This window comes from Bacteroides sp. Marseille-P8574 (assembly GCF_902825465.1).
GTDB classification, from domain to species: Bacteria; Bacteroidota; Bacteroidia; order Bacteroidales; family Bacteroidaceae; genus Bacteroides; species Bacteroides uniformis.
Genome location: NZ_CADEBE010000001.1, coordinates 2,421,067 through 2,651,752, shown reverse-complemented (window position 1 = coordinate 2,651,752; position 230,686 = coordinate 2,421,067). Strand labels below are relative to the sequence as shown.

The 230,686-nt window shown below is 44.2% G+C and carries 222 protein-coding genes, 4 tRNA genes and 4 pseudogenes (2 of these 230 running past the window's edge); 113 read left to right on the top strand and 117 right to left on the bottom strand.

Features of this window, described 5'->3' with window-relative positions; all coding sequences use genetic code 11:
* From murG to HUX74_RS11295, 6 genes are all read left to right on the top strand, one after another.
* Positions 1-734, top strand: the 3' portion of a protein-coding gene (gene murG, locus HUX74_RS11320) for an undecaprenyldiphospho-muramoylpentapeptide beta-N-acetylglucosaminyltransferase (protein WP_117600285.1). The gene continues 463 nt to the left of window position 1, outside the view; only the last 734 of its 1,197 coding nucleotides appear in the window; the start codon falls outside the window, past its left edge; its stop codon occupies positions 732-734.
* A gap of 26 nt (positions 735-760) precedes the next feature.
* Positions 761-2,146, top strand: a complete 1,386-nt coding sequence (gene murC, locus HUX74_RS11315) for a UDP-N-acetylmuramate--L-alanine ligase (RefSeq protein WP_117600284.1) — start codon at positions 761-763, stop codon at positions 2,144-2,146.
* Complete coding sequence (locus HUX74_RS11310; protein WP_117600202.1) at positions 2,139-2,876, top strand: cell division protein FtsQ/DivIB; 738 nt, start codon at positions 2,139-2,141, stop codon at positions 2,874-2,876. Before murC ends, HUX74_RS11310 begins: the two co-directional genes overlap by 8 nt.
* Positions 2,877-2,938: 62 nt before the next feature.
* Positions 2,939-4,372, top strand: coding sequence for a cell division protein FtsA (gene ftsA, locus HUX74_RS11305; RefSeq protein ID WP_117600201.1), 1,434 nt, complete (start codon positions 2,939-2,941; stop codon positions 4,370-4,372).
* A gap of 33 nt (positions 4,373-4,405) precedes the next feature.
* On the top strand, positions 4,406-5,719 hold the full coding sequence (gene ftsZ, locus HUX74_RS11300) for a cell division protein FtsZ (protein WP_117600200.1): 1,314 nt from the start codon (positions 4,406-4,408) through the stop codon (positions 5,717-5,719).
* Between the two features lie 69 nt (positions 5,720-5,788).
* The gene (locus HUX74_RS11295; RefSeq protein WP_005830410.1) at positions 5,789-6,238 is read left to right on the top strand and encodes a GatB/YqeY domain-containing protein; all 450 of its coding nucleotides are present in this window, start codon (positions 5,789-5,791) and stop codon (positions 6,236-6,238) included.
* Between the two features lie 150 nt (positions 6,239-6,388).
* On the opposite strand, the gene recO is transcribed toward HUX74_RS11295, so the two are convergent.
* Complete coding sequence (gene recO / locus HUX74_RS11290) at positions 6,389-7,117, bottom strand: DNA repair protein RecO (RefSeq protein WP_117600199.1); 729 nt, start codon at positions 7,115-7,117, stop codon at positions 6,389-6,391.
* 288 nt (positions 7,118-7,405) lie between these two features.
* Here recO and HUX74_RS11285 point away from each other — a divergent pair.
* The 3 genes from HUX74_RS11285 (at position 7,406) to gyrB (ending at position 9,941) form a co-directional block, all read left to right on the top strand.
* A tRNA-Glu gene (locus HUX74_RS11285) sits at positions 7,406-7,477 on the top strand.
* 42 nt (positions 7,478-7,519) lie between these two features.
* On the top strand, positions 7,520-7,774 hold the full coding sequence (gene rpsT, locus HUX74_RS11280; protein ID WP_174646653.1) for a 30S ribosomal protein S20: 255 nt from the start codon (positions 7,520-7,522) through the stop codon (positions 7,772-7,774).
* A 205-nt stretch (positions 7,775-7,979) separates the two neighbouring features.
* Entirely contained in the window at positions 7,980-9,941 is a 1,962-nt protein-coding gene (gene gyrB, locus HUX74_RS11275; protein WP_008662686.1) for a DNA topoisomerase (ATP-hydrolyzing) subunit B, read from the top strand.
* A 129-nt stretch (positions 9,942-10,070) separates the two neighbouring features.
* Here the strand turns inward: gyrB and HUX74_RS11270 are convergent, their stop codons facing one another.
* Positions 10,071-10,652, bottom strand: coding sequence for a DUF3109 family protein (locus tag HUX74_RS11270; protein ID WP_008662683.1), 582 nt, complete (start codon positions 10,650-10,652; stop codon positions 10,071-10,073).
* 112 nt (positions 10,653-10,764) lie between these two features.
* Positions 10,765-12,279, bottom strand: coding sequence for a 2,3-bisphosphoglycerate-independent phosphoglycerate mutase (gene gpmI / locus HUX74_RS11265; RefSeq protein WP_005834542.1), 1,515 nt, complete (start codon positions 12,277-12,279; stop codon positions 10,765-10,767).
* 269 nt (positions 12,280-12,548) lie between these two features.
* Here gpmI and HUX74_RS11260 point away from each other — a divergent pair, with 269 nt between their 5' ends.
* On the top strand, positions 12,549-13,475 hold the full coding sequence (locus HUX74_RS11260; RefSeq protein ID WP_005834540.1) for a magnesium transporter CorA family protein: 927 nt from the start codon (positions 12,549-12,551) through the stop codon (positions 13,473-13,475).
* Between the two features lie 9 nt (positions 13,476-13,484).
* Here HUX74_RS11260 and HUX74_RS11255 read toward each other — a convergent pair whose 3' ends face one another.
* Positions 13,485-14,090: a ribonuclease HII gene (locus HUX74_RS11255; RefSeq protein WP_117600198.1), complete on the bottom strand. Its 606-nt coding sequence runs from the start codon at positions 14,088-14,090 to the stop codon at positions 13,485-13,487.
* Positions 14,091-14,187: 97 nt separating this feature from the next.
* On the opposite strand from HUX74_RS11255, the gene HUX74_RS11250 reads away from it, so the two are divergent.
* The 7 genes from HUX74_RS11250 (at position 14,188) to HUX74_RS11220 (ending at position 26,872) form a co-directional block, all read left to right on the top strand.
* On the top strand, positions 14,188-15,810 hold the full coding sequence (locus HUX74_RS11250; RefSeq protein ID WP_119961449.1) for a tetratricopeptide repeat protein: 1,623 nt from the start codon (positions 14,188-14,190) through the stop codon (positions 15,808-15,810).
* A 219-nt stretch (positions 15,811-16,029) separates the two neighbouring features.
* Positions 16,030-19,149 (top strand): TonB-dependent receptor, encoded by a 3,120-nt coding sequence (locus HUX74_RS11245; protein WP_174646652.1) that lies wholly within the window; start codon positions 16,030-16,032, stop codon positions 19,147-19,149.
* A gap of 23 nt (positions 19,150-19,172) precedes the next feature.
* Positions 19,173-20,693: a RagB/SusD family nutrient uptake outer membrane protein gene (locus tag HUX74_RS11240; RefSeq protein ID WP_117600195.1), complete on the top strand. Its 1,521-nt coding sequence runs from the start codon at positions 19,173-19,175 to the stop codon at positions 20,691-20,693.
* Between the two features lie 130 nt (positions 20,694-20,823).
* Positions 20,824-21,102 (top strand): LysO family transporter, encoded by a 279-nt coding sequence (locus HUX74_RS11235; RefSeq protein WP_117600194.1) that lies wholly within the window; start codon positions 20,824-20,826, stop codon positions 21,100-21,102.
* Positions 21,099-21,701 carry a lysine exporter LysO family protein gene (locus HUX74_RS11230; protein WP_005830487.1) on the top strand — a complete coding sequence of 201 codons (603 nt, stop codon included), beginning with the start codon at positions 21,099-21,101 and terminating at the stop codon, positions 21,699-21,701. The genes HUX74_RS11235 and HUX74_RS11230 overlap by 4 nt, the downstream gene beginning before the upstream one ends.
* Before the next feature lie 78 nt (positions 21,702-21,779).
* Positions 21,780-24,923, top strand: a complete 3,144-nt coding sequence (locus tag HUX74_RS11225) for a glycoside hydrolase family 2 TIM barrel-domain containing protein (RefSeq protein ID WP_117600193.1) — start codon at positions 21,780-21,782, stop codon at positions 24,921-24,923.
* A 20-nt stretch (positions 24,924-24,943) separates the two neighbouring features.
* On the top strand, positions 24,944-26,872 hold the full coding sequence (locus HUX74_RS11220) for a trehalase family glycosidase (protein ID WP_174646651.1): 1,929 nt from the start codon (positions 24,944-24,946) through the stop codon (positions 26,870-26,872).
* 150 nt (positions 26,873-27,022) lie between these two features.
* On the opposite strand, the gene buk is transcribed toward HUX74_RS11220, so the two are convergent.
* Both buk and HUX74_RS11210 read right to left on the bottom strand, forming a co-directional pair.
* On the bottom strand, positions 27,023-28,084 hold the full coding sequence (gene buk, locus HUX74_RS11215) for a butyrate kinase (RefSeq protein ID WP_117600191.1): 1,062 nt from the start codon (positions 28,082-28,084) through the stop codon (positions 27,023-27,025).
* A 44-nt stretch (positions 28,085-28,128) separates the two neighbouring features.
* Positions 28,129-29,049, bottom strand: coding sequence for a phosphate acyltransferase (locus tag HUX74_RS11210; protein WP_117600190.1), 921 nt, complete (start codon positions 29,047-29,049; stop codon positions 28,129-28,131).
* Between the two features lie 226 nt (positions 29,050-29,275).
* On the opposite strand from HUX74_RS11210, the gene HUX74_RS11205 reads away from it, so the two are divergent.
* The 3 genes from HUX74_RS11205 to HUX74_RS11195 are packed head-to-tail and all read left to right on the top strand — an operon-like array spanning position 29,276 to position 31,692.
* Positions 29,276-30,214 (top strand): LD-carboxypeptidase, encoded by a 939-nt coding sequence (locus HUX74_RS11205; RefSeq protein WP_174646650.1) that lies wholly within the window; start codon positions 29,276-29,278, stop codon positions 30,212-30,214.
* A complete protein-coding gene (locus tag HUX74_RS11200) occupies positions 30,211-31,224 on the top strand; it encodes a M28 family peptidase (RefSeq protein WP_130080317.1) in 1,014 nt (337 codons plus the stop codon). The genes HUX74_RS11205 and HUX74_RS11200 overlap by 4 nt, the downstream gene beginning before the upstream one ends.
* Before the next feature lie 45 nt (positions 31,225-31,269).
* Positions 31,270-31,692, top strand: a complete 423-nt coding sequence (locus HUX74_RS11195; protein WP_034523308.1) for a SufE family protein — start codon at positions 31,270-31,272, stop codon at positions 31,690-31,692.
* 240 nt (positions 31,693-31,932) lie between these two features.
* Here HUX74_RS11195 and HUX74_RS11190 read toward each other — a convergent pair whose 3' ends face one another.
* The 10 genes and pseudogenes from HUX74_RS11190 to HUX74_RS11145 form a co-directional block, all read right to left on the bottom strand.
* Positions 31,933-32,136: a helix-turn-helix transcriptional regulator gene (locus HUX74_RS11190; RefSeq protein ID WP_005830522.1), complete on the bottom strand. Its 204-nt coding sequence runs from the start codon at positions 32,134-32,136 to the stop codon at positions 31,933-31,935.
* Positions 32,137-32,179: 43 nt separating this feature from the next.
* Positions 32,180-32,821: a DUF2975 domain-containing protein gene (locus HUX74_RS11185; RefSeq protein WP_005830526.1), complete on the bottom strand. Its 642-nt coding sequence runs from the start codon at positions 32,819-32,821 to the stop codon at positions 32,180-32,182.
* A 15-nt stretch (positions 32,822-32,836) separates the two neighbouring features.
* On the bottom strand, positions 32,837-33,442 hold the full coding sequence (locus tag HUX74_RS11180; protein WP_098031794.1) for a DUF2975 domain-containing protein: 606 nt from the start codon (positions 33,440-33,442) through the stop codon (positions 32,837-32,839).
* 23 nt (positions 33,443-33,465) lie between these two features.
* Positions 33,466-34,134: a DUF2975 domain-containing protein gene (locus HUX74_RS11175; RefSeq protein WP_009037683.1), complete on the bottom strand. Its 669-nt coding sequence runs from the start codon at positions 34,132-34,134 to the stop codon at positions 33,466-33,468.
* Positions 34,131-34,925, bottom strand: coding sequence for a CPBP family intramembrane glutamic endopeptidase (locus HUX74_RS11170; protein ID WP_009037681.1), 795 nt, complete (start codon positions 34,923-34,925; stop codon positions 34,131-34,133). The genes HUX74_RS11175 and HUX74_RS11170 overlap by 4 nt, the downstream gene beginning before the upstream one ends.
* Positions 34,926-35,105: 180 nt before the next feature.
* A complete protein-coding gene (locus HUX74_RS11165; RefSeq protein WP_005834518.1) occupies positions 35,106-35,591 on the bottom strand; it encodes a DUF3836 domain-containing protein in 486 nt (161 codons plus the stop codon).
* 222 nt (positions 35,592-35,813) lie between these two features.
* Positions 35,814-36,755, bottom strand: a complete 942-nt coding sequence (locus HUX74_RS11160; RefSeq protein WP_174646649.1) for a bifunctional riboflavin kinase/FAD synthetase — start codon at positions 36,753-36,755, stop codon at positions 35,814-35,816.
* On the bottom strand, positions 36,739-37,359 hold the full coding sequence (locus HUX74_RS11155; RefSeq protein WP_005830542.1) for an HAD family phosphatase: 621 nt from the start codon (positions 37,357-37,359) through the stop codon (positions 36,739-36,741). Before HUX74_RS11155 ends, HUX74_RS11160 begins: the two co-directional genes overlap by 17 nt.
* 2 nt (positions 37,360-37,361) lie before the next feature.
* On the bottom strand, positions 37,362-40,046 hold the full coding sequence (locus tag HUX74_RS11150) for a calcium-translocating P-type ATPase, PMCA-type (RefSeq protein ID WP_174646648.1): 2,685 nt from the start codon (positions 40,044-40,046) through the stop codon (positions 37,362-37,364).
* Between the two features lie 90 nt (positions 40,047-40,136).
* Positions 40,137-40,555 (bottom strand): annotated as a pseudogene (locus HUX74_RS11145) (sensor histidine kinase); the annotation flags it as partial.
* 141 nt (positions 40,556-40,696) lie between these two features.
* On the opposite strand from HUX74_RS11145, the gene rd reads away from it, so the two are divergent.
* Positions 40,697-40,858 (top strand): rubredoxin, encoded by a 162-nt coding sequence (gene rd, locus HUX74_RS11140; protein WP_005830549.1) that lies wholly within the window; start codon positions 40,697-40,699, stop codon positions 40,856-40,858.
* Here rd and HUX74_RS11135 read toward each other — a convergent pair.
* Positions 40,855-42,552, bottom strand: coding sequence for a Na/Pi cotransporter family protein (locus HUX74_RS11135; RefSeq protein WP_005834507.1), 1,698 nt, complete (start codon positions 42,550-42,552; stop codon positions 40,855-40,857). The two genes, rd and HUX74_RS11135, sit on opposite strands and share 4 nt — an antisense overlap.
* An 83-nt stretch (positions 42,553-42,635) precedes the next feature.
* On the opposite strand from HUX74_RS11135, the gene HUX74_RS11130 reads away from it, so the two are divergent.
* Together HUX74_RS11130 and HUX74_RS11125 are read left to right on the top strand one after the other, a co-directional pair.
* A complete protein-coding gene (locus tag HUX74_RS11130; protein ID WP_005834505.1) occupies positions 42,636-44,309 on the top strand; it encodes a nucleoside kinase in 1,674 nt (557 codons plus the stop codon).
* A gap of 43 nt (positions 44,310-44,352) precedes the next feature.
* The gene (locus HUX74_RS11125; RefSeq protein ID WP_174646647.1) at positions 44,353-45,858 is read left to right on the top strand and encodes a HAMP domain-containing sensor histidine kinase; all 1,506 of its coding nucleotides are present in this window, start codon (positions 44,353-44,355) and stop codon (positions 45,856-45,858) included.
* Positions 45,859-45,941: 83 nt separating this feature from the next.
* Here HUX74_RS11125 and HUX74_RS11120 read toward each other — a convergent pair whose 3' ends face one another.
* Positions 45,942-47,315 (bottom strand): aminopeptidase P family protein, encoded by a 1,374-nt coding sequence (locus tag HUX74_RS11120; protein WP_174646646.1) that lies wholly within the window; start codon positions 47,313-47,315, stop codon positions 45,942-45,944.
* 305 nt (positions 47,316-47,620) lie between these two features.
* Here HUX74_RS11120 and rpoN point away from each other — a divergent pair, with 305 nt between their 5' ends.
* The 5 genes from rpoN (at position 47,621) to HUX74_RS11095 (ending at position 52,906) form a co-directional block, all read left to right on the top strand.
* The gene (gene rpoN / locus HUX74_RS11115; RefSeq protein ID WP_174646645.1) at positions 47,621-49,111 is read left to right on the top strand and encodes an RNA polymerase factor sigma-54; all 1,491 of its coding nucleotides are present in this window, start codon (positions 47,621-47,623) and stop codon (positions 49,109-49,111) included.
* 93 nt (positions 49,112-49,204) lie between these two features.
* A complete protein-coding gene (locus tag HUX74_RS11110; protein ID WP_131225577.1) occupies positions 49,205-49,867 on the top strand; it encodes a phosphatase PAP2 family protein in 663 nt (220 codons plus the stop codon).
* 68 nt (positions 49,868-49,935) lie between these two features.
* Positions 49,936-50,316 carry a glycine cleavage system protein GcvH gene (gene gcvH / locus HUX74_RS11105; protein ID WP_117600283.1) on the top strand — a complete coding sequence of 127 codons (381 nt, stop codon included), beginning with the start codon at positions 49,936-49,938 and terminating at the stop codon, positions 50,314-50,316.
* Between the two features lie 116 nt (positions 50,317-50,432).
* Positions 50,433-50,942 carry a 5-(carboxyamino)imidazole ribonucleotide mutase gene (gene purE / locus HUX74_RS11100; protein ID WP_008662630.1) on the top strand — a complete coding sequence of 170 codons (510 nt, stop codon included), beginning with the start codon at positions 50,433-50,435 and terminating at the stop codon, positions 50,940-50,942.
* A 98-nt stretch (positions 50,943-51,040) separates the two neighbouring features.
* Positions 51,041-52,906, top strand: coding sequence for a 4-hydroxy-3-methylbut-2-en-1-yl diphosphate synthase (locus HUX74_RS11095; RefSeq protein WP_174646644.1), 1,866 nt, complete (start codon positions 51,041-51,043; stop codon positions 52,904-52,906).
* A 116-nt stretch (positions 52,907-53,022) separates the two neighbouring features.
* On the opposite strand, the gene HUX74_RS11090 is transcribed toward HUX74_RS11095, so the two are convergent.
* The 4 genes from HUX74_RS11090 to HUX74_RS11075 all read right to left on the bottom strand — a co-directional run bounded on the left by HUX74_RS11090 (position 53,023) and on the right by HUX74_RS11075 (position 59,338).
* Positions 53,023-54,750 (bottom strand): family 43 glycosylhydrolase, encoded by a 1,728-nt coding sequence (locus HUX74_RS11090; RefSeq protein WP_174646643.1) that lies wholly within the window; start codon positions 54,748-54,750, stop codon positions 53,023-53,025.
* A 260-nt stretch (positions 54,751-55,010) separates the two neighbouring features.
* Positions 55,011-56,411, bottom strand: coding sequence for a DUF5723 family protein (locus tag HUX74_RS11085; RefSeq protein ID WP_174646642.1), 1,401 nt, complete (start codon positions 56,409-56,411; stop codon positions 55,011-55,013).
* 229 nt (positions 56,412-56,640) lie between these two features.
* Positions 56,641-58,332: a S41 family peptidase gene (locus tag HUX74_RS11080; protein ID WP_119961376.1), complete on the bottom strand. Its 1,692-nt coding sequence runs from the start codon at positions 58,330-58,332 to the stop codon at positions 56,641-56,643.
* Positions 58,333-58,354: 22 nt separating this feature from the next.
* Entirely contained in the window at positions 58,355-59,338 is a 984-nt protein-coding gene (locus HUX74_RS11075; RefSeq protein WP_119961375.1) for an adenosine kinase, read from the bottom strand.
* A gap of 81 nt (positions 59,339-59,419) precedes the next feature.
* On the opposite strand from HUX74_RS11075, the gene HUX74_RS11070 reads away from it, so the two are divergent.
* From HUX74_RS11070 to HUX74_RS11060, 3 genes are all read left to right on the top strand, one after another.
* A tRNA-Asn gene (locus HUX74_RS11070) sits at positions 59,420-59,493 on the top strand.
* 21 nt (positions 59,494-59,514) lie between these two features.
* A tRNA-Asn gene (locus HUX74_RS11065) sits at positions 59,515-59,588 on the top strand.
* 186 nt (positions 59,589-59,774) lie between these two features.
* Positions 59,775-60,380: an outer membrane beta-barrel protein gene (locus tag HUX74_RS11060; protein ID WP_119961374.1), complete on the top strand. Its 606-nt coding sequence runs from the start codon at positions 59,775-59,777 to the stop codon at positions 60,378-60,380.
* Between the two features lies 1 nt (position 60,381).
* On the opposite strand, the gene HUX74_RS11055 is transcribed toward HUX74_RS11060, so the two are convergent.
* The 3 genes from HUX74_RS11055 to HUX74_RS11045 are packed head-to-tail and all read right to left on the bottom strand — an operon-like array spanning position 60,382 to position 62,422.
* Positions 60,382-61,086 carry a ComF family protein gene (locus HUX74_RS11055; protein WP_119961373.1) on the bottom strand — a complete coding sequence of 235 codons (705 nt, stop codon included), beginning with the start codon at positions 61,084-61,086 and terminating at the stop codon, positions 60,382-60,384.
* 53 nt (positions 61,087-61,139) lie between these two features.
* A complete protein-coding gene (locus HUX74_RS11050) occupies positions 61,140-61,937 on the bottom strand; it encodes an inositol monophosphatase family protein (RefSeq protein WP_119961372.1) in 798 nt (265 codons plus the stop codon).
* 11 nt (positions 61,938-61,948) lie between these two features.
* Positions 61,949-62,422, bottom strand: a complete 474-nt coding sequence (locus tag HUX74_RS11045) for a hypothetical protein (protein WP_138344680.1) — start codon at positions 62,420-62,422, stop codon at positions 61,949-61,951.
* A 797-nt stretch (positions 62,423-63,219) separates the two neighbouring features.
* On the opposite strand from HUX74_RS11045, the gene HUX74_RS11040 reads away from it, so the two are divergent.
* From HUX74_RS11040 to HUX74_RS10955, 18 genes are all read left to right on the top strand, one after another.
* Positions 63,220-65,127, top strand: coding sequence for a serine/threonine-protein kinase (locus tag HUX74_RS11040; protein ID WP_174646641.1), 1,908 nt, complete (start codon positions 63,220-63,222; stop codon positions 65,125-65,127).
* 6 nt (positions 65,128-65,133) lie between these two features.
* Entirely contained in the window at positions 65,134-65,508 is a 375-nt protein-coding gene (locus tag HUX74_RS11035) for a LytTR family DNA-binding domain-containing protein (RefSeq protein ID WP_131225581.1), read from the top strand.
* Positions 65,509-65,524: 16 nt separating this feature from the next.
* Positions 65,525-66,235, top strand: coding sequence for an FHA domain-containing protein (locus HUX74_RS11030; protein ID WP_138344682.1), 711 nt, complete (start codon positions 65,525-65,527; stop codon positions 66,233-66,235).
* A 136-nt stretch (positions 66,236-66,371) separates the two neighbouring features.
* Complete coding sequence (locus HUX74_RS11025; protein ID WP_117958803.1) at positions 66,372-67,016, top strand: hypothetical protein; 645 nt, start codon at positions 66,372-66,374, stop codon at positions 67,014-67,016.
* 31 nt (positions 67,017-67,047) lie between these two features.
* The gene (locus HUX74_RS11020; RefSeq protein WP_119961367.1) at positions 67,048-68,148 is read left to right on the top strand and encodes a leucine-rich repeat domain-containing protein; all 1,101 of its coding nucleotides are present in this window, start codon (positions 67,048-67,050) and stop codon (positions 68,146-68,148) included.
* Positions 68,149-68,161: 13 nt separating this feature from the next.
* Entirely contained in the window at positions 68,162-68,530 is a 369-nt protein-coding gene (locus tag HUX74_RS11015; RefSeq protein ID WP_129643329.1) for a hypothetical protein, read from the top strand.
* Between the two features lie 5 nt (positions 68,531-68,535).
* The gene (locus HUX74_RS11010) at positions 68,536-70,125 is read left to right on the top strand and encodes a serine/threonine-protein kinase (protein WP_243634649.1); all 1,590 of its coding nucleotides are present in this window, start codon (positions 68,536-68,538) and stop codon (positions 70,123-70,125) included.
* Between the two features lie 52 nt (positions 70,126-70,177).
* A complete protein-coding gene (locus HUX74_RS11005) occupies positions 70,178-72,085 on the top strand; it encodes a serine/threonine-protein kinase (protein ID WP_119961365.1) in 1,908 nt (635 codons plus the stop codon).
* Positions 72,086-72,089: 4 nt separating this feature from the next.
* Positions 72,090-74,273 (top strand): serine/threonine-protein kinase, encoded by a 2,184-nt coding sequence (locus HUX74_RS11000; protein WP_174646640.1) that lies wholly within the window; start codon positions 72,090-72,092, stop codon positions 74,271-74,273.
* Between the two features lie 108 nt (positions 74,274-74,381).
* A complete protein-coding gene (locus tag HUX74_RS10995; RefSeq protein ID WP_138344689.1) occupies positions 74,382-76,016 on the top strand; it encodes a serine/threonine-protein kinase in 1,635 nt (544 codons plus the stop codon).
* Positions 76,017-76,046: 30 nt separating this feature from the next.
* Positions 76,047-77,708: a serine/threonine-protein kinase gene (locus tag HUX74_RS10990; RefSeq protein ID WP_138344691.1), complete on the top strand. Its 1,662-nt coding sequence runs from the start codon at positions 76,047-76,049 to the stop codon at positions 77,706-77,708.
* Positions 77,709-77,720: 12 nt separating this feature from the next.
* The gene (locus tag HUX74_RS10985; RefSeq protein WP_119961492.1) at positions 77,721-78,425 is read left to right on the top strand and encodes a DUF3298 domain-containing protein; all 705 of its coding nucleotides are present in this window, start codon (positions 77,721-77,723) and stop codon (positions 78,423-78,425) included.
* 141 nt (positions 78,426-78,566) lie between these two features.
* A complete protein-coding gene (locus tag HUX74_RS10980) occupies positions 78,567-79,052 on the top strand; it encodes a hypothetical protein (protein ID WP_174646639.1) in 486 nt (161 codons plus the stop codon).
* 34 nt (positions 79,053-79,086) lie between these two features.
* Positions 79,087-79,995, top strand: a complete 909-nt coding sequence (locus HUX74_RS10975) for a hypothetical protein (protein ID WP_174646638.1) — start codon at positions 79,087-79,089, stop codon at positions 79,993-79,995.
* A gap of 18 nt (positions 79,996-80,013) precedes the next feature.
* Positions 80,014-80,733: a caspase family protein gene (locus tag HUX74_RS10970; RefSeq protein WP_254592858.1), complete on the top strand. Its 720-nt coding sequence runs from the start codon at positions 80,014-80,016 to the stop codon at positions 80,731-80,733.
* A 19-nt stretch (positions 80,734-80,752) separates the two neighbouring features.
* Positions 80,753-81,316 carry an FHA domain-containing protein gene (locus HUX74_RS10965; protein WP_117600149.1) on the top strand — a complete coding sequence of 188 codons (564 nt, stop codon included), beginning with the start codon at positions 80,753-80,755 and terminating at the stop codon, positions 81,314-81,316.
* A gap of 19 nt (positions 81,317-81,335) precedes the next feature.
* Positions 81,336-82,388, top strand: a complete 1,053-nt coding sequence (locus HUX74_RS10960; RefSeq protein ID WP_165491365.1) for a PP2C family serine/threonine-protein phosphatase — start codon at positions 81,336-81,338, stop codon at positions 82,386-82,388.
* Positions 82,389-82,397: 9 nt separating this feature from the next.
* Positions 82,398-83,975, top strand: coding sequence for a bifunctional serine/threonine-protein kinase/formylglycine-generating enzyme family protein (locus tag HUX74_RS10955; protein WP_174646636.1), 1,578 nt, complete (start codon positions 82,398-82,400; stop codon positions 83,973-83,975).
* Between the two features lie 37 nt (positions 83,976-84,012).
* Here HUX74_RS10955 and HUX74_RS10950 read toward each other — a convergent pair whose 3' ends face one another.
* Positions 84,013-84,504 (bottom strand): 3'-5' exonuclease, encoded by a 492-nt coding sequence (locus HUX74_RS10950; protein WP_131225589.1) that lies wholly within the window; start codon positions 84,502-84,504, stop codon positions 84,013-84,015.
* 105 nt (positions 84,505-84,609) lie between these two features.
* Between HUX74_RS10950 and HUX74_RS10945 the strand changes: the two genes are divergently transcribed.
* The 4 genes from HUX74_RS10945 (at position 84,610) to topA (ending at position 92,493) form a co-directional block, all read left to right on the top strand.
* Complete coding sequence (locus HUX74_RS10945; protein ID WP_174646635.1) at positions 84,610-85,149, top strand: NUDIX domain-containing protein; 540 nt, start codon at positions 84,610-84,612, stop codon at positions 85,147-85,149.
* Between the two features lie 104 nt (positions 85,150-85,253).
* Positions 85,254-88,298, top strand: coding sequence for a tetratricopeptide repeat protein (locus HUX74_RS10940; protein WP_174646634.1), 3,045 nt, complete (start codon positions 85,254-85,256; stop codon positions 88,296-88,298).
* A gap of 15 nt (positions 88,299-88,313) precedes the next feature.
* On the top strand, positions 88,314-89,945 hold the full coding sequence (locus HUX74_RS10935) for a TonB-dependent receptor (protein ID WP_174646633.1): 1,632 nt from the start codon (positions 88,314-88,316) through the stop codon (positions 89,943-89,945).
* A gap of 145 nt (positions 89,946-90,090) precedes the next feature.
* Positions 90,091-92,493: a type I DNA topoisomerase gene (gene topA, locus HUX74_RS10930; RefSeq protein WP_005834437.1), complete on the top strand. Its 2,403-nt coding sequence runs from the start codon at positions 90,091-90,093 to the stop codon at positions 92,491-92,493.
* Between the two features lie 141 nt (positions 92,494-92,634).
* Here topA and argS read toward each other — a convergent pair whose 3' ends face one another.
* Positions 92,635-94,452 (bottom strand): arginine--tRNA ligase, encoded by a 1,818-nt coding sequence (gene argS, locus HUX74_RS10925; protein WP_174646632.1) that lies wholly within the window; start codon positions 94,450-94,452, stop codon positions 92,635-92,637.
* Between the two features lie 155 nt (positions 94,453-94,607).
* Positions 94,608-94,874 (bottom strand): HU family DNA-binding protein, encoded by a 267-nt coding sequence (locus tag HUX74_RS10920; protein ID WP_117878811.1) that lies wholly within the window; start codon positions 94,872-94,874, stop codon positions 94,608-94,610.
* 246 nt (positions 94,875-95,120) lie between these two features.
* Here HUX74_RS10920 and HUX74_RS10915 point away from each other — a divergent pair, with 246 nt between their 5' ends.
* The 5 genes from HUX74_RS10915 (at position 95,121) to secDF (ending at position 103,077) form a co-directional block, all read left to right on the top strand.
* Positions 95,121-95,804: a rhomboid family intramembrane serine protease gene (locus HUX74_RS10915; protein WP_165491367.1), complete on the top strand. Its 684-nt coding sequence runs from the start codon at positions 95,121-95,123 to the stop codon at positions 95,802-95,804.
* Positions 95,785-96,675, top strand: coding sequence for a rhomboid family intramembrane serine protease (locus tag HUX74_RS10910; protein WP_117964656.1), 891 nt, complete (start codon positions 95,785-95,787; stop codon positions 96,673-96,675). The genes HUX74_RS10915 and HUX74_RS10910 overlap by 20 nt, the downstream gene beginning before the upstream one ends.
* 92 nt (positions 96,676-96,767) lie before the next feature.
* Positions 96,768-97,868: an endonuclease/exonuclease/phosphatase family protein gene (locus HUX74_RS10905; protein ID WP_117600125.1), complete on the top strand. Its 1,101-nt coding sequence runs from the start codon at positions 96,768-96,770 to the stop codon at positions 97,866-97,868.
* Positions 97,869-97,909: 41 nt separating this feature from the next.
* Positions 97,910-99,994 carry a M3 family metallopeptidase gene (locus HUX74_RS10900; protein ID WP_174646631.1) on the top strand — a complete coding sequence of 695 codons (2,085 nt, stop codon included), beginning with the start codon at positions 97,910-97,912 and terminating at the stop codon, positions 99,992-99,994.
* An 83-nt stretch (positions 99,995-100,077) separates the two neighbouring features.
* Positions 100,078-103,077 (top strand): protein translocase subunit SecDF, encoded by a 3,000-nt coding sequence (gene secDF, locus HUX74_RS10895; RefSeq protein ID WP_129643589.1) that lies wholly within the window; start codon positions 100,078-100,080, stop codon positions 103,075-103,077.
* Positions 103,078-103,439: 362 nt separating this feature from the next.
* Here the strand turns inward: secDF and HUX74_RS10890 are convergent, their stop codons facing one another.
* The 24 genes from HUX74_RS10890 to HUX74_RS10780 all read right to left on the bottom strand — a co-directional run bounded on the left by HUX74_RS10890 (position 103,440) and on the right by HUX74_RS10780 (position 128,145).
* Entirely contained in the window at positions 103,440-104,057 is a 618-nt protein-coding gene (locus tag HUX74_RS10890; protein WP_008642540.1) for a DUF6549 family protein, read from the bottom strand.
* Entirely contained in the window at positions 104,047-104,643 is a 597-nt protein-coding gene (locus tag HUX74_RS10885; protein WP_005650556.1) for an N-acetylmuramoyl-L-alanine amidase, read from the bottom strand. Before HUX74_RS10885 ends, HUX74_RS10890 begins: the two co-directional genes overlap by 11 nt.
* Complete coding sequence (locus HUX74_RS10880; protein ID WP_009038912.1) at positions 104,640-105,239, bottom strand: hypothetical protein; 600 nt, start codon at positions 105,237-105,239, stop codon at positions 104,640-104,642. The genes HUX74_RS10885 and HUX74_RS10880 overlap by 4 nt, the downstream gene beginning before the upstream one ends.
* Complete coding sequence (locus HUX74_RS10875) at positions 105,236-105,616, bottom strand: hypothetical protein (protein WP_005650559.1); 381 nt, start codon at positions 105,614-105,616, stop codon at positions 105,236-105,238. The genes HUX74_RS10880 and HUX74_RS10875 overlap by 4 nt, the downstream gene beginning before the upstream one ends.
* Complete coding sequence (locus HUX74_RS10870) at positions 105,613-106,041, bottom strand: hypothetical protein (protein WP_005650561.1); 429 nt, start codon at positions 106,039-106,041, stop codon at positions 105,613-105,615. The genes HUX74_RS10875 and HUX74_RS10870 overlap by 4 nt, the downstream gene beginning before the upstream one ends.
* The gene (locus tag HUX74_RS10865; protein ID WP_008642534.1) at positions 106,004-107,191 is read right to left on the bottom strand and encodes a reverse transcriptase/maturase family protein; all 1,188 of its coding nucleotides are present in this window, start codon (positions 107,189-107,191) and stop codon (positions 106,004-106,006) included. Before HUX74_RS10865 ends, HUX74_RS10870 begins: the two co-directional genes overlap by 38 nt.
* A 332-nt stretch (positions 107,192-107,523) precedes the next feature.
* Positions 107,524-108,885, bottom strand: a complete 1,362-nt coding sequence (locus HUX74_RS10860; RefSeq protein WP_174646630.1) for a hypothetical protein — start codon at positions 108,883-108,885, stop codon at positions 107,524-107,526.
* Between the two features lie 9 nt (positions 108,886-108,894).
* Positions 108,895-109,185, bottom strand: a complete 291-nt coding sequence (locus HUX74_RS10855) for a hypothetical protein (protein ID WP_005655400.1) — start codon at positions 109,183-109,185, stop codon at positions 108,895-108,897.
* 78 nt (positions 109,186-109,263) lie between these two features.
* Entirely contained in the window at positions 109,264-109,749 is a 486-nt protein-coding gene (locus HUX74_RS10850) for a hypothetical protein (protein ID WP_005655401.1), read from the bottom strand.
* 4 nt (positions 109,750-109,753) lie between these two features.
* Positions 109,754-115,159, bottom strand: coding sequence for an N-acetylmuramoyl-L-alanine amidase (locus HUX74_RS10845; protein ID WP_008642529.1), 5,406 nt, complete (start codon positions 115,157-115,159; stop codon positions 109,754-109,756).
* Positions 115,141-116,325 carry a hypothetical protein gene (locus HUX74_RS10840; RefSeq protein WP_008642527.1) on the bottom strand — a complete coding sequence of 395 codons (1,185 nt, stop codon included), beginning with the start codon at positions 116,323-116,325 and terminating at the stop codon, positions 115,141-115,143. The genes HUX74_RS10845 and HUX74_RS10840 overlap by 19 nt, the downstream gene beginning before the upstream one ends.
* A gap of 1 nt (position 116,326) precedes the next feature.
* Positions 116,327-116,836: a hypothetical protein gene (locus HUX74_RS10835; RefSeq protein ID WP_005655404.1), complete on the bottom strand. Its 510-nt coding sequence runs from the start codon at positions 116,834-116,836 to the stop codon at positions 116,327-116,329.
* A gap of 2 nt (positions 116,837-116,838) precedes the next feature.
* Entirely contained in the window at positions 116,839-122,250 is a 5,412-nt protein-coding gene (locus tag HUX74_RS10830) for a tape measure protein (protein ID WP_174646629.1), read from the bottom strand.
* Entirely contained in the window at positions 122,250-122,378 is a 129-nt protein-coding gene (locus tag HUX74_RS20910) for a hypothetical protein (RefSeq protein WP_005655406.1), read from the bottom strand. Before HUX74_RS20910 ends, HUX74_RS10830 begins: the two co-directional genes overlap by 1 nt.
* Positions 122,379-122,482: 104 nt before the next feature.
* Positions 122,483-123,139, bottom strand: coding sequence for a hypothetical protein (locus HUX74_RS10825; RefSeq protein WP_005655407.1), 657 nt, complete (start codon positions 123,137-123,139; stop codon positions 122,483-122,485).
* 68 nt (positions 123,140-123,207) lie between these two features.
* On the bottom strand, positions 123,208-123,717 hold the full coding sequence (locus HUX74_RS10820) for a hypothetical protein (protein WP_005655408.1): 510 nt from the start codon (positions 123,715-123,717) through the stop codon (positions 123,208-123,210).
* A 15-nt stretch (positions 123,718-123,732) separates the two neighbouring features.
* A complete protein-coding gene (locus HUX74_RS10815) occupies positions 123,733-124,158 on the bottom strand; it encodes a hypothetical protein (protein WP_005655409.1) in 426 nt (141 codons plus the stop codon).
* Positions 124,155-124,625: a hypothetical protein gene (locus HUX74_RS10810; RefSeq protein ID WP_005655410.1), complete on the bottom strand. Its 471-nt coding sequence runs from the start codon at positions 124,623-124,625 to the stop codon at positions 124,155-124,157. The genes HUX74_RS10815 and HUX74_RS10810 overlap by 4 nt, the downstream gene beginning before the upstream one ends.
* Positions 124,616-124,948 (bottom strand): hypothetical protein, encoded by a 333-nt coding sequence (locus tag HUX74_RS10805; protein WP_005655412.1) that lies wholly within the window; start codon positions 124,946-124,948, stop codon positions 124,616-124,618. The genes HUX74_RS10810 and HUX74_RS10805 overlap by 10 nt, the downstream gene beginning before the upstream one ends.
* A gap of 1 nt (position 124,949) precedes the next feature.
* A complete protein-coding gene (locus HUX74_RS10800; protein WP_005655413.1) occupies positions 124,950-125,285 on the bottom strand; it encodes a DUF6706 family protein in 336 nt (111 codons plus the stop codon).
* Positions 125,286-125,290: 5 nt separating this feature from the next.
* On the bottom strand, positions 125,291-125,617 hold the full coding sequence (locus tag HUX74_RS10795) for a hypothetical protein (RefSeq protein ID WP_005655415.1): 327 nt from the start codon (positions 125,615-125,617) through the stop codon (positions 125,291-125,293).
* Between the two features lie 11 nt (positions 125,618-125,628).
* On the bottom strand, positions 125,629-126,864 hold the full coding sequence (locus HUX74_RS10790; protein WP_005655416.1) for a hypothetical protein: 1,236 nt from the start codon (positions 126,862-126,864) through the stop codon (positions 125,629-125,631).
* Between the two features lie 19 nt (positions 126,865-126,883).
* Entirely contained in the window at positions 126,884-127,531 is a 648-nt protein-coding gene (locus HUX74_RS10785; RefSeq protein ID WP_008642519.1) for a hypothetical protein, read from the bottom strand.
* Between the two features lie 8 nt (positions 127,532-127,539).
* On the bottom strand, positions 127,540-128,145 hold the full coding sequence (locus HUX74_RS10780) for a hypothetical protein (RefSeq protein WP_005655418.1): 606 nt from the start codon (positions 128,143-128,145) through the stop codon (positions 127,540-127,542).
* Positions 128,146-128,601: 456 nt separating this feature from the next.
* Between HUX74_RS10780 and HUX74_RS10775 the strand changes: the two genes are divergently transcribed.
* The 15 genes from HUX74_RS10775 (at position 128,602) to HUX74_RS10705 (ending at position 134,295) form a co-directional block, all read left to right on the top strand.
* Positions 128,602-128,841: a hypothetical protein gene (locus tag HUX74_RS10775; protein WP_005655420.1), complete on the top strand. Its 240-nt coding sequence runs from the start codon at positions 128,602-128,604 to the stop codon at positions 128,839-128,841.
* A 25-nt stretch (positions 128,842-128,866) separates the two neighbouring features.
* Positions 128,867-129,118, top strand: a complete 252-nt coding sequence (locus HUX74_RS10770) for a hypothetical protein (RefSeq protein ID WP_007219348.1) — start codon at positions 128,867-128,869, stop codon at positions 129,116-129,118.
* 11 nt (positions 129,119-129,129) lie between these two features.
* Positions 129,130-129,495, top strand: coding sequence for a hypothetical protein (locus HUX74_RS10765; RefSeq protein WP_005655422.1), 366 nt, complete (start codon positions 129,130-129,132; stop codon positions 129,493-129,495).
* 41 nt (positions 129,496-129,536) lie between these two features.
* A complete protein-coding gene (locus tag HUX74_RS10760) occupies positions 129,537-129,677 on the top strand; it encodes a hypothetical protein (protein WP_162487773.1) in 141 nt (46 codons plus the stop codon).
* A gap of 11 nt (positions 129,678-129,688) precedes the next feature.
* Positions 129,689-129,868: a hypothetical protein gene (locus tag HUX74_RS10755; RefSeq protein ID WP_005655424.1), complete on the top strand. Its 180-nt coding sequence runs from the start codon at positions 129,689-129,691 to the stop codon at positions 129,866-129,868.
* An 11-nt stretch (positions 129,869-129,879) separates the two neighbouring features.
* On the top strand, positions 129,880-130,092 hold the full coding sequence (locus HUX74_RS10750; RefSeq protein WP_008642513.1) for a hypothetical protein: 213 nt from the start codon (positions 129,880-129,882) through the stop codon (positions 130,090-130,092).
* Between the two features lie 164 nt (positions 130,093-130,256).
* On the top strand, positions 130,257-130,532 hold the full coding sequence (locus tag HUX74_RS10745; protein WP_005655426.1) for a DUF3846 domain-containing protein: 276 nt from the start codon (positions 130,257-130,259) through the stop codon (positions 130,530-130,532).
* The gene (locus HUX74_RS10740; RefSeq protein WP_008642510.1) at positions 130,532-131,596 is read left to right on the top strand and encodes a DNA cytosine methyltransferase; all 1,065 of its coding nucleotides are present in this window, start codon (positions 130,532-130,534) and stop codon (positions 131,594-131,596) included. The genes HUX74_RS10745 and HUX74_RS10740 overlap by 1 nt, the downstream gene beginning before the upstream one ends.
* A gap of 22 nt (positions 131,597-131,618) precedes the next feature.
* Positions 131,619-132,026, top strand: coding sequence for a hypothetical protein (locus HUX74_RS10735; RefSeq protein ID WP_005655430.1), 408 nt, complete (start codon positions 131,619-131,621; stop codon positions 132,024-132,026).
* 20 nt (positions 132,027-132,046) lie between these two features.
* A complete protein-coding gene (locus tag HUX74_RS10730) occupies positions 132,047-132,247 on the top strand; it encodes a hypothetical protein (protein ID WP_005655431.1) in 201 nt (66 codons plus the stop codon).
* Between the two features lie 22 nt (positions 132,248-132,269).
* Complete coding sequence (locus HUX74_RS10725; protein WP_005655432.1) at positions 132,270-132,554, top strand: hypothetical protein; 285 nt, start codon at positions 132,270-132,272, stop codon at positions 132,552-132,554.
* Between the two features lie 109 nt (positions 132,555-132,663).
* Positions 132,664-132,915 (top strand): hypothetical protein, encoded by a 252-nt coding sequence (locus HUX74_RS10720; protein WP_005655433.1) that lies wholly within the window; start codon positions 132,664-132,666, stop codon positions 132,913-132,915.
* Positions 132,908-133,183: a hypothetical protein gene (locus HUX74_RS10715; protein ID WP_005655434.1), complete on the top strand. Its 276-nt coding sequence runs from the start codon at positions 132,908-132,910 to the stop codon at positions 133,181-133,183. Before HUX74_RS10720 ends, HUX74_RS10715 begins: the two co-directional genes overlap by 8 nt.
* Position 133,184: 1 nt before the next feature.
* Positions 133,185-133,952, top strand: coding sequence for an ADP-ribosylglycohydrolase family protein (locus tag HUX74_RS10710; RefSeq protein ID WP_005655435.1), 768 nt, complete (start codon positions 133,185-133,187; stop codon positions 133,950-133,952).
* Between the two features lie 10 nt (positions 133,953-133,962).
* Positions 133,963-134,295 (top strand): hypothetical protein, encoded by a 333-nt coding sequence (locus HUX74_RS10705; RefSeq protein ID WP_005655436.1) that lies wholly within the window; start codon positions 133,963-133,965, stop codon positions 134,293-134,295.
* Positions 134,296-134,338: 43 nt separating this feature from the next.
* On the opposite strand, the gene HUX74_RS10700 is transcribed toward HUX74_RS10705, so the two are convergent.
* The 30 genes from HUX74_RS10700 to HUX74_RS10555 all read right to left on the bottom strand — a co-directional run bounded on the left by HUX74_RS10700 (position 134,339) and on the right by HUX74_RS10555 (position 156,391).
* Positions 134,339-136,948 carry an ADP-ribosyltransferase gene (locus HUX74_RS10700; protein WP_005655438.1) on the bottom strand — a complete coding sequence of 870 codons (2,610 nt, stop codon included), beginning with the start codon at positions 136,946-136,948 and terminating at the stop codon, positions 134,339-134,341.
* A gap of 134 nt (positions 136,949-137,082) precedes the next feature.
* On the bottom strand, positions 137,083-137,412 hold the full coding sequence (locus tag HUX74_RS10695; RefSeq protein WP_005655439.1) for a hypothetical protein: 330 nt from the start codon (positions 137,410-137,412) through the stop codon (positions 137,083-137,085).
* A complete protein-coding gene (locus HUX74_RS10690; RefSeq protein ID WP_005655441.1) occupies positions 137,412-138,836 on the bottom strand; it encodes a phage portal protein in 1,425 nt (474 codons plus the stop codon). Before HUX74_RS10690 ends, HUX74_RS10695 begins: the two co-directional genes overlap by 1 nt.
* A 15-nt stretch (positions 138,837-138,851) precedes the next feature.
* Positions 138,852-140,282, bottom strand: a complete 1,431-nt coding sequence (locus HUX74_RS10685) for a phage terminase large subunit (RefSeq protein ID WP_174646628.1) — start codon at positions 140,280-140,282, stop codon at positions 138,852-138,854.
* Complete coding sequence (locus HUX74_RS10680; RefSeq protein ID WP_008642501.1) at positions 140,269-140,745, bottom strand: hypothetical protein; 477 nt, start codon at positions 140,743-140,745, stop codon at positions 140,269-140,271. Before HUX74_RS10680 ends, HUX74_RS10685 begins: the two co-directional genes overlap by 14 nt.
* A gap of 98 nt (positions 140,746-140,843) precedes the next feature.
* Positions 140,844-141,083, bottom strand: a complete 240-nt coding sequence (locus HUX74_RS10675; protein ID WP_005655447.1) for a hypothetical protein — start codon at positions 141,081-141,083, stop codon at positions 140,844-140,846.
* Positions 141,084-141,115: 32 nt separating this feature from the next.
* Positions 141,116-141,721 (bottom strand): hypothetical protein, encoded by a 606-nt coding sequence (locus HUX74_RS10670; protein WP_005655448.1) that lies wholly within the window; start codon positions 141,719-141,721, stop codon positions 141,116-141,118.
* A gap of 6 nt (positions 141,722-141,727) precedes the next feature.
* The gene (locus HUX74_RS10665; RefSeq protein WP_005655449.1) at positions 141,728-142,843 is read right to left on the bottom strand and encodes a DUF4417 domain-containing protein; all 1,116 of its coding nucleotides are present in this window, start codon (positions 142,841-142,843) and stop codon (positions 141,728-141,730) included.
* Complete coding sequence (locus HUX74_RS10660) at positions 142,833-143,270, bottom strand: hypothetical protein (RefSeq protein ID WP_005655450.1); 438 nt, start codon at positions 143,268-143,270, stop codon at positions 142,833-142,835. Before HUX74_RS10660 ends, HUX74_RS10665 begins: the two co-directional genes overlap by 11 nt.
* 84 nt (positions 143,271-143,354) lie before the next feature.
* The gene (locus tag HUX74_RS10655; protein WP_005655451.1) at positions 143,355-143,795 is read right to left on the bottom strand and encodes a hypothetical protein; all 441 of its coding nucleotides are present in this window, start codon (positions 143,793-143,795) and stop codon (positions 143,355-143,357) included.
* The gene (locus tag HUX74_RS10650; RefSeq protein ID WP_005655452.1) at positions 143,795-144,211 is read right to left on the bottom strand and encodes a hypothetical protein; all 417 of its coding nucleotides are present in this window, start codon (positions 144,209-144,211) and stop codon (positions 143,795-143,797) included. The genes HUX74_RS10655 and HUX74_RS10650 overlap by 1 nt, the downstream gene beginning before the upstream one ends.
* Positions 144,208-144,465 carry a hypothetical protein gene (locus HUX74_RS10645; RefSeq protein WP_005655453.1) on the bottom strand — a complete coding sequence of 86 codons (258 nt, stop codon included), beginning with the start codon at positions 144,463-144,465 and terminating at the stop codon, positions 144,208-144,210. The genes HUX74_RS10650 and HUX74_RS10645 overlap by 4 nt, the downstream gene beginning before the upstream one ends.
* Position 144,466: 1 nt before the next feature.
* Positions 144,467-145,351: a Fe-S-oxidoreductase gene (locus tag HUX74_RS10640; RefSeq protein WP_254592857.1), complete on the bottom strand. Its 885-nt coding sequence runs from the start codon at positions 145,349-145,351 to the stop codon at positions 144,467-144,469.
* 138 nt (positions 145,352-145,489) lie between these two features.
* Positions 145,490-145,666 carry a hypothetical protein gene (locus tag HUX74_RS10635; RefSeq protein WP_005655456.1) on the bottom strand — a complete coding sequence of 59 codons (177 nt, stop codon included), beginning with the start codon at positions 145,664-145,666 and terminating at the stop codon, positions 145,490-145,492.
* A gap of 163 nt (positions 145,667-145,829) precedes the next feature.
* Positions 145,830-146,645 (bottom strand): ParB/RepB/Spo0J family partition protein, encoded by an 816-nt coding sequence (locus HUX74_RS10630; protein ID WP_005655458.1) that lies wholly within the window; start codon positions 146,643-146,645, stop codon positions 145,830-145,832.
* Between the two features lie 152 nt (positions 146,646-146,797).
* Entirely contained in the window at positions 146,798-147,268 is a 471-nt protein-coding gene (locus HUX74_RS10625) for a hypothetical protein (RefSeq protein ID WP_005655459.1), read from the bottom strand.
* A gap of 7 nt (positions 147,269-147,275) precedes the next feature.
* Positions 147,276-147,539, bottom strand: coding sequence for a hypothetical protein (locus tag HUX74_RS10620; protein WP_005655461.1), 264 nt, complete (start codon positions 147,537-147,539; stop codon positions 147,276-147,278).
* Positions 147,536-148,195, bottom strand: a complete 660-nt coding sequence (locus HUX74_RS10615) for an AAA family ATPase (RefSeq protein WP_225665232.1) — start codon at positions 148,193-148,195, stop codon at positions 147,536-147,538. Before HUX74_RS10615 ends, HUX74_RS10620 begins: the two co-directional genes overlap by 4 nt.
* The gene (locus tag HUX74_RS10610; protein ID WP_005655463.1) at positions 148,116-148,931 is read right to left on the bottom strand and encodes a hypothetical protein; all 816 of its coding nucleotides are present in this window, start codon (positions 148,929-148,931) and stop codon (positions 148,116-148,118) included. Before HUX74_RS10610 ends, HUX74_RS10615 begins: the two co-directional genes overlap by 80 nt.
* Positions 148,932-148,978: 47 nt before the next feature.
* Positions 148,979-149,737, bottom strand: coding sequence for a hypothetical protein (locus tag HUX74_RS10605; protein WP_005655464.1), 759 nt, complete (start codon positions 149,735-149,737; stop codon positions 148,979-148,981).
* A gap of 25 nt (positions 149,738-149,762) precedes the next feature.
* Positions 149,763-150,197 carry a hypothetical protein gene (locus HUX74_RS10600; RefSeq protein ID WP_005655465.1) on the bottom strand — a complete coding sequence of 145 codons (435 nt, stop codon included), beginning with the start codon at positions 150,195-150,197 and terminating at the stop codon, positions 149,763-149,765.
* A gap of 43 nt (positions 150,198-150,240) precedes the next feature.
* Positions 150,241-150,870 carry a hypothetical protein gene (locus HUX74_RS10595; protein WP_174646627.1) on the bottom strand — a complete coding sequence of 210 codons (630 nt, stop codon included), beginning with the start codon at positions 150,868-150,870 and terminating at the stop codon, positions 150,241-150,243.
* A 131-nt stretch (positions 150,871-151,001) separates the two neighbouring features.
* Positions 151,002-151,433 carry a hypothetical protein gene (locus tag HUX74_RS10590; protein WP_007219313.1) on the bottom strand — a complete coding sequence of 144 codons (432 nt, stop codon included), beginning with the start codon at positions 151,431-151,433 and terminating at the stop codon, positions 151,002-151,004.
* A 4-nt stretch (positions 151,434-151,437) separates the two neighbouring features.
* Positions 151,438-152,166, bottom strand: a complete 729-nt coding sequence (locus tag HUX74_RS10585; protein WP_008642485.1) for an MBL fold metallo-hydrolase — start codon at positions 152,164-152,166, stop codon at positions 151,438-151,440.
* Between the two features lie 6 nt (positions 152,167-152,172).
* Entirely contained in the window at positions 152,173-153,111 is a 939-nt protein-coding gene (locus HUX74_RS10580; protein ID WP_008642484.1) for a recombinase RecT, read from the bottom strand.
* An 8-nt stretch (positions 153,112-153,119) separates the two neighbouring features.
* Positions 153,120-155,081 carry an AAA family ATPase gene (locus HUX74_RS10575; RefSeq protein WP_008642483.1) on the bottom strand — a complete coding sequence of 654 codons (1,962 nt, stop codon included), beginning with the start codon at positions 155,079-155,081 and terminating at the stop codon, positions 153,120-153,122.
* A 1-nt stretch (position 155,082) separates the two neighbouring features.
* Entirely contained in the window at positions 155,083-155,367 is a 285-nt protein-coding gene (locus HUX74_RS10570) for a hypothetical protein (protein ID WP_005655479.1), read from the bottom strand.
* 3 nt (positions 155,368-155,370) lie between these two features.
* Positions 155,371-155,583, bottom strand: a complete 213-nt coding sequence (locus HUX74_RS10565) for a hypothetical protein (RefSeq protein WP_008642482.1) — start codon at positions 155,581-155,583, stop codon at positions 155,371-155,373.
* A 14-nt stretch (positions 155,584-155,597) separates the two neighbouring features.
* Positions 155,598-156,149: a helix-turn-helix transcriptional regulator gene (locus tag HUX74_RS10560; RefSeq protein ID WP_005655483.1), complete on the bottom strand. Its 552-nt coding sequence runs from the start codon at positions 156,147-156,149 to the stop codon at positions 155,598-155,600.
* On the bottom strand, positions 156,146-156,391 hold the full coding sequence (locus HUX74_RS10555) for a hypothetical protein (RefSeq protein ID WP_005655486.1): 246 nt from the start codon (positions 156,389-156,391) through the stop codon (positions 156,146-156,148). Before HUX74_RS10555 ends, HUX74_RS10560 begins: the two co-directional genes overlap by 4 nt.
* Positions 156,392-156,535: 144 nt before the next feature.
* Between HUX74_RS10555 and HUX74_RS10550 the strand changes: the two genes are divergently transcribed.
* Genes HUX74_RS10550 through HUX74_RS10540 form a run of 3 tightly spaced genes read left to right on the top strand, consistent with a single transcriptional unit; the run spans position 156,536 to position 157,467 of the window.
* Positions 156,536-156,979 (top strand): helix-turn-helix transcriptional regulator, encoded by a 444-nt coding sequence (locus tag HUX74_RS10550; RefSeq protein WP_008642480.1) that lies wholly within the window; start codon positions 156,536-156,538, stop codon positions 156,977-156,979.
* A gap of 30 nt (positions 156,980-157,009) precedes the next feature.
* Positions 157,010-157,210, top strand: coding sequence for a hypothetical protein (locus tag HUX74_RS10545; RefSeq protein WP_005650570.1), 201 nt, complete (start codon positions 157,010-157,012; stop codon positions 157,208-157,210).
* Positions 157,207-157,467 carry a hypothetical protein gene (locus HUX74_RS10540; protein WP_005655489.1) on the top strand — a complete coding sequence of 87 codons (261 nt, stop codon included), beginning with the start codon at positions 157,207-157,209 and terminating at the stop codon, positions 157,465-157,467. The genes HUX74_RS10545 and HUX74_RS10540 overlap by 4 nt, the downstream gene beginning before the upstream one ends.
* Before the next feature lie 269 nt (positions 157,468-157,736).
* On the opposite strand, the gene HUX74_RS10535 is transcribed toward HUX74_RS10540, so the two are convergent.
* Positions 157,737-157,982, bottom strand: a complete 246-nt coding sequence (locus HUX74_RS10535; protein WP_005650576.1) for a hypothetical protein — start codon at positions 157,980-157,982, stop codon at positions 157,737-157,739.
* Between the two features lie 362 nt (positions 157,983-158,344).
* On the opposite strand from HUX74_RS10535, the gene HUX74_RS10530 reads away from it, so the two are divergent.
* A complete protein-coding gene (locus HUX74_RS10530) occupies positions 158,345-158,764 on the top strand; it encodes a hypothetical protein (protein WP_008642475.1) in 420 nt (139 codons plus the stop codon).
* Positions 158,765-159,272: 508 nt separating this feature from the next.
* On the opposite strand, the gene HUX74_RS10525 is transcribed toward HUX74_RS10530, so the two are convergent.
* Together HUX74_RS10525 and HUX74_RS10520 are read right to left on the bottom strand one after the other, a co-directional pair.
* Complete coding sequence (locus HUX74_RS10525; RefSeq protein ID WP_008642473.1) at positions 159,273-160,595, bottom strand: phage integrase SAM-like domain-containing protein; 1,323 nt, start codon at positions 160,593-160,595, stop codon at positions 159,273-159,275.
* Positions 160,596-160,701: 106 nt separating this feature from the next.
* Positions 160,702-160,773 (bottom strand) — tRNA-Arg (locus HUX74_RS10520).
* A 292-nt stretch (positions 160,774-161,065) separates the two neighbouring features.
* Between HUX74_RS10520 and HUX74_RS10515 the strand changes: the two genes are divergently transcribed.
* The 8 genes from HUX74_RS10515 to HUX74_RS10480 all read left to right on the top strand — a co-directional run bounded on the left by HUX74_RS10515 (position 161,066) and on the right by HUX74_RS10480 (position 174,308).
* Positions 161,066-162,913: a 2-oxoacid:acceptor oxidoreductase subunit alpha gene (locus HUX74_RS10515; RefSeq protein WP_131225596.1), complete on the top strand. Its 1,848-nt coding sequence runs from the start codon at positions 161,066-161,068 to the stop codon at positions 162,911-162,913.
* Positions 162,914-163,005: 92 nt separating this feature from the next.
* Complete coding sequence (locus HUX74_RS10510) at positions 163,006-164,010, top strand: 2-oxoacid:ferredoxin oxidoreductase subunit beta (RefSeq protein ID WP_131225597.1); 1,005 nt, start codon at positions 163,006-163,008, stop codon at positions 164,008-164,010.
* Positions 164,011-164,659: 649 nt separating this feature from the next.
* Entirely contained in the window at positions 164,660-168,040 is a 3,381-nt protein-coding gene (locus HUX74_RS10505) for a SusC/RagA family TonB-linked outer membrane protein (RefSeq protein WP_370528672.1), read from the top strand.
* A 31-nt stretch (positions 168,041-168,071) separates the two neighbouring features.
* Positions 168,072-169,754, top strand: coding sequence for a SusD/RagB family nutrient-binding outer membrane lipoprotein (locus HUX74_RS10500; RefSeq protein ID WP_174646625.1), 1,683 nt, complete (start codon positions 168,072-168,074; stop codon positions 169,752-169,754).
* 301 nt (positions 169,755-170,055) lie between these two features.
* Positions 170,056-171,564 carry an amino acid adenylation domain-containing protein gene (locus HUX74_RS10495; protein WP_138346263.1) on the top strand — a complete coding sequence of 503 codons (1,509 nt, stop codon included), beginning with the start codon at positions 170,056-170,058 and terminating at the stop codon, positions 171,562-171,564.
* 8 nt (positions 171,565-171,572) lie between these two features.
* On the top strand, positions 171,573-171,815 hold the full coding sequence (locus HUX74_RS10490; protein ID WP_005830717.1) for an acyl carrier protein: 243 nt from the start codon (positions 171,573-171,575) through the stop codon (positions 171,813-171,815).
* A gap of 3 nt (positions 171,816-171,818) precedes the next feature.
* Positions 171,819-173,207, top strand: coding sequence for an MBOAT family protein (locus HUX74_RS10485; protein WP_174646624.1), 1,389 nt, complete (start codon positions 171,819-171,821; stop codon positions 173,205-173,207).
* A gap of 12 nt (positions 173,208-173,219) precedes the next feature.
* Positions 173,220-174,308, top strand: a complete 1,089-nt coding sequence (locus HUX74_RS10480) for a histidine kinase (protein ID WP_174646623.1) — start codon at positions 173,220-173,222, stop codon at positions 174,306-174,308.
* Here the strand turns inward: HUX74_RS10480 and upp are convergent.
* Positions 174,251-174,910: a uracil phosphoribosyltransferase gene (gene upp / locus HUX74_RS10475; protein ID WP_009037624.1), complete on the bottom strand. Its 660-nt coding sequence runs from the start codon at positions 174,908-174,910 to the stop codon at positions 174,251-174,253. The two genes, HUX74_RS10480 and upp, sit on opposite strands and share 58 nt — an antisense overlap.
* Before the next feature lie 384 nt (positions 174,911-175,294).
* Here upp and pckA point away from each other — a divergent pair, with 384 nt between their 5' ends.
* Positions 175,295-176,902, top strand: coding sequence for a phosphoenolpyruvate carboxykinase (ATP) (pckA, locus tag HUX74_RS10470; RefSeq protein WP_008662559.1), 1,608 nt, complete (start codon positions 175,295-175,297; stop codon positions 176,900-176,902).
* Positions 176,903-177,039: 137 nt separating this feature from the next.
* Positions 177,040-177,687 (top strand): nitroreductase, encoded by a 648-nt coding sequence (locus HUX74_RS10465; protein ID WP_008662557.1) that lies wholly within the window; start codon positions 177,040-177,042, stop codon positions 177,685-177,687.
* A 90-nt stretch (positions 177,688-177,777) separates the two neighbouring features.
* Here HUX74_RS10465 and typA read toward each other — a convergent pair whose 3' ends face one another.
* The gene (gene typA, locus HUX74_RS10460) at positions 177,778-179,577 is read right to left on the bottom strand and encodes a translational GTPase TypA (protein WP_005830735.1); all 1,800 of its coding nucleotides are present in this window, start codon (positions 179,575-179,577) and stop codon (positions 177,778-177,780) included.
* A gap of 158 nt (positions 179,578-179,735) precedes the next feature.
* On the opposite strand from typA, the gene rpsO reads away from it, so the two are divergent.
* The 8 genes and pseudogenes from rpsO to HUX74_RS10420 form a co-directional block, all read left to right on the top strand.
* Positions 179,736-180,005 carry a 30S ribosomal protein S15 gene (gene rpsO / locus HUX74_RS10455; RefSeq protein ID WP_005830737.1) on the top strand — a complete coding sequence of 90 codons (270 nt, stop codon included), beginning with the start codon at positions 179,736-179,738 and terminating at the stop codon, positions 180,003-180,005.
* 92 nt (positions 180,006-180,097) lie between these two features.
* Positions 180,098-180,991, top strand: a complete 894-nt coding sequence (locus tag HUX74_RS10450) for a helix-turn-helix domain-containing protein (protein ID WP_087332377.1) — start codon at positions 180,098-180,100, stop codon at positions 180,989-180,991.
* A gap of 14 nt (positions 180,992-181,005) precedes the next feature.
* Positions 181,006-181,494: a DUF4251 domain-containing protein gene (locus HUX74_RS10445; RefSeq protein WP_117601393.1), complete on the top strand. Its 489-nt coding sequence runs from the start codon at positions 181,006-181,008 to the stop codon at positions 181,492-181,494.
* 54 nt (positions 181,495-181,548) lie between these two features.
* Complete coding sequence (locus tag HUX74_RS10440; RefSeq protein ID WP_254592856.1) at positions 181,549-183,960, top strand: outer membrane beta-barrel family protein; 2,412 nt, start codon at positions 181,549-181,551, stop codon at positions 183,958-183,960.
* Between the two features lie 176 nt (positions 183,961-184,136).
* Positions 184,137-184,712, top strand: coding sequence for a helix-turn-helix domain-containing protein (locus HUX74_RS10435; protein ID WP_005830747.1), 576 nt, complete (start codon positions 184,137-184,139; stop codon positions 184,710-184,712).
* Positions 184,713-184,799: 87 nt separating this feature from the next.
* Positions 184,800-185,996 (top strand): annotated as a pseudogene (locus HUX74_RS10430) (AMP-binding protein); the annotation flags it as partial.
* Between the two features lie 87 nt (positions 185,997-186,083).
* Entirely contained in the window at positions 186,084-187,145 is a 1,062-nt protein-coding gene (locus HUX74_RS10425) for an IS5-like element IS1169 family transposase (protein ID WP_008657074.1), read from the top strand.
* 167 nt (positions 187,146-187,312) lie between these two features.
* A pseudogene (locus HUX74_RS10420) lies at positions 187,313-187,765 on the top strand (AMP-binding protein); the annotation flags it as partial.
* A gap of 102 nt (positions 187,766-187,867) precedes the next feature.
* Here HUX74_RS10420 and HUX74_RS10415 read toward each other — a convergent pair.
* Together HUX74_RS10415 and HUX74_RS10410 are read right to left on the bottom strand one after the other, a co-directional pair.
* Positions 187,868-188,359, bottom strand: coding sequence for an S-ribosylhomocysteine lyase (locus HUX74_RS10415; RefSeq protein WP_117964637.1), 492 nt, complete (start codon positions 188,357-188,359; stop codon positions 187,868-187,870).
* Positions 188,360-188,383: 24 nt separating this feature from the next.
* Positions 188,384-189,088, bottom strand: coding sequence for a 5'-methylthioadenosine/adenosylhomocysteine nucleosidase (locus tag HUX74_RS10410; protein WP_174646622.1), 705 nt, complete (start codon positions 189,086-189,088; stop codon positions 188,384-188,386).
* Positions 189,089-189,332: 244 nt separating this feature from the next.
* Between HUX74_RS10410 and HUX74_RS10405 the strand changes: the two genes are divergently transcribed.
* The 3 genes from HUX74_RS10405 (at position 189,333) to HUX74_RS10395 (ending at position 194,105) form a co-directional block, all read left to right on the top strand.
* Complete coding sequence (locus tag HUX74_RS10405; RefSeq protein ID WP_016272365.1) at positions 189,333-191,843, top strand: YfhO family protein; 2,511 nt, start codon at positions 189,333-189,335, stop codon at positions 191,841-191,843.
* 694 nt (positions 191,844-192,537) lie between these two features.
* Positions 192,538-192,870 carry a 30S ribosome-binding factor RbfA gene (gene rbfA, locus HUX74_RS10400; protein ID WP_005834378.1) on the top strand — a complete coding sequence of 111 codons (333 nt, stop codon included), beginning with the start codon at positions 192,538-192,540 and terminating at the stop codon, positions 192,868-192,870.
* Complete coding sequence (locus HUX74_RS10395) at positions 192,870-194,105, top strand: FtsX-like permease family protein (protein WP_016272364.1); 1,236 nt, start codon at positions 192,870-192,872, stop codon at positions 194,103-194,105. The genes rbfA and HUX74_RS10395 overlap by 1 nt, the downstream gene beginning before the upstream one ends.
* An 8-nt stretch (positions 194,106-194,113) precedes the next feature.
* On the opposite strand, the gene HUX74_RS10390 is transcribed toward HUX74_RS10395, so the two are convergent.
* From HUX74_RS10390 to aroQ, 3 genes are all read right to left on the bottom strand, one after another.
* A complete protein-coding gene (locus HUX74_RS10390) occupies positions 194,114-194,743 on the bottom strand; it encodes an O-methyltransferase (protein WP_174646621.1) in 630 nt (209 codons plus the stop codon).
* 118 nt (positions 194,744-194,861) lie between these two features.
* Complete coding sequence (gene pyk, locus HUX74_RS10385) at positions 194,862-196,319, bottom strand: pyruvate kinase (RefSeq protein WP_009037618.1); 1,458 nt, start codon at positions 196,317-196,319, stop codon at positions 194,862-194,864.
* Between the two features lie 20 nt (positions 196,320-196,339).
* Positions 196,340-196,759: a type II 3-dehydroquinate dehydratase gene (gene aroQ, locus HUX74_RS10380; protein WP_005834372.1), complete on the bottom strand. Its 420-nt coding sequence runs from the start codon at positions 196,757-196,759 to the stop codon at positions 196,340-196,342.
* 118 nt (positions 196,760-196,877) lie between these two features.
* Between aroQ and xerD the strand changes: the two genes are divergently transcribed.
* The 4 genes and pseudogenes from xerD to HUX74_RS10360 form a co-directional block, all read left to right on the top strand.
* The gene (gene xerD / locus HUX74_RS10375; protein ID WP_117601398.1) at positions 196,878-197,831 is read left to right on the top strand and encodes a site-specific tyrosine recombinase XerD; all 954 of its coding nucleotides are present in this window, start codon (positions 196,878-196,880) and stop codon (positions 197,829-197,831) included.
* Positions 197,832-197,967: 136 nt separating this feature from the next.
* Positions 197,968-199,662: a tetratricopeptide repeat protein gene (locus HUX74_RS10370; RefSeq protein ID WP_117601399.1), complete on the top strand. Its 1,695-nt coding sequence runs from the start codon at positions 197,968-197,970 to the stop codon at positions 199,660-199,662.
* Positions 199,663-199,773: 111 nt separating this feature from the next.
* Positions 199,774-200,847, top strand: a complete 1,074-nt coding sequence (locus HUX74_RS10365; RefSeq protein ID WP_117601400.1) for a TlpA disulfide reductase family protein — start codon at positions 199,774-199,776, stop codon at positions 200,845-200,847.
* A 37-nt stretch (positions 200,848-200,884) separates the two neighbouring features.
* Positions 200,885-201,805, top strand: a pseudogene (locus HUX74_RS10360) (YifB family Mg chelatase-like AAA ATPase); the annotation flags it as partial.
* A gap of 141 nt (positions 201,806-201,946) precedes the next feature.
* Here the strand turns inward: HUX74_RS10360 and HUX74_RS10355 are convergent.
* The 8 genes from HUX74_RS10355 to HUX74_RS10320 form a co-directional block, all read right to left on the bottom strand.
* A complete protein-coding gene (locus HUX74_RS10355; RefSeq protein WP_174646619.1) occupies positions 201,947-202,678 on the bottom strand; it encodes a hypothetical protein in 732 nt (243 codons plus the stop codon).
* 58 nt (positions 202,679-202,736) lie between these two features.
* Positions 202,737-203,042, bottom strand: coding sequence for a hypothetical protein (locus tag HUX74_RS10350; protein WP_117596114.1), 306 nt, complete (start codon positions 203,040-203,042; stop codon positions 202,737-202,739).
* Positions 203,043-203,190: 148 nt separating this feature from the next.
* The gene (locus HUX74_RS10345) at positions 203,191-203,397 is read right to left on the bottom strand and encodes a hypothetical protein (protein ID WP_117596113.1); all 207 of its coding nucleotides are present in this window, start codon (positions 203,395-203,397) and stop codon (positions 203,191-203,193) included.
* Positions 203,394-203,681 (bottom strand): hypothetical protein, encoded by a 288-nt coding sequence (locus HUX74_RS10340; RefSeq protein ID WP_117596112.1) that lies wholly within the window; start codon positions 203,679-203,681, stop codon positions 203,394-203,396. Before HUX74_RS10340 ends, HUX74_RS10345 begins: the two co-directional genes overlap by 4 nt.
* 32 nt (positions 203,682-203,713) lie before the next feature.
* Positions 203,714-204,823, bottom strand: coding sequence for a hypothetical protein (locus HUX74_RS10335; RefSeq protein ID WP_147335355.1), 1,110 nt, complete (start codon positions 204,821-204,823; stop codon positions 203,714-203,716).
* 1 nt (position 204,824) lies between these two features.
* Positions 204,825-207,773: a tail fiber domain-containing protein gene (locus HUX74_RS10330; protein ID WP_174646618.1), complete on the bottom strand. Its 2,949-nt coding sequence runs from the start codon at positions 207,771-207,773 to the stop codon at positions 204,825-204,827.
* A 1-nt stretch (position 207,774) separates the two neighbouring features.
* Positions 207,775-209,847: a hypothetical protein gene (locus HUX74_RS10325; protein WP_174646617.1), complete on the bottom strand. Its 2,073-nt coding sequence runs from the start codon at positions 209,845-209,847 to the stop codon at positions 207,775-207,777.
* The gene (locus tag HUX74_RS10320; protein WP_174646616.1) at positions 209,844-210,386 is read right to left on the bottom strand and encodes a hypothetical protein; all 543 of its coding nucleotides are present in this window, start codon (positions 210,384-210,386) and stop codon (positions 209,844-209,846) included. The genes HUX74_RS10325 and HUX74_RS10320 overlap by 4 nt, the downstream gene beginning before the upstream one ends.
* 220 nt (positions 210,387-210,606) lie before the next feature.
* Between HUX74_RS10320 and HUX74_RS10315 the strand changes: the two genes are divergently transcribed.
* Positions 210,607-211,863, top strand: a complete 1,257-nt coding sequence (locus HUX74_RS10315; protein ID WP_071149385.1) for a transposase — start codon at positions 210,607-210,609, stop codon at positions 211,861-211,863.
* 19 nt (positions 211,864-211,882) lie between these two features.
* Here the strand turns inward: HUX74_RS10315 and HUX74_RS10310 are convergent, their stop codons facing one another.
* The 13 genes from HUX74_RS10310 to HUX74_RS10250 form a co-directional block, all read right to left on the bottom strand.
* Positions 211,883-213,166: a hypothetical protein gene (locus tag HUX74_RS10310; protein WP_174646615.1), complete on the bottom strand. Its 1,284-nt coding sequence runs from the start codon at positions 213,164-213,166 to the stop codon at positions 211,883-211,885.
* 2 nt (positions 213,167-213,168) lie between these two features.
* Positions 213,169-213,402, bottom strand: coding sequence for a hypothetical protein (locus HUX74_RS10305; protein ID WP_317205992.1), 234 nt, complete (start codon positions 213,400-213,402; stop codon positions 213,169-213,171).
* A 74-nt stretch (positions 213,403-213,476) separates the two neighbouring features.
* Positions 213,477-213,770, bottom strand: a complete 294-nt coding sequence (locus HUX74_RS10300) for a hypothetical protein (protein WP_117596106.1) — start codon at positions 213,768-213,770, stop codon at positions 213,477-213,479.
* A gap of 64 nt (positions 213,771-213,834) precedes the next feature.
* On the bottom strand, positions 213,835-214,296 hold the full coding sequence (locus HUX74_RS10295) for a phage tail tube protein (RefSeq protein ID WP_117596105.1): 462 nt from the start codon (positions 214,294-214,296) through the stop codon (positions 213,835-213,837).
* A complete protein-coding gene (locus tag HUX74_RS10290) occupies positions 214,277-214,678 on the bottom strand; it encodes a DUF3168 domain-containing protein (protein WP_117596104.1) in 402 nt (133 codons plus the stop codon). The genes HUX74_RS10295 and HUX74_RS10290 overlap by 20 nt, the downstream gene beginning before the upstream one ends.
* A complete protein-coding gene (locus tag HUX74_RS10285; protein ID WP_117596103.1) occupies positions 214,675-215,175 on the bottom strand; it encodes a hypothetical protein in 501 nt (166 codons plus the stop codon). The genes HUX74_RS10290 and HUX74_RS10285 overlap by 4 nt, the downstream gene beginning before the upstream one ends.
* The gene (locus tag HUX74_RS10280) at positions 215,168-215,485 is read right to left on the bottom strand and encodes a phage head closure protein (protein WP_117596102.1); all 318 of its coding nucleotides are present in this window, start codon (positions 215,483-215,485) and stop codon (positions 215,168-215,170) included. Before HUX74_RS10280 ends, HUX74_RS10285 begins: the two co-directional genes overlap by 8 nt.
* The gene (locus HUX74_RS10275; RefSeq protein WP_117596101.1) at positions 215,482-215,784 is read right to left on the bottom strand and encodes a head-tail connector protein; all 303 of its coding nucleotides are present in this window, start codon (positions 215,782-215,784) and stop codon (positions 215,482-215,484) included. The genes HUX74_RS10280 and HUX74_RS10275 overlap by 4 nt, the downstream gene beginning before the upstream one ends.
* A gap of 28 nt (positions 215,785-215,812) precedes the next feature.
* Positions 215,813-216,994 (bottom strand): phage major capsid protein, encoded by a 1,182-nt coding sequence (locus HUX74_RS10270; RefSeq protein ID WP_117596100.1) that lies wholly within the window; start codon positions 216,992-216,994, stop codon positions 215,813-215,815.
* On the bottom strand, positions 216,994-217,542 hold the full coding sequence (locus HUX74_RS10265) for an HK97 family phage prohead protease (protein WP_117596099.1): 549 nt from the start codon (positions 217,540-217,542) through the stop codon (positions 216,994-216,996). Before HUX74_RS10265 ends, HUX74_RS10270 begins: the two co-directional genes overlap by 1 nt.
* A 10-nt stretch (positions 217,543-217,552) precedes the next feature.
* A complete protein-coding gene (locus tag HUX74_RS10260; RefSeq protein ID WP_117596098.1) occupies positions 217,553-218,053 on the bottom strand; it encodes a hypothetical protein in 501 nt (166 codons plus the stop codon).
* Positions 218,053-218,394, bottom strand: coding sequence for a hypothetical protein (locus HUX74_RS10255; protein WP_117573189.1), 342 nt, complete (start codon positions 218,392-218,394; stop codon positions 218,053-218,055). The genes HUX74_RS10260 and HUX74_RS10255 overlap by 1 nt, the downstream gene beginning before the upstream one ends.
* Positions 218,366-219,607 carry a phage portal protein gene (locus HUX74_RS10250; protein ID WP_174646614.1) on the bottom strand — a complete coding sequence of 414 codons (1,242 nt, stop codon included), beginning with the start codon at positions 219,605-219,607 and terminating at the stop codon, positions 218,366-218,368. The genes HUX74_RS10255 and HUX74_RS10250 overlap by 29 nt, the downstream gene beginning before the upstream one ends.
* A gap of 41 nt (positions 219,608-219,648) precedes the next feature.
* Here HUX74_RS10250 and HUX74_RS10245 point away from each other — a divergent pair, with 41 nt between their 5' ends.
* The gene (locus HUX74_RS10245; protein ID WP_174646613.1) at positions 219,649-219,981 is read left to right on the top strand and encodes a zinc-ribbon domain-containing protein; all 333 of its coding nucleotides are present in this window, start codon (positions 219,649-219,651) and stop codon (positions 219,979-219,981) included.
* Here HUX74_RS10245 and HUX74_RS10240 read toward each other — a convergent pair.
* On the bottom strand, positions 219,974-221,602 hold the full coding sequence (locus HUX74_RS10240; protein ID WP_174646612.1) for a terminase large subunit: 1,629 nt from the start codon (positions 221,600-221,602) through the stop codon (positions 219,974-219,976). The genes HUX74_RS10245 and HUX74_RS10240 overlap by 8 nt on opposite strands.
* Entirely contained in the window at positions 221,602-221,979 is a 378-nt protein-coding gene (locus tag HUX74_RS10235; RefSeq protein ID WP_117573196.1) for a phage terminase small subunit P27 family, read from the bottom strand. Before HUX74_RS10235 ends, HUX74_RS10240 begins: the two co-directional genes overlap by 1 nt.
* 154 nt (positions 221,980-222,133) lie before the next feature.
* On the opposite strand from HUX74_RS10235, the gene HUX74_RS10230 reads away from it, so the two are divergent.
* The 9 genes from HUX74_RS10230 (at position 222,134) to HUX74_RS21040 (ending at position 228,979) form a co-directional block, all read left to right on the top strand.
* Positions 222,134-222,418, top strand: a complete 285-nt coding sequence (locus tag HUX74_RS10230; protein WP_117573198.1) for a hypothetical protein — start codon at positions 222,134-222,136, stop codon at positions 222,416-222,418.
* Positions 222,402-222,905, top strand: a complete 504-nt coding sequence (locus HUX74_RS10225; RefSeq protein ID WP_174646611.1) for a hypothetical protein — start codon at positions 222,402-222,404, stop codon at positions 222,903-222,905. The genes HUX74_RS10230 and HUX74_RS10225 overlap by 17 nt, the downstream gene beginning before the upstream one ends.
* The gene (locus tag HUX74_RS21045; RefSeq protein ID WP_117596092.1) at positions 222,880-223,176 is read left to right on the top strand and encodes an HNH endonuclease; all 297 of its coding nucleotides are present in this window, start codon (positions 222,880-222,882) and stop codon (positions 223,174-223,176) included. The genes HUX74_RS10225 and HUX74_RS21045 overlap by 26 nt, the downstream gene beginning before the upstream one ends.
* Complete coding sequence (locus HUX74_RS10215) at positions 223,166-223,657, top strand: helix-turn-helix domain-containing protein (protein WP_117596091.1); 492 nt, start codon at positions 223,166-223,168, stop codon at positions 223,655-223,657. The genes HUX74_RS21045 and HUX74_RS10215 overlap by 11 nt, the downstream gene beginning before the upstream one ends.
* A gap of 475 nt (positions 223,658-224,132) precedes the next feature.
* On the top strand, positions 224,133-225,917 hold the full coding sequence (locus HUX74_RS10210; RefSeq protein ID WP_174646610.1) for a DEAD/DEAH box helicase family protein: 1,785 nt from the start codon (positions 224,133-224,135) through the stop codon (positions 225,915-225,917).
* Between the two features lie 3 nt (positions 225,918-225,920).
* A complete protein-coding gene (locus HUX74_RS10205; protein ID WP_174646609.1) occupies positions 225,921-226,265 on the top strand; it encodes a hypothetical protein in 345 nt (114 codons plus the stop codon).
* Between the two features lie 744 nt (positions 226,266-227,009).
* Positions 227,010-227,480 (top strand): hypothetical protein, encoded by a 471-nt coding sequence (locus HUX74_RS10200; RefSeq protein WP_174646608.1) that lies wholly within the window; start codon positions 227,010-227,012, stop codon positions 227,478-227,480.
* Between the two features lie 163 nt (positions 227,481-227,643).
* Positions 227,644-228,600 carry a hypothetical protein gene (locus HUX74_RS10195; RefSeq protein WP_174646607.1) on the top strand — a complete coding sequence of 319 codons (957 nt, stop codon included), beginning with the start codon at positions 227,644-227,646 and terminating at the stop codon, positions 228,598-228,600.
* Positions 228,601-228,625: 25 nt separating this feature from the next.
* Positions 228,626-228,979, top strand: a complete 354-nt coding sequence (locus HUX74_RS21040; protein WP_371808690.1) for a zinc-ribbon domain-containing protein — start codon at positions 228,626-228,628, stop codon at positions 228,977-228,979.
* 77 nt (positions 228,980-229,056) lie between these two features.
* On the opposite strand, the gene HUX74_RS10190 is transcribed toward HUX74_RS21040, so the two are convergent.
* Together HUX74_RS10190 and HUX74_RS10185 are read right to left on the bottom strand one after the other, a co-directional pair.
* A complete protein-coding gene (locus HUX74_RS10190; protein ID WP_174646606.1) occupies positions 229,057-229,374 on the bottom strand; it encodes a hypothetical protein in 318 nt (105 codons plus the stop codon).
* Positions 229,375-229,542: 168 nt separating this feature from the next.
* Positions 229,543-230,686: the 3' portion of a recombinase family protein gene (locus HUX74_RS10185; RefSeq protein ID WP_174646605.1), read on the bottom strand. Its footprint extends 743 nt past the window's final position; 1,144 of the gene's 1,887 nt are visible here — the last part of the coding sequence; the start codon falls outside the window, past its right edge — the gene reads right to left on this strand; its stop codon occupies positions 229,543-229,545.

The following is a 230,686-nucleotide window of genomic DNA, read 5'->3' as shown; positions in this document are numbered from 1 at the left end:
TGCTGGCACAGAAGGCATGCAAGATTTGTGTGGCTTACGAAGGTATGGAAAAATTCTTCCCGGCAGAAAAGATAATCATGACCGGTAATCCGGTGCGCCAGAATCTGCTCCACCACTCCATCTGCCGCGAAGATGCCGTGAAATACTTCGGACTGAACCCGGAGAAGAAAACAATACTGATATTGGGCGGCAGTCTCGGAGCCCGCACCATCAATCAGACATTGAGTGCCGGACTGGATGTCATTCGCGCCAATCCCGAAGTGCAATTCATCTGGCAAACGGGGAAGATATACATTGACCAAGTCAGAGAAGCTATTACAAATACAACGGGAGAAGCCGTACGCAACCCGCGCATTAGTGCCATCCCCAATCTGTACGTGACGGACTTCATTAAGGATATGGCAAATGCATACGCGGCTGCCGACCTGGTGATTTCACGTGCAGGAGCCGGTTCCATCTCCGAGTTCTGCCTGCTGCACAAGCCAGTTATCCTGGTTCCCTCACCCAATGTGGCAGAGGACCACCAAACCAAGAATGCGCTGGCGCTGGTGGATAAGGGTGCAGCTATCTATGTGAAGGATGTGGAAGCGAAAGAGAAGCTGCTACCGGTGGCGTTGGAGACAATCGCCAACTCCGAGAAGCTGCAAGACTTAAGCAAGAATATCTCCAAGCTGGCGTTACCGGACTCGGCAACAATTATTGCGAAGGAGGTATTGAAGTTAATTAAGAAATAAATTAGGAGAGCATCTTAATGAAAGATATGAATATAGAAACAATTAAATCCGTTTACTTCATTGGTGCCGGCGGTATCGGCATGAGTGCGCTGATACGTTATTTCCTCTCTAAAGGAAAGAAAGTAGCGGGCTACGACCGTACGTCGAGCGAACTGACAGAACGCCTGATTACGGAAGGAGTACAGATACACTACGAAGAGAATATCAACCTTATTCCGGAGATGTGCAAAGACAAGGCAAGCACGCTCGTGGTCTATACCCCCGCCGTGCCGCAAGAGCATGCAGAACTGACCTATTTCCGTGAAAACGGTTTCGACATATATAAGCGCTCCCAAGTATTGGGCATCATCACCCGCAGCAGCAAAGGTTTGTGCGTGGCAGGTACGCATGGCAAGACTACCACCAGCACCATGGCTGCCCACCTGCTGCACCAGTCACACGTGGGCTGCACCGCCTTCCTCGGAGGTATTTCGAAGAACTACGGTACGAATCTGCTGCTTTCCGCCACCAGCCCTTATACCGTTATCGAAGCAGATGAGTTCGACCGTTCCTTCCACTGGCTGTCACCCTGGATGAGTGTCATTACTGCCACCGACCCCGACCACCTGGATATATACGGCACCAAAGAAGCCTATCTCGAAAGCTTCCGCCACTACACCGCGCTTATACGACCGGGCGGCGCCCTGATTCTGCACAAAGGACTGGAGATGCAGCCCGACGTACAGCCAGGGGTAGCCACCTATACCTACTCGCGCCATGAAGGTGACTTCCATGCCGAGAACATCCGTATCGGAAACGGTGAAATTTTCATCGATTTCGTAGCACCGGACACCCGCATCAATGATATCCAGCTAGGTGTTCCCGTCAGCATCAACATCGAGAACGGCGTTGCCGCCATGGCACTCGCCCATCTCAGCGGTGCCACCGACGAGGAAATCAAGCAAGGCATGGCAAGCTTCCGCGGAGTGGACCGCCGTTTCGACTTCAAGCTGAAGAATGACCAAATTGTATTCCTCAGCGATTACGCCCACCATCCGGCGGAAATAGCCCAAAGTCTGAAGTCCGTCCGTGAACTGTACCAAGACAAGAAGATAACCGCCATCTTCCAGCCTCACTTGTACACCCGCACCCGCGACTTCTACCAGGATTTTGCAAACAGCCTTTCCCTATCCGACGAAGTGATTCTGACAGAGATATACCCTGCCCGCGAGCAACCAATTCCCGGCGTGACGAGTCAGCTGATTTATGACAACCTCCGCCCCGGCATCGAGAAATGTATTTGTAGGAAAGAAGACGTCCTCAGCCTCCTCGCCCAGAAGCATACCGAAGTAGTGGTAGTGCTGGGAGCCGGCGACCTGGACAACTATGCTCCCCAAATCACCCAACTATTATCAGAGAAGTATCATGGTTAAAAGGATTCTACTTTCTATCGTCCTGTTGCTTGTCATTGTCTATCTGGTGGTGGCTGTCACTGCCCTCAACCGCAAACCGGCCACCCAGGTGTGCCATGATGTAGAGCTGGTGATAAAAGACACGGTATATGCCGGCTTCATCACGAAGAAGGAAGTAGCTACCCTGCTGGAGAAGAAAGGCATCAGCCCCATTGGGAAAGACCTGAAACGCGTGCGCACCAAGACCTTGGAGCGCGAACTTGCCAAGCATCCCCTCATCGACCAGGTGGAATGCTACAAGACCCCGAGCAGCAAGCTCTGCATCGAAGTGACCCAGCGAATCCCCATCCTGCGCGTGATGAGCGCCAATGGCGAAAACTACTATCTGGACAACAAGGGTACTGTAATGCCCCCCGATGCAAAATGCGTTGCACACCTTGCCGTAGTGACCGGAAATGTAGAAAAGTCGTTTGCCATGAGGGATTTATATAAGTTTGGTGTATTTTTGCAGAAGAATTCTTTTTGGAATGCACAGATTGAACAGATTCATGTACTGCCTGGCAAAAATATAGAATTAGTGCCACGTGTCGGCGACCATCTCATCTATTTGGGTAAGATGGCCGGTTTTGAAAAGAAACTGAAACGTGTAAAAGCATTCTACGAAAGAGGTTTGAACCAGGTGGGCTGGAACAAATACTCCCGCATTAACGTTGAATTCGATAATCAGATTATCTGCACGAAGAGGGAGTAAAGAGATTTATCCCTTATCAAAGCGCAGTAAATTGTAAATTGTAAAATAGTAAATAAATAGATATGGCAACAACAGATTTCATCGCCGCTATCGAGTTGAGTTCTTCCAAGATTTCCGGTATCGCAGGGAAGAAGAACAGTGACGGAAGTATCCAGGTGTTGGCTTATGCATGCGAAGATGCATCCCCGTTTATACACAAAGGGGCCATCTACAACATTGACAAGACCGCACAAGCGCTGACTTCCATCATCAACAAGCTGGAAGGCCAGCTGAACAACTCCATCGCCAAAGTATATGTAGGCATCGGCGGACAATCATTGCGCACGGTGAGGAATGCGGTAAGCCGTACGCTGAAGGAAGAGAGCATCATTTCGCAAGAACTGGTAGACGAGATTTGCGACGAGAACCGTGATGTACCCCTAGTAGACATGAGTGTGCTGGATGTAGCCCCGCAAGAATACAAGATAGACAACACGTTGCACGTGGAGCCCGTAGGAGTTGCCGGAAAATACATCACCGGACAGTTCCTCAACATCGTGGCGCGCGCCTCGCTGAAAAAGAACCTCGAACACAGCTTCGAGCAAGCCAAAGTGGAAATTGCCGACGACCTGCTCGTAGCCCCCACTGCGTTGGCCAAAGCCGTGCTGACCGAAAACGAGATGCGTTCGGGCTGCGCACTGGTGGACTTCGGTGCCGATACCACCACCGTGCTGGTCTATAAGAACAATATCCTGCGCTACCTCAGCGTACTGCCGCTGGGTGGAAACAACATTACCCACGACATCACTTCCCTGCAAATGGAAGAGGAAGACGCCGAAAAGCTGAAACTGCAATACGGTGATGCCCTCTACGAGGAGGAGGAAGACGCCGAGACTCCTGCCGTATGTATGTCGGAAGACGGCCGTACCTTCGAATTGGCCCTGCTGAACAATATTATCGGAGCCCGTGCAGAAGAAATCCTTGCCAACGTATGGAACCAGTTACAGCTTTCCGGCTACGAGGACAAACTTTTCTCCGGTGTAGTATTTACCGGTGGAGGAGCCAATCTGAAGAATCTCGAGAAAGCCTTCCATAAAGTGAGCAAGATTGAAAAGGTAAAGACCGCTAAGTTCGTACAGACCACCGTCCACACACGCAGCGAAGAGCCCCAAAAGGACGGCATGCACAACACACTGCTGGGCCTGCTGGCTGCCGGCAACGAGAATTGCTGCCTGCAAGAGGTGAAACCGGTGCAGCAGCCTGCCTCCAATGTTCCTCCCAAACCGGTCGACATATTCGTTGACGACGAAGCGCTGAAAGAGCAGGAAGCTGCCGCACGCGCCGCCAAGGCACAGCGCGAGAGGGAAGAAAAAGAACGCAAGGAACGTGAGCGAAAAGAAAGGGAGCTGCGCGAAAAGGAAGAGAAAAAGAAGAAAAAGAAAGAAGGCCCCAGCTGGTTCGAAAAGACTTTCAACAAGATTTCCAACGAAATCTTCTCGGACGACGATATGAAGTAATAATGTGATAATGTGCCAGAAAATTAAGTTATTATGGAAGATATAGTACAATTCGATTTCCCGACCGATTCACCGAAAATCATTAAAGTAATCGGTGTAGGCGGAGGTGGCGGCAATGCCGTGAACCATATGTACCGGGAAGGTATACACGACGTGACGTTCGTACTGTGTAACACAGACAACCAAGCGTTGAAGGACTCTCCCGTGCCCGTGAAGTTACAGCTTGGAAAAGAAGGCCTGGGAGCCGGAAACCGCCCTGCCCGTGCCCGCAAGGCAGCAGAAGAGAGCATCGAAGACATCAAGAATATGCTGAACGACGGCACCAAGATGGTATTCATCACTGCCGGAATGGGCGGTGGTACCGGTACGGGTGCCGCACCCATCATTGCACAGACCGCCAAGGAAATGGATATCCTAACCATCGGCATCGTCACCATCCCTTTCCGCTGGGAGGGCGACAAGAAGATAGACCAGGCACTGGATGGCGTAGAGGAAATCAGCAAGCACGTAGATGCCCTGCTGGTCATCAACAATGAAAAGCTGAGCGAGATATACAGCGAGTTGTCCGTGGACGACGCGTTCGACAAGGCCGACGACACCCTTTCGGTAGCCGCCAAGAGTATTGCCGAAATCATCACCCTGCATGGAAAGGTGAACCTCGACTTCAACGACGTGAAAACAGTGCTGAAGGACGGCGGCGTAGCCATCATGAGTACCGGCTACGGCGAAGGTGACAACCGTGTCAGCGAAGCCATCAAGAATGCGCAGCACTCGCCGTTGCTGAACAACAACGACATTTTCAATTCCAAGAAGGTACTCCTCAACATCTCTTACAGCTCACAATACAAGCTGATGATGAGCGAAATGGACGAGGTAAAGGAATTCATGAACCGTTTCAGCCGCGACTTCGAGACCAAATTCGGTATGGCCATCGACGACAAACTGGAACAGAAAGTGAAAATCACCCTGCTTGCCACCGGTTTCGGTATCCAGGACATCCACATGAAGGAGATGGACGACCGCATCACCCAGCGCACCGCCGAAGAACAGCAACGCCTTGCCGAGCTGGAGGAGGAAGAGGAACAGAGACGCAACCGCCGCGAAGTGTACTACGGCAAGGATGCCAACGCCCGTTCCCAGCGCAGCCGCCGTCGCCATATCTATCTCTTCAATCCCGAAGACATGGACAACGCCGACATCATCAGCATGGTAGAGAATTCTCCGACCTATCTGCGTGACAAAAGCACGCTGAACAGCATCAAGATGAAGGCAGAGCAGGAAGGGCAGCTCGCCACCGAAGCCGCGCAAGAAGCAGAAGGCGGTGCAGGGGGAGTCATCACCTTCTGATTTTTCCGTTCCCGATATGTAAAACCATCCTCCTCCCCTTCGGGAGAACAGGAGTAAACCTATAACAATATGGATTTATTTGAAAAAGTCAGCGAAGACATTAAAACAGCCATGAAAGCCAAAGACAAAGTGGCTCTCGAAACATTGAGAAACGTAAAGAAAGTATTCCTTGAAGCCAAAACCGCTCCCGGAGCCAACGATACCCTGAGCGATGCAGATGCTTTGAAGATTATCCAAAAACTGACCAAACAAGGCAAAGACGCCGCTGAAATCTATGTACAGCAAGGTCGCCAGGACTTGGCAGACGATGAGCTGGCACAAGTAAAGGTGCTTGAAACCTATCTGCCCAAGCAAATGAGCGCCGAAGAACTGGAAGCAGCCTTGAAGGAAATCATAGCCGAGGTCGGTGCCACCAGCGGCAAGGACATGGGCAAAGTGATGGGTGTAGCCAGCAAGAAACTTGCCGGACTTGCCGAAGGCCGCGCCATCTCAGCCAAAGTAAAGGAACTGCTGGGATAAAGTATAGCGAAGGAGATAAGAAATATTCGGGTTCAATTGCATGAGATGGGCATCTCGTGCTGTATGAGATATACATCTCATGCAGCATAAGATGCCCATCTCGCGCAATCAGGAGCTATTGTTTCATCCGACAAGCAAGATTGGCGCTCCTCAATCAAACAATTCTTTCAAGACTTCAAGAGACTTCAGCACCGGGAAATCCGGCAGATGCAGACGATAATATTCATTCATAATGTTCAGGCAGCGGGTACGCTCCAACCGGTTCATGGTAAAAAGATGCATCGTTTCATAATTCATACGCATCAGCTGTGTCAGGCGGGCCGCCTCCTCGGGAGCGATGTAATTGGAATGAAGCTGCGGACGCAAGGGAGTGAAACAAGCATTCTGCAAATCGAAGTAATCTCCGGCATGATAATCCTCCAGGTTGGGATACAAACCGAGAAAACGGGAAAGGCGCATCAGGAAGACCAGATGAAAATTGGCAAACCCCTCCCTGCATTCATCCAGCCAGATGACGGAATGATACAGATAAGCAAACAGCGGACGGTTCTCCGCCTCCTCCCGGACGGCGCGATAAAGGAATTCCGAAAGAAACAAAGCGATGGCGGATTTGTAGGGATCGTAGGGAAGCGTGGCAAAAGGATAAAGAGACTTCGCCTCCTTCACCTTATATATAGTGGCATTAGGACGGAAATCGGCTTCAAGTTCCACCAATGCCAGCGGCTGGAAGAGTACCGGCTTCACCGCCGCCTTGCGCGAACGGGGTATGGACACCATGAAGGAAGCCCTGCCAGCCACCTCCGTATAGATGTCTGCAATGAGAGATGTATCCTTATATTTCAAGGTATGCAGTACAATTCCCTGTGTTTTCTGTAACATTCCCGATTTCTTTATCTGGTTTCAATCTGATAACAAAGCTACAAAAAAAGCCCGAAAGAAGAGAAACAAAAGGAGAAGAATAAAAAAACAAGGTAAGGAGTGTAAAAAAATAAAAGCATATATTACACTGATTTTCAATAGATAGCACTCCATTCTAAGACAAAAGACAACAAAAAGCTATATTTTTTTCTTGCGAATATTTTGGTAATTCAAAAATAGTTTCTACCTTTGCATCCGCAAACGAGAAATAAAGACTCTTTGCAAGAGCGGAAACGCTCACCAAAGGATGGCCCGTTCGTCTATCGGTTAGGACGCAAGATTTTCATTCTTGAAAGGGGGGTTCGATTCCCCCACGGGCTACAAAATAAAAAAATAAACGAATTAAAAAAAAGATTAGTCGAGATGGCAAATCATAAATCATCACTGAAGAGAATCAGACAAGAAGAAACAAGAAGACTTCACAACAGATATTATGGCAAAACCATGAGAAATGCTGTTCGTAAGCTTCGTACTACTACAGACAAAGCTGCGGCAACAGCAATGTATCCGGGTATCACAAAACTGTTGGATAAATTGGCTAAGACTAATGTAATCCACAAGAACAAGGCTAACAACCTAAAGTCAAAATTGGCTATCTATATCAACAAGCTGGCTTAAGTTGACTATTACACAAAAGATATTACAAGGCTGGACTTTTTAGTCCGGCCTTTCTCATTTATACCTCTCTATTTACCTGCTTCCACACAAGTTTCTTTTCTGTGCTAAAAAGCTGTAAACTACCCGAATTTATCCGTTTGTTTAGCACCATATCCCGAGGATTTTCACTATATTTGCTCTGTTATTACAATAAGGAAAAAAGATTATGACTGAAGAACAGATTCACTCCAATAACGGGAGCTATTCTGCCGAAAACATCCAGGTACTGGAAGGTTTGGAAGCAGTGAGAAAGCGTCCCGCGATGTATATTGGCGACATTAGCAGCAAAGGACTTCACCACCTGGTGTACGAGGTTGTGGATAACTCCATCGACGAGGCACTTGCCGGCTATTGCGACCACATCGAAGTCACCATTAACGAGGACAACTCCATCACCGTACAAGACAACGGACGTGGTATCCCGGTAGACTATCACGAAAAGGAAAAGAAATCCGCGCTGGAAGTTGTAATGACCGTACTGCATGCCGGAGGAAAGTTCGACAAAGGTTCCTATAAGGTATCGGGAGGTCTGCATGGTGTAGGTGTATCTTGCGTAAATGCCTTGTCTACACACATGACTACCCAGGTTTTCCGTAACGGAAAAATCTATCAGCAGGAATATTCCTGCGGACATCCGCTCTACTCCGTTAAAGAAGTGGGCACAACAGACATTACCGGTACACGCCAACAGTTCTGGCCGGACGGTACCATCTTTACGGAGACAGTCTACAACTATGATATTCTTGCCACCCGCATGCGCGAGCTGGCTTATCTGAACGCAGGCATCAAGATTTCACTGACCGACCTTCGCGTAAAAGACGAAGAAGGAAATGCCAAGAAGGAAATCTTCTACTCGGAAGAAGGCCTGAAGGAATTTGTGCGCTACGTGGACTCCTCACGCGAACACTTCATGAACGATGTAATCTACATCAATACCGAGAAGCAAGGCACACCGGTGGAAGTAGCCATCATGTACAACACTTCTTATAACGAAAATGTACACTCTTACGTAAACAACATCAATACCATTGAAGGGGGTACCCACTTGGCAGGTTTCCGCCGTGCACTGACCCGTACGTTGAAAAAATACGCCGAAGACAACAAGATGCTGGAGAAAGCCAAGGTAGAGATTGCAGGAGACGACTTCCGTGAAGGACTGACTGCCGTTATCTCCATCAAGGTGGCAGAGCCTCAGTTCGAAGGACAGACCAAGACAAAGCTGGGTAACAACGAAGTGATGGGCGCCGTAGACCAGGCTGTGGGCGAGGCCCTCACCTACTACTTGGAGGAACACCCGAAGGAAGCCAAGCTGATTGTAGACAAGGTGATTCTTGCCGCCCAGGCACGTATCGCCGCACGTAAGGCACGCGAATCCGTACAACGCAAATCGCCGATGTCCGGCGGTGGCATGCCCGGTAAGTTGGCCGACTGCTCCAGCAAGGACCCGGAAGAATGCGAATTGTTCCTCGTCGAGGGTGACTCGGCAGGCGGTTCAGCAAAGCAAGGCCGTAACCGTGCGTTCCAAGCTATCCTGCCGCTTCGCGGTAAGATTCTGAATGTGGAAAAGGCCATGTGGCACAAGGCATTCGAGAGCGACGAAGTAAACAATATCATCCAGGCGCTGGGCATCCGTTTCGGCGTGGACGGTGAAGACAGCAAAGAAGCGAACATTGACAAGTTGCGTTACAAGAAGATTATCATCATGACCGATGCCGACGTCGATGGTTCTCACATCGACACGCTGATTATGACGCTTTTCTTCCGTTACTTCCCACAAGTCATCCAGCAGGGTTGCTTGTACATCGCCACTCCTCCCCTTTACCTTTGCACCAAAGGCAAGGCGAAAGAGTATTGCTGGACAGACCAGCAGCGCCAGAAGTTCATCGACACTTACGGCGGCGGTTCGGAAAACGCAGTACACACCCAACGCTACAAAGGTTTGGGTGAAATGAACCCGGAACAGTTGTGGGAAACCACCATGAATCCGGAAAACCGTATGCTGAAGCAGGTGCATCTTGAAAATGCAGCCGAAGCCGACTATATCTTCTCCATGCTGATGGGCGAAGACGTGGGCCCTCGCCGCGATTTCATCGAAAAGAATGCAACGTATGCAAATATTGACGCTTAATTAATTTAATAACCAACCTCACATCTTACAACGAGGAAGCCCCGGACGGGCAGGATAATCCTGCTGACCGGGGCTTTTCCTTTATTCCTCTTCTCTTCCAAAGAAGAGACCCGTCTCCATACAGAAGAACTATAGGATTCCTTGTTTTTTCATCTCTTCCACTACCAATTCCAACTCTGCATACCAGTCCTCACCAAACTTACGGATAAGCGGTTCTTTCAGGAACTTGTACACGGGCAGATTTTCCTTTTGTCCCAACAACATAGCGGCTTTGCAGACATCCCAACGATGATAGTTCACTGCCTTATAGAGTCCGTAGTTCCCCACCCTTATCGGATAGAGATGACAGGATATGGGTTTGTAGAAGTTGGTCCTACCCTCACGGTAAGCCTTTTCGATGGCGCAATAGCAACAGCCTTTATCATCATAGCAGGTAAAGACGCAATCCTTGTTGTTCACAATAGAAGTCACCAGGTCACCTTCACAATCGGTATAGACCACACCTTGCTCCTCTATCACGGTGCGGGCTTCGGGAGAAAGCTCATCCCAAATCAGCGGAAGCACCTCTTCCAGTTTCTCCACCTCGTCCAGCTCTACGGGAGCACCGGCATCGCCCTCAATGCAGCAAATCCCCTGGCAGGCACCCAAGTCACACAAGAACTTCTCGCGCAAGACATCGAAAGAAACCACAACATCACCAATCTGTATCATAATCATTCTATTAAAAAAAGACGCGGATTATCCGGATTGCACAGACTCAACTTTAAGAGCATCCGTGGAATCCGTATAATCCGCGTCTAAATATTGTTACGGCCTTGACGCCTTACTTAATCAAATCCTTACCAGTCATTTCGGCCGGCTGTTCCATACCCAAGATATGCAGGATAGAAGGAGCTACGTCAGCCAATACACCGTTCTCAACCTTGGCGTCCTTGTTTGCAGTAACGTAAACGAAAGGAACGGGGTTCAGAGAGTGGGCAGTATTCGGAGTACCATCCTCATTCAGAGCGTGGTCGGCATTACCGTGGTCGGCGATGATGATTACTTCATAATCGTTTGCCTTGGCAGCTTCAACAGTATCTTTCACACATTCGTCGATGGCTTTCACTGCCTTCTCAATAGCTTCGTAGATACCGGTATGTCCCACCATATCACCATTGGCGTAGTTCACCACGATGAAATCGAACTTCTGGGTCTTGATAGCTTCAACCAACTTGTCCTTCACCTCGTACGCACTCATTTCGGGCTTCAAGTCGTAAGTGGCAACCTTCGGAGAAGGAACCAGGATGCGCTCTTCAGCATCGTAAGGAGTCTCGCGGCCACCGTTGAAGAAGAAAGTCACGTGTGCATACTTCTCTGTTTCGGCAATGTGCAGCTGGGTCTTGCCATTGGCAGCAAGGTATTCGCCCAAGGTATTCTGTACGTTCTCCTTATCAAAAAGGATATGCACACCCTTGAAGCTGGCATCGTACGGAGTCATGCAGTAGAACTGCAGGCCCGGAATGGTCTGCATGCCTTGTTCGGGCATATCTTGCTGGGTGAGGACAACGGTCAATTCCTTGGCACGGTCATTGCGGTAGTTGAAGAAGATTACAACATCACCTTCCTTGATGGTACCGTCGAAGCCACCGTTCACAATCGGCTTAATGAATTCATCCGTAACGCCTTCGTCGTAGGACTCCTGCATAGCCTGGACCATATCCGTAGCAACCTTGCCTTCACCGTTTACCAACAAATCGTAGGCAACCTTCACACGTTCCCAACGTTTGTCGCGGTCCATGGCATAGAAACGTCCCACGATGGAAGCAATCTTGCCGGCAGACTTCTCGCAATGAGCAGTCAACTGCTCAATGAAACCTTTACCACTCTTCGGGTCGGTATCACGACCGTCCATAAAACAGTGGATGAAGGTATTCTCGATACCGTATTCCTTGGAAATATCGCAGAGTTTGAACAAATGGTCAAAAGAGCTGTGCACGCCACCGTTGCTGGTCAGTCCCATAAAGTGAATATTCTTGCCGTTTTCCTTTGCATATGAGAAAGCAGAAACAATTTCCTTGTTCTTCAGAATGCTGCCATCGGCACAAGCACGGTTAATCTTCACCAAATCCTGGTAAACGATGCGTCCGGCACCGATATTGAGGTGACCTACTTCAGAATTACCCATCTGTCCGTCGGGCAAACCAACGTTTTCACCGCTTGCTTGAAGCTCGGAATGCGGATAAGTTGCCAACAGACTGTCCCAATACGGAGTAGGTGTATTGAAAATCACATCATCTTTGCCTTGATCGCCGATGCCCCAGCCATCAAGAATCATTAAAAGGGCTTTCTTACTCATAATATTAATCGAATTTAATTGTATAATCTTTTTGTATGATACAAACGTTCTTTTATAGTAGGAACCTGTTTTTTGCGTTGCAAAGGTACAAAAAACAGCCGTTAAAGCGTACTGTTTCAAATGATTTATGTACTTTTGCCACGCTTAAAAAATAAAAAAACAAGAAATATGGACGATTCAAACCCACGAACGTGCAATAGTATTCACCAATAAAACGAACGGAGACGTTGACTGCAATGCCTCTGTTCCAACTAGAAAGGAGGCAAACAATGAGAAAGTATCTCTACAGTGAAAATGGCTTCACTGAAAAGGCCGAATGGCAACCCAACTGCTGGGTCAACGTAGAATGCCCGGACAACGATGATTTCAAATTCCTAACCGAAGAGCTGAAAGTTCCCGAATCATTCCTGGAAGACATAGCCGACGTGGACGAGCGCCCACGTACGGAAACAGAAGACAACTGGCTGCTGACCATCCTCCGCATCCCGATGCAGAGCAACCAACGCGGCGTGCCGTTCATCACTGTGCCCATCGGCATTATCACCAATGACGGAATCATCGTTTCTGTCTGCTATCACCACACGGAGCTGATACCGGACTTCATTCAGCATACCCGCCGGAAGAACATAGTCGTCAACAATAAACTGGATTTGATTCTGCGAATCATCTACTCTTCCGCCGTCTGGTTCCTGAAGTATCTGAAACAGATAAACAACGATGTGGCCACCGCCGAAAAAGAGCTGGAGAAAAGCATCCGCAACGAAGATCTCCTGCAACTGATGAAGCTGCAAAAGACGCTGGTCTACTTCAACACTTCCATCCGTGGCAATGAAGTGATGATAGGACGGCTGAAAAACATCTTTCAAGACACCAATTATCTGGATTTGGAATTATTGGAAGACGTGGTCATCGAGTTGAAGCAGGCATACAATACCGTAAACATCTACAGTGATATCCTGACGGGAACCATGGACGCCTTCGCCTCCATCATCTCCAACAATGTGAATGCCATCATGAAACGTATGACAAGCCTCAGCATTACACTGATGATTCCCACGTTGATAGCCAGTTTCTACGGCATGAATGTGGACATCCACCTGGAGAGTTTTCCGCACGCGTTTATTTTCATCATACTTTTGTCGGCAATATTATCAGCAGTGACATTCGTATGGTTCAGAAGGATTAAGTGGTTCTAAACAGCATCATTACCCGAAGTTCAGCGACAACTGCCCATCCCCCAAGAGATTGAACGTCAAGCGATGATAGGGGGTAGTGCCCCGCTCAGCAATGGCGGCACGATGTTTCTTGGTGGGATACCCCTTATTATGATTCCAGTCATAATAAGGATACTCTTCGTGGAGACGGTTCATGTAGTCATCACGATAGGTCTTTGCCAAAATGGAGGCGGCAGCGATGGAAAGGTACTTCCCGTCTCCTTTCACTACGGTAGTATGCGGCAAGTCCCGATATTTTTTAAAGCGATTGCCGTCTATCAGCAGATGTTGCGGACGGACATTCAGTTGGTCAACAGCACGGTGCATGGCAAGAAAGGAGGCATTGAGGATATTGATTTTGTCAATCTCTTCAGGAGAGACGACGCCCACCGCCCATGCCAAAGCCTCTTTCTCAATCACTTCACGCAAGGCATAGCGTTGTTTTTCCGTCAGCTGCTTGGAGTCATTCAGAAGTTCATTCTTAAAGTCCGTTGGCAGAATAACGGCAGCGGCATAGACCGCACCGGCCAGACAGCCGCGACCGGCCTCATCGCATCCCGCCTCTATCAAATCTTTATTCAAATAAGGTAATAACATATATATCGCTATCTTTGAGGCACAAAGATAAATCTTTTTGGAGGGAAACCGGACTTCTAAGAAGAATTAATTAAATTTGCAGAAACAAGACGATGCCATGAAGAAAAACCTATGTCTACTACTTGTATGTCTTCTGTCAGCACTTGCCCCACTGCAAGCTCAAGACATGCAGCAAGCACAGAAATTGATTGACCAAGCACAGAAATGCCTATACAACACCCCCAAACAAGCTTCCTACTATGCTGCTCAGGCTTCTGCCTTGTTTCCCGAAGATGAGCCCAGTGAGGTCCGTGCGCAGGCCATGTTCCTTTATTGCCAGGCAGAACAGCTATTGGGCAACTTTGACCTGAGTATCAAGAATCTATATGATACTCAGAAATACATCACCCCCGCAAACAAGCAACAAAGTGCCCAACTATACTCCCTCATGGGACGTGTCTACAGCAAACTGGGAGACTACAACAAAGCCATAGAACTAAACGACAAGGCAACCTCCATATTCAAAGCCATTGGTGATTCCACTTCTGTGGCCGGATGCTATAACGAACGTGGAGTTATGCACCACTTCATGAACGAATTTACCGTTGCCGAGCGTTTCTTCCAACGTGCGCTGGCCATCAACCGTGCCCAACGAAACCTGAAAGAGATTGCAACCAACCTGAACAACCTTTGTCTGTACCAGGGAAATACGGAAGAGAAACTTTCTTTCATCCAGGAAGCCATCACCATCAACAAGAATCTGGACGCCCAATGGTCTCTTGGCGAAAACTACAACAACATGGGGAAACAGTATTACTATGACAAGCAATACTCCAAAGCCCTGGAAGCCTTGCATAAAGCCTACGAGTATGCCCATAATATCGGAGCCCGCGAACTGATTTGCGACAATTACGAATATTCGTCCATGGTATATGCAGCTATAGGTGACTATGCCCAAGCCTATAAATACCTGGAGAAAATGCAGCACCTGAGCAAAGAGCTGCAAAGCAGCAACAAGCTGCGTAACATCGAGCAGGAAATTTCCTATAAAAGATACCAGGACCAGAAGCATGCCACTGAAATGCAGGAACAAACCTATGAAATAGAATTGCTGAAACGCAATCTATGGCTCTTGGGCAGCATACTTATTCTCGGTTTAGCTGTCAGTATCTTCCTATATAAATGGTATAAACGCAGAAAAGACCTGCAACTGATTGAAACCCGCTATCAGTTGGAACTCTCCGAACGCGAAGTATCCGAACTGAAACTACAACAGCAAGAAATGGAACTGAAAAACGTGCAGAGTGCTTTGGATGACAGCCGCCAGGAGGTCACCAGCTTTGCCGTATTCCTAAGAAGCCGCAATGAGCTACTCGACAAGATACGTGGGATGATTAAAGAGGGTTATAAGATGGATAACCAAACACTCATTCCCCACCTAAAAAAAGTGAATGCCTTCATCAGCCAATATCAAAGCGGAGATAAGACAAACAGCAGCTTATTGCTGAATATAGAAGAAAAGAACAAAGAATTTCTGGACCGACTTGCATTAAAACACCCTAATCTGACGCAAGGCGAAAAATACTTGGCAACTCTATTGCGCGTCAATCTGTCAACCAAAGAAATCTCCATGATAACCGGCACCATTCCCAAAACAATCAATATGAACCGGTATCGTTTACGCAAATCCTTGAACTTATCCACAGAAGAAGACTTGGTTGAATACCTCCAGAGCTTCTAAAAACGAAGCCGAAGAGAAAAGCTCTCTTGTAGATATATTATATTACAATAAAATATTATTATTCAACGATTTATCAATCATCTTGTAGATTAAATAATAGTGCTTTCAGCCTCCTTTGTAGATATTTTATAGATAAAGGTCATAGTCAACCTTATAATTATATCACTTCCTTTGCCCTTGTGAAAAACAAAGTATTAACCTTAAAAAACTTTATCACACATGGGTAAAATTAAACAGTATTTGCAAAGAGCATTACTACTTGCTTTGCTCTTTGTATGTCTAGCGCCGCTAAGTGCATTAGCGCAAACCATCCAGCTAACCGGTACCGTAACCGATACCAAAGGAGAATCTCTTATCGGTGCCAGTATCTTGGAGAAAGGAACCGGCAATGGTTGCATCACCGACGTTGACGGCAACTTTACGTTGACAGTCTCTCCTAAAGCAACTATGGTAATCTCTTATGTGGGTTATGTAACCCAGGAAATTCCCCTCAACGGGCAGAAGAACATCAAAATAGCATTGAAAGATGATTCTGAAATGCTGGATGAAGTCGTAGTCGTAGGTTACGGTACGATGAAGAAGAGCGACATGACCGGTGCCATTTCTTCGGTGAAAGCGGAAGATTTGATGAAGCGTGCCACTACCAGCGCAACCGAAGCACTGCAAGGTAAAATTGCCGGTGTAAGCGTATTGAAATCGGGAGGTAATGCAGGTGCAAGCATTTCCGTAAAAATCCGTGGTATCAAGACTATGGGTGACAACGAGCCGCTTTACATCATCGACGGGTATCCTGGCGACATCAACACCATCAATCCGCAGGATATCGAATCCATGGAAATCCTGAAAGATGGTGCCGCCGCTGCCATCTACGGTTCTGTGGCCGCCAATGGTGTAGTCATCGTTTCTACCAAGAACGGAAAGGAAGGAGAACTGAAAGTTTCCTTTAATACATATATGACGGTCAACTCGGTAGCCAAGAAGTTCGACATGCTCAATGCAGACGGCTACTTGAAAGTGCACAACATGATGTACGAGAATGCAGGGACAAACAAGCCCGCTTATCTTACGTACAAGAATGGACAGAACCCTACCGGTGCCGATACAAACTGGCAGGATGAAATGCTCCGTACCGGCATCGCACAGAACTATTATGTAAACCTCATCGGAGGTTCTGAAGTTGCTAAATATTCACTTTCTTATGGCCATGCCGACGAGAAGGGTATCTTTAAAGGTAACTCTTACATCCAGGACAATGCCCGTCTGAAACTGAATGCACACAAATATATCTTTGATTTCGATGCGAGCTTGAACTTCAAGGTCACACAAAGCAAACAGCCTCAGTATTCCTTAAAAGAAATGTACTCCATTTCGCCACTGGTGCCCGTTTACGACGAAAACCAGACATACGGATACGGTCTGACCGACATGTCGGTAGACGGTACCAAGATGGAATTCCCAACCAACCGTAATGTCATGGCAGACGACCATTACAAAGACAGAAAATATACGGGTTACGACATTACCGGCAATATCGGTCTGACCATGAACCTCGCCCCGTGGCTTACATTCAAAACAAGCTATACGTACGACGGTTACTACTACAACGACCGTTATCATCGTGCCAAATACGAAGCCAATGCACAAGAGCCGAGCCTCTATCCTTATAACTACGAGTACAACTCATACTATCGCAAGCAAACATTCGAGAATGTATTGACCTTCATGAAAGACTTCGGCAAGCATTCCGTTACTGCCATGATAGGTAACTCCATCATTTCCGCCCATCAGGATAAAAGTTCTGTCAGCGTGGAAGGCAAGAAAACCGAATATGATGTAGTAGGCGGCAGTCTGAGTTCCAGCGAGGTTCCCGGCGGATTCTTCGACCCGACATCTCCCACAATCGATGCTGGTATCGGCGGTACATTTGCCGGCACAGGTACTTTCTACGATTACAACCGCGCTTCTTTCTTCGGACGCTTCAACTATTCATACGCCAGCCGTTACTTGCTGCAAGTGACTGTACGTTCCGACGGCTCTTCCAAGTTCGGTAAAAACAACCGTTGGGGTACCTTCCCTTCCGTAGCAGTGGGATGGAGAATCAGTGAGGAAGATTTCTTCCCCAAAAACACCCCTATCAGCAACTTGAAGTTCCGCGCCAGCTGGGGACGCCTGGGTAGCGAGAGTGCACTGGGCTACTATTATGCGCCAACAATGAGTAACAGCAATACCCAATGGATGAGCTACATACAAGGTGGCAATCCTTGGGCCGGCATGTCCAACCTCTATCTGGTAAACGACGATTTGCGTTGGGAAACTACCGATACCAAAAACATCGGTTTCGACTTCGGTCTTTTCAACAATAAGTTGAGCGGTAGCCTTAACTACTATTACAACACAACGGAAGACTTACTGATTGAAAAAGTCATGCCGCCTTCTGCAGGTATCTACAATCCTACTGTCAACGTAGGAAAGATGGTAAACAAAGGTTTCGAGCTTGAATTGAACTATGGAGACAACATCAACGGTTTCGACTATAATATCGGTTTCAACCTTTCTACCATCCACAACGAAATGTTGAAGGCAGACCCGAACCAGATACTTTATGGTTCTGCCTGGAAGGGTGACGGCCACTTCGTAACCCAAACACTGAAAGGTTATCCGGTAGCCAGCTTCTGGCTGTATCAGACTGACGGCATATTCCAGACTGATGCAGAAGCTGCTGCTTACGTAAACAGTGCAGGCGAACGTCTCCAGCCGAGTGCCAAAGCCGGTGATATCCGCTTCAAGGATGTAAACGGCAATGGAAGCATCGACTCCGGCGACAAGGTATATTCCGGTTCCGGTATTCCCAAGGTGGAAGCCAACTTGTCATTCAGCGGTTCCTATAAGAACTTTGACCTTTCCTTCCAGTTCGGCAGTGCATGGGGGCACAAACTCTACAACGTAAACCGTCTGTATTATGAAGGAATGGACGCCGGTAGAAACTACTTCACAAGCACCATGAATGCATGGACACCGCAAAACGCAGGAACAAGCATGCCAAGAGCTGTACTGGGTGACCCGAATGAAAATACCCGTGAATCCGATCGCTTCCTCGAAAACGGTAACTTCGTCCGCCTTCGCCAGTTGCAGTTAGGATACAGCTTGTCCAGAGCTTTAGCTAAGAAAATGTATCTTGAAAAATGCCGCCTCTATGTCAGTGGAGAGAATCTCTTTACCATCACCAAATATTCCGGTATCGACCCTGAATTCTCTTCAAGCATTCTGGACACCGGTGTAGACTCCTTTGTATACCCGTTCACCCGCTCATTTGTAGTAGGTCTGCAAGTTACATTCTAATCACCATTAAAAACAAGAAGACAATGAAAAAAATTATATATATAGCCTCTTTCTTATGCGCCGCCTTACTGGCAGGATGCGATGATTTCCTGACGACAGAGTCTCCCGACTTTTCTACAGACAAATACTGGAGAGATAAAGCCGATGTAGAGGCAGGTCTATCAGCGGTATATGGCCAGCTGGATAACCGCACCGGCTCTTACACGGTTGCAGAAGTCAAGTTTGTTGTGGAAACCTTCCGTAGCGATGAGATGGTAAAAGGCCAGGACGTCAACAACTATCCGGAATGGGCTGCATTGTACGGATTCACCTACAACAATGAGAACTCCAGCATCAAAGAATACTGGATGAACAATTACAATGGCATCAACTACGCCAACAACGTATTATACGGTATTGACAAAGTACAGACCAGCGGTGAGAAGATGAGTGCCGATGACGAGAACCATCTTACGGGCGAAGCTCTGTTCCTGCGTGCCTACTATCATTTCAAACTGATTATGAGCTGGGAGAAAATCATTATCCGCAATGAATATCTGACCGGAGAATCCCAGACTCACAAAGCATTGTCTACCAGAACGGAAGCATGGGACTTTATCTGTACTGAACTGGACAAAGCAGGCAGCATGCTGCCACAAGACCGCCCTTCTTCCGAAGCGGGACGTGTAACCAAAGGAGCAGCCTACTCTTACCTGGGATGGGCTTACTTAACCCGTGCTTATGAAGAAAGTGACAAAAAGGCCGAATACCTGGGGCTGGCAGAAGCCGCTTTCAACAAAGTGACCGGCTACGAACTGGAGTCCGACTACGGAAGCATGTTCGACGGAACCAACAAGAATTGCAAAGAGTCCATTCTGGAACTTCAGTTTACCAACAGTACGGCCGACGGTACTTTCCACAAGCACGTACTCCACTTCTGGGTAGCTCCGGGCAGCATGTCCGGTTGGGACGAAATCCGTGTCAGCGACATGATGTACAACGAATTCCTGAAAGAAGGACGCATTGCCGAAGGTAACATGTACGATGCCCGTGCCTATGGTTCCATGATGTTTGATGATCCGTATTACTATGAAGGCGGGCACATTCTGGGGTACAATTACGATGACATCTATGATGAGAATTCTGCCACCCGATATAATTACCGTAAATACATGCCTTCAACTTGGAGCGACTATGCACAAAACTACGTAGGTACCAACATGCCATTGATGCGTTATGCCAATGTACTGCTGATGAAGGCTGAAATCTACAATGAACAAGGCCATCCAGAAAAAGCCATTCCATTGATTAACGAAGTACGTAGCGTGCACGGCAAACTGCCTGCCATGACCGGAAGTGACCAAGCTGCTGTTAAAGCACAGATTGAACATGAACGTCTGGTGGAATTCACACTGGAAAACTCACGCTTCTATGACCTCCGTCGTTGGGGCAAACTGGACGAAGCCATGAAGGCTGACGGCAGAACCGGATTCAGTGCATCTACCCATTCCTTCCTGCCCATTCCTCTGATGGAGATTCAGACCAACAATAAAATAAACGAATAATCCTTTTCCCAAATAGTATATCAAGGCGGCATTCGCCCCCGGCAATGCCGCCTTGTTTGCTTTGAAAGCTTTATCTTTGCACCTGCAAAAATAGACCATACTATCTTTGCCACTAAAAAACGACATAGATATGTTTACAATCATCGGACTAATGCTCACGGGAATGCTGCTGGGCTATCTCTTACGGAAACGGGACTTAAAGAAAATCCACCAAATCATCACCCTGCTCATCTGGTTGCTGCTGTTTATCCTCGGCATCGAGGTCGGAAGCAACGAGCAAATCATCAAGGGACTCCATACCATAGGCCTTGAAGCTGTGATACTCACCCTGGGAGGAACCTTGGGAAGCGTCATCGCCGCCTGGGCATTGTGGAGAGCCTTGTATAACAAGAAAGGAGGAAGGGCATGAAAGGAAGTCTTATCATAGTGGGCTTTTTCGTACTGGGTACGATTTGCGGCGTATGCCATCTGTTGCCCTTTGATATTGCAGAAACCAACATCAGCTACTACGCGCTTTGTGCGCTGATGTTCAGTGTAGGGCTGAGCGTGGGTAACGACCCGCAAACCCTGAAGAATTTCCGTTCACTCAATCCGCGACTGGTATTCCTGCCCATCATGACGATACTGGGAACGCTAGCAGGCTCCGCAGCCGTCAGCCTGATTCTGACACACCGTTCTATAACGGACTGTCTGGCCGTAGGTTCCGGATTCGGCTATTACTCGCTCTCCAGTATCTTCATTACCGAATACAAGGGAGCCGAGCTGGGCACCATCGCCCTGCTTGCCAATATCAGCCGGGAGATTCTGACACTGCTAGCCGCTCCGTTGCTGGTACGATGGTTCGGAAACCTTGCTCCCATCTCTGCCGGAGGAGCCACGACGATGGACACCACACTGCCCATCATCACACGGACAGCCGGACAGCAGTTTGTAGTAGTTTCCATTTTCCATGGATTTGTAGTAGACTTCAGCGTCCCATTCTTAGTGACATTGTTTTGTTCTATTTAGCTGAAAATGGAAAGGTGAAAGGTGAAAATTTTCCGTTTCCCATTTTCCATTTTCAACTTCCAATTAATCATTAATAATATGAAGACCAAACTTTATACCTTTCTTCTCTCTTCGCTGCTTTGCACCGGTGCCCTGGCAGACAATGAGCCGTGGCAAAACCCGCAAGTCAACGAAATGAACAGAGAACCGATGCACGCCCACTTCACTCCGTTTACGAATGAAGCCAACGCATTGAAACAACGTACCTTGCCCGCCGACGTACGGTTCGACGTTAATTCTGCAACGGAACGCCGTATCACTCTGGACGGCACCTGGAAATTTCTTTTTTCAAAGAACAATGACCTCTGCCCCAAAGACTTTCACAAGCCCGGATTCAGTACCCGCAAGTGGAGTAAAATTGAAGTTCCGGGAAGCTGGGAACTGCAAGGCTTCGATGCACCTATCTATACAGATACCCGTTATCCGTTCCCGCCCAATCCGCCCTACGTGCCTACCGACTACAATCCCGTAGGTGCTTATATCCGCGAGTTCACCGTCCCGGCTAGCTGGGGAGGCATGGACATCTTTCTTGATTTCGAAGGGGTGGAGTCTGCCTACTATGTATGGGTAAACGGCGAATTGGCAGGATATGCAGAAGACAGCCGCCTACCGTCGCACTTCAACATTACCCACCTGCTGAAGAAGGGCAACAATAAACTGGCAGTAAAAGTATTCCGTTATAGCGACGGTTCCTACCTGGAAGGCCAGGACTACTGGAAATACAGCGGCATCGAACGGAGTGTTTATCTCTACGCCCGCCCCCAGAGCCGCGTCAAGGACTTCCGGATGACAGCGGAACTGATAAACAACTACAAGGATGGCGAACTAAAGCTGGACGTATTCCTCCATCGGCCTAAAGCCGGAGAAACGGTGGAAGTCAAGGTAATGGACAAGGACAAGGTTATCTATGACCGGAAAAAGTCCATAACCTCTGCCACAGACACTTTGTTTACCCAGCAGCAAGTGTTCCCGAATGCACGAGCCTGGAATGCCGAAACACCGAACACCTACACGCTGGTAGTCAGCACCTTTGATGCACAAGGAAAACCGCAGGAATCCTTTACGCACCTTTTCGGCTTCCGTACCGTGGAAATGATGAACGGCATGCAGATGATTAACGGCCAGGCCGTCCTCTTCAAGGGGGTGAACCGTCACGAGCACGACCCGCACAAGGGACGTACCATCACCGTAGCTTCCATGATACACGACATCCAGCTGATGAAGCAGTTCAACCTGAACGGTGTACGCAACTGCCACTACCCGAACAACTATGCGTGGTACGAGCTTTGCACGGAATTCGGACTCTATATGGTAGACGAAGCCAACATCGAGAGCCATGGCATGATGTTCCACAAAGATGAGACCCTTGCCAACTACCCCGCCTGGGAGGTGCCTTTCATGCAGCGGATGAGTCGTATGATTGCGCGCGACCGCAACTACTCTGCCATCGTGACTTGGTCCATGGGCAACGAGTCGGGCTACGGCAAGCACTTCGAAACTCTGTATGACTATACCAAGAAGATAGATCCTACCCGTCCCATACAATACGAAGGGGGTGGCTACAACTCCAAGAGCGACATCTATTGCCCCATGTACGCACGCATCTGGAGGTTGCGCCAACACGTGAACCAACGTGATGCCCGCCCCATGATTCTTTGCGAATATGCCCATGCCATGGGTAACAGCGTAGGTAACTTCCAGGACTACTGGGACTTGATTTACAAGTACGACCAGCTGCAAGGCGGTTTCATTTGGGACTGGGTGGACCAGACGTTTGCCATCAAGGACGAAAACCAGCACGACATCTGGGCTTTTGGCGGCGACATGGGATTTGTAGGCGTCGTCAACGACTCCAACTTCTGTGCCAACGGCTTGATTGCTGCCGACCGCACCCCGCACCCACACATCTACGAAGTGAAGAAGGTATTGCAATACATCCATTTCGAACCGCTCGCCTTCACCCCGAACAAGATAAAGGTCACCAACTGGCACGATTTCATCGGATTGGAAGGATATACCCTCCGCTGGGCAGTAGAATGCGACGGCAAGACCGTTCAGAACGGTGAGATGGATTTCCCCAAGATTACTCCCAGAAACTCTGCCAACATAGAATTGCCACTGAAAGCGCTGCCTGCCGACGGCAAGGAGTATTTCCTCACACTGCGTGCATTCACCAAGCACGAAGCGCCATTAGTACCGAAAGGACACGAGGTTGCCATCGAACAATGGGAACTGCCTTCCGTCCCGTCAGCCAAAACCGTTCAGCCGGTGGAGGGAACGTTGACCGTAAACCGCAACAACGAAGCATTGACCGTGAAAGGCAATAACTTCCAGGTAGCTTTCTCTACCCGAAACGGTGAAATGACAGAGCTGAACTACAACGGAAAGAATCTGATTAAGGAAGGGCTGCAACCCAACTTCTGGCGCCCGTTGACTGACAATGACATTCCAAACAGACATCTGATACGCTGCGGCACTTGGAAAAACGCTGGACGCGATGCCAAACTACAGCATATCGAAGTTGCGAAAGCCGGACAAACGGCTACTGTCACTGCGACCTACCGCATGGAAGAACTAGATGCTGATTTGCAGACTCTCTACAAAATCACTCCCGACGGCAAGGTTCAAGTAACCATGCACTTCACCCCCGGCAAGAAGCCATTGAGTGAAATGCCGCGCCTGGGCATGCGCATGATACTCCCTGCCGAATATGAAATGATGACCTGGCTGGGCCGTGGTCCGCAAGAGACGTATGCCGACCGCAAGACGGGAGCATTGATAGGCCTCTACAACGCCACGGTGTGGGAACAATTCCATCCGTATGTACGTGCCCAAGAGACGGCCAATCATTGTGACGTACGCTGGGTGGCCCTACGTAATGCAACCGGCGAAGGCCTGCTGGTAGTGGGCGAGGAACCGTTGAGCGTAAGCGCCTGGAACTTCCCGATGGAGGACATTGAATACCGTCCCTCGCAGATGGAGCGCCGCCACGGTGGAAGCATCCAGAAGAAAGATATGGTATGGCTCAACATCGACCACAAGCAGATGGGCGTAGGCGGTGACAATACTTGGGGAGCACAAGTGCATCCCGAGTACACCATCACTCCACACGAATGGAAATACAGCTTCACACTCGCTCCCCTCGCACCGGAGGACGATGCGGCGGAACAAGCGCACAAATAACCGTTAAATACCTCATTCATATGAAATACAAATTTATACGCATACTCTGCTTCACATTGTTGGCCGCAGGCATCGCATCCTGCACCCCCGGCATGAAAAGCACTACGGAGAAACGGTATACCTTCGCCGACATACTGGACATCTCCTATACTCCCGACACCCTGCACCGCTGCTACGGTTGGTTCACCGACGCCGGCTCATGGATGGGCTTCACGCTGCCCGAACGGCAACAATGGGTCAACGGCTTCTGCGGCCCCTTCAGCCTCGATATGTTCCGCCGCCAGTGGATGGCACAGTCAGCCGCCGTCGTAAGCTTTGCCAAAGATACACAAGAGATTTTTGTTCCGGATTCCACTTGCTATTACCCCGGCGAGCTCTATATGTCGGCACATTCCACCCACGGGAACATCACGCAACGGCTCAACTTCACAAGTGCCTCGACCGCCTTGCTGCGCATCGAAGCCGACACGGCTGAAGACCTGCTGTTCTCCGGTAGCCAATGGGGCAAAGACATCACCGTCAGCGTAGAACAGAACTCCGTCATCGCCCGTCATCCCAGTGGCGAAACCGTAACCGTGACCTTTACTCCTAATGTAGAGCTGGCCAAGACTGACAATAACTATACAGCCCTCGTCCGCTCTCCGCGCTACCCCGTCAACGTAGCCATCTCTTTCTTCACTTCCGAAAAAGAGATGACTGCCGGCCTGCAAAACCTGCCGGGCTTGCTCAATAATCCCACCCCCGCCCTGCAAGCCAATGCCGAACGTTGGGAAGGTTACCTCACCAAGATACTGCGCAAGGACATGAAGCCCGAATACGACCGCATCGCCGTGAAAGCCGTCACCACGCTCATCTCCAATTGGCGGACACACCGCGGCGGATTGCTTCACGAAGGCATCATCCCGAGCCATGCCGTAGGTTATTTCGTCGGCTTCTGGGCATGGGACAGTTGGCGCTTCAGTGCCGGAACCGCCAAGTTCGACCCCGAACTGGCCAAGAACAACATCCGCGCCATGTTCGACTACCAGCAACCGGACGGCATGATTATCGACTGTATCTATACCGACCCCTCCGAGAACAATGCCCGTGACAGCAAACCTCCCTTGGTATGCTGGGCTGTCGACGAAATCTTCACCCATACGGGTGACACCGCCTTCGTTGCCGAAATGTACCCTCAACTGCTCTCCTATTATAAATGGTGGTACGAAAAACGCGACCACAACCGCAATGGCATGTGCGAATACGGTGCTACCGACGGAACACTGGAAGCTGCCGCCTGGGAAAGCGGTATGGACAACGCCATCCGTTTTGACGGCGCCGTGATGCTGAAAAACGAAGGCTACGAGGATGCCTGGAGTATGGATCAGGAGAGTGTGGACTTGAACGCTTATCTGGCACTGGAATGCAAACTGCTGAAGAAGTTCTCCAGCCTGCTGAAGATACCTTTCGACGCACCGGACTACAGTAGCCAGGTAGCCGACTATTTCTTTGACAAGAACATCAACTTCTTCTGCGACCGCCGTCTGAAGGACGGTTCATTCATCGAAGAGCCGGGCTGCGAAGCCTACACTCCGTTGTGGACCCGGATTGCCACACAGGCGCAAGTGGACAGCATGCTGCCCATACTTCAAGATACGGCAAAGTTCTCCACGTATATCCCCTTCCCTACCATTGCCGCCGACAATCCCAAATACAATCCGCGCGGCTACTGGCGTGGCCCCATCTGGCTGGACCAAACCTACTTTGCCATCCGCGGACTGCGCAACTACGGCTACAACCAGCTGGCAGATGAATATACGCTGCAAGTCTTCGACCGCCTAAGCGGGCTGAAAGAGGGTGCTCCCATCCACGAGAACTACGGAACCCATACCGGCGGACGCCTGAAAGCTCCCCATTTCAGCTGGAGCTCCTCACATCTGTTGATGATGTACGACGATTACGGTAAATAAACCGAGTCTCTATATAACGGAACGGTTTGTTTCCATACAGCAAGACACTTTGTTTCTTTCTTTTGAAACAAAGTGTCTTGCTGTATGGAAACAAACTATTTTGTACGTTGAGACAAAGTGTTCCGCTAAAGAGCACAAAAAATATGCTTATTACCGATAAACCTGCACCGGAAGCTCTCCACGCAAAGCTCCCAGCGCATTCAGTACCAATGCTTCCAATTCGTCTTCTCCGGGATAGACGTGAACAGGAGCAAGGAAAGACACGCGCTCCTGCAATCGTGAAGTGATGTACTCGGAATGTGCCATACCTCCCGTAAGCAGAATGGCGTCCACCTTACCATAAAGCACAACAGCAGCAGCGCCCACACACTTGGCTATCTGATAAATCATTGCATTCAGCACCAGTTCCGCGTGCTTGTCCCCCTCCTCTATCCGCTTTACGATGGCAGGAACATCTGTCGTACCCAAATGTGCCGTCAAACCGGCACGACCGGAAATACGCTTCTTCAGTTCCTCTTTGGTAAAACGACCGGAGCTGCAAACGTCTATCAGCTGCCCGGCAGGCAAGGTCCCGGCACGTTCCGGCGAGAAAGGACCTTCACCGTCCAGTGCATTGTTCACGTCGACGGCACGCCCCTTGCAGTGTGTCCCCACAGAAATGCCGCCACCCAGATGGCAGATAACCAGGTTCAAGTTTTCGTATCGGGTGTTGTGCTCGGCAGCATATCTCCGGGCGATGGCACGCTGGTTCAGGGCATGCCAAATGGTGATACGTGGCATCAAAGGCGAACCCGTAATGCGGGCTATTTCATCCAACTCATCCACTACACCGGGATCTGCAATAAAAGCCTGGCAACCGGGAAGCAGAGCTGCCAGTTCGGAAGCAATCAGGCATCCCAAGTTACATGCATGGCTGCGCATCGCATGGGCAATATCATCCAACATGGCGTCATTCACTACATAAACACCACCCGGAATGGGTTTCAATAATCCTCCACGCCCCACGATAGCGTCAAATTCAAAAGGGATTCCATTGTTGTCCAAAGCTTCCAGTACCAACTTCTTGCGGAATTCGAACTGGTCGATGATGCGGGGAAATTGGGAAAGTTCCTCCACCGAATGCCGGATGTTGAGTACCAGACGGGGAGTTTCATCCTCATAGACAGCAATTTTTGTCGAGGTGGAACCGGGATTTACTGCCAGTATTTTCATTGATTACGATTTACAAATTACGAACTACAAATTACTAATTACAATTAAGACTCTTTCACCCCGCTGGTCAGGCAAGCCATGGCAATGCTGTAATATTTGGACAAACCAGAATCGCTACGCGACGGTAATACCACCGGACATGAGGGTCCTTGCAGCAACCCGGCCATATCGGCATGAGAAAACAGAGATACAGCCTTATAAAAAGCATTTCCCGATTCGATGTTTGGGAATATCAACACATCCGCCTCCCCGTCAATCGGTGATACAATGCCTTTGATGTTACCGCTCGTCTTCTCACAAGAGGTCTTCACATCCAGCGGACCGTCGATGATGACATTGCCGAACTCTCCGGCTTCCGCCAGTTCCACAATATTCACATAGTCCAAAGAATGGGGGAATTTGGCGCTGACCTTCTCCGTGCAATGAATCAGCGCGATACGTGGCTGCTCTATCCCGAAATGGCGGCAAGTATGAATGGCATACCAAATCATTTCAATGCGCTGTTGAAGCGTCGGGCGGGGAATGACCGCAGCATCGGAGAAAAAGAGCAGTTTATCGTAAGTAGGTATCTGCATCACGGCCAGATGGGTCAGAATCTTTCCTTTAGGCAACAAACCATGCTCCTTGTCCAGAATGGCACGTAGCAAATTGTCGGTATTGATGATGCCTTTCATCAGGATATCTGCTCCACCCTCGCGTACGATACGCACCGCCTCACGTGCAGCCTCATCAGAATCTTCTATATGCAAGGTACTGACATATTGAGGATATTTCTTCAAGGTGGGATATTTTTCCAATATGGCAGAATCGCCAATCATCAGAAATTCCGCAATCCCCTCCTCCAAGGCACGGGATATGGCATATTCTGTATTAGGGTCATTGGCACAGACTACCGCAATACGTTTCCTCTTATTCAAGGTTTTCAGGTGGGCTGTTAACTGGGCAAAGTTCCGTATTGGTTCCATAACGTTAGATTTTTAGCAAATATCTAAAAAAATGTCGAGAAATGCAGCATTTATCCCGTTGAAATTTTATATGTTTAATATCATTTTGATATATTCACTACAGATGACACGAATTTGCACAGAACATATTCCCCTCTCCTCGCTCTCTTCTGTTAAAAATCCGTGTTAATCTGTGATATCTGTGGTGAATTATGTACTTTTGCCCAAAATAGATTGATAATATAGTATGGGTAGTCTTATTTTCCCTCCGTATCTGCAGGAAGGTGACCGTGTCATTATTCTCTCCCCTTCCAGCAAGATTGACAAATCTTTCCTGAAAGGCGCCTACAAACGTTTGAAGTCCTGGGGGCTGGAAGTCGTATTCGCAAAGCATGCGGGGAATTCCAACGGAACGTATGCAGGAAGTATCCGGCAACGCCTCGAAGACCTGCAGGAAGCCATGGACGATGAAGAAGCCAAAGTCATATTCTGTAGCCGGGGCGGTTACGGAGCCGTGCATCTGATAGGCAAACTGGATTTTACCAAGTTCAGGCAGCATCCCAAATGGCTCATCGGATTCAGTGACATCACCGCCCTCCATAATCTGTTCCAGCAGAACGGCTTCGCGTCGTTGCACGCCCCCATGGCGCGCCATCTCACAGTAGAACCGGAAGACGACTTCTGCACACAAGCACTGAAGGATGTACTGTTCGGGCAGGCATTGGGAGGAACGGAAGCATTCAGTTATGTCTGCCCGGGGCACAAACTAAATCATAAAGGAAAGGGAAAAGGCGTGTTGCGCGGCGGCAATTTGTCAGTGTTCTACGGGCTGCGCGGCACTCCGTACGACATTCCCGCCGAAGGCACCATTCTCTTCATCGAAGATGTGGGAGAACGCCCGCATGCGGTGGAACGCATGATGTACAATCTCAAACTGGGCGGTGTCCTCGACAAGCTTTCCGGCCTCATCATCGGACAATTCACCGAATACGAGGAGAACAAGTCCCTGGGAAAAGACCTATATGGTGCATTGGCCGATTTGGTGAAGGAATACGATTATCCGATATGTTTCGATTTTCCCGTCGGACATGTCAGCATGAACGTACCGTTGATAAACGGTGCTGCGGTAACATTGGAAGTTGGAAAGAAAGAAGTGAAACTAAGTTTTAATACAGAAAGAGAATGAAACGGAATTATACATTCATCCCGTTGCTGCTGTTGCTGATTGTAGCGATAGTGGCATGCAGCAACAACAGCAGCAAGTCTGCAGCCGATAATAACAGTGAGGGCGATGCGACCCAAGCGACTGTCCAAGTGCCTCAGTTCAGTGCAGACAGTGCATACCAATACATACAGACCCAAGCGGATTTTGGTCCGCGCGTGCCCAACACCGCCGCCCACAAAGCCTGCGGAGAATTCCTTGCCAAGAAGCTGGAGGAATTCGGCGCCAAAGTATACAACCAGTATGCCGACCTGGTGGCTTACGACAACACCATCCTGAAGGCGCGCAATGTTATCGGCGCCTATAATCCGGAAAGCAAAAGGCGTGTACTGCTCTGTGCCCATTGGGACAGCCGCCCTTATGCCGACCAGGATGCTGACAAGACGAAGCATCACAGCCCCATCCTGGGTGTGAACGATGGAGCCAGCGGTGTAGGCGTATTGCTCGAAGTGGCCCGCCAACTGCAACAGCAGGCTCCAGCCATCGGTATCGACATCATCTTCTTTGACGCCGAAGACTATGGCATCCCCTACTTCTATCAAGGTGCATACAAGAACGACACTTGGTGCCTGGGCTCGCAATATTGGGGACGAGTACCCCATGTAGACGGTTATAATGCCCGCTACGGCATCCTGCTTGACATGGTGGGCGGAAAGAATGCCACCTTCTACAAAGAACAGTTCTCTCAAAGAACCGCCGGTAAGTACGTGAACAAGATATGGAACACAGCCCACCGCCTGGGCTTCGGCAACTTCTTCCCCAAAGAAAAAGGCACCGAAGTGACGGACGACCATATGTATGTATACAACCTGCGGCAGATTCCCTGCGTGGACATCATCAACTATGACCCGAACTGCGACACCGGCTTCGGTGACTTCTGGCACACGATAGACGACACCATGGACATCATCGATAAGGGCACTCTCAACGCCGTGGGACAGACCTTGCTGGAAGTCATCTACAATGAGAAATAGACCATCAAATAGTAAATCGTAAATAGTAAAATAGTAAATCCCATGATAAGTATCAACGAAGTACAAGATGAAGTAATTGCCGAATTCAATGATTTCGACGATTGGATGGACCGGTACCAACTTCTTATTGATTTAGGAAACGAGCAGGAACCGCTCGACGAAAAATACAAGACGGAACAAAACCTGATTGAAGGTTGCCAGAGCCGCGTATGGCTGCAGGCAGACGAAGTGGACGGAAAAATTATTTTCCAGGCCGAAAGCGACGCACTGATTGTGAAAGGAATCATTTCACTGCTTATCAAAGTACTCTCCGGGCACACACCGGATGAGATACTGAATGCCGACCTCTATTTCATTGATAAAATAGGACTGAAGGAACACTTGTCGCCCACCCGTAGCAACGGACTGCTGTCTATGGTAAAGCAGATGCGAATGTATGCGCTGGCCTTCAAAGCGAAAGGCATCTAAAGGTTACGACCGACAATATATAAACTAATAATCAGCAGATTATATTTACCGGATGTTTACCCTATAATGTAAAAGCCGTTACTCCAGAATGTAACGGCTTTTACATTATGAAGTAACGACGTTTACCATAGTATGTAAAGGCGTTTACCGTAGTATGTAAAGGTGTTTACTGTAGTACGTAAACGGAGTTTCTTAAGGCGGTAAGCATTTCAACCTCTACTTGCGCCTTCTTCTCCCTATTTATCCCTCCTTAAACTCCAGTATATCCCCCGGCTGGCAATCAAGTTCCTTACAGATTGCTTCCAGTGTAGAGAAACGGATGGCCTTAGCCTTTCCGGTTTTGAGAATAGAGAGATTGGCAGGCGTAATATCAATCTTCTCCGCCAGTTCGCCCAAAGATATCTTTCTTCGGGCCATCATTATGTCAAGGTTTACTATAATCATATAATTGTGTTCTATTTATCAATTATTCTTTTCCCACTCACACCTAAATAGTTAAGTCCTGTTCTTCCTTTATCTTCACCCCGGCGGCAAATATCTCGGTGAAAAGAATTATAATAACCAGGGATGTGAAATCCGTATCATGCGATGCAACCACTTCATAGCCCAGCAGAGCCACTTGCTTCACTGCTTCAAGATGATTCAGCCAATCGTGCAAAGTCATCAAGCCGTACAATGCAGCAAACGAATAAGTAAAGAAACGCAACCGGGCTACATTATCCGAAGTAAACACTTCCCGCTTTGAGATGGATACCAGCAAACGTATCAGGCAATAGATTCCTACAAAGAAAGGAATGATGGCAAACATGGCAAAGAAGTTCACTATGGAACTCCAGACAGTGGGGACAATCACAGTGCCTATTCTCTTTACCTGATAAGGTACTGACTTATCGGCAAAACGATTCGTCAAGGAATCGACTGCTGTCGTTTCCAAAGGTCTTACATCCACATATACCTTATCAAATAAACCGGAATACTCCGGCTGTGGAGTTCCCGAATGCACATTTACACTATTGTAACCCTCAAGAAAACTATTCTTCATATCCACCCAGCCCGCTATCATCGCATAGGTAAACTCTGCAACAATGACCAATATAGCCAGGATACCCAATATACTTATCTTTTTCATAATCCTCCCCCCACATTAAACCGTTAAATCCTGCTCTTCCTTTATCTTCACGCCGATGGCGAATATCTCGGTGAACAATGCCAACAGCATATAATTGAACCAAGCATACTTGAAAGAATAAGGCAACACCTCGTATCCCTCCAGCTGCACTTGAGAAGCCAAGTCATGATAGATGCCCCATTGCTGCAACTCGAATAAAAGACTCACCGAAATCAGCGCATAGACAAAAATGCGCATCCGACGCACATTCTTGCGCACAAACACCTCGCCTTTCGTGGCAGTAAGCACCAGCCGCGCCACACTATAGAACCCGTAAAGCGCAAACAGTCCCGCAGGAAACAGCAAGAACGATACCCACCGCCACTTCGTACTACGGAAACCTTGCACCGATACCTCACTTGTATTGCAATACATGGGCGTATCCTGTGCCGCACTAATCAAAGTATCGGCAGGCAGCGTATCATCTGCCCGCACCAAAAGTGACACGGAGGGTAAGGCATGAAAATCCTTCTGGTCGCCCGCCTCATTCCAGCCGTCCATAAATCCACTAAACATATCCGTTACAACACTACCAATAAACACTACCAAAGCCAGGAAGGCACATACTCTGATTTTATTCATATCTCTGTCCGTTCTTCTTATTATTAAATCGTCAAATCCTGCTCTTCCTTCATTTTCAATCCAATGGCAAACACTTCACCTACAATCAGCGAACAAAGCCCAAGTACCAGCGTGGTAGTGCTCACCAATTCTGAGAGGCTCAGCTCGTAACCATGCAGCGAGAATACGGTATCGATACCTATAAAATCAAGATATGATGACGCAAAGGTACAGCAGAAGCTGACAACCAGTGCCATTCCCAATCGACGCAGCCGACGTACATTCCGCCAGTTGAAGATGTCGGACTTGTTGATAGAGATTATCAAGCGGATAAACAATACTACCGCCCAAAGAGAAAAGCCCAAATGCAGATATATCAGCAAATACTTTGCCACCACTTTCCCAACAGAATCATGAGAATTTACGCTGACCATCAACGAAGAGTAGGCTGCAGGCACATAACTCCTGCTTTTCTCATTGTAGACGGAATCCCTGAAGAAATCAAACGACTCCATGGAAGAAGGTATCAGGTTGACAACCTTCAGGTTCATCAGTTCCTTGTAGGCAGCAATGTCACTCCCTTTCTTTCCCAGCTCCAGTCCGGTCTGCGCCCCCATCTTGGCTCCCAGAAAGATATAGTACCCCTGCTCCAATACCGAGTAACTCAGTACAAGCATTACCACCAGGCAGAGAATGTTCAATCTTCTTTTCATAATTCAGTTGTTGTTGTATTAGTATCAGATATATTATATTTATTCAGTTGTTTCAAGGAGAGTAGAAGCAACAATATGAAAACCACTGCCCAAACCAGTACATACGGGTTACTCAGCAGATGTGTCACATCCTCCATTTCAGGATGTTTCAGGCTCAGATAGACAGACAAGCCGTTATTCATGATATGTATCAGAATACATGCCATAAGACTCCGTGTCTTATAATAAAGCCAGGCAAGCAAGAAACCGATGAGGCAAGCACCTATTATCTGAACCGGATTCAGATGAAAGATACCAAATATCAACCCGGAAAACAAGATAGCCTTTGCCGGGCTATATCTGCGAAGCAGCTCCTTGGTAATGGCACCACGGAAAAGCAGTTCTTCCAGTACGGGTCCCAAAACAGAAATACAGAGAATACCCAGCCAACCGGATTGCAGTATATCAAATGTCTGGTCCAACAAATTGGGCAAAAAAGTAAGTTCGGACATCAGAAGACCTATTATACATATGGAAGTCATTCCGGCAAGCAGGCTCCATGCCAGATAAGGGACTGACACCGGAGAATACAGATGCTTGTCTCCCGTCAGGTAGTTCTTGCGCCACAAGTACAGTCCCATGAAAACAAAGCCCAGCAGCATGGTAGGCGCCACAGCAATCTGACCAGCCTTGTCCATGTCGAAAGTTCCATAAGCGAAATACGTATACAGCAGACAGAAAGGTCCTGCAAACAGTGCTCCTACAATCTGCATCAAAAAGTAAATCAATACTAGTTTTATTGCCGTTTTCATTGTTCTATTCGTCTAAAAGTTCGCAAAGATACACATTTTCTCTGTCAATCCGTCAAGCTGTGGCAACAAGTCCCATCAGCAGCACCATCACTGTAGAAAGTGACAATACCAATAGTGTAATACTCATGAATGCTCTTCTCATAACCTAAACCCCTCCCTCATTTCTATATTGTTCTTCATTTATTTTACTGCCAGGAGCAATACGTCTTCCTCCGCAGTGGCATGTTCCACCAACAGATTCCAGTCGTTGTCCTTCTTACTCCATTTGTAACTCAAGTAGTTGATGTCATCTCCCGCCTGCAGATAAACAGCTTTTTCCTTCACATCGGAGTAGGCATTCGTCTTGTTGTCCCACAAGGCATATTCCACATCCGTACCGGCTTCCGTATAATTGTAGTTCAAGCAATAGAAGCGTTCAAACGCCTGCTCAATCTCGTTCCATCTCAACGCCTCCTTCTGTATCGTACGCCCTTGGGCATCATAGGTGAAATTGTATTTCAAATGGTTCTGCAGAAACTTACCGTTCTCTACTTTATATACAATTTGGGACTCCACCTGATTTCCGTTCATCACTTCATTATAGGCAAAGTTTTCCTGGATATTACCACCAAAAGCATTTATCACTACTGTCACTACAAAAATTGTTGTCATTACTAAAGTTTTCATACCGTTATTGTTTTATTAGTTCTTTATTTTGTTTTTCGATAATCATTTATCGTTTTTCGATATGCAAATAAAAGGCCTTTTTTTGATATGACAAAGAAAAACAGAAAATATTTATCGAAAAACAATAAAAAAAACGCGTTTTACGATAAATATACAGAAAACAAACACTTCAAACGGGAAAATACATAGAACTGCAAGGGGATAAATGACCTCGCCTTATGTTTATAAAGAAAGAATGGATTTAATCTCCACCTCGTCACGGTGAAGCTGGGCAATAAGTTCTTCTATACTGTCGAATTTCAGTTCAGGACGGGTGCGGCGCACAAAGGAAAGACGCATCGGCTGCTGATAAATATCAGCATCAAACCGGAATATATGGACCTCAATACTGCGATCGGGTCCGTTCTCCAACGTAGGCCGGTAGCCAATGCTTAGCATACCGCCGTACTCCTTGCCTTCAACACAGACACGGACGGCATACACACCATCGCAGGGAATCAGCTTGTCAGGATCGGAAACACGGAGATTAGCCGTAGGGAAACCTATCTTACGCCCCACCTGATAGCCACCGACAACCGTACCGTCCAAAAAGAAATCATATCCCAGATACTCGGCAGCTTCCGAAACGTTTCCCTCCAGCAACAGACCGCGAATAGCCGAGGAGCTGACAGTAACCTCCGTTACCGATGTCTCCTTACTATAAGAATACGCGCGCGCAAGAAGCACCTCCATACCCAATTCGCGACCATAGTGCACATAGTCTTCAAAACCCTCGCTGCGGTTATGCCCGAAACGATGGTCGTACCCCACTACCAAAGCTTGTATCTGATAGCGATCCTTCAGTATGGACATGAATTCCCGTGCCGAAAGCCGGGCTATTTCAGGAGTAAAATCAAGCATCATGCAATAATCCACCCCAGTCTTGGCAAGCAGGGAAACTTTCTCATCACAAGTGGTCAATAACTTCGGATGATAATCGGCCTGCATCACTTTACGCGGATGTACCGGAAAAGTCACGACCGACGAAGCAAGCCCACGCTCGGCAGCTACCGCACACACTTGCTCTATCAGGTAGCGGTGTCCCCGATGTACTCCGTCAAAGAAACCGATAGTGGCTACACTTGGACGGGAACCAATGTCCGATGTTTCACAAAACAACTGCATGTCTCCAATCCTCGTGGGCCTTTGGCGTATAGGTAGAAATACCCAACGCCTCCGCTGTCCGGCAATTGGCCTCAGAATCGTCAATGAAAAGAGTCTCGTTGGGAAGAATACCGGTCTCATCCAGTACTTTCTGAAATATATCGGCATCCGGTTTTGCCATCTTCATCTCATAAGAGAGATAGATATGCTCAAAAAAGTCCTCCGCACGGAAAGCCTTGTAGCGAAACGCGTGCAGACACGACCATTGCCAATGGATTTCATTGGTGTTGCTCAGCAGATAGACCACATATTTTTTGCGCAGTTCCAACAGTAAATCCAATTTAAAAGTAGGAATACTCACTAGGAAACTGTTCCAGGCGTCATCTATCTGGGCATCAGTCACCGGTTTCCCTATCTTTCCACGAATCACTTCCCGGAACTCCGCACTGGTAATCAACCCTTTTTCATATTTCTGGAAGAAATCCTGCTGGTGATAGAGGTCCAACATGACTTCCACGTCCGGCAATCCCAGCTTTCTGAAATTCTCTAAACAGCGCTGGCGGTCCAAATCAATCAGAACTCCGCCAAAATCAATAATAAGGTTCTTGATTCCTCTTCTTTTCATCACTATTTCTGTGTTAAACGTCGGATAAGGCGAACCAGTTCACCTATCCACAAAACAAACGAGGTAGAAACGACAATCGTCATCCAAGTCATAAAATCGAGCGGCACTGTGCGGAATACAGCTCCACCAAACTGTACAATCAGTATCTGTCCGCCCAAAATGGCAAGTATAATCAGCTCCATGCCATAAGATTTAGAAATGCCCTTGAACGCCGAGTCCGAAGTGCCGAACACACGTGCATTGAACAAGTTCCAGAACTGAAGCATAACAAAGAACGTGAAGAACACAGTCAACCGATAGGTAGTCATCCCCCCCTCTTCACTGTTAAACCAGAAGAGCATTCCCATAAGTAATACCAGAAAGGCAAAGCCCATTCCCAAAATGTAATACCTCATGGACTTGGTTATAATGAAATCCGTACTCTTACGCGGTTTTTCCTTCATCACGCTCTCACTGGGTGGAATGGACGCCAGGGCCAGGGCCGCAAACGTATCCATAATCAGGTTCACCCACAACATCTGCGTGACGGTCAAAGGAAGCGTCGTACCCACCAGTGAACCCAGGAGAACGATAAACAAAGCCACAAAATTGATAGTCAGTTGAAAAACAATGAAACGCTGTATATTCTTATATAGAGAACGTCCCCACATCACGGCCGTACCTATACTGTTGAAGGAGTCATCCAGCAACGTGATGTCGCTGGCCTCCTTGGCAACGGAAGTCCCGGTACCCATCGAAAGTCCCACTTGCGCATGGTTCAACGCAGGAGCATCATTCGTGCCGTCACCCGTCACAGCCACTACCGCACCTTTCTGCTGCAACAGTTGCACCAGACGCTGTTTGTCTGTGGGGCGTGCACGCGACATTATCTTCAAGTCCATCACACGGTCCAATGCCTCCTCATCCGTCAATTCGGCAAATGCAGCTCCCGTAATGCGGTTCTTTTCCGTATCCTCCGGTTTCCACAGACCAATCTGGCGTGCTATCTCGGTAGCCGTACCCGGTGTATCTCCCGTCACAATCTTCACTCCGATACCTGCCGACTGGCATTTGGCAACGGCCGCAGGCACATCCGGACGGATAGGGTCACTGATGGCAACCACACCGAGGAACGACAAGTCATTTTCAGCAACCAATGACACACAATCAGACGCTTCCGCATCATCCACAATCTTGAATGCAAAGCCAAGTGTACGCATAGCCATATTCTGGTAGTTGAGCAACTGAGCCTCCACTGTAGAACGGTATTCCACCGCATCCACACGCTTGCCGTCCAACATGACATCCTTGCATTTACCCAAAACAATCTCGGGAGCTCCCTTCACATACAGCACCTTCTTCCCAATCAAGGGAGATTGCACCAGAGTAGCCATGAATTTTCTTTCCGTAGAGAAAGTCAGCTGGTCGATAACCGTAGCTTTCTCACGCAGCGCCAGATAGTCGCATCCTTGGCTGTTCAGCCAAAGCAGCAGTGCCACCTCCGTGGGGTTACCCACCCCTTTCGGCTTCTCGCCAGTCACCTCTTCTTCCAGGAAAGCAGTGGAGTTAGCACTGATACCTTCCATTACCAGCTTGCTGAGGTCATCATTCCCCAGCTGCCCGTTATTCTTCAAACCATAGAAATTGGGTTCATGCACCTGCATCAGATTTTGGGTCAATGTACCGGTCTTGTCGGTACAAATCACTGTAATGGCTCCCATCGTCTCGCATGCATGCATCTTGCGCACCAGGTTGTTGGTGGAGAGCATGCGGCGCATATTCAACGCCAGACTGAGTGTCACGCTCATCGGCAAGCCTTCGGGCACAGCCACCACAATCAGGGTAACCGCCATCATAAAGTATTGCAAAGTAGCCTGCAAGGCCGGCAGCCAATCACGGAAGGTATGAAATGAAGAAAAGTCATAAACCAGTACCACATCCTTTACAAAGAAAATGAGAAAAGCCAGACCCGCTACGGAAAAGCCAATCTTTCCAATCAGATTGGCCAATTTGGTCAACTGAATATTCAGTGGAGTAGGTTCCGTATTCTGTTCGGTACTTTGACGTGCCACTTTACCGATTTCCGTAGCATCGCCCACAGCCTCCACACGCATGGCGCCATGTCCATCCACCACCGTTGTACCGCGTAAAATGCGGTTGGAAGCATACGTAGCCTCTTCGTCAAAGTCGGCTTCTACGGTAGTTTTCGTCACTACCGGCTCACCGGTCAGATTCGATTCGTTCACTTGCAGGGAAATGGCTTCCAGCAATTCACCGTCCGCCGGAACCTCTTCACCGGTTTCCAGCACCACGATATCACCCACCACTACATCTTTACGGGGAATCTCCTGCACATGTCCGTTACGAATTACTTTCACCAAAGTTTCTTCGTTCACTGCATTCAGCAGGTCAAACTTCTTTCCGGCATCATATTCAAAGAAGAAACCGATACCGGTAGCCAGCAGAATGGCTACTATAATGCCGATAGTCTCGGCATATTCATTCTCTACAATGGAAATAATCAAAGAAAACAGAGCGGCAACCAGCAATACCCTTACTACGGGGTCCTCAAACTTCTCCAGATACAATTTCCATAAAGAAGGCCGTTTAGGAGGCGTCAATAAATTTACTCCATGTTCCTCGCGGCTCTTCCGCACTTGTTCGTCGGTCAGCCCGACATGATAATAATCATCCTTTATTGCAGTCATGCAAGTCTTTAGGTTTAATTTTGGAACGCAAAAATACAATAATAATCCGGGAAAACAATACCTATATAATGATTAGTGATTAATTGACTGTCATCGATTCTCTTTTTCCCTTACCAGTTTCGGTCCGGTTGCAGGCTCCCACGGCAATGTGAACCAGAAAGTCGAACCTGCCCCTTCTTCCGATTCCACGCCTATTTCGCCTCCCTCAATTTGCGGACAATGGTCTGGCAAATGGAGAGCCCCAGTCCGGTACCTTCCTTTCCCTGCTTCAGCTTGACGAAACGTTCAAAAACATGTGGCAACTTCTCCTAAGGAATACCGGTTCCCGTGTCTTTTACGTAGAAATAACTTTGCACAATTTCCAGTAACAGTATCTCCTCCTCGCCCGTCGATGCAGAGGCCAGCAATTCCGAGAATCCGACAATTACGTTCAACGGAGTACAGACTTCATGGCTCATATTCGCCAGAAACACCGATTTGGAACAGCCGGCATTCTCTATGGCATCCCGCATAATCGCCCAGAACAGCTTGTCGGCCATTTTCATAAATGTTGTTTTAATAAGAAACAAAAATAGACTATTTTGTTCAACAATAAAACAAAAAGGGCTTTTAAACGTTATTATAGAAGAATAAACCTAAAAAAGAAATTTATGGAAAAGTACATTTGCACTGTATGCGATTATGTCTATGACCCTGAATTAGGCGACCCTGAAAATGGAATAGAACCGGGAACATCTTTCGAAGACCTTCCCGAAGATTGGGTTTGCCCCTTGTGCGGAGTAGGCAAAGAAGAATTTGAGAAAGCGTCCTAAGACGCTTTCTTTTCTTTTATATCGCTGCTGGCTTCCACTACATTCACCACATAGTCGCCCAGCTTTTCACATTCTGCAATGATGTCCATATAGTAAACACCCATCTGGTAATCATATTCCTTGTTATTCACATCCAAGATATTCTGATTCTTCAGCTGATTGCGGTAATTATTGATTTCGTTCTCTAAATTAAAGGACTTGTTCACATCCGCGCCCGCATGCTCCGGATGTTCCACCACGACAATCATCTGCTCCAAGGCATCATCCGTCAGCTTCATCATGAAATGGATATGCTCGTACTGCTTCTCAGTGAAATCCTGGTTGGTCTGGCGCTTGCGGTTGATGGTACGTGCCAGATTATAGCAGCTGTCGCCGATGCTCTCTATCTCCGTCACTTCACGCAGCATGGCACGTATCTGCAACTTACTTTCCGAACTCAGGCGCCCTTCGGACACTTGATTCAGATAATTGGCAATCTCCAGCTCCATGCTGTCACTGATATTCTCGTACTTCTCCACACGGCTGAACACTTTGTTGAAATCATCATCCTTCTCCGTATGCAGCAAGTCCTGCACCATTCCGAACATACGGCGGGTACGTTCGGCAAAGAGATGTATTTCCTTGCTTGCCTGCAGGATGGACAGCTCTGCCGTAGAAAGCATACCGCCCGAGATAAAACGCAAGCGATATTCCTCGTCCTGCTCCTTCATTGGAATAATGGCACAGACCGTACGTTCGATAAACTTCACGAACCATATCAATATCAGCACGTTGCAGATATTGAAGCAAGTATGGAATGCCGAAAGCTTGAAGGATACGGCCACAGCCGGATCTTTAGTACCCATCACGTTCTCTACGAACCATGACACAGCCTCGGTAAAGGGGGTGAAAAGACACAACACCCATATCACACCAAACACATTGAATACCAAATGAGCCAAAGCAGCCCTCCTCGCCTGCGTATTACCGGTCAGCGCCGCAAGGTTTGCCGTGATGGTTGTACCGATATTCTCTCCCAAAACCAGTGCTGCCCCCAATTCGAAACTAATCCAGCCGTTGGCGCACATAATAAGCGTAATGGCCATAGTTGCCGCAGATGCCTGCACAATCATGGTCAACACCGTACCGATACCCACAAAAAGGAGTATGGAGATAAAGCCCATGTCGGTATAGTCCTGCACAAATGACAGCATATCAGGATTCTGGCTCAAGTCAGGAGCATTGTTTTTCAAATAGGAAAGCCCCATGAACAAGAATGAGAAACCGAAAATAAATTCACCGACAGACTTGCGGTTACTTTTTTGAGAGAAGAGGAGAGGAATGCCGAAAGCAAGAAGAGGAAGAGCAAAGGCGGCAATGTCCACCTTGAAACCTAAAGCTGAAATAATCCATGCCGTAACAGTCGTACCGATATTAGCACCCATTATGACACCTATGGACTGTGAAAGCGTTAACAACCCCGCATTGACAAAACTTACAACCATCACCGTGGTTGCAGAGGAAGATTGTACAAGTGCTGTAATCAGCACGCCCGTCAACACACCGGTCACTCTGTTGGTTGTCATTGCGGTCAATATTTTCCGCAGTCTGTCACCGGCAAATTTTTGAAGCCCCTCACTCATAATCTTCATTCCGTAAAGAAACAGTGCCAATGAGCCGAGTAGCTTTAAAAAATCATAAAAAGAATATTCCATCTTTAATTATTTAAGGTGTTTCATTCCTTCACGTGTTATAATGTCCTATATTTAACGTGTCAACCCACTAAAAACGAGACATCATGAAACACATGTTACAAATTTGTTGCAAAAATAATAATATTTCTAAAGAATTCCCTATAGGGAGCTCACTTTTGGATATTTATTACGGTTTTAATCTAAATTTCCCCTATCAGGTAGTCAGTGCAAAAGTCAACAACCGTTCCGAAGGACTGAATTTCCGTGTATACAACAATAAGGATGTAGAGTTTCTCGACATACGTGACTCCTCAGGCATGCGCACCTATGTCCGTTCCCTCTGCTTCATTCTTTACAAAGCTGTCAGCGAGCTGTTTCCGGAAGGAAAACTGTTCGTAGAGCATCCGGTATCCAAAGGTTACTTCTGTAACTTGCGCATCGGCCGTTCCATAGAGCTGGAAGATGTGACCGCCATCAAGAAACGGATGCAGGAAATCATCGCCGAAAACATCCCCTACCATCGTGTAGAATGCCACACCACCGAGGCTGTGCGTATCTTTAGCGAACGGGGCATGAACGACAAGGTTAAGCTGCTGGAAACCTCCGGCTCGCTATATACCTATTATTACACATTGGGCGATACCGTAGACTACTACTACGGCAACCTGCTGCCCAGTACCGGGTTCATCTGGCTGTTCGACATCGTGAAGTATTACGACGGCCTGCTGCTGCGTATCCCCAACAAGGAGAACCCGAATGTACTGGAAGAAGTGGTGAAACAGGAGAAGATGCTCGACGTATTCAAGGAACACCTGCGCTGGAACTACATCATGGGGCTGAGTAACGTGGGCGACTTCAACCTGGCTTGCGAGACAGGCCATGCCACCGACCTCATCAACGTAGCCGAAGCCCTGCAGGAGAAAAAGATAGCCCAAATAGCTGACGACATCTACCACCGCGGCGAAAACGGAAACCGGGTGAAGCTCGTACTCATCTCCGGTCCATCGTCCTCCGGAAAGACGACTTTCAGCAAGCGGCTCAGCGTGCAGTTGATGACCAACGGCCTGCGTCCCTATCCCATCTCGCTGGACAACTACTTCGTAGACCGTGAAGACACCCCACGCGACGAAAACGGAAACTACGACTACGAATCACTCTATGCCCTCGACCTCGAACTCTTCAACACCCAGCTGCAGGCATTGCTCCGTGGCGAAGAAGTGGAGCTGCCCCGTTTCAACTTCAACCTCGGGAAGAAAGAGTACAAGGGCGACAAACTACGCATCGACGAGCATACCATCCTCATCCTGGAAGGAATTCATGCCCTGAACCCTGAACTGACACCACAGATTCCCGCCGCCAGCAAATACAAGATTTATGTATCCGCCCTGACCACCATCTCGCTGGACGACCACAACTGGATTCCCACCACGGACAACCGCCTGCTGCGCCGCATCATCCGCGACTTCAACTACCGCGGCTACTCGGCACAAGAGACCATTTCACGCTGGCCCAGTGTACGTGCCGGCGAGGACAAATGGATATTCCCCTACCAGGAAAATGCCGACGTTATGTTCAACTCCGCCCTCTTATTCGAATTCGCCGTGCTCCGCTGCCACGCAGAGCCCATCCTTACCAGCGTTCCACGGAACTGTCCGGAATACGCAGAAGCCTACCGGTTGCTGAAATTTATCAAATATTTCACTCCCGTGCAGGACAAAGAAATTCCGCCGACATCCTTGCTAAGAGAATTTTTAGGAGGCAGCAGCTTCAAATACTAAGTTTTTTATTCTAACTTTGTGAGTAAATAAAACAAACGTACATATGAAAAAAATTATTTCGACACTTCTCTTAGCGACTTTCTGCATCTTTATTCAACTCCATGCGCAAAACCGCGCGGACGAATTGATGAAACAAGCGCAAGAAAATCTTACGAAAAAGGAATATATCAAAGCTCGCTATCTTTTCTTGCAAGCCTACAATGCCTTTGCCACGCAAGACAAATATGCCCAGGCAGTGGAATGCGGCGTCAATGCCAGCGCCCTCTACCACCGGGAAAATTACTATAAAGAAGCTTTTGAACTGTTGCGCGGTGCCGAGCAAGTAGTGGCAACCGGCGAACAGAAAACAGGAAAGGCCATGCCCAACCTGCGCTTCCGCATCAACAAGGAGCGCCTACAAATGTATATCAACTTGAAGAATCCCACACGCGCCAAGGAACAGCTGGCCAAACTGGAAGAGACCGCCAAAGCTTCTCACAACGACTCTCTGAGTAACGACCTGCTTTATACACAAGCCAATTATTACTACACCTTCGGTATGACCACACAAGGTGATGTGGCTAGCAACCGCCTGATAGGGCAATATAAGGAACAAAAGAACTACGCCAAAGTAGACGAATACTACAAGACTCTCATCAGCATTGCCCGCAAGGCAAACAATGCCGGACTGGTGGCACGCACATACGACAAGTATATCATTTGGGCCGACTCTGTAAAAGCGCTTACCTCCCAAGAGGAACTGAACGCCCTAAAGAAGAAATACGATGAAAGCCTGGCTACTATCCAGGAGAAGGACGATTCCCTGAGCGCCAAGCAGTACATCATCATCGGGCTTTGCATACTCGCCGCCATCCTTGCCGCCGCACTGGTATTCGGCGCCATCGTATTGCTGCGTTTCATCATCCTCACCCGTAAACAGAAGAAAGCCATCAGCACTACCAATGAGCACAATGAGCTGAAAACCAAATTTATCCAGAACATTTCCACCCAGATGGAACCGACACTGGACACGCTCGACGCCTCACTGCCGGGCGTAAAAGCCCTGTATGCATTCTCCAACCATATCCAGGAACTGTCCGAGTTGGAAACTACCTTGTCCGAACCCTACGAAATGCAGGAAAAGAATATCTCCACTTTCTGTGAAGACATCATGGACAAAATCAAAGGGATGACACAAGAGGATGTCACCTTGACCGTGAACGCTCCAAAACTGAATGTGAAAATCAACCCTGAGCAACTGGAACGCATCTTGCTGCACCTGTTGAAGAACGCTTCCGAGCACACCCCTGCTGGAGGGAAAATATGGCTGGACTTCAAGAAACGCGGTGCGCACACCCACCAGTTCATCATCAGCGACACCGGTTGCGGTATCCCCGAGGAGCAACGCGAAAACATCTTCAAGCCTTTCACCGAAGTAAAGGACTTGACGCAAGGCGACGGTCTGGGACTACCCATCTGCTCACTGATTGCCACCAAGATGAACGGTAGCCTGACACTGGACAGCAGCTACAACAAGGGAGCACGGTTCGTTCTGGAACTACACGCATAAACCATACATATTGTATTTGAAAGCCGCTTGTCACCGGCATTACCGGGACAAACGGCTTTCTGTATATATTAAAAATGTGGTTGTCAACGTAATGCCTCCACCTCTTCCGGCGTCAGCGGAATTTTCTTACCCAAACGGCGCGCTCCCGTTTCGGTAATCAGATAATCCTCCTCATTGCGGATGCCACCGAAATTACGGTATTCTTCCACCTTATCATAGTCAATGAAGTCCATAAACTTCTTCTCTCCTCTCCACAAATCAATCAACTCGGGAATGAAATAAATGCCCGGCTCAACCGTATGCACAAAGCCCGGTTCCAGAGGAATAGCAAGGCGCTGGCTCTTGCGACCGAACTGCGTACTCTTGGGCTGGCCGTCATAGCCTACCCAAAGCTCACCCAGGTTCTCCATATCGTGCACGTCCAGGCCCATCATGTGTCCCAGTCCGTGGGGATAGAACAAAGCATGCGCCCCTTCGCGTACGGCATCTTCAGCATTGCCCCTCATCAAGCCCAGCTCTTTCAGCCCTTCCACCATTACTTGGGCAGAAAGCTCGTACACCTTCATATAAGGAATGCCCGGACGAAGCGCTTTAACAGACTCCAGATGCATGGCGTTCTGGATTTCGTAAACGGCACGCTGGCGTGGAGTAAAAGTCTTGTCTGCCGGCACGGTAGACGACATGTCACCACAGTAACCCGAAGGCAGCTCGGCGCCGGCATCAATCAAGAAGAGGTCTCCCGGTTGCACCCGGTTGCCGTGATAGTGGTTATGCAGGGTCTGGCCGTTGACAGTAGCAATCGTGGCAAAAGACAGCTCGCAGTTGTTCATCTCGGCGATACGGTTCATTTCGGCCACAACCTCGTATTCGTACATGCCCGGACGAAGCACCTTCATTGCGGTGATGTGCATGTCAGCAGTCACGTCACAAGCCTTTTCTATTTCTGCTATTTCTTCTGTCGACTTGTAGTTGCGCTGTGCCACCACCGCGCGGATAAACGGCACAGATCCTTCCTGACGTGCAAGAGGAACACCCAGCCAATCCATCAGTTTCAATTTATGCTCGGCACGATAAGGGGGCAAATAATGGATGGTCTGTCCCTTCTGTACAGCCTTGTGCAGATAACCGACAATGTCGGCAAAAGGACGGGTTTCGGAAATTCCCACAGCAGAAGCCTTTTCGTGAAGGGTGGGCTGGGTACCCATCCAGACAATATGGTCGATGGTCAGCTCATCGCCAAAAATGATTTCTTTATCTTCATCTATGTCGATGAGAGCTGACAGCCCGGCAAACGACAAGCCAAAATAGTAGAGAAAAGTGGAATCCTGGCGGTAACGGAAAGTATTGTCCTCATAGTTCAAACCTTGTTCATCGTTACCCAAAAACAGTAACACTCCGGAGCCTATCGTTTTTTTCAGCTGGGCCCTGCGCTGCACATACGTTTCTTTAGCAAACATAACATTCCTTGTTTTAGTAGTTATAGGACAAAGATAAAGATAATCTTTGAAAGAAGATAATACAAAAAGGAGATTAATCTATATGGTTCATAATCAGAAGACTATTTTGCCAACGTTTTTCAAGCCTTTGGCAAAGTCTTGCCATAGGCATGGCAAAAGTTTGCCAAGCTATTGGCAAAAGCTTGTTTTCTCTTTTCTTGTTAAATATCATCAGAGAGGTTTCGTGTTATCGAACTATTCACTATTTTTGCGGTAAATATCTGAAAGAAGATGCACAATGAGTGCATAGAATAATTTATAAAAATATGGCACAAGGCTCCCGACAAGTACAGACCCAAGCGCAACAGCAGATACAAACGCTGTCGCCGCAACAAATTCTGGTGGTAAAGCTGCTGGAACTTCCCGCCGTGGAACTAGAGGACCGCGTACGTGCCGAACTTCTGGAAAATCCGGCACTGGAAGAGGGTAAGGAGGATACTCCCAGCGACGAATACCCCGACACACCCGATGCGGAAACCGGCTCAGAAGATGGTGGAGACACCAGCTATGATTCTTTAAGCGATTATCTGAACGAAGACGATATCCCCGACTACAAGCTGCAGGAGAACAACCGCAGCAAAGGGGAGCAGGCAGAAGAAATTCCTTTCTCCGACGCCACCTCCTTCTATGAAACCTTGCGCCAGCAGCTCGGCGAGCAGGACTTGACTCCGCACCAGCGCGAACTGGCCGAATATCTCATCGGCTCGCTGGACGACGATGGCCTGCTGCGCAAATCGCTGGACAGTATCAGCGACGAACTCGCCATCTACGCCGGTATCGACGCTTCTCCCGAAGAGCTGGAAGAAGTATTGAAGATTATACAAGACTTCGACCCCGCCGGTCTGGGCGCCCGCACCCTACAAGAGTGCCTGCTCATCCAGATTCGACGTAAGGAAGCGCAACGGCCCATGCCCTCGCCTCCACAATACTATATAGAAGAAGATATTCTTACCCAGTGCTACGAAGAGTTCACCCGCAAGCATTGGGACAAGATTATGCAGAAATTAGGTATCAGCGAAGATACCCTGCAACAAGCCGTTAAGGAAATCTGCAAGCTGAATCCCCGCCCCGGTGCCTCGCTCGGCGAAGCCATCGGCAAGAACATGCAGCAGATTGTGCCCGACTTCCTGGTAGACACTTATGACGACGGCACCATCAACCTGACACTGAACAACCGCAACGTGCCGGAACTGCGCATGAGCCGCGACTTCACCGAGATGGTGGAAGAACACACCAAGAACCGGGCCAACCAGTCTAAGGAATCCCGCGAAGCCATGATGTTCCTCAAACAAAAAATGGATGCCGCACAAGGTTTCATCGACGCCGTGAAGCAACGCCAGAATACGCTGATGACTACCATGCAGGCCATCATAGACCTGCAACGTCCTTTCTTCCTCGAAGGAGACGAGTCATTGCTCCGCCCCATGATTCTGAAAGATGTTGCCGAACGCACCGGGTTGGACATCTCGACCATCTCCCGTGTGAGCAACAGCAAGTATGTACAGACCAACTACGGCATCTACCCGCTGAAATTCTTCTTCAACGACGGCTACACAACCGAAGACGGCGAAGAGATGTCTGTACGCGAAATACGCAAGATACTCAAAGAGTGCATTGACAACGAGGACAAGAAAAAGCCTCTGACCGATGACGAACTGACCGAGCTGCTGAAGGAGAAAGGCTATCCCATAGCCCGCCGCACGGTGGCAAAGTATCGCCAACAGATGAATATCCCCGTGGCAAGACTGAGAAGATGAGAGAAAAGGATGAGCGATTAGGGATTAAGGTTTAAAGATTAGTGCATTCAAATAGTAAATTGTAAATAGTCAAATCGTAAATAAAATTAGGTTGTGGAAGAGCATATTATAGCAGATAAAACTTTAATCAGAACAGCGAAAGTGATTTCGGCGGTATTCACACCGTTCTCCATCCCTTTCCTGGCTTTTCTGGTTCTGTTTATATTCTCGTACCTGCGCATCATGCCGTTGCAGTACAAGTTGATAGTATTGGGCGTGGTGTATTGCTTCACCATCCTGATGCCTACACTGACTATCTTCATCTTCCGCAAAATCAACGGTTTCAGTCCGGAAGAACTGGTGGAACGAAAAAAGAGATACATTCCCTTTATTCTGACCATCACTTCCTATGTATTCTGCCTGCTCATGATGCACCGGCTCAATATCCCGTGGTATATGACCGGCATCATACTCTCCGCTCTGGTAATGATGATAATCTGCGTCATTGTCAACTTAAAATGGAAACTGAGCGAACACATGGCAGGCGCCGGAGCCGTAATTGGCGGACTGGTAGCTTTCAGTGCCTTGTTCAGCTACAATCCCGTATGGTGGCTATGCCTCTTTATACTGGTGGCTGGCGTGCTGGGCACCGCCCGCATCATCCTACGACACCACACCCTGGGCGAAGTTATGGGAGGCTTTGCCGTAGGGCTTCTTTGCTCGTTGCTGGTACTCCACCCGCTGAGCAACATATTGTTCCGAATCTTCCTTTTTTAAGAGCCTTGTTTAATTTTTAATTTTCAACTTTTAATTTACATAGTATCAACCCTTAAAAACTAATGATCATGAATTTCCCGACTAATGTAAAGTACACCAAAGAACACGAATGGATTCGCCTGGAAGGTGATGTAGCCTATGTAGGTATTACCGATTACGCACAAGAGCAACTGGGCGACATTGTGTTTGTCGACATCCCAACCGAAGGTGAAACGTTGGCCGCCAACGAAGTGTTCGGCACCATTGAAGTAGTAAAAACCATTTCAGACCTCTTCCTGCCCGTAAGCGGAGAAATTCTGGAACAGAACGAAGCGCTTGCTGACCAACCGGAACTGGTAAACCAGGACCCGTACGGCGAAGGCTGGCTCATCAAAATCAAACCCGCCGCTGATGCCGACTTCGACAGCCTGCTGGATGCCGAAGCCTACAAAGCGCTGATAAACGAATGAAATGAAAGGATTAGGGGTTAGCGATTAGCACCGGACGGAATGATAGCGCAGTCCCTAACCCCTAATCGTTAATCCCTAACCCTTATAAAATTAACCCTTTAATAATTTAAAGATTCATGTCTCCAATCGTTAGCATCATCATGGGCAGTACTTCCGACCTCCCCGTTATGGAGAAGGCCGCGCAATTGCTCAATGACCTGCATGTACCGTTCGAAATGAACGCTCTCTCTGCTCACCGCACACCGGAAGCAGTGGAGGAATTTGCCAAGAATGCCCGCCAACGCGGCATTAAAGTGATTATTGCCGCTGCCGGTATGGCTGCCGCCCTGCCCGGCGTCATTGCTGCCAATACCACACTGCCGGTAATCGGGGTTCCAGTGAAAGGTTCCGTACTCGATGGTGTAGACGCCCTCTACTCTATCATCCAGATGCCTCCGGGCATACCGGTAGCCACCGTTGCCATTAATGGTGCCATGAACGCTGCCATCCTTGCCGTACAGATGCTGGCACTGAGCGATTCCTCATTGGCTGAAACATTCGCCGCCTATAAAGAAGGGCTGAAAAAGAAAATAGTTAAGGCAAATGAGGACTTGAAGGAGGTGAAGTACGAATACAAGACTAATTGAGGGATTAGGGATAAGGGATTAGTAAGATGATATGTAGTCACTGATCCCTTATCCCTTATCACTAATCATTTATCACTAAACGCTAATCACTTATTACCGTGGATTTATTCAACTATTCCCGACGGGAAACATCAGAAGTAAACATTGGAGCCACCCCTATGGGCGGCTCCAATCCTATCCGCATACAAAGTATGACGAACACCGCTACGCAGGACACAGAAGCCAGTGTGGCGCAAGCCAAACGTATTGTCGACGCCGGAGGAGAGTATGTACGCCTCACGGCCCAAGGCATCAAAGAGGCTGAAAACCTGATGAATATCAACATAGGCCTACGCCAAGACGGATATATGGTGCCGCTTGTGGCCGACATTCACTTCAACCCGAAGGTAGCGGACGTAGCAGCACAGTATGTAGAAAAAGTCCGCATCAATCCGGGAAACTATGTGGATGCAGCACGTACTTTCAAACATCTGGAGTATACCGATGAAGAGTATGCCCAAGAGTTACAGAAGATACACGACCGCTTTGTACCCTTCCTTAATATCTGCAAGGAGAACCATACTGCCATCCGCATCGGCGTGAACCACGGTTCATTATCCGACCGCATCATGTCGCGCTATGGCGATACACCGGAAGGCATGGTGGAATCTTGTATGGAGTTTCTGCGCATCTGCGTGCAAGAGAATTTCACGGATGTAGTCATTTCCATCAAGGCATCCAATACAGTGGTCATGGTAAAGACAGTGCGCCTGCTGGCAGCCGTCATGGAGCAGGAGGGTATGCAATTCCCGCTGCACCTCGGTGTAACGGAAGCCGGAGACGGAGAAGACGGACGCATCAAATCGGCCTTGGGCATCGGCGCCCTGCTGGCAGACGGTTTGGGTGACACCATCCGGGTTTCCCTGAGCGAAGCCCCGGAGGCGGAAATCCCCGTAGCCCGCAAACTGGTGGACTATATCGTGCAGCGCCACGACCATCCTTATATCCCCGGAGCAGATGTGCCGGAATTCAATTATCTCTCTCCCACCCGCCGCGAGACTGCTGCCGTACACAATATCGGCGGAGACAATCTGCCCGTGGTCATTGCCGCACGCCTGGACGGGGACATGGACTTCAATCCGCAATTCGTACCGGACTATATCTATACGGGACGTTCCATCCCCGAACAACTCCCGGAAGGCATGCAATGCATCATCGATGCCGATGTCTGGATGGAGCACAGTAACGGAGGAACGGAACCGGACAATGCCTGGCCTGCCTTTAAAGGAGACCAGCTTCCTTTCCTAAGCAGCTGCGGCGCTTCTTTGAAATTCCTCTTCATCACGTATATGGGATTGAATGACGAAGCCATCGCCTGCCTGAAGTATCATCCGGAAGTCGTATTGGTTTCGCAAAGCAATCATCCCAACCGATTGGGAGAACAACGCGCCCTGGTACACCAGATGATGAAGGAAGGCCTGAAGAATCCGGTAGTCTTCTTTGAACACTACGCAGAGAGCGAATTGGAAAATCTGCAAATCAAAGCGGCGGCAGACATGGGAGCGCTCATCTTCGACGGTCTGTGTGACGGTATCCTTCTCTTCAACCAAGGAGAAACCATAAGCGGCAAAGTGGTGGATGCCACTGCTTTCGGTATCCTGCAAGCCGGACGTGTACGTACCAGCAAGACAGAATACATCTCTTGTCCCGGTTGCGGACGCACACTCTACGACCTGGAAAGTACCATTGCCCGCATCAAGGCAGCTACCGGCCACCTGAAAGGACTCAAGATAGGCATCATGGGATGCATTGTCAACGGCCCCGGGGAAATGGCGGATGCCGATTATGGCTATGTGGGTGCCGGACGAGGCAAGATCAGTCTCTACAAAAAGAAAGAGTGCATCGAAAAGAACATTCCCGAAGAAGAGGCGGTAGAAAAGCTGATAGAGTTGATAAAAAGTAATGGAGACTATACTGAGAAATGAAACAATAAAGCCCGCAATCATACAGATACGGGCTTTATTATTATGAACAAAAAAGCAGATTTCTATCTCTTCCAGCTGAACAGCCAGCTCATGAAATCCATTTCACCATTCCATTCTCATTTTACATGTTTTACTTCTGAACGCAAAGATATACCATTTTCGTTGAATGCCTCCACGCAGAAATAATAATCCTGGTCGATGGTAAGAGATTTCATCAGCAAATCATTTTTACCATAAACCATCCAGGAACTATAAAGTTTATCGGGAGCAATGCCCCAAAGAACATTATACCCTTGTGCCCCCTTCACCGGTTGCCAGCTGACAGTGACATCACGACGGTCAGTGTGGCGGTCAACCGTCAACTTCTTAGGCTGCTGCGGTGCCTTACCCGTACCCAATCCAAAAACACGGAGTTCGGAAATGGCCAGATTCGGAGTAGGAATATCTATATTCTTATAGCGGATATAGCGTGCAGACTCAGGCAACGCAAGTTCGACATAATCATTCGGAGTATCCTTATAACTCTCCTTACGGTCTACCAAAACTTTCCAGTTCTGTCCGTCCAGCGAACCTTCGATGATATAACGGTGATGGAGCCCCTCATAACGACCATACATATTGCTCTGATAATCATGGTAATTAATCTGAACGGCGCATACCGTAGCAGGCTTCTCCAAATCAATCATCACCCACTGGCGTTCATCATTAGCCTCAGCCAACCAAAAAGTTTTCGTCAGTTCATCTGTTAAGGAAGACGGTACAAACTTTCCCTTGGTGGTAGAGGCCGTCACCGACTTGCCGTAAGAAAGCAGCATCCAGCCACGGAACTGTCCGGCCTTTCCGGGAACAGCAGGGGCATAGCGGGGATAATCTCCAAAACGGGTGTCCACGTACATAATTCCTTCCTTGTCGAATCCTGCCGGGAACATGCAAAGACGACGCTCCCAGTTTACATTAATGGAAAGGGCCATGGAAGCAAAATGCCAGTATTGCCCACCAGGACCAAGTACAGTGCTACCATGTCCGGCACCATTCATATAGCCACCCGGCTTATAAGACACCGGGTTATGTTTCTGGTAAGTGTAAGGTCCCATCGGATGGTCGGCCACATAGACGCCGTCCGCGTAGACATTGAATTCTGTTCCCGGCGCTCCATATTGCATATAGTATTTCCCATTGTGCTTCGTCAGCCACGGTCCTTCCATATAACCTCCCAATACGGTATCCGTATGGTTCTCTCCGAAACGTTCCCAGCCATGCCTGGGCATATCCAGATTAAAGAGTTCCTTGGTATTTCCCTTCTTTATGAAACGACGATTTCTGTCAAGCTCCATCCCGCGGATTGGATATACATTGGAAGATCCCCAGAACATATAGGCTTTCCCGTCATCATCAATAAACAAGTCAGGGTCCTGCAAATCATGCAGAATGGCAGGAGTAGCTTCCCAGTTGCCGGAAGCCGGGTCGTCGGTATAAAGAATGCTCATGGCTCCGGAAGGATCGCCCGTAACATAGAGCAGAGAGTCTTTATAGTTATGTGCCGCCGGAGCATTACAGCCCTGCGGATACCAGTTTCTTCCCGGACAAACAAATTCCCAGTTCAGCAAATCTTTGGAATGCCAATATCCATGGGAACGGGTGACAAACATGTAATACTCTCCCCGGAACTCCACCACAGCAGGGTCGGCACCCGAACGATAAGAAATATCCTTGTCCGAATTATAAATCATATACGTATAATCAATGTTCAATGGATTACAATACGTATCTTGACGCATACTCTGCGCACAAAGCGAACCTGCCGTACACAGCAAAGCCAGCAATGCACCAACTTGTTTTTTCATATCTTACTTCTTTATTTGTTATAAATATAGACTCCAGCTTATTTTTATTGCACATTGTTCCTTAAAAACACCGTATCGGCTATTTTTGTTACAAATAAAAGGAAAGTAAGTGAAACTGCATTATTTTACACTACCATAAAAGTACATCTGCTACATAACACAATAAAGAGAAATACTGTATTAGCACTTCTCTTTACATTTATTCTTTGATTATCAATATATTATCAAACAAGACAAATCAATCTTACATATAACTCATTTTACAACTTTTCAGCAGCTTTCTGTTTTCCCAAAGGAATAGAAACACCCAAGTAAGCATTGACATTCTTCGTATTCTTGCCAAAGAACATATAGTCTGTTCCCGCAAAGAAAGGCCCCAGTTTCAGTGCCAGACCGAAGGTTTTACCGGCTCCTTGAAGTACGGAATAGCTGGCAGCTACATTGAAAGCATTCGTCGGACGGATGCAGGCAGAGAAAGTCAGCTCATTCAAAGTTTTCGGCTTGGCAAAACGACCGGTATACAAGGCACCCACTACCAGCCAATCATTCAGCAAGGCATATTCAGCGCCAAGAACCATTGTAGAAGTCAATCCACGGGTACGGCTCTTCTCAGAAGCTTCCTCTGTCTTGAGCTGCAACATGTCATAGTTAAGAATCTCGCCGCTGTTCACAATATTTATGAACTCCTGCTGCGAGGCCGGGTCAAGAAGATCATAAGTCTGCTCTGCATTGGCTCGCGCTATACTGGTATTCGATTTAGACCATTTGATAAAGCCCAAATCAAGAACTGAAGCAGAAAGTGTCAATTTATCCAGTAACTTGTAAGATATTCCCAAATCAATAGCCCCACCATATCCGGCAAAACCGAAACTGCCAAAATCGATTTCATCGATATAATCACCATTCTCGTTCTCGGGAAGTTCTAACAGCTTTGACGAGTTCTCCAAAGTTGCGTCCACTTGAATGGAAGCTTTACTCGTCACTCCTGAAGAGCCCACAGAAGGAGTTTCCACATGAATCTGGTTAATGTTCAGCTTTAAGTTACCGATACCCAGCAGCATCTTCACCTTACCGCCTACAGCCAGTCGGTCTGTTATATTCCTTGCAAAGCCAACGCCGACTTCTGCATAGGAATTTATCTCAAGCTTCTGTCCATTAATGGTTTCGTTAATGCCCAAATAGTCAGAAATATTGTCACCAAACTCCAGGCTACTCATGTTATTCATAAACTGGAACATGGTTTTCGGTATGGCAGCACCGATATCATTACGCAACCCCACATTGACTGACCAGAAGTTCTTTCCTTTATACCACCCGGCAGACAGAATGTCGGTACTCAAATTCACATTCAAGTTATTGATAGCATCCAGTCGGTTCATAAAGTCATTGCTCATGAAATAGTCGCTATCATCACTGTTCTCAATAATGTCCATAATATCCCTATACCCCAGGGAACTGGAGTTGACGGTAGCATTCAACGAACCTATCGCGGGAATATTCAGATAACCGCGTCCCGGCATCAAGGCCGGATTGAGCTGCATACGCTGGCTACTTCCTTCCATAAAGTAGAAAGTGCGCAGAAACTGGGCTTGTCCGGAAAGAGAGAAGCAAAGCAACAATACCACAGACAGCCATACTTTCAGAGAATTCAATCGTTTCATAACCTTGTCAATATTTTCATTATCACCTGCAAAAATATAAAACAAGTTAATACCCTACAAACAACTTAACCGAATAGCCGTGTATAAAAGGCTTATACAGAGACTATCCGGTATAAATTAAGGAGCAAATAAAAGAATCCTCTTAAGAATGCCCTTATACTATTTCATCATAAACATTCTCATTTGCTCTCGTAGCGGTACTCAGAAAAACCGGGGCTGCCTCCTTTCTTTATTGCAGAGACATTGACGTCACTGTCGGAGCACTCAACATTTCCTTGTATTTTGCCGGAGCAGTCAGTATCTTTACAGCCTCTTTCAAGTCATCATCATCTTTCAACTGCTGGATAATGCTTCCACGCTGGAAATAATAACGCTTGATGATTTCTACCGCAATCATGCTCTTGATGTCCTTGGAGAAATGGTCAAGGTCACGGTCCAGATTATGCGACAATTTTTTCTCCAGCGCTTCAAACTCTTTCGAAGCATCAGTCAGATAGCCCTCAAATTCGGCCATCTCCTTCAGGTTCTTCAGCATCTTCTCTGTCTGTTGGTCGTATTTGAAGTCCGCCTTCTTCACCATCGCCTTGAAGTCCGCATAATCGGCATCTGTAATTTCAAACTTCTCTGCTGAAGGGATGGTAGGATGTTTCAGGCAATAGTCCGTTGCATAATTGAAAATAAGATTGTCATTGACAAGATAGAACAGAATGTTGGGCAGCTTCTCCTGCTTCACCGCAATGTCCGGAGTCACGCCTCCGCCATCACGCACTTCACGTCCGGCAGCCGTATGGAACACGGTAGTAAGGCTGTCCGGAATACGTCCCACACTGCCGTCCTCATTCCGGTGCTTGTAGTCGATAGCCTGCACACAACGGCCGCTGGGAATATAATATTTAGAAGTCGTCAGCTTCATGGTACCACCGTATGGCAACGGACGGGTGGTCTGCACCAATCCCTTACCGAAAGTACGGTTACCGATAATGACCGCACGGTCAAGGTCCTGCAAAGAACCCGCAAGGATTTCTGACGAGGAAGCCGTTCCGCCATTGACCAGAACAGCCAAAGGAATTTCCAAATCCAACGGTTCACGCAACGTCTTGTAGGTATTGCTGGCTTGCTTAATCTTGCCCTTTGTCGTCACAAGTGTTTTTCCGCGAGGCAGAAAGAAATTGGCTATCTCTATGGACTCATCCAGCAAGCCGCCTCCATTATTACGCAGATCAATCACCAACGAAGTCATCCCCCGCTTCTTCAAGTCCAGAAAAGCCTGCTTGAACTCCTTGGAAGGATTTCCCGAGAAGGTGCTGAGATTGATATAACCTATATTATTATCCAGCACCGTATAATAAGGTATGAACGGCAATTGGATGGAACGGCGCACAATGTCGAAATCCAACGGTTTCTCTGTACCGGGACGTTGCACTTTCAGCTTGAAGCTGGTACCCACTTGTCCGCGAAGCATCTCGCTGACTTCCTGGTTGTTCTTTCCGGCAAGGTCTTTTCCGTCAATTTCCATCAAAATATCTCCGGCTTTCAGGCCTACATCGGCAGCAGGCATATTCTCGTATGGCTCAGATATCATGGAACGTTTCAGTTTCGGATTCCAAGTAATCACAGAACCTATACCACCATAGGAATTCTTCAGCATCTGCTCCAATTCGCTTTGGTCATCTTCCGGATAATACTCCGTGTAGGGATCCAGCGAGTAGAGCATGGCATCAATGCCTTCACGGATAGTCTTGTTCGGATCAATCGTATCCACGTAGAACATATCCAACTCTTTCACAATGGAATTGAATATATCCAGATTCTTTGCTATTTGGAAACTGCGGCTATCACCACTCTTAAACCCCCAAAAACAAACGGCTCCCGCTACAATCAGCAAGGTAACCATCCAGCGTATCTTTAAAATTCTTCTCATAATATGTCTATGTGATAATATGCTAATTAATTAATAAAATTTCTTCCTTGATTTTTTCCCATTGTGCTGCCTGAAGCTCCGTACCCACCACTTGTATCACATCTTTAGAGAGAAGGGAGCCTATCTTGCCACATTTCTCCAGCGAATAGCCACACGTCAGTCCATACAAGAAACCTGCTGCAAAATAGTCGCCCGCTCCTGTAGTGTCCACCACTTTCTCTACCGGAGCCGCTTGTACCTGCACCATCTCTGTACCTTTACGAATCAGAGAACCACGGGCACCCACCTTTACAATGGCTATGCTACACATTTTGGCAATGATGTCCAATGCTTCCTCCGGTTCCTTACCAGTAAAGGCCTTTGCCTCTTCTTCATTGGCAAAAACAATATCCACATATTTGTTGACCAACAGAGAGAAAAATTCAAGGTCTCCTTCTACTATATTGTAGCTCGCCATGTCCAAACATACTTGTAAACCGGCCTCTTTAGCCAGCTCAATGGCACGGAGAATCATATCATGGTCTTGCACCAGATACCCCTCTATAAACAAATAAGCATATCCTTTGAACATATCCAGCGAAAGATCTTCCGCTTTCAATGTAGAAGCCGCCCCCAAATAAGTGCCGAAAGTACGCTCTCCATCAGGAGAAATGAACGTAGAGGCTACACCGGACGGAAGGGTAGTGGAAAGCAATAAATCCGCCTCTGTCCCATGTTCCAGCAGACTATCCCGAAAAAAGTTACCGTAAAAATCATTATTTACTTTTCCGATAAATCCCGTACCTGCACCAAGGCATGCCATTGCCCGAATCGCATTTCCGGCAGAACCTCCGTTAGCCAGATGTGTCTTTATCCGGCTGAAATATTCACTAATTTTCAAGAACTTATCTTCATCAATCAGAGTCATACTTCCTTTCGGGAGCTGCATCTCCGTCAAAATATTATCATCCTCAATGATTGCCAGTGCATCAACCAAAGCATTGCCCAACCCAATTATTTTATCCATCTTCGATATTTTTTTTGCAAAGATATTGCATATTTCAAAATATCCTATTACTTTTGCAGCGCATTTGAGAAAAAACAACATTCTTCCTTAGCTCAGTCGGTTAGAGCATCTGACTGTTAATCAGAGGGTCCTTGGTTCAAGTCCAAGAGGAAGAGCGAAAAAACTTGAATGCATATTCTTCCTTAGCTCAGTCGGTTAGAGCATCTGACTGTTAATCAGAGGGTCCTTGGTTCAAGTCCAAGAGGAAGAGCGAAAAGGTTCGTCAATCAGGCGAACCTTTTTTGTTTTCCCACATTATCCCACACAAAAGACAAACACTTCTATTTCATTTTCAAAGATTTAACATACATTTGCCAAATGTAAAGTAAGGAATTTCATAAAAATACCTGTCTTTATTTATTAGAAAGACATATCTTAATCCAAGCACCAAACTACAATGAAAACTCTTTTATTCTTTTTAGTCATAGGATTCAACCTATGTACCGCAGGTAAAGCACAAACCTCTCTTGTTTCTGCGCGGGAAAAATTCCGCCACCATGAAATATCCGTCAGTTACGGCTTCCTCCCCATTACCGATGCTAATAGTATAGCCGAAGAGTTTATTGCTCCGACAGCAAGTTTTGGAATCTATACACGCGAGAAGACCAGCTATTACGGCGCTCTGAACATCAGTTATATTTATAGATTCAACCGCAAAATCAGCCTGGGCGTAACCGGAGGAATAACCGGTAATAGAGGAACGGCCAGTAGCCTTTATGAAGTTTTGGATGAAAACACCAAAGACAACCGAAGGTATCTGTATGTTCTTCCCACCTTCCGGTGGCACTGGTTTACCCGCCCCAAATTCTCTCTGTATACCTCAGCAGGGCTCGGTGCCTATTTCCTCCGGAACAGTTTTGGAGGAGAAGTCTTTCACAAGACAAAATTCTCTTATCAATTCAGTTTCCTAGGCATCGAATACGGAAGCCGGTTTGCCTTCTTCACAGAATTCGGAGTAGGATATACCGGAACAATCGTAGCAGGCGGCCGTTATCGTTTCTGACTTATGAGGCCGCCACCGCCAGTGTCAATACACTGATGCGCACGCCCTCCACTTCCTTGAGCGCATCGGCACAAGCCGTAGTGGTGGCACCGGTAGTCAATACGTCATCTATAATCAGTACATGCTTCCCTGCAAAAGCATCAGCACGACGCAGACAGAAGATACCGTCCACATTCTCCCACCGTTCATAAGAGGATTTACGGGTCTGCGTTTCCGTATGCTTCATACGGGCAACGGAAGCAGTATCTACGGGAATACCGGTGACAGCGGAAATGCCGCGAGCTATACATTCGCTCTGATTGTACCCGCGCATTTTCTGCTTACGCGGATGCAGAGGAACGGGGACAATGACATCCACATCACCGAAGAAACCGGCAGTCGACAACTCCGCCGCCATAAACCGCCCCATCACTTCGCCAAGGTCTTTCCTCCCTCCATATTTCAACTGATGGAGAATGCGGCGGAAATCACTCCCTTTATGGTAAAAGAAACAAGATGTGGCATATTCCAGAGGTATCTTCCCCCAAAACATACGTTCCACCGGATTGTCCTTACGAAGATGATAGTTTGTCCGGGGCATATCCATATTGCACTTCATGCAGATGCCCTCTTCACCCTCTTGCAAGATAGCACCACACACGGCACACTGACGCGGAAAGAAGAGATGGACAAAAGAAAAGAACCAGGTTTTAACTATGTTTTTCATCGTATAGTATTAAAAAAACGGCAACAGAGCAATACACTCCATCGCCTTGTTTGCTATAATGGCGAGACCTCACCTGCCAGCTTCAAGAATAACGGATGCAGCAGTCCGTTAGTGGCAATGATATGATGTCCGTCCAAAAAGGCGTCACTACCGCAAAAGTCAGTGATTCTTCCACCAGCCTCCAGCACTATCAGCGCCGCCGCAGAAAAGTCCCATTTGCCGATAAACGCCTCAAGCCAGGCATCAAAACGTCCGGCAGCCACATAGCAGATGGCAAGCGCAGCGGAACCAGTCATGCGGATGCCTGCCACACGCCCGTAAAGTTCATGAATCAAATGCTCACCGGTACGTGCATACCGGTCGGAATTATAAGGAAGTTCCGTCACTACAAAGGCATCCTCCACCTGCTGGACAGACGAGACCTCCATCCGTTCTCCATTCACATAAGCGCCACCTCCCTGCCAGGCATAAAAACATTCATCCCGGCAAGGGTCATAAACAACTCCCAGCAGCAGAGAATCTTTGTCGCGCAAAGCGATGCTGACACAATAGGGGGCATTATCATGAATATAATTCGTTGTCCCATCCAACGGGTCCACTACCCAACAGTAGGGTTCATCGTGATAGACAGCAGAACCTTCCTCAGCTATAAATCCAGCCTCGGGAAGAAGCTCCCGAAGCGCAGCCACCACCCGTCTCTCCGACTCCTTGTCTACATAAGAGACATAATCATGGGCTTGTTTCTTCTGTACCGCTTCCCGGCTGAAGTTTTTCCACTCTTCTTTCAAGAAATATCCGGCTTCACGGGCTATGCAGCAGACAGACTCTGTCAATATCTTCAAATCCTCCATTTCTCTACATATTAGTTCCCCGCAGCCTCTTCCGCCTGCCGGTAAATAAGCCGACCGCGCTGGCTGACCGTCCATCTTCCATCTTCCAAACGCACATTCTTTGTATCATCATCTTCCACATTCCAAGCATATCCCCCCGAAGGAAGACCACGGCGCTCCAGAATCTCGTTCGGCATTTCCTCTTCCGAAAAGAACAGTTCCACTTGGGTAGAATCGGGACTGAACACCAGAAACAACACCTTCTCCGCATCATCCACAGCGTTCATACGGACTCCTTTTTCCCACAGACGGATACAGTCTTTCTGAACCTCACTCCAGGTATATCCGGCAGATGCAATGCAACCATGCTTATCCTTATCACCACCAACGACATGTACCGTATCGGCTTGTTCAGCAACTTCCACAGTCTTTCCCCTCTTGCTACCACAAGCCACAAACAGCGCTCCGGCACATAGCAAGCATATAGATATTCCTCTTACATTCATCTTTCAGTCTGTTTATTGATATTCCGACTGACAAAGTTAAGAACAAATCGGCAATTTAAAAAGTTTCTTTTTCATTATCATCAGTGCTCCGGCAGTATATTCCAAGACTTTGCAAAAGATAAATCCACAAACAAGAATCTATTCTATAACTCAAGATACTATAACTTTATCGCACATTCTACTTGCATACTTGCATAGACACATATAACAACCTACTGCACAGAGCATTAAGTTATGCAAGCAACCACCATGCAAGTATGTAAGCAGATTTTGCTTACATAACCGTGTCCTCTTACAAAAAAGCAGGATTCTCTTACACAAGAAGCAGATCCTCCTTGCACAGAGAAGAGTACTTTCCTACGCCAACACCACATCAAAAACAGTTGCGCACAGTTGTGGAACGCTTTCTTCACAGTTGTGGAATAACTTCCTCATTAATGTGAAGAAGGCGTTCCACAACTGTGCGCAACTATAAACTACAAATATCCGGATGACAAACAGCAGGTATTTCAGCCAAGAAGTGCCCGTCCCTTTTACTCCAGCTTACAGTCCTCTTGTGTTCAACTGTAGGAAATATCCGTCCCAGAAGAGTAGAGCAGAAAAGTTTGTCACACTTAACATCATATTACAGCCACATAACCAGAAAATATGCATAATAGTACAGTTCCCACATTTCTTGCTTTTGAATTCATTAACAAGTTCTATAACTTTGAACGGCTAAGACTCTGCCCAATCATATGTTTTCACAGTGAAATAAGAGGCAAGTATCAGCAACAATTAGACAGACATATAGATTCATGCAAAGCAGCATTCACACTTTATCTTGTGGAACTATACTCCATGGCCATTCCTACAACTACCAAATTAAAGGTGTATTAGGTCATGGAGCATTCGGTATAACCTATTTGGCTTCAATTTGCCTGAAAGGCGAATTAGGCATCTTGAATAGCAATGTATCCGTAGCCATCAAAGAATTTTTTCTACAAGATGTAAGTGCCAGAAGTTCATCAGGAGATATTTATGAGCCATCTCCCAATAGCATTGCATACAAATATGGAAAGAAATTTCAAAAAGAGGCCTTAAACCTAGCTCGCCTCAACCATCAAAACATCGTTAAGGTTTTAGAGTCTTTTGAAGAGAACAACACCTACTACTATGTAATGGAGTATATCGAAGGGAGCAGTCTGGATGCATATATATTGGAGAAAGGAGGGTTGCCGGAAAAAGAAGCGCTACAATATGTAGAGGAGATAGGAAAAGCATTGCAATATATGCATTCCCAAAAGATGCTGCACCTTGACTTAAAGCCTAAAAATATCATGCGACGTACTGATAACACTTTGTTTCTGATAGATTTTGGGCTATCCAAACAAATCGACAAAAACGGAGAACCGGAATCAAGCACTACTATTGGCCTTGGTACTCCCGGTTATGCCCCCTTAGAGCAAGGTTCGCAAGAATATGGGAAAATACTCGCACCCACATTGGATATCTACGCTTTAGGGGCCACTCTCTTTAAAATGCTGACAGGAAAGACCCCGCCCAAAGCCTCTGAAATACTAAATGAAGGATTTGCAGAAGAAGAGCTGCGGCAAAAGCACATAAGCGCGCAAACAATATCGGCCATAAAAAAAGCAATGGCCCCCATGAGGATAAAGCGCCCTCAAACAGTAAATGAGTTCGTGGCTTTAACCCATAGCACTACGAACTCCCATACTGATGAAAGTGCCAAACACACTTCCTACAATAAGCAGCATGCCACATATCAAGGCATTGCCTTTTATTACGTCCAAGACGACAAACTGGTTTATTTTCTGAATGACAATATTTATGAACTGCCCCTGGAAGGAAAAACACAGGTAGAAGAGATAATAGAAAAGCCTATAAATCCGGTAATTGTACATTTCAACACCTCACTGGATGCATTCATCAAGAAAAATCGCCAGTCTATACAAGACAGCCGTTTCAAGGTCATAACATATAGGAAAAGTCTGTGCCATTATTTTGATGTATTAAGATTTATCAACAAGTACTTTGACAACGATAAAACATCAAAGATACGGGTTACTGAAGAAATCCATATCGCCTCAGCGGTACCTTGCATCATCCATTCAAATGACATGCCTATCTGCATCTGCTCCAAAGAGGAATACTGCATTGCCGAATACGGAGAAGGCCTTTATGAGGCCGAATACTCCGGAGTGGGAACTGCTGAAGAGCACATCTTACAAGAATATGATGTAACATCTCCCGCCATACCTATGACCGATTTAGAACTATACTGGAAATTCTTGCCTAAAGCCCTATCTATATGGTATTCATCTGTTATTGGCCAGATAAGTTCATTTGCCTTCCTTGATTGTCTGCCTTTTAAAGTATTGGCGGGGTATACACTAGAGAATCATGTCAGAGAATGCTCTTTTTTATGCAATTTCTGCAGCTTCCCTTTAAGGCACAGCGCCACATTTCCCGGAGACGGTGACTCCTACTTTATGGAAATAGACAGTAGACGTTTTATCATTCCGCTAAAGGATTATTTAGGATATTCTCCTGAAACAATAGAAATCACCATCGATATAAGTTACTTTTTATGTGACATCATTATCGAAGATGTAAAGTACAAAAAGCGAGTAAAAATTCCTCTAATCGGATTAATATCAAACAGCTATACAGAAGAGGATACATTAAAAACAAATAATAAATAAGTTACAATGGATACGACAACCAACTTCTTGTTTTTCAATTCACGCGATGAGCTTCTTAGATTGGACATTTCCAAGATTGTATATTTTGAGTCTGATGGAAATTACACCAATATAATACTTACGAACAAGCTACGCGGTATTATTTGCTTGAATTTAGCCCAGACCGAAAAAGTCCTTGAAGAGCGACTGAAAGAAAAGGCACGCTGCTTTGCCCGTATCGGCAAACGGTTCATCATTAATCTGAACTATGTTTACCAGATAAATGTCATCAAACAGCGACTCGTTTTAAGTGACTATTCATCATTTGCATTTCAACTGGAGATGTCCAAAGAAGCCCTGAAAAAACTGAAAGAAATATTTCTCAATATAAAATTCGCATAATAAAAACAATAATGCCATGGAACTTATCATAGGAAGAGAAGCCGGTGCATCCCGCCTGCGTATCAGCATAAACAACCAAGACCGTTTTTGGGGGAATGCCAACAGCGTACCCAAATCCGTCAGCCGCCAGCACTGTAAAGTGGTGACCGATGACAAAGGAGGCTATATCATTACCAATCTGAAACCCGAAAACGTCACTTACGTCAATGGTGTGCAAATCGAGTCCAAGCACATTTCCGGAAAAGACCGCATAGAGCTGGGGTCAGACCATTACTTCATGGATATAGCGGCCATTATAAAAGGGCTGGGAGCATCAATACCCAAATCGTTCTCTATCCGTCACCTACAAGAAGTATGGGACGAATTTCACGACACCAAACTCCAGATACAGATAAAAGAAAAGAAGTCTGCAGCAATCCGTTCTGTAACAGGCGTATTTTCCATGTCTGCCATTTTCTGCGGATTTATTCCGGGCATTGCCGACCTGCCGGCTTTGCGTGTCATTCTATATTCTACAGGACTTTTATTGGCCATCTATTTCTTTGTGATAACCTACCGGTCATCTTCCACACTTCCCAGGTTTCTGGACGACCTTGATAAGAAATTTCATAAGGACTATGTATGCCCCAACCCGGAATGCCATCATTTCATGGGATATCAACAGTATGACGACCTGAAAAAGATGACGAGCTGCCCCTATTGTAAATCCAAATTTACCGAGAAGTAAGAATCCCTTGAAAAATGAGGGATTGATACCTTAAACCGCAGGGTTTATGTAGTATACTTTTTGAAATTTGCCATTGCATGCCTCTCTTTATATTTTTGTTGCAGAATAAGTTATAAACCATTAAAAATGAGCAACTATGAAGACTAAAAAAACAAACCAGGAAAGCACAAATTCCACACAGAAAAATGTGGAACAGAAAAGTTACAATTGGCAAAATGGCGCCAGCTCATCCATCGGAGCTGCAATAGGCGTAGCGGCCGGTTCAATGGCCCAGACAGCTTTTGCAACAGAGCCAGTCACCGAAGGACCGGTACAGCCTCCCCACACTGATACCCCTACAGTAACTTCGGAAGTACCTTTAACCAATGAGCCAATTGCCCCTCAGAAGCCTGATACCCCTGCCACACCTATCATGCCCGGAAACAGCAACGATGAACCGCATAACGAAGATACCATCAGTGTGGTCTCCTATGAAACGGTTACGTGCGAAGACGGCTCGCAAATGGATATAGCCGGTGTTATTGTCAACGGACAAGAAACTCTTGTCGTTGACATCGACCGGGATGGAATAGCAGATGCCATGGTGGCAGATATGGACAATAATGGAATAATTACAGACAATGAGGTCATCAATATAGAAGAGGCAGGCATTCGCATGGAAGGATTGTCTATGGCAACCACACAAGCAACCGGCGTAAACGAGGATGCTACATTGCTGGCAGACAATGACCCAATACCCGACTATATAAATGATGCCGACGTAACCGGCTACATGGCCTAATTCTATTCATCACACTATATTTACTAAAGCTATGAAACGAACAAATATAATCACATTCATCCTATTATTGGGAAGCACCTCCCTGCTCTACGCACACGATTTCACCGTCACCGGAAAAAGTGGAGAGAAATTCTTCTTCAACATTGTAGATGCAAAGAAACAACATGTGGAAGTTACCTACCAAGGGAACATCTCTGCCCCCCAACCCTCTCTGTATACCGGTGAGATATCCGTTCCGGCAAGGGTAAAGCACAACAACACGATATACCGTGTTGTCGGCATTGGCAAGAAGGCATTCAGTAATGCAGCTTCCCTAAAAGGCATTGTACTGCCTTCCGGGCTTTCGTCCATAGGCGATTTTGCCTTTGAAGGTTGCAGCGGATTAGAGAAAATCGTATTTCCCGGCAACAGCGTCCGCTTTGGTGAAGGAGTATTCTTCCGGTGTACAGCAATCGGGCAGGTAACGTTGGGCAGCGACTGGACACAAGTGAACCTCAAAATGTTCCGCTGGAGTGACCGTTTGACCTCCATCGTCATCCCGGCAAAGCTCATCAGCCTGCAGAATTTGAAATCATTGAAACAGTTGCAAAGCATAGAAGTGGATGCCAATAATCCAAACTTTACTTCCATAGACGGAATGCTCTATAACAAAGACAAAACAATTCTGTTAGGTTGCCCCCGCGGACGCTCAGGAAAGATACGTATTCCCGACGGCACCACCGCTATACGCTGGAAGGCTTTAATCGATTGTCCCAATATAACCCAAATCGATTTGCCTGCTTCATTACAGATACTCTCGTACCGGGAGTTCTCCCAGATGGAACACCTGGAGCAAATCATCATGCGCAGAACAGAACCGATATCCACCGCAGAGCTCAACGGACAAAAAGTATTCCTGATAAAAATTGCCGGCAAGCTGAAAATCAAACTGCTCGTCCCCAAAACAGCACTAAGTTCCTATAAAGAGGCACTTTGCTCCACAGAAGGAGAATATGCTGAAGTTTCGGCCAACACTCCCGAAGGATTCCCACCCGAATATGCCCTGATACCTTCAATAGTGGAACCCACTAATATGCTGGGGAAAAGCATGTTATCCGGAGTAAAAGATTTTTCAAAATATGATAAACCCTAAATATACAGAAACAATGAAGCCGCAAAATATTATAATCGCCTCGTGCCTATTACTGATGTGTTGTATCATGAGTAATCTGCACGCATCCACATTCCACCCCCAAAATGTACGCAGTAATAACGACACAATTCAGGCCGTCAGGCTAAAAGCTTTGAGTGCTCAGGAAAAGTCTCTTCAGAAGAAGATACAGGAACAAGACAAAAAGCGGAATGCCACCTACAATGATGTCTCCACTGAGACAATGGAGAGATTAAATGACCGGCAAGACTCTATCTGCCTGGATTTACGTTCCCAACTCGTAACGATACAATTAGAAATGGCAGAAATAAAGAAAGAGAACTTGAAAAAAGTACTGAATAACTGGGAAAAGAAAGGGAATTGATTGATATGCAGTTGATAGAGGGCACCCTTCTACAAGAGGGTAAATACAGAATAGAGGGAATACTTGGGCAAGGCGGCTTTGGCATCACCTATTTAGGATGGCAAACAAGACTAAACCGTAGGGTAGCCATCAAAGAGTTTTTTATGAAAGAGTATTGCAACCGCAACGCCGATACGTCACACATTACCATCGGGACGGAAGGAAGCCGTGAACTCGTAGCTCGTTTTCAGCAAAAATTCATAAAAGAAGCACAATCCATTGCCGGACTTAACCATCCTAATATTATCCGTATACATGATGTGTTCGAAGAAAACGACACAGCTTACTATGTGATGGAATATATAGAAGGAGGTTCTCTGCAAGAATATGTGACGCGATACGGTGCACTACAAGAAACGGAAGCGCTGCATTACATCCATCAAATAGCAGGAGCATTGAACTATATCCACCAACGGCAGATGAGCCATCTGGATGTGAAACCTGGAAACATTTTGCGGAGAGAAGAGGGAGAAGTAGTGTTGATAGACTTCGGACTATCCAAGCGATACGATGAAAGCGGGCAACAGACCAGTACTACTCCGGTAGGTATCAGTACCGGATATGCACCAATGGAACAATATGTAGCTGGAGGAGTGCAAATATTCACACCAACTACAGATATTTATTCATTAGGTGCTACACTCTATAAATTGCTGACAGGAACGACACCGCCGGCTGCCAACATTGTGTTCGATGACGGACTACCAGCCTTACCCGCAAACATATCGGCAACTACCGAACGAGCGATTCGTGCTGCCATGCAACCCAAAAGACAACGTCCACAAAGCATAAAAGATTTTTTAGAATTGTTGAATAAACCGGAAAGAGAGGATATTACCATCATTGCCAAGAAAGAAAAGTTGCCTCCCCCAAAACAGCCCTCCAGCAGTAACAAGTTACCCATATTTATAGGGGTTGTCGTCGCACTTTTGTTAGCAACAGTTGTCTGGTTTACTCAAAAACCAAGTGATACCACTCCTCTTAAAGAAGAAGCCTTTGCTACGGAAGTAATTCCAACTGAAAACAATCCGGTAGATCTTGGCTTGAGTGTGAAATGGGCAGCCTATAATGTCGGAGCATCTTCTCCCGAAGAATACGGAGGACTATATGGATGGGCGGACCCGACCGGAGAAAAAAAAGCAACAAATAGTAGCGATTCTCTCAGTGGCACTCCCCCTTTCAACATCAGCGGCACTCAATATGACATTGCTCGTGCTAAATGGGGAGAGAAATGGAGGCTACCTACACAGCAAGAATTAAAAGAATTATCTGATAAATGTATATGGAAATGGACTGAATACAAAAAAGTTGCAGGCTATATGGTAACAGGACCGAATGGAAATCGAATCTTCCTCCCTGCATCAGGATACTGCTACGCTTACGGTGGAACGGTATATGGTCGAGGAAGAAATGGCCGCTATTGGTCAGGAACACGAAAGACGGCTAATAGCACTTCTAGTAGCGCCTCCAGCCTCGTCTTCAGTATTAACGGCTGGAGTCCGTTGTACAGCGACTATTGTAAGGAGGGAAATTCCGTTCGCCCCGTATCAGAATAAACTGTTATAGTTTGCATTATTTTAATTTTAAATTCCGCCAAAATAAAAAACTATGCAATTACAATCAGGTTCTTTCCTTCAAGGAGGAAAATACAAGATAGAGTCCATATTGGGACAAGGTGGCTTTGGAATTACTTACCAAGCCCTTCAGACCGGATTGAACCGTCAAGTAGCCATCAAAGAATTCTTCATGAAAGACTACTGCGAACGCAATGAGAAGACTTCACATATCATTATGGGTACCCAAAGTAGCCGGGAGTTAGTAGAACGATTCCGCCAAAAGTTTATCAAAGAAGCCCAAATCATTGCAGGATTGGCGCATACACACATTATATCCATCTATGATGTATTTGAAGAAAATGACACAGCTTATTACGTAATGGAGTATATAGATGGCGGTTCTTTAAAAGAACGGATTGAAACCAATGGAGCAATGTCCGATTCTGAAGCATTAAGTTATGTCCTCCAGATAGCTGATGCGTTGGAATATCTTCATCACCGTAAAACCATGCACCTGGACGTAAAGCCATCCAACATTCTGCTTCGGAACAATGGAGAAGCTGTACTAATAGACTTCGGTATATCCAAACGTTATGATGACACCGGTAACCAAACAAGTAGTACGCCAATCGGTATCAGCAAAGGATATGCACCTTTGGAACAATATAAGCAAGGTGGAGTAAAAACATTCTCACCAGGTACAGACATTTACTCTCTCGGAGCAACATTGTTTTATTTGTTGACAAGCCAACAACCGCCAGAGGCCAGTGATGTGAATGACGAGGGACTGCCAGCATTGCCAACAAAGATAAGTCCATTGATAAGAAAGGCCATACAAGGTGCAATGCAACCTCGATGCAAAGATAGACCGCAAAACATTAATGAATTTCTCACATTATTGAATGAAGGGATAAAACCTGGTTTGGAAAATGAAACTACAATATTAGATACCCCTAAAAATGAATTTGTAGCAAAAGAGCATCCTTCTTCCATTCCAAAGCCTCAACGAATTTTCTTATTCAAAAAAGAATGGCTTTGGGGAGTTATAGCTCTAATCCTTATATTATGTACTATTTGGCTCAGCAGAACCAACAAGACGAGTAATATCGCACAAGACAACTCTTTAGCTATTGGGCTTGACAGTACTGTATCCGACAGTGCTATACTTACATCGCCTATATCTATGAATAATTCGGCTCTGCATGATTCATCTATTCGGTATGAGAACTCTAATACAGAAATTGGGCAAACAAGAACCAATGTTCAACACAATGAAATCTCAACAGATCAAATTGTAGATTTAGGTTTAAGTGTAAGATGGGCCGGGTGGAATCTCGGTGCCTCAACTCCTGAAGAATATGGGAATTTATACTACTGGGGAGATTCCACGGGAACAGCCAGCAGTGGACCTACCTCTATTAACATTTATGATTTTGATGATATTTGTGGCTCGGAATATGATATTGCCCGAACTCAATTAGGGAAATATTGGCGTATGCCAACAGCAAAAGAATTCATGGAACTTAGAGATAAGTGCAAGATAACATGGACCACTTACCAAAAAATAGGGGGATACAAAATTACCGGACCCAACGGCAACAATATATTTCTGCCTGCTGTCGGTATCAAAAACGGACAAAATATAGAAAATCGCGGTTCCATAGCATATTATTGGACTGGTTCCGTAGCTTTAATAGGAGGGGGATTTGTCAAATTCAAAAGAGGACGCGCTTTCCTATTGAAAGATTCAGTTAGGGTTATGCCCAATAATGTTGCACTCCCCATTCGCCCTGTTATCCCCAAAGAAGAAAAACAAAAGAAAGAAGAGCAACAAAGAAAGAAAAAAAGAAAGAGCCTTGAAGAACGAGTTCCCAAATTTGCATCTTCTCCAGCAGATAGATTTAATTCAGAGATTTGTTACAATTGTAACATAAATAATAACAAACAATCAACTACTTAATAATATGAGTAATATAAATAATTATGCACTTAAACAAAATACCATTTTATATGGTAAATCACATACCTATACCATAGAAAAGATATTGGGTCAAGGCTCTTTCGGCATCACCTACTTGGCTATGACCCAAGTCAAAGTTTCCGGAGCATTGGGTGAACTCGAAACAACCATACAAGTTGCCATCAAGGAGTTCTTCATGAAAGACATCAATGGACGAGAAGAAAATACTGTTACTTGTGGAAGCAGAGGAGGGGTCTATTATGACTACAAAAAGAAGTTTTCGCGCGAAGCCGAAAACCTGAGTAAGCTGAACCATCCCCATATCGTTAAAGTGCTGGAATACTTCGAGGCCAACAACACAGTCTACTACGCCATGGAATATGTAGATGGAGGAAATCTGGATACATACATCACACAACAAAAAGGCTTGACGGAAGCAGAAAGCATTATGTATGCCAAACAGATAGGAGACGCTCTATCTTACATGCACGCTCATAAGATGCTTCATCTGGACTTGAAACCTGGAAATATTATGCTCCGTAAGAATCAGGAAGCCGTACTTATCGATTTTGGCTTGTCCAAGCAATATGACGAAAATGGGAAACCGGAAACAAGCACTACAGTGGGAAGTGGTACCCCCGGATATGCACCGATAGAACAGAGTAATTATCATGAAGGTAAAGACTTCCCGGCAACGATGGACGTGTATGCGCTTGGTGCAACTATGTATAAGATGTTGACGGGAATCCGTCCACCAGAGGCTTCAGAAATATTGAATGACGGTTTTCCTGCATATGAGCTACAAAAACATCAAGTAAGCGATTCGTTAATAGCCAGTATCGCAAAAGTCATGTCGGCTATGAAAAAAGACAGACCGCAAAGTGTAGCCGCATTTTTAAGTATATTGGAAAATAAGGATACGGAAACAACTCCCCAAGAAGATATAGGAATAACGCTGGAGGAAGCTACGGTTATCCAAACATCCGCCAATGAAGAACAGACTATGCCTTCAAGTGACGACATATCTTCCCAGCCCCACCCCAAAAATCTAAAATATATTATTCTTGTCCTAATAGCTGTTCTGTCTATTGGAGGAATTATAGCCTATATTACTTCCAGAACAGGTTCCAACTCCGATACAGATACAGAAACAGAATGGCTGTCCGCAACAGACACTGTAACAAATTCTGAACCGAATAACGCATCATCAGTAACAGTACATGCAAGCACATCTGCTGAAAATATAAACCCGAATTCTCATGTAAAAGAAAATGCAGCGACCGGGAATGTAGAACGCCCTGCGCAACAAAACACCGAAACAGCAAACCTGAGTGCCATGAGTGCCAATATGCCTCCAAAGAAAAAGAACGGCTTTAAGGAAACAGCCAAAGCAGCAGAGCAAGGGAATACAGAGGCCCAATATGAGTTAGGAAGAATGTACTTTCTTGGTCGGGATGTCGCAAAGAATGCTACTGAAGCTGAAAAATGGTATCAAAAAGCAGCAAATCAAGGAAATGCAAAAGCCCAAAATGAACTGGGGAACTTGTATTATACGGGACTTAATGTTACGCGAAATTATTCGGAAGCAATAAAATGGTATCAAAAAGCAGCAGAACAAGGCATTGCAAGTGCCCAATATAAATTGGGATATATGTACGATTATGGGCAAGGTATTTCTCAAAATAGGGTAGAAGCTGCAAAATGGTATAAGAAAGCAGCAGAACAAGGAAATGTGGATGCACAGTATAGACTAGGCAATATGTTTTTCTACAAGGTAGGCATTCCAGAAGATATAGACGAAGCTATAAAGTGGTATAAGAAAGCTGCAGAACAAGGAGATATTAAAGCCCCAAAAAAATTAGGAGAGATATATTCCAATGGAGCCAGAAAAAAAGACCCAGAAGCTATAAAATGGTATAAAATGGCTGCAGAGAGAGGGGATGCTGAAGCCTTAAAACGACTAGGAGATATATACGAGAAAGAAAATGCCTTGGAAGCAGTAAAGTGGTATAAAATGGCAGTAGAACAAGGCAATGCTAGTGCATCTTTTTATTTAGGGCTAATATACGAATATGGAAAACCCGGTATTCCTAAGAACAAGGCAGAAGCAATAAAATGGTATAGGAAAGCAGCAGAACAAGGAAGTGAAACTGCCCAAAAAAATCTACGCAAACTTGAGAATGAGTAATAGAGTTCGCGTAGAGATAGCAGGTACTTCCTTCTATACGATTATTTCATACAAGAATCGCCATCTGTATATAGATTACCATTTCAATTTCCACCAAAATAAAAAGCTATGCAATTACAATCCGGCACTCTCCTCCAAGGAGGAAAATATAAAATAGAAACAGTCTTGGGACAAGGCGGCTTTGGCATCACCTATCTTGCCACACAAGTGGCCTTAGAACGCAAGGTAGCTATTAAAGAATTCTTCATGAAGGAACATTGCAACCGTGACGTTGCAACTTCCCATGTATCAGTCGGTTCACAAGGCAGTCAAGAATTAGTAGCACGTTTCCGCCAGAAGTTCGTAAAGGAAGCCCGGATGATAGCCGGGCTGAATCATCCTCACATCATTCGTATCATTGATGTGTTCGAAGAAAATGAGACAGCCTACTATGTAATGGAATACATGGGAAATGGCTCTCTTGCAGAATATCTAAAAAGGAATGGAGCAGTCAGAGAGTCTAAGGCCCTCCATTATATCTACCAGCTGGCTGATGCCTTAAAGTTTATTCATCAGCACCAAATGAACCACCTTGACATAAAGCCAGGGAATGTATTGTTAGACAATAATAACAACGCCACCCTTATAGACTTTGGACTATCCAAACGCTATGACGGTGAAGGGCATCAAACCAGTACAACCCCTATAGGCATCAGTGCCGGGTATGCTCCAATGGAACAATATAAGCAAGGAGGCGTCAGCACCTTTTCTCCTGCAACAGATATCTATTCTTTGGGAGCAACTTTATACAAGCTCTTGACAAATGAGACTCCACCTGATGCCAGTGATGTGAATGACGACGGGCTTCCTCCACTTCCACCGAGTATATCCCAATCAACGGCCTATACAATTGAGAAAGCCATGCAACCGCGCCGTAGAGACCGTCCACAAAGCATTGATGAATTTTTATCGTTATTGACTAATAACAATAAGCCATCAATGCAGTATAATGAAGAAGAATCTGAAACAACTATAATTCCCTCTATCTCCCCAAAGGCAGAAGAAGAACCGGGTTCACCCAACATTCCTCCCAAACGAGCCAATCATCTTTCAAACCGGGAAATATGGTTGATTGCAATATTAATATTGTTGGTAACCTCTATTTTTGTAATAAACAAAACAAGCTACAATGTGCCTGCTCAGAACTCTGATACAGCAGTTGCAATAGAAAATCCAATCCCTAATCTTCCGGCCCAACCAATTGATTTAGGATTAAGTGTAAAATGGGCAAGTTGGAATGTAGGTGCAAGTTCTCCGGAAGATTATGGAGGCTTATATGGCTGGGCAGACCCAACAGGAAACAATACATCTACAAATAATACTGATTATCCCAACAACAATCCACCCTCCAATATATGCGGCACCAATTATGATATAGCTCACATTAAATGGGGAGAAAACTGGCGTTTACCCACAAAAAATGAAGTGTTGGAATTATGCGAGAAATGTTCATGGAAATGGACTTCATATAAAGGGAGCAATGGGTATATGATAACAGGCCCCAGTGGAAATTACATTTTCTTACCAGCAGTAGGTCAACGCTATGGCACTAACATTGGCAGTCAAAAAAACTTTGGCTATTATTGGTCAGGGACTTTATACTCCACGGGATATTCAAACTACCTTTCTTTCAGCAACACCCAATATCAGCTAAGCTTCACCCTTCGCTATCTTGGATGTTCTGTCCGTCCCGTTTCAAAGTGACCAACATTTAAAACAAAATTCAAAGTTAATATGCAAGGAACTCAACAATCATTAAGAAAAGGTACTATTCTATCTGGTAATTCCTACAATTACAAGATTGAAGGTATTTTAGGCCAGGGGGCTTCCGGTATAGCCTATCTTGCTTCAATACAACTTCAAGGAGAGTTAGGTTGCCTAAATACCCATACACAAGTAGCCATAAAAGAATTTTTTCAGAAGAATTTCAATGGTAGGGAGGGCACTACTGTAACTTGTTCCAATGAAAAGGCTTTTAAAGAATATAAAACAAAATTCCTTCGGGAAGCCAAGAATCTTTCAAAACTCAAACATCCACATATTGTAGACATCCTGGAAGCTTTTGAAGCAAACAATACTTGCTATTACGTAATGGAATATTTAGAAGGCGGGAGTTTTGATTCTTATATAAAAACAGAAAACGGTCTCTCCGAATCAGAAGCTTTGACATGCATCCGTCAAATAGGGGAAGCACTGCAATTCATGCATAACAATAGGATGTTGCATCTTGATCTAAAACCGAAGAATATAATGCGGCGTAAAGATGGTTCTATAGTATTAATCGATTTCGGCCTTTCCAAACAATACAATTCACAAGGAGAACCTGAAACAAGTACTGCCATCGGATATGGCACCCCAGGCTATGCCCCAATTGAACAAAGCTGTTATCGCGATGGAGAAGGTTTTCCTATAACAATCGATATTTATGCCTTAGGAGCTACATTATTTAAAACATTGACCGGAAAAACGCCTCCCAACGCTTCTAATATTATGAACTATGGCTTTCCGGAAGCCGAATTGCAAGAAAGAAACATCAGTAACAAGACCATTACTGCCATACAGCATGCAATGAAACCAGAAAAGAATGCAAGAACACAAACTGTAGAAACTTTTATCCAGGAAATTGAAGGAGGTCATGCAGAAGACACCATTCTTATTGAAGATAATTCATTGATAGTTTTGCCGGAAACAAACAAAATAACCCTATCATTAGAAAAGGTATTCATGGGAAGTGATAGAAATTTTTCTACAGATATTATAATCACCGCAAACTCTATTGCACTTACCGTAAAAGTATTCACTATACCAGAAACCAAGATACAGACTTATACTTATCCATATACCTCTCAAAAATTCAAAAAACTATTATCAAACCTACGAGAGTTAAGTTTACAAACAGCTTATGACTCATTCAATTATGAAGTGGATAATGCACCAGATATTTTTTACCGCATGCGATTCTCCCTCTTCTCTACAAAAAAATCCTATGCAGATATAAAGGTGGAGTATGAGGCTTTAGATGAATTACGCACCAATGAATTGCCCAAAAACTGGCATGGCATATTCTCAAGGCTTCAAAGGGCCATCACTTCCCAAATTCCTTCTTTCAACGAAACTGTTCTCACAGTAGTTTCTAATAAAACGCCCCCTGAAGAGGGAGCAAAGGTCATAAGCATAGCAAAAGAAAGCTTTATGGCCATCTTTGCTGGAGTCATGACTCTAATGCTAATAATTGGACCCAACATAGGAGTAGGAGGAATTATCACCATAACAAGCCTTGTCATCTTACCAGACTTGCTCATATTTTGGTTATCACCTCGAAAGAAGCTTCATGCGATTTTATTTTCTGCAACAATCATACTACTACTCGCAATCAACCATATAACACATCAATAAATCTTATAGATTATGCAATTACAAAACGGAACTCTTCTGCAAGGAGGAAAATATAAAATAGAAACAGTCTTAGGACAAGGAGGGTTCGGCATCACCTATTTGGCCACCCAAACGCTAACCGACAAAAAAGTCGCTATAAAGGAGTTTTTCTTTAAAGAATATTGTGAGCGTGACAATGTGTCGGGCACAGTAACAGTGCCAACAACCAGTAAGAAAAAATTTGTAGAGAAGTTTCAAAAGAAATTTCTAAAAGAGGCTAAGATTAGCTCAGACCTCAATCACAAGAATATTATACGAGTGCTTGACGTATTTCAGGAGAATGACACTTCCTACTATAGCATGGAATATATCATTGGAAAATCGTTGGCACAAGAAATTAATGCCAAAGGGAAAATTGATGGAAAAAAATTCTCAAAAGACATGATTATGCGCCCTTATGCGATACAAAACGACATAAAAGCTGGTTTGAAAAAATATTTCGGGGTGGTGACCGATGACGAGCTGATGGACAACCTTCAACTGAACAACGAATTATACAATATCAACAACCTCCCTCTGCCCGAAACAGACCCATGGATTACAAAAGATGGTGTTTTCTTCTCGTATGCTCCCTATGAAATTGCCAGTTACGCAGCAGGCGCTCCCTCCTTTGTGATACCCATCAGCAAAGTCAAGAACCACGTCACTTCTACAGCAAAAACATTCTTTGATGAATAAAACGACCTCATCAGCTTGAGAATGACCACCTATACGGTTATTTCATACAAGAATCACCGCATTTCATGTAATATACACAAATCCTTATATAGGTTATCATTTCAAATCAATATCTTTGAAACATAAAAGAAAACATTGGTTATGGAAAAGAAGCTGTTAAAAGTCTCAGAATCAGAATACGCTAAGAATCTTGGAGTAGCTGCAAGCGCGGGAGCAGCAATAGGAGGAGCGGCTTTTGCAGCAGCAGCTTATTCAACAAGAGCATGGGAAACTGACTCTAATGAAGACAACGAGACACTGGAAATTGCAGAGGAAAGCAGCACTGATGAGATGATACAACCAGAAACTGTATCTATAGAAATATCAGATCCCGTCACTGCAGACATAGCCTACACCATAGACCCTCTTTCTCCGGCTGAAAGTGAAGCGATAGACATGGCCAGTACGGAGAATGATGAAATTGTCATCGAAGACATTGAATATCCAGACGAAGGAGATATCTTTCAATCAGATATGCAAGACGTCATGGACTGGGTAGCAGGAGAAACGATGGATATTCCTTTGCTGGACAATGCTATATACAGTGATGATACCATTGTAGAAGACAGTCAACTGTTTTCTATATGAAAAGACATTATTAATACTAAAAAATATCAGCCTTATGAACTCAGAAGACACCATTCTTAACCAGCAACAGAACGACAACGAAGAAACATTGCCGAACAACAATCAGAGCACCTCAAAGGAACAGCCTGCGAAAAAAGCCAGTTCATGGAAACATGTAACAATAGGTGGCATATCTGGAATTTTATTAGGTGGCGCCAGTACCTTTTTCACCAGCTCTTCCAGTGCCGCCAATGACAGTGACGCTCCCAGCCACGGCAACCAGTCAGCAACAAGCCATGGCTCTACTCCCGTTTCTCCAGACTCACACATCTCTGTAGAAGGGTTACCGGTTGCAACAGTCAGTGACGATATGTCTTTCAGCGAAGCCTTTGCAGCAGCGCGCCAGGAGGTAGGACCGGGAGGAGTCTTTGAATGGCACGGTGGCGTATACGGTACATATTACGCCAATGAATGGAGTGACATGACACCAGAACAGCGGGCAGAATTCGGAAGCCGCGTTTCCTATGGAGCAAGTGGTTCGGGAAATCACGAGACAGCAGAACACGCTACAGAAGAGAGCCATAATGTAGCGGAACATCATGCAACGGAAGAACCGGAAATAGTCAATGTGGAACATGAAAATGCACACGTTGAAGATGAAGTTCAGATTGTAGGAATCAGTGATGAAACCATGGATGACGGCTCGATGGTTACCATCGGACAACTGGAAATAAACGGACAAGAAGTTTATGTGGTAGATGTGGATCATAACGGCACTTTCGACCTGATGGGAGCCGATGTAAATGGAGATGGAGTAATCAGCGAAAATGAAGTCTACAACATACAAGACCAAGGACTGGAAGTTGCCGATTTGCAGCAGCAGATGGATGCAATACCCTCGGATGATTATCTGGCAGATATGCCTGATTATATTAATGATGCTGACTCCAGCGGATTTGCCTAATCAACGGACAAGATGAGAATGAAGCGGATGTTATTTTCACTGATATGCATATGCTTGTTTAGCCTGCAAAGCCTGGCACAGAATATATATTTAGTTTCCGTAGGCATTGCAGACTATCCCGGCACAGAGAATGATTTAACATTGCCTGCCAAAGATGCAGAGACCATACAATGGATATATCAGAAAAATCAGAAAGCAGAAACAATATTATTAACCGATGCACAAGCCACCCGAAGTAATGTATTAAGCAGTATGACGCGAATTTTCAATAAAGCCTCAGCCAAAGACATCATTGTCCTTTTTTTTAGTGGTCATGGATATAAAGGTGGATTTGTGGGCTATGATGCAATGATTACTTATCAAGACATCAAGAAAACAATGGCAAAAAGTGCAGCCAAGAACAAAATGATATTTGCAGATGCATGTTTCTCTGGAAAGATGAGAGAACCACGTAGAAACTCATCGAATATATCCCCCTCTTCATTAAAAGTAATGCTGTTCCTTTCTTCCCGTGAAAATGAAGTCTCTATAGAGTCTCCTTCCATGAAAAACGGGTTCTTCACAACATGCCTGCAACGGGGACTACGAGGCGGAGCCGACGTAAACCGTGATCGGATCATCACAGCTAAAGAGCTTTTCGAATTTGTCAGCCAAGGGGTAAAAAAGCTGTCAAGGGACAAGCAGCACCCTGTCATGTGGGGTAAGTTCAGCGATTCTATGCCGGTAATGATATGGTAACAATAATAGAATAGAACAAATGGAATCAGAATTATTAAGAATCAAGTGTCCGAACTGCGGTGCCGTTCTGACTATAAAAAAGATAGCAGGCCTGGAAACCAAGAGTATTCCATGCCCAGTATGCAAAAAGGCATCAAAGTACATTGACTACAAAGTTCCCAAACAACAATATACTCCACCAAATGAAAATGATGACACCACCATGGGAGATGAAACCCACATTGACCATTCAAAAAATCAGAGTATCGGCAAACTCCAGAAAATTGGCACAAGTCATATGTATACTTTATCCCTAGGGATAAATACAATCGGACGAAAGGCACAAACATCAAACGCCACTGTACAGATTGATACAGATGACCTTACAATGAGCCGTTCACATTCCATTATTGAGGTACGCAAACTGAAAACCGGTGGTTATATACACTATTTTTCGAATGCTCAAAACAAAAATGCCACTTATATCAATTCTGGATTAATTGAAAATGGCGACCGTATCATACTGCATGGAGGTGAAATCATAAAAATGTCGAATACGACATTGAAATTCATACTTCTTTCTGAAGATGATACAATCATTTAAACCTAAAACAAAATTGGATATGAAATATGTTTTAAACCCCTTAACTATCTACGAATTGGGACAACGGAGCAATCAGGAAGATTCCATCTTCCCCGTATCAGGTGAAGTAACGGCAGAAGACCGCCTGTTTATCGTATGCGATGGAATGGGTGGTCATGAGTCGGGTGAGGTTGCCAGCCAGACAGTATGCCAAACGATGAGTGAATACATCTTGTCACAAACTTCACCGGAAGGGGCTTTCACAGACGAGCAATTTAACGAGGCGCTCAATGCAGCCTATGATTCATTAGACCAAAAGGATAATGGTGCCGCCAAAAAGATGGGGACCACCATGACTCTTCTGAAATTTCATAGTGGCGGATGCCTGCTTGCCCATATCGGTGACAGCCGCATCTATCATATCCGACCTTCTGAAAGATACATTTTCCACACAAGAGATCACTCGTTGATAAACGACCTATATGACATCGGTGAAATCACCCTTGAAGAGATGAAAACCTCAAAGCAGAAGAATGTCATTACCCGTGCCATGCAACCCAACCTGGAAAGACGTCCTAAAGCAGACATAAAACATATTACAGACATCCGCCCCGGTGACTATTTCTTCATGTGCTCGGATGGCATGTTAGAGGAAACTGACGATAGTGACTTGTTGAATATCCTCTCTGACCCTGACACAACAGATGATGAAAAAATACAAATCCTGACCAAGGTCAGTGAAAACAACCGGGATAATCATTCTGCATTTCTTATTCATATTTTAGACTTAATTCCGGATAATTATACAAAAGAAGAAAAAGGCAAAGAAGAAAGTCCTATAGAATCCGTTCCGGACAACCGTGTCATGACTGCTGGAACAAGGACAATCGAAAGAGAGGGGAAAAAGAGCGCTGAAACTAAAGAGGATAAGAGACAAAAGCGCAGGCTGCCGATTGTCAAGATTCTTGCATTCGCCATATTACTTTTTATCGTTATCTACGCCGCTTCTTTCGTTCTGTTGAAAGCTATAAAGGGGGAGAAAGAGCATTCCAAAACAAATCACCAAATAGAAAACACTATATTACAAAAATAATCCAAGAATATGCAGCTACTATCGGAAACATCTCTGCAAGGAGGCAAATATAAAATAGAAAAAGTACTTGGCCAAGGTGGTTTTGGCATTACTTACTTAGGGCTTCAGACGGGACTGAACCGGTCTGTCGCCATTAAAGAGTTCTTTATGAAAGAATACTGTGAACGCGAAGAGACTACTTCCAAAGTTCTTCTGGGCTCACAAGGTAGTCGAGATATAGTGGACCGTTTCCGAATAAAATTCATAAAAGAAGCTCAAACCATTGCCCAGATGGACAATCCGCATATCATCCGCATTCATGACATTTTTGAGGAAAATGCAACTGCATATTATGTAATGGAATATATTGACGGAGACTCTTTGGACAGGTTAATACAGAAGCAAGGGAAGTTAGACACCGCGGTAGCATTAAACTACATCTGCCAAACAGCTAAAGCATTACAGTATATCCATCAAAAGAAGATTTTACACTTAGACATCAAACCTTCCAACATTCTGCTCAGAGGTGAGGAAGATGCTGTATTAATAGATTTCGGAATTTCCAAACGATATGATATAGACGGAAGTCAAACGAGCACCACTCCTACAGGAATCAGTAAAGGTTATGCCCCCATAGAACAATATAGACAAGGTGGTACAAGCATGTTCATGCCCAGCACAGACATTTATTCATTAGGCGCTACCATGTATAAGTTACTGACAGGAGAAACACCGCCCGAAGCTTCTGACATTGTAGACGAAGGATTAACAATTCCAGATTATATAGCTCCCAGAATAGCAACTGCAATAGAAAAGTGTATGGCTCCAGCACGCAAACAAAGGCCACAATCTATTACAGAATTTCTGTCCCTGATAGCAATGGAGCCTCATGAACATCCTCAAGACGGTACATCTTCTTCTAAGGAAAACACGGTTATACAAAAAAGGACAGACCACCAATATCTATCAATTGACGTAAAAGGAATTTTATTCAAAATGTGTTTCGTTGAAGCAGGAACTTTCATGATGGGAGCTACTTCAGAACAAGAGCACGAAGCCTATAGTGACGAAAAAAACAACAAAAGAGTGGATATACAGAACTTCTACTTGGGAGAAACCACTGTTACCCGGAAATTATGGAATGCGATTATGGAAAACTATCAATCGGAATCCAAAGAGGAGAATCTTCCTATCGAGAATATATCATGGATTGACTGCATAGATTTTATTCAAAGACTAAACAATGTTACCGGACGCAAGTTCCGTCTTCCAACCGAAGAAGAATGGGAGTATGCGGCACGAGGAGGAAATCAAAGCAAAGGGTATAAATACGCCGGTTCAAATTCTATTGATGAAGTTGCATGGTATGATGAGAACAGCGAACATCACACCCATCCCGTGGCTTTAAAAAGACCGAATGAATTGGGATTGTATGACATGAGCGGAAACATTCAAGAATGGTGTTCCTCTTTCTACGAATATGGCTCAAATCGGACTCTACGAGGCGGATGCTATTTATCATCACCACGAAGATGCCGTGTTTCATGTAGAAACAACAATAGCCAAGTGTATCATGATGCAAGCATAGGATTACGATTGGCTTTATAAACAGCTACGGAGCGGGATTCCACATGAACTTCCTCCTTTATATGACTTGTTTGGCTATCCATGCACAAGCCTCCGCATCCGCCAATGCATGGTGGTGTTGCTCCAGTTGGTAGCCACAACAAGCTGCCACTGTGTGCAACTGATAGTTGGGCAATCCTTTCAGGACGCGACGTGATGCCTGCAAAGTACAATGAAACTCATAATCCGGATAATCCATGCAGTAAGTACGGAAAACAGCTTTCAGGCAGCTTTCATCAAAGGCCTTGTTGTGCGCTACCAATGGCAAGCCTTCAATGCGAGGAGCTATTTCCTGCCACACAACGGGAAAGATAGGAGCATCCCGGGTATCTGCCAACGTCAGACCATGCACGCGGGTATTCCAATAAGTGTAATACTCCGGTTCGGGACGGATGAGGTTATAATAATGGTCCACAATCTCTCCATCACGTACGATAACCACTCCTACACTACAAACACTGGTACGCTGTTCGTTGGCCGTTTCAAAATCAATGGCAGCAAAATCTTTCATCCGATATGGTTTTATAGTCGCCAAAGATACGAAAAATTCACTCTGTTCCTTTCATTCTACACCTGGTTTCCATTATCTTTGTCCCCGGACAAAGGCTAAAATATCATGGAACATCCACTTTCGCAATTCAAATATTGTCCGAAATGCGGTTCAGCCCATTTCGAAGTTCATAACGGGAAGTCAAAGCAATGCGCCGACTGCGGTTTCGTCTACTACTTCAACCCCTCTTCCGCCACCGTCGCCTTAATACTGAACGAATGCGACGAACTGCTGGTTTGCCGCCGTGCCAAAGAGCCTGCCAAAGGGACGCTGGACCTTCCCGGAGGCTTCATCGACATGACCGAGACCGGCGAGGAAGGCGTTGCCCGCGAAGTAAGAGAAGAAACCGGCATGAAGGTGGCAAAGGCCGAATATCTCTTCTCCCTGCCCAACATCTACATCTATTCCGGCTTCCCCGTACACACGCTGGATATGTTTTTCCGTTGTACGGTGGAGGACACCTTGCACTTCAAGGCGATGGACGACGCGGCAGACCTCTTCTTCCTCCCCTTGAAAGATATCCGTACGGAAGAGTTCGGGCTCGGCTCCATCCGCAAAGGAGTGGGTATCTTCCTGGAAGACATGCGAAAGAACAAAAGCGAATGATTATTCGTTCCTATTATGGTATATATCCTAAAAAAGCCAAACAAGTGTAACATTTCCGGGTTAAAACCCGTATTTTTGTAAAATACCTATTCTAACAAAAGAAGATGAAACATAAAATCTCCCGAATATTGTGCACAGCACTCTGTTGCGCACCTTTACTCGCCTCAGCACAAACAAGCGAGAAGAGTACTTCTCCCAAGCGACTCTACCAGGAAGGACAGACGTTGTTCCAACAAAAGGCCTATGCCGCCGCCATCTCCCCGTTGCAAGCCTATGTACGCCAGATGAATGCAGACGGCAAGCCTCTGCCCGACACGGGCGAGCGACAGGAAGCGGAATACATGCTGGTATGCGCCGCATACGAACTCAGAGACCCCAAAAGCATAGACCTGCTCCGTGCCTTCCTGGACGAATATCCCGATACTCCCCATGCCAACCGCATCTACGCACTGATTGCCTCCGCCTACTTCTTCGAAGGCAATTATGACGATGCCCTCGCCATGTTCAACTCCGCCCGCCTCGACCTGCTGGGTTCCGAGGAGCGAGACGACATGACCTACCGCCTTGCCACCTGCTATTTGAAAACGGGCAACGTAAAGGAAGCAGCCATCTGGTTCGAGACGCTGCGTAGCACCAGCCGCAAGTATGCAGCGGACTGTGCTTACTACATCTCTTATATCCGATATACCCAAGGACGGTATGACGAAGCGCTCAGCGGTTTCCTGCCTTTGCAGGACAATGCCAAATACAAGGACTTGGTTCCCTATTACATCGCCGAAATCTATCTGTTGAAGAAGCAGTACGACAAGGCGGAAATCGTGGCGCAGAATGCACTGTCAGCCCATCCCGACGGTCTGAGCTACACCCACACGGCGGAGCTGAACCGTATCCTCGGTACAGCCGAATACCATTTCGGGAAGTATCACGAAGCCGTAAAGTCCTTCGGACAATATATAGAACACAATGCCGAATCTGCCGCTCATAGAAGGGATGCCCTTTACATGCTGGGAATGTCCTATTATCAATGCGGCGTGTATTCGCAAGTCCCCTCCGTCCTCGGCAGAGTGACTGCCGAAAACGACGCCCTTTCGCAGAACGCATACCTGCACATGGGACTGTCTTATCTGCAACTGGCAGACAAGACCAAAGCGCGTATGGCTTTCGAGCAGGCTGCCGCCTCCAACGCCGATATGAAAGTCAAGGAACAAGCCGCCTATAACTACGCCTTATGCATCCACGAGACCTCCTATTCCGCTTTCGGCGAATCGGTGACCGTCTTTGAGAAATTCCTGAACGAGTTCCCGAGCTCTCCTTATGCCGAGAAAGTCAGCAACTACCTGGTGGAAGTGTACATGAATACACGCAGCTACGATGCCGCACTCAAATCCATCGACCGCATCTCCCATCCCAGCAAAGCCATTCTGGAAGCCAAGCAGAAGATTCTGTTCCAACTCGGGACCCAGTCTTTTGCCAACACACAGTTCGAGCAAGCCATCGGTTACTTCAACCAAAGCGTCACGCTGGGACAATACAACCTCCAGACCAAGGCAGACGCCCTCTACTGGCTCGGCGAGTCTTATTACCGCCTGAACCGGATGAGAGAAGCCGCCCGCAATTTCAACGAATATCTGTCACTCACCCGGCAGAGGGATACGGAAATGTTTGCCCTTGCCTACTATAACCTGGGCTACATCGCTTTCCACCAGAAAGACTATTCGACGGCAGAGAACCGTTTCCGCAACTTTGTCCAACTGGAGAAAGGCGAAAACCCGACCGCATTGGCAGATGCCTACAACCGCATCGGTGACTGTAACCTGCACGTCCGCCGTTTCGAGGAAGCCAAGCAATACTACGCCAAAGCTGAGAACCTGAACACTCCCGCCGGAGACTATGCCGTCTATCAATTAGCACTGGTATATGGCATGCAGAAAAACTATACGGAAAAGGTGAGCATGCTGGACCGACTTGCAGCCAAATATCCCAACTCGCCCTACGCCATCAATGCCCTCTACGAGAAGGGACGCTCCTACGTACAGAGCAACAACAGCCGCCAGGCTATCGCCACCTTCCGCGAGCTGCTTGCCAAATACCCCGAAAGCCCCGTCAGCCGTAAAGCCGCCGCCGAAATCGGCCTGCTTTACTACCAGAACGACGACTATGACCGTGCCATAGAAGCCTACAAACATGTAGTCACCCAATATCCTGGAAGCGAGGAAGCCCGCCTTGCCATGCGCGACTTGAAGTCCATCTACGTAGATGCCAACCGCGTGGATGAGTTTGCCGCCCTTGCCGCCCAAATGCCGGGAGAAATCCGCTTCGAGCCCAGTGAGCAAGACTCGTTGACTTACATCGCTGCCGAAAAAGTATATATGAAAGGCGAAGCCGCACCTGCCAGAGAGAGCTTCACCCGCTATCTGCAAAGTTATCCGGGAGGCGCTTTCAGCCTGAATGCACATTACTACCTTTGCGTCATAGGCAAAGAGCAGAAAGATGACGAGGCGGTATTGGAACATGCCGGGAAACTGCTGGAATACCCCGATAATCCATATTCTGAAGAAGCTTTGCTGATGCATGGAGAAATTCTGTTTAACCGCCAGCAATATGACCTGGCATTGGCCGACTACAAGAAATTGCAGGCCAAAGCCACCACGGCAGAGCGCCGCCAGCTTGGCGCTATCGGTGTACTGCGCTGTGGAGCACTGATGCATGATGATGCGGAAATCATCAACGCCGCCACAGCCTTGCTTGCCGAAGCCAAGCTATCTCCGGAGCTCCGGAACGAGGCATTGTACTACCGTGCCAAGGCATACCTCAACCAGAAAGCCGACAAGAAGGCAATGGATGACCTTCAACTGCTGGCCAAAGATACCCGTACCCTTTATGGAGCCGAAGCCAAATATCTGGTGGCATTACAATGGTACAACGCCGGTAATTATGCCTCTGCAGAAAAGGAAATCCTTAATTTCATCGATCAGAGTACACCGCATGCCTACTGGCTGGCACGCAGTTTCATCCTTCTGTCTGATGTATATGTAGCCATGGACAAGAAGCTCGATGCACGCCAATACCTATTGAGCCTGCAGCAGAACTACCAGGCCGACGACGATATAGCAAGCATGATTAACGAAAGACTGGAGAAATTGAAGTAAGAAATATAGCACATTATGAAAAAGATACAATATATCCTCGCAGGAACTATGCTTGTCTCCCTCTCTTTGGGGGCACAAGCCCAGACACAACCCCAAGACACCACCATGAACCGTACGGTAGTCGTGGAACAAGAATATAATCCGGACATCATGGACGCCTCCAAAGTGAACGTACTTCCCAAGGTGGAACCTCCTACCGTCAGCAAAAAGGCGGTGGAATATGACGCCACCCTGATGCCGGCAACCCATATCCCGGCAGGTATCATGCAAGCCTATACCGGAAAAGAGACGCAGGCGAAAGCGCTGCCCGGATATGTACGCTTGGGATACGGTAACTACGGTAACCTCGATGTACGCGCCAACTACCTCTTCTCCTTATCCCCCAAAGACCGCCTCAACCTGACATTCACAATGGATGGCATGGATGGCAAACTGGACTTACCGGATAATGGCGGAAAGTGGAATTCATTCTACTACCGTACCCATGCTGCCATGGATTATGTACATGCCTTCAGCAAAGTCGATTTGAATATTGCCGGAAAGTTCGACCAAAGCAATTTCAACTTCCTGCCCGACTTCGTCAGCAACAAGCAGAAATTCGTTTCGGGTGATGTACATTTCGGGGTAAGTTCCACGAGCGACGATATGCCTCTCCAATTCCGCGCCGAAACCAATTTGTTGGTCTACCAGCGCCAACACGACCTCATGGTGAGCAATATCAAAGAGAATATCGTGCGCACCAAAGCCGATGTCACCGGTTCCATCTCCGATGAGCAGACCATCGGCATGGCTTTTGCCATGGACAACACATTCTACAGCGACGGACGTTTCGAGAATCACACCGACGTAGACTTCAATCCATACTATCTCTTTCAGAATGACGACTGGAAAATACGTCTCGGCGCACACGTCGACCTGGCTTTCGGTTTCGGCAAGAAGTTCCGCGCCGCTCCCGACGTAGAAATGCAATACATCTTCTCGGACAGCTACATCCTCTACGCACAAGGTAAGGGAGGACGGCTGCAGAACGATTTCCGCCGTCTGGAAACCATTACGCCTTATGGCATTACAAACCAGCAGCTTGACAATACCTACGAACAGCTCAACGCAGCCATCGGCTTCAAGGCAAGCCCGGTCAGCGGATTGTGGTTCAACCTATACGGCGGGTATCAAGATTTGAAAAACGACCTGATTGACACTCCGACTGTCAAGTCCGACGGGATAAGCAATGTTTACCTCACAGAAGATACCAAGAACCTCTACGCCGGAGCCGACCTGAGCTACAACTACAAGGATGTTTTCTATCTCGCCGCCAATGCCGTCTATCGCCATTGGACAACAGACTCAGACGGTTCTGATGTCGTAGTAAGCTTCAAACCTTCCGTAGAAGGCAATCTCAATCTCAAGGTACACCCCATCTCCCCACTGCTTGTCGGCATCGGTTATCAGCACATCTCACGCCAGGGCGTGGAGAGCAACAAGGCAGACCCCGTCAACAATCTCTATCTAAACGGCAGCTACGAACTCTTCAAAGGTATCTCCGTGTATGCGCGCGTGAACAACTTGCTGAACAAAGATTACCAGTACTACTGGGGATACCCTTCAGAAGGTCTCAGTTTCTTAGGCGGAGTAAGCTTCCTCTTTTAATAGGGGCAGCACAAGCCGGAGCTCTAATTTGAACAAAAAAGGTCATTTTTGCTAAATTCTCCTTATATTATAAGGTGGGAAGAATCTTTTTTTCCTACTTTTGCGGGCGAATTCAGTGGCGGGAGTCACTAAAAAACAGAAATTTATGCAGAAAAACCTTGTCATAGTCGAGTCTCCGGCGAAAGCAAAAACCATCGAGAAATTCCTTGGAAAAGATTTCAAAGTCCTTTCCAGCTACGGCCATATACGTGATTTGAAGAAAAAAGAATTCAGTATTGATGTAGACAAAGACTTCAAACCGCATTACGAGATACCGGCGGATAAAAAGAAACTCGTAACCCAGTTGAAAGAAGAAGCCGAGCAGGCAGAAACCGTATGGCTGGCTTCCGATGAGGACCGCGAAGGGGAAGCCATCGCATGGCACTTGTACGAAGTGCTGAAACTGAAACCGGAACACACCAGACGTATCGTCTTCCATGAAATCACCAAAGGTGCCATCCTGAAAGCGATAGAAAATCCCCGTGACATTGACATCAACCTGGTCGATGCCCAGCAAGCCCGACGTATCCTGGACCGTATCGTAGGTTTTGAACTTTCACCGGTATTGTGGAAGAAAGTGAAACCTGCCCTTTCTGCAGGCCGTGTACAGTCCGTAGCCGTCCGTCTCATTGTAGAGCGCGAACGCGAGATACATGCATTCCAAACCGAAGCATCCTACCGTGTTACCGCCGTATTCCTCGTTCCGGACACTGACGGCAAAACAGTGGAAATGAAAGCCGAACTGGCGCACCGGCTCAAGACAAAGGCAGAAGCCCGGAAATTGCTGGAGAGCTGTAAAGCAGCCACGTTTACCATCAGCGACATCACTACCCGTCCGCTGAAGAAAACTCCCGCCGCCCCGTTCACCACCTCTACCTTGCAGCAGGAGGCTGCCCGCAAACTGGGATTCACCGTGGCACAGACCATGATGGTGGCGCAACGTCTGTACGAATCCGGATTGATAACCTACATGCGTACCGACTCCGTCAACCTTTCCGAACTTGCCGTCAACGCCAGCCGTGAAACCATCTCCAACCTGATGGGCGAACGTTACGTACACAACCGTCACTTCGCCACCAAGACCAAAGGAGCGCAAGAAGCCCACGAAGCTATCCGCCCCACCTATATGGAGAATGCCAAGATAGAAGGTACCCCGCAGGAAAGAAAGCTGTACGACCTCATCTGGAAACGTACCATCGCCTCGCAGATGGCAGATGCCGAAGTGGAAAAGACAACCGTAACCATTGCTATCAGCAACGAGACGGAGACTTTCACTGCAACCGGCGAAGTGGTGAAATTTGACGGTTTCCTCCGTGTCTACCGCGAATCATACGATGATGACGTAGAAACCCAGGAAGATGAGGCACGCCTACTGCCCCCTCTGAAAAAAGGACAGAAGCTCGAACATGAAGGTATCACCGCTACCGAACGTTTCACCCAACACCCTCCCCGCTACACGGAAGCAAGCCTTGTGCGCAAATTGGAGGAACTGGGTATCGGACGTCCGTCTACCTATGCTCCGACCATTTCCACCATCCAGCAACGCGAATACGTGATAAAAGGAGAAAAAGCAGGTGAAGAACGCACCTACAATGTGCTTAACTTGCAGGGTAATGAAATAACGGACAACAACCATACAGAAATCACCGGAGCTGAAAAGTCAAAACTGATGCCGACAGACACCGGTATTGTGGTCAATGACTTCCTGATAGAGTACTTCCCGGACATCCTTGACTACAACTTCACTGCGAGCGTCGAAAAGCAATTCGACGAAATAGCCGAAGGTGACAAGCAATGGACCGCCATTCTGAAAACATTCTATAAGAAATTCCATCCTTCAGTAGAAAACACACTTGCCGCGAAAACCGCCCACAAGGCAGGCGAACGGATTCTAGGAACAGACCCCGTCAGCGGAAAACAAGTGTCTGTAAAAATCGGACGTTTCGGCCCAGTAGCACAGATAGGTACTGCCGAAGATGAGGAAAAGCCCCGTTTCGCCCAGGTAAAAAAAGAAATGTCCATCGAGACCATTACGCTGGAAGAAGCGCTGGAGCTGTTCAAACTTCCCCGTACTCTCGGAGAGTATGAAGGCAAGAATGTAGTCGTAGGTGCGGGACGTTTCGGACCTTATATCCAGAACAACGGCTTGTATGCCTCGTTACCCAAGACAATGGACCCGATGACCGTTACGCTGGAAGAAGCTATTGAACTTTTGCAAAAGAAACAAGAAGCAGAAGCCCAGAAACATATCAAGAAGTTTGAGGAAGAACCGGAACTGGAAATCCTGAATGGACGCTATGGCCCTTACATCGCTTATAAAGGCAGCAACTACAAGATTCCTAAAGACATCATCCCTCAAGACCTGAACCTTCAGGCTTGTCTGGAAATTGTGAAACTGCAAAGCGACAAGGATACGGGCAAGTCTAAGCGGACTGCAAAGGCGGTGAAAGCAACGAAAACGACTAAAACAACCGCCAAGGCAACTGCCAAAACAAGCAAGACAAAATAGGACTTAGTCTACACGTATAAAATGGGAGAAAGGAGACGATAATTTAAACTTCTATTATTTATACCACAAGAATAAATATTATACTATAAAAGAATAAGCCCGAAGAAGTATCCTCGGGCTTATTCTTTTATAGTGCGATGTTTACATCCTATCCGGCACCTCAATTCCCAGTAAACCCATACCTAAGCGTACCACCTTGGCTACATCCTCGGACAATGCAAGGCGGAATACCTTCACTGCTTCGTTCTCCTCACGCAGAATGCTGAAGTCATGGTAGAACTGGTTATATTCCTTCACAAGGTCATACGTATAGTTTGCAATGATGGACGGGCTGTAATCCTCACCTGCCTGCTTCACGATAGCGGCAAAGTCGGCAACCATCTGTATCAGCCCCTCTTCCTTCTCACTCAGTTCAATGCCGGCAGGCAACTGGGCAGGGATTTCGATACCGGCCTCTTTTGCCTTGCGGAGAACAGACTGGATACGTGCATAAGTATATTGGATGAACGGTCCCGTATTACCATTGAAGTCGATGGACTCTTTTGGATTGAATGTCATGTTCTTGCGGGCATCCACTTTCAGGATGAAGTACTTCAAGGCACCCAGACCAACGATACGGGCGATATTGTCTGCTTCTTCCTTTGTCAGACCATCCAGCTTGCCCAGTTCATTGCTGGTTTCCTTGGCTGTATCAATCATCTCCGCCATCAGGTCGTCAGCATCAACCACGGTACCTTCGCGGCTCTTCATCTTGCCCTCGGGAAGTTCCACCATACCGTAAGAGAAGTGCACCAACCCTTTACCCCATTCGAAGCCCAGTTTGTCGAGCAGGATGGACAATACCTGGAAATGGTAATTCTGTTCGTTGCCTACCACATAAATCATCTTGTCAATGGGATAATCTGCAAAACGGAGTTTAGCAGTACCTATATCCTGCGTCATGTAGACGGATGTACCGTCCGCACGCAGCAGCAGCTTGTGGTCCAGCCCCTCCCCCGTAAGGTCCGCCCATACAGAGCCATCTTCTTTCCGGTAGAAGAAGCCTTTCTCCAGGCCCTCCATTACCTTCTCCTTACCTTCGAGGTACGTGTTTGATTCGTAATATATCTTATCAAAAGTTACACCCATCATACGGTAAGTCTCGTCAAAACCTGCATACACCCAGTCGTTCATCTTCTTCCAGAGCTCACGTACTTCCGGGTCATTGGCCTCCCACTTTACCAGCATTTCACGAGCCTCCTTCATCAAAGGAGATTCAGCTTCTGCCTTGGCTTTCGCTTCTTCCTCATTCATGCCTTCGCTTTGGAACTTGGCCATCAGTTCTTTCACTTCCGCCTTATAATGCTTGTCGAAGGAAACATAGTAATCGCCAATCAAGTGGTCTCCCTTCTTACCGGATGATTCGGGAGTTTCACCATTCCCGTACTTCTGCCATGCCAACATGGACTTGCAGATATGAATTCCACGGTCATTGACAATATTTGTCTTTACTACCTTATTACCGTTGGCAGCCACTATATTAGCCAGCGCATTTCCCAAAAGATTGTTGCGTACATGGCCCAAATGAAGCGGTTTGTTGGTATTGGGAGAAGAATACTCAATCATCACCAATGGAGAGTTGTCAGTAGCAGCCACGATACCGTACTGCTTGTCCGCATGAATGCCATTCAACAATTCTATCCACGCAGAGGAGGCAATGGTCAGATTCAGGAAGCCCTTAATGACATTAAATGCTGCAACCGAAGACTCGTTTGCCTGCAAGTATTCACCGATTTCCTGGGCCGTCTGCTCCGGTCCTTTCTTGGACATACGGAGGAAAGGGAATACAACCAGCGTGAGATGTCCCTCAAATTCTTTCTTGGTTTTCTGCAACTGCACTTGTGCGGCAGGAACATCCTGTCCGTAAAGCGCTTTCAGTCCGCCGATGACGGACGATACCAGTTTCTGTTCTATATTCATGATTCAAATGTATTTTCCTGCGTGCAAAGATAGCGTAAACCGAAATCAGTACAAAACAAGCAGGCTTGTTTTTATTGACTCACAAGATATTCAACATACAAAGAGGGGACGCTCCTTGTAAAACGTCCCCTCTTTGTATGTTGAGTATACTGTTCTTATTCAGCTGTCAATTCCGCACCTGGTTTGAATTTAACAACTTTCTTTGCAGCAATCTCGATAGGCTTTTTAGTAGAGGGGTTGATACCCATACGCGCTCCTCTTTCCACCACACTGAAAGTTCCAAAACCAACCAATGATACTTTATCACCGGCCTTCATTGCCTTAGTGACTGATGCGATAAATGCATCCAATGCTTTCTTTGAATCAGTCTTTGACAAACCAGACTCCGCTGCCATAGCGCTAATAAGTTCCGCCTTATTCATAATGCTTAAAATTAATTAATATGTTACACAAAAGATATTTTTACTTTTCATCACAAACCTCCACAAAAATAGAGCAATATTTCTGAATATCAAATAAAAACATTAAAAAAATATTGGAAAACAACGAAAAAGAAGGAATAGAATCTGCTTTTTCTGTTATAGAACAGAATTTATTCGTATTTTTGCCGGAGAAAGCAAAAACAGGCAACTGTTTTTGAACTGTAAAATGAATTGAAACAACAGATTATGAATACTATACCTACTGTAACCAAGAACCTTTTAATCATTAATGTGCTGATGTTTCTGGGTACCATCGTCGCCCAAAGCTACGGCATCGACCTCGCCCAATATCTCGGATTGCATTTTTTTCTTGCCGAAGATTTCAATGCAGCACAATTGATAACATATATGTTCATGCACGCCGGATTCGCGCACATATTTTTCAACATGTTTGCCGTATGGATGTTCGGACGTATTTTAGAGCAGGTATGGGGGCCAAAACGATTTCTGTTCTACTATCTGGTGTGCGGTATAGGAGCCGGAATTATTCAGGAGGTGGTACAGTATATTCATTATGAGACAGTGCTTTCCGCCTATGACAGCGTGAATACCGGCATGGCCATCATCCCGATGGAGGAATATCTCAATATGATGACTACCGTGGGAGCTTCGGGAGCAGTATACGCCATTCTGCTGGCATTCGGCATGTTGTTCCCCAACCAGCAAATGTTCATCTTCCCGTTACCGGTTCCCATCAAGGCCAAATATTTTGTTATCGGATATGCCCTGATTGAGCTATATGCCGGATTTGCAAATAACGCAGGAGACAATGTGGCACACTTTGCACATCTGGGCGGTATGGTATTCGGTTTTATCTTGATTATGTATTGGAGAAAAAAGAACAGAGGAAATGGCTACTATTATAACTGATTTGAAAGAAAACTTTCGCAGAGGAAATATCTATATCCAGTTGATTTACATCAATGCAGCGGTATTCATATTCACCACTCTGACTGAAGTCATGCTCCAATTGTTCAATCGGAGTATGATGGGAATATTCGAATGGCTGGAATTACCGGCATCACTTTCACGCTTCATTCTGCAACCGTGGTCACTGCTGACGTACATGTTCATGCATGCAGGATTCATGCACATTCTTTTCAACATGCTGTGGCTTTATTGGTTCGGAGCACTATTCCTGAACTTCTTTTCTGCAAAGCATCTGCGTGGTGTGTACATTTTGGGAGGAATCTGCGGTGGTTTGCTCTATATTGCCGCCTATCATATTTTCCCGTACTTCCACCCCATGATAAATTACTCTTTCATGCTGGGTGCCTCTGCTTCCGTGCTTGCCATCGTAGCTGCCACAGCCTATCGTGAGCCCAACTATCCGATACATCTATTTCTTTTCGGAACCATCCGACTGAAGTATCTGGCGCTTATCGTTATAGGCACCGATTTGCTATTCATTACCTCCAGCAATGCCGGTGGACACATCGCACATTTGGGAGGTGCGCTGGCAGGGTTATGGTTTGCTGCCAGCCTCAGCAAAGGCAGTGACCTGACCTCATGTATAAACAAATGTCTGGATGCTTTAGTTTCCATCGTCAGCTTTAAACCCCGAAAGCCGAAAATGAAAGTACATTACGGTACCAGTAAACAAAAAGATTATGATTACAACGCACGGAAAAAAGCCCAATCCGACGAAATAGACCGCATTCTCGACAAATTAAAGAAATCGGGATACGAAAGCCTTACTACGGAGGAAAAGAAAAGCTTGTTCGACGCAAGTAAACGTTAAACAAATGGAAAACGGAAAGTGGAATATGGAGAATGAGAAAATAGCCGCCACTCTTATTTTCAGTTTTCACCTTTCAATTTTCAATTATTATAATGAAGTATTTAGGTAATTTTGTCGCCCTCCTGATTTTGGCGGTCAATGCCTTGTTTACGGGCTTGCTACTGTTTACCGCCTATAGTCCGCACATACAGCCGGTCACACATCCGGTGCAGTCGTGCCTGGGACTGACATTTCCCGTTTTTCTGATGATAAATATAGGCTTCTTCATCTTTTGGCTGGTCATCCAGCGTTACAAAACCGCATTGCTTCCCTTGATAGGATTACTACTTTGTTATTCACAGACACGCACTTATCTGCCCATCAACTTTCATACAAACAAGTTGCCTGAAACAAGTTTCAAATTACTCTCATACAACATCATGGGATTTGACGGAGCCATCAAGCAGAATGGCAAGAATCCCATACTGACTTATTTAAAAGAAAGTAATGCCGATATCCTCTGCCTCCAAGAATACTCCACGACAGAATCATCCCGGCACCTTTCGCAAAAAGATGTGGAACAGGAACTCAAGGCATATCCATATCACCGCATCAACACGGTGGGCAGGGAAAAAGGGCATACCAACAAGATAGCATGTTATTCCAAATATCCGATTCTCTCGGCACGTGTACTAGATTATTCCAGCGAGTACAACGGTTCGGTACTGTATGAAGTAAAAATAGGAGAGGATACAGTCACCCTCATCAACAATCATTTGGAGTCCAACAAATTGACCAAAGCCGATAAAGCCGTGTACGAAAACATGCTGAAATCCCCTGAAAAAGAAAAGGTGAAAAGCGGTATGCGCCTGCTCATACGTAAATTAGCAGAGGCATCAGCCATCCGCGCACCGCAAGCTGACACGATTGCACACGAAATAACAGCTTCACCACATCCTTGTATCATTGTATGTGGCGATTTCAACGACACCCCCATCTCTTATACTCATCGTACCATCGCCCAAAATCTGGACGATGCATTCACCAAATCAGGACGGGGATTAGGAATTTCTTACAATCAGAACAGATTCTATTTTCGGATAGACAATATATTGACCAGCAAGAACCTGAAAGCCTACAATTGTACAGTAGACCGTTCCATCAAGGATTCAGACCACTATCCGATATGGTGTTATATCACCAAAAAGAATTGAGAATTGAGAATTAATACTTAACATTTAATACTTAGAAAACAATGTTCAAAAAATGTATTCTAATTTTAGCAGCAAGTTGTATGATGTACTCCTGTGCCACCCAGACGGAAAGCAATCCGTTCCTTACCGAGTTTCAAACACCCAATGGAGTGCCTCCATTCGATAAAATCAAGTTGGAGCACTATGAACCCGCATTCCAAAAAGGTATAGAAGAGCAGAATGCCAATATCCAAGCCATCATTGCCAATACAGAAGCTCCCACTTTCGAAAATGTCGTTGTTGCTCTCGACAACAGCTCCCCAACTCTGGACCGTGTAGGCGGTGTATTCTTCAACCTGACGGAGGCCGAAACTACCGATGAACTGACAGCCCTTTCCATGAAACTGGCCCCGACATTGGCCGAACACGAAGACAACATCTCACTCAATCAGGAGCTTTTCAAGAAAATAGATGCTGTCTACAATCAGAAAGATGCTCTCGGTCTGACCCGTGAGCAACAAAGACTGCTGGAAAAGACTTATAAGGGTTTTGTCCGTTCCGGCGCCAATCTTCCGGCCGACAAACAAGCCCGCCTGCGCGAAATCAACAAGCAGCTTTCCACGCTCGGAATCACGTTCAGCAACAACATCCTGAACGAAAACAACGATTTCAAGCTTTATGTAGAAAAAGAAGAAGACCTCGCCGGACTTCCCCAATGGTTCCGCGAAAGCGCCTTGGTCGAAGCCCGTGCCACCGGACAAGAAGGCAAATGGCTGTTCACCCTGCACAATGCAAGCCGCCTGCCTTTCCTGCAATATTCAGCCAACCGCCCGCTGCGCGAGCAGATGTACAAAGCCTACATCAACCGTGGCAACAACAATGACAAGAACGACAACAAAAAAATCATTGCCGACATCGTAAGCCTGAGACTTGAAAAGGCGCAATTGCTGGGATTCGATTGTTACTCCAACTTTGTATTGGACAATACAATGGCAAAGAATTCCGCTACCGTGATGGACTTCCTCAACAATTTATGGAGCTATGCACTCCCCAAGGCAAAAGCCGAAGCAGCCGAGCTGCAAAAGCTGATGGACAAGGAAGGCAAAGGAGAGAAACTGGAAGCATGGGACTGGTGGTACTACACCGAGAAACTGCGCAAAGAAAAATACAATCTCGAAGAAGAAGAAATCAAGCCCTACTTCAAGCTGGAAAATGTACGCGAAGGCGCCTTTGCCGTTGCCAACAAGCTCTATGGCATCACACTGACTAAACTCGAGGGCATCCCCGTCTATCATCCCGATGTGGAAGTGTTCGAAGTGAAAGCCGCCGATGGCTCACAACTGGGCATTTTCTATGTAGACTACTTCCCCCGCCCCGGCAAGAGTGGCGGAGCATGGATGAGTAATTACCGTGAGCAACAAGACGGCGTACGCCCATTGGTATGCAACGTATGCAGCTTCACCAAGCCGGTAGGCGACACTCCCTCCCTGCTGACTATCGACGAAGTAGAAACTTTGTTCCATGAGTTTGGCCATGCTCTGCACGGATTGCTAACCCAATGCCAGTATAAAGGTACTTCAGGCACCAATGTCGTACGCGATTTCGTGGAACTCCCCTCCCAAATCAACGAGCACTGGGCCACCGAACCCGAAGTGCTGAAAATGTATGCCAAGCATTACAAGACTGGCGAAGTCATCCCCGACAGCCTGATTGAAAAGATACTGAACCAAAAAACGTTCAATCAGGGTTTCATGACTACCGAGTTGCTGGCCGCCGCCATCCTCGACATGAATCTGCATAACCTGACTGACACCGAAGGTCTTGATGTCGTTGCATACGAAAAAGAAGCAATGGACCAACTGGGGCTGATTCCGGAAATAGCTCCCCGTTATCGTACCACGTACTTTAACCACATCATTGGCGGCTATGCGGCAGGCTACTACAGCTATCTCTGGGCCAATGTTCTAGACAATGATGCCTTCGAAGCCTTCAAAGAACACGGTATCTTCGACAAGCAAACAGCCGACCTTTTCCGCCAAAATGTTCTGGAAAAAGGAGACAGCGAAGACCCGATGACTCTCTATAAGAACTTCAGAGGAACTGAGCCTCAATTAGACCCGATGTTAAAAAATCGCGGTATGAAGTAAGATTTGTGAAAAAAAAGCTATATTTGCAGCCTTGTATGCAACAGAATTTAATTAAAAAGTAATCATAATAAACTAAAAGTAACATGCAAAACAAAGGATTTGTAAGGGTTTTTGCGATATTGCTCACACTGGTGTGTGTGTTCTATCTCTCCTTCTCTTTTGTAACTCGCCATTACACAAGTAAGGCCAAAGAGTTTGCAAAAGGCGATGTGAAAGTAGAGCAGGACTACCTCGATTCTCTGGCTAATGAGAAAGTGTATTTTGGCAATTGGACGCTGAAACAATGTCGTGAGATGGAGATCAGTTTAGGTTTGGACTTGAAGGGCGGTATGAACGTCATCCTTGAAGTATCCGTACCCGATGTCATCAAAGTATTGGCTGACAACAAGACTGACGAAGCATTCAACCAAGCATTGGCCACTGCCGCCAAACAAGCTACCACAAGCCAGGATGACGTGATCACCTTGTTCGTCAGAGAGTATCACAAGCTTGCTCCGGGTGCTCCGCTGTCACAGCTGTTCGCAACCCAACAATTAAAAGACAAGGTAACTCAGAAATCTACCGACGCAGAAGTTGAAAAAGTATTGCGCGAAGAGGTAAAGGCGGCTGTTGAGAATTCCTATAATGTACTCCGTACCCGTATTGACCGTTTCGGTGTAGTTCAGCCTAACATCCAAAGTCTGGAAGACAAGATGGGGCGCATCATGGTGGAACTTCCGGGTATCAAAGAGCCTGAACGTGTAAGAAAATTGTTACAAGGTTCCGCCAATCTGGAATTCTGGGAAACATACACAGCAAAAGATGTTACTCCTTATCTGCAAGCTGCCGACACCAAGTTGCGTGCCATCGTTGCAAGCGAAACTCCGACAGAAGAGGCAGACAGCGCAGCTACCGAAACTCCTGCCGTAGCACAAGCTACCAGCACAGCCGACAGTCTTGCCGCTGCTTTAAAAGGCGAAAACAAAACACAAGCTGTTGACCTTGCGCAGATAAAGAAAGAACACCCGCTGTTCGCCATCCTGCAGGTCAACCCCAGCGGGCAAGGTCCTGTTGTTGCTTATGCCAACTACAAGGATACTGCTGAAATCAACAGATACCTTTCCATGCCGGAAGTTCAGGCCGAAATGCCGAAAGACTTGCGTCTGAAGTGGGGCGTATCTCCTTATGAATACGATCCGAAAGCCCAGACTTTCGAACTTTATGCCATCCGTTCTACAGAACGTAACGGCAAGGCGCCTCTGGAAGGTGATGTAGTGGTTAGCGCCAAAGACGAATACGACCATTACGGTAAACCTGCCGTAAGTATGTCTATGAACACTGACGGTGCCCGCCGTTGGGCTCAGCTCACCAAACAGAATATCGGCAAAAGCATTGCTATCGTGCTGGACGGTTATGTTTACTCAGCACCGAACGTAAACAATGAAATCACGGGCGGTAACTCACAGATTACCGGTCACTTTACTCCGGAACAAGCAAAAGACTTGGCAAACGTGTTAAGATCAGGTAAGATGCCGGCTCCTGCACACATCGTACAAGAAGATATCGTAGGTCCTTCACTGGGACAAGCTTCTATCAATGCCGGTATCATGTCATTCATCGTAGCATTGATTCTGCTGATGGTTTACATGTGCTCTATGTACGGATTCATTCCGGGTATGGTTGCCAACGGTGCTCTGGTACTGAACTTGTTCTTCACATTGGGTATCCTTTCTTCTTTCCAAGCAGCATTGACGATGTCCGGTATTGCCGGTATGGTGCTGGCACTGGGTATGGCTGTAGATGCCAACGTATTGATTTACGAACGTACCAAAGAAGAACTCCGTGCAGGCAAGGGTGTAAAGAAAGCATTGGCTGACGGTTACTCCAACGCCTTCTCTGCAATCTTCGACTCCAACTTGACGTCTATCATCACCGGTATTATCTTGTTCAACTTCGGTACAGGTCCTATCCGTGGTTTTGCTACTACATTGATTATCGGTATTTTGATTTCGTTCTTTACTGCCGTATTCATGACGCGTCTGTTCTATGACCATTTCATGAGCAAGGACAAACTCCTGAATCTGACATTCTCTTCCAAGATTTCAAAGAACTTGATGGCGAATGTACACTTCGACTTCATGGGTAGAAACAAATTGTGGCTGACCACTACTGGAGTTATCATAGTTATATGTATCGCTTTCCTCGCTACCCGCGGATTGAGCCAGAGTATCGACTTCACTGGTGGACGTAACTTCAAAGTACAGTTTGAGAATAAGGTAGAGCCAGAACAAGTTCGCGAGCTTATCTCCAGCAAGTTCGGCGATGCCAATGTCAGCGTTATCGCCATCGGCACGGACGGCAAGACAGTACGTATCAGTACCAACTACCGTATCGAAGAAGAAGGTAACAACATCGACTCTGAGATCGAAGCATACTTATACGAAACATTGAAACCGTTGCTGACTCAGAACATCACTTTGGAAACCTTCATCGACCGCGAAAACCATACGGGCGGAAGTATTATCAGTTCCCAGAAGGTAGGTCCGAGTATCGCAGACGACATTAAGGTTTCAGCCATCTGGTCTGTTGTACTTGCATTGATTGCCATCGGTATCTATATCCTGATCCGTTTCCGCAATATTGCATACAGTATCGGTTCAGTATCCGCATTGGCTTGTGATACTATCATCATCCTGGGTGCCTACTCCATCTGTTGGGGCTGGATGCCGTTCTCTCTGGAAATCGACCAGACCTTTATCGGTGCCATCCTGACAGCTATCGGTTACTCTATCAACGACAAGGTGGTAATCTTTGACCGTGTACGTGAATTCTTCGGTCTCTATCCGAAGCGTGACAAGTTCCAGTTGTTCAATGACTCATTGAATACAACTTTGGCACGTACCATCAATACTTCACTGAGCACCTTGATTGTGTTGCTGTGCATCTTCATCCTCGGTGGTGATTCCATCCGCAGCTTCGCATTCGCCATGATTCTGGGTGTTGTATTCGGTACACTGTCTTCTCTGTTCGTTGCATCTCCTATCGCATATCTGTTGATGAAAAACAAGAAAGGTACTGAAGCAGCTGTAGAAGTAGCCAAATAAGAATTTAGACAAAAAACTATAAACTAAAAAAGGAGGAAATCCGAAATGGATTTCCTCCTTTTTTGTAGTCTCGCCGGGAATCGAACCCGGATCTAAAGTTTAGGAAACTTCTAACCTAACTTTGAGTATCAGTCACTTGCGAGACTATTTCAATTTTTCGTAGAACTATAGTAGAACTTTTGCATTTTTGTTGAATACCCCTGCCTCTCCAAAAGAAGAATACAGGGGTACAATGCAACACCGATTTTCAGAATCGGTACTGCAAAGATATGACTTTTATTTCAAAGGACAAAGAAAAACCGGGCGCACTTCACAGCGAACCCGGCTCAGAACAAAAGTTCTACTCTATTACTAACACCTAATCATTTCTTTTTCCGTTTCTTCAATTCTATATATTCCGAATACACTATTTTGGTATGGGGATTGCTACTTACAACTTCTTGCCTAATAGCCTTTGTTCCCCATCGGAAAAACAACCATTGCTTAGGCACTCTATGCACTACTTGAAATAGGGTATCTACAGATTGTATGCGTAAATCTAGTTTCTTATCGGGCATGATTAAGCCATCAACATTTATCCACGGGTCTTTCCATCGTATCGCTTGGACTTTAAGATAGGATGTATCACGGTATATAATGCTATCCTTAACTATGGTTTGTACCTCCACCTCCGTTTTTGTTGCATTCGTGGAAGCCGCTTGTAACCTCTTTACTTTCAAGTCAAGTTCCTTAACGGTATTCGTCAAGTCGGCACAATGCTTTTCCACCTCAGACTTGGATAAAGTCAATGCCTGTACAGAAGCAGCGGATTTTCCGGATTCTGTTTGGTAAAATTCAATTTTCTCCAACAAGGCGGTTTGGTTGCCATCCAATCTTTCCTTTTCTGATTTCAACTTGGAACAATAAGCCCATAGCCCAAAGGTAGCCGCCATCAAAAGCCCACAGAGGGCGATTAATATCAAAAACGCTTTATTTCTCATATTCCTTGATGTATTGGATTATACCCTCTACGTGGGTGTTCACAATGTTTTGTTTCCCCTCCATAGATGTAAGGTAAGCAATATCTTCCTTGTTATCCATGAAGAAATTTTCCGTCAATACAGCCGGGCATTTCGTCTTGGAAAGGATGTAAAAATTTTCCTCCCAATCCGGGTCGCCATCCGAATAGTCACGCCTAATCTTTTGCCCGGTAATAAAGCAAGCGGCAGCATCATACATTCGGTTTGCCAATTCGTCAGCTTTCGTTTTGCCCTTAGTGGTATAGGCAGACCATCCACGGGCATTCATCCATTCGCCATTCCCGGCAGCATTGCAGTGGATGGAAACAAGCAACACGTTATTAGCTCCATATCGGGCGCAAATCTCGTTCACACGCCTTGCACGTTCAGCCAAAGGCACGTCCAAGTTCTCCTTAACAATGCGTTCCGCTACATAGCCACGTTTAGCCAGTTCACGCACGACTTCATCCGCAATTTCTCTTGTATAGGCATACTCCCTGAAAGTTCCATCCGGGCTGCGTTTACCTGGTGTATTTTCTCCATGCCCATTGTCTATAAGTATCTTCATTCTTGATTCAATTTATGGTAAAAATCTATTTTAATTCTGTCATATACCATTTGTACATTGGTATAAGCTCTGCCATTGTTCACCGTTTCCGCATAAACCTCTGACAACACACATTGCTCTACCCATTCAATCCATTCGGGCGAAGTGTAGCTTGACAATCGTTTCCCTCGATACGAATGTGCATCAAATCGGCTGTTTCTGTCCTCGTGCATATTCATAATCAAGGTGTGTACTTTCGCTTTCGTGGCTTCACGGTCTGCGATGTGGTTTTCTTCACGCACTTTCTTTATTATACGGCAAACCCTCTCAACGGCAAGGTCAAAGTAAATGCTTGATATGTTTTTTATCCGCAACTGCGTTTCGGGTCTTAACCCCTCTGCAATGTCAGTGAGCATATCATTTTGGGTTTTGGTTTCCGTCAGAAGTTCGGCTACCATAGACTGATTGCTTTTAATCATGTCGTTAATGATAGACTTGAACCACTTGAAACAAGCTACCATAAGTGCAGCCGCCAAACAGAGAAACACAGCGCACACTATCACCATAAAGCCAAAATCGCTTATGCCTTGTGCTACTTTCAAACTTTCTTCCATCATCGGTTTTTCTTATACTTGTTTCGCTTGTAATACTCAAAGTTATCCCTATCCTCCTGCGTGATTGGAGTATTCGGTGGAAAGAACTTAAACCCGTACATCGTTCCATAGCGTACCACTTTGATTACGGCACGAAATGGATATTTGCGCTTCGGGTCTAAAACAACATCTTTCAACTTCTTACTATCAGTATAGAAAGCGGATGCACCGATACCCTCGCCATAGGCGATTAGTGTTCTCGTTCCGTTCTCTGTCTGTCTTTCCTTACATCCCGTAAACACCGTGACCTCATTAATCACGGCATCTACTGAGGTGTATTCACAATCGAAAATATCTTCATTCAAGGATTCGGTTTCCTCAAAGTCCATTACCTCGTTCATAAGTCCATCGGTATATTATAGGTTTCACAATCGGCATCCACCATTTCACGGATAGCCAAACGGTCTTTCAAAAAGTTCTCATAGGGGGATTTCGCACTTTCGGCAAGCAATCCCAGCATGGCAGACTGATATTCGTTTACCAGCTTACTTTCTGTCTTAGCCGGGTATCTTGCAGTAAGCAACGTGCTGAAAATATTATCAGCCGTTTTTGGATATTCCACCCTCACGCTGTCATATTGGAACATCGTGCCTGTGGCACGTTCCGCATCAGTCGTAATCTCAATGCCACCCTCTTTGTCTGCAATAACCTTAACCTCTTTGATGTTATGGTTATAAAGGAACGTTCCCTGCCCGTTATTAAGAGAATCTATCACCTCCGGCTTAGTCTTAGCCAGCAGCCCTGTAGTCAAAACATTTGCTTCCATCGTTCAAACAATTATTAAAAATGAATTTACTGTGTTCCTCCGAGCATCTGATTATCCAGCCATATTCAGATGGGAAGAAGTGTTTAATATCCGTTTCATCTTTGATTTCGTATTTATTGATGGTGCGGTGGAATTTCTTATAAAACCTTTTCAGAATACCGCTTCTTAGCAATATGCCGTAATGGTTTTGTTTGAATCCCACATAATCAATGCTACGAGCATCAACCGGGAATATCTGCCAGTTGCTTTTAATCTCTACTTTCAATTCGCCACCCAAGTAAAGCCCCATCATGTCGAGTACGAAATGCAGTGCCTCTTTGTCAGCGCATAGTATCACCATATCATCCATATAGCGATAGTAGTAGATTTTCACCCCAAAACGCTTCATCACTATCTTAGCCAGTTCTTCTTTAACCCAATGGTCGAAATATGCTAAATAGAGATTAGCCAAATATTGACTTGTGAAATTGCCTATTGGCAGCCCCTTGTCTTTACCGTTACTATCTATTATCTTATCCAACAGCCTTAACAGTTGTTCATCCGCTATAGTGTAGCGGATTATCCTTTTCAATGCTGCGTGGTCTATGTTATCATAGAACTTCTTGATGTCAATCTTCAAACAGAACCTTGTACCTTTTCTGTCTATGATTAAAGCCGTATGCACATCCTCCATACATTTATGAATACCACGCCCTTTGATACAAGCGTATGTATTCGCAATGAAGAAGTTAGTCCAGTAACGCCCCAACACATTGATAATGCAATGGTGTACTATCCTGTCCGGGAAGAACGGGGCAATCATAATCACCCTTTCTTTCGGCTCATATATAACCTTAATCCGATATTCACCGGGGGTATAAGTTTCATTGCGCAAGTCCCAGTACAAGCTATCCAAATTCTCCAAAATGTTCTCATTGAACTTGGATATTTCGGTACGCTCTCCTTTGCCTTGCTGTGCCTTATATTGCGCCCGTATGAGGTTGGAGCATTCATATATCAGGTGATAAACATTCTTAATTTTCTTAGCTTGGGAAATGAATATCTTTCCTGTATCACCGACATATAAACCGCAATCCTCAAAATCCGAGTATTGATTAAAGCAGGTATCAGCCGTATAACATAACCCGTATTCAGTCTTTACTACACCCATTTGTGCCGTTGTTCTAAAACAGAGCTTTCAATTACTTACTTGCACCGTCCTAATCCATATTATTTTACCAACTATCAGACGTGCCGATAGTCCCTGTGAGGTAAGGGCGTGGCAGCAACAGTTATAAGTTGAAACCACGGTAAAAGCGGAACCCAATGTTCGCATTCGCATTCGAGGAACGATTATTCGCATTCAGATAACCGAAACCCGCATTCGCACCATTATTCGCATTAGCAGACAAAAGGGCACCAGCCGCCACAACCCTGTTATGTTTTTATTTTTTTCAATCCAACGCCATTTTCGTTGCTCCGTTCACCGAGTTTTGCAGTCCGTCAAAAACGGCACAAGCGGAACCCAAGGGTCGCATCCACATTCGAGGAACGAGAAAGCGCATTCAGAAAACCGAAACCCGCAGGCGCACCATTAATCGCAGAAGCAGACAAAAGGGCACCATACCAGCCTACAGCAGACCACGTACTACCACCTGTGGGAGTCCAATAGTAATCGCAATACCCTTTATTACTTGAACCTCCTACTTTTTCGGCAAAGGAATAACCTTTAGTGGAATGAGCCATAGAAAGCACATAGCCCTCAGTTCGTGGAAGCTCCGTAATGGCTTCATATCCGATAGGTACGGTAGTAGCACTATCTGAATGAGAGGTGAATTTTGTCGGGTCTTCGCATACATAGGCAATAGATACATCCGCTTTATGCCAAATTAGTACATCATCAGCAAGCATCCACAAGTATTCATAAGGAGTTTCCAAGCCACGGTAAGAGGTTACTTGTACCACCTTATCGCCACCAGTCCATCCCTTGATGGTGTAGGACACCTTACCCGTGTTGTTTCCCAGCGTTGCAGTAACACCGCAAGGCACAAAGGGTTTGTAACTTCCCCATGTATTCCACTCCGTACCATTAACAACCGGACCACTCCCTAAGCCTCCTTGATGGAATCCGTCAGCAGTCAGCGTTTCGGTGTAAGCATCTTGGCAGTGCAATGAGGCATATTCCACACGTTGCAACCAAGCAATTTCATTGTACACCCTGTACGCCCCGTGGTGTGTTCCGTTCTTGCAAAGAGGACGAACACCAGCCTTTGAAATGGAAGTACGAGGCATACCCAACATGGAGTTGTAAGTACCATCCTTAGCGGCATCACCAGCACCCGAACCGCCTCTGAATTGTGCGGCATTCGCTTTGAGTATAACAAATCCGTCTGAATCCCTTGCAATTTCATCGCCATTCCAAGTGAGCCAACATCCCGAAACGGCTACAGAGTTGGTAATATCCACCGTTGCATACCACGGGCTTACCGTCTTTCGTTCCATCTTGATAAAGCCGGGCAACGGATATTCGGAATAGGCACGAATCCATTTCGTTCCCTCTATTTCCAACTTGAAGTAATATTCCGGCTTTTCAAGCATTACATTACCGTCCGTGCTGTCAATCAAAGCCGTTGCACCCGAATCCTTTTTACGGCTGTCATTTTGGTTAAGGTAATACTTAACCGAGCCGTCAGGGTTTTCCACAAAGCGTTTCAGCTTCGCTTGAATGGGTAATGTACGGTGCAAATCCAAATTACCCACACGCTTTAGTTTGTAGTCCTGTGAGTTGAAATCACCTTGCACCCCATACCATTGGTCGTAAGGATATTGCGGTTTCGTGTTTCCGCTTCCCAATAATAATCCCATAGCTATAAGTTATTTAATAGTTTCACCAGCACCCCAATACACATCATATACCGAAAGGTCGATACCGTTTGGGGATATTACGGCTATCGCTCCGGGCGTCCAATCCCCGATAGGTACGGGGAACATACTAAATTCCTTATCACAAATGAGCTTGCATTTAAGCAGCGTACTTGTTTCCATCGTAACCTCTTTAGGTCGTACAAAGACGGTAAACGGAACACCACCCAAAGCAAAACCATTGGAAAGGTCTGTAACCTTACCTTTGGAAAGAATCCGTAGGCTGTACATCGTTGTTTCCATAATTCACTGAGTAAATCAAGTTTATTTAACTGCAAATATAATCATAAATGTGTTTGTTGAACACATTTATGATTATAATTAAAGTATATCATCAGATAATGAGGTATAACGTGCTTCAAGTTCATTGATTTTATCTCTTAGCAACTGCCTTTCATTATGCAATGCCTTTATCTCATACGGCATTGCATACCCCATTAGGGCGGCTTCGTAGCATTTGATTATCTTATAATCGCTACTTGCCAACACCTCCTTTGAGCGTTCAATCTCATGTGCCACCTTTTGAAAGTCGGGGACTTCTATGTATCTGAATGAAATCCTGTCCCCGGCATCGTATGGCACAATGCGCACAACATAGCCCTCCTTATCTGTGTTTTGTTTACTTTCATCTATTGCATCCACTGGCTTATATATGGTTGGCAGTTCAGCCACCTGTTCAATAACCGATACCATGCGTGTTGTTATTTCCCCCGTTTTCTCATTTCTGATTTTTTGAGGAATAGGGGCTATTTCTATACATTGTAGATAGTCGCCATCCATATATCCGTATAATACTCTTTCTTCCATATTTTTAGTATTTCCATCTACTTACTAACCATGCTTGTTTTTTAACTCCATCTACATATCCTACGGTATATACAAACATACCACCTTGACCCTCTCCAAAATCGTAGTAGTCATTTACCGAAGTATCATCATAGATTAGGTAGCCGCTTCTTGGTCTGAATCTCATATAGCCTCTCCACCACTGCTTTACAAATATAACCTGTCCTTCTTTAGGAGAAGCCGGAAGATACACTACTGATGCGGCAGACGTGTACCCTATTACCACGGTATCTTCTCTATTCAAATACCATGTGTTATTCGACGTTCCTGTAATACACTTTCGACCAAAAATCAAGCCTCCGGCAAATAAATCATAGAAGAAACCGCCAAAGGCTGGTGCAGTCCCCGAATTAGAAGCCCGACCATAAACACCTGCCACGATTGTATCTACCGCATTTATAGCCCATGTTCTTGCCGGAACATTTGCAAAACCAAGCCCAACAATAGCCCCACGGTGCGTATATCCGCTACTTGCTGGCATACCGTCCGTACCTGCCATATTTGAGAATATTCCCGTTGGTGACATATAGGAAACCGCATTAGAATAGTTAGGAGCATTTTTAGCCCTTGTTTCAAAAATTCCACGGTTGGCATCTATTGTCATTTTTGCGCCAAAATCAACGAGCGCATAATCACCACCACCACTTGAAGATTCAATATAAATACGAGCCATTGAAGCATCCAGCTCTACCCTGTTACCATTACCCATAGTGGAAACAATCTTACCGCCCTTAATAAACCAATCTCCAATGTTTGCCCCCTCAGCCAATAACAAGTTTGTGGCAATAGTTTCAAATTGCGCTCCAAACGTATTCCATTTGCTTGTTGTCGTGGGAGTGACATTTGAGAATGTTCCTGCATCAATACGGACTATATAGTATTGATTGTTGTATTTTACAGCATCCAACCGTTTGCTATTTCCGTAATAAGTCTTGGATGAATCATAAATACCCCTATAAACAAGTACGGGGCTATCGCCTTTCTCCCCCTTATCACCCGGCTTTCCATCTTCACCTTTATCACCTTTCGACCCCGTTACACATATTGCAGCCGTAGTGTCGCTCGTTCCATTCGTATAAGTGATAACCGAGCGTGTCCATATATACCATTTGTCTTTCCAAGTTGGGCGTGTTGTACTCCATGAGCCATTAAGTAATGAGGTTGCCGAACTGGATAGGTAGTATTGTTCAATAATAGAACTTACGCCAACACCGCTATCACCCGTAGAGCCTTTGCCGCCTGTAATACAAACCGCCTTAGTGTAGGTAGTCGTGTTGTCTGAATAAGATACTTTCGTTCTACTCCATATATACCTCCCATTTATCCATGTCGGGGCGGTTGTCTGCCACCCCGTAGTAGGCGCAACTGAATTTGACGTGCTTTGTGCATATTCCACATCTGCCAATGTCACACTAACACCAGGCTTTCCATCTTCACCATCATAAGGATTTACACGAATAGGGGTACTCCATTTCTGTATCATCAGGTCTGCTTTGCCATTCATTACGGAAGCAATGTCATTCACAGGTAAAGCCCCCATCAACAAACGTATATCATCGAAATACACGGCAGAACCGAATACATCATCATCGTAAATAGCAAAGCCTACAGCCATGATATTAACGCTACCACTATGTAATTGCTCTCCGTTTTTGAATACCGTAACGGTACGGTCATTAAAACGGAATGCAAGGTGAAACCACGTATTAGGCGTGATTGCAATACTCTTTTCCACATAGTGCCTACCGTTATATCCGTTCAACATCCACTTGACTTGATTTTGGTCTGACTTCATCCAAAAACAGAGTGTAAAACTTTCCCCAAAGGGTAAATCATAAGGAATACGGCTCTCCATTCCACCACTCAGATTGAGGGCATATCTCGTTCCGTCTTTTACTACCGTCCCACCGCCCAGCACACCATTATAACCGTTACCCGAAATATCGGCAATGCTTGAAGTGTCGTTAGCTTCAATGGGCAAATGAAATTTGGTACGGTCTGCAAGCCCGGACTTCTTAGCCATTGTACACCAAATATATTCCAACGCTCCTACTTTCGGCATTTCCGTACTCCACCCGGTAGGGTTGGAAGAATTAACATCCAAATCGGGCGGTACTAAAGTCGAGCCATTTTTAGCGTAACGATACTCGTAATATTCACCAGCTCCGGCATCCGTTCCACCTGTACCCGATTCGCCTTTAATCAAAGCCCAAGTGTAATCCATCGGATTATCACTGTCTTTCTGCACGTAGTCGGTGTATTGCCCTATGTAGTCGCCCGGCTCTTCACCATTGTTTGCAGTGAACGACATTCCCCCGTTGTCCGAATACTTGATATGGAAGTATGGAGTACGCCCATCTTCACCGGGTAAACCGGGCGTTCCGTCTTGTCCTTTCGTGTCGCTCCACTTGTAGGCACTTGGTTTGTCGCTATCGGTGGGTATCATATCCACATACAAACCCAACCATCTTCCGGGTGTTTCACCGTTTCCGGCTGTGAACGTTTTGCCGCCATCATCGGAATACTTCTTATGAAGATAGCTACTCTTTCCATCTTCCCCCTTAATAGCTCCAACATCTTTCCAGTTCGTGCCATCCCAAATATAGAGGTTGCCCCCGATTAGATAAGCATCGCCCTCTGAATTTCCAACGGTAGGCAGTTGTGAAACATTGTCCTTAGAACCTTTGATATTGATTGAAGTACCATCAGCACCACGCACACGAAAAGGAATACCCCACGCACCCTCCGTATCAGTCTTGGCGTTCTTTATACTCATCCAAACCACGTTTTCGGACGAAGTTCTGTGCCAACCTCCCGTAGAGCCATCCCCCGTAGGGGTGGCAGGCTTGGTTTCACTGTCATTATAGGTATAGAATACGGATAAACCGCTTTCTCCCTTATCCCCGGTAGAACCTTTCGCCACAACCGACCAATATACGGAATTGGTAGGCAGGTTGCCCATGCTTGGTGTGGGGTTAGTGTATCGGTAGGTACACGTTTCACCATTCACCGTGTAAGCCACCTCATCCCCGGCATAGTACACGTACTTCGGGTTATATGTGCCACGGAACACCCCGATATGTGAGGTGTCCCCACTATCAGAAAGCAAACGGACGTTGTGCAACGTTAATTGGCGTTTTGCCGTTACGTTCCAATCAATAGAACTTGAAGAATCACCGATACGGAACTTGTTGCCGTCCAAATCCAAATAGCACTCCTTATCGCTTGTTATAATCTTACCCGTAGTGATAGTGTTCCCATTAATACGGGTAAATCCGTAGGTGGTGGTAAAGTCCCTGAAATCATCATCCGAATGCACTGACCCCAATATACCCACTTGGAAATAATAGTTATTCGGGTCTTCGGTTGGTTCAACCTTTAGTTGTTCCTGTGTCACATACCAAATGCCATCCGTGCTTTTCTTGGAACACTTGGCAAACACATAGTACCCCTTTGGGCTTGATAGAGTGAATGAGCCAGCCGCCATGTTCCAATGCTTGATTATCTCATCATCAATAGTCAAGTGAGCCAATACCCCGGCAGAAGCATCAAAACGATTGGATATTCCGTTTACGTTGGCTTGCAGTATCACATCTATCAAAACAAATTGTTGGCTCTTAGACCCCACCGTAAGCATATTGGTGTCAATGGAATTGGGCTTGATGTTTTCGGGGTCAAAATAACCGTCCGTATCATACACCATTGTACGCAGTTCCTCTGTTGTACGCCATCCCCTCCGTGCCTTAGTCAAGTCCCGAAGCCGATTGTTTTCTATGATTGTTTCGTGCCGTCCAACATCCACAACCGTTTGAGTGATTGGGGAAATGGCTGTAATGTCCGAAAGGGTCAGTGTATAGTCATGCTCCACAAGCAGGTTCTTTGTCACCTTTTGGATGCGGATATTCTTTTCAATACCGAAACGCTCATCTTTCACGGGTACATAGTTACCCACATGAAAGACGGTTGTTTCGCTATCGCTTGGCAAAGCGTTCAAAAAATAGGAACGTTCAAAGGTAAGCTGATATTGCGCCCGTGCCTGTGTGCGTGGCTTGAACTCGTTATATCCGGCATACCATAAATCTTCCTCTGCATCATCTTCATAAGATTTAGGCAGGTGAATATCCGTAATCTTATACGTGTCACCCTCCGTTATTCGGTAAGCCTCGCTTTCAGTGGTAGGAATAGTTAGCCCCCTGTTGTCCGTAAATGGAATGAGCGTAAACCTTTTTGTTGCATGGTCGTATCCTCCCTTTTTCGCCAATTCAAATTGTTGTCCGGCTAATTTACCCGAAATGAAATTAATCTTTGCCGATACCTCGTTAATCAGATACTTTGTACCTTTATCGTCTTTCTCGTTCAGGTCAAAGTCCATTGTATCATCAATGAAGCTGTTTATATCATCAGCCACCAAAGCAGTAACCGTACCCGTCCGTTTCGGGAAAATATTATCATACGTCACAGCATCCTCATCACTACCCAGTGCATCCCTCAAATCGCCATCCTCCAAATAACGCTTGTTATCATCGGATATGCCTATATATTCGCTCTGAGGCGGTACTATTGTACCGTCCCATAGTTTGTGTTCCTTTTTGTTCAAACGCACTGGAAACGGAAGCTGTAGGCGTTCTGAATAGTCCCTGTAATCACTCCGAATGTTGGTCGTGCCACCCTCCACCCAAAGTCTTGTGATAATGGTCTTATCATCTACCTTTTGCTCTTTGAGCTTGTACAAGCCGTTGCCTTTGCCCCACTCAAAGAAAGCGTTGCCACCCGGGGGCACAACTTTTGCACCGAACTTTCCTATGTGGATGGTACGCACCCCGTCCTTTTGGGTAATGAGAAACTCCAAATCAAATTCACGGTCACTGCAAAGCATTTGCAAAACCTGTAGGCAATTGTTACGGGCAAAGGAAATGGTACGTGGTTCTGTGTCCGGGCAATTAGCTTCATCGAAAGCCCATAAGCCCGGATAGTCACGGCTCACGTTGTAGATAAGCACCTTTACAAAGTCCCGGATATTATAAGTGAGGTCAAACGTGCTTTTGCTGGATTTCCCGTTTGCATCGGTGTTTCGGTACAGGCTTTTCATCAGCTCGTACATCACTCCGTAGAAAGTGGCATCATGCACATAATGGTTGTCCGAAAGCATTTCACGGTTCACCTTAGTACGGATGGTGTATTCTTCACCCTCCACTATGATTTTATCTCCCTTGCCTAAATTAAGCAACTCAGAGGAAACAATGGAAAGCTGTACGTTATCATCCCCCATTAAGGAACTGTTTTGAGCGGCTGATTTCAGCGTACAAAACGGCTCTTTGGAAAACAAGCGTACCTTTTCACCGTTGCGCCTGATTATTTCAAGAGTTCCCATATCACAATAGCATTGGTTTCAAATTTTTCAATGTCTTCAATCACGCCCGAAACGATTATCTCGTATTCACCGGGTGTAACGTAAGTGTGTTCTATCGTTTGTTCGCTGCCGGACACATCGTAAGTGTGCGTGCCGTCACCCCAATAGATATTAAGCAGCTTGGACGAAGTGACGGTAATCGTAGCCTTGCCGTTTGCAGTTCCACCTATATATCTAAGCACCTTTTTCACAGGTTCATCTTCCACCAGCTTTAAACGGAATGTACCCACCATCAAATCGTTGCTATATTGTCCCCAGCTCTTTTCCGGGTCTGCCTCATCCAGCAATTCCACTTCATATACCAAAGGCTTTGCCTTTCCGTCATAGTCCACACGCAAACGGTGGTTCCCCTCCGCATCGAATTGGGAAAAGAAAAGGTTTACCCATTCCACATAGGCGGCACGTCCCGAAGCCTCAATAAAGCAATCCAGTGTAATGTTGCGTTCCTTGTAGCGTGGTCGCTTCTTATCCCTTACAATACCGTGGTAATTGTCCCAGTTCACTTGCAAGGCTTCTTTGCGCTCCAACCGTCCAACCAATCCGGCACTTTTGGAAACGAATACCCCAAACTCCTTGAAGTTCTTTCCGTCTATGAAATATTCCACATCCGTATCTTTCTGCAACTCGAATATTTCACGGGGTTCTTTCGCCACGTCAAACAGTTTCACTTCGTCCAGCAAGGCTTTCGTCCCAAAAAGTGATTGGTCGTTGATGGAAAGCCCCGTTGGTGTCTTTGGTAATATTTCACTGAATATCCGGGTCGTGTTCTCATAGACGGTAAACATATTGCCGGACTTAACGAAAGCAAAGAAAATCCAGCCATCGGGCATTACATCAAGCCATTGCTCTTTATAATTGTCTATACCGGGCATATTCAGCACCCAGCCTAACTTTTGAGAAACAGGCAGCACCCAAAAACAAAGTGTAAAATTACCGCTAAAGGGTATGGAACGAGCTGTTTCGCATTCGCCCGTACCATTCAAAGCAAGTGATTTACCCACTTTAGATTTCTTAGAAAAATCCGCACCATCCGATAAGGTGGCATCGTTGCGGTACTGTGAAAAGTCGTAAGCTATACTACCGTCCGGGTCATCGAAAGGCAGGTGTAAAATCATGTTCTTATCCATATCAGTAAGTATTTTTATTCATTTGTCTAACTTCTATCCCCACTCCCTCTATATCCGCTTTGGCATTGCCATACAGATTCACAAGCACCTTTGCATCCGTTCCGGCTACCGCCACATACAGATACGAGTTATCGAAAGCGTCTATGGTAACAATCGCATTGTCCGACACGTTTACGGCACTATGGGAATCATGCCGTGCATATACCCGTGAAACAGAATAGCCGTCATACTCCAACATAGCTTTGCAGTCACCATTCAGCACCACATCGGGTAAATTCACCTTATCCGTAACCTCATCATCCACAAACACCCCGTAAACCTCGCATTTGCCTTTGAAGTGTTCCCGTATAAAGTCAAGCGTGGGGTAATTCTCCGATATACAGAAATCTATGCCCTTAATGTAAAGCTGTATCAGTTGCTCATAGTCAAGCCCCGTTCTTAGCTTCATTTGCCACATCCGGCAAAGCCCCTTTGCCTTGCCATCCTCTTTAAGTTGTTGTACCAGTTCCATAACTATGCTATTCCTTGTGATAAAAGTGAACTATCTTTATTTTCAATGCGCTTCAAAGTAGTTTTAATCTCCGTCAGCTCTGATGCACTCAACTTCGTGTTGGCGGCTATTTCGGCTTGGTAAACAAGTGCCTGCCTCATAATAGAGGTTTGGTCGCTTTGGTTTATGACAAAGGCATTCAACCGCCCGGCTATCACACCGCCCGTTTCCTCATTCATGGAAGTAACCGCACCCGTAAGGGGGTCTTGCTGTACGGTTTCTTCCTCCACATCCTTAATCCAATCACCAATACCCTCCAATGCGGAATTGAACAAATCCCCGGCAGCGTTCACCATCCTTTCAAATTCTCGCTTCTCTACATCGGTCAGTTTCCCGTCTTTCATGGATTCTCCCAAATAGAGAACGGCATCATTGATTCCCTTTGCCAAAAACTCACGTTTCAACGCTTCCACAACCGCTTTTTTAAGGACTTCTTTTGTCTTTTCGCCCAATGCTTCCGCTGCATCCTCACCTTTGCAATAAGCATCTACCAACGCATCGGCAAATTCATCAATGGCGGTTTTTACATCCGTTCCGGCAAGCGTTTCCATCATTGACCTATCCAAATCCTCTATCTGTTGGGTAATGGATTCTATTTGCTCGTTCCACTGTTGGATTTTTCCGTTATCGGTTTTCTTCTTATCCTTTTCAGCTTGAATTTGCTTTCTTAAATCCTCTTGTTGCTGTTTGAGGTTCTTTTTCTGAGCCTCATAGATAGAAAACATATCTCCGTTTTCTTCCGCATTCTTCAACTGTTTGTTGAGTTCCTTAATCTCCTTGTTGAGTTGAGCGTAACGGGCAAAATCCCAATTCTTCTTTGCTACGTTGGCTTCTTGTTCCAAAGCCCGTATTTGGTCGTTAATCAGTTGGATATTCTTTTCGTAGGCTTCACGTTGGCTATCATTGAACACCCAATAAGTATTATTGTAGGCTCGTTCCAAACGGCTGTAGGATTGTTCCAGCGCATCTATTTCCTTTTGCAGATTTTGAATTTTCTTCTCATACTTGGAATCATGCAATTTGGCAAATATGCCCACTACAGAAGTAACGGCACTTACCATACCCGTAACGCCTCCCAATATGTCACCGCTCATCATTTTACCTACAGAGGCGGCGGCATTGCCCAACTGCCCGAACAACTCCATTGCAGTGCCTAAGCCGTTTGCCAAATCATCCTGTCCCAAATCAGAAAACATGGATGCAATGGCATTGCCGCACGTGGTAGCCGTATCGGTAATCGTTTCAATGGACTTGGTTACGCCTTTGGCGGCTTTCTTCATGTCAGCCTCTGCCTTTTTCACATCCTCATCCGTACCCTTTCCGGCAGCAACATTCGCTTTGGCTTCTGCCAGCTTCTTTTTGGCTTCAATGTAATCATCATAGAACGTGCCTAAAGCCTTAAAGGGATTCTTTGAAATAAGCGTTTCCTTTGCTTGATTCAAACTATCAATCAAAGCACGGTAATCTACGGGATTCAGTTTCAAATCCGCATCTTTTAGCTTTGTTTCAATATCAGCCACCAACTTATCTATTTCAGCTACAGAAAGGCTATCCAAATCGCCAAATAACTTCTTCCAACTATCCGATTGCTTTAACATATTGGCGGTAAGGGTGCTTAACGCTTCTGCCTCCGACTTGTTTACTTGGTTAATCCGTTCTTGGTCGCCCGTCTTTTGAGCGGCAGCACGCAGCAAGGCGTATTCCTTTTGGATGTCATTTCTTTGTTCCTCAAAGGTTCTGTAAGAGGAAAGTATCTTTTGCTGTACTTCTTCCTGTAACTTTTCATCTTCTTCTGAAACAAACAAAGTGGCTTCCGCTTTTTCGTCAGCACCCACAAGCCCGGAACTTCCATTAGCCAGCTTCTCTTTTGCATCGGCTATGGCTTCCAACTTCTCGGCAAGTGTTTGGGCTTGCTGAATGGTCTTAGATACAGATTCCTTGAAAGAATCCATAGCGGACTTTGCCCCCGTGATTTCATTGTATTGCATATTAAGGGAAATAAGTTGGTTACTTTCTCCCTCTGTGAGTGTTCCGGCTTGTTGTTTATCCTTTAGAGCCTTGATTTCATTTTCCACATACTCCTTGTATGATTTACCGCCTTTTAAAAGCGTGGCAAATTGGGTATTGGCTACATCTTCGCCCATGTTACGCACCCAACGGAAATACAAGGCATATTGCTGTTTCTTGTACTCTATTTCACCGTCAAAGAGTTTGTTTTGGGCTTTGTCATATTTCTTGTTTTCAAGTGTTCGCCTTTCATCGAAGCCGTCCTTTTCAGACTTAGATAAGCCACCTTTTCCGGCATCCTTACGAGCTTTAGCCAAAGCCTTTTCCTCTTTGTCTATATTATCCAATGCCTCCTTGTGTTGGAGCGAAAGGGTGCGCTTGCGTTTTTCGTAGCCCTCTTCCAAGACTGCAATACGGTCAGCCTCCAATTTGCGGTCAGCTTCAAGTTGCCTTTCACGTAGTTGCTTGGCGGCACTATCCGCTTTATCCCCCGTGGTATGCTTGGGTAAACGGGCTTCCAACTTCTTTATTTGCGTATCATAACTCTTATAGTCAGAACTACCGATAATGGCAGCTTCACGCAATTCTTTAAGCTGCTTGATACGGTCTGATATTCCCTTTTCCGTGTTAAGGTTTGTATTCTTGGTGTTTACAGCACCATTCAATTTATCCAACAAGTCTTTCAGCTCTTTCAGTTGGGTATTATCGGCTTCCACCTTTACCTTTTTGGCATTGAGGGTATCAATACTTTTCTGAGTTTCACCTATTTTCTTATCCAGCTCGTTAAACGACATAGCCACATAGTCGGTACTCTCTGTTACAGAAGTCGTATCTTTTTTACCATAGAATTTTTCAAGTTGCCTATCTACCTTGCCTATGGTTTCATCTGCCTTTTTTGCTGATTGTGCGACACTTTCAAGATAAGTTTTTATATTTTCCTTGAAAGCATCCATTTCTTTACCTGTAGCCCCGGTGGACTTTTGTACGGCAGAAACAATGCTATCCAATGAGTTGTTGAACGCATCGGTATAGGCTTGACCTGTTAGCCCTTTCAATTGGTTTGCGGATTCTACCGCCATAGATTCTACCGCATCCCATACAGCCCCCGAAGCTCCACGAATAGAACTTGAAGCCACATCAACAACCTTATTCATCATAACGGTTACACCCTCCGGGGTGGTTTCCATAACTTCTTGAATTTCTTTGTAGGTTGCATCTTCGGCATTCTCTTTCAGCTTATCAAGTGCATCCGTTTGGCTTTGTACCAGTTCTTGCATAGCTTGTTCGGTATATTTAGCCTTGATTTTTTCGGCTGTAGTTTGCTGAATGGCTGTAGTCAATTCCTCATATTTAAGACGCTGTAAATCAAGTGTAGCGTTTTCATCAAGCAATGTCTTATTATATTGTTTACATACGGCATTGATTTTTTCAATCGTATTTTTATGTGTTTGAGTTCCTTTCTCCGTATTTTGCAATACGGCAAAAAGTAAATTCAAATCGTCAATCTCTTTTTTCGTGGTATCTTGAAATTCACCCGTTGCCGTGGTCGCTTCTTTTTGTTTGCCCGTAAAAAGAGTAATTACACTGACTAATGCACCTATCAATCCCATTACCCAGCCGATAGGATTGCTCATCATGGAAGCCCAAAGAGCTTTCACCGCTACCGTTGCTTTTGTCGTGATTGCAGTCAGTACGGAAGTTACAGCCCCTTGTGTTGTCTTTGCCGTAGTATCTGCCACGGAAGCGGCTGTGGATTGCTTGGTGGCTGTAGCTTCAAGTAGTTTTTTCTTTGCGTAAAAATCGGATTGGGTGGCTAAAGCCGTCTTTCGTGCGATAGCTGCGTTATCCTCCGCTGCCTCCATCTTCTTAGTGGCAATGGCTATCTTTTCAGCGTTCCCAGTCTGTTGTGCCCTGTACACTTCCAAATAGGCACGTTCTACAGCCGCCTTTGCCGCCAGTGCATCAGCCCGTGCCGATTCCATCTTTACGGCTGCTGCCTTGACATCGGTACGCATGGCATTTAAGGTAGCCGCACTGTTTTGTGTCTTAACGGCAACCTCATTTTCCAAAGCGGCACGATACACGGCACTTTTAGCCGACAAGTCTAACTTGCTTAGAGCTTGCTTTTGTTCAACGGTAAGAACACTCAGAGCCACCGCCTCATAATTGGCAGAAGAAGCCGTTAGATTCAAATTGGAAAGGTATTCTGCTTGTTGGATGGTAAGCATTTGTTGAATGGTGGCAATGCGTAACTGCTTTACCATGTTGGCGTGTTCCTCTACCGTCAGTTGCGCTTGCAATGCTGCGACATGGCTGTTTTGGGCTGCAACCATCGCTTTTGTCTGAGCTACCATCTGCCCAGTAGCAACGGCTTCCAACTTCATTAAGGAAATCTTAGCCTGCCTTGCCGTGTTATCCAAAAGAGCAACGCCCGTATATCCCTTTGTGGCTAATGTATTCAGTACAATAGCGGCTTTCACGCTTCCATAGCCTATAGCAACGGCTTTCAAAATACGCAAAATATCATCCAAATGCTCTGCCATATAGGTAGCACTTTCAATAGCTCCGGCAAAAACATCTTGGTTATCCGCACCCAACTTGTTTAACGATTGTTCCCACGCATCACCCATGTTGGAAATCATACCCGTTAGGGACTTGCTTTGTTCTTGCATGAGGTTGTAGTAAGTCCCGGCTTTACCCGTCATGTTTTGGAAAGCCTTTTCTACTTCCGCAAAGCCAACCTTACCCTCCGTTACAAGGCTGGAAACTTCATCTTTGGTTACGCCAAGCACTTTAGCCAGTTCCTCATAGATGGGAATACCACGCCCGGCAAACTGCCTAATATCCACGGTAAATGCCCTGCCTTGTGTCCGTAGCGTTCCATAGAGGTAGGCAATATCCTGTAGTGGCGCACCCACGCCCGAAGCCACGTTACCAAGCATTACCAGCTCATCCACCACATTATCCACGGTTGAGCCGTAAGCAAGCATCTGTTTGGCACTACTCGCAATGCCCGAAAGGTCAAACGGAGTTTTGGCGGCTGTATCAATAAGCCTATCCATCAAGCCCTTTGCTTGCGTACCACTTTTGAGCATGGTTGTAAAGGCAATTTCCAACTGTTGAAACTGCCCACGTGTTTGCACGATACTTTGAAGCAAAGTCCCCATACCCTGCCCAACGAGGTAGGAAACAATGTATTTCGCCCCATTTTGCGCAAAGCTCTGAATGGAGTTATCCATCACAGACGATTCCGATACGGCTGTGGATGAAACCTGTTTGATACTCCTTTCCATCGCTTGTGCCGACACGTTGAAATCATTTAAATCAAGGGTGGCTTTGAACGCCAACGCTCCGTTTATATTATCCATTACATTATTCCTTTCAGATAATTCTTAATATCATCCTTTGTCTTTAGCTGTACAGGCGGCTTCCCACCATCTTTGTTTCCGTCCGTTTGCTCCGGCTCTTGTTCCACACGTGCCGCATCTGCCAGCATGATTTGTACGTTTAGCCAACTGATACCCCAAAGCAGATAATCGTAAGTCCAGCCAAAGGACTTGATAATTTCCCCACGATTACCCCACGGGCTATTTAGCCCGATTACTCTACTCGGTTTGCTTTGAGTTTCTTCGGATTGGTCGTTCCTATCTCCCGTATTGACCGAATAGAGGACGTAAAACCCCCGGGATTCATCATTTGGCTTATCACGTCTGCCAGCTTTTCAAGCCGGGTAGATGTAAGGTGTTCCATGAAAAACGCTTTCAAGGCTTTCACCTCTTTGTCTTTAGAGGGGTCAGCTACCACGGGATTGTTAAGCACGGCTACGGCTGCAATCTCAGCCATCAGAGGAATATACTTGAAAAGGCGTTTGCTTTCCTGTATGGGTTCGGCTTGTATCTTTTCCTCATCGTATTCTATATTCAGATACAACCGCCTCAAACAATCCATCGTACCCAAATAAAGAGGCTTCAAATGGAAGTGGCGCATATATACACGCTCCATAGTTTGCAAAGCGGCATTGGGTACTTCTGTTTCGGACACATCCCAGCCTTTGGGAATACGTTTGTCACGCCACATCTTTACATGGTTCGGAAAATGCTTATTCCACCAACGGATGAAGCGTGGCGGTTTTACCGGGTTAATTTTCAGCGGTACATTGAATTTCACTCCCATGTTCACAAGTGCCTGTATCGCCTTTTCTTCGATTTCCAAGCGTTCTTCACGGGTCAATTCACGTTCATTATTCAGTTGTTCCATTTGTCTTAAAAGTTAAAAAGCCCCCCATCCGGGGATAGGAGGCTATCGGTTCTCAGACTTTTTCAGTGTCATGCTACTGTTGGGTCGCTCATTTCCTCGCTTGCTTGCAAGTTTGATTGGAACTTGATAGTCATAGGCACAAGGCAGATACCCTTTGAAGAATAGGTAATCTCGAATGTCGGGATGATACGCACATTGGCACACCCGATAAACAAGCCCTCTTCCGGTTGAATCCATAACGCCCACTCCTTGTATTCCAATTTTCGTGGACGAATCCAAGTGCGCTTGCCCTTTTCTCCAGCAATAGTACCACCGAAATAACGTGCAAGCAATTCCAAATCCGGGTCCATCAAAGAAAGCTCCACATTTGTAGGTGTTTCACCCACCAACGTAATAACCTTGCTTGACGTTTCCGACTTATGTTCCGTGATTTCGGGAGAATCATCTTTCAAGTTGCAAGTGTCTTGATACACATCGCCCAAATCAAGCCATTGGTTGCCTTTTGCGGGCATACTTCCATCGGTCATGGCAGGGGCGATATAAATCTTTTTCAACCCCATTGTTGCTAAAATCGGCATAATCTTAATTTTTTATTAGTTGATACTCTTTTCTCTTACTGTAAGCTCCAAAGCAAGGGAAACAAAATGTTCGTTTTGGTCTTTCTCCTTAATCGGTGGGTTAAACCGCCCTATGTTCCAGTTATAGCCTTTCCCACTTTCATAATGGTTTTTCAACACCTCAACCACCTTTGCCCTTATCTCTATGAGCCTCTTAAAATGTGTCCTGTAAACGGCTTGCCCCTTGCCTTTGGCTATCACCTTATCCGGCACATGAATATTCACGTTTATCTGACCGTAGCGCACGGATGCTTCACCGTCTATCGTATGAGGGACAATTATCACATCCTCTTTGGTGTAGTCGTTACGCTCGTAATCAATCACACCCGAAATGAAGTTTTTCACCTCGCTTGCTTGAAGCATGGCGTAAACCTTTGTTGCTATTTCCTCAGTCGTTATCATGCTGCGTTCCCGAATAATTCGATTGCTTTCTTATTAGCTTTCATCACCAACTTGTTAATCTCGGCAGGAAGTTCGCTTTTGGCTTTCAGTTCGGCAGGTAGAATCACGTTGTACCCTTTGGCTTCCACGTAGGCGGCATAATTCATTCCGGCTACTATAATGAGGGAAAAAGTGTTTGGCAGCGTGGCGGCATACTTCATTGCAGCCTCCAACATGGCTTTCGCACCCTCTCCGGGCTGGTCTGACCCACCATAGTAAACGATTTCCTTATTCTGTACCACGGCATAGCCTATAGAGTTGGTTAAATTGCCCGTTTGGTCTTGGTAGTTGTGGCTATCCTTAGCATACTTAGCCAGCTTTTCGCCCATGTATTTTAACAAGGTTACGAAAGCCAATTCAAGTTGCTTTTGGAAAGCAGCCACGGGGTTTAAGATAGCCCCTTTGTCAAACATCGGCATTATCCCCATATCTCTATGTATTTAGGGTTTGTATCATCTATTCCCGAAATGGTGAACTCATCCACACCTCCACGCTCCAAAGTCACTTCCACACGTGCGCCTATACTCAAATCACCCTCAAAGTAGGATGGTAAAAACACATCAAAGGTGTATGAATACATTTGCCCGTCCGTTCCCAATCGTTGCTTGGCAGGTATGAATTTCTCCACTTGACACTCACAGCCTTTCACCCACACGGGCGCATCATCGTCCGTGTAAAATCCCGTTGCTTCATCCCTCGTTGCTTCAAGGGGCAAAGCGGTGTATCTGAAAGTTCCGTTATTCCGTGCCATATCACCACAAATTAGAGCCGTCCGTAATGGAAGAAACTTCGACAAAATCCGAAACGTCCAAACCGTTCTCGTTGCAAAGGTCTTTAATGCGCTTCTCCAACTTCTCCACGCTGTAGCCTTGTGAGGACTTACCTAACGTGTCATTGGTAAGCACAATCATCCGCTTTAGCACCTTTATAGCGGCTATGGCTATCGTGCGTTGGTCTGTGTCGGCATTGTACTCACTATCCCAGTCGCTTATCTTCACATCAGCAAGTGCCTTTTGCAAAGCAAGGCGGCTTGGGGTATAGGGTTCAAGCTCACCCACCAACGCATTGTATTTTGTCAAAGTTCCCATCACTACTATTTTTCAAGGGCTTCTTTCAAAGCCGTTACACTCTCATCTGAAAGGGCTTCAATCGCTTTGGTTACACCTTTAACCCCGGCATTTTTGGCAACGGGGGCATTGATGGATTCCAAAGCATCCTTTACCACATTCAAATCATATTCATTGTCTTGGAAAGTGACCTTTTCAGCCTGTTTGCTTTCCAAAGACTTAATCACACAAATGCCCCTTGCAACCAAATCATTAACTCGGTTAAGCTCATCGGTATGCAAGGTTTCACCTACCTTGTAGATTTTGCCTTTGTCGTTTTTGTCTATAAACGCTTTCTTTACTGCCAGTTCCATAAGCAAAAGATTTAGCCTACTTCAAGAGCTGTTGCACTCTCAAATTCGGATTTAGTCCAATAGGTACGTGCCACACCATTTGCATCGGCTGGTACTTCCTTTTCCTCAAAGCCACGCACCTGTAAACAGATGATAGCACCAATTTCAGTGATAAGAGGCAACAAACGTCCAGAGCCTTGTGTATATTCGGCTGCAACTTGACCAGTGGATTCCCCGGTACGCCACTTGGCGATACGAATACCACCGCCAGCGTTCATGTAGTCCACGTTTTCTTCCTCTATCAACTCGCTATCTTCAATGGCGGGCTGAATTTCACCGATAACCCCGGCAGGCTTGATACAGATAAAGTTGTGATTCCACGGTTCAAGCGATTTACGCTTACCGTCCATATCCATACCCATTTTACGGGTAATCACCGTTACAGGGGGGATTTCATTACCAGCAAGCAAATCTGCCATCTGAGCCGTTGTTACGGTCTGAGCCTTTTTATCGTTACCATGTACCAACAAACGGGTCGTTTCGTCCATACGCAACCAAAAATAGAGGTCTTGGCTCATAAGGATTTCGCCCGGCTCAATGCCACGGTTACGCAGGTCACTACAGATAGCCGACAACATCAAAACGGGGGACAACTTGCCAGCTTTGGTATTGGCAGAGTTCCACAAGAAAGCTGATACCAGCTTGTTTGTTTCCGGCATTTGATAATCCACCTCGTACTTACGTCCACCCGGATTGTTGATTTCCGGCACGAACTGAGCCACACCCCAATTAGAGAATGCCATCAGAGCGATAAAGTCCATCACGTCCTTACAGCCCAAATAAGCATCTTTCATGTCGTGGGTAAGGAGCTTTTCAATTTGCTTCACCTTAGCGGATTCACTCAAACGGGGATTTTCGTAAACCTCCATCAGTTTACGGTAATCACGTGCGTACATGGGGAACTTGTGACCCACACGGGGGATTTCCTTAGTCCACACATCGAAGCCGTCAGAACGCCTCATAGGTGTAGGTGATTCATCACCAATCAATGTAGCCATGATACGCAAGTTGTACTTACCTACAAGTGCCTCGGCAGTCAATGACATTTGGGGCGTGTTGGTAGTAAACCAGCTATCACAGTACATCTTCTGAAAAAGGGTTGTTTCACGTTCGGAAGCCTTATCAAAAGTCTTTTTCCACGTTGCCAAAAAGTCAAGCGGTTTGCCGTCCTTGTGAAGCCCTTTGAATGTTGAAAAAATAGATTTCATGTCGTTACGCTAATTTTAGTTAGTGTGATTTCGTTAATTTCACGTGGGGATTCCCTTTCAAGTAATCGCCCGTAGTGTCCTTTTGCCCGGCAGGGATAGGCGGCACACGTCTTTCGTACATTGCGTATTGCATGGTGTCGGCAGAAACATCTACAGAGGTTTCAAACTCGCCTACTTCCACATCGGCAATCAGTACGGAGTTGGAAGTGCCACGCTCCTTTGATTTTGCGGCAGTTTGTCCGTCCGAAACAACCTCTACCAATACATCATCCTTTACAAGCCCGGCAATGGCTTTGGAGAGAGTGACAATGTAATTGTTTCCGTTTCGCTCAATCTTTTCGATTGTGGGAACATCGGCAATGGCTGTAGCGGCTGTGCCGTCTTTCAGCACCAAATCACCAACGGCAAAGCAAGGCTCGTAGAACTCATCCACGTACAGGCTTACTTTCTTGGTGTTTTCTGCATCCACTTCCACCACTTTTGCAGTCTTGATGACTTGCACCGTCCTTTTCACCTCATCCTTGATAGCAAGCGTTCCGGCAGGCACGGTATCGCCAACAGCGAAATGTTGGTTTTCCACGTCCAGATTGAAGCCGCCTTGCACGATAGAGGGCGAACCCGTGAAAATGGGTCGCATCCCGGTAAATGAAGCAGTCTTTCTTTTCATTTCATCTTTTATTTTACGGTTATTGATTCCAGCAAGCTATCAGCAGCTTCATCAATTTGCTTTTCACTTGCCGCCTTAGAACCCCCTGAGTGTTCATCATCAAGCCCATTTGTAATAAGCTCCTGTTTGTAAGCGGAAACGGCATCCTCAATATCTTCATCATCGGAGATTGATTTTGCCAAACGGTCACGGAGATAAGCCGGGATTTTGTGCTTTTCCATAGCCTTAACTACTTCCTTCGCACGGGCTTCTTTGCTTTCTTTGGCTTCGTAGTTAGCAATCTTTTCCTCCATTTCCTTTAACCTCTTTTCAGTCGCTTCGTCCAAAGCCACCTTGCCCTTACGTTTAGATTCTTCTTCCTTACGCTTTCTTTCTTCCTCTTCCTCATCCTCGGTTTGGGTTGGTTTCTTTTTGTTTGCCCATCGGGTTGCTTCACCTTGACTTTCCTTAGCCACTTCCGCAATCAGATTTGCCGTACTTTCTATTGCCTCATCATCGGTAGAATCATCCTCAATGCTGCCACCCATTTTTTCGGTTATCGCTTTAAGGTACTTCTCCGAAAGACCAGTGTCTTTACACAAGCCTTTGACTTTCTCAAAGAGTTTCTTATTCATTGTTGCTTTTGTTATTTAGTAAGTTGAACTTCTACAGAGCAAAGATATGAAATAAAATCATATATGCGTTCTATAAACACACATATTTTACTCGGTAAATTACTTGCCTATTAGCATCTTACGCTTAAAAACAAGACGTAAAAGCGATTTTTCATTTACTATATTCAATATAACAAATATGTGTTTGATTAACACAATAGGAATAATATTTTTCACTCAACAAAAATATATCCTCAAAAAGCACAAAATATATCCTGTTTTGCAGTAAATATATCCATTCGAGCATTTTCACCCATCTTAAATAAAGGAAATTACCACTAAAAGACTATCAAAACCAACTATCACATAGGTATTTTGAAAATATATCCAAAAATATATCCAAATACTTTGTTATATTAAATATATAGCCTATATTTGCATCGTAATAAGATTGATAACGTTTAAAATATATGTGATATGGATGTGAATTATATTCTAATAAAAGGAAACAAGCATTTTAAGTGCCACAGTTTAGCAGAAATGGCTATCTATTTTAGCTTGTCCGTAACCAGCAATGGAAGCGTAATCTGTGATGGCTACCATGATACAATGTCTTATTCTAAAGAGTGGAGCCACGAAGATATTATTACCGATTTCATACGCAACAGAGTAGAGAAAGTAGTACCTGATGTTGAAATATACAAAGTACAAAAATAATAATGCAACACTAAATTTTCAGATTATGGCAACTAAGAGTATTGATAAAAAGAAAACATTGGAATATGCGGTAGCATTTTACTTCTATGATTCGGGATGTGTAAACTTTATGATGGGTAATATCATGTACCAGCATATCAAAACCATTTATGACGAAAGGGCAGACGGCAGAGGGCAAAACACATTAGAGGTAGTTTACAACTACAAAAAAATGAAATATGAAGTGCTGTGCCTCACAGACAGCAAATTAGCTCAAAAAGAAATATCAATACTATAATACATATTGCCATGACACAGAAAGAATTTGAAGAAAGAACCGGGTTGAAGCTAACAGCGGACAACTATATAGAGGTTGAAACTTGCTACATGAATACAGACCTTGATAAAGATGCGTTTTGTAAGTTGTGGATGAAAAACCCGGCAGCTCTGAAAGAAATAGAGCAAAAAACGGTGTTAGTTCGTGAACTTTACGAAGAACGCAAATGTCTTGCAAACTTTCTTATAGAACAAGCCGAAAAGTGGAGTGCATCAGATTTAAGAGAAAAAGCAATAGCTATGATTGGAGAAAGAGAGTATCTCAGAAGAAAAATAGCCAAAGGGTACAACCTTTGGAAATTAGACAAAGAACTATTAGACGAAATTTTAAGAAAGTAATAACCAGTAGGGTAGCAATCCCCTACACAATGCAACACCGTATGAAAAAATATTATTTGCAAGGCAAAGAGATTAGCGAAAAACAAGCTAAAGCCATTGAAGCCAAAAATCAGAAGTACATAAGCAGCAATGATTTTACACTTTGGGCAAAGTGCCAATTTGTAACAGTAGTAACCAAGTAAATTTCAAAATTATGAATGAATACACTTATATCATTTTCGACCATAACGGCAGACGTTTGGGAAAGATTGAGTTTGGAGTGCGCAACAGCGTTCCATCCGCAAAAGAAATAAAAGAAGCCATTAAAGATGGTTTCCCAAATGGTGCGACTTATAAATTAATCGTTCCAACAAGCGTGTGTATCAACCAATAAAATTTTAGGATATGGGAATATTGAAAGATGCAATTTTAGCGGCAATACAGCAGGAACACCCGGATGCTCATTGGGTGGGAAACGAAAAACCCCACATGATAGAATCTACAGCGCAAGCAAAATACAATGACGTTAGACGTGTTGAACGCAATTATACTAAAGGCGTTCACAAGGCAAGAAAGGAGGCTCACAATGGCAATAGTAACAGTACAAGACATTTATAGATGTGATTCATGCAAGGCAGCATCAGACGAATTAGGAAGAGGATGTAAGCATGGTATGCTCTTCCCTCTAATGCTTATAATGGGAAACTTTACTGAGTGTATGAACTATGAGTTTGATGCCGAAAAGGTAAAACTTCAACTAAAACGAAAGGAGGCAAAATAAGATGGCAACACTGATAAAGACAGACGGAAGTAAATTGGAAATCCAACCTCAAAACGGGCTGGGCTTCCAACTGGATGAACTGCAAAAGTTCGTAGATGGTTACATTGATATTATAAACCTACACAATGGGGATATTCTCGTAATCAATGATAATGGGAAAGACGTTTTAGATTCCAACGAAACAGCCACGGAAATAGCGCATAAACACAATGCTATTTTTGGTTGGGATTATATTTGTGGCGATGTCGTTATGTGTAAAGATGAGGAGGTGCAATAATGGAAATTCATAAATTCCCTTATAACTGGAAGCTGGCAGAAGCCAATTTCACTAAAGACAAAGGCAAAGTGTTTTCTTGTTTTGCGTGTGGTGGCGGTTCAACTATGGGCTACAAGTTGGCAGGGTTTGATGTGATAGGTTGCAATGAAATAGACCCTAAAGTGAATCAGGTGTATGTAACCAACCATGCACCACGGTTCAATTTTTTAGGGGATATAAGAGAATTGAGAGAGAGAGAGCTACCGCCCGAACTTTATAACTTGGATATTTTGGACGGCTCACCCCCATGTTCCACTTTCTCCTTATCCGGCAACCGTGAAAAGGATTGGGGCAAAGAAAAGGTGTTCAGAGAGGGGCAAACGGCACAAGTTCTTGATACACTTTTCTTCGACTTCATTGCTTTGGCAAAAGCACTGCAACCAAAGGTTGTGATAGCGGAAAATGTGAAAGGCTTGCTTATGGGTAATGCCATAGATTATGTAAGGCGCATTTACAAGGACTTTGAAGATGCTGGGTATTATTGCCAACACTTCTTACTTGATGCTTCTAAAATGGGAGTACCACAAATGCGAAACCGGGTGTTCTTTGTATGTATTAGGCATGATTTGGGCGTGAATTTCTTGAAAGTGTCTGACCTCTTCAATGTTGAGCCGCATATTAGCATGGACTTCAACGAGCCGGGGATTTGCTACGGAGAATTTGCGGATTACATGGGCAAACCATACGGCAAGCGCATGAAAGAAATGTTTGATAATAGAACACATGGGGATATTGATATGTCAAATGCTTATCGGAAGCTGACAGGCAAAAGAGGATTTTTCAATCAATGTTATTTGTATGAGGATAAAATTTGCAACACGCTTACGGCTCATGCAGACAGCACGATTCCTTTTAATAAGCCTGTGTATTTATCAAAATCTGAGGTGTGCAACGCTTCTACTTTCCCGCAAGACTACGATTTTTGCGGCTTTTCACCGCACTACATTTGCGGTATGAGTGTACCGCCTGTTATGATGGCGCAAGTGGCTACACGAGTTTACGAACAATGGCTATCAAAGTTATAAATAATTAGAGAAAGGAGCTAATATGACAAAAAGAGAAAAGCATCTTTTATGGATGATACTAAATAAAACAATCGGTAGATATATTCTTGTCAATATGCCCGGTTATGGAAGTGGAGAGAGGGCTGATTTGCATTTATATATAAGCAAAATATTGTGTCATTACATACTTATGGATGGCGGCTTGTGGACTATCAGAGGCTTAGAGGATGAATACCCGAAAGGTACATTTGATGTACATGACTGGATAGCAAATAATATAACTGACCGCATGGATGAAACAATAGGTTTTGTTGTTGATAGACAAATGACGCATGAAGAACAGGGTATATGTACAAGAAAATTCTTTGAACTTTTATGTGCTAATATTGATGAGATAGCTAAAGTTGTGATAAGAAGTAAACGTGATAGTGTTGGGCTGTATAATGGATAACATTCAAAAAAAATATAGATATGAGTAAAGAAGAAGCTATACAAGCAATGAAAGAGGGTAAGAAGGTTACGCACCGTTTCTTTTCCTCTGACGAATGGATGACTATTGAAAATGGATTTCTTCTTTTAGAAGATGGCGTACGTATCTCTTTGGAAGATTTTTTTAATTTTCGCAGTGATAGTCTTTGGGATGATGGATATGAATTGTATACCCCCTCATAATAAATCAGAAAGGAATTGAAGAATGAGGTACGCACTTAGGAAGCAAGCTAAAATAGCCTCTGTGTATAGTGAGGATTATTTAAACAAGCATATCATCAAAAGTCTTGATTCATATTTTGGTAATACCAGCGATGAGCACATAACAGATGATATTTCACAAGAGGGATATGTAACCAGTACCGGAGAAGATTATCCAATTCTAAAGGTTAATGACCTTTCTGATGATAATGCTATGTTGGAGTTTGCCGTTATAGGTTTGGAATGCGATATATTAAAATTGTCTTTTTTAGGACGAATAAAAGGATAAACACAATGGAGATAGACCGCATTAACCTTGTATAATAAAATAAACTCGGTAAACATTTGTTTTATTAAATATAATATAGTAATTTTGCGTTTATAGAACACATATAGCAATGAAACAGCAAAGAAAAGTTATTCATGTAGAATTGAAAGAGCCATACAAGGGTAAACGTCACTACTACTTTGGAAGCATTACGGCTATATATGAGCTATTGCCAACCGAAGTAGTAGGGGTGTCTAAAGAATCTCTTTGGAATGTTTTAAGGAATGGTGAACACATGGGAAGAAAGGCGATTGTTAGGTATGGCACACTTCATACTAAGCAATCAAACAGAGGCAAAAGAAAGGAGGCTAACAATGGATGAATGTATTACGAAAGAAATGACAAAATCCCTTTTGAAAGCATTTGAGGGCATGAATGAATCTTTAGAAGATTTTCAAAAGGCTTGTGCATCTACAATAGAATCTACAGAAAAGCATATTGTATCGGCTCTTTTTTTAAGAGAATCTGCAATGCTCATTAAACTGGCAGAATCTTCATTTGTTACACGATGGTACTACAAACATAAGTACCGTGAAGCTAAATATCATAGAATTAAAGCAGAGCGTTTTTTCAATCAAAATTTCAAGTAATATGTTAGGAGCAATTATAGGCGATATTGTAGGCTCACGCTTTGAGTTCAACAATACAGATAACTACAACTTTGAACTATTCACAAAGGATAGCACGTTTACAGACGATACAATTTGTACTATAGCGGTAGCGGATGCAATCAATACGGGCGTAAGCTACAAAGAAAAGTTTCTCCAATGGTGTAGGGCATACCCCAATCCGAAAGGGGCATACGGTGGCAGCTTTGCCCGCTGGATAGCCTCAGACAACCCACAACCATATAACAGCTTCGGCAATGGCTCTGCAATGCGTGTTTCCCCGGTTGCATGGGCTTATGACAACTTAGATAAGGTTTTGATGGAGGCAGAGAAAACGGCTATAGTAACCCATAATCACCCGGAGGGAGTTAAAGGAGCTGTAGCAGTCGCACACGCCATTTATTATTTGAGGACAACCCACAATCAGAAAGTATATGAGAATATAATGCAATCGTACTATCCTCAATTCATGGTAAACGATTATTATGCTGGAATATTTGATGAAACGTGTCAAGGCACTGTGCCGCTTTGTTTGAAAATTATTCGTGTAAGCACCTCTTTTGAGGATGCAATCAGACGGGCAATTTCATGGGGTGGTGATAGCGACACGATAGGGGCAATAGTAGGCTCAATGGCAGAAGCACTTTGGGGCATACCAGATAGTTTCATTTGGAATGCTCTAAGAATACTTCCTGATGATATGCGTAATGTTATTGGATGCTTCTATAACACTAAAATCGAAGTAATTTAAACAAGTTGTTATGACAAAAACAAAAAACAACTCATTAACTCACCTTTGCATCTATTACAAAGGAGAGAAAGAATGCCCTTTCAGAGAAGCCGACAAACAAATGTTTTGGCTTGGTGAAAAATGGTGGACTGAGCAAACCGAACTTGCAAGCGATGCCGGGTGTGAACGTATTGCCCCCATCCTAAAAGAGTACACAAATGCCGGGCTATCCAACTTTGAAATGTACGATGGTGTGCCTATCACACTGAAAGCGGTACTTTTCAATAGATACTGCAAGTATGCCGAAAGGACGGATATAGAGGGCTTCAAAGACCTGTATCAATCCACCTATATCAAAGGCTAAACAAAAAGCAAAGGCGCATCAGTAACGGTGCGCCTTTATTGTGTCAATACTTGCAATAGAATCCCATCGAAGTAGTAACCATTTCCTTTATCTCTTTTGGGCTTTGTTCCAAAACTTCCATATCTATATACCATTTACCATTTGTATATTCAGCTTTGGTTATTCTGAATTTAGTGCCACGCTGTAGGATGATTTCATTTTCCCCCGTTGTTGTAGGCTTAGAAGTTCCGTTCCACTTCTTACCCGGACAATAGTCCCCATTGTCATGGCTTGAACCAAATGCAGAAAAAGGCTCTGCGTAGGTCATTTGTGTACCTTTCGGACAATAGATATTCAGACAAACGGGCTTACTTCCAAAGTTCGTATTCCGGCAATTACCACACGACATAAAGGAATCATCCGTACCAACCTTGCCAACAAGCTTAGACGGGTCAGATATATAAGCATCCAAATCAGACAGCCCAAACCGATAGTTTACAAAAGCACTGATTTCGTCACGCTTTACCCAAACATCATCTTTAAGTGTGCTTCGGGCTATATATTGGGTCATATCGGCAATATGCTTTTCAGCTTCGGACAATCTACTACCATAGTAGTGATAATATCCCTTAATAGCACGCAAAGGCTCTGTTATATAACTACTACCAGCCGTATATTGATACATAGCCGCCTTTTCATTGGTGCTTGCAAGTTTCCACATATCCACGGCATTATCAAAGAAATAATCGTTTGCATCTGAACTATGAATAAACCATTTCGCCTCATCCTTTCTTTCCTGCGTAAAATCGGAATCCTTAAACTTAACCTCCTTTACTTTTGATTTACGCTTGGCAGCGGCTTTTTCAATGCTTTCTTTCCTTACATTGAGTTCCGTAATGGTTTGTTGTGCCATTGCTTTATCATTGCCGTTGATTGCATTTTCAAGCTGTGCAATGAGCGATTGGTAAGGCTTGGACTTGGTAGAGAACTTAGATAGGTCGGCATAGTTATCCTTGATGGCTTTCCAATCTATCTTATCTTGAACAATGCCAATCTGTTTAACATAGGCTTGTTGTGACACCTGCCACGTTGGGTACTTCTGTTGTACATTGTGATAGTTACCACCTAAGAAGTCGTATGCTTCAAAATTCAGTTTCTTTAATTGTTGTTCCAAAGAAAGGCTATCCCATTGTGCCAGCTTATCAGCAACCGCCTTGTTTACGGCTTTTGCATCGGCTAAAGAGAACTTTTTAGCCACCTCCATAGGGCTATCTATGTAACCCAGTGAATAAATATCCTTGCCTATAACTTTCAGTTTACGGGCTTCCAACATGATAGCGGACAAATCAGGGTGTTTTAGAGCCTCAGCTAAAGCCGTAGTATCAACGTCAGAAATACCACCCATAACACGGAGCATATTATTACCATAGTGATAGGTCGCTTTTCTCACATTCCACCGTTGCCGGATGGCATTTGCTTCCGCTTCCGTCCGGGCTTCGTGCCGGGCTTTCGCTATCTCTTTTGCAGTCGGTGGATAGATAACCTTTTCATTGTCCCGTAGGAAGTAGGGCAAAGTCCCTTTCTCCGTTGCATCCTTGATGCGTTGCTCATTGTCTTGCATCCACCCGGTAAATTGGGATGGCAGCTCTTTTACCTTTTCCTCACATTCCACCGTTGCCGGATTATCCCCGTCCAAAATCTTATCCAGCATTTCGTCCAATTCTTCTTGCTTTGCCAGTACGGGTACTTGATAGCAACGGCAATTCGGGTGCCACCCTTTCCAACGGAATGTTTTAGGGTACACACCTTTCAAATCATCGCAAATGTCAGATACGGGATGATTGTTGGATAGCTTGATTTCAATGCCTACCACAAAGTCGAGTTGCGCCCAACGCTCAAAATCGGCTGTACGATACGCAATGTTGGTTTCAGTCCGTGCAAGCCTTTGGGCGTTACGTGCGGATGAACGGTACACGCCCCGCCCCGGATGAAAATGTTTCGGGCTATCATCCACCCATTTGTAGGAGTTGGCTTCTTTGTCCCAAACCCTGCGTTTCCACTTTCTACCATAGATAGGTTGCCCGTTCTCATCTTCCCCTACCTTGATACGGAAACGCCTGTAAAACTTATCGGGGTCTTGTAGATACTTCTTTATCTGAGCCGCCAAACGATTAGCCGGAACACCCTCACCAATCGCCAAATCCAAAGTATTTTCCAGCTCATCACGGAACATACCCGTATATCGCCAAACCTTTTGAGAGAGATTCAAACCACCGTCACCACTCTTACGGGCAAAGAAAGCATCCATAGCCTCTTTGTTGCGCTTGAAGAAACGGGCAAAGTGATTATCCTTTATTGATTGTTCACCGAACACACTTTTAACCAAAGCATCGTTATTCTCGTTAGATGCAAGCCATTCCTTTTCTACACCGCCCCGGATAATTTGGTAAACACGGCTGTACATATCCCTAAGAATGGGCGTAACTTCCTCACTATACCCATAGTCGGCAAAAGAGAAAGGCTTCCCATCCTCCAACTCCGTACCCTTTACCAAGTTAATTATTCGCTCAAATGCTTGTTGGTAGATGATACGGACATTGGCAGCGTAACCCTCCGTTCTCTTGAAAAGCTCCGCTTGCATCTTCTTATAGTCTATGTACTTCTTCTTTGCCATGCCACTACTTTAGTTTAAAGTTGGTGCAATAGTCCTTATCTAAAAACTTGCTGTATTTATGGAAAGGGCATTTGCATAAGAACGGCTCACCTTTCCAGTTCAATTCGTGGAAGTCGAAAGCGTGTTTGCAGTCCCTACAATGGTAGTTCTGCGTTGATGTCTGTTTCTTCTTTGCCATAGTCGCTATCATCTAAGAAACTGTATAACAAATCTTTTTTAGTATTGAAGCAATTACATTCATTATGCTTACAAATTGGGTCTTTATCACCAAAACTTCTATATTCACTTCTTTGCACCTCTACATATATAATTTTGGTATAATACTCCCCCGAAAGAGAACAAGTACCTACAGGTACATCACCTATTACCTCCACTTCAATATTGCTAATTTGGATTTTCTCCGGCTTATTATTGCGCATAATCCAAACCTTATCGCCAACATTGTATTTTGTCTTTATTTCCATTATTCAGCCCCTCCGAAAACGTCCATTTTGTTTAACTCCATTTGTTGCTCCATCCGTTCCGCTTCTTCTTGTTTTAGCCGCTCTATTTCTTGTTTCGCATCTTTTACAAGGTAGGACAATTCTACATAGGTTTCACGGCTCAATGCCCCATCATTGTATTGCTTAGATAGGTCGGCAAGCAATTCGCTCACATCTTCCCCGAAAGGCTCTTGGAACTCATGCCTTAACAGCAAGGCATCATATTCAGCCTTATGCCGATAGTCAAGCACATTACCTAAAATAGCTATCATAAGATTAGCGTGGCGTTTCATATAATCATCGTGCTTTTCCTTGTGGCGTTCTGCCTTGATAACGGCAAGCAACATCACTTTGCGTATAGCCTTTGCCGAAAGGTTGCCTAATGATTTCATATTGTCAAAATCAATGTTGGGCGTGAAAGACTTTGAAAGAATGTGTTTATCCAATCTTTCAAACTCATTCTTTTTGCTTTCGCTCGCCTCATTCCATGTAAGGTAGCGTACATCACCGCCATTTTTGAGAATAAACAGTTTGGCTTCTTCTTCCGACTTTGGCAAGCTATTGAGGATTTCAGAAGTAGCCACCATTGCCGGGTTAGAAAAGCGGTCATTAGTATCTGCATCGGTGCTTTCCATTATTTCAGAGCGTTCAATCATGGGTTGCACCTCCTTATGTTCGGGCGTTTGCTCAAATATCAGCACGGGAATTTTCCCTATTGGATTATCCTTTATCTCAACCTCCCAACCCATTTTGCCACGTTTGGCACGATATACAGTCTCTTTAGTGTATATATCCACATGGTAAACGGTATTGTTGCCTGCCTCTGTCAGATAGTAACCCCACGCAAAAGCGGTAATCCGTTTGTATTGGTCACGAATGGTATAAATATCATCGTTGTTTTCCCGGCTCAACACATTCAGCAAAAGGGATGGTTTATTATCACTATCCCGGTACACATGGTAAAGAATGGCAGAAATGCCCTCCGCACCAGCCAAACGTTTAGCCTCTCTAACTTTGGCATTGAAATGTATTTCATTCAGCCAATCTTTGTAGTTCTGAAAAGCATAATCCGTACCCGTTGAAAGCTGTTGCCATTTTACGGGTCTGCCATAGAGAAACACCAAAGAAATTTCATTGATGAATTGAGGGTAAGGAATGGGGATTTTCCACCGTTTACTCCAACGTAGAAAGTTGCCTTTCTTATCGTAAACGGCTCTATCCTTACGCTCCATCACTTTGTGAGTGTCAATCTTATACTCACGTAAATTATTGGCGGCTTCTTCCGCATGGGCTTTCATCATGGAAAGAGCACGGGTCACATCCTTAGCCGTCAAAAGGTCGGCAAAGTTTTGTTGGTAGCCAATAGCCGCCTTTACCTCGTTAGAAATAATGTTTAATAATCCCATTTTGCTTTATTGTTTTTAAGCGGTTATACCTAATCTGCGTTCTATATCATCGGGTATATCATACTCGTTATAGTCAAACCATGCTCGCATCAGAAACATATCCCTCCAGTCCGGGGAACAACCAATATCCATCTTGATTTCTTCTTTGGGTTTCAATTTTAGTTTCCCGTCCGAATCAGCTTTCCATGTTTGCAGTTGTTCCAGTTCCCTTATGATTTCTTCCTTATCGGCAGTGCTTATCAAATCCTCATCTATCCCCACTTCCGTAGCGTTTATGTGGTCTGCCAGCTTGTAGCCGCATTGGGTCTGTAGGTTTTGGTAGTTTTCACCATTGAAAGGGGTAGAGTTGTTCACGAATCCCTGAATGTCGCAATTATCCACCACTCCACCGCCTACACCGTCCTCATCAACGATACATTTATGGTTGGGTATTCTATACTTCTTTTGCTTGTTGATTATCCACGTCTGAATATCGGTAGTCTTAGACACGGGAAAACATTGTAGCTCTATGATATGCCAACCGTCCCAAACGGCAAGACGGGCATAGTCAGCTCCGAAGCGTGCAATATCACCTGTAATATAGTTTGTACCTGTCTTGATTGAAATCTTATTCCCGAATATCTCACAGATTGCATCATGTGGACAAAGGGCGTTGGGGTTATCGTCATATTCCCAATTACCTTTCAAAAGACGTTCACGCTTTACTTTATCCTTTGTGGTTTTCAAGCCCTCTATATAATCGGGGTCTATGAATGGATTTTCTTGTACAAGGCAAGCAAGGTAGTACATATATTCGGGCAATTCCCCTTTCTTATCCGGCTTGTAGAATGTATCATACATCCAATTCTTTTTAGGGTTGCACGTAATGAATAACTTTCGCCTCAACCCCAGTTCATTGTTAAGGTGTCGCCCGATACGTGTTTTCAATGTATCATAAGCTCCAAAATTCACCTCGCCACCCTCTTCAATCCAGCCGCCTGTATATTCGATTGAGCCGTAACGCTCATACAGAGGGTCGCCCGGCTTATATTGCAAGTCCAACAAGTCAATGCGTGAACCGTTGAAAAATTCGATATAATTGTATTGCCCGTTATACTTGTACAAGGTATCATCAACCCCATATTGATTGCAAACCTTGTAAAATGTGATAAGTGTAGATTGTGTGATACGCTTTAACTCGGCACGTCCGATAAACCACTTTGAACCGGGATAACAGAGGCACATAAACAGAAGCCACACCGCACCCGTCCATGATTTTGCACCCCCGGCAGCACCTCCGTACAAAAGTTCAACGTGTTCATTGTCGGTAAGTATCTTCAAAGCGTGTTCTTGCTTCTCATGCTTCAAACCATCCTTTACGGTGATGAAGTCGAAACAACCACGCTTGAAAAGCTCAATCTTCACTGCAAGTGCCATCGGCACGTCTGTAACCTTACTTCGTGCCATTGCCTGCCTTTATTTTTTCCAGCAAGGAATTGTATTGTAGCAACTCATCCGTAGTAAGAGCCGACAAATCCATGCTATTGTTGGTTACTTGTGCGTTTACTTCGCTCTCTATCTGTTGGGTGGGTTTACCGAAAACCCTATCAAACAGACTATCTACCGTATAAGTCCTACCATAGCGAATATCTGCGTTAATGGCAGACACCACATTTAGCACCCACACGGGCGTTTTCTTGTTGGGCGTTCCGTCTTTGTTCTTAACCAACCCCTCCAAAGTTTCGGGCGTACTTTCCATCAAGAAACGGATAACCTTATAGTAGTCCTCTTTGCTCATTTCCGGAGCTACCTTTTTGCCCGTAATATCTTTGATGTATTTATACACGGACGGCTTCCTACCCGAATTTTGGGGTTGGTTATCAGATGAAAATCTATTCCCTATTTTATTTCCTTTCTCAAAAAGTGCCATCCGTTGATTTATCGTTGGTTTATGTGTTCTATAAACACACTTACAAAGTAAAGAAAATCGGATAGCGTGATACCGTCCGATTCCCTTTACCCGGTTAATTATTCTATGATACTCTCTTGTGCCTTGTACTTATCCCAAAACCAAAGGATGGTATCACCGCCCTTTTCGTCTATCATTTCATCGTAGGCATCCAATTCCTCCAAAAGGGCGTTTGCCTTGTCAATTACCGAAGTGAGATGCTTTTGCTGATAATCATCAGCATTCCAAACCTCGATTTCACCATTTAATTGCTGTTTGATTACCTTAATCTCATCAGCGGTTAATTCTATCTTCTCCATGTTGCATTGAATTAATTTAAGCAAAAATACCTCTATAGTTTGTATTTCTTGCAGATTTCCTTTACTTTCTTGGTATATTTATCACTTTTACCATGTATCGCTTTAGTAACGGTTTCAGCCCAGAACTCCGACACATTGGTTTCCGCATACTTTCCATACCCGGATTTCTTATTGTCTTTCTTCCAAGACTTAAATAATTTATTCACTTCCTTTCCAGCCGCTTTTTGGTTTGCCCCTGTCATATTTGCATTCCATGTAGCGTGCGCCAGCTCATGCGTTACGGTATGGGCTACCGCTTTGTTGGTTTTCGTACTCCACCCACTCGCATAGCCTCTCTTGTGTGAGGCTTCCACAGCTTTTTTCGTTTGCATGAAATGCTTTTTGTTAAGGTAAACACCCTCTGACTTCCCATTAGCCGTAACGTGTACGCCATAAGTGCCAGCCGATAGTTCTGCCAACTTTACATTCTTTTGCCTTACACCAAGTACGGAATGATAGCGTGAAATAGCTTCTTTGGTTGCCTTATACAGAGCCGGGTCTTTCATGTTTACCAAAGGCTCAGGCTTACCAACAGAGCCTTTATATGTTGCATCACCCGGTTGCAGTCCTCCACGTGTTCCACTTGAATTTCGTCCCATAATACTTTACTTCTTTTTTGCGTTAATAAAATCTGTGACGTACAACAGCCCATGTTCACGGCAGAACTTCTGAATTTCCGTACCCCCACCATAAACGATAAGGTTTGGTTTTTCAAGCCCGCTTATTTCTTGGGCTACTTGCAAATCAGATTTAAGGCTTTCCATCCAACCGTCCAGCCCACGGGTAAAGAAAGCATTATATCCTTTGGGAATACCCATTTTGTTGTACTCAATAAACTTGTGAGAAACATTCAAGTCAGCATAAACCTTGATTCCGCATTCCTGGAAGTAACGAGAAAGCCAACGTTTCTTGTAAATAAGCTGAATGCCCCACGCTACAGGCGTTTGGTCGTGGCAACTACAATTCGGCTCTACCACCGCCTTGCATCCGCTTGTGAGTAAATTTATCGGGTCTTTGAAAAGAGCCTCAAAGCGATAATCGTCCACATAGAAATGATATGTCGCCACATCTTTACGCAAACGGCTGTTAGCACCCCACGGAGATAAAGGCAATTCTACCTTTCCAGCTTGCATATCCAATAAGAGATTGGGAATTTCAAAGACGTTATCGCTTTCATAAAGAACGTCCTTAAACATGGAACGGTAGAAAGATTCCTTTTCGGCTTCTTCCTCGCTTTGTTCCTCATCGTCCATTTCTTCCTCTGTGCTTTGGTCGGCTTCCGTTTCCTCTGCCTCTTTAGCCGCTTTCTTCTTACCCTTTCCGGGCTTCTCATCATCGGATGGAAAATCAAGCCCAATAAAGCCGAAATCTACATCTTTCCAAAACTCATCCATTTGTAAGGCATTGTAAGCCCAATCGCCATTGTTGATATTATCCCTCAGAATAATATCCTTTTCCTCATCCGGGGTCAGTTCCGAATAAAGAATAACGGGCACATCGGCAAGTTTCAGCTTTCTTGCAGCCTTCAAGCGTTGGTTTCCTGCCAATACCACCAGTTTACCGTCACGCTCCATAACCGCCAAAGGTCGGTGTTTCCAAAAGCCGTTTATCTTTATGGAATCCACCAGCCTTTCAAAGTCATTCTTCGTAATGGTACGTGGATTTTCAGGCAACAAAACCAGCTCCGAAACTTTCTTGTATGTAATCTCACTACATTTCATTCTCAACCTCCGTTTCGTCTTTGGTTTCGTCATTCTCCGAAGAATGGGAATCCGGCATTAATTGTTCCTCATCATCTTCTACACAGAAGCCCTTTCTAAAAAGTTCACAGAACTTCACAAAGCGGTAACGCCTGCGGTACTTCACATATACCAGCTTTGCACCTACGGAATCTTTGCCAATGGCATAGAAAGAACCCCGGTAATCAACGGGCAATGACACCGCACCATAGATACTAACCGAATCATCGGACACGCTCGTAATGGTTGCGTGCCTATCGTATTTGCCATTGATATAAACGTGTATCTTTTCCCCTTGCTTCAAATGCTCTTTTGGGGCAAACCTCCAAAAGTTCCTACCTATATACTCGGTCATGAGCAACAAGGCTAAAAAAAACAGCGTTAATCCGATAAGAATATACATACCCATAGCTTATTTGTTTACTTGGTGAATCATATTGCAAATATACTAAATATGCGTTTACTAAACACATATTTAACCGTAAAAAGAATACTAAAAGCCATAAACCAACATTGCACCATCACGTCCATGCTCATTTGTCTGTTTTTGCCATCCAGTCAAAGCCTTAAACCGTTCTTGTGTCAGCTTGGTTACATTGCGTTTCGGGGCAACCATTTCATACTCCACGCCCAACTCTTTTAGATAATCATCCCATATAGAGGCATCCCGTTTCACAGAGCCTACACCTTGCAACTTCTTACGTTCCATTTCACGGCTCATACGCTCCGTTCCGAACCACGTTCTTTGCCGGGGGTCTTCCACCCTTACAATCACTTTGTCACCTATACCAGCCTTATACTCATCATACAAGGAACGTACACGCTCCATCGCTTTATGTATAGGCAAAGAGCATACTTGAAGTAGGGAACGCTGCTTGCTATCCCAAACAGCGAACCCGGTATTTACACCCGTATCAATCCCTACATAAATCATTATTCAGCCTCCATTTCTCCGTTGGGAATCTGATACAGAATAACGCCCTTAATCTCGTTTGCTTCGGCTCTATCTCCGAAAATCTGAGCCATCATAAGGTTATTAGGCAGATACTTGTACCTCACCTCTTTAATGAGCGGCAAACCTATCGGGGCTTCACTTATCACGTGCAACGTCCATAGCCCATCCTCTTTAGATATGGTTACAAAGGCATTCCTATAGAGGAAAGAACCAACTTTATACACTCCGTAATCATCCACATCGGTAAAATCCGCTTTTGCAGTTTCTTCCAGCTTCTTTATGAAGTCGGGGCGCATACGCTTCTTTTTCTTCTTGAAGTATTCAGGGTAAACCACCATACCTTTGTTCTCTGCGTTGGCTTTCGCCAATTTTGCTTGCAATTCTTCTTTGCTCATAGGTCAAATAAATTTTTATAAAACTCAAAATTTTTGTTTTCTATCTTTATATCTTCCGGGTAATGAGTGGCGCATCCGTACCATTCATTGTAGCATTTAGGACAAAACCAGCAATTTAGCACGGCTACATAATAGCCAGTATTAGAAGTACCGTTACATCTATCGCAAATACCAATACCGCCAATTTTAGCCAACTCGTTTCGGCTCAACTCAATCACCTTAAACCTTTTGGGGTTATCTACTATTTTAGCCATATCAGTATATTGTTTCTTGGTAACTTGAAGTAGGAACTTTCCCGGATAGGATAGCGTTTCCACACGTGATAAGCCCGTTATCTTCATCATAAGAGGGGACAAACACAATAACATCGAATCCGTTGCCTTTCAAATCTTCCTCCACGGCTTTATATGGGGTAAACAGCTCATAGCCTCCACTTGTGTGCAAATCGTTCTCATCACAGCTATTTGTTCGGTGCAATGGGGTAATCTTACACATAAATTTATCGGGGTTGAAAAGCTCTCTCAAACGCTTACCGTCTATATGTGTATCATCTGCCAAAGCAAAGTTTAAGGCATATTTCCTGCCAACAGGCATAGGCAGCGATTTTCCAATTTCTGATATTTCACCAAGTGAAAGCGAACTACCCGAAAACAGATAATTTCTTTCTTCATCATTCGTTGTATTGATGGAGAATTGAAGTCCGGCATCACCCTTATAAAGCTCGTTCTTTATGTAGTAACACCACTTATGTAAGAACTCAACCAGCTTCTTATTTCTCTTTGGCAGCATTGTACTTATAACCGGGTGTACCAAAGAATCGCCTATAAACGGCTCTATGTCCTTCTTTACACTGATTGCATGAAGTAACACATTTGCGTTCCATGTAGGCTCTCCCATACGTGCATAATGTATGTTTAGACGTTTCGTGTGCTTCACTTCCGGGTGTTGCTTGATAGCCGTTAGCACTTCTCCTTTCAAATCATTAAAAGTGGCATTTCTCCCAATACCCACTTTTGGAACATCGCAGAACTTGCAGCCCATAGAGCAACCGTACTGTGTGGAAATGGTAATCACCCATTTTTCAGTAAGAGGCATCGGCTCGCCATTGGGTACACCGTTCAAATCACGGGTAATCCCCAAAAAGTCCGCTTTGATATTAGCGTTCTTACCATAATCTCAAACCGTAAGGAACTCCAACATTCCCTTTTCACCTATAGCGGTATATATTTCGCCCGTAGGCACTACTATCTTCTTTTTAATTTCCATATCTTCAAATCATTAAAATGCAAATACTACTTTTTCGCCATTCATAGCCCTTTTTCGCAGGGTGGGGTATCGCTCATAAACCTTGTTAGTCATATCCTCAATGTCGAATTTGAAAGCTGGGCAATACTTATATCTGAAAGCCGCATAAAAGCGGTCATTCAGCATTATATCAATCATCAGCGTTTTCATGCCATCTATTTACCACAACAAGGTAATTTAGTGTTAAACACGTCTTTCAGCCATTGCTTGTACGGGAGAATTGGTTTACCGTATAAAGTCATATTGGCTTTGTAGTTCTCATACATTTGTTTGCGGAAATCCGCAGGTATTTGTTCCTTTTCTTTTCTCAGTTTCATTTTATGCCCCCTTTCTTGTATTCTCTCATCGCTTGGCTAAGGCTTTCCGTCTTATCCAATAGCCTTGCCAGCTTATCCACGTCCACGATAACCTCACCATCCAAATAAGCCCAAACCTTTCTCAGAGCTTCCGCAATGGCTTTTGCTTCTTTAGAATCTTTCAGAGAATTAAGAACCTCCTTATTGGTAGCTGTAACCCTACCGTTTTCTTTGGCGTTATCCACAGCCGACTTTGCAGCCTTTACTTGTTCTTTCTCACTTCCATAATTGGCGGCAATCTCCTTAGCCGCCTTAACCGACAATTCCCCTTTCATAATCCTTTCTTGAATGTACGGGGGCAAATCCAACAAGGAAAGGCATTTGCTTATGAAAGCCGGGCTTTTCTTGAACTTATCCGCTATCTCAACTTGGCTATATCCAAATTCTTCTTTGAAACGTCTGAACATGATAGCGCACTCGTATTCGGTAAATTTCTTACCCTCGTTACGCATCATCTGTTGAATATACAATTCTTCAGTAGAAGCGTCCTTTCGGGCTTTCATGGCACGAACATAAGGAATATCCGCACCCTCGGATATAGCCAACATGGTAGCCCTATACCTGCGTTCACCATCCACCAATTTATATTTCTCGTTGCCCTCATCATCCTTAAAGGCTATAACCGTCAGAGGATTTAAGACACCCTTTGCCTTTATTTGCTCTTTCAGTTCGTCAAGGTCAAAATCACGTCTTACATTGAAACCGTCCACAACCACGATATTACGGGGGTCAATCAAAAATAGGTCTGTATTCTTCGTTTTATTCGTTTCCATACTACTGTCATTTATTTAGTTCATAGTGCTTACAAAACTTCTTTCTTGCCGTTATCCGCTTCGCCAGTTTATAGCAATACATCTGCATTGACTTAGGCTCGCACCAGTAATATTTGCACTCACTACAATGCTTTATATCATCTTTTCCCATATCAGTACCTAAATGAAGTGAAGTGTAACACAACGCCCTCAAACACGTTACTTTTTGATTCACCAAAGAACCATTCCACAAATTGCTCAACTGTCAGACCATCATTCTTTGCCACTATTTCAATGGGAATTTGTTTACCATCAATCCATATCTGAGGAACGGCATCATCAACACCATAGGTCATAGTAATGTGCTGTAGACCTATTTTATCATACTGGGCAAACTCTCTCTGCTCAGAGTTGTACGGTCTGCCCGTCCATTCACGCACTGAAAGATATTTTTTGCCGGATGCAATATCTTTATATCTCTTATCCCACACGCCATTCTTATTGTAGCGTATAGTATGTATCTTCTTATGCTCTTTTAGTTTGCCCTCAAACTCTGTAGGCTTTCCAGCCAAAGAATGTGTAACTGGGAATACACGGCATAAGGTCACAACCACTTTTTTCTTTTCTGATTTTTGGTGTTGCATAGCTTTATTATTTACTTGGTGTATTACTTTCTGAATAATAAGCAAGCGTTATCACATCCCACATTTCGCTCACAATGGCAAACGAAAATGTCTTATCCGGGTGGGTACTACTTGGCATATCCAGCATTTCTTTTTGTATCGCCTCGTTCCAATAATGGCAATCGGGCGTGTAGTTAGATTGAAAGCTATTAATGCTTGCAATAAGTTCGTTGTAATACGCTTCACCGAAAGCATTAATGAGCTTTGTTTTGTTTCTGAGCGCAAATCTCATTTTCGATAGCTTTTTTGGCTGTAGTGCAGCCGTTCAAACATTTCTTCCATTCTATCAGCAATACGCTCTCCGTACCTGTCGCCAAATTCCTCATCTGCCAAATTGGAAGTGGCTATAGTGAATAGCTGCCTGTCATATCGGGCATAGATTAATTCAGTAACCGGGGAAAACTCGTTGCCCCAACTTTTCACGCTTGCTGGTTCAGTGCCCACATCATCAATAAACAAAAGTTCTTGATTCTTTAGCTTGTTGAAATAAGTCGGGTCATCGGCTATTGACTTGGCAAGGTTCAAAGCTGATATGCGGTACACTCCCTTTCTTTCGGAAGATAAATCACTATTGTACAAGATACCTATAATGTTGCATATCGCCTTTGCAAGCGTGGTTTTACCACTTCCTACCGTACCATACAGAAGCAAGCCGAACTTTCCGTTTCCGCAAAGGAACTTAGCCGCTTTGCCTATCTTTTCCAACGTGGCTTCATCCGAAACATACTTCATGTTTCTGCGCTCAACTTCTGACTGATAACACATCCTTAGCATTTCCGCTATGTCCTGTTCGGGAAACTTCTCAATCTTAAAGCGTGTCCCTAAAAGTCCTCTTTGCGCTTGGTTTGCCAATATCTGTTGCAGCCGTTGTACCAGTTTGTTGTCCATATCTATTCATATTTTCGTAATACTTATCTTTTACCCAGCCCCTAATAGTCAGGTAATCGGATTTATACTTCTTACCCTTAGAACCTTTGTAATTGTTGAGAATATCAATCATCGCTTTAGCGGCTTCTTCGCCATATTCGGTACATAATTTTGCGTATTCATCACGTGTCAAAGTAACGTAATCAGCATAATTGTACTTCTTGGCTTTTGCAATCTTCCGCTGTTGTTCATCAGTCAGTGGCGGTGGATTCTCCGGCAAATCATCGGGAAATAGGTCTGCTTGCGCCCCGTGTTGCGTTTCAGCCGTTGGGGAAGGTGTATGTGGCATTTCTGTCGGTGGCGTTTCCACAAGCGCATCAACTTTGGCTAATATCCGTTTACCCATAGTTACACCACCTTTTTTCCCAGCCTCAGACCGTTTTACCCGTATTGATTCCATCTTAACCATATCAGCGTTGTACAAAGCCCCATCATTCCTTACAGACAATAATTCAGCGTTAATCAATGATTCTATCAGCTCCTTTGTTCCACTTCCGTAGAGGGCTTCTAATTCATCAACCGTGTACGCACCGCCAATAGGTTTCATCATAACCCCACGCTCTATACTCACCCACATACAGCAAAGCATATCCAGCCACAAGCCCTTACAAGCAAATGACAACCTCATAGCCGCATTGTTGGATAACCAAGCGGTGGCATCGAAAGGCATAGGCGGTATGATTTTTTTATTAGCCATATTATGAGCTGTTATAAGTGGGGGATTTCTCCCCCACGATATAGTATTTAGATTTCAAGAATAGCAATGTCCGGGGCAATGGCACGAATGCCGTCTAACACCTCGTCAATACACTTATCTCTATAGTCCTCTGCCAGTTCGTTAGCACCGGGCGAAACAAGTTGCAACAACACATCACCATTAGAAAGATAGTGGTCGAACTCAACTTCAATAGGTGTTTTTGCAGTTCCCTTGAAAATGGCGATGTTAATCGTGAAACTCTTGGGCAAATTACTTTCTACTTGTGAACGGTACACCTCAGCCATAGAGCCGGACGGGTCACGCTGTTTCTGAATTTCTGTCTTGGCGTTAGCCGTGAAGTTCTTTAATACCGAAACGAGCTTCATACAATCCTCTTTTTGCATGAATACGCCACGATTCAAACGCAGGAACTGCCCCAGTTTAGCCGGAATCCAGCCACATTCTCCGTCATTGATACCGAACTTTGAAAAGACTTCCGATAATTCCACCGTACCTACAAAGGTGTTTTTGGTGTAATAATCATCCTCATTCACGGTAAGCGTGATACTCATTTTCTCACGGTTTACCTTAATATTCGCACGCTTTTGGTCGATGGTGTCAATACGCTTTTCCAACCAATCTAACGGAGTTCTGATAACACCTGATACAGAAATACTTTCCGGTTGCTTAATGGGCAATTCGTCCAATGCTTTAGGAGCATTACCAATTCTGTACACTACTTCGATAGGTTTTTCACCCTTGTACTCACCGATGTTCACGGTTAATCCTTTTTCTTGATTTTCCATTTTGAAATGTTTTAATTATTAATACTTAATCGTCTGTACCCGTTTTATCCGCACGGATAGCACGGAACACGTTACGCTGCCTTTCGTCTTGTGTCATGGGGCGTTGTTCCAGCAAATAACCCTCCGGGCTGTAGAAGCCAACCATTTTTTCTTCCTCATCTACAAACTTGAAACAGTCGCCCTTAATCCAATCGCCCCCAGCTTTCAGTTCGTCACGAAGTTTAACTATGCGTTCCTCCAAAGGCTTGATTTTGCCTTTGTAATCGGCTCTGATTTCCGCTAATGATTGTTCCAAATCCGCCTTTTGAATCGCCACGTTAGCGAGGTCTGCCCTCCTTTCGTTGATTTCTTCTTGGTCGAATTTGCGTGTGTAGCTACGCTCTACAATTTGGTCGCAGCTATCACGTAGAATCTGTGCCCTTTGTTCCACCGGGGTATCGGCTAACATGATGTCTTTCATTTCACCTTGTTTTTAGTTAATAATATGTTTAATAAACACACTTTTATTTCAAGCGATTTCCAACGGTAAAGTTGAATTTCAAATATTCAGCCCAAAGTTCAATGAATTGCTGCCCGAAATACTTAGCCTTTTCTTCTGTTTCTTGGCACAAGCGGAACCCAAAGTTCGCAGTCGCATCCGAGGAACGATAAGACGCATACAGATAACCGAAACCCGCACCCGCACCATAATACGCATCAGCAGACAAAAGGGCACCTCTTTGTTCGGGATACATATCATTAATTTCTTTCTTAGTATACAAAGCAAACCACGGATACCAATACACTTTGCTTCCCTCTCCATCCGGCTTTGGCTGGAAATCTCTACCCCACAAAGCTCGACTAATAGTTTCTAATTTCATAAGAGCAACAATATGGGATGGCATATTTACCCTATCACCTCCATTGGTTAAAACTGTGGTAGTATCTCTATTCACACTATCCACTCTTATTGCATCTTGTTTTAACGCCACACAAGCATCCTCATACGTGCGGATAGTCTTGTAATCGTCCAACGTGGGCTTTGCAGCCTCAAACACCTTCTTTCCAAACAGGCTTTCCATAAAATCCTTAACTCCATCACAAGCATTTGCATAAGCTGTTTGCAACTTGCTTTCTTCAATTTCTACTTTCATCTTTCAATGTTTTTAATTTGTTGATAATCTTCTTTGTTAATCTTATTGCGTTATCCACTCTCGTACTTTGTCCGGGTGGAATATTTGCTATCAAAATGGGCACTAAGCGTATCAGCTCAGATACCACGCTGTTAGGTATTCTTTTCATGGCTTCTCCAATATTTATCCGGGTCGGGAATATCCACATTCAGAAACTCTTTGGCGTACTCCCTCAGTTTTTCGCAATAGGTGGAGAATGTCACCGTGTCCATAGTGGCTGTAGAACACGGGAACTCTATAATCTCCCCCGTGTGCTTATTTACCACTTTGTCAGCCGTCATTTGAGCCTTAAAAAACTCATGCACTTGTTCTACTGAAACGAACTCCCAACCAGCTTCCAAAAGAGCGTCTAAAAGGATAGGGTAAATACACCCGAACAACCACCCGTTTTGGTCTAAAGAACGTGGCTTTCTGACTTTCTTAACCTCTATCCTATAAATACCATCCAAAGCGTTACGCATCCATTCGTATAGAGGCTTCAAATCAAATAACCCGTTTCTCTTTTCTACTTGGAGTTTAGCCATATCCTTATGTTCTGTCTAAATCAATCGTTAAACCCGGCTTTGCCGCATAAACCACTTTCCCCGTATGCCTTTCTACCTCCGATATGAAATAAGGCTCATCGCTATTATTCTCGGAAAGGTGTAAAAGCACGATTTCCGAAACATGGGATAAGTCGTTTGCTTCCAAAAAACCCTTGCACGTAGTAAGCTCCATGTGTGAGGTAAGCAGACGTTCACGCTGTGAGGGCAACGTGCGCCCGGCTGTAATCGCCTCAATGAGCTTCTTATCAGAGTAATTGCACTCTATCAGCACATGGTTAAGCCCCTTGAACTGATATTCGCACATACAGCTATCGGTAAGAAATACCATCTTTCCCATATCGGGGTGGTCTATCAGATAGCCGACACATGGCACATCATGGCAAGCAGGAAAAGGAAGTACCTTAAAATTACCCATCTTATAGCCTTTGCCCTCTTTAACCACCAAAGAACGGGAATCCCAAACGCCCTTTGCAGTCCATACCTCCCGTAATGCCAACGTGTGAAATCCACTATCCACCATTGCCTTAATATATTTGGCGTGGTCGTTGTGGGCGTGCGTTACCACACACCCTACAACCTTTCTCAGATTGAAATCCAACGCTTTCTTGACTTCTTGGAAACGGATTCCAGCCTCTATAATCAGAGCTTCATTACCGTTATCCAAAATGTAACAGTTGCCACTACTACTTGAACCAAGAACTATCAGTTTCATACGCTATCAATATCCGGGGTCAATAGTTTCCGCTTGTTGCTCGCTTGACACGCTTTCAAAGCTCACATCTTCCGCATCAATCAACTGTTTGTTTGCGTAATTGTCGGTCAATATTTCACGCTGTGAAGTTTCGTCACCCTCGTAGTCATTGGTGATGGCATTTTGCATTTCTACGGACAAATAGCCGTATTTACTCAGTAAATTACGGATAACGGTTTTTTGTGCCATTCCGTGAAAGTTACCCATCCAACCAACCTTGTTGCTATCGGGAGAAACGGGCAAATTAGCCAAATTCAGCAACTTTTCAACCGTTACATCCTTATCGCTTGTGATGGCTTTACTGTATCGCTTTGCATGGTTTGCCATTTGCTCCACTGTCATGTACAAAGTCTTGCTAAAGCCGTTCATAAGTTCAAAGTAACAGAAATAGCCTATCACCTTATCGCTTTTCCTTTCACCGTCAAAGGCTATTTCCCCGGTCAGTTTGTTTACCTTGCGCAACTCACCATCATACACCACATCCGCATTGATGGTACGGTATTGTCCCGTGCGCATGGCAAGCTGAATATAACCCTTATAGCCCATTTGAAAAGTCGGCTCATACACTTTAATCCAGTTGCCCTTTTCATCCTTTTTGGAGTTTTTGAACGGGATAATGAAAGCATAGCCCAAAGCCTTGTTTATTGGCAAATGTAACGTGGCAGCTTTGAGTGCTTCCATTACCACCTGTTTAGGATTACAGAGTTGCAGATTGCTATCTCCGTTGTATAGGTCAATTACAGAGGCTACGAATGTTGCCGAATTTTTACCAAGCGCATTTTTGAATTGTTCTTGTACGCTTTCGGCATTCATCATGCTTTTAAGAATATCTACAGGCTTTCTTTGAGTAGCTACCTGCCCACCATTTGCAGCCTGTTGTATGGTTGTAGTCGCTTGCTGTGTCATAATCGCAATTATTTAATGGTTAGTTCTTTGTCCGTAGTTACCACCAGCCGGATAATCTGACTGAGTGATGGGATTATTTGATTCACGCTTTCCGCATTATCAACGAAAATCGGTGCAGATACCCCCTTTGCCGTGCAAATGGCATTGATTATATCTATTCCGGCATTGATTTGTCCGGCATTGTTCACGTCAAGGAAAGGTGTACCGTTCACGGTGCATACACACGTCAGTTTTTCGCCTCCGTTCAGTTGTTCGTTCACAAAGGAGAATGATACATATCTGAACATTCCGTTAATGCGTTTCAACAGCTCCGCATCCTTATCCTTTTGGAATTGGAGTGCCGTAAACTCCCATTTTTCAAGGTCTGCCAACTTTTGATTGTTGGCAATGCGCTTTTCTTCCAAAGAAGCGATTTCCTTTTCAGCCCTGCCGATTTGTTCACGGTTTGCCAAACGCTTGTATAAGCCTTGCACGGCTTCATTCAAAGTTCTTTTCTCCGATTGCAGTTCCGACACGTCCACAATCTTTGCATCCACTTTGAGCTGATTTTCAAGTTCGACAATCTCGTTCTTGATGTCAATGCAAGTTCGGTCGGATGCTATCATTGCTTCCACGTTTTGCGCCTCGGGGATAGAAGCCTTTGCTTGTTGAATATCGGCATTGATACGCTCTATCTTTTGTTCCAGCTCCTCGATTTCGGCATTGGTACGGTCTTTAAGCCCTTGCATTTCTTCAAGCCGTTGCTTTTTAGCCATGCCAGCCTCTTTATTCGCTTTCAGACGTGCCGCCTTATTAGCGTTAAAGTTGGCTTGCATTTCACGCTGCTTGGCTTCTATATCCTCAATTTCCAAAGGACGTTTGCAAGTGGGGCAAATAAATTCACCCTCATTATAGGTAAGTTCCTCCTTGCTGATAAATGAAAATTCACCACGCAATGCGGACAATTTGGTATTAAGCTTTTCTATCTCAATATCCATATCCGCAACCGATTGCCTTTTTCTGTCTAAAGAGGCTTTTTCAGTACGCAACGAATATTCCAATTCGTTCAGCTTCAAAGATGCCTCATTGCGCCCTTTGTTAGCTTCTGTAGCGATTTCATTCATTCTACTATTGAGTTGTAGGCGTTTTTCACCTATTTGCTTTTGGATAAAAGCCTTACGTTGATATTCCTGCTCATTCAGCTTTGATTTGTCGGCAATTTGTTCCTCTATCTGCTGAATACGGGCATTTTTATCCTCAATCTCACTATCAATGGCTACCCAATCCTCTTCCTCCGGCATAAGTTTACGAGCCGTTTCTATCTGAGAGGGAATAACTGACAATTCATCTTTGCAAGCCTTTTTCTTGGCGGCTACCTCTTTGGCGTATTGGGCGATGCTCCTGCCGGACAACTGAGCCAGCAACTCCAAATATTCGGGCTTGGTCTGCGCTACGTCTTGGTCGGTAAGCGTTCCTACCATATCCAAAAGGATTTCTTTTTGCGCTTCCGGCTTCATTGATGTAAAGTAGAAAGGGTTGGTTATCATTCGGAAAACATCTTCCGGGATGATGGCAGCTACTTCACTATCATACTCCTTTTTGGTAGCCAACTTAACACCGTTCAAATAGAACTCTGTTGCATGATTCTTTAGGCTTTCTTCCGTAGTTCCACGTGGCTTGACCCAGTTTTCCACATAGCAGCGTTGCAGTGTTACCGTCTTGCCATCCACTGATAGTACACCAGTAACGGAGTGTTCAAGGTGCAAAATAGGCTTGCCGTCCGAATCCAACGTTTTAATGTTGAAATTACTATCCGACCGTCCCGTACTGTCTTTTCCAAAAAGAAGCCAAAGGAATGAATCGAACACAGTTGTTTTGCCCGTACCATTTTCTCCAGCAACCAGCGTTTCCGCATCGGAGAAACCGATATTTAGGCTTCTGATTCCCTTAAAATTCACAAGGGATAATGATTTTAATTTGATTGTTCGCATATCACTTATTAATTATAGAGTTGATTTTCTCTGATTTATCCACTGCCATAAGTTCGGCACGTGAATACAATACTTTGGAATGTATAGAGCTACCGCCACGGATAGTAGAAACTCTGCCGTCTTTTTGCCAGCGTTTCACCCGGCACTCTTGAAACAATCTGTATGCTTCACGTTGTGAAATGAGGTCTTTTGCCGGGATAGTCTGTTTTACATAGTTGGCAGCACCCAAAGAAGCCATTTCCATACAGAGATTCTTTAACTCGTATAGTTCCATCTGAATTGCCATAAGTCAGTCCTTTTTGTAGCGGTTCTTAAAATATTCTCTAACACTTACTATCCCATACTCATTGTCGGTATAGAAAACCCATGCCAGCCAAAAACAAGCCATAGCGGTAAAGAAGTGAAATGAGGCATTACAGAACAATGCCCCAGCAAGGGCAATAATGCCAAGAAGTAGCGTAACGCCACATTGGATAAGGTTTGCTAAAGTTTCTCCTTTCATCGGTGTTGCATTTGTTATTTGAAAAGATTGTTAGTCATAGCATACCGCATAAATTCAGCCATTGAATGTACTCCCACCTTTCGGAAACTGTTTTTTCTATGGTTGTTCACGGTATTTAAAGAGATAAACAGCTTTTCGGCTATTTCTGAATCGTTTTTCCCATCATAGAGCATTCGCATAACTTCTATTTGCCTATCGGACAACTTAGAGTTGAATTTAGGAGCGCAAATAACTTTATCATGTTTGCATTCTCCACGTAATGGACAACCTACAAACTCAAAATTAAAGTTCCAATTCTCATCTACATCAATCATGTTGTCATACAGACCGAAGTTGCATTTAATGAATCTACGCACCGCTATGAAATCCCGATACCTCTTGTTGTTTGAATTTTTAGAGTATATATCCATAAGCGCATCGTATGCTTCGGGATAAAACTCCCTCAGTATAGCCAAGAAAGCTTGGATAAAGTCGGTATCAGTTTCTTTCAACTGCCTTTCGGCTTCTCCGATAGGGCGCATAGTAACTTCACCCTCCGGGGTTGTGTAGAACTCTATAGCTTTCATTCTGTAACAGGAAATAAAATATCGGCTGGAACGCCCAGTTTATCACTAATCATCTTTTGTTTGAGGGCATCCGGCTTTTGTACGCCATGAATCCACATTCGTACCGTCTTGGTACTACACATACACAGAGCCGCTATTTCCTCCACAAACTCAGTTTTTGGAGCTTTTACAGCACTCCTTTCAGGCAATCCTTTGTAAATCTGAATAAAAGACTGATAGTCTTTTTGGGTTACTTTTTTCATTTTCTCTAATTTATATGTTCTACAAACACGCTTTTTGGCTATATTTGTAATGTCATTTATTTAATTACGCAACAAATATAGGCTATATATCCGAATATAACAAAACTTTTTGGATATATTTTCTATTAAAAATATTCTATTTATATGCAACGATTTGATTTAAAGAGGTTTAGGCTTGATAGAAAACTTACTCAAAAGGAGTTGGCAGAGATATTAATGTGTAAACAAAACTATATTTCAAATATAGAAAACGGAATAAAACCTATTTCAAAAGAGAAATTGGATATATTGCAGTCTAAATTCGGTGATATTTCAAAGTATTATTCGGATATATCACCAAAGCAAAATACGATATTAAAAGAAGTCACTCCCGAAGATTTCATGTTTGCTGGTGCTGACGCTTTTTCAAGACAAGTCGTAAAGATGATGAATGACAAGCTGATTGCACCTTATGGAATGTTAGTAGAAAAAGATAAGGAAATAGAACGGTTGAATAGATTGATAGGCAGATTGCAAAACGAAATAGAGGAACTTAAAAAGGGAAGTGCCCAAATGGAGAATCCTGCCGGATGTGCCAATGCCGTATAGTGTTTGGTTTAAAGCAAAGAAAGTATTGATATGGAAAAGTATTACAGAATGGTTATAAACCTCTACAAAGAAGTTCTTTTAATTAACCGGGTAAACCCCGATAGGGTATTAGATGCGCAAAGGGAAATATCCAACGCTATTACTACGGCTATAATAACCAATGAGCCTACAGGTGAATTGGAGTTGCTAAAATCCGATATAGAGAACTTGAAGAGCCATATATCGCAATGAATACCGTTATAAGCAAGCAAATAATGGAAAGGTTCTATAGTGCGCTGGATGCCATTATAGCCATGAAGAAAATAAGAGGAGTAAATACATACTGTAGGCTCAACAACATAGATAGAAGAAATTTTATTGCGCAAAGAAAAGACTTGGAGCGTGGATGGTTTCAATTATCTTGGTTGTATCCTATGGTTAAGGAGTATGGAGTAAGTGCCAAATGGCTGCTTACTGGATTTGGAAGAATGTTTGAAGAACAAAAATAGCCCCATGCAAACATTATTAGTCTGCATAGGGCTATTTCTTACAAACATTCTATATCATAAATTAGCGAGCCATTTCTTGCCTGATTTTGTTCTTAGCCAAATCATAAATGCACCCGTCACGACTATTCCAACGGTAAAGATAGCTCCTAACATTTCCATATCATAAATTAGCTAACCATCTTTTACCGCTTTTGGTTTTAAACCAAATTAAGATTCCAATGCCTATTACTGAGCATATAGAGAAAAACATAATCATAAAATCCATATTTCTATCTTTTTAAAATGTTATAACCTATAGAAGCAAATATATATGTCAGTAGCATTCCTGTTGCGAGCAACACCCCTTGTTTTATCTGAGGCTCATCAATTATCAGCGAAACGCCCCCAACTAAAGCCATAGCCGTAAATACAAGTTTAGCCAAGTCGTAGAAGAATTTTCCAAGCGTTTCCCTACTTGTTCTTTCTTTCTCCTTGACCTCTTTCTTAGCTTCTTGTTGTACGCTCCAATTACCCATATAAACTACTATTTTCTACAAAGGTACAAAATCCCCGCTTATTTGGAAACAAAAACCTATATATTTTTGATACGTCATTATAAATATAACACTGCAAGACTATTTTTATAACAAATAATACACTATATTTGCTGCTGAATTAAAATATCACTAAATAGCATTGGCTATTGTTGTAGGGATTAAGAAAACGACCAAATTTCAGAAACAGCCCTCAGACAATTTGCTAATGCCTGCGCTTTGCGTGGGCATTACTCTTGTATGGGCTGTTAGGTGCTTGGTCGTACCTCTTAATCCTCGGAGTAATCCCACGCTTTCGTGTGTATTACAGTAGCTTGCTAAGTACAACCGTTAAATACACACTTATGAAAACTTTGCTAATGCTTTGCCTGATAGCTTTGATAACAGGATGTAATAGCGACACTCCGCAACGTAAAGCTGAGAAACTAATAAATAGGTATTTGGAGAATAATTTAAAAGACCCTGATAGTTATGAGTGTATGGATATGGGGAAAATAGGAATAGTCACACCTATGTCTAAAGCATTAGTGGAAACCGTTAAAAGAGCAACGGATGGAGAGTTCCCAACAGATAGCATTAACTCAAAATTAGAACAAATCAAAGCTATGTTTGAAAACAAGGGTATAAATCCATACGATACTTTAGCTTGGGAGATTTCCCATAGATATAGAGCCAAAAACTCCTATGGGGGATATGCAATTACTAATTGCACTTATCATTTCAACAAAGATATATCGGACATAATTAGCGTAGAAACAAAATAGAATCTACCAAAGTAAAATTACGGCACTTCCATAAGTGCCTTTTTTTGTTCTTCCCCCACACCCCTATTTCATATATTTACTCTTAATTAACTATATAATATTATATATTAGTATATATTATCCCTTATAACTTGCATAAAATTTTGCCTAAGCAAAAATAGGCTTGTAAATCACTGAACTATAACAGCTTACAAATTTTGCTTAGGCAAACGAAAAAAGGCTATATTTTTGCTTAGGCAAAATAACGCTTATAACACACTGTATTTCAATCATTTGCAAATTTTGCTTAGGCAAAACGCTATTTTTAGGCTTAAAAATAACTATTTATTTGATTATCAGAATATTACAATTTTTGCTTAGGCAAAATCATTTTGCTTAGGCAATTTGCTTAGGCAAAATCTGCAACTATCTGATTATCAGAGATAATACAGATTTAGAGGATAGATAAACACCTATTAAAATTTTGCCTAAGCAAAAATAGGCTTGTAAATCACTGAACTATAACAGCTTACAAATTTTGCTTAGGCAAAACACGCTTATTTTTGGGTATATACTTCTTTTCTGTTACATCATCCAAAGATAGCTTGACATAATCCAATACCTTACGGTTGGCAGCATCTATGCTGTCCCACGATTTCGCAATATAAATATCCGTCACTCTCATATTTTCGTCCACGTGGTTAAGAGCTGTGTGAACGGTGTATTTATCTACTCCGGCTTCATTGCTTGCAATGGTTGCCCATGTATGGCGTGCTGCGTAAAACTCCAAATCATCTATTCCCAAATCATCACCAATCTTTTTCAAACCCTTGTTAATTGCAGCCGTAAAGCTATCCACGCTTGAATACAGCTTGTAGAAATTAAAGACCCTTTGCCCGGTATGGTCTTTATATTTTTTCATAAGGGCTTTTAGTTCAGGCTCTATCCTCACAGATATTTCCGCTTTGTCGGCTCTCCGATTCTTTGTTTTTGTCCGTTGGTATGTAATTCGTCCTTTCTTCAAATCCGTACAAGTGTACAAATCTACCGCATTCATTCCGATTAAGCAGAAACTCAAAAGAAAGACATCCTTTGCGAGATTGTACCTGTTTGTCCCCGGTTGCATAATCAAAGAATAAGGCAGCTCCGAAAATTTACGAAGTAAATCCGTAGAAATAGCCCTTTTTCTTGTAACTGGAACTTTGGGAATTTCCACCCTCTTAAAAGGAGAATAGGGAATGCGTATCAGCCCGGCATCCTCATCGTTAAACTCTTTCTTTGCTCGGTTGTGTATGGCTCTTAGCTGGGATATATATAGGCTCTGTGCCCTTTCTCCGTGATTGGCTTCGGGTTTGGAACGTGCCGGATTCTCTTTTATCCACTTTATCCAATCATTGACAAACTTAACCGTGATTTCTTTTATGCTCACGCTATCCCTGCCAACAAAGCGTACAAGGTTGTTAATAGCTACTTGGTAAGAAAGCGCATTGCCTGTATGCCCGGTTTCCTTTAAGTGCAATATGTATTGACGGGCATAAGCCACTATATCCAAATCGAAGTGTTCCCCATTGTCGTTAGTGATTGCATCTACCACCTGCTCAACGGTCATGGATTTAAGCCGTTCCCCCATGCGGTCACAAATGGAACGGTATTTCTTTATCATATCATCGGTGGCATCTATGTACTTTTGGTTTTTCAATTTGAAAGTCGTGCGTGTCAAATCATCCTTTGTCACGTAGTAAGTGGTCGGGATGTACTTTTTCCTCTTTTGGTGTATAACCCTTATCTTTATATTATATGTGCCGTCAGCCCTTTTTTGGTGAGCGTACACCTCTGCTTTGAATGTAGCCATAATCTTTGTAGAACTATAGTAGAACTTTTATCCGCAAATATACCTATTTTTTGCTGTAAATGCTGTAAAAAAGAAGTCCACCCCGTAATGGAATGGACTTGAAAAGTAGCTCCGAGGGGAATCGAACCCCTATCTAAAATTTAGGAAATTCTTGTTCTATCCGTTGAACTACAGAGCCTTATGTAATAATTATCGTTATAACTTCCTTTTCTTATTTACTATAAATCTAAATTTTACTACCTTTGCATTGTTTGGAAGAACATACGTTTAGGAAACTTCTATTCTATCCGTTGAACTACAAGACCTTTTGCATAGATTCTGCATATTGCAGTAGATTGCGAATGCAAAGATAATGTATTCTGTCGATTTTCCGAAAAAAGTTTTGTTAATCCGATTAACTTTACGAAATTTGTCGGTCAGTGATAGAATACAGTAACCCCCAAAAATTAATCTATAGTAATTCGTAAGTTATGGCAAACGACATGATGGTCAAAGAACTGGAGCAAGTGGTAGTCCGCTTCTCCGGAGACTCCGGCGATGGTATGCAGCTCGCCGGCAACATCTTTTCAACAGTTTCGGCTACCGTGGGCAATGATATCAGTACATTCCCCGACTATCCGGCAGATATCCGCGCCCCGCAAGGTTCACTTACCGGTGTTTCCGGTTTCCAAGTACATATCGGTGCTGAGAAAGTCTATACCCCGGGTGACAAATGCGACGTATTGGTAGCGATGAACGCCGCCGCACTGAAAACCCAATATAAGTTTGCTAAATCCACTGCTTGTATCATTATCGATACAGACGCTTTTCAGAAATCAGACCTGGAAAAGGCGGCTTTCAAGACCGATAATCCGATAGAGGAAATGGGTATTAAGCAGGATGTCATCGCCGCCCCCATCTCAAAGATGGTGAAAGACTGCCTTGCCGACACCGGAATGGACAACAAATCCATGCTGAAATGCCGCAACATGTTTGCAGTAGGTCTGGTATGTTGGCTGTTCAACCGCGACCTAAAGATAGCCGAAGATTTCATCCGCGAGAAATTCGCCAAAAAGCCCGAAATTGCCGAGGCAAACATCAAGGTTATACATGCAGGATATGATTACGGACACAACACCCATGCTTCCGTAGCCCACACATATAAGATTGAAAGTAAAACCACCGTTCCCGGCAGATACATGGATATCACGGGTAACAAAGCTACTGCTTACGGCTTCATCGCCGCAGCTGAAAAGGCTGGCCTGAAGCTGTTCCTCGGCTCCTATCCCATTACTCCGGCAACCGATGTACTGCACGAACTCTCTAAGCACAAGTCTCTGGGCGTGATGACCGTGCAGTGTGAAGACGAAATTTCCGGTTGCGCCACTTCTATCGGCGCCGCTTTTGCAGGCGCGCTGGCTGTGACCTCCACTTCAGGTCCCGGTGTCTGTCTGAAATCGGAAGCCATGAACCTGGCAGTCATTACAGAACTTCCGCTGGTTGTGCTCGACGTGCAACGTGGCGGCCCTTCTACCGGTCTGCCCACCAAGTCAGAGCAGACAGACTTGTTACAAGCACTGTTCGGCCGCAACGGTGAAAGCCCAATGCCCGTCATCGCTGCCTCTTCACCCACAAACTGTTTCGATGCAGCCTACATGGCAAGCAAGATTGCATTGGAACACATGACTCCGGTCGTATTGCTGACCGACGGCTTTGTTGCCAATGGTTCCGGCGCCTGGAAGCTGCCCAAACTGGCAGACTATCCCGCCATCACTCCTCCCTATGTGACTCCCGAAATGAAGGACAACTATACTCCGTACAAACGCAATCCTGAAACGGGTGTCCGCTACTGGGCCATCCCTGGACAAGAAGGCTATATGCACATCCTCGGAGGTCTGGAGAAAGACAGCAATACCGGTGCCATCTCCACCGATCCCGAAAACCATAACTTGATGTGCCACCTACGTGCCGAGAAGGTGGCCAAAATCCCCGTACCTGATGTAGAAGTGCAAGGCTGTGCAGACGATGCCGATTTGCTGATTGTCGGTTTCGGCGGTACATACGGCCACTTGTATTCGGCCATGGAAGAGATGAAGAAGGCAGGCAAGAAGGTTGCCCTCGCCCACTTCACTTATCTAAACCCACTCCCCAAGAACACGGAGGCTGTTCTGAAGAAGTACAAGAAGGTGGTAGTTGCCGAACAAAACCTCGGACAATTTGCCGGTTATCTACGTATGAAGATAGACAACTTCACCCCGTACCAGTTCAACGAAGTCAAAGGACAGCCGTTCGTCGTTGCCGAGCTGGTGGCAGCGTTCAATAAATTAATTGACAATTGACTGTTAACTATTGATAATAACCATGCGTAATATGCGGATTATCAATGACCAACCACCAATTATCAATTATCAACTATCAATTTAAAAAGATTATGTGCGAATATACAGCAAAAGACTATAAAAAAGGACAACCTCGTTGGTGTCCGGGTTGTGGTGACCACTTCTTTCTGGCCTCACTGCACAAAGCAATGGCAGAAATCGGCAAAGCTCCTTGGGAGAATGCCGTCATCTCAGGTATCGGCTGCTCCAGCCGTCTGCCCTATTATATGAATACGTATGCGATGCAGACCATCCACGGACGTGCTGCTGCCATCTCTACAGGTGCCAAGGTTGCCAATCCCAACCTGACGGTATGGCAAATCTCCGGCGACGGTGACGGTCTGGCCATCGGCGGTAATCACTTCATCCACGCCGTACGCCGTAATATCGACCTAAACATGATTCTGCTGAACAACCGCATCTACGGTCTGACCAAAGGTCAATATTCCCCGACCTCTCCGCGTGGTTTCGTCAGCAAGTCGTCTCCCTACGGTACGGTAGAAGATCCATTCCACCCGGCAGAGCTTTGTTTCGGTGCCCGTGGCCGTTTCTTTGCCCGCGCGGTAGCTACCGATGCTCCGGGGACAGTGGAAATATTGAAGGCAGCCATGGCTCACAAAGGGGCTTCCGTTTGCGAGATTCTGCAAAACTGCGTTATCTTCAATAACGGTACGCATGACTCCGTAGCCAAAAAGGAAGACCGCTCCAAGAATGCCATCTACCTGAAACATGGCGAACCGATGTTCTTCGGCGAGAACAACGAATACGGCCTGATGCAGGAAGGCTTTGGTCTGAAAGTCGTGAAACTCGGTGAGAACGGCATTACAGAGAAGGATATCCTCATCCACGATGCCCACTGCATGGACAACACCCTGCAACTAAAGCTTGCCCTAATGGAAGGTCCCGACTTCCCGATTGCACTCGGTGTTATCCGCGATGTGGAAGCTCCTACTTACGACGATGCCGTTCATGAACAAATCGAAGAGGTGTCTGCCAAGAAGAAGTATCACAACTTCGAGGAGTTATTGATGACGAACGATACGTGGGAAGTAAAATAAACCACTAAGATTTTTGCATAAGTTGCTTCCACACTTCCACTCATCTGCCGAAATTTCTTATCCAACGGCATTTCAGATGCTGTGGAAGCAACTCAAAAGTATGGAAGCGCATTTTGCTTCCACACTTTTGAGTTGCAATATTAATAGCTTGTATCATTTCTTATTAATATTATGTTTGCACGAAACAAATAAGGTGCAAACATGATATTAATTTCCCAAAAGTAAGAGTACCTACCTATCCTTTCTCTCACAAACCGCAGGCTGATGGTTCCTTCGTTCGAGTAATCCTTCCCAGATAAAGGTCAAAAGCACTCCCACCCTGAAAAGAAAATGCAACCACTGCAACTGCACCAGATTTTATTACAGCGATAGAACATACCTCCGACGAACAAGGCTACCAATAAGGGCCGACAACAAGACTTCAAGGGAAGAGAGGGAAATTGTGGAATACCTACTGTGGATTTTTTCCACATCTCCACACCACAAACACCCGAACTTCCCTTTTCCCAATTAAAAATAAACGATTGATTATCAACATTATTCATCCTTGAAAGGATAGCTTGCCTTTCGTTTGGCATATCTCTTGCTAAAATATCCGCCGAAAGGACGTAATATTTATAATAAGATAAATCAATTATTTTTCAGTAGTATGAAAATCAGGATGAGAAAACGGTGTGACATTCCACATTCAGTGTCGCACTTCCAAAAAAGTTTGATTATTGCAAGTTGGTTATTAGCATTTCTTTTCACCGGAACAGCCTTCGCACAAGAAAACCGAACCATTAAAGGCATTGTGAGAGATGTAACAGGAGAACCGCTTATCGGTGCCAGCGTCATACAGAAAGGTACCAACAACGGCGTCATTACCGATGTGGACGGCAACTTCACACTGACCGTTCCTGCAGATGCAACACTCTCTATCGCTTACATGGGCTATGCCACCCGGGAGATAAACCTGGCAAAACGAAAAAAGCAAGGCGACCTGAAGATTACACTCAGCGAAGATACCCAGCAACTGAAAGAAGTCGTAGTAACGGCAATGGGTATCAAAAAAGATACGAAACGTGTCGGTTATGCCATCAGTACCATCAGTGCAGACGAATTGGTAAAGGCAGGAGCACCCAATTTTGCCTCTGCCATGTACGGTAAAGCACCGGGAGTCCGCATTACACAAACACAGGGCGGTTCTGCCGGAGCTGTCTCCATCAACGTACGCGGCCTGACCTCTATCACTGGAAATAACCAGCCACTCATCATTCTGGACGGGGTACCCATCCGCAACGGCGGCACGGGCAAAAGCACGGACTTCGCTGAATTTGGCAACGACGGACAAATCCGTTCCAATGGTCTGGTAGACATCAACCCAGAGGACATCGAGAGCCTCAGTATTCTGAAAGGAGCTTCCGCCACAGCTCTCTACGGCTCGGAGGCTGCAAACGGTGCGGTAGTCATCACCAGCAAACGCGCCAAAAGTGGCAAGCTGACGGTGGACTTCAATGCCCAAGTCATGGCAAACTTACCGGCTTATCTGCCAAAAGTACAGACCGTATACGGGCCGGGAACCTACAACACCGCATACAGCGATTATGAGAAACAGACGGGAGGCTTCTATCAGAGAACCCTAAACGGACAAAGCTACAAAAGCCTCCGTTCCACCACCTTGTCCTTCGGCCCGAAATACGACGGTAGCGAGGTACTTTACTGGGACGGGAAGATGCGCCCCTACCAGGCACTGACCGACAACCCGTGGAAAGAGTTGTTTCGCACCGGCTGGACCCAGACTTACAATCTCGCCATCTCACAAGGGACGGAAACCACCAGCAACCGCTTCTCCTACACATTCATGGACGAGATTCCCAATGCCTTGACCGGAAGCTTCACCAAACACAACTTCAAGCTGACCGGTTCGTATCAACTGGCGAAACCGCTGAAACTGGAATACTCCCTTAACTACATCGTACAGAATGTAGAAGACCGTCCGCAAACCTCGCTCAACCTATACAGCGGTTTCGGCAACATGTTCTCCACCTTCCTGGACATTCCCTATCTGAAACAAAGCTACGTCACCAGTCTGGGATACCGTAATACCTTTGTCGGAGGAAACGCCACGCTGACTCCTGAGGAATCATGGGCCTACGACCCCAGTTACGCCACCGGAGTGAACAACATGCTGTGGAATATGTACCATCACCATAGCGACGAGACAGAGAATCGGCTCATCGGTATGATTCGCCCCACCTGGCAGATAACCAACTGGCTGAGTCTGCGCGCCCAGGTTTCAACTGATATCACAGATGTGAAGCAAACACTGAAATATGAAAGCGAACAACCCAATTCCCTATACGACCCCAACGGTAGCTTCCAGTCCATCAACCGCCGTTACGACATTGTCTATGGAGATGTTATGTTGAACTTCAACTATAATATCAACCGCTTCGACATTGCCGCCACCGTAGGCTGGACCGGACGCTACGAAAATATGAACAATATGAGGGTCTCCACCAATGGCGGGCTTGTCACGGAAAACTGGTTCGACCTCAATGCCAGCCGCTACACGCCAAGCAGTACCCTGCAACGTATGGAACTACTGAAAACCGGCTATATGGGTACACTGAGCCTGGGATGGGACAACTATCTATTCCTTGAACTGACCGGACGCCAGGAACGCTCGTCTACCCTAAAAGACCAGAGCTTTTTCTATCCTTCCGCTAATCTGAGTTTCCTCTTCACCCAAGCCTTCCACATGCCGTCATGGTGGAACTATGGAAAACTGCGCCTCTCATACGGTATCGTAGGAAATGCTCCTGAAACCTATACCGCCAATATCGTCTACGAGCAAGGTTCAGACAACGGATTCACCTGGAACACCATTCCCTCTTCATGGGGGAATGCAGATATCCGTCCGGAAAAGAAGTACGAATACGAGATAGGTCTGGAAAGCAAGTTTTTAAACAACCGGTTGGGTATAGATATATCCTACTACAACAACCGTGTAAAGGACCAGATACTCTCCACGCCGCAACCTTCCACATCAGGCGTAAAGAATGTGTTGATGAATGTGGGCGAGGTAGCCAACCACGGCTGGGATATATCAATCAGTGCCACTCCCATACTGACCAGAGATTTCCGCTGGGACCTGACAGCCAACTATGGTGTATATAAGAACAAAGTAGTGAAACTGGCCGATGGAGTGCCCTATCTGGAAATACTCAACTCCGGAGGCAGCGGAATAAAAATACAAGCTGTGGAAGGCCAGCCAATGGGTGACATCTATGCACAGGTTCCCCAGGTGAACGAAAACGGTGAGTACCTCGTTTCCGATAAAGGTCTTTACCTCAACCAAACCGAATTGCAGAAAGTCGGCAACATCAATCCGGCAGGCGTAGGAGGTCTATTCAACTCTTTCTCCTACAAGAATGTATTCCTCGATTTCAGTATCGACTTCCGCATCGGAGGAGATGTCATCAACGAAATGAACCAATATGCCACCGCAGTGGGTCTGACACCCGAATCCCTGAAGTACCGTGATACGGAACACGGCGGACTATCCTATTACTATCCGGGCGACAACAATTCCAGCGGAATTCCGGTACAAGTAGACCCTTCCACGAGTGCCGGCCCCAACGGAGAGATAATCTACCACGACGGCATCATCCTTCCGGGTGTAGTGGCCTCCACTGGCGAAAGAAACACACGTATCATTCCGGCAGGCTATTACTACAACACCACCTATAATTGGGGAACGGAGGCCGAACAGCTGACATACCGCCATTCGGTATTCGACAATTCTTATGTCAAACTGCGTGAATTGACCATCGGCTACCAGTTTCCCGAAAAGATGATTTCCAAACTGGGACTGGGCCGGCTGAGTGTGTCGGTCTTCGGACGTAACCTTTTCTATTTCTACAAAGCACTGAAAAACTACGATGCGGAGTCGTCCGTCGGAACATCCTGGGCCAACCAGGCTACCGTGGGAAGTTCTACCACAGCTACCCGCAGTTTCGGTGTTTCACTTCGTGCAAGTTTCTGACAAAACAACCATCCAAAAAACAAAAAAGAGTATGAAAAAGACAAAGATATTATCTCTTGTTTCATTGGGAGCATTCCTCCTGACAACATTAGGCTGTACGGATTATGACTTCGACAGCAAATACGAAGACCCCTCCAAAGTAACCCAAGTCACCATCAGTAATCTGATGGTAGGAGTCTTCCAAAAAGTAAAGGACTATGATGTTTACGAATACAACCGGTTCTTCGGATTCGATTCACAGTTTACAGGCAAGTATGCACAAACCTTCGGCTACTCCAACACTACAGATATGTATACCCCCGGCTATATACCCGCCATTGACGGACAGTGGGACAATGTGTATTCGGCACTGGCCCAGTTCCGCAAGCTGGAATCTCTCTACAAAGAAGAAAGCGCGGCAGAGCAAGCACAGGATGAGGCATTCTATCTTGCCGCCAAAGTACAGCTGTACGATTTTTTCGCCGCCACAGTGGACATTTTCGGGGATATGCCTTTTTCGGAAGCTTGCACACTACCGCTTACCAACGATGTAGGTAAATCGTATGCTCACTATGACAAGGCCGAGAATATATATAAAACCATTCTTGACGAGCTCAAAGAAATTGCTCCGCGATTCCGCTCCATCCCCACACCGAGGAACTTCAATACACAAGACTTTATCAACAACGGGGACATGGACAAATGGGAACGTTATGCAAACTCCTTGCGACTGCGCCTTGCCATGCGCGTAGCCGCGCAAGGAGACTTGCAGACGGAAGGCCGTACCGCCATCAAGGAAATCCTGGAAAATCCGTCGGCCTATCCGTTGATAGAGGAACAAGAAAACAACATCCTCATTGTCAACCAGAAGTCTGGGCAACTGAACTTCACTGCAGGCCACGGACTGGGTGACTGGGTAACCAACCGACTCGCTTCGGGCGCCATCATCGACCGCATGCTGGGCCATGGCAACTACGATATGACCTGCAATGACCCACTGAGCGGCGTTTATGTGAAAGGAGAAGACGACCCGCGCATCCTACTCAACTTCAATCCCGTGAAGATTACCAACCAGAACACCGGTCAATTGGACGAACACCGTTATCTGGGCACAGACCTTACCGTGGCAGATGAGCTGACGGAATATTACAACTCGCAGGCACAAGACGAAGTCAATACCAGCAACACCGGTTTCTCACAAATCACGCAGAAAGGTTTCTTTTGGGAAAACGACAAATTCGACATGCTGATAATGGCCTCACCCGAAATCCATTTCCTGAAAGCGGAAGCCTATGAAATGGGGTATGGAGTGGCAAAGAATGAAGCAAAAGCGGAAGAAGAGTTCAAAAAGGCTGTCAGCCAGTCCATCACGCTTTACTACTATTACGACTCGGTAAGTACGGGTGAAAACGCACGCCGGTATAATGCCCCCACTGCCGAAGAAACAGCCTCTTTCGCTGCTGCCAAATGGAACAGCACGGAATATGCAGACAAGCTGGATGCTATCATTACCCAAAAGTGGCTGCATTTCGGTTTCCTGGCCAGTCGCGAGGCATGGAGTGACATCCGACGTACCGGCTATCCGTCCGGCCTGGTCTTCCCCGAAGTAGCCGGTACCATCACAAATGTGCCGAACCGCTGGAGATACCCGAATACGGAAGTCAACTACAATCCCTACTATAAAGAGGTGTTGGCCGAAGACACTTACTACCACAAACTGTTCTGGGCAAAATAAGGACTTTGTTTGCAAACCCATTTTGCCCGAAGAGTATATCATACTCACCACAGAATAACACAGATTAACACAGATTGCCTTAGGAGTTCTGATAATAAAGAGTTTTTAGCAGTGTTAATCCGTGCTATCCTGTGGTGAGTATGTATTTGCCCCCTCTGTTTCTTTTATTCCGAACAGTATCCCTCCTTTTTTAGAAATCTTAAGGATTTCCCGGTAGGGAGATTGCGGGAAACCACTGTCTTTAATAAACGACGGACAAACATCGCTTCCGCAAAAACTGAACTATAACATAACGGACTAAATGAAAAAATATCCAAATGACTTGATTGGCGACATCATGAAAGCCTTCGGCAAATATGCCGACCGACCAGCATTCGTCATCGAAGACACGGCCTGCACTTATGGAGAGCTGGCAACTTGCGTACAGAAAATATCCTCCCTATTCAAGGACAGAGAAGACAAAATTATCGGCATCGTCGCAGAAAACAGACTGGAAACATACGCATCCATACTATCTGCACTGATTTGCGGAAAGACATACGTCATCCTCCATCCTTCCTACCCCAAACATAGGAACGACAGAATTGCCGACTCGGCAGGCATTCGCCTCGTGCTGCATACCGAGAATATCCATATCTTGAACCTCGACACCCGGAATCTGGAACTGATATGTACCTCCGAAATAGAGCAGGCAGAGAACTCCGCCACGTTCCATGCCGCAGAAGACATCCTCCATACGGCAGAAGAGGAAAATGCCTACATCATCTTTACCTCTGGAAGCACGGGCGAACCCAAAGGAGTACCCATCTCCCGCCGTAACCTAAATGCTTTCTATACCGCCTACCACCGCCTCGACTGGCAACTGGACGAAAACGACCGGATGCTGCAGATGTTCGAACTCACTTTCGACGTTTCCATCGTATCCTTTCTATATCCGCTGACGCTGGGTGCTTGCATATACACCGTTTCTCCGGAAGGCGTGAAATACATCAACGTAATTGAAACTCTGGAAAAATACGACCTGACCTTCGCTGCCGTGGCCCCTTCACTGCTCCAGCTGCTACGTCCCTATTTTCCGGAGATACACCTCCCCGCACTTAGATATCTAGTGGTTACTGCCGAGGCTTCTGACGCGGAGCTGTTGGATGCTTTCAGAAAATGTGTCCCCAATGCCTCTTTCATAAACCTATACGGACCGACAGAGGGAACCATCTACTGCACTGCCTACCGGATACCCGTCACCTCCTGCAAGCATCACAACGGCATGACCGCTATCGGAAGGCCTTTCGAAGGCATCGATGCCCTAATTATGGATAACGACGGTCGCCCGCTGCCTACCGGAGAAACCGGCGAACTATGGATTAGCGGCAATCAAGTGATGGGTGGATACTGGAATGCTCCCGAAAAAAACGGGGAATGCCTCGTAGAGACCGCCAATGGAAAAGTATACTACAAGACGGGAGACCTCTGCCGGATGGATGCCGACGGTGACATCATCTATTGCGGACGAAAAGACTCACAGATAAAGATACAAGGATTTCGCATCGAGCTGAGCGAGATTGAACATGTGGCAAAAAACTTTTTCAACGGTGAATGCCGTGTAGTCGTCATTCCCAAATACGACAACGGCAATCAGTGCGAACTACATCTCGTCGTAGAGAAGAAACAGCTCGACAAACAGCAGATGGAGGAATATCTGTATAGCAGGCTTCCCTACTACATGATTCCCAAGCATATGCATTGCCTGGAACAGTTTCCGCTGAACACCAGTAGCAAAACAGACAGAAAGAAAATACAAGAACTAATTTAAACTTGACAATGGATACACAGACTATTTTGAATGAAATGAGCCTCATCTTTCGGGAGGTACTGAAAAGAGAGAACATTGTACTTGACAATGAGACCACCGCCCAGGATGTGGAAGGATGGGATTCACTGACCAACATGCAACTGATAAACAAGATAGAGAAGAAATTCAATGTACGCTTCACCTTCAGAGATATTGTAAAACTCAAAAACGTGGGAGACATCTGCCATGCCATTTTAACCAAAACCAACTAGGAAATGTCATTCATATCCCTGAACTTCGTCGTACTGTTTGCGTGTACTTTCATTCTATACCATACGCTTCCTTCACGATTCAGAAAAGCGACCTTACTGACAGCCAGCTGCCTCTTCATAGGCTTCTACCACCTCACTTTTCTGATAACGGCCCTCATCCTCACGCTTACCACCTTCTACCTTGGCAAATGGATAGGACAGACCAAGCGGGAAAGCAGCATGAAGGGAATTTATTTTTCAGGTGTGTGTTTTCTGGTCGTGAGCTGGTTGGCATTCCGGTATGCCGACCGGCTTACAGACTGCCACATCCTTTTTCCGCTGGGAATCTCTTTCTATACTTTCCAGGCCATTTCGTACCTGACAGAAATCTATTGGCAAGAAGAAGAACCGGAAAAGAGCCTGCCCGACTTCATGATATACATGCTCTTCTTCATGAAGTTCCTTTCCGGTCCCATAGAAAGGGCAGGTGACATGCTCCCCCAACTGAAGTCCTGCAAAGCTACGGACTATGCATCCATGGTCTACGGAATGAGACTGATTGTCGTGGGACTGATAAAGAAACTGATACTGGCCGACTCCATCGCCCCATACATAGACGGTGTCTTCGGGTCGGTATACACAGCCTCAGGCGTGCAATTGCTGATGGCATGCCTCCTATATCCGATAGAGCTGTATGCCGACTTCTCCGGATATACCGACATCGCATTGGGAGGAGCGCGCATGCTGGGATTCAAGCTCAGCCCAAACTTCAACCGGCCGTTCATTGCGCAGACCACTGCCGACTTCTGGCGCCGATGGCACATGTCGCTTTCATTCTGGGTACGCGACTATCTGTACCTCCCGTTGTCCTCGAGCCTGCGTGGATGGGGACAATGGGGCGTATTTCTAAGTCTGGCGCTGACCTTCACGGGACTGGGTATCTGGCATGGTGCCGGATGGAACTTTGCTGTCTACGGACTAATTCAAGGTGTCATCATCTTCTACGAGATGAAGACCACGACATTTCACCGCAGACTGAAAGCCCAATTGGGGAGCCGCTTATATGCCACACTATCCGTCGTAAGGACCTACCTGCTTTTTGCCGTCTCTCTGATATTCTTCCGGGCGGGCTCCATGGCCGAAGCGTTCCACTACATCAGCCACCTCTCCTTCGATGTGCATTACAGCTGGAAGGAAATGAACATCGGAATGCCGGACCACAACAGCATTGTGGCAGGAAGCGCACTCGTACTGATATTGGTTTACGAATATTTCATGTCCAAGCATGATTTGCTGGAAGCCTTCGGACGACAGCCGGCAGCTGTAAGATGGAGTATCTATTATCTGCTCGCCATAATACTCTTCACACTGGGACAGTTCAACTCGGACAGCTTCATATATTTACAATTTTGACAATAAAGACACATGATGAAGAAAAACAGCGAACGGAACGCAGCCATACGTTTCATGAAAAAGCTATTTATCCTTTTTATCCCTTTTATAGCCCTACTGGCAGTCTATTTCCTGGACGACCCTTTCATGGTCCTGAAGAACTATGAACGATACGACCAAACCCCGGTTGTACTAAACGAAGGGCACGTGGGGTGGCAGATGTATCTGAACAACCGGGATACTATCCCCATCGACTCCTATATCATGGGAAACTCCTGCACTATGGCTTATCAATGCCATGAATGGGAAAAATACCTCCACGGTGGAAGAGCCGTACGGTTATTCGGAAATGCCGAAAGCCTTGCCGCCGTCTGCCTAAAGCTGAAGGCACTGGACAAGGCAGGTGCAACAATCAAGAACCTGCTGCTGATTATCGACAAGGAATCATTGCACAACGACCGCTGCCTGACCGGACATTCCAACATTCTGCCGCCCGTCATATCGGGAATAAGCAACTTCAAGTTCCAGAAGGAATTCTGCCAAGCCTTCTTCTACCCGAACTTTCTCCTCCCCTATCTGGACTACAAGCTGTTCCACACCTATCGCCCTTACATGAAAGGGGTGATAAATCCCTATGGCTCCACCCGAAACCCGGTAACCAATGATGTGCTGAATCCCAGGGAGGAAATGATAAAGGAAGAGGGAGATAAGTACTGGGAAAACCGGAAAGGAGAATTCACCAAAGAGAAAATGAAGAATTATAGAGACGGGAAATACCGGGAAGCCCCCCAAGTGCTCAGGGAAAAACAAGTCAGCTTGTTGCAGGAAATAAAGTGGATTTGCCGGAAACATGATACCGATGTAAAAATCATTATCAGTCCCGACTACCTGCAAGTCAACATAAACCCTGCCGACGTAAAGACACTGAAGCGCTTCTTCGGAAAACGGAATGTATTTGATTTCACCGGTATCAACGAATACACGGAAGACATCCACAATTATTATGAACCGGGTCATTATAGGCCCGCACTTGGAAAAAGGCTGATGGAAAAGATATATGAACCTTATATCTTGTCACCGAACGCCAAATCTCCGGCATCTCCCAGCCCGGGAACGATATAGGAATGCTCGTTCATCTCCGGGTCGATTGCTGCACACCACAAGGTCACTTCATCTCCAGGGAACAGCTTTTCCAGATGCTCTACGCCCTGCTGGCTGGCTATGACACAAGCTATCTGCAACTTGGCTGGCATCCCCTTGGTAATGAAGGCCTTCCAGGCCAATTCCATACTTTCTCCCGTGGCAAGCATCGGGTCTACAATCAATAATGTCTTCTTGGACAAATCCGGAGTAGCGATGTATTCGATGTGTACATCCACCGTGCGGCATTCCTTATCCTTATAATAACGGTAAGCGGAAACAAAAGCATTCCCGGCATGGTCGAACATATTCAAAAACCCAGTATGCAAGGGCAGCCCAGCACGGAAAACAGTGGCAATCACCACCTCGTCATCGGGTGTGCTGACCGACGCCACTCCCAAGGGAGTCTGTACCTGCTTGACAGAATACGTCAGTTCCTTACTCATTTCATACGCCATTATCTCTCCAATGCGTTCAATATTACGGCGGAAACGCATACGGTCGCCCTGGACTGCTACATCACGAATTTCCGCCACGTATTGGTTCAAGACAGAATTTGTCTCGGCAAAGTTGATAACCTTCATAACTATAAATGTGCTAATGTGCAAATATGCTAATGTGCAAATGTGGTGTACGTAATGCCGCATGGCAATTAGCACATTGGCATATCAGCACATTAGCACATTAAAATCTGCTGCAAAGTAAACGAATTTCACTCAATTTGCAACATTCAGTTAGCAGATATTGTTATGGTTTTATAAAAGATTTCCTATTAGAGAAAAATTTCTCTAATAGAGCTTTTCTTTAAAAAGAAAGTATTACTTTTGTAGGCGAAAAACAAGGGACCTGCTGAAAAGCAGGAAAAAAAGAGCTTTTCTACACCCGTTTTCCCTTGTAAATCAAAGGTAAAAAGAGATTAAGGAAAGAGATTATAAACCAAATACCAACATTTTAAATCATTAAAAGAAATGGCAAATTTAGATTTAAGCAAGTACGGTATCCAAGACGTGAAGGAAATTATCCACAACCCGTCTTACGATGTACTGTTCGCAGAAGAAACCAAACCAGGTTTGGAAGGTTTTGAAAAAGGTCAGGTAACTGAACTGGGTGCTGTAAATGTAATGACAGGTATCTATACCGGTCGTTCTCCTAAAGATAAATTCTTCGTAATGAATGAAGCCAGCAAGGATTCTGTATGGTGGACTTCTGAAGAATACAAAAACGACAACAAACCTTGCTCTGAAGAAGCTTGGGCTGACTTGAAAGCTAAAGCTGTTAAGCAGCTGAGCGGCAAGCGTCTGTTTGTTGTTGATACCTTCTGTGGTGCCAACCCCGCTACTCGTATGAAAGTACGTTTCATCATGGAAGTGGCATGGCAGGCTCACTTCGTAACTAACATGTTCATCCGCCCGACTGCTGAAGAACTGGCTAACTACGGAGAACCCGATTTCGTATCATTCAACGCTTCTAAGGCAAAAGTTGACAACTACAAGGAACTGGGTCTGAACTCTGAAACAGCTACTGTATTCAACTTGAAGACCAACGAACAGGTTATCTTGAACACTTGGTACGGCGGTGAAATGAAGAAGGGTATGTTCTCTATCATGAACTACAAGAACCCGTTGCGTGGTATCGCTTCTATGCACTGCTCTGCCAACACTAACATGGAAGGTACTGACTCTGCTATCTTCTTCGGTCTGTCCGGTACTGGTAAGACTACCTTGTCAACTGACCCGAAACGTCTGTTGATCGGTGACGATGAACACGGATGGGATGACGAAGGTGTATTCAACTACGAAGGTGGTTGCTATGCTAAGGTTATCAACCTGGATAAAGAAAGCGAACCCGATATCTACGCTGCCATCAAGCGTGACGCTCTGTTGGAGAATGTTACAGTAGCTGCTGACGGTAAGATTGACTTCGCTGACAAGAGCGTAACTGAAAACACTCGTGTTTCTTATCCTATCTACCACATCAATAACATCGTTAAGCCGGTTTCCAAGGGTCCTCACGCTCACCAGGTAATTTTCTTGTCTGCCGACGCATTCGGTGTATTACCTCCGGTATCTATCCTGAACCCTGAACAAGCTCAGTACTACTTCTTGTCTGGCTTTACTGCTAAGTTGGCTGGTACAGAACGTGGCATCACTGAACCGACTCCGACATTCTCTGCTTGCTTCGGTGCTGCTTTCTTGAGCTTGCATCCTACTAAATATGCAGAAGAATTGGTTAAGAAGATGAACAAGGTTGGTGCTAAGGCATACTTGGTTAACACTGGTTGGAACGGTAGCGGCAAACGTATCTCTATCAAAGATACTCGTGGTATCATCGACGCTATCCTCGACGGTTCTATCGACAAGGCTCCGACGAAGGTTATTCCTTTCTTCGACTTCGTGGTTCCTACTGAATTGCCTAATGTAGATCCGAAGATTCTTGATCCTCGCGATACTTACGAATGCGCTTGCCAATGGGAAGAAAAAGCAAAAGACCTGGCTGGTCGCTTCATCAAGAACTTCGCTAAGTTCACTGGCAACGAAGCTGGTAAGGCTTTGGTTGCTGCTGGTCCGAAGCTCTAATCTGACAATAAAGTTAGAAACATATGGAAAAGGTATCTCCTCCGGGAGATGCCTTTTTTCTTTTTTAATATCTCTATCTCATTGATAATCCGAAAGTTTTAGTAGTTTTGCAGAAACCATTATTCAAATAAAGCAATATGAAAAGTATCAGATTGATGTTGGCAGGCGCAAGTTTGTTACTGCTCTGCAGTTGCGGTGCCCAGGTCCAGAAAGAGACCCAAGTTGCCAATGCAAATGAAAGCAAAGAGAATGCGGTGATTGAAACCATCATGTCACGCCGCAGTATCCGCCAGTACAAACCGCAAGCCGTGAATCGCGACACCATGCAGATTATCCTGGATTGTGGTATCAATGCACCCAACGGACAGAACAAGCAATCGTGGGAAGTGCGTGTAGTGGATAACCCGGATTTCATCAACGGCATCACGGAAATCTACAAGAAGGAAAATCCCAAAGCCGCCGAAGACCCGAAATTCAAGAACATGTTTCGCAACGCTTCTACAGTAGTATTTATTGCCAATGACCCGTCTTATGACCTTTCGCAGATTGACTGCGGACTGCTGGGTGAGAATATGATTCTATCAGCCTGGTCCATGGGAATCGGTTCTTGCTGCTTGGGCGGTCCCACGCGCTTCATGACCTCTACTCCGGCTGCTGCCGAATACCTGAAGAAACTGGATATTCCGGAAGGCTATCAGCTACTTTACTGTATCGCTTTCGGCTATCCGGACGAAACGCCCGCTGCCAAACCTCGTAATGCGGCAAAGGTAAAATTCATCGATTGACTTTCGTTTGAATGACGACAATAAAAAGGAGTGCCTCACCTTTCGGCGGGGCACTCCTTTCATATATAACAACTAAAACTCTTCTGTTTATCAGTTCTTGTTTGCTCGTTTACGCTCAAGCTCATCGAGGATAACCTTACGCATACGCATTGATTTAGGAGTAACTTCCACGTATTCGTCTTCCTTGATGTACTCCAGTGCCTCCTCAAGAGAGAACTGTACGGGAGGAATCAGACGTGCCTTATCATCCGAACCACTGGCACGCATATTGGTAAGCTTCTTGGACTTCGTTACATTAATCACCAAGTCGTTGTCATGGGAATGCTCGCCCACTACCTGGCCTGCATAAACCTCTTCCTGCGGGAAAATGAAGAATTTGCCGCGGTCCTGCAACTTGTCAATGGCATAGGCAAAAGCCGTACCGGACTCCATGGCAATCATAGAACCGTTGGTACGCCGTTCAATCTCACCCTTATACGGTTGATATTCCTTAAAACGGTGTGCCATGATAGCCTCGCCGGCAGAAGCGGTCAACACATTGGTACGCAGACCGATGATACCGCGCGACGGCATGTCGAACTCAAGATTTACACGTTCGCCGGCACTTTCCATCTTCACCATTTCACCTTTACGACGGGTCACCATATCAATCATCTTGCTGGCATATTCTTCGGGAACATTGATGGTAAGCTCTTCAATAGGTTCGCATTTCACGCCGTCAATCTCCTTGAAGATTACCTGCGGTTGCCCTACCTGCAACTCATACCCTTCACGACGCATGGTCTCAATCAGTACGGAAAGATGAAGCACGCCACGGCCGGAAACAATCCACTTGCCGTCTTCCTCGCTCTTGCGCACGCGAAGTGCAAGATTCTTATCCAACTCCTTCATCAAACGGTCGTGGATGTGGCGGGAAGTAACAAACTTACCTTCCTTACCGAAGAACGGAGAGTCATTAATGGTGAAGAGCATACTCATCGTAGGTTCATCAATGGCAATAGGCGGCAACGCTTCCGGATTTTCGTAATCGCAGACCGTATCTCCGATTTCGAATCCTTCGATACCTACCAACGCACAGATGTCACCGGAAGACACTTCCTGCACCTTTACACGGCCCATACCTTCGAATGTATGCAATTCCTTGATTTTTGATTTCACGATACTCCCGTCACGCTTTGCCAAAGACACATTCATGCCTTCTTTCAATATGCCACGGTGTACGCGGCCCACAGCAATACGCCCGGTATACGAAGAATAATCCAGCGAAGTAACCAGCATTTGCGGTGTACCCTCCAACTGTTCGGGGGCAGGAATATTCTCCAAGATACAGTCCAGAAGCGGATAAATGTTATCAGTCGGCTGCTGCCAGTCGGTACTCATCCAATTATTCTTGGCAGAACCGTAGATAACGGGGAAATCCAGCTGGTCCTCGGTTGCATTCAGGCTGAACATCAAGTCGAACACCATCTCGTACACTTCTTCGGGACGGCAATTTGGCTTATCCACCTTATTCACAACAACGATAGGTTTCAGACCAATCTGCAGAGCTTTCTGCAATACAAACCGTGTCTGCGGCATAGGACCTTCGAAAGCATCCACAAGCAGAATGCATCCATCCGCCATATTCAATACACGTTCCACTTCACCTCCGAAGTCACTGTGTCCCGGAGTATCAATAATGTTAATCTTGGTGTCTTTGTAGTTGATAGAAACGTTCTTTGAGAGAATCGTTATACCTCGTTCACGCTCCAGGTCATTGTTATCCAACATTAATTCACCTGTGCTCTGGTTGCTGCGGAAAAGGTTTCCGGCCAAAAGCATCTTGTCAACGAGCGTCGTTTTCCCATGGTCCACATGGGCAATAATTGCAATGTTTCTAATCTTTTGCATATAATACCTATTATTTTCAGGCGACAAAGTTAGTGATTTTGGATTAGATATGCAGTATAGATATGATTTTTTTGCTGAATATCATTGTGATATAAAAGTTTATCCCTATCTTTGCAGCCCCGAAAGGGAATATTTATAATAACTTTTAATTAAACATTATGTATTTAGACGCTGCTAAAAAGCAAGAAATCTTCGGCAAATACGGAAAGTCTAACACTGATACTGGCTCAGCTGAGGCTCAGATAGCTTTGTTTTCCTACCGTATTGCTCGTCTGACTGAGCACCTTAAGCTCAACAGAAAGGATTATAGTACAGAAAGAGCTTTGACTATGTTGGTAGGTAAACGCCGTGCGTTGCTGACTTATCTGAAGGACCGCGACATCACCAGATATCGTGCTATCGTCAAAGAACTCGGCTTGCGTAAGTAATCTACTTGCGGCAAAACCATCAAAAAAGGAAGTTTTCCAAAAGGAAACTTCCTTTTTTGTTTATAATCCGATTTATACCTAATTTTGTATCCATGAAAAGAAAAGTATCAGCAGCAAATCTTTCGATAGCAATCACTTTTCTATTGATACTGCTATCATTCGGCTTCGGTTATCGCAGCTATTCACAGGCAGAACAACGTGTGGTCTCTGACCTGAACCAGGCACTGCAACGCACAGTATTGCAGAACAAGGGATTATGGTTGAATGCGGACACCATCCAAACCTATGCCAAGTTGCAAGAAGTGATGGGTACTCCCGTTTCCGTAAGCGGTTCCCACAGAGCCTTTACCGAAGCATTGTCCGTCACCGGATTGAAAGATGTCTCCACACTTTCGCTGCATATACTGAAAAAGAATGCTCCCGCCACCGTATTCAATGAAATTCCTGCCGGATGTCTTGCCAGCGACACATTAGTATGGCTCTCCACCACAGCCGATGCATCTGGACTGACGCTTTCTTTCCGAGGATATGCCCGCTGCTCAGCTGCCATGCTGTTCAGTTTATCCAAGCAGACAATTCCGGCAACATTGCTATTGGCCGCCCTCCTCTGGGGAGGATTCACCTTTTTCTATTTCCGTCGGCGCACAAGGACTGATGCTGATACTTGTAACGGGCAACAGCAGGAAAACACCATCACTTTCGGCAACCTTTCGCTTTCCCTCCAGGAAGCCTGCTTCTATAATGAGCGGCAAGAGAAACTGAAGCTCACACCCATGCAATATACACTGATGGAGATGTTCTATCTTTCTTCCTCACACCTACTTTTCAAGTCTGACATCTGCCAATCGCTATGGCCGGGAAAAGACAATGCAGACGAAACGCTTTACACATTGATACGGCGTCTGAAGCCCATTGTCGAGGACAACAGCAACCTCAGAATAACAACAGACCGTGGCCGCGCCTACGGACTGGAAATAAGAACCTAAACATTATAAGAATCATGAAGACTAACAGACTTATTCTATTAGGGCTAATCTGCCTAACTGCCGCAATGCCGGCAACTGCTCAAAGCCGAAGCGAAAAGAAAACACGTATCGAACGTATAGTAAAGGAGGCCATAGCTGCCAGACAATACAAAATCAACGTAGACCGGATGCAACCGATGAGAGGCAGCAGCCGTAGCCTGACCACCAACTATACATTGGAAGTCAGAAATGACTCTGTCTTTTCCTATCTACCTTACTTTGGAGTGGCCTATAACGCTCCCTATGGAGGAGGCAAAAGTCTAAACTTCAACGCCCCCATCACCGGATACACAACCAAGCCTCTCAAAAAAGGCAAAACCCAAATAGACTTCAAGACTCGCAGTGAAGACGACAATTATGAATACAGCCTCACCGTCTTTCCCGACGGTTCTACCAGTATCCATATACAGTCCATGAACAAGCAGTCCATCTCATTTACCGGAGATATGGATACAGAAAAATAGCCATTCCCCGCCCAGAAGAGTAAGAAAAGGCATTGTCAGTCTATTGTCAGGCAAATGTCAGACAACTATCCGCTTTTTGTTTCTTCCATCCCGGCAGAAAGCGGATACCTTCGTGTCCCGAAATCAAACAACAACCGGAACATGAAACAGATAATATGTATTCTTGCCCTGCTCCTAATGAGCGTCACGACAACAAAAGCACAAACTAGCCCGACAACCCCCTCCATCCGAGGTAAAATTCTCACAGAGGAAAAGCAACCGATAGAGTTTGCTAACATCGCCCTCCTTTCCGAAGATTCCACCTTCATACAAGGAACGTGTAGCCGAAGCGACGGTAGTTTTGAACTTCTCCCTCCCGCTCCCGGAAACTATCTACTACAAGTTTCTTCCATCGGTTACAAAGCCCTTTGCCAGCCTTGCCCCACCGGGAGTACCCACAACTGGATATTGCAAACCGATGCCGTGCTACTTGCGGAAACCGTCATCACCGCCGCCCGCCCCGTTTTCCGACTAAAGGGCGGAAAGTTGGAGACAAGCGTACGGCAAACCCTGCTCGCATCCTTGAATGATGCCAACGACGTATTGAAACATATCCCCGGACTGCGCTCCTCTGATGAGGGGTATACCGTTTTTGGCAAAGGGACACCGGTCATCTATATAGATAACCGCCTTCTGCAAGACAACTCCGAGCTGCAACGCCTCTCTGCCGCCGATATTGAAAAAGTGGAGCTCATCACCAACCCGGGTGCAGAGTACGATGCTACCGTTAAAGCCGTTGTACGCATACGCACCGTACGTAACAAAAGAGACAGTTTTGGCGGTAATTTCCGTGCAGGAATCACCCAACGGAGACGCAGCAGCCATTACGGACAAGTCAATCTGAATTATCAGAAGAAAGGACTGTCCCTGCTGGGCATGCTGTACACCAATTATGAAAACAGAAAACGCCACCAGGAGGTTCGCTACCAGATACCGTCCGAAATACAATGGGATGTAAATAACCGGGTTCACTTATATAATAAGGGACTACTTGCCGGAGGAAAAGCAAGCGCCAGTTACGACTTCACCCTCCAACACAGCCTCGGTGCCTCCTATGAGTTTCATCGTACCCCCGATTATCACAGCAGTGACCATTCGGCATATACCGTCCGGGCAAATGAAGAATTGGCCGATCACACCATACATTCCTCCCAAAACTTGCAGCAAACCAACCGGCACCAGCTGAATGCCTACTATCAGGGCAGCATAAAGCAACTCCACATAAACTTCAACACCGACCTGGTATACGGAAAAAGTTATAATCACCAGGAGGCTCAAGAAGAAAGCCAGACCGAAGGCAATCGCGACATCAGCTCTTTCAACCACGCCGACAACCGCCTTTATGCCGCCAAGTTGATTCTGACCCATCCCCTTTGGAAAGGTGAACTGAAGACCGGTGCCGATTACACCTTCATCCGGCGAAATGACAAATTCCTGAACCGGCAGCACATACTTCCCGATACAGACAGTCGAATCGACGAAAGCAAGTCCGCCGTCTTTGCCGAATACTCACTGACATTAGGAAAAATCAGCCTTCTTGCAGGACTGCGCTTCGAGCATGCCGTCTCCGACTATTGGGAGCAGGAAAAGTACGTGTCCGGTCAAAGTCGTACTTACAATGACTGGTGCCCCAACCTATCGGTAGACTTTCCTCTCGGCAAAGCCCAAGCCAATCTCAGCTATACAGCCAAAAGCAACCGCCCCAGCTTCTTCCAGCTACGTAGCACACTGAGTTATAACAACCGTTTCATCTACGAAGGCGGAAACCCACTGCTCACCCCCGAAACCAACCACGACCTGCAGTTCACGGCCCTTTACAAGTGGGTACAATTCGGACTTAACTACCAATACCGCCGCAATGCCATTGCCTTCATGACCAAAGAATACGAGGACAATCCGGATGTTGTCATCTTCACTACCGGAAATTTCAAACGGATGCAGTATCTCACCGCCTCTGCCCATCTGTCACCCACCGTCGGCATCTGGAAACCGGAGCTCGGCATCTACTTCGCCCAACCGTTCTTCAAAGTCACCAATCAAGGCAGTAGCAAGAATATGAACCGCGGCAGCATTTACCTCTTTCTGCAAAACAGTCTCCAGCTTCCGGACGAGTGGATTCTCTCCCTTGATGCCGACTACCAGAGCGAAGGCAACTTCGGCGCCATGCTGCAACGTTCCTATTGGGGCATAAACGCCGGCATCCGCAAAACATTCTTCAACAAAAGGCTGACGCTCGGACTGCAAGCCAATGACCTGTGGAATTCCCGGTATGGCTCCTTCATGCTGTTCGGTCCCCGGCTGACCTATACGAAAAAGGCAAACCCGGACTCGCGCAGCTTCTCCCTGAACCTAAGCTATCGTTTCAATGCAGCAGGCAAAGCGTACAAAGGAAAGCACGTATCGGAACAAGACTTGAAGCGGCTATAAACAGAACTTTGGGGAAGAAAGAGAAACAGAACAGAAGAATATTATACAAATAAGCCGACCACCGGAGATATTTCAGCAATATTTTCCCTCAGAATGTTGCATCAAGTAAAAGTTTCTCTTATTTTTGCGGTTTAACAGCTATAAATTATAACCTTTAGACAGAAAATACTATCATTATGGATACCAGCAAAATCGTAGGAGAAAAAATAAAATCACTCCGTGAAAGCCAATCCATCAGTATGGAAGAACTGGCACAGCGTTCGGGACTTGCTATCGAACAGATTGAACGTATAGAAAACAACATCGACCTCCCGTCACTGGCTCCCCTCATCAAGATAGCTCGTGTGCTGGGTGTACGTTTGGGAACTTTTCTTGACGACCAGGATGAGAACGGTCCCGTGGTCTGCCGTAAGGACGAGTCGCAGAACAGTATCAGTTTCTCCAACAATGCCATCCACAGCCGCAAGCATATGGAGTATCATTCACTCTCCAAATCCAAAGCCGACCGCCATATGGAGCCGTTTATCATTGATGTGGCCGCTACGGACGACAGTGACTTTGTACTCTCCTCACACGAAGGCGAAGAATTCATCATGGTGATGGAAGGGACCATGGAAATCAGTTACGGCAAAAATACCTACCTGCTCGAAGAAGGTGACAGCATCTATTACGATTCCATCGTTCCGCACCACGTACACGCCTATGAAGGGCAGGCAGCCAAGATACTTGCAGTAGTTTATACACCAATTTAAATTAATGGAAAATTAAAAGGTGAAAATGGAAAATGATAAATACTTTCTATTTTCACCTTTCAACTTTCCACTTTCAACTTCCACATCATGTTATACGAACGTACCCTCGGCCAATGGTTGGAACATTGGGCCGAAACAACACCAGACAAAGAATATATCGTTTACTCTGACCGCAACCTGCGCTTCACCTGGAGCCAGTTCAACCGCCGGGTGGACGACATGGCCAAAGGACTTATCGCCATCGGCGTGGAACGGGGAACACACGTAGGTATCTGGGCAGCCAATGTACCCGACTGGCTGACTCTATTATACGCTTGCGCCAAGATAGGTGCCGTCTACGTAACGGTAAACACCAACTACAAACAGTCCGAGCTGGAATATCTCTGCCAGAACTCCGACATGCATACCCTCTGCATCGTCAATGGCGAAAAGGACAGTGACTTTGTGCAAATGACCTATACCATGCTTCCGGAACTGAAGACTTGCCAACGCGGACACTTGAAAAGCGAACGTTTCCCTTATATGAAAAACGTCATCTACGTGGGGCAGGAGAAGCACCGGGGCATGTACAACACGGCCGAAATACTTCTCTTGGGCAACAATATAGAAGACAGCCGCCTGAATGAGCTCAAAAGTCAGGTCACTTGCCACGATGTAGTGAACATGCAATACACCTCAGGCACTACGGGATTCCCGAAAGGCGTCATGCTTACCCACTACAACATTGCCAACAACGGTTTCCTTACCGGTGAGCACATGAAGTTTACCGCCGACGACAAGCTCTGCGTCTGCGTACCATTGTTCCACTGCTTTGGCGTGGTACTTGCCACCATGAACTGCCTGACACACGGCTGTACGGAAGTAATGGTGGAACGCTTCAACCCGTTGGTAGTGCTCGCCTCCATCCACAAGGAGCGCTGCACGGCACTTTACGGTGTACCCACCATGTTCATTGCCGAACTGAACCATCCGATGTTCGACATGTTCGATATGTCCAGCCTACGTACGGGTATCATGGCAGGTTCCCTCTGCCCGGTAGAGCTGATGAAGCAGGTGGAAGAGAAAATGTACATGAAAGTGACCAGCGTTTACGGGCTGACCGAAGCTGCTCCCGGAATGACCGCCACCCGGATAGACGACCCGTTCGATGTACGTTGCAATACCGTAGGACACGACTTTGAACATACGGAAGTAAAGGTTATCGACCCCGAAACCGGAGAAGAGTGTCCCGTAGGCGTACAAGGCGAAATGTGCAACCGCGGATACAACACCATGAAGGGTTACTAGAGGAGTTCTATAAATTAAAATATTGTAGTACAGTTGTTTATATGGTTCCAAGAGCGTAAATTTGCAGAAAATAAGAATTTTATAATGAACAAGTTATCCCGATACCGTAAGCTTCGTTATAATCAACTATTTGAGTCAGAGAATCGTGAATTGCGTTTGAATGAAATGGGCAATCCTCTTGAAGTGTTGTCTCAGTATGTTGATTTTGAGATCTTTCGTCCTACTCTTGAATCAGCCCTTTTTACCGGAGAGCGCAAAAGTAATGCCGGTCGTCCGCCGATAGACTGTGTGCTGATGTTCAAGGTCTTGTTTCTTCAGCGTTATTATGGTTTGAGTGACCATCAGATAGAGTATCAGATAGTTGACCGTACGAGTTTCCGCAAGTTTCTTGGTATTGAATGTGTTGACGATGTTCCTGACGAGAAGACGGTGTGGAAGTATCGCGAACTCCTGACAAATACAGGCGTTTATGACAAGCTTTTTTCGGAATTTCATAGTTTCATGGAAAGTAAGGGTCTGCAATTCAATGAGGGTCGCATCATTGATGCCAGTTTTGTTATTGCCCCTCGCCAACGTAACACCCGTGATGAAAATGAGCAGATAAAACAGGGAGCGGGTAATAAGTTGTGGAATGACAATCCCCACAAGAAGTGCCACAAGGATGTAGATGCCCGCTGGACAAAGAAGCGTGATGAGACTTTTTACGGCTACAAGCAGCATACTAAAGTTGAGAAACGCAATAAGATCATACTTTCTTATGATACCACGTCGGCAGAAGTGCATGATTCCAAAGGCTTTGAAGGACTGCTGGATGAAAAAGACGAAGGCAAGGACTTGTATTTGGACGCCGGTTATGTCGGACAAGAGGAGATTGTAAAACAGCATAAGATGAATCCGATAATTTGCGAAAAGGGCTACCGTAACCGTCCGCTTACCAAGGAGCAGAAATCAGACAATAGGAAAAAATCCAAGACACGTTGCCTTGTCGAGCATGTATTCGGGTTTGAGGAACAAACCATGCGTGGACTTGTGGTGCGTACAGTAGGGCTTATTCGTGCTAAAGCCAATGTAGCACTCACCAGTCTTGTGTATAACATCAGTCGTTACACGCAAATAATCAGGCTGAAACCTGAGTTGTTGGGGTGAATTATGCCTGCACATCCAATTTTTACAACAAACACAAGTTAATTATTGTAAAAATTGGGGGGGGTAGAAAATATTCGCTAAATTTGAAAGACTAAAGCTCACAAATTGGGCAGTTAAAGAGTTCTGCTGTCTGATACAAGAGGATAAATTGAATTGATAGAACTCACCACTACAAAAACCCGGAAGCCACAGCCGAAGTCATTGATGAGAACGGCTTTCTGCACTCGGGAGACCTTGGAATAAAGGACGAAGACGGCAATTACCGCATCACAGGACGCATCAAGGACATGATTATCCGCGGTGGTGAAAATATCTATCCCCGCGAGATAGAAGAGTTCCTCTATCAACTGGAAGGCGTAAAAGACGTGCAGGTAGCCGGCATTCCCTCTAAAAAGTACGGTGAAGCCGTAGGCGCTTTCATCATCCTGCACGAAGGAGTGGATATGCACGAATCGGATGTACGAGACTTCTGCATCGGCAAAATATCACGCTACAAGATACCCAAGTATATCTTCTTCATCAAGGAATTCCCCATGACAGGAAGCGGCAAGATACAGAAATTCAAGCTGAAAGACTTGGGATTGCAACTTTGCAAGGAGCAAGGGATTGAGATTGTGTAATAATAAAGGATAAGGATCAAGGATGGGGTTATGCCTATATTAAAGTCTATGCGACCCCAATAATCCCTTATCCCTAATCCTTTATCCTTAATCCCTAACCCCTTATTTTTCTTCTTTTTCCGGATATTTCATATTCTCCTCTTTCATCTGTTCCAATACCTCATGCAGGTATTTGGCAGACTCCCATTTAGCCATCGGAAGGTCGTGGAGCAGGTAGTTGCCGCAATCTTGCGGAGCGGCACCGGGGACTTCACCTTCATATTCGGCAACAAAGCGGAAGGTGTCCTGCATCAGTGTCAGTATGTCCTGCGGCTTCAAGTCACCTTTCATCAGCAGATAATTACCGGTGAGGCAGCCCATGGGGCCCCAATAGATAATCTTGTCCTGCCACTGCGGGTCATTACGCAGGTAGGTGGCGGCAAGGTGTTCGATGGTGTGCAGAGCACCTTGTCCCAAGGCAGGCTCACGGTTGGGCTCTTTCATACGGATGTCGAAAGTAGTGACTGTTTCTCCGTTCACTTCATCCTGGCGGGATACGTAAATACCGCGCAACAAGCGGATGTGGTCAATTGTAAAACTGGGAATCTTCTTCATGAGTTATGAGTTATAAGTTATGAGTTATAAATTGCTGGGAAGGGTGGAGAGGAAGGTCCATATCGTGAGGAACGAACGCTCTGCCATGGTTCCCCAGAAATCGGCATACTGCGAAGCATGGTCCTCTACTCCGGGTGTGTCGCTGATAATGCGGAAGCTGAGAAAAGGAACATTGTACAGATAGCAAGTCTGCGCAATGGCGGCAGACTCCATATCAACGGCAAGACCGTCGGGGAAACGTTGCTTGATGGTATCCAGCTCCGTACGGTTGGTGATGAACTGGTCGCCGGTACAGACAAGTCCGCTGTGGATGCGGCTTTCCATTCCGGCTTCGTTCAGCGACAAGGCATGTCTCAACAGAGAGGGACAGCCCTCGTAAGAGGCGGGGAAACCTTGTACCTGTCCGTACTCGTTACCGTCGCCGCACCAGACGTCGTGATACACCAGACGTTGGCTTGCCACTACATCCGTCACCTTCAGGCAAGCATCAATACCACCCGCCACACCGGTGCTGACGATGCAGTCCGGAGAAAAGCGCCGTATCAGTTCCGAAGCTCCTACCGCTGCACTCACCTTACCGATGCCACATTGCGTCAAGATTACATGGTTACCGCCCAATGTACCTTCCACATAGCGGAAACTACCATCGCCCGACGTATTCTTATCCTGCAAGCGCTCCACCAACCGGCGGTGTTCGCTGTCCATTGCACTGATTATCCCTATTGTCATATCTATAATAATTTAAGCTTGCATATTACCATTAAAGCACTTTAATCTTTTTTTGGAAAGGCAAAGGTACAACATTCTGCCGATAACGTGACAATAACAATCTGCATTTATGTATCTTTGCCACAAAAGCGAAGATAGGCTGCACCTCAACAAAACTTTTTCATGCAAGCATGAAAGTTCTGTATTCGGTTTGCACTATCTTTGCCCCACAATTGATTAATTGATAACTCATAACTTATAACTCATGAAGAAGCTTCTTCCCGACCTTATTGCCATCTTGGCATTCGTCCTCCTTTCCTTCGCCTACTTCTTCCCGGCGGATATAGAAAACCGTATTCTCTTTCAGCACGACACGGCTGCAGGAGCAGGGGCAGGACAAGAAGTCAAGGAGTATTACGAACAGACGGGCGAACGCAGCCGTTGGACAAACTCGCTGTTCGGCGGTATGCCCATGTATCAGATAGCCCCTTCGTATGACTCCACCAAGTCACTGCAGTGGGTACAGAAAGCCTACCAACTCTTCCTGCCCGACTATGTGTGCCTCACATTCATGCTGATGCTCGGCTTCTACATCCTGCTGCGCGTCTTCGGCATACCGGTCTGGCTGGCCGGACTGGGCGGTATCATGTGGGCATTCTCGTCCTATTTCTTCATCCTGATATCTGCCGGACACATCTGGAAGTTCATCACCCTTGCCTACGTGCCGCCCACCATAGCAGGCATTGTGCTCGCCTATCGTGGGAAACTGCTGTGGGGAGGCATCCTCACCGCCTTGTTCGTGGCCCTGCAAATCACCTCGAACCACGTGCAGATGTCCTATTACTTCTTCTTCGTCATCCTTTTCTTTGTGGGAGCCTACTTCGAGAAAGCATGGCGTACCAAGACATTGCCCCAGTTCTTCAAGGCAAGTGCCGTACTGATTGTGGCAGCCCTCGTCGGCATAGCCGCCAACGTATCCAACCTCTATCACACCTATGCCTACAGCAAAGAAACCATGCGCGGCAAAAGCGAACTGGTGCAGACCGGCGACGCTGCCAAGCAGACCAGTAGCGGGCTGGACCGCGACTACATCACCCAGTGGAGCTACGGCATCGACGAAACACTGACTCTGCTGGTGCCCAACTTCAAAGGCGGAGCATCTGCCGCCCTCAGCCAGAGTGAAACCGCCATGAGCAAGGCAAACCCGATGTACAGCAGTCTGTACGGCTCACTGACACAATATTTCGGTACCCAGCCCATGACGTCGGGTCCCGTCTACGTCGGAGCATTCGTCTTGTTTCTGTTCGTACTGGGATGCTTCATCGTGAAAGGACCGTTGAAGTGGGCATTGATAGGAGCCACCTTCTTCTCCATCGTCTTGTCCTGGGGCAAGAACTTCATGCCGCTGACGGATTTCTTCATCGATTACGTCCCGTTGTACAACAAGTTCCGCGCCGTGTCCTCCATCCTTGTCATAGCAGAGTTCACGATACCTTTGCTAGCTATCTTTGCCCTGAAACGCCTGCTCGAAGAGCCGGAAATCTTAAAACAGGAAAAGAAGCCCCTCGGCATCAGCCTGCTGCTCACTGCAGGCATCGCCCTGCTGCTTGCCGTTGCCCCGGGCAGCATCGGCTCCGGCTACGTGCCCGCCCAAGAGGCACAGATGCTGCAGAATGCCGTCAACCAGCAGATGATACCCGCCAACGAGCTCTCCGGCATCCTTGCCAACTTGGGAGAGATGCGTGCCGAACTCGTCAGCAGCGACGCCCTGCGTAGCTTCATCATCATAGGCATCGGCTGCAGCCTGCTCTGGCTCTATGCAAGCGGCAAGCTGCGCAGCTCGCTGACCATTGCAGGTATCACCATACTCTGCCTGGCAGATATGTGGGGGGTCAACAAGCGCTATCTGAATGATGCCCAGTTCGTGCCCCACTCCATCCGTACGGAAACCTTCACCAAGACAAATACAGACGAGCTGATACTACAAGATACCAGCTTGGACTATCGTGTATTGAACTTTGCCACCAGCACCTTCGATGACAACAACACCTCCTACTGGCACAAAAGCGTCGGCGGTTATCACCCGGCCAAGCTGCGCCGCTACCAGGAAATGATAGAGCATCACATCTCTCCCGAAATGCAGGCGGCCTACAAGGCCATTGCCACCGCCGGAGGTGAGATGGACAGCGTGGATGCCAATAAGTTCCGCGTACTGAACATGCTAAACACCAAATACTTCATCTTCCCTGCAGGGCAGCAAAGACAAACCGTTCCCATCCTCAACCCGCACGCCTACGGCAATGCATGGTTTGTAAACAAGGTGCAGTATGTGAACAACGCCAACGAAGAGATTGACGCCCTGGACAGCATCATACCCACAGAGACAGCCGTAGTGGATGCCCGCTTCAAGGATGTACTGAAAGGTACCACGGAAAGTTATAAAGATAGCCTCTCCAGCATCCGCCTGACAAGTTACGCACCTAACCGCCTGACGTACGAAACGAACAATGCCCAAGACGGTATTGCCGTATTCTCCGAAATCTATTATCCGGACGGCTGGCACGTAACCATCGACGGACAGCCTGTCGAACTGGCACGCGCCGACTATATCCTGCGCACAATGTATGTTCCTGCCGGACAGCACACCATCGAAATGCGCTTTGACCCCACCAGCCTGCACGTGACGGAAGGCATCGCCTACGGAGCACTGGCACTGCTGGTGATAGGTATCATCGTGGCAGTGCTGATAGCTAAAAGGAAGTATGTAAAGGCATAAAAAAAATATCATATCATTCCCCCACAAGGACTCGACGCATTCCGCTATTCATACCCTGATACGGAATGCGTCGAGTGCTTATGTCCGTTCCGTTATCCCCTCATGTTTGTTCTGTCATTCCCTTATGTCTGTTCTGTCAACCCCTATATATTGATGAAAAACCACAGCTGTGAAGCATATTCTTCACAGCTGTGGCACGTCTTCTTCACCGCTGTGGAAAAGGCGTATCACAGCCGTGCGCACATGATAAACCCAAAGGCTTCTCAAGACAAACCACCGTGCAAAACACAACAGAAGCCTATGTAACACACAACGGAAGCCTATGCAAGAGACAAGAAAGCCCGGTCAGATGCGCAAAAAAACCGTTTCTACCCTCCCGGGTAAAAACGGTTCAAGTCAATAATACATGAAAAAACGCTATTTAGAGAGAGTCTCTTCTATAACGGAATGGTTCTCTTCCTTCTTCACTCATCATCAGCAGTTCTCCGAACTGACATCAAAGTTAGGGAAGCATAACAAGAACAACAAATAGAATCTACGAAAAGGCATATCTCATCGACAGAACGGAAAAGAATGAACCCTACAATAGGGAAAAGAATGAAAAAAAAGCTATAAACAGTCGGCAGAACGATATATTTCAGTAACTTTGCTAACGTGAAAACAGGCTGCACCCCAGCATAAAAAAATGAACAGTATGGAAACTACCAGACAAAATAAAATAGCCCGTCTCCTGCAGAAGGAACTGAGTGATATCTTCTTGTTGCAAACCAAGTCCATGCCCGGCATACTGATTTCCGTCAGTGCCGTACGCATCAGCCCCGACATGAGCGTGGCACGCGCTTATCTCAGTATATTCCCCTCGGAGAAAAGCGAAGAAATAGTCAAGAACATCAACGGAAACATGAAATCCATACGCTTTGAACTGGGTACCCGCGTACGCCACCAACTACGCATTATCCCCGAACTGAAGTTCTTCGTAGACGACTCACTGGACTATCTGGAACGAATTGATGAACTGCTGAAATAATGTCCCTTCCCTTCTTTATAGCCCGCCGCTACCTCTTCTCCAAGAAGAAACACAATGCCATTAATATCATCTCCGGTATTTCGGTGTGTGGAGTGGCATTGGCTACGTTGGCGTTGGTATGCACCTTGTCCGTGTTCAACGGTTTTCAGGACATGGTGGCAGGCTTTTTCACAGCCTTCGACCCGGAACTGAAAATCACCGTCCGCGAAGGTAAGGTTTTCGACCCGCACGAAGCGTGCATCCGGCAAGTACACGCCCTGTCCGAGATTGACGTGTGGACGGAAACACTGGAAGAGAATGCCATGGTGCAGTACAAGGACCGCCAGGCAATGGCCGTCATCAAGGGAGTGGAGGACAATTTCGAACAGCTTACATCCATCGACAGCTTGCTCTATGGGACGGGAAAGTTCCTACTGAGCGACTCGGTGGTGGACTATGGTTTTCTGGGTGTGGAACTTATATCCGAGTTGGGCACCGGCATTCAGTTCGTGGACCCGTTGCAGGTCTATGCCCCCAAACGGAACGTACGGGTAAACATAGCCAACCCCACTGCGGCTTTCAACCGGGAGTATCTCTTCTCGCCCGGCGCCATCTTTGCCGTCAACCAGCAAAAATACGATTCACGCTACATACTGACGTCACTCGACTTTGCCCGCCGTCTGTTCAATTATGACACGGAAGTTTCTGCCATCGAGATGAAACTGAAACCCGGTTCCAACATCGGCTCCGTACAAAAGAAAATAGCAGGCATTCTCGGCGACCGGTTCATTGTACAGAACCGCTACGAGCAGCAGGCCGATGTTTTCCGCATCATGGAAATAGAGAAACTCATCTCTTATCTCTTCCTCACCTTCATTCTGGGTATCGCATGCTTCAATGTCATCGGTTCGCTGTCCATGCTGATACTGGACAAACGGGAGGACGTGGAGACACTGCGCAACCTGGGTGCCGATGACCGGCTCATAGCGCGCATCTTCTTGTTCGAAGGCAGGATGATTTCTGTATTCGGCGCCCTCTCCGGCATCGTTTTAGGATTGTTGCTGTGCTTTCTGCAGCAACGTTTCGGGTTGATTTCATTGGGGGGAGGCAATGGAAGTTTTGTAGTGGACGCTTATCCGGTAAGTGTACATGCCACGGATATCATGCTGGTATTCGTAACGGTCATCACCGTAGGCTTCTTGTCCGTATGGTATCCGGTGAGATACCTTAGCAAGCGGCTGCTGAGAAAAAGATAGAAAAACAGTTACTTCTTACGGATAATCGTCAATCCGTCACGCAGGGGAAGAATGACTTTCTCCACGCGCGCATCCCGCGCCACCAAATCATTGAAGGCTTTGATACTGATTGTCTGCAAGTCTGTGCGATGGGGTTGTTCTTCCAGCACATGGCCATCCCACAAGGTATTGTCGGCAATGATATATCCACCGCCGGAAAGGCGGGCGAGCACCATTTCATAATACTCTATGTATTTACGCTTATCTCCGTCAATAAAGGCAAGGTCGAAAGTGAGGTCCAGTTGCGGTACCAGCTCCAAGGCATCGCCAATGTAGAACCTGATTTTATCCGCGTAATCGGAATTCTCCAGCCACGGACGGGTGAAGTCCTCCTGCTCGTCGTTGATTTCAAACGTATGCAGCATCCCGCCCTCCGGCAGTCCTTCTGCTATGCAAAGTGCGGAATACCCGCTATAAGTCCCTATCTCCAGCACCTGCCAGGGACGAATCATCCGGACAAACATCTTGAGCATACGCCCCTGCAAATGTCCGGAAGCCATGCGGGGATATAGCAACTTGACATGCGTGTCGCGATAGAGCGCTTTCAGATAATCGCCCTCATCATCAATGTGCTGCAAAATGTATTCGTCAATCGTCACTTTGTTAATGGATTATAGGTTAGGGATAAGGGATTAGGGGTTAGGGGTTAGTTCTGCGCACAATTATTAATTAATCATTAACCGCTAATCCCTAACCCCTTATCCTTAATCCCTTATCCTACAAGTATCTGTTACTGTTGGGCAACACACTATCTTCAGCATGTTTCAGGGCATCTTCCACCACGTTGATTTCGAGAAAGGAAGTACGCGTACCGGCTTTACCACTACTCAGGTAACCCACCATGTCCGTAGGACATAAACGGCCTTCCTTCAACAAGCGGCGCAAGGCTGCAAAGTAATATTCCTGCCCGTTGGCAAGTTCGGGCATATAGATAGCTTCCACACCGTAGGAAAGGGCAAGGTGCCGCATGGTCTTTTCCTTGTAGCAGATGGCCAACACTGGATATTTGCCACGGAAAGCGGCAAGGTTACGGGCAGTGCGGCCGCTGTAACTGTCGGTGATGATTGCACGGATTTTCAGTTTGGTGGTAGCCTTTACCGCTTGTTTGGCCAGGAACGCAGTCACGTCGTTGCTGTTCTCGTCCAGCGGAATACGGATATCGTTGTCAGACAGCTTGTCTTTCTCCGCTTGGGCGGCAATCTTGGTCATCGTCTTCACTGCTTCTACCGGATACTTTCCATAGGCGGTTTCACCGCTCAACATCAAGGCATCCGTACGATAATAGATGGCATTGGCAATGTCCGTTACCTCCGCACGGGTGGGACGCGGATTGGAAATCATGGTATGAAGCATCTGTGTGGCAACAATCACCGGCTTCTTGGCAAGAATACACTTGCGGATGAGCACACGCTGGATGCCCGGAATACGTTCCTGCGGAACTTCAATACCGAGGTCACCGCGAGCTATCATCACACCGTCGGCTACTTCCAGAATCTCGTCTATGTTATCCACACCCTCCTGGTTCTCAATCTTTGCCACAATACGGATATCGCTGTTATGAGCGTCAAGAATCGCCTTGATGTCGAGTATATCCTGCTTATTGCGCACAAAGGAGTGGGCAATAAAGTCTATGTTCTTCTCAATGGCATAAAGGATATTGGTGCGGTCCTTCTCCGTCAGAGAAGGCAGATTTATGCGGACGCCGGGAACGTTGACGCTCTTGCGGCTGCCCAGAGTAGCCTCATTCTGTACTTCGCAGAGCAGGTAGTCGGGGGTCTTCTCTACAACGACCAACTCCAAGTCACCGTCATCAATAAGGATATGGCCGTCCACATTCAAGTCTTTGACGAAATGGGGATAGGATACCGAGATACATTCACGGGTAGTCTCCTGCTCCGGGTTGCCTACCACCTTCACGCGGTCGCCCGCCTTGAAAGGAATGGGCTCAGCCAGAACCGTCGTGCGGACCTCCGGTCCTTTCGTATCCATAAGGATAGCGATGCGGTTGGAAACCGAACGCACATTGTTAATCAACTTCTCGGCACCTTCACGGCCAAGATGTGCAGTATTCATACGTACAACATTCATACCTGCATCGAACAACTGCTTTATAAAATCAACATCACAGCGCTGGTCAGAAATCGTTGCGACAATCTTCGTTTGCTTCAATAACATAATCTATATACCTATTTTATTTAATAATCTTTTAATGCCTCCATAGCCAGACGGTAGGAGTTCAGCCCGAAACCGAGAATGACACCCTTGCAAGCGCAGGAAATCATGGACACATGACGAAAAGCCTCGCGGGCATGTACATTAGAGATATGCACCTCAATCACCGGAGAAGTGACCGAACGGATAGCATCTTGCAGAGCGATGGACGTATGGGTGTAAGCACCCGCATTCAAAATGATGCCGTCCACATCAAAACCTACCTGCTGAATCTTGTCTATCAGCTCTCCCTCAATGTTGGACTGGAAATAGTCAATCTGTACATCCGCATATTTCTTACGGAGTTCGGCAAGGTAGTCTTCAAAAGTAACGCTACCGTAAATGGAAGGTTCACGTTTGCCCAAGAGATTTATATTGGGGCCGTTAATAATCTGTATCCTCATAACACAATTTTTTATACCTTTGCGGTGCAAAGATAGTGCAAACCGAAAGCAGATGCAAATTTATTTGCAATTTGCTGAAATGCAGCCTATTTTCGCGAAGCAAAGGTAGAAAAAAGAAATGAAATCAGAAGAAAAATCCACGAATAAGGAGAAACAAACGCTGATAATCAGAAAGTACCACCAGTATCTGAAACTGGAAAAAGCACTCTCACCCAATACAGTGGATGCTTACCAAACAGACTTACAGAAGCTGCTGCACTTTCTGGAAGGAGAGGGTATCGCTATCCTTGACACTACCCTGGATGACTTGCAGCATTTTGCCTCCGGACTGCACGACATCGGCATCCATCCCCGCTCGCAGGCACGCATCTTGTCGGGCATCAAGTCATTTTTCCATTTCCTAGTCATAGCCGACTACCTGGAAGGAGACCCCAGCGAACTGTTGGAGGGTCCCAAAATCGGATTCAAGCTTCCAGAAGTATTGACGGTGGAAGAGATAGACCGCATCATCTCCGCCATTGACCTAGGCACAAACGAGGGGCAACGCAACCGGGCCATCCTCGAGACTCTATACAGTTGCGGCCTACGGGTATCGGAACTGTGCAACCTGAAAATCTCCGACTTGTATTTCGACGAAGGCTTCATCAAGGTAGAAGGTAAGGGCAGCAAACAACGCCTTGTACCTATATCGTCCCGTGCCATCAAAGAAATAAGGAACTGGTTCGTAGACCGTAATGGAGGCTGGAAAATCAAGAAAGACTTCGAGGACTATGTATTTCTGGCACGCTGGGGCAAAAACATCTCGCGCATCATGGTATTCCATCTTATCAAAGAACTGGCAGAGAAGGCCGACATCACCAAAAACATCAGCCCACACACCTTCCGCCACTCCTTTGCCACTCACCTGCTTGAAGGAGGCGCCAACCTACGCGCCATACAAAGTATGCTGGGGCACGAATCCATTGCTACAACAGAAATTTACACACACATCGACCGGAACAGATTGCGCAGTGAAATCATAGAACACCATCCCCGCAATATAAAGTATCGCAAAGAACGGGAAATTCATTAAATTATGATAAAATTACTGCGAGGGTTAACAAACTGTAATAGGATTTAATATCTTTGCGTTGTTATGTTCATGCCCAAACAGCACACTAACATGGAATAGACAAATTTCAATTACAAACAATTAATTTATACCTAAAATGACTAAGAAATTGTATCTGCCGTTTTTAATGGCAATGGTTGTTGCATTAATGACATCATGCAGCAAAAAAATGGGTGAATTGTCATCTGATTATTTCACCGTAACTCCTCAAGTTCTGGAGGCTGTAGGTGGTAAAGTTCCCGCTACAATCAACGGAAAATTCCCCGAAAAGTACTTCAACAAGAAGGCTGTGGTAGAAGTGACTCCAGTATTGAAATGGAACGGTGGCGAAGCTAAGGGTCAATCTGCCGTATTCCAAGGCGAAAAAGTGGAAGGTAACGACCAGACTATCTCTTACAAGATGGGCGGCAGCTACACGATGAAAACATCTTTCGACTATGTACCGGAAATGGCAAAATCCGAACTGTATCTGGAATTCAAGGCTACAATCGGTAAAAAGACTGTCACCATCCCTGCTGTAAAAGTAGCTGACGGTGTAATTTCCACTTCTGAGATGCTGGAACAAACATTGGGTAGCGCTAACCCCGCCAACGGTGACGACGCTTTCCAACGTATCATCAAAGAAAAGCATGACGCCAACATCATGTTCTTGATCCAACAAGCCAACGTACGCGCCAGCGAATTAAAGACTGCCAAAGAATTCGGCAAAGAAGTGAAGAACATAAACGAAGCTGCCAACAAGAAGATCAGCAACATCGAAATCTCCGCATACGCTTCTCCTGATGGTGGTGTAGACTTGAATACTACATTGGCTGAAAACCGTCAGGACAACACAGCTAAGATCATCAACAAAGATTTGAAGAAAGCCAAAATCGATGCAGCAGTAGACACCAAGTATACAGCTCAAGACTGGGAAGGTTTCCAGGAACTGGTATCCAAATCAAACATCCAAGACAAAGAATTGATTCTTCGCGTTCTTTCCATGTATCAGGATCCTGAACAAAGAGAACAAGAAATCAAAAACATCTCTTCTGTTTATAAGACTTTGGCCGACGAAATCCTGCCGCAACTGCGTCGTTCACGCCTGACTTTGAACTACGAAATCATCGGTAAGTCTGACGAAGAAATCGCAAGCCTCGCCGACAGCGATGCCAAGCAGTTGAACATCGAAGAATTGCTGTATGCCACTACCTTGACTAAAGATGCTACCAAACAAGAAGCCATCTTCACAAAAGCTACTCAAATCTACCCGAACGATTTCCGTGCTTACAACAACTTAGGTAAACTGGCTTATCAGGCTGGTGATCTTGACAAGGCTGAAAGCTACTTCAAGAAAGCTCTCTCTATCAAGGATGCTCCTGAAGTCAACATGAATCTTGGTCTGATTGCTTTGACCAAGGGTGACAAGACCGCAGCAGAAGGCTACCTGAGCAAGGCTTCCGGTTCTAAGGAGCTGAACGAGGCATTGGGTAATCTGTATGTTGCTCAAGGTCAGTACGACAAGGCTGTTAACTCATTCGGCGATACAAAAACCAACAGTGCAGCTTTGGCACAAATCCTGGCTAAGGACTACAACAAAGCAAAGAGCACATTGGCCGCTATCGAAAAGCCGGACGCTTACACTGACTACCTGATGGCTGTACTTGGCGCAAGAACCAACAATACATCTATGGTAACCAGCAGTCTGAAAAATGCCATTGCAAAAGAACCGGCTTTGGCAAAGAAAGCTGCTTCTGACCTGGAATTCGCCAAATACTTCACTAACACTGACTTTATGAATATCATCAAATAATAAAGGTTAGACTGAAAAGAACGTGCCCGGCATAGAAATATGTCGGGCATTTCTTTTTATTCACACCAAAAAGAAGTATTTTCGCGACGAAGTATCAGAAAAAGAACCGGAATGAAGAAAATCTATCTTGCATACCTTCTGCTTATTATATTGTCTGCCTGCGGCAGCAAAAACACGAATTCAGTCCACCTAAGCGGTGAAATCAAAGGGCTGGGGAATGATACCCTTTATATATATGGTACGGACAAGTTCTATAACCGTATGGACACACTGCTTGTCAAGGATGACAAGTTCTCTGCAACCCTCACCACCGACACACTTGCCTCTACATGGTTGCAATTCAGCGACGGTACGGAATATCCGCTTTACCTGGACAAAGGAGACAACATAAAGATAAAAGGTTCTGCCGCCGAGCTTACTTCACTGGAAATCACGGGAAATGTCCCCAATGAAGAACTAACCGCCTTTCAGAAAGAGTTGAAAGGCTTGAGTACTCCCTCGGAGAAAGCATTGGAAGAAAAAGCAGAAGCCTTCATCAACAACCATCCTTCTTCACTGGTAAGTATCTATCTGCTGGAGAAATATTTCGTGCAAAAACCGCAACCGGACTTCGCCTTAATCAAAGAAATGACAGCACACATGACCGGAGGCTTAAAAGACCGTCCGTATGTGGACGAACTGCTTGATCTGATCCAAGAAGAAGAGAAGATATCCATCGGGAAAACTATCCCTTACGTCAACCTGCCCAATGCCAAAGGTACACAAATCAGTCGCACCAGCTTTAAAGACAAATATCTGTTGATACATTTCTGGGCATCTTGGGACCCGCAAAGCATGGAAGCCAACGCTGCCCTGCGCCGGATTTACAAGAAAGAAGAAAAGAACAAACTATTCGCCCTCTGGGGTATTTCCTTGGACATCGACAGAAAGGAATGGGAAGAAGCAATCAAAAGAGATACCCTGAAGTGGGAACAGAGTTGTGATTTCTCCGGATGGAACACAGCGCCCATCAAGCAGCTCGCCATACAAGCATTGCCTGCCAACCTGTTCCTTAGCCCTTCCGGAAAAATTGAAGGGAAGAATATGAGTGAGGAAGACATCAAGAAGAAACTGGAGGAGATAGAGCAAAAGGAAAAAGAGAAGAAAGAGAGTGAAAAAAAACTCAAAAAACAAAACCGACGGTAGCCTATCCTGCCATCACTAACCCCTAATCACTAAAAACGTGCTCATAAAAGTTTTTGGAGCGGCTGTTCAAGGTATTGACGCAACCCTCATCACCATTGAAGTCAACAGTTCCAGAGGCTGTATGTTCCATTTAGTCGGTTTACCGGACTCTGCGGTCAAAGAAAGCCATCAACGTATCATATCTGCTTTGCAAGTCAACGGTTACCGGATGCCTACCAGTAATATCGTCATCAACATGGCACCGGCAGATATCCGCAAGGAAGGTACAGCTTACGATTTACCTTTAGCCATCGGCATACTTGCCGCCAGCGAAGTTATCCAGTCCGATAAGCTGGAACGCTATCTGTTGATGGGTGAACTAAGCCTTGATGGTAGTCTGCAACCTATCAAAGGAGCACTCCCCATTGCCATTAAGGCCAGAGAGCTGGGGTTTGAGGGTATGATAGTTCCTTGCTCGAACGCACATGAGGCCGCTGTAGTGAACAACCTAAAAGTCTACGGCGTGGAGAATATCAAAGATGTCATTGAGTTCTTCAACGGAAAACCAAAATTATCCCCGACACAAGTCAATACCCGCGAAGAGTTTTACTCCCAACAAAGCTCTTTTGAACTGGACTTTGCAGAAGTGAAAGGGCAGGAAAATGTAAAGCGAGCGCTGGAAGTAGCCGCCGCAGGCAGCCACAATATTCTTCTCATTGGGGCCCCGGGTAGCGGAAAGTCTATGCTGGCAAAACGTCTTCCCTCCATACTTCCTCCTTTATCATTGGGAGAAAGCCTGGAAACGACCAAGATTCATTCTGTTGCCGGAAAACTCGGTAAAGGTGGCGGACTTATCTCAAAACGGCCATTCCGTGATCCGCACAATTCCATTTCCACAGTAGCCATGACTGGTGGAGGCAGTTTCCCCCAACCCGGTGAAATCAGTCTGGCTCATAATGGAATCCTATACCTCGACGAACAACAGAATAAACACTTTAACCATTCGTACAAACTGATTATCAGATATTTATGAAGAATGTTAAATAATGCAACCTTTTGCATATTTGGAAACTTACAGCCGTGAAAAGTAGGGTAGGCTGGGGTTTAACCGACTGTCAGCTTAAAATATTACCCCATTCCCCTTATCTGAATCTGGAATCACTACTTGAATACCTATCTTATCAAATACTTCATCTATGTTATTCATTAGTTGTTCACCAGTAGTAACAGCACTAGCTTCTTCTCTCTGTAGCCTTATCTGTTCATTTACCAACTCTAGCAGTATATCCATAGCATAGTACATATCATTACATATATCTTCTAGTAATGTATCTGCCATTAACCCATTAACTATACTATATTCCTTATCCTTATAACCTACAATACTAGTAGGCTCTCCATTAGTCAAAGGTGTAATATAATAGAAGTTCAATCGTTTGCTAGTAGGATGAATCCACTTACAGCCTTCCCTGTATATATCCCTAATACCTAAATACTTCTCATCTAATAATTCCAATAGATAGTTAGTAGTTAGTGCATTGCCTTTTACTTTCAACTGGTTTAAAGCTCCACCCTTATCAAAGTGGTTATAGAAAGAAGTCTGGTTCTTTACTAACTGGCTAGCAAAGACTGTCATACAATTATCTATCTGCATCCTTATTTGCTGAATAGCACATAAATAGTTCTTAGACTTGCATAGTGTTATAAACCCATCATAGATAGTATTAGCTATAACTAAAGTGCCTAATGTAAAATGGCTTCTTCTAATACAATCTAATGATACCTTATAGGCTGGATTATCTATACCTTCGATAGCATCCACTATCTTTCTTCCAAACTTCTTATACTCCATACATCTTAAAATAAAAAAGGCTAGCCGAAGCTAGCCCCATTGTTTGAAGTCCTTCCAGTTACTGACCTATCAACTCCTTCAAAGCTGCTTTATCATCCTCTGTAAGAGATTGAATGTAGCGATAAGCTTTAGCCCTTCTCATTTCAGACTTCAAATTGTCGTCTGGAATCTCCAATACAGCTTTAAGATTGGCTATGTATAGTTCATATCTTGCGATATAACCTTTACATTTAGCCTTAACCTGTTCTACTGTGTCACTGTCTGTAATATACAAACCAACACCAAAAGCCTTACCTAATTCCTTGCGGTCAGTTGATACCAATACTGAAAGAACATTCACTTGTGATTCTTGATTCTGTGTCATAATATAAAAAGTTTAAATTATGCCAATACACTATTATACTGGCTATTCAGACAAATAGTGCTATCAGAATCACGATGCAAATGTACTACAAAGTAACCACATAAACAAATAGCCTGCAATCTATCACCAGACTACAGGCTAAATTTATTTACTTTCTAAATATCATCCGATAATGATAATCTACACCAAACAAGGCACCAGCAAAGGTACAAGTTTCACCAAAGGCAATAAGTACGCTGCTGTCTATTATTCCTAATGGTGCTACACAGAACCCTCCAATTAATAAACCACAGCCTACTATTACTAATACTGCTGCTGATATTAATTGTAAGTTTAGCTTATCTTCTTTTGTCATTCTGCTGATTGTTTAACTTTAATTTCTTGAATAGATGTATCTACTAATGCAATTACATCAGCCTTATTAGCTGCTGGAAGGTTATAGTTATAATTAACTAATCCCCCATCCAGTTCACAGTAGTTAGCATCACCGATATAGTTCATATCTTCAATAAGGTAGATACTAACATTATAGTTCATCTTTCCATTCATATCAATATTGAATGTACCTTCTAACTTCATTGTTCCATTATCTGTTACTACATTGTAATTTGTGTGCTGCATTTCGATAGTTGTAGCCATAGTTTTAAAATTTAAATGTGTTATTAATTAATCTATGGTAAAGATGGGTCTGGCATTGGCATAAGTGCCTGTATAGACCTCTGTAGCTGGTTATCAAACCATAAACATAGCCAGCAAATAGAAGATGTGCTATTATTATAAAGTGAACCAGTATATTTCTGTGAAGTAGTTTCATCATTAACTGTAAGTGATTTAGGTAGACCAGTAGCAGTAGCAATTTGATTGATACCTTTGTTATCCTTACATAGCTTAACTGAAATATTACTAATTGTACCACCTCTATAAGTAGAACCTACTGCACTAAATTGTAGTTCCCAATCATAGTACTTAGTATTACTTTCTCTTTGCTGTGCCTTAAAGATAATTTGCACCTTCTGACTTCCTGCTACTACATCTGCCTTAACTTGTATAGATGCCACTGGCATAGGTAAGGCTAAGAATCTATCATTAGCATTACCTGTATATGGTGAAGTAGGTGTATTAACGGCATTAGTTAAAAACTCATATACTTGTACTGTCTTACCTGCAAACTGTTGCATCTGTGTAGTCCACCAGTACAACTTCTCACTATACCAATAAGATTTAGAACCATCTGTTACTAAAGCACCTCTATGAAGGTTCAACTTACTTCCATCAGTACCATATACTGTATATATATCGTCTTTAGTAAGATAAGTTAAACTAGAAGTATCACCCCCTGGTGTACTGGATTCTATACCTGCTAGTGGTTTTTCATAAGAAGCGTGATTACTAGAAGTTACACCGCCTATATTTTGTACAGCACCATCTTTATAAGTAGCATACAAAGGCATAGCTGCACTATGTTCATAATTTCTAAAGTCACCCAATCTATAAGGGCTATTAGAACCGCCAGTAGGGTTATTGTATGTGTAGCCTTTATTTCCATTAGCCTTAATAGCACTTACTAATGAAGTAGGGTTATTTGCTTGCACTATCTCAATCCCATAGTTTCTATTCTTTAATTCTCCTAAAGTCATTGTAGATACAGTACTATGTATAGGCTTCCATTTACTCCACGGATTCACATTACTACTAGTACATAATCCACCTACATTTCTATTTGATATGCCTAATGTGTTTCCGACTAAACTTGTTGTTATACCCGAACTTGCTAAAGCCATATTATTTAGTTTTTATATTCTTTAATTCGTCTATCTCTTTTTTAAGGTCTATAATCTGTGCTTGTAATACTGCTACATATTGTGCATAGTTGACAGATAGATACTTATCTTCTGTATTATCTTCTATAACTAGTTCTGGATATAGTTCCCTTACTTCCTGTGCTATGAATCCTATACAGTCCTTACCATCCTTCTTATATGTAACAGGTTTAATGTACCCCCTATTCTTTAATGGCTGAATGTCTGTTTTAAGCCTAATATCAGAATAAGCAGTCACTTCACCTGTAGCTGTAAGTGTACCTACTTTAATGTTAGTTGGTAATTTCAAATAAGCATTACCACCACCATTTACACTAACTGCCGAACTGGTATTAGTAGCTGTAGCATCTTGAATATAAATACTTCTAGTAGTACCCCAGTTTGCCGTAGTAATGTTAGCAGTACCATTAAATGAAGTGCCGTTAATAGTTCTAGCTGTCTGTAGTTTTGTAGCACTACCAGCGTTACCACTAATACTAGCACTACTAGTAATGAATCCTGCACCATTGGTTAATTGATTAGTGTTGTTTGGTATAGCTACACTGACTGCTGCACTACCATCAAATGACTTGGATTGATAACCTGTAAAGGTTAATGTATTAGTAACCTTATTGGCTGCTGCTACAGTGGCACTACTAGTAATGAACCCACTATTATTAGTCAAGTGGCTAGTATGTGTTGGTATATTAACCGTTTGATTGGAACTACCATCAAACGACTTTGCAGCAAATGTACCACCTGTAAAAGCCAGAGTACTATTTACTTTATTGGCACTAGTTGCAGCACCGCCAGCACTGGAAGAACCTGCATAGCTATGTGAATGCCCTTCCAAACTAACTTTAATTCCTTTAAATCTTAGTCCATCACTTTTCAAACTCATCAATTCAGTAGTTGTACTTCCACTTACTTGTAACCATTTAAAGTACTCATTACCATTATCAGCCATCTTCATCCAGCCATAGCTGTCAGCATCACTATCACCTGTATTTTTAAAACCTATTGAAAAGCTATCAGTGTTCCTATTCCACGTTAAAGTAGAATCTGTAGAGAATATAACATTACCAGTCAAAGTACCACCATTCAAAGGAAGATAGCTATGACTATGTGAACTGGCTGCTGCACCTACACTAGCTGCTGTTATATTGAAACTCTTTGCAGCACTACCATCATAAGCACCCTGTGAAGTACCATTCAAGCTAATAGTAAGTGCATTAGGATTCTTTAAAGCAGAAGGTACTGTAGGATATGCTGGTAAGCTGATAGTATTTCCACTTATATTATAGCTTGTTGAACCTACTTTAACTGTACTAGCGTAATTGTGAGTATGTGAACTAGGTGCAAATGTAGATGGTTTACCACTTATTTCAGCCCAAGTATATGAAGGTTTATTAGCCCCAATCCAGCTTGGTTTACCTTCCAAGTCTGCCCAATTAGTAACGCCACCTTCACCCTTAGAATCAATCAATTCCCTTAGAATCCTACCTTGATTGGCTGAAAGTGCTGCATCTGTAGCCGTACTGGTTAAAGCATCTACTATAGTAATACTACCACTTCCACCAGAAGCACCTGCACCATAGGCTGAAACTTCCTTCTCACCGATAACATTTACTTTAACCTTCAAATCTCCATTGGAATCAAAGTAAAAAGCTTTATTCCAGTTAGTTACTACACCATCCCAATTAGTAACCTTAGCAGATGTTATTCCATCCAATACAGACTTATTAGAATGTGTATGCTTCTTATTATTAGCATCATTCCAGTTAGTTCTTTCCGTACTGGTAATATGTAATGTTGTGTTACTTGTATGTGCGTTAAAGTCTGTAGAACTAACTGCACCCAAACTAGATAAAGTAGGATAAGCTGGTAAACTAATAACATTGCTAGCAGCATTATAAGCAGTATTACCTACCTTAACCGAACTGGCATAATTATGTGTATGTTCAGAAGGTGTAAAGGTGCTAGGTTTACCAGTAATCTCATTCCAACTATAGGAAGGTTTTGTAGATGTTATCCAACTAGGTTTATCGGTTATATCTTCCCAGCTAGAAACAGCACCTTTAGAATCTATCATATCTTTAAGGATTCTACCCATATTAGCACTTAAAGCACAGTCAGTAGCTGTACTGGTAAGTGCATCCACTATAGTTACAGTTCCAGCACCCGAAGTAGTTCCAGCACCATAAGCACTAATTTCTTTCTCGCCTATTACATTAACTTTTGCTCTTAAATCACCTGCACTATCAAAGTAAAATGCCTTGTCCCATACAGCTTTATCTAGCTTGTTATTCCAACTAGTAAGATTGGCTTCTGTTATCTTGTCTAATGTAGTCTTGTTAGTATGTGTGTGGTTGTTCTCATTCCACTTAGCTATATTAGCATCTGTAAGTGCTGCTGGCTTCCCTTCTATATTAGTCCAAGTAACCTTAGTACCATTAACAGTACCATCACCATTAACCCACTTCTTAGAAGTTGCATCATACTTTAAAATCTGTCCGTCTGCCAGATTGGTTAGTGTTACATCTTCCAATTTAGATAATAGTGTACTACCACCAGTTCCAGCTTCTAATATCATCTCTCTTAATATCCTGCCTTGATTGGCTGATAAAGCAGCATCTACAGCTACAGAATCCAAACCATCATAAATAGTAACTGAACCTGTAGAAGTGCTTCCACCACCTGTAGAGCCTTGACCATAAGCAGTAATTTCACCTTCACCAATTAAGTTTCCAGTAAACACTACCTTTGATAAATCTACAGTATAAGAACCATCACCATTATTAACAGCAGGTAGAAAGTTCCCACTTAAAGAAGAACTTCCCCCACCACCGCCAACATTAGTAACAGCTACATTACTGGCATTAATTACACCGTTACGAAATGTCTTATTTATGTTTGTTCTTGTAAATTGCATATTACTTCTTCTCTATTAACCGTATTTCCTGCTTACATAATCTATAATCTGTAGTAATACTATCCACTATAAAGGTTTTATTTGGAAGATGGTTATCAGTCATAGTAGCATATACTTTAAACTTGTTCTGTAGGTTCAGATTCAGAATAGCAGAAGGTGTATTATATTGTGTTACTAGCCTATATATAAGATGTTCTTCCAGTCTATACATCTGCTTAGTAGCCTTATTGTATACGTTATCCAGATAAGTAAAGCTAGTACTATCAGCACTATAGCAAACTGCACTGTAGTTACATTCCTTATTATCCCAAGTACATATAGCAAATTCTTCTGAATCCATCTCATTTACAAAGTCCTCGTTTATGATGTTGCTGTATTCAGTATCACTATCCTTTTCTTCTTCCTTCTGGAAGTTCTGAACTTTAGCCTGTATATCGAAGTCAGATAACCAAACAGCATCACATCTATAGCTATTATCTACTTTGTGTGGATGGTATAAAGTAAATGTAGGTTTACCAGTAATTACTTCATTAGTATTAGGCATCGGAATAGCATAACCTTCACCATCTATCCCCATATTCCAAGTAATGTTATTTTTAACTGGGAATATCCTGTTAATACAATGGTCTGACTGTCCTTGATTATCAAAGTATAATTTGAATGTACTATCTGTAGTAGTCCACCTAGAACCATTCCAGTACATACTACCATACTTTAACTTACAGTCTATGTAAAGATTATCTGGATTGAAGTCATCATTCTTGTTACTATACCCCTGCATTATATACATTTCAGATTCCCTATCCATAAATAGGAAGTTACCCTTAATAATCAGATAGGTAGAACCACCAATGAAGCTAACATTATTATCATTTACTTCCAGTTCAAACAATGGTCTTAGTTTACCATCATAAGTATTATGAACGTGTAACAGTACATAGTCTGTAAAATTAATATTATTGTACTTCTTATTAAAATCAGTAACCTTATCAAAGAAGGCTTTACAGATAGTAGCACCTACATAGTTCTGTGTAGTAGCATAGTTAATAGTAGAAGGTGCTGATACTTGTGCTAATGTAGCCTTATTGTAATAGTAGCATTTATAGTTGCTGTTCTTTAGATACTTAAAGAAACATTTGTGCATACCACCTTTACCATCTTCATTTACTTCCTGCACATAAGACCAGCTACCACCATAGTTGGTTAAATAGTTCTCATCCCAGATACTAGGTATAATGCTGTCAAAGCTATATAGACTGTCTTTAACAGTAACCTTATTATATACATTATCTAAGGATAACTGACCGCCATTTTCAACATAATCACTAGCTTCTATTTCCTTAAACTGCTGTAATGTAACCTTAGTGGACGCTGTACTACCAATGGTAAACTTATAGTAAGTATTAATTCCATTTTTAATAGCATCATAATCCAAGAAGTAAACTTTATCACCATCAGCCACAGCAGTTACATTAAGGTATTTACAAACTTCTTCCAGAACTTCCTGCATAGTCATAGGTTCATCATCTTCATCAAAGAAGTTCTGTTCACTGATATACATCTTACTAGGTAGACAAAAGTCAGATGTAGCATTTAATTGTGTATTATCCGAAATATAGAAAGAGCTATAAGCATTACATTTACTAAGCAGATGGTTTATAATCTGGGTAAATGAAACTATATCTTTCTTACTGCCTATAATGGTGTACTTATAATACTGTAATGTGCTAAGTGCATCTATGGCTTCTACCTCTATTTCTTCTAATTCATTCTCATAGCCTTGACTGTATAGATTGGGTGTTACATACCCAACCCATACAATACCACTAGCACTACTAAGAACTACCTTATTCTGTTGTGCTGTACTACTATACAAATCAAACTTATAATCGTCTGTAATCATTCCTATAGTAGCACTGCTATACTTACAAGGTTTATATAAATGTGAATCAGAAGTTTCTAACTCAGTTATGAATGGTGTAGCAGATAAAGTAATGTTCTGCACTTCTCCAGAACCTATTTCCAATGTGTATAGCTTCTCATTTATATCATAGAATTGTGCCGTATATTTCATCTTACTTTAGCTGTTTTATTATTGTAATTGGCTAGAACTCCTACAAGTTCCTTGCCTCTAATCTTAAACTCTACCTGACCACCGCCAGCAGAACCCATAACCCCATTACCATTAAGCAGGTTAAACAGATTCCTTTGCTGTCTGTTATTAAGAATCATTTCACCAGCATTTACCCTAGCTAGGTTCATATCTCCAATAGTACTATTACCAGCGAATATACCACCAGTACTAAAGGAAGGAATACTAGCCAAAGCTGCTACTACAGCCGCTGCTGCTGCACCTGCCAACAACCATCCTACAAACGGTGTTTGAGCTGCACTGGCTACACCACTGGCAATAGCTTCACCTTTCTTGGCTGTAGTTAATGCTACAATTTGTGGAATAGCTGCCGCCACAGCACTAATCAAATTAGCACCCCAACTTAACCAAGCTGCTGCACCTTCATTAGTCATATTGGTTACAGAACCCATAATAGAAGCTATTGCACCTAAACTTTGTGCATACTCATTATTCAGTTTGATATTCTTATTAGTAATCAATACTTAGTTAATTTTTAGTTTAGAGACTCATTTATAATATATTACGTCATATATACAGCACCTCTGACAGGAACTTGTACACCTGTCAGACAACCATAAACAACGAATCTTAAAATAGATGGGAATAATAGCCTGAAAGACTGAAAATAAGCGTCTAAAAAAATTGGCCAAGTCGCTAAAAATTAGTAAATTAGCAGTTGCCAGACAAACCAATTTGCTAATGGAAATTCAGCCACTTGACCAGCTCACCAAGATCATCAATGATGCCCTTGATGGCACTGCAAAGTTACGCAAAAGTTTTAAAACTTTCTTCGTCATTACTTCAATTCTTTTCCTAAGCATGACGAAACGTAAGAACTTCACCCAAATGGCGCTGTCCAGCGACTGCTGCGAGAGCCGTTTCAGACAGAACTTCCGGAAGAAGTTTGACTGGGTGGGATATAACCTTGCGTACTGCAGGGAGAAACTCCAGCACAGGATTGCCATCGCCATCGACCCGAGCTACATTCCCAAGTCGGGAAAGCACACTCCCGGCACGGGATACTTCTGGAGTGGATGCGCATCTGCCGCGAAATGGGGGCTTGAGATTCTGGGCATAGCGCTTGTTGATGCCGATGAGCGTGATGCCGTACATCTCAGGGCTGTGCAGACGGTGGACATCGTGTCCAGAGGCCGTCCTCCCAAGTACCTGGCGGGCATGGATGATCCAAATTCACTGCTGGCATGGTATCTTAAGGTCATTGCCTCTCAGAAAGATGCACTTTGGAAAGTCTGCAAGACGGTAGTTGCTGATGCCTATTTCTCGAAGAAACCTTTTGTGGATGGTCTCATTGCTTTGGGATTCAACCTTATAAGCAGATTCAGGAGCGATGTAAGACTGCGTTATCTTTATGATGGTCCCAAGACCGGCAAGCGTGGAAGACCTAAGGTCTATGGTGACAGGGTGGACATCAGGAATCTCGACATGAATGCGTTTGTGAGTGAAGACATCACCTCGGATGACAAGGTGGTAACACTCTATTCTGCGGTTGTCTGGTCGGCAGGTCTCAAGCGCAAGGTCAAGGTGGTCATTGTTGACTGCCTCGAGCCAGGCAGGAAGACTCAGGAGAGGAAGGTGTTCTTCTCTACAGACACCTCGATGTCTGCCAGAGACATCATGGACATCTACCGAACCCGATTCCAGATTGAGTACCTTTACCGCGATGCAAAGCAGTTTACCGGACTCGCCCACTGCCAGTCACGGAAGAGGGAATCACTGGACTTTGCGTTCAACATGTCGCTCTCCTCTGTCAACGTGGCAAGGGCTTTTGCCCGGAGTTGCGGCGTGCATCTTTCTGTCTCCAATGTAAAGACGCTGATTCATAATGCGGATATGATACAGAGATTTATTCGTATGTCTGGAAAGCACCCACACAGGCTATTAAATACCAACGATTTCAAAGAACTCTTATATTATGGCGTCTCGGACGCTGCGTGATTATCCAAAATTTAACGAACTATTGAGTAATAGGACTTTCAAACTTTGGAAGTGAAGTAGGTATTTCTGGCTTCCTAGCTACATCTGCTAAACTGCTTCTTTCATCATCCAGCTTTACATTAGGTGCATTAGGATATTTGTACTGGAACTCTATCACCCTCTTTTGTTCTGTAAGTGCCTCTAATTCAGCATTGATTCTTATCCTGTCTTCATTACTAATAGCTAGGTTTAATTCCTTTCTTACAGATGCTATCTGTGCATCCAGTTCTGCTAATGAACCAGCAGGAATAACAGGCTTTACAGGTAACTTTACTTCTGTCTTATTGGTGGTAGTTCCTGTGAATACTTTAAATCCTTCCAATGATTCTACTGACTTAAAACCTTCCATCTTAGCCATACTGTTATTATATTCATTGGCAGTTTCATTATATTCTCTGGCTGTACTCTTTAATGCTGAATTTAACTGGTAATACTGCTGAATCTTTGCAGCTATATCCTTTAATTCATCATCACTATACTTTTCCAGCATAGTATGAATAATAAGATTCTGCTTCTGTGATTCAGCTAAAGCATCCTTCTGTTCCTGTGACCAGTCCTTTCTTTTAGCATTAGCTTGATAGTTAGCTGTACCATTCTTAGCCCTAGATTTAACCTCATCCCTCTTAGCAGGGTCTAACAAATCCGCTTCAAATGCTTTAAGCATATCTTCCATAGTTACAGTAATATTAGCATTCGTTCTAGCTTCTACAGCTTTAGATGCTGAATTAATAAGTTCTTCCTGTAACCTAATGTTAGCTGCTTGTTGTTCCTGTAGTGTTATTCTCCATTTATCAAAGGCAGCATTCCTTTGGTCAGCAGGTGCAAACTTATTCTTAGCTATATATTGTGCATCCGCTATTTCCGACTGGCTCTTAGCACTGAATACACCATAACTAATTTGTGTGTTTCCTAACTGGTCTAATGCAGCATAAGCTTCCTTAGCCTTATCTATCATATCTCCCAGACCAGTAAGAAAGTTGGATAGATTTCCACTACCCAAGCTATAAAAGAACTCATCCACAGAAGTTTTTAAAGCAGCCATATTACTGGCTGTCATATCGCCTAAAGTCTGACTGGAATTAAGAACCTTATTAAATGCTTCTCCAGCAGTCATAGCTATACCTAGAACACCAGCAAATCTTCCTATAGTGGCTGTGATATTCCTGCCTACCTGCTGAAACTGTTGTACTTGTTGTGTGGAACGTCTTATATTATTATCGAATTGACTACTATTAAGAAGTAGTCTGGTTACTAAATCAGCCATATTTAATTGTGTATTGTATATTGTTTAGCTTTCTCTTTCAATCTCTTAATATCTTCATTACTAATAGATGTTTCTTCTGTAGTATCATTATCCCAAGTAAACTGCATTATATCAGTAGGCTTTAATTTCTTGGTACTGTTACATTGTGCAATTACATAAGCTATCATTCTAGCCTGTTCCCAGCTATTCCTGTCCTTCTTATGTAAATTGTTTATCAATGGTTCTAACTCATACATCTGCATCTTGTCTAGTACATATTCTGGGTCTAGTCCACCTTCTATTACTAAAGTTGAATATATCTCCTTAGTGGTTAGGACTTTTTTTTAGCATCTGCATTATTAGTAATAAATAGCTGTTGTTTCTCCAGTTCCTTCTTTAAGAAGTTCTGGAACTCCAGCATAATACTCATATCTTCATCTATGGATTCTATCAGTTCTTCAAAGGTTAGTGAACTGTCTGGATTATTAGCCAGTAAGACACAGTAGAAGAATAGATATTCATCTGTGATAGTCTTTAACTCAAATGCCTTACCTGTAATCTGTTCATAGATAAATAAGGCTCTAAGAGTATATTTCAGTTTGTAGTTTTGTCCTTTAATAGTCATATTAATAAGTATTAAAAAAAGAAGCCTTTACACCTCCATAACCTAGAGATATAAAGGCTCTATATTAAGCAGTAGCAGCCTTTGTAAGTGCTCCCACGCCTTCAAATGAAGCTGTAAAGGTTGCATTATCACCATTAGGTGCATTGGCTTCAAGTGCTGTAATAATAACATTACCCGAATATGTTCCAGTAGTGGCTGGCAACCATCCCCCTTCTGGCACTTCGTCCTTCTTTGTTGAATAATCTTTCTCCAAGCAGAATACAGCCTTAATAGGTGTTCTGGCTGTCAGCTTATCAAATAACTGGTCAAAAGTCATACCTTCACCATCATTAGAATAAAGGTTCTCGGTACTACAGTTCCAGCTAATCTTTCTAGCAGCCTTAGCTACCCATTTACCACCGCTATCCTTAGAAGTGGTTTCTACTGTTTCTACATTTATACTTAGTTTGTGGCTAGTGGCAAATGCTATAGACTTATCGTCAATAAATAGCATTAAGTCACCACCGTTAATTACTTGTCCTGCCATTTGTCTTTATATTGAATGTAAGGTTCTGAATGAATGTATCTTCTATATAATCCTCATCTGCATTTGTCATTCTAATATCGTGTATGTTAATACCAGAATAGTTACCCTTCTTACCTTGTAAGGCATCTTTAACCAAGTCAGCAATTTCTATAGATTCATTGTACTTATCAGAAGCTATAACCACTTCCACATAAGTATCTTCACTATATATAAACCTATCCTTACTATCAGATGGTTCTATGCTTGTTCTTCTGTAAACAATGAATGGAAATGTAGTACCTGTATCAGCTATTAAAGGGTAAATTTTATGTCCTACACTATCTATAACCTTTGCATCATTACTAAGGATATTATAGATAGCTTTACCTACTTGTAAACTCATCGTCTGTTCCTATTAGCTATTCTCTGAATTGACTGGCTTATAAGGTTATCCATATTATCAAAGATTTCCCTTTCCTTATTGGCTTTAGCTGTTCTAAAGAAATGTACTGCATTAATACTACCTCTATTGGCTGCTGCTCTCTGCCTTCTAATAGGATTCCGACCTCTAACAGATGCAGTATTACTACCAGTGGTTCTTCTAACTCTAGTACCCATTTCAAAGAACTTTAATCTAAAGTCCCCCATAATATGTACCTTAGCTTCTTCTCCGTTTCTATCAGCATTAGCTTTGATTCCACTTATTAAGGTCTTACCATTCCACCAGTTTCTACTAGAAGCTGCTCTGCCTAAAGTCTGCCTTAGCTGTCTTTTAGTTTCACCGACTAAGATACCAGCACCCTTTCTTAAAGCACTTCTATAGACCTGTCTTTGCTGTCTACTAGTCAAATCTGCAAACATAGAAGTAACCTGTCTGGCATCTACTTCTATATTATTCATTTATCAATTCAGTTACTATAGTTATTGATTGCTTATATAATTCTCGATTAATACTAAGAATCCTGTACTTATTGCCATTCCAAATAATTCGCATTTGCTCATTAACTTTGTGATATAGCCTTATAGTAAAGGTAACTGTATAGCAGTGGATTATTTCATTATTCTGGTTCTGTCTGTTTCCAGAATTATAAGCAACCTGCGCTCTGGTATTTATAGCATCCTTCCAGTCTATACCATTAGCCCCATATACATCTTTTAGTGTTATAGGTTCTTGTATGGTAATTGGATAATTTAATAGTCCTGCCCTCATTTTATTTCATAGTGTTTATAAAGTCCTATAAGATATTCATAACTATAAGGCAGTTTAACTACCGTACCAAATGCTACAGGCTCTCTATTAGCATATAAGTTACCTATCATTAGTAACATAGCGTGAATTATAGCAGGTGGTAAAGTACCACCTACTTCTAATTCATCTAAAGCTATGTCTAAATGTTTAGATACTGAATCCTCTGCTACAGCTATTAAGTCCAGAATGTACATATCATCTGCCCTAAAATCCTCATCTACTAGCAGGTGTTTCTTTGCTTGTTCTAAAGTTATATACATAGCTTACTACTTATTAAATAGACTATAATTAGGCTTTTAAAACCTTCTTCACAAAAGCATCTGCCCTTCTAGGCTTAGCATCAAAGTAAGCATTGATAACAAGTCTTACTTTACCGTTAGCAGCCTGTGTATATGGGTCTACTGTTAAATCAATTCCACCCCATTGACCGATAACCAAATCAGCGAAGTTACCATAAACAATACCCTTACCTGCAACAGCAGAAGTACAAAGAACTGGATAACCGTTTACCTCATTACCTTCCATCAGATACTTACCAGTATCAGTACCCTTGTCAGTAGTCTTTAAATCAGCCTTAGCAGAAGGTGAAACAATAAACTTAATATTACCTCTTACATTCTTAGCTTCCAAATCAGCTTCCATCTTAACAATATCTTTGTAAGTCACATTAGCTGCATCAGCAGTAACACCATTAAGCATACCAGCAGGTTTCTTTGCATCACCAGCTTCACTACCCAAAATAGTAGCTTCAAGTTTATTAGCAATAGCTGAAACAATATCTCTCTTTAGCATTTCCTCAGCAGAATTAGAGTCTTGAATTAAGAATTGCTTAGATACGTCGATATAAGCAGTAAGTCTTTTAGGTTCTAGGTTTACTTCTGAGAATGTACCACCGCCATTAGAAGCAGCATCTACTTCACCTGCCCAACCTACATTTGAACCAGAATAAACAGGAATAGATACATTACCTACTAAACCAGTCATATAAGAAGCACCAGCCTGTGCTAATACTAGACTTGCTCTCAATGGCTCTAGAATACCTAACTTATCTTCTGCTACATTCTCCTGTCCTGCTGTAGCTACAGTAGCTTTAATATCACCTCTTTCCTCAATAGGAAGTACAATCTGTCCGCTATAAGACTGACCAGCCTTTCTCATTTCAGAGATACCAGCAGTTACTACTTCTTGTGCTCTCTCGTCTAATTGTCTGTTATTGGCTACATCATTGATAGCCTTTAAAAGTGAAAACTTTTCCTTCATAGTATTAGTTGTATGTGTTGTTTGTTTAAGGTTATCTTCTTCAATCTTTCTAATCTGAATATCTATATCTGACACTTCTTTAGTAAGTGCATCAAGTTCTACCTGCTCGCCAGCATTTAACTTCCTTACTTCCTTCTCTGCACCAGATATAATTTCCTCTGCTCTCTTTTTAAGCAGTTCCTTTTTGTCCAGTAGTTCTAAGGTGTTCATTAGTTTAACTTACTCCTAAGTCCAGCGAAGTAATCTTTTAAATCCTCGCTCTCTAAATCCTGCATCTTTCTTAATGCTACAGATGTATCTGGATATGCTTCTTTATATACAGGTGATACATCGAATAATTCTTTGAAACTATTGATAGTTCTTAAATAACTACCATCTTCTTTCTTAGTCCAAGTATCTTTGTCAATAGTAAAGGCAAATGAAGAAGTACTAATATCTCCCCTTCTAAGACCTTCTAACAGTTCATCACCTAAAGCAGTGTTAGGTGCTTCAAACCTGTATTTAAGTCCAATATCATCTATAGTTAATTCTAGGCTTCCAGTACCATATTTAGACCTGGCTAATATACCTCTATCCTCATTGTGATTCAGTAAGCATAGTATATCAGACTTTTCTAAAATACCTTCTAAGGCTGTAGGTTCTATTACTTCAGTAAAGCCACCTAAATCCCTAGACTGCTTACCGAATACTAAAGCATACCCTTCTACAGTCCTAGAATCCATCTTTACAATTTCATTACAGTTTCTTAGTTCTCTCATTGTGTTGTTATTATTCTAATAGAATCCAACCTGTATTATCTATTTGATACTGTAATGCTGCTACTTGCTCTTTAAGCAGTCTGTTCTGTTCCTCTAAAGATGTAACATATTGTCTTAGTGTGGAATCATCATAGTTACTAAGACTAGCTAGTTTTTCTTTCTCTGGTGTTGTATAGTCATTAGTAGATAACTGTTTGCCTTCCACTTTATCTACTTTAATATTGACAGCTTCTCTAATATCTGAATCATCATAAACAGTATCAGTAAATTTAGCATTAGCAGGTACATCACATTCTACTGTATGTCCGTTTACAGTATCAGCATTACCACCATCAGCAGGAACTTTAGTAGGAATACTATCCTTTACCTTTTTTAGTTCATCCTGTAAATCGGTCTGCTTAGTAATATCACCTTCTATAGTACCCCATACAGCATTAACTGTACTACCAATCTTGGCACTGATTCTATCCAGTTCTAATACTCCTTCTTTAGTTGCTCTCTGTAGTTCCATTACTTCAAATAATAATTAGTCTGCCCCTTTACTACCTCATCATAATAAGCATCATTAAACATAGCATTAGGACTTTTAAAGCTGTAGCTGTAATAGATTAGTCCAGATTGTAGCTTATCTAGGTCAGATGAATTAATAACCGCCTTATCTATTCTATCTTCTTCTACTATACCAGTCAAATCACCACCTTTAAAACTACATTCTATAAACTCTGCTGGGTTTGTGGTGTAAAGTCTAAGTATAAATTCAGAAGTGTTTCTTACCCTAAATGGAATACCGTCCTTATCTTCCAACTTAATATTGAATACTAAGTCAGTTCCCTTGTAAATTGTCTGTATCATTGATTATATTGTTATTAGATGGAATGTTATTAGCAGCATTTTTAATCTCCATCAGATTCACTTGTACGAAATGGGAATCTCCACCATCTATAGCAGGTAAATCCAACTGCTTTCTAATCTCATTGGCACTAACCACACCGATATTAAATAGTGTATTGTAGTAGTTTGCTAAAGATTGTTTGTCTGCTCTTAGTAATACAGAAGTATCAAATCTTACATCTATTCTACTCCTTTCAGAAGGCTTGTACAGCTTCCTTTCAAACTCTAATTCTATCTTCTCTAGTAATGGTGATAATGTATCAGTAAGAAAAGCCAGCTGGGTAGCCTCAACAGTACTATAACTGCTCTTGGATAAGTCAAATGCTTTTACAGGTGATACCCCGAAGAACCTACAAATATCAATTACATTAAACTGTCTGGTTTCTAATAGTTGTGCATCAGCAGGATTCACTGTAATAGGCTGGAAATCCATATTACCTTCTAATACAGCTACTCCATTAGGTGTACCAGTAGTAGGACTAAAAGCAGTCTGCCAGCTAGTTTTTAAGTCTGCCTTCTGCTTACCAGTTAAAGTAGATTGTACTTTAAGAATACCAGCCAGATTAGCACCACCTTTAAAGAATCCTTGTGCGTGTGATTCGGAATCTGTAGCCAGTCCTAAAGTCTGTCTGGCGTGTTGTAAAGTACTAATTCCAGTAATACCATCATAACTAAAGTTCAGTATATGAATCATATTGCAAGGCTCTACAAGTCCTTTAATACCTACAACACTATATCTAATTCCGTCCTTCTGTTCAGTAATAGTAACATAATCTGGCTGTAAATAATGAAGTGCTACTGCATCTCCTTTAGCATCTCTTTCTATATAAGCATATCCATTGCCTTTAAGCAGTGTGCTTACTATCAAAGTCTTTATGAAAGTAAACCTGCTCATCTTATTATTCGGCTCTTTGTTCAGTAAGTAGTAGGTAGGATGCTTAATAAACTTCTCCTTATAACCAGAATCAGTAATATAATATGGCTCTAATGGAAGCTGTGCTACTGCATCACTAATAACATCTACACACCTGTAGACTGTAGATAACAGCATAGCCTTATTAGTGGTATAACCGCCATTCATATTATACATTAGGGAATCACAGAATAACCCTCTGGTTTCCTGTTCTGGTTCTTTAATTTTAGATATTTGAAAATTCCAGTTAAATAGTTTCATATTTTTTATACCTTTGTGCGTTATTCTAAAATATCAATAATATGCACTGCAAGAAATGTGGTAAAGAAATAGCAAGCGATTCTAAGTTTTGCCAATATTGTGGGGAAGCACAAACTGGTGAAACGAATAAGAAAATAGTAATCCAGATTCCAGATATAGAAGTTAAAACTAATCCTAAATGGAAAAGAGTTATAAAGAAGATTTTACTAGTGCTTTATATTCTTGCGTGTCTTTTTGTAGTAATGCTTGTAAACAGTGAAGCATTTGTAGGTGAACCGATTGGTTCGGCAATAGCAGCAGTGTTATGTATCATAATACTACCTCTACTTGTGTATATTATTCTTTTACGTCTGGTTAGATGGATATTTAAATAGTAACAATCTCATTGCTAAATCTAGGACACCGCAAAAACATTCCTAATGCCTGTATCATTGCTATAGTTCCATCTATCTTCTTCTTATCTACTGCCTTATTCGGTTTAACATTACCATTATAATCAGACTTCAAAGTAACATTTCTAAAGCAGTACCTATTTATTTCATTGTTATCAATAACTGCCTTACCAGATAGTATCAGCCTTTCCAGTTCTCTAGTAGGCATATTAAAGTTACCTAGTGTTTGTGGATATTCTTCTAATGGTAATCCCTGCTCTGTAGAATCTATAGCCCATTGTGTAGCATTATACTTGTCATATCCTACAGACTGGATATTAACTACATCAGCATATCTAAGCATATCAGTAGTTATATAGTCATAATCGGTAACATTACCACTGGTAACAGTAAGATACCCCTGCTGCTTCCAGTATTTGTAAAGTTCCTTATCTGCCTTATCCTTTAATGCCGATTCTGGAAGATAGTAATGTGTTTTGAAGTGGTAAGTACCATCCAGTACTACTAAGTAAGCTACAGCAGTCAAATCCGAAGTAGCAGCTAAATCCACACCTACATAGCAATCTATACCAGCAAACTTATTAAGGTCTACTTCCTGACTGCACTTAATAATATAGTCCTCTGGTAGCCACACATTAGAACTATCACACCATAAATTCAAAGTCTTAGTTTTAACTCCAACTTCATCAGCAGGGTTATTTATTGCCTGTTGTACCTGTCCCCTAATGTATTTGGAAGTAACTGTAATATCCAAGTTTGGTGCACATTTAACCCAGTTCTCTTCATCTCTCCAATCATCATCAGCATCTAAGGAATAGATAGCTATAAACATTTCATCATCTACCTTTAAGCCATTAAGCACTTCTATAGCTACGGTTCTTAATTGGTAACAGGGTAAAGTTTTATCGAAGCCAGCAGTAGTAATAGTACAAAGATGTGGATTCATTCTCATCCCCATACTGGACTTAATAACATCACGTACTTTACTATTCTTAGCAGCGTGATATTCATCCAATAAACCAAAGCTGGCATTAAATCCATCCAGCTTACTATCATCAGCAGCCAATACTTTCAACTTGGAATTAGTAAGGTTAAACAGAATATCAGCTCTATAGGCTGTAAGATACTTGCCTTTAGAATCCAATCCCTTACTAAACTTGCTACACATATCAAAGGCTATCTTAGCCTGCTCTTTACTATTAGCAGCCAGTAATACTTCTGCACCATCTTCACCATCAGCTATTAAATAATACAAGCATAAAGCAGCAGCTAAAGCTGTCTTACCCTGCTTTCTACTTACTTCTATATAGCTGCTAGTATATCTTCTGGTAGTAGTTCCCTTCCAGTAGAATCCAACTATATTAGCTATTATAAACTGCTGCCATCCTTCTAAAGTGAATGGTTTACCAGAATGTCTACCTGTATAATGCTTCAATGTGCTAATGAACAGAATGGCTCTATCTACCTTGTCCTCTTTAAATTCCAAATCATCCCTTTTAAGGTCATTCTGGAATCTCTTACAAGCCAGCTTAATAGTTTCACCAGCTATTATTTCACCATTAAGAACCCTACTACAATATTCATAGTAAAGTTTGGTATTCATTACCTAGTTTCCTTTCCTTCCTTTATAAACTGCTCAAATGGATTATACCCGTCCTGTTCTATTTTAGGCAATTTAGTTCTAGCCTTAGCTGTTAGTCCGAACTCCAGCATAACTTTCATAGCTTGCGTTTGAGCATCTTTAGCAATCTTAATAGCTGGGTGCGGTGCAATGTTACCCCTATCACTGGTAACAGTCAAACCTTCATCTTCTAACTGTTTGGATGCCTTAATGAACATACTGTAGTTTCTAGCCAGCATTGTTAAAGCTGCACTATCCACATTCTCTAACATACCAGTACTATCCAGCTGTTCCAGTACATTCTGCATATATACCTTAGCATCCTTTTCAATGTCCTTTGGAATAGTGTAATTTATCATATTATAGTCTATTTAATTTTTATAATTTATAAAGCTATGCAATGGCTCTAATTGACTTATAATCACTACAATACAATTATCAAAGAATGTGAATTATTTATTTGGAAGTCTGTTAAGATGTTAGTAGATTTGTAATACAATTAAAGGCTAAACTATGGAAAGAAGAAGTAATTACCCAATAGAAATTAAAGCTAAAATAGACCTAAATACTGACCTGCTACTAACGGAACTACAGCAATTACTAGGCAAAGACAGGTCTAAACTACTAAGATTGATAATAGCAGATTTCTTTAATAGAAATATTGATATTATAGATGAACATACTAACCACAAATCAGATAAAGCACCACTGATAGAAGCCATACTAAAGGACTTCTTCAATTATAACAGGGAAACCATTAACCAGTACATTAAATTCAAGAATGATAAGACCACCTAAATCAGTCCTACTACAATATGTTTATGATTACGGACTAGACAAAGCAGCAGCATTATTTCACATTGATATAGAAACAGCAGATAAGATAATTAACTGGAAGCCACAATATGACCAGTACAGCTACAATACAGTAATAGATAAGCCACTTCATAGAAATGCTTCTAAAATAGCTGATATAATAGCCAAACATTATCCCGAATTAGTAAAGCAATACACCACATACTATAAAGATACTATCTATATGTCCCAGACTGTAGAAGACTTCCTACAGAAAGCAGTAATAAGATGTATGGAAGTAGGGCTAGAAGATGTAACAGAAGAATCTGTATTAGCATTACTAAGAGTACAATTCAATACTATAAGATGCTATGCTAAGAAGTCCAGCTATACAATGAATAGTAAATTAGCACCATTGGAAGTACAGAATGAAGAAGGTGAATACATAATACTATCAGAACTATATGCCATACCTAAAGAAACCGAATAAGCAGCCTTCCAGAACATTTAACAGGGAAGAAAGACAGAAGATATACCAATCTACCAAATGGAAGGAATTAAGACTAGCTAAGCTAATGCAGCAGCCATTATGTGAACTCTGTTTAGCCAAAGGCATTATTAAGCCAGCAGAAGATATTCACCACATAGATTCCTTTATGAATTATACTGGCACTAAAAGACTAGCCAAAGCATTTGACTTTAATAACCTTATGTCTATTTGTAAAGAGTGCCACGCAAAAGAACATCACTATGAACATTAAATTAAGCATACCAGTATTACAAGCATTAACCAATAATGAAGCATTTACTTACTTCTGCACATTAGTAGCCATTAGTAAGAATCCAGATAGTACTATTAAAGATATAGTAAGAATAACTGGTGTTAGTGAAACTACCATCTTTAACCATCTAAAGAAGTTTGAAGAAGTAGCCAACCTAACAATAGATAGAACTGGATGCAGTAATAAGTATAGCTATACAGAACCTACCAAGTTCTTTGTAACCATAGATAGCAGCCTGTTAGATACAGATGTAGATAGAAATGTTATCGGCTTCTTAATCCGATTCAAATGCTGGTCTAGAATAGCATCCAATATTGTAGACCTATCTCTAAATAGAATAGTTCACGAAATAGGGGTACAACATAATACAGTATATTCAGCTTTAGAAGCTGGTCTAGTGGAAAGAAGTGATAAGAAACTTTACTTTAAGTTCATTCATCCATCACTTTGCATACTGTAATACAAAAATATAGCTGTTATAGCACCCTCAATATAAATTTTAAAATTTGTTACAATTAATTTGTATATGTCAAAATCTTTCACTATCTTTGTATTACAATAAATGAAGGAAACTATCATACTGAAACATAGATTTTAATTCGATTTTCTAAGTGGACTGGCTAGCTGATTAGCCAGTTCTTCCACTTAATTCACTTCTAAGAATCACAAAGTTATTACCATAAGTACCTTTTGAGCATATTTTAGGTACTGAATGTTAATTATTCATCATAATTTTAAGTTTGGGTTAGTTAAGCGTAGAATAATAAGCGTAGTGATACGCTTATTATTTTATTCTTAGATGACCAATATTTGGTAGCGAAACCTCAATCTTCTATAGAAAGAATACCAAAAAATGGTCACACCCATAATTCAAACTCCAGATGCTTCTAAACTCCAGATTTTAAACCGACTAACTAAACAAACAATTTACAATTATGACAAACATTATTATTACTAAAGAGTACAAGTATTTAGGTGAATATCCATTATTCAAAGAGAATGGTTTACCAGTAGGATATTTAATAGATAAAGGTAAAGTAGGATGTGGCGGAACATCTATAGCTTTGGAAGATAATAAAGATACTATTATATGTGTTCCCTTTGTATCACTTATAAAGAATAAGATGCAGAAATATAATACAGATGGTAAGGTTAATGTACTAGGTGTTTATGAAGGTGTTACTACATACGAAATTAGAGAATACCTAAATACTAAGAAAGGTGCTAAAAAGATTATGTGTACTTATGATAGTTTAGCTAAAGTGGCTGGTATTACTGGTTATAACTACTTCTTACTAATAGATGAACTACATCTGTTATTTATCCAGTATGTTTTTAGAAACAAGGCTGTAAGAACTGTACTAGATGAATACAGGAAATTTAAAGAATGGTCATTCTTAACAGCTACCCCTATTGAATATGATTTAATGCTGGAAGAACTAAAGGATATTCCGACCTTTAAGATAGACTGGGAAGATAAGACTGAAGTAAAGGTAAATGCAGTACAATGTAAGTATGTAGGTGCTACAGTGAAGAAAGTTATCAATGATTTCTTAGAAGGTAAAATATTTGGTAATGCCCACTTCTTTGTAAACTCGGTGGAATTTATTGCTACTATGATTAAGAACTGTAACCTTACTAATGAGAATACCAGAATCATCTTTAGTAAGAATAATGAAAGCTATAAGCATACTTGCCAAGGTGTTACTAATGGTGAAACTACTGACCCTGTAAAGAAGATAAACTTTTATACTTCCACCTGCTTTGAAGGCTGTGATTTATTTGATACAGAAGGTAAAATTTATATTATCTCTGAAAGCACTAAGGCACAAACCTTAATGGATATTAGTACACAGGTAAGACAGATAGCAGGTAGAATTAGAAATACCCAGTATGCAGATACTATTACACATCTTTATAAAGCTACCAGATACAATACAGACCTTACTTATGAAGAATATAAGCAGGTAGTTCTGGAAGAAGAACAGAAAGCCAAATCATATATTACTAAGGTTAATAGTGATAAGGAAATTAAGGAAGGAACTAAAGAAAGTATCTATCATTACATTTGGAAGGATGAAGATACTGGTGAATTTGTATTTGACCCTAATAGGATGAAACTGGATATTTATAACTTCAAGGTACTTAACCATACATATAGTTTACAAATCAATTTAAGTACTGAATATAATAAGGCTGGTATGGCTGTAGGATGCAGTACAGATAAGACTTCTGATAAACTATTAAAGAATGATTCAGCCAGAACTACCTTTAAGGATGCTATAGAAGAATATGATTCTATAATACAAAGAAAGGAAAGTATGGTATTCAGTCTTACAGATGGTGACAGATTAGCCTTATTAAAGAAGAAGTATAGCTATATCAAAGATGCTTATGAACTACTAGGTATGGAACAGATTAGGGAACTTAAATATCATACTTCACATATTCAAAGACTTCTTATTAGTATCTCCGAAAAGATGGATAATAAAGCTAAAGTAGCTAAGTTACTGCTTACTATTCCTGCATTTAGAATCGGTGAATTTATTCCTTCTGCTGATATTAAAGATTGCTTGAATAGTATTTATGGCACATTGGGAATTAAAGGAAAGGCTAGTATTAAGGACTTTGAAGAATATGCTACTATTAAGGAAGCTAGAAAGAAGATAGATGGCAAGTATTTAAGAGGCTATATCATTCAGTACATTAAAATTAAGTAAGCTATGGTTATTGACTTTACACCCAGTACAAAAGAATCAGAAGAAGCTAGAATATTAAAGCTAAAGGAAGATGCAGTAGAAGCTGGTATTAAAGCTAAGGAAATTTTAAACAGCATAGGAATTAAATATATCATCCGACTTTATAAAGAAGGTGGTTGTATTAAGTTTTACAAAGATTCAAAATGTATTAAGATAGCCAGTTTACTAGCTGGCACTAATGAACTAACAGCTAATTTCTCTCTTTATTATAATGCTGCTAAACTTAAAGACAGGAAAAGATTTAAAACTGTAGAAGAAAATGATTTCCTTACAGATATACTACTAAACCTTTATTCTCAACTACAATAATCAGACCTAAGACAGTGTTTAGATGAATTATTAAAATTATTGTAATTTAGCTTTGATATGTAAAATATTATTATTACATTTGCAATATGATAAAGAGTTAAATGGGAATGACTTTATCATTCTGATTAGTGAGTAATTTAGTTCTATTTTACTACTAATCAAAGTAATAATACTACAGATACTTCTAATACAAAGATTATCCTATCACATAGATTATTTATTTTATAACTAACTTCGTTATTCATTCAGTAAGGTAGTCTGTGAAGATAGCCTTACTTTACTTTGATTATTAACTACTTAAACTATATATACTATGTTTACAACCTATGTATTACTAACATTCTTAACAGTTCTAATGTATTTCCTTATTAGGACTGTAGTAAATGAGATTAAACAACATATCACAGAAGAAACAGATAGGGTTATTAAGGCTATTAAAGATAAGAACTATGTGGGTAGATGAAGAAGGAAATGCAGTTATATCAGAATCAGATGAAGCATTAAATATACTAAGTGAATGAAACGTATGTCAGAACAAACTATTAACGCAATTATTAACTACTTAGTCCAGCAACCTTATAAAGATGTGGCTGGACTGTTACAGATGGTACAGCAGGATTTACAAATTCAAGTAGATCCTGCTTAGCAAGTATAACCCATTAGCCTGTAAATGGTATATGGTTAATGTGAATGATTTATGACTTATGATAATGGAATACAGGCTAGTACAAACTACTAGCTTAAATGGATAAATTTGATGAATTAGAACTAAATGGAAGGAAACTACTAGAATCATTTTTAATACAAGTGGGTGCTACTAATCTGCATCCTACAGAAGATAAGTTTGCACCAGTGGACTACTATTTTACTTATAAGGATAAGAAGGTAGTAGCCGAAATAAAGGTAAGAGATATTAAGTATGAAGGCTATGATACTCACTTAATGGAAGTATCTAAATATAAGTCCTTAGTGAAGGATAAGAAAGATAGCCAGTCAGATACAGCATACTACATTAACTTCTTTACAGATGGAACTAAAGTTAATGCCTATTGGTATAGTACTAATACTGTTAGGAACTTTGGTACTATAGATTATAAATACTGTCCGACTACTACAGCAGCCGATAACGGTAACTACTATAAGAAGGTTATTATGATTCCTTCTAATAAGGCTCAAAGATTTACCTTAGTAAATGGTGGATGGAAGAAGAAATAAATTGTTATGAACTTTAAAGAGCCTAGTCTGCCTTGATTGGTAGATTAGGCTTTAATGTTCTTATTATTATTTGTGCATTTTTATTGGTTAAATTTGGTTTAATTTATATATTTGCAAAAGTGTTAGACGAAAGATTAATAACTCTTTTTAAATTGTTATCGCAATGAAGGTATTTAAATTATTAAGTATGGCTCTGATTGCCATTTCTATTATCACCAGCTTCACAGCTTGCAATAATGATGAAGAACCAGTAGTGCCACCTATAGAAGAAGAGTATATAGATGTACCACTAAAATTATCTATAGATGCTTCTATAGATATAACAGATGAACCTATAAGTCGGGCAGGTAATCAAAATCCTGTATATGCAATAGAAGTACAAGAAATAAATCCAAATACTTCTTTAATTAGTGACTATGCTTATGGATTCTTTAGAAATTTAGAGAATATAACCGTGAAATTAAAGAAGAATAGAGAATATAGAATATCTGCCGCATTATATTATGACTTCTTCTCTAAATGGGAGTTCCGTGCTAAAGGTGCTACAAGTTCTATTAAATACCATAAGACTTATACAGATGAACTTATATATTATCCTAGCAATGGACTATTTTACGGTATAACTAATTGGTATATTCCCAATACACTATATGATACTACAGACTTGATAGAAGGAGATGGATATTATGGTGTTATAGATAAATTCTCCCCAAAATCAAATAATATATGTTCTTTAGAACTTAAAAGAGTTGCATCAGCTATTGAAATTAGGGTAGAAGGATTGACAGAAGGGAAAATAGAATGTGTATTACAAAGTGAATTAAAATATCAATTAACATCTAAAGAGCCAATATTATCTCAAATGTTTGTTTATAATGACTTATTGTCAGAAGAAGAAGCTAAATTTAGATTATATGTTAACTATGTTCCCACTGTAGGCGAACCAATAGGACTTATTAGTGAAATGTATTGGTTTGCAAGAAATAAACGTAAGAAGATTCTTATCAAATTAAATAATAGTGAGGCATCTGAGGATGCAAATATAGGATTAAATATTACTCAAGAGAAAGTAGAGTTTATAGATGAAGAGCAAATAGTACACAATTGTACCATAAATTAATATCAACAAATACAAAAGTAAATCTATGTATTGTAAAGGATGTGGAAAAGAAGTTGCCGACGATTCTAAATATTGTCAGCATTGTGGTATTAAGCTAGTAAATAATGCAGATGCTACTAACAAATGTTCTCTATTACTTTCTGCATTGGCGAAGGTTAAATTATCGAACAAAGCTAAAACCACTCTCTCTTACTATATGATTTGGTTTGTTATTAATATGATGTGTTTAATATTTTATGATAAAAATAGAGATGCACGTGATTGGGTATTTCCATTTATATCCACAGATTTAAGATATTATGATGGCTCTGAATTTATATTTTATACATTGTTAATACCATACTTAATACACTGGGGAATTACTCTTTTTAAAAACTAAAAAATTTAACTAAATACAATTACCTCCAGCTTACTAATTAAAGTAGGCTGGGGGGATTTATTGTCTTGCATTTTACACTATCTTCTATACCATTCTAAATGACTATCATACCTATCCACATTACAACTTCTAATGTTTATACTTATTATTGCAATAATAACACCTAATGCTACAATAATCCCCCCAATAGCAAGTATCATATACCAAATCTTTTGCAATATTATATTCTTTGTACATATTGCATCTAACTTTGTAAAAATGTATCCAAATACGTTTGATGCTCCAGTAATTACTCCACCTATAACAAACATTACAATCGTAACCCCCAACCCCAAAATTGGAAGAAGTAATAATAGTTTAAGATACAGCCATAAGCCATCAAAGAAAGCATTCATAGTATAATTTAATTAAATATTACAAATATAGGAATAATAAGTAAATATACAAAATATTTTATTATTCAAATTAGTCAATACTTAATCTGTCAATAGTTCACTATCAGATAAATATCCAATAGGCTAAACCTTAACTAATTCAGCTATTTAATAGGCTGGGGATAATTATTATTGATACTGGTATTCTATAACCCAATTATTAGCTATAGCTATATCTACAAACTCATTCACTGTTACTACTTCATCTATATCATCTGTTTCCATTACCATATTAGCATTACTAATTACAAAGTACTCACCTTCATCATAAGCAGGGTACTTTCTAATACCATTCTGGAAGGTAGCATATTCACCGTGAACATAGTAGGCTGTCTTTACTTGGAACTTACTATTAGCATTATAGAACACATTGTAAACACCGCCAATAGTATAGACTTCCAGTAGTACAGCACCATTCTTAACGGTAATCATCTTATTACAGGTTTTAACACCGCTTTCCCTTTCCTTCTTCTTAAAGGTAGTGATTCTATAAGGTACTATTTTAGTAATAAGCTGCTTCACTAGATTACGCTTTTCAGTGAAGTTACCTTCTATCTGTTCTAAATAGTCTTTAGGTAAGGTAGGCTGGCTATAGAAGGTCTTTAAATCTCTTAGCTTCTCTAATTCACCTTTAGCCTGCTCTATTGACTTCTCAAAGTTCTTCATTTCCTGCCTAACACCCTTAGCGGTTCTATTAAATTCTTCCATAGCCATAGTTCTCATATCTTCATCATCCCCAGCCATTTCAGCAGCATTAATAGAGAATTGGTAGGCTGTAGATAGTCTTTTCTTTAATTTATCTATCTCCTTAGTAAAGTTCTGAATACTATAGTTCTGGTATTCTATCTTCTCCTCACATTCTCTAATCTGCTCTTCTCGCTTCTCATCATTCATATTAGCATAGCCTATCAGTTCCTTCTTTACCAATTCCCATATAATAGGCTCTAGCTTTTCATTAGCTATAGATTTTCTATTAGTACAGTCTGTAATATTGTTAATACCACTCATACAAAGCCAACTAACAGCAGGTTTACCATTTACTAATCTATAAGTCTGCCCAAATTCACCAGCCTTCCTTCTAGGTGTTAATGTATATCCACAATCTGGGCACTTAATCAGCTTAGATAACAGATATACTTGCTGGTTTGGGTATGGTTCATCCTTTACCCTATTCTTCTTTCTCTTATTGGCTGCTGCTTCATATAGTTCCTTATCTATAATAATAGGTGTACTAACATCGAATACTTCTACTTCATCAGTATCTGGGTCTTTA

Excerpts from the sequence above, each read along its gene's own strand:
- ftsA (WP_117600201.1), top strand. The coding sequence starts at position 2,939 with ATGGCAACAACAGATTTCATCGCCGCTATCGAGTTGAGTTCTTCCAAG.
- HUX74_RS10740 (WP_008642510.1), top strand. The coding sequence starts at position 130,532 with ATGGAAATTCATAAATTCCCTTATAACTGGAAGCTGGCAGAAGCCAAT.
- HUX74_RS10280 (WP_117596102.1), bottom strand. The coding sequence starts at position 215,485 with ATGAGGGCAGGACTATTAAATTATCCAATTACCATACAAGAACCTATA.
- HUX74_RS10225 (WP_174646611.1), top strand. The coding sequence starts at position 222,402 with ATGATAAGACCACCTAAATCAGTCCTACTACAATATGTTTATGATTAC.
- HUX74_RS10440 (WP_254592856.1), top strand. The coding sequence starts at position 181,549 with ATGTCAGACAACTATCCGCTTTTTGTTTCTTCCATCCCGGCAGAAAGC.
- HUX74_RS11175 (WP_009037683.1), bottom strand. The coding sequence starts at position 34,134 with ATGAAAAGAAGATTGAACATTCTCTGCCTGGTGGTAATGCTTGTACTG.
- HUX74_RS10515 (WP_131225596.1), top strand. The coding sequence starts at position 161,066 with ATGGCAAACGACATGATGGTCAAAGAACTGGAGCAAGTGGTAGTCCGC.
- HUX74_RS10625 (WP_005655459.1), bottom strand. The coding sequence starts at position 147,268 with ATGCAACACCAAAAATCAGAAAAGAAAAAAGTGGTTGTGACCTTATGC.
- HUX74_RS10230 (WP_117573198.1), top strand. The coding sequence starts at position 222,134 with ATGGAAAGAAGAAGTAATTACCCAATAGAAATTAAAGCTAAAATAGAC.
- HUX74_RS10260 (WP_117596098.1), bottom strand. The coding sequence starts at position 218,053 with ATGGAACTACAGAGAGCAACTAAAGAAGGAGTATTAGAACTGGATAGA.
- HUX74_RS11040 (WP_174646641.1), top strand. The coding sequence starts at position 63,220 with ATGCAAAGCAGCATTCACACTTTATCTTGTGGAACTATACTCCATGGC.
- HUX74_RS11000 (WP_174646640.1), top strand. The coding sequence starts at position 72,090 with ATGAGTAATATAAATAATTATGCACTTAAACAAAATACCATTTTATAT.
- HUX74_RS10215 (WP_117596091.1), top strand. The coding sequence starts at position 223,166 with ATGAACATTAAATTAAGCATACCAGTATTACAAGCATTAACCAATAAT.
- HUX74_RS10435 (WP_005830747.1), top strand. The coding sequence starts at position 184,137 with ATGGATACCAGCAAAATCGTAGGAGAAAAAATAAAATCACTCCGTGAA.
- HUX74_RS10285 (WP_117596103.1), bottom strand. The coding sequence starts at position 215,175 with ATGAATAATATAGAAGTAGATGCCAGACAGGTTACTTCTATGTTTGCA.
- HUX74_RS10880 (WP_009038912.1), bottom strand. The coding sequence starts at position 105,239 with ATGATGGAAGAAAGTTTGAAAGTAGCACAAGGCATAAGCGATTTTGGC.
- recO (WP_117600199.1), bottom strand. The coding sequence starts at position 7,117 with ATGTTACAGAAAACACAGGGAATTGTACTGCATACCTTGAAATATAAG.
- HUX74_RS10525 (WP_008642473.1), bottom strand. The coding sequence starts at position 160,595 with ATGGCTACATTCAAAGCAGAGGTGTACGCTCACCAAAAAAGGGCTGAC.
- HUX74_RS10695 (WP_005655439.1), bottom strand. The coding sequence starts at position 137,412 with ATGGAAATAAAGACAAAATACAATGTTGGCGATAAGGTTTGGATTATG.
- HUX74_RS11030 (WP_138344682.1), top strand. The coding sequence starts at position 65,525 with ATGGAACTTATCATAGGAAGAGAAGCCGGTGCATCCCGCCTGCGTATC.
- HUX74_RS10790 (WP_005655416.1), bottom strand. The coding sequence starts at position 126,864 with ATGAAATCTATTTTTTCAACATTCAAAGGGCTTCACAAGGACGGCAAA.
- HUX74_RS11210 (WP_117600190.1), bottom strand. The coding sequence starts at position 29,049 with ATGGAACCAATACGGAACTTTGCCCAGTTAACAGCCCACCTGAAAACC.
- HUX74_RS10555 (WP_005655486.1), bottom strand. The coding sequence starts at position 156,391 with ATGAAAAAAGTAACCCAAAAAGACTATCAGTCTTTTATTCAGATTTAC.
- HUX74_RS11180 (WP_098031794.1), bottom strand. The coding sequence starts at position 33,442 with ATGAATAAAATCAGAGTATGTGCCTTCCTGGCTTTGGTAGTGTTTATT.
- HUX74_RS11170 (WP_009037681.1), bottom strand. The coding sequence starts at position 34,925 with ATGAAAACGGCAATAAAACTAGTATTGATTTACTTTTTGATGCAGATT.
- HUX74_RS10950 (WP_131225589.1), bottom strand. The coding sequence starts at position 84,504 with ATGAAAGATTTTGCTGCCATTGATTTTGAAACGGCCAACGAACAGCGT.
- HUX74_RS10725 (WP_005655432.1), top strand. The coding sequence starts at position 132,270 with ATGAGGTACGCACTTAGGAAGCAAGCTAAAATAGCCTCTGTGTATAGT.
- ftsZ (WP_117600200.1), top strand. The coding sequence starts at position 4,406 with ATGGAAGATATAGTACAATTCGATTTCCCGACCGATTCACCGAAAATC.
- HUX74_RS10715 (WP_005655434.1), top strand. The coding sequence starts at position 132,908 with ATGGATGAATGTATTACGAAAGAAATGACAAAATCCCTTTTGAAAGCA.
- HUX74_RS10745 (WP_005655426.1), top strand. The coding sequence starts at position 130,257 with ATGGCAACACTGATAAAGACAGACGGAAGTAAATTGGAAATCCAACCT.
- HUX74_RS10850 (WP_005655401.1), bottom strand. The coding sequence starts at position 109,749 with ATGGAAGAAAGAGTATTATACGGATATATGGATGGCGACTATCTACAA.
- HUX74_RS10405 (WP_016272365.1), top strand. The coding sequence starts at position 189,333 with ATGAAGAAGCTTCTTCCCGACCTTATTGCCATCTTGGCATTCGTCCTC.
- HUX74_RS11160 (WP_174646649.1), bottom strand. The coding sequence starts at position 36,755 with ATGCAGTTGTTTTGTGAAACATCGGACATTGGTTCCCGTCCAAGTGTA.
- HUX74_RS10545 (WP_005650570.1), top strand. The coding sequence starts at position 157,010 with ATGGAAAAGTATTACAGAATGGTTATAAACCTCTACAAAGAAGTTCTT.
- HUX74_RS10335 (WP_147335355.1), bottom strand. The coding sequence starts at position 204,823 with ATGGCTTTAGCAAGTTCGGGTATAACAACAAGTTTAGTCGGAAACACA.
- HUX74_RS10465 (WP_008662557.1), top strand. The coding sequence starts at position 177,040 with ATGAAAAGTATCAGATTGATGTTGGCAGGCGCAAGTTTGTTACTGCTC.
- HUX74_RS10645 (WP_005655453.1), bottom strand. The coding sequence starts at position 144,465 with ATGGCTAAAATAGTAGATAACCCCAAAAGGTTTAAGGTGATTGAGTTG.
- HUX74_RS11060 (WP_119961374.1), top strand. The coding sequence starts at position 59,775 with ATGAAAACTCTTTTATTCTTTTTAGTCATAGGATTCAACCTATGTACC.
- HUX74_RS11190 (WP_005830522.1), bottom strand. The coding sequence starts at position 32,136 with ATGATTATAGTAAACCTTGACATAATGATGGCCCGAAGAAAGATATCT.
- HUX74_RS10605 (WP_005655464.1), bottom strand. The coding sequence starts at position 149,737 with ATGGAAAATCAAGAAAAAGGATTAACCGTGAACATCGGTGAGTACAAG.
- HUX74_RS10710 (WP_005655435.1), top strand. The coding sequence starts at position 133,185 with ATGTTAGGAGCAATTATAGGCGATATTGTAGGCTCACGCTTTGAGTTC.
- HUX74_RS10755 (WP_005655424.1), top strand. The coding sequence starts at position 129,689 with ATGAATGAATACACTTATATCATTTTCGACCATAACGGCAGACGTTTG.
- HUX74_RS10340 (WP_117596112.1), bottom strand. The coding sequence starts at position 203,681 with ATGGCTACAACTATCGAAATGCAGCACACAAATTACAATGTAGTAACA.
- HUX74_RS10815 (WP_005655409.1), bottom strand. The coding sequence starts at position 124,158 with ATGATAACGACTGAGGAAATAGCAACAAAGGTTTACGCCATGCTTCAA.
- HUX74_RS10915 (WP_165491367.1), top strand. The coding sequence starts at position 95,121 with ATGAATACTATACCTACTGTAACCAAGAACCTTTTAATCATTAATGTG.
- HUX74_RS11155 (WP_005830542.1), bottom strand. The coding sequence starts at position 37,359 with ATGAAAAGAAGAGGAATCAAGAACCTTATTATTGATTTTGGCGGAGTT.
- HUX74_RS10615 (WP_225665232.1), bottom strand. The coding sequence starts at position 148,195 with ATGGACAACAAACTGGTACAACGGCTGCAACAGATATTGGCAAACCAA.
- HUX74_RS10760 (WP_162487773.1), top strand. The coding sequence starts at position 129,537 with ATGAAAAAATATTATTTGCAAGGCAAAGAGATTAGCGAAAAACAAGCT.
- HUX74_RS10245 (WP_174646613.1), top strand. The coding sequence starts at position 219,649 with ATGCACTGCAAGAAATGTGGTAAAGAAATAGCAAGCGATTCTAAGTTT.
- HUX74_RS10560 (WP_005655483.1), bottom strand. The coding sequence starts at position 156,149 with ATGAAAGCTATAGAGTTCTACACAACCCCGGAGGGTGAAGTTACTATG.
- HUX74_RS11240 (WP_117600195.1), top strand. The coding sequence starts at position 19,173 with ATGAAAAAAATTATATATATAGCCTCTTTCTTATGCGCCGCCTTACTG.
- HUX74_RS21045 (WP_117596092.1), top strand. The coding sequence starts at position 222,880 with ATGCCATACCTAAAGAAACCGAATAAGCAGCCTTCCAGAACATTTAAC.
- HUX74_RS10600 (WP_005655465.1), bottom strand. The coding sequence starts at position 150,197 with ATGAAAGACATCATGTTAGCCGATACCCCGGTGGAACAAAGGGCACAG.
- HUX74_RS10855 (WP_005655400.1), bottom strand. The coding sequence starts at position 109,185 with ATGGAAACAACGATGTACAGCCTACGGATTCTTTCCAAAGGTAAGGTT.
- HUX74_RS10495 (WP_138346263.1), top strand. The coding sequence starts at position 170,056 with ATGAAAAAATATCCAAATGACTTGATTGGCGACATCATGAAAGCCTTC.
- HUX74_RS10820 (WP_005655408.1), bottom strand. The coding sequence starts at position 123,717 with ATGCCGATTTTAGCAACAATGGGGTTGAAAAAGATTTATATCGCCCCT.
- HUX74_RS10840 (WP_008642527.1), bottom strand. The coding sequence starts at position 116,325 with ATGGATAAGAACATGATTTTACACCTGCCTTTCGATGACCCGGACGGT.
- HUX74_RS10205 (WP_174646609.1), top strand. The coding sequence starts at position 225,921 with ATGGTTATTGACTTTACACCCAGTACAAAAGAATCAGAAGAAGCTAGA.
- HUX74_RS10865 (WP_008642534.1), bottom strand. The coding sequence starts at position 107,191 with ATGGGTGTAGTAAAGACTGAATACGGGTTATGTTATACGGCTGATACC.
- HUX74_RS10570 (WP_005655479.1), bottom strand. The coding sequence starts at position 155,367 with ATGGCAATTCAGATGGAACTATACGAGTTAAAGAATCTCTGTATGGAA.
- HUX74_RS11135 (WP_005834507.1), bottom strand. The coding sequence starts at position 42,552 with ATGGAATATTCTTTTTATGATTTTTTAAAGCTACTCGGCTCATTGGCA.
- HUX74_RS10830 (WP_174646629.1), bottom strand. The coding sequence starts at position 122,250 with ATGGATAATATAAACGGAGCGTTGGCGTTCAAAGCCACCCTTGATTTA.
- HUX74_RS10510 (WP_131225597.1), top strand. The coding sequence starts at position 163,006 with ATGTGCGAATATACAGCAAAAGACTATAAAAAAGGACAACCTCGTTGG.
- purE (WP_008662630.1), top strand. The coding sequence starts at position 50,433 with ATGTCTCCAATCGTTAGCATCATCATGGGCAGTACTTCCGACCTCCCC.
- HUX74_RS10200 (WP_174646608.1), top strand. The coding sequence starts at position 227,010 with ATGGATAAATTTGATGAATTAGAACTAAATGGAAGGAAACTACTAGAA.
- HUX74_RS10825 (WP_005655407.1), bottom strand. The coding sequence starts at position 123,139 with ATGGAACAACTGAATAATGAACGTGAATTGACCCGTGAAGAACGCTTG.
- HUX74_RS10530 (WP_008642475.1), top strand. The coding sequence starts at position 158,345 with ATGAAAACTTTGCTAATGCTTTGCCTGATAGCTTTGATAACAGGATGT.
- HUX74_RS11085 (WP_174646642.1), bottom strand. The coding sequence starts at position 56,411 with ATGAAACGATTGAATTCTCTGAAAGTATGGCTGTCTGTGGTATTGTTG.
- HUX74_RS10575 (WP_008642483.1), bottom strand. The coding sequence starts at position 155,081 with ATGCGAACAATCAAATTAAAATCATTATCCCTTGTGAATTTTAAGGGA.
- HUX74_RS11090 (WP_174646643.1), bottom strand. The coding sequence starts at position 54,750 with ATGAAAAAACAAGTTGGTGCATTGCTGGCTTTGCTGTGTACGGCAGGT.
- HUX74_RS11260 (WP_005834540.1), top strand. The coding sequence starts at position 12,549 with ATGAGAAAGTATCTCTACAGTGAAAATGGCTTCACTGAAAAGGCCGAA.
- HUX74_RS10920 (WP_117878811.1), bottom strand. The coding sequence starts at position 94,874 with ATGAATAAGGCGGAACTTATTAGCGCTATGGCAGCGGAGTCTGGTTTG.
- HUX74_RS10590 (WP_007219313.1), bottom strand. The coding sequence starts at position 151,433 with ATGGCTAAACTCCAAGTAGAAAAGAGAAACGGGTTATTTGATTTGAAG.
- rbfA (WP_005834378.1), top strand. The coding sequence starts at position 192,538 with ATGGAAACTACCAGACAAAATAAAATAGCCCGTCTCCTGCAGAAGGAA.
- HUX74_RS10540 (WP_005655489.1), top strand. The coding sequence starts at position 157,207 with ATGAATACCGTTATAAGCAAGCAAATAATGGAAAGGTTCTATAGTGCG.
- HUX74_RS10330 (WP_174646618.1), bottom strand. The coding sequence starts at position 207,773 with ATGCAATTTACAAGAACAAACATAAATAAGACATTTCGTAACGGTGTA.
- HUX74_RS10935 (WP_174646633.1), top strand. The coding sequence starts at position 88,314 with ATGAAAAAGATACAATATATCCTCGCAGGAACTATGCTTGTCTCCCTC.
- HUX74_RS10800 (WP_005655413.1), bottom strand. The coding sequence starts at position 125,285 with ATGGGAACTTTGACAAAATACAATGCGTTGGTGGGTGAGCTTGAACCC.
- HUX74_RS10635 (WP_005655456.1), bottom strand. The coding sequence starts at position 145,666 with ATGAAAACGCTGATGATTGATATAATGCTGAATGACCGCTTTTATGCG.
- HUX74_RS11045 (WP_138344680.1), bottom strand. The coding sequence starts at position 62,422 with ATGAATGTAAGAGGAATATCTATATGCTTGCTATGTGCCGGAGCGCTG.
- HUX74_RS10845 (WP_008642529.1), bottom strand. The coding sequence starts at position 115,159 with ATGGGAACTCTTGAAATAATCAGGCGCAACGGTGAAAAGGTACGCTTG.
- HUX74_RS10325 (WP_174646617.1), bottom strand. The coding sequence starts at position 209,847 with ATGAAATATACGGCACAATTCTATGATATAAATGAGAAGCTATACACA.
- HUX74_RS11255 (WP_117600198.1), bottom strand. The coding sequence starts at position 14,090 with ATGTTATTACCTTATTTGAATAAAGATTTGATAGAGGCGGGATGCGAT.
- HUX74_RS11020 (WP_119961367.1), top strand. The coding sequence starts at position 67,048 with ATGAAACGAACAAATATAATCACATTCATCCTATTATTGGGAAGCACC.
- HUX74_RS10905 (WP_117600125.1), top strand. The coding sequence starts at position 96,768 with ATGAAGTATTTAGGTAATTTTGTCGCCCTCCTGATTTTGGCGGTCAAT.
- HUX74_RS10735 (WP_005655430.1), top strand. The coding sequence starts at position 131,619 with ATGACAAAAAGAGAAAAGCATCTTTTATGGATGATACTAAATAAAACA.
- HUX74_RS10875 (WP_005650559.1), bottom strand. The coding sequence starts at position 105,616 with ATGAACGAGGTAATGGACTTTGAGGAAACCGAATCCTTGAATGAAGAT.
- HUX74_RS10535 (WP_005650576.1), bottom strand. The coding sequence starts at position 157,982 with ATGGGTAATTGGAGCGTACAACAAGAAGCTAAGAAAGAGGTCAAGGAG.
- HUX74_RS11270 (WP_008662683.1), bottom strand. The coding sequence starts at position 10,652 with ATGATACAGATTGGTGATGTTGTGGTTTCTTTCGATGTCTTGCGCGAG.
- HUX74_RS11295 (WP_005830410.1), top strand. The coding sequence starts at position 5,789 with ATGGATTTATTTGAAAAAGTCAGCGAAGACATTAAAACAGCCATGAAA.
- HUX74_RS11010 (WP_243634649.1), top strand. The coding sequence starts at position 68,536 with ATGCAGTTGATAGAGGGCACCCTTCTACAAGAGGGTAAATACAGAATA.
- HUX74_RS21040 (WP_371808690.1), top strand. The coding sequence starts at position 228,626 with ATGTATTGTAAAGGATGTGGAAAAGAAGTTGCCGACGATTCTAAATAT.
- HUX74_RS10410 (WP_174646622.1), bottom strand. The coding sequence starts at position 189,088 with ATGACAATAGGGATAATCAGTGCAATGGACAGCGAACACCGCCGGTTG.
- HUX74_RS10805 (WP_005655412.1), bottom strand. The coding sequence starts at position 124,948 with ATGGCACGGAATAACGGAACTTTCAGATACACCGCTTTGCCCCTTGAA.
- HUX74_RS10485 (WP_174646624.1), top strand. The coding sequence starts at position 171,819 with ATGTCATTCATATCCCTGAACTTCGTCGTACTGTTTGCGTGTACTTTC.
- HUX74_RS10425 (WP_008657074.1), top strand. The coding sequence starts at position 186,084 with ATGAACAAGTTATCCCGATACCGTAAGCTTCGTTATAATCAACTATTT.
- HUX74_RS10505 (WP_370528672.1), top strand. The coding sequence starts at position 164,660 with ATGAAAATCAGGATGAGAAAACGGTGTGACATTCCACATTCAGTGTCG.
- pyk (WP_009037618.1), bottom strand. The coding sequence starts at position 196,319 with ATGTTATTGAAGCAAACGAAGATTGTCGCAACGATTTCTGACCAGCGC.
- HUX74_RS10415 (WP_117964637.1), bottom strand. The coding sequence starts at position 188,359 with ATGAAGAAGATTCCCAGTTTTACAATTGACCACATCCGCTTGTTGCGC.
- HUX74_RS10445 (WP_117601393.1), top strand. The coding sequence starts at position 181,006 with ATGAAGACTAACAGACTTATTCTATTAGGGCTAATCTGCCTAACTGCC.
- HUX74_RS10190 (WP_174646606.1), bottom strand. The coding sequence starts at position 229,374 with ATGAATGCTTTCTTTGATGGCTTATGGCTGTATCTTAAACTATTATTA.
- HUX74_RS10450 (WP_087332377.1), top strand. The coding sequence starts at position 180,098 with ATGAAAAGAAAAGTATCAGCAGCAAATCTTTCGATAGCAATCACTTTT.
- HUX74_RS10255 (WP_117573189.1), bottom strand. The coding sequence starts at position 218,394 with ATGATACAGACAATTTACAAGGGAACTGACTTAGTATTCAATATTAAG.
- HUX74_RS11235 (WP_117600194.1), top strand. The coding sequence starts at position 20,824 with ATGTTTACAATCATCGGACTAATGCTCACGGGAATGCTGCTGGGCTAT.
- HUX74_RS11205 (WP_174646650.1), top strand. The coding sequence starts at position 29,276 with ATGGGTAGTCTTATTTTCCCTCCGTATCTGCAGGAAGGTGACCGTGTC.
- HUX74_RS10270 (WP_117596100.1), bottom strand. The coding sequence starts at position 216,994 with ATGAACACCTTAGAACTACTGGACAAAAAGGAACTGCTTAAAAAGAGA.
- typA (WP_005830735.1), bottom strand. The coding sequence starts at position 179,577 with ATGCAAAAGATTAGAAACATTGCAATTATTGCCCATGTGGACCATGGG.
- gcvH (WP_117600283.1), top strand. The coding sequence starts at position 49,936 with ATGAATTTCCCGACTAATGTAAAGTACACCAAAGAACACGAATGGATT.
- HUX74_RS10310 (WP_174646615.1), bottom strand. The coding sequence starts at position 213,166 with ATGGCTGATTTAGTAACCAGACTACTTCTTAATAGTAGTCAATTCGAT.
- HUX74_RS10885 (WP_005650556.1), bottom strand. The coding sequence starts at position 104,643 with ATGAAGATACTTATAGACAATGGGCATGGAGAAAATACACCAGGTAAA.
- HUX74_RS10275 (WP_117596101.1), bottom strand. The coding sequence starts at position 215,784 with ATGTATATAACTTTAGAACAAGCAAAGAAACACCTGCTAGTAGATGAG.
- HUX74_RS10235 (WP_117573196.1), bottom strand. The coding sequence starts at position 221,979 with ATGATAAATTACACTATTCCAAAGGACATTGAAAAGGATGCTAAGGTA.
- HUX74_RS11035 (WP_131225581.1), top strand. The coding sequence starts at position 65,134 with ATGGATACGACAACCAACTTCTTGTTTTTCAATTCACGCGATGAGCTT.
- HUX74_RS11165 (WP_005834518.1), bottom strand. The coding sequence starts at position 35,591 with ATGAAAACTTTAGTAATGACAACAATTTTTGTAGTGACAGTAGTGATA.
- HUX74_RS10265 (WP_117596099.1), bottom strand. The coding sequence starts at position 217,542 with ATGAGAGAACTAAGAAACTGTAATGAAATTGTAAAGATGGATTCTAGG.
- HUX74_RS10955 (WP_174646636.1), top strand. The coding sequence starts at position 82,398 with ATGCAGCTACTATCGGAAACATCTCTGCAAGGAGGCAAATATAAAATA.
- HUX74_RS10300 (WP_117596106.1), bottom strand. The coding sequence starts at position 213,770 with ATGACTATTAAAGGACAAAACTACAAACTGAAATATACTCTTAGAGCC.
- HUX74_RS11005 (WP_119961365.1), top strand. The coding sequence starts at position 70,178 with ATGCAATTACAATCAGGTTCTTTCCTTCAAGGAGGAAAATACAAGATA.
- HUX74_RS10500 (WP_174646625.1), top strand. The coding sequence starts at position 168,072 with ATGAAAAAGACAAAGATATTATCTCTTGTTTCATTGGGAGCATTCCTC.
- HUX74_RS10910 (WP_117964656.1), top strand. The coding sequence starts at position 95,785 with ATGGCTACTATTATAACTGATTTGAAAGAAAACTTTCGCAGAGGAAAT.
- HUX74_RS10480 (WP_174646623.1), top strand. The coding sequence starts at position 173,220 with ATGATGAAGAAAAACAGCGAACGGAACGCAGCCATACGTTTCATGAAA.
- rpsO (WP_005830737.1), top strand. The coding sequence starts at position 179,736 with ATGTATTTAGACGCTGCTAAAAAGCAAGAAATCTTCGGCAAATACGGA.
- rpsT (WP_174646653.1), top strand. The coding sequence starts at position 7,520 with ATGGCAAATCATAAATCATCACTGAAGAGAATCAGACAAGAAGAAACA.
- HUX74_RS10780 (WP_005655418.1), bottom strand. The coding sequence starts at position 128,145 with ATGAATAAGAAACTCTTTGAGAAAGTCAAAGGCTTGTGTAAAGACACT.
- HUX74_RS10350 (WP_117596114.1), bottom strand. The coding sequence starts at position 203,042 with ATGACACAGAATCAAGAATCACAAGTGAATGTTCTTTCAGTATTGGTA.
- HUX74_RS10370 (WP_117601399.1), top strand. The coding sequence starts at position 197,968 with ATGACTAAGAAATTGTATCTGCCGTTTTTAATGGCAATGGTTGTTGCA.
- HUX74_RS10395 (WP_016272364.1), top strand. The coding sequence starts at position 192,870 with ATGTCCCTTCCCTTCTTTATAGCCCGCCGCTACCTCTTCTCCAAGAAG.
- HUX74_RS10960 (WP_165491365.1), top strand. The coding sequence starts at position 81,336 with ATGAAATATGTTTTAAACCCCTTAACTATCTACGAATTGGGACAACGG.
- HUX74_RS10660 (WP_005655450.1), bottom strand. The coding sequence starts at position 143,270 with ATGGGTATGTATATTCTTATCGGATTAACGCTGTTTTTTTTAGCCTTG.
- HUX74_RS11055 (WP_119961373.1), bottom strand. The coding sequence starts at position 61,086 with ATGAAAAACATAGTTAAAACCTGGTTCTTTTCTTTTGTCCATCTCTTC.
- topA (WP_005834437.1), top strand. The coding sequence starts at position 90,091 with ATGCAGAAAAACCTTGTCATAGTCGAGTCTCCGGCGAAAGCAAAAACC.
- HUX74_RS10305 (WP_317205992.1), bottom strand. The coding sequence starts at position 213,402 with ATGTATGAGTTAGAACCATTGATAAACAATTTACATAAGAAGGACAGG.
- HUX74_RS11050 (WP_119961372.1), bottom strand. The coding sequence starts at position 61,937 with ATGGAGGATTTGAAGATATTGACAGAGTCTGTCTGCTGCATAGCCCGT.
- HUX74_RS10365 (WP_117601400.1), top strand. The coding sequence starts at position 199,774 with ATGAAGAAAATCTATCTTGCATACCTTCTGCTTATTATATTGTCTGCC.
- HUX74_RS10945 (WP_174646635.1), top strand. The coding sequence starts at position 84,610 with ATGGAACATCCACTTTCGCAATTCAAATATTGTCCGAAATGCGGTTCA.
- HUX74_RS10665 (WP_005655449.1), bottom strand. The coding sequence starts at position 142,843 with ATGAAATGTAGTGAGATTACATACAAGAAAGTTTCGGAGCTGGTTTTG.
- HUX74_RS10720 (WP_005655433.1), top strand. The coding sequence starts at position 132,664 with ATGAAACAGCAAAGAAAAGTTATTCATGTAGAATTGAAAGAGCCATAC.
- HUX74_RS10995 (WP_138344689.1), top strand. The coding sequence starts at position 74,382 with ATGCAATTACAATCCGGCACTCTCCTCCAAGGAGGAAAATATAAAATA.
- HUX74_RS10195 (WP_174646607.1), top strand. The coding sequence starts at position 227,644 with ATGAAGGTATTTAAATTATTAAGTATGGCTCTGATTGCCATTTCTATT.
- pckA (WP_008662559.1), top strand. The coding sequence starts at position 175,295 with ATGGCAAATTTAGATTTAAGCAAGTACGGTATCCAAGACGTGAAGGAA.
- HUX74_RS11015 (WP_129643329.1), top strand. The coding sequence starts at position 68,162 with ATGAAGCCGCAAAATATTATAATCGCCTCGTGCCTATTACTGATGTGT.
- HUX74_RS10770 (WP_007219348.1), top strand. The coding sequence starts at position 128,867 with ATGGCAACTAAGAGTATTGATAAAAAGAAAACATTGGAATATGCGGTA.
- HUX74_RS10650 (WP_005655452.1), bottom strand. The coding sequence starts at position 144,211 with ATGAGCAAAGAAGAATTGCAAGCAAAATTGGCGAAAGCCAACGCAGAG.
- HUX74_RS10775 (WP_005655420.1), top strand. The coding sequence starts at position 128,602 with ATGGATGTGAATTATATTCTAATAAAAGGAAACAAGCATTTTAAGTGC.
- HUX74_RS10620 (WP_005655461.1), bottom strand. The coding sequence starts at position 147,539 with ATGAGATTTGCGCTCAGAAACAAAACAAAGCTCATTAATGCTTTCGGT.
- HUX74_RS10240 (WP_174646612.1), bottom strand. The coding sequence starts at position 221,602 with ATGAATACCAAACTTTACTATGAATATTGTAGTAGGGTTCTTAATGGT.
- HUX74_RS11225 (WP_117600193.1), top strand. The coding sequence starts at position 21,780 with ATGAAGACCAAACTTTATACCTTTCTTCTCTCTTCGCTGCTTTGCACC.
- argS (WP_174646632.1), bottom strand. The coding sequence starts at position 94,452 with ATGAATATAGAACAGAAACTGGTATCGTCCGTCATCGGCGGACTGAAA.
- buk (WP_117600191.1), bottom strand. The coding sequence starts at position 28,084 with ATGAAAATACTGGCAGTAAATCCCGGTTCCACCTCGACAAAAATTGCT.
- HUX74_RS11250 (WP_119961449.1), top strand. The coding sequence starts at position 14,188 with ATGAAGAAAAACCTATGTCTACTACTTGTATGTCTTCTGTCAGCACTT.
- HUX74_RS10975 (WP_174646638.1), top strand. The coding sequence starts at position 79,087 with ATGAACTCAGAAGACACCATTCTTAACCAGCAACAGAACGACAACGAA.
- HUX74_RS10785 (WP_008642519.1), bottom strand. The coding sequence starts at position 127,531 with ATGAAAAGAAAGACTGCTTCATTTACCGGGATGCGACCCATTTTCACG.
- HUX74_RS10565 (WP_008642482.1), bottom strand. The coding sequence starts at position 155,583 with ATGAAAGGAGAAACTTTAGCAAACCTTATCCAATGTGGCGTTACGCTA.
- HUX74_RS11245 (WP_174646652.1), top strand. The coding sequence starts at position 16,030 with ATGGGTAAAATTAAACAGTATTTGCAAAGAGCATTACTACTTGCTTTG.
- HUX74_RS11120 (WP_174646646.1), bottom strand. The coding sequence starts at position 47,315 with ATGTTTGCTAAAGAAACGTATGTGCAGCGCAGGGCCCAGCTGAAAAAA.
- gyrB (WP_008662686.1), top strand. The coding sequence starts at position 7,980 with ATGACTGAAGAACAGATTCACTCCAATAACGGGAGCTATTCTGCCGAA.
- rpoN (WP_174646645.1), top strand. The coding sequence starts at position 47,621 with ATGGCACAAGGCTCCCGACAAGTACAGACCCAAGCGCAACAGCAGATA.
- HUX74_RS10210 (WP_174646610.1), top strand. The coding sequence starts at position 224,133 with ATGACAAACATTATTATTACTAAAGAGTACAAGTATTTAGGTGAATAT.
- HUX74_RS10250 (WP_174646614.1), bottom strand. The coding sequence starts at position 219,607 with ATGAAACTATTTAACTGGAATTTTCAAATATCTAAAATTAAAGAACCA.
- xerD (WP_117601398.1), top strand. The coding sequence starts at position 196,878 with ATGAAATCAGAAGAAAAATCCACGAATAAGGAGAAACAAACGCTGATA.
- murC (WP_117600284.1), top strand. The coding sequence starts at position 761 with ATGAATATAGAAACAATTAAATCCGTTTACTTCATTGGTGCCGGCGGT.
- HUX74_RS11185 (WP_005830526.1), bottom strand. The coding sequence starts at position 32,821 with ATGAAAAAGATAAGTATATTGGGTATCCTGGCTATATTGGTCATTGTT.
- secDF (WP_129643589.1), top strand. The coding sequence starts at position 100,078 with ATGCAAAACAAAGGATTTGTAAGGGTTTTTGCGATATTGCTCACACTG.
- HUX74_RS10680 (WP_008642501.1), bottom strand. The coding sequence starts at position 140,745 with ATGGCACTTTTTGAGAAAGGAAATAAAATAGGGAATAGATTTTCATCT.
- HUX74_RS10795 (WP_005655415.1), bottom strand. The coding sequence starts at position 125,617 with ATGGAACTGGCAGTAAAGAAAGCGTTTATAGACAAAAACGACAAAGGC.
- HUX74_RS10655 (WP_005655451.1), bottom strand. The coding sequence starts at position 143,795 with ATGATTTATGTAGGGATTGATACGGGTGTAAATACCGGGTTCGCTGTT.
- HUX74_RS11080 (WP_119961376.1), bottom strand. The coding sequence starts at position 58,332 with ATGAGAAGAATTTTAAAGATACGCTGGATGGTTACCTTGCTGATTGTA.
- HUX74_RS11220 (WP_174646651.1), top strand. The coding sequence starts at position 24,944 with ATGAAATACAAATTTATACGCATACTCTGCTTCACATTGTTGGCCGCA.
- HUX74_RS10860 (WP_174646630.1), bottom strand. The coding sequence starts at position 108,885 with ATGGGATTATTATTGGGAAGCGGAAACACGAAACCGCAATATCCTTAC.
- HUX74_RS10675 (WP_005655447.1), bottom strand. The coding sequence starts at position 141,083 with ATGGAGAAGATAGAATTAACCGCTGATGAGATTAAGGTAATCAAACAG.
- HUX74_RS10890 (WP_008642540.1), bottom strand. The coding sequence starts at position 104,057 with ATGAGAAATAAAGCGTTTTTGATATTAATCGCCCTCTGTGGGCTTTTG.
- HUX74_RS10810 (WP_005655410.1), bottom strand. The coding sequence starts at position 124,625 with ATGGGGATAATGCCGATGTTTGACAAAGGGGCTATCTTAAACCCCGTG.
- HUX74_RS11125 (WP_174646647.1), top strand. The coding sequence starts at position 44,353 with ATGAAAAAAATTATTTCGACACTTCTCTTAGCGACTTTCTGCATCTTT.
- HUX74_RS10580 (WP_008642484.1), bottom strand. The coding sequence starts at position 153,111 with ATGACACAGCAAGCGACTACAACCATACAACAGGCTGCAAATGGTGGG.
- HUX74_RS10595 (WP_174646627.1), bottom strand. The coding sequence starts at position 150,870 with ATGAAAGTAGAAATTGAAGAAAGCAAGTTGCAAACAGCTTATGCAAAT.
- aroQ (WP_005834372.1), bottom strand. The coding sequence starts at position 196,759 with ATGAGGATACAGATTATTAACGGCCCCAATATAAATCTCTTGGGCAAA.
- HUX74_RS20910 (WP_005655406.1), bottom strand. The coding sequence starts at position 122,378 with ATGCTGGCAGATGCGGCACGTGTGGAACAAGAGCCGGAGCAAACGGAC.
- HUX74_RS10965 (WP_117600149.1), top strand. The coding sequence starts at position 80,753 with ATGGAATCAGAATTATTAAGAATCAAGTGTCCGAACTGCGGTGCCGTT.
- HUX74_RS11230 (WP_005830487.1), top strand. The coding sequence starts at position 21,099 with ATGAAAGGAAGTCTTATCATAGTGGGCTTTTTCGTACTGGGTACGATT.
- HUX74_RS10295 (WP_117596105.1), bottom strand. The coding sequence starts at position 214,296 with ATGGCAGGACAAGTAATTAACGGTGGTGACTTAATGCTATTTATTGAC.
- HUX74_RS11200 (WP_130080317.1), top strand. The coding sequence starts at position 30,211 with ATGAAACGGAATTATACATTCATCCCGTTGCTGCTGTTGCTGATTGTA.
- HUX74_RS10630 (WP_005655458.1), bottom strand. The coding sequence starts at position 146,645 with ATGGAAACGAATAAAACGAAGAATACAGACCTATTTTTGATTGACCCC.
- rd (WP_005830549.1), top strand. The coding sequence starts at position 40,697 with ATGGAAAAGTACATTTGCACTGTATGCGATTATGTCTATGACCCTGAA.
- HUX74_RS10700 (WP_005655438.1), bottom strand. The coding sequence starts at position 136,948 with ATGGCAAAGAAGAAGTACATAGACTATAAGAAGATGCAAGCGGAGCTT.
- HUX74_RS10900 (WP_174646631.1), top strand. The coding sequence starts at position 97,910 with ATGTTCAAAAAATGTATTCTAATTTTAGCAGCAAGTTGTATGATGTAC.
- gpmI (WP_005834542.1), bottom strand. The coding sequence starts at position 12,279 with ATGAGTAAGAAAGCCCTTTTAATGATTCTTGATGGCTGGGGCATCGGC.
- HUX74_RS10990 (WP_138344691.1), top strand. The coding sequence starts at position 76,047 with ATGCAAGGAACTCAACAATCATTAAGAAAAGGTACTATTCTATCTGGT.
- HUX74_RS10985 (WP_119961492.1), top strand. The coding sequence starts at position 77,721 with ATGCAATTACAAAACGGAACTCTTCTGCAAGGAGGAAAATATAAAATA.
- HUX74_RS10550 (WP_008642480.1), top strand. The coding sequence starts at position 156,536 with ATGCAACGATTTGATTTAAAGAGGTTTAGGCTTGATAGAAAACTTACT.
- HUX74_RS10705 (WP_005655436.1), top strand. The coding sequence starts at position 133,963 with ATGACAAAAACAAAAAACAACTCATTAACTCACCTTTGCATCTATTAC.
- HUX74_RS10345 (WP_117596113.1), bottom strand. The coding sequence starts at position 203,397 with ATGACAAAAGAAGATAAGCTAAACTTACAATTAATATCAGCAGCAGTA.
- HUX74_RS10610 (WP_005655463.1), bottom strand. The coding sequence starts at position 148,931 with ATGGCTAATAAAAAAATCATACCGCCTATGCCTTTCGATGCCACCGCT.
- HUX74_RS10290 (WP_117596104.1), bottom strand. The coding sequence starts at position 214,678 with ATGAGTTTACAAGTAGGTAAAGCTATCTATAATATCCTTAGTAATGAT.
- HUX74_RS10490 (WP_005830717.1), top strand. The coding sequence starts at position 171,573 with ATGGATACACAGACTATTTTGAATGAAATGAGCCTCATCTTTCGGGAG.
- HUX74_RS11025 (WP_117958803.1), top strand. The coding sequence starts at position 66,372 with ATGAAGACTAAAAAAACAAACCAGGAAAGCACAAATTCCACACAGAAA.
- HUX74_RS10685 (WP_174646628.1), bottom strand. The coding sequence starts at position 140,282 with ATGGCACGAAGTAAGGTTACAGACGTGCCGATGGCACTTGCAGTGAAG.
- HUX74_RS10585 (WP_008642485.1), bottom strand. The coding sequence starts at position 152,166 with ATGAAACTGATAGTTCTTGGTTCAAGTAGTAGTGGCAACTGTTACATT.
- HUX74_RS11130 (WP_005834505.1), top strand. The coding sequence starts at position 42,636 with ATGAAACACATGTTACAAATTTGTTGCAAAAATAATAATATTTCTAAA.
- HUX74_RS10750 (WP_008642513.1), top strand. The coding sequence starts at position 129,880 with ATGGGAATATTGAAAGATGCAATTTTAGCGGCAATACAGCAGGAACAC.
- HUX74_RS10970 (WP_254592858.1), top strand. The coding sequence starts at position 80,014 with ATGAAGCGGATGTTATTTTCACTGATATGCATATGCTTGTTTAGCCTG.
- HUX74_RS11310 (WP_117600202.1), top strand. The coding sequence starts at position 2,139 with ATGGTTAAAAGGATTCTACTTTCTATCGTCCTGTTGCTTGTCATTGTC.
- HUX74_RS11075 (WP_119961375.1), bottom strand. The coding sequence starts at position 59,338 with ATGGATAAAATAATTGGGTTGGGCAATGCTTTGGTTGATGCACTGGCA.
- HUX74_RS11150 (WP_174646648.1), bottom strand. The coding sequence starts at position 40,046 with ATGACTGCAATAAAGGATGATTATTATCATGTCGGGCTGACCGACGAA.
- HUX74_RS10870 (WP_005650561.1), bottom strand. The coding sequence starts at position 106,041 with ATGGAAGCAAATGTTTTGACTACAGGGCTGCTGGCTAAGACTAAGCCG.
- upp (WP_009037624.1), bottom strand. The coding sequence starts at position 174,910 with ATGAAGGTTATCAACTTTGCCGAGACAAATTCTGTCTTGAACCAATAC.
- HUX74_RS10980 (WP_174646639.1), top strand. The coding sequence starts at position 78,567 with ATGGAAAAGAAGCTGTTAAAAGTCTCAGAATCAGAATACGCTAAGAAT.
- HUX74_RS10355 (WP_174646619.1), bottom strand. The coding sequence starts at position 202,678 with ATGGAGTATAAGAAGTTTGGAAGAAAGATAGTGGATGCTATCGAAGGT.
- HUX74_RS10730 (WP_005655431.1), top strand. The coding sequence starts at position 132,047 with ATGAGTAAAGAAGAAGCTATACAAGCAATGAAAGAGGGTAAGAAGGTT.
- HUX74_RS10835 (WP_005655404.1), bottom strand. The coding sequence starts at position 116,836 with ATGGAACTGGTACAACAACTTAAAGAGGATGGCAAGGCAAAGGGGCTT.
- HUX74_RS10690 (WP_005655441.1), bottom strand. The coding sequence starts at position 138,836 with ATGGGATTATTAAACATTATTTCTAACGAGGTAAAGGCGGCTATTGGC.
- HUX74_RS10670 (WP_005655448.1), bottom strand. The coding sequence starts at position 141,721 with ATGGGACGAAATTCAAGTGGAACACGTGGAGGACTGCAACCGGGTGAT.
- HUX74_RS10315 (WP_071149385.1), top strand. The coding sequence starts at position 210,607 with ATGGAAATTCAGCCACTTGACCAGCTCACCAAGATCATCAATGATGCC.
- HUX74_RS10765 (WP_005655422.1), top strand. The coding sequence starts at position 129,130 with ATGACACAGAAAGAATTTGAAGAAAGAACCGGGTTGAAGCTAACAGCG.
- HUX74_RS10940 (WP_174646634.1), top strand. The coding sequence starts at position 85,254 with ATGAAACATAAAATCTCCCGAATATTGTGCACAGCACTCTGTTGCGCA.